General features: G+C 30.0%; 209 protein-coding genes, 6 rRNA genes, 1 pseudogene, 2 riboswitches and 1 other annotated feature (2 of these 219 only partly in view). Of the genes and pseudogenes, 197 read left to right on the top strand and 19 right to left on the bottom strand.

Going from position 1 to position 230686, the window contains the following annotated elements; translation table 11 throughout:
- The 7 genes from IC758_RS19055 to IC758_RS19025 all read left to right on the top strand — a co-directional run.
- Nucleotides 1-389, top strand: partial view of an ABC transporter ATP-binding protein gene (locus tag IC758_RS19055; protein WP_227825061.1) — the 3' portion only. It extends 340 nt beyond the left edge of the window; the window shows 389 of its 729 coding nt (coding positions 341-729); its start codon lies beyond the left edge, outside the window; the stop codon is at nucleotides 387-389.
- A gap of 21 nt (nucleotides 390-410) precedes the next feature.
- Nucleotides 411-1328: a SufB/SufD family protein gene (locus IC758_RS19050; RefSeq protein ID WP_227436436.1), complete on the top strand. Its 918-nt coding sequence runs from the start codon at nucleotides 411-413 to the stop codon at nucleotides 1326-1328.
- A gap of 141 nt (nucleotides 1329-1469) precedes the next feature.
- A complete protein-coding gene (locus IC758_RS19045) occupies nucleotides 1470-2654 on the top strand; it encodes an amidohydrolase family protein (protein WP_227825060.1) in 1185 nt (394 codons plus the stop codon).
- A gap of 98 nt (nucleotides 2655-2752) precedes the next feature.
- Nucleotides 2753-2941 carry a ferredoxin gene (locus IC758_RS19040; protein WP_227436432.1) on the top strand — a complete coding sequence of 63 codons (189 nt, stop codon included), beginning with the start codon at nucleotides 2753-2755 and terminating at the stop codon, nucleotides 2939-2941.
- Nucleotides 2942-3091: 150 nt separating this feature from the next.
- Nucleotides 3092-3742: an HAD family hydrolase gene (locus tag IC758_RS19035; RefSeq protein WP_227860671.1), complete on the top strand. Its 651-nt coding sequence runs from the start codon at nucleotides 3092-3094 to the stop codon at nucleotides 3740-3742.
- Between the two features lie 102 nt (nucleotides 3743-3844).
- Nucleotides 3845-4783, top strand: a complete 939-nt coding sequence (locus IC758_RS19030; RefSeq protein ID WP_227436429.1) for an SDR family oxidoreductase — start codon at nucleotides 3845-3847, stop codon at nucleotides 4781-4783.
- A gap of 25 nt (nucleotides 4784-4808) precedes the next feature.
- Nucleotides 4809-5660, top strand: coding sequence for a metallophosphoesterase (locus IC758_RS19025; RefSeq protein WP_227483291.1), 852 nt, complete (start codon nucleotides 4809-4811; stop codon nucleotides 5658-5660).
- Between the two features lie 292 nt (nucleotides 5661-5952).
- On the opposite strand, the gene IC758_RS19020 is transcribed toward IC758_RS19025, so the two are convergent.
- Nucleotides 5953-6693 (bottom strand): tRNA 2-thiocytidine biosynthesis TtcA family protein, encoded by a 741-nt coding sequence (locus IC758_RS19020; protein ID WP_227860670.1) that lies wholly within the window; start codon nucleotides 6691-6693, stop codon nucleotides 5953-5955.
- 124 nt (nucleotides 6694-6817) lie between these two features.
- Between IC758_RS19020 and IC758_RS19015 the strand changes: the two genes are divergently transcribed.
- The 6 genes from IC758_RS19015 (at nucleotide 6818) to IC758_RS18990 (ending at nucleotide 13336) form a co-directional block, all read left to right on the top strand.
- On the top strand, nucleotides 6818-7534 hold the full coding sequence (locus IC758_RS19015; protein WP_227825058.1) for a M15 family metallopeptidase: 717 nt from the start codon (nucleotides 6818-6820) through the stop codon (nucleotides 7532-7534).
- Nucleotides 7535-7665: 131 nt separating this feature from the next.
- A complete protein-coding gene (locus IC758_RS19010) occupies nucleotides 7666-8358 on the top strand; it encodes a response regulator transcription factor (protein WP_227860669.1) in 693 nt (230 codons plus the stop codon).
- Complete coding sequence (locus IC758_RS19005; RefSeq protein ID WP_227436421.1) at nucleotides 8348-9532, top strand: ATP-binding protein; 1185 nt, start codon at nucleotides 8348-8350, stop codon at nucleotides 9530-9532. The genes IC758_RS19010 and IC758_RS19005 overlap by 11 nt, the downstream gene beginning before the upstream one ends.
- A 280-nt stretch (nucleotides 9533-9812) precedes the next feature.
- A complete protein-coding gene (locus tag IC758_RS19000) occupies nucleotides 9813-10268 on the top strand; it encodes an S-ribosylhomocysteine lyase (protein ID WP_227436419.1) in 456 nt (151 codons plus the stop codon).
- The gene (locus IC758_RS18995) at nucleotides 10258-10983 is read left to right on the top strand and encodes a vitamin B12 dependent-methionine synthase activation domain-containing protein (RefSeq protein ID WP_227436417.1); all 726 of its coding nucleotides are present in this window, start codon (nucleotides 10258-10260) and stop codon (nucleotides 10981-10983) included. The genes IC758_RS19000 and IC758_RS18995 overlap by 11 nt, the downstream gene beginning before the upstream one ends.
- Nucleotides 10955-13336, top strand: a complete 2382-nt coding sequence (locus IC758_RS18990; RefSeq protein WP_227860668.1) for a homocysteine S-methyltransferase family protein — start codon at nucleotides 10955-10957, stop codon at nucleotides 13334-13336. Before IC758_RS18995 ends, IC758_RS18990 begins: the two co-directional genes overlap by 29 nt.
- 203 nt (nucleotides 13337-13539) lie before the next feature.
- Here IC758_RS18990 and IC758_RS18985 read toward each other — a convergent pair whose 3' ends face one another.
- Entirely contained in the window at nucleotides 13540-14769 is a 1230-nt protein-coding gene (locus IC758_RS18985; protein WP_227860667.1) for an aminopeptidase, read from the bottom strand.
- A 367-nt stretch (nucleotides 14770-15136) separates the two neighbouring features.
- Here IC758_RS18985 and IC758_RS18980 point away from each other — a divergent pair, with 367 nt between their 5' ends.
- The 7 genes from IC758_RS18980 (at nucleotide 15137) to carB (IC758_RS18950) (ending at nucleotide 26833) form a co-directional block, all read left to right on the top strand.
- Nucleotides 15137-16051 carry a nitroreductase family protein gene (locus tag IC758_RS18980; protein ID WP_227860666.1) on the top strand — a complete coding sequence of 305 codons (915 nt, stop codon included), beginning with the start codon at nucleotides 15137-15139 and terminating at the stop codon, nucleotides 16049-16051.
- Nucleotides 16052-16074: 23 nt separating this feature from the next.
- Nucleotides 16075-16710 carry a DUF1847 domain-containing protein gene (locus IC758_RS18975; RefSeq protein ID WP_227825054.1) on the top strand — a complete coding sequence of 212 codons (636 nt, stop codon included), beginning with the start codon at nucleotides 16075-16077 and terminating at the stop codon, nucleotides 16708-16710.
- Between the two features lie 380 nt (nucleotides 16711-17090).
- On the top strand, nucleotides 17091-17807 hold the full coding sequence (gene pyrF, locus IC758_RS18970; protein WP_227860665.1) for an orotidine-5'-phosphate decarboxylase: 717 nt from the start codon (nucleotides 17091-17093) through the stop codon (nucleotides 17805-17807).
- A 25-nt stretch (nucleotides 17808-17832) separates the two neighbouring features.
- Nucleotides 17833-18876 (top strand): glutamine-hydrolyzing carbamoyl-phosphate synthase small subunit, encoded by a 1044-nt coding sequence (carA, locus tag IC758_RS18965; RefSeq protein WP_227825053.1) that lies wholly within the window; start codon nucleotides 17833-17835, stop codon nucleotides 18874-18876.
- Nucleotides 18877-18928: 52 nt separating this feature from the next.
- Nucleotides 18929-22135, top strand: a complete 3207-nt coding sequence (carB, locus tag IC758_RS18960; protein WP_227825052.1) for a carbamoyl-phosphate synthase large subunit — start codon at nucleotides 18929-18931, stop codon at nucleotides 22133-22135.
- A gap of 257 nt (nucleotides 22136-22392) precedes the next feature.
- Nucleotides 22393-23442 (top strand): glutamine-hydrolyzing carbamoyl-phosphate synthase small subunit, encoded by a 1050-nt coding sequence (carA, locus tag IC758_RS18955; RefSeq protein ID WP_227825051.1) that lies wholly within the window; start codon nucleotides 22393-22395, stop codon nucleotides 23440-23442.
- Nucleotides 23443-23626: 184 nt separating this feature from the next.
- Entirely contained in the window at nucleotides 23627-26833 is a 3207-nt protein-coding gene (gene carB, locus IC758_RS18950) for a carbamoyl-phosphate synthase large subunit (RefSeq protein ID WP_227825050.1), read from the top strand.
- A gap of 130 nt (nucleotides 26834-26963) precedes the next feature.
- On the opposite strand, the gene IC758_RS18945 is transcribed toward carB (IC758_RS18950), so the two are convergent.
- The 6 genes from IC758_RS18945 to IC758_RS18920 form a co-directional block, all read right to left on the bottom strand.
- Entirely contained in the window at nucleotides 26964-27341 is a 378-nt protein-coding gene (locus IC758_RS18945; RefSeq protein ID WP_227437582.1) for a DNA polymerase III subunit delta, read from the bottom strand.
- Between the two features lie 83 nt (nucleotides 27342-27424).
- A complete protein-coding gene (locus tag IC758_RS18940) occupies nucleotides 27425-27874 on the bottom strand; it encodes a permease prefix domain 1-containing protein (protein WP_227825049.1) in 450 nt (149 codons plus the stop codon).
- A 4-nt stretch (nucleotides 27875-27878) separates the two neighbouring features.
- Nucleotides 27879-28208 carry a PadR family transcriptional regulator gene (locus IC758_RS18935; protein ID WP_227437578.1) on the bottom strand — a complete coding sequence of 110 codons (330 nt, stop codon included), beginning with the start codon at nucleotides 28206-28208 and terminating at the stop codon, nucleotides 27879-27881.
- A 175-nt stretch (nucleotides 28209-28383) separates the two neighbouring features.
- Nucleotides 28384-29241: a MerR family transcriptional regulator gene (locus IC758_RS18930; protein WP_227437576.1), complete on the bottom strand. Its 858-nt coding sequence runs from the start codon at nucleotides 29239-29241 to the stop codon at nucleotides 28384-28386.
- A 20-nt stretch (nucleotides 29242-29261) separates the two neighbouring features.
- Entirely contained in the window at nucleotides 29262-29927 is a 666-nt protein-coding gene (locus IC758_RS18925; RefSeq protein ID WP_227437575.1) for an RluA family pseudouridine synthase, read from the bottom strand.
- Nucleotides 29927-30799: a class I SAM-dependent methyltransferase gene (locus tag IC758_RS18920; protein ID WP_227437573.1), complete on the bottom strand. Its 873-nt coding sequence runs from the start codon at nucleotides 30797-30799 to the stop codon at nucleotides 29927-29929. Before IC758_RS18920 ends, IC758_RS18925 begins: the two co-directional genes overlap by 1 nt.
- A gap of 168 nt (nucleotides 30800-30967) precedes the next feature.
- Between IC758_RS18920 and IC758_RS18915 the strand changes: the two genes are divergently transcribed.
- Nucleotides 30968-31711, top strand: a complete 744-nt coding sequence (locus IC758_RS18915) for an RsiV family protein (protein ID WP_227825047.1) — start codon at nucleotides 30968-30970, stop codon at nucleotides 31709-31711.
- A 225-nt stretch (nucleotides 31712-31936) separates the two neighbouring features.
- Here the strand turns inward: IC758_RS18915 and IC758_RS18910 are convergent, their stop codons facing one another.
- Nucleotides 31937-32164, bottom strand: coding sequence for a single-stranded DNA-binding protein (locus IC758_RS18910; RefSeq protein ID WP_227437569.1), 228 nt, complete (start codon nucleotides 32162-32164; stop codon nucleotides 31937-31939).
- Between the two features lie 201 nt (nucleotides 32165-32365).
- Between IC758_RS18910 and IC758_RS18905 the strand changes: the two genes are divergently transcribed.
- The 40 genes from IC758_RS18905 (at nucleotide 32366) to IC758_RS18710 (ending at nucleotide 71669) form a co-directional block, all read left to right on the top strand.
- Complete coding sequence (locus IC758_RS18905; protein WP_227483333.1) at nucleotides 32366-32935, top strand: recombinase family protein; 570 nt, start codon at nucleotides 32366-32368, stop codon at nucleotides 32933-32935.
- 478 nt (nucleotides 32936-33413) lie between these two features.
- Complete coding sequence (locus tag IC758_RS18900) at nucleotides 33414-34568, top strand: trans-sulfuration enzyme family protein (protein ID WP_227437567.1); 1155 nt, start codon at nucleotides 33414-33416, stop codon at nucleotides 34566-34568.
- A 50-nt stretch (nucleotides 34569-34618) separates the two neighbouring features.
- Nucleotides 34619-35872 carry an MFS transporter gene (locus tag IC758_RS18895; protein ID WP_227437565.1) on the top strand — a complete coding sequence of 418 codons (1254 nt, stop codon included), beginning with the start codon at nucleotides 34619-34621 and terminating at the stop codon, nucleotides 35870-35872.
- A gap of 213 nt (nucleotides 35873-36085) precedes the next feature.
- Complete coding sequence (locus IC758_RS18890) at nucleotides 36086-37480, top strand: sodium:solute symporter family protein (protein ID WP_227437563.1); 1395 nt, start codon at nucleotides 36086-36088, stop codon at nucleotides 37478-37480.
- Nucleotides 37481-37496: 16 nt separating this feature from the next.
- A complete protein-coding gene (locus tag IC758_RS18885; protein WP_227437560.1) occupies nucleotides 37497-37739 on the top strand; it encodes a hypothetical protein in 243 nt (80 codons plus the stop codon).
- A gap of 4 nt (nucleotides 37740-37743) precedes the next feature.
- Complete coding sequence (locus IC758_RS18880) at nucleotides 37744-38274, top strand: hypothetical protein (protein ID WP_227437558.1); 531 nt, start codon at nucleotides 37744-37746, stop codon at nucleotides 38272-38274.
- Between the two features lie 159 nt (nucleotides 38275-38433).
- Nucleotides 38434-39144 carry a UPF0489 family protein gene (locus IC758_RS18875; protein ID WP_227437556.1) on the top strand — a complete coding sequence of 237 codons (711 nt, stop codon included), beginning with the start codon at nucleotides 38434-38436 and terminating at the stop codon, nucleotides 39142-39144.
- 117 nt (nucleotides 39145-39261) lie between these two features.
- Nucleotides 39262-39759: an SEC-C metal-binding domain-containing protein gene (locus IC758_RS18870; RefSeq protein ID WP_227437554.1), complete on the top strand. Its 498-nt coding sequence runs from the start codon at nucleotides 39262-39264 to the stop codon at nucleotides 39757-39759.
- A gap of 9 nt (nucleotides 39760-39768) precedes the next feature.
- A complete protein-coding gene (locus tag IC758_RS18865) occupies nucleotides 39769-39930 on the top strand; it encodes a hypothetical protein (protein ID WP_227437552.1) in 162 nt (53 codons plus the stop codon).
- A gap of 109 nt (nucleotides 39931-40039) precedes the next feature.
- The gene (locus IC758_RS18860) at nucleotides 40040-40978 is read left to right on the top strand and encodes a dipeptidase (RefSeq protein WP_227483273.1); all 939 of its coding nucleotides are present in this window, start codon (nucleotides 40040-40042) and stop codon (nucleotides 40976-40978) included.
- Nucleotides 40979-41061: 83 nt separating this feature from the next.
- Nucleotides 41062-41922 (top strand): sporulation peptidase YabG, encoded by an 861-nt coding sequence (gene yabG, locus IC758_RS18855; protein WP_227437548.1) that lies wholly within the window; start codon nucleotides 41062-41064, stop codon nucleotides 41920-41922.
- 147 nt (nucleotides 41923-42069) lie between these two features.
- Complete coding sequence (locus IC758_RS18850; protein WP_009892135.1) at nucleotides 42070-42336, top strand: Veg family protein; 267 nt, start codon at nucleotides 42070-42072, stop codon at nucleotides 42334-42336.
- 92 nt (nucleotides 42337-42428) lie between these two features.
- Nucleotides 42429-43979, top strand: a complete 1551-nt coding sequence (locus IC758_RS18845; RefSeq protein WP_227437546.1) for a DUF3794 and LysM peptidoglycan-binding domain-containing protein — start codon at nucleotides 42429-42431, stop codon at nucleotides 43977-43979.
- Between the two features lie 117 nt (nucleotides 43980-44096).
- Nucleotides 44097-44987 (top strand): 4-(cytidine 5'-diphospho)-2-C-methyl-D-erythritol kinase, encoded by an 891-nt coding sequence (gene ispE, locus IC758_RS18840; RefSeq protein WP_227860664.1) that lies wholly within the window; start codon nucleotides 44097-44099, stop codon nucleotides 44985-44987.
- Nucleotides 44971-45651: a GntR family transcriptional regulator gene (locus IC758_RS18835; protein WP_227437541.1), complete on the top strand. Its 681-nt coding sequence runs from the start codon at nucleotides 44971-44973 to the stop codon at nucleotides 45649-45651. Before ispE ends, IC758_RS18835 begins: the two co-directional genes overlap by 17 nt.
- A 135-nt stretch (nucleotides 45652-45786) precedes the next feature.
- A complete protein-coding gene (gene spoIIR, locus IC758_RS18830; RefSeq protein WP_227855755.1) occupies nucleotides 45787-46446 on the top strand; it encodes a stage II sporulation protein R in 660 nt (219 codons plus the stop codon).
- A gap of 31 nt (nucleotides 46447-46477) precedes the next feature.
- On the top strand, nucleotides 46478-46984 hold the full coding sequence (locus IC758_RS18825; protein WP_227483272.1) for a cell wall hydrolase: 507 nt from the start codon (nucleotides 46478-46480) through the stop codon (nucleotides 46982-46984).
- Nucleotides 46985-47185: 201 nt separating this feature from the next.
- The gene (gene murI / locus IC758_RS18820; RefSeq protein WP_227437535.1) at nucleotides 47186-47992 is read left to right on the top strand and encodes a glutamate racemase; all 807 of its coding nucleotides are present in this window, start codon (nucleotides 47186-47188) and stop codon (nucleotides 47990-47992) included.
- A gap of 17 nt (nucleotides 47993-48009) precedes the next feature.
- Nucleotides 48010-48438: a DUF1934 domain-containing protein gene (locus tag IC758_RS18815; protein WP_413926791.1), complete on the top strand. Its 429-nt coding sequence runs from the start codon at nucleotides 48010-48012 to the stop codon at nucleotides 48436-48438.
- Nucleotides 48439-48620: 182 nt separating this feature from the next.
- Complete coding sequence (gene tilS, locus IC758_RS18810; RefSeq protein WP_227437532.1) at nucleotides 48621-50009, top strand: tRNA lysidine(34) synthetase TilS; 1389 nt, start codon at nucleotides 48621-48623, stop codon at nucleotides 50007-50009.
- Nucleotides 50010-50042: 33 nt separating this feature from the next.
- Nucleotides 50043-52013, top strand: a complete 1971-nt coding sequence (gene ftsH / locus IC758_RS18805; RefSeq protein ID WP_227437529.1) for an ATP-dependent zinc metalloprotease FtsH — start codon at nucleotides 50043-50045, stop codon at nucleotides 52011-52013.
- Between the two features lie 318 nt (nucleotides 52014-52331).
- A complete protein-coding gene (locus IC758_RS18800; RefSeq protein WP_227836338.1) occupies nucleotides 52332-53309 on the top strand; it encodes a biotin--[acetyl-CoA-carboxylase] ligase in 978 nt (325 codons plus the stop codon).
- Entirely contained in the window at nucleotides 53302-54261 is a 960-nt protein-coding gene (locus IC758_RS18795; RefSeq protein ID WP_227483269.1) for a P1 family peptidase, read from the top strand. The genes IC758_RS18800 and IC758_RS18795 overlap by 8 nt, the downstream gene beginning before the upstream one ends.
- Nucleotides 54262-54457: 196 nt before the next feature.
- The gene (locus tag IC758_RS18790) at nucleotides 54458-55048 is read left to right on the top strand and encodes an ECF transporter S component (RefSeq protein ID WP_227483268.1); all 591 of its coding nucleotides are present in this window, start codon (nucleotides 54458-54460) and stop codon (nucleotides 55046-55048) included.
- Between the two features lie 18 nt (nucleotides 55049-55066).
- Entirely contained in the window at nucleotides 55067-55837 is a 771-nt protein-coding gene (locus IC758_RS18785; protein WP_227437521.1) for a type III pantothenate kinase, read from the top strand.
- A 136-nt stretch (nucleotides 55838-55973) separates the two neighbouring features.
- Nucleotides 55974-56942: a tRNA dihydrouridine synthase DusB gene (gene dusB / locus IC758_RS18780; RefSeq protein ID WP_227437519.1), complete on the top strand. Its 969-nt coding sequence runs from the start codon at nucleotides 55974-55976 to the stop codon at nucleotides 56940-56942.
- A gap of 108 nt (nucleotides 56943-57050) precedes the next feature.
- Nucleotides 57051-57530, top strand: a complete 480-nt coding sequence (gene greA / locus IC758_RS18775) for a transcription elongation factor GreA (protein WP_021386470.1) — start codon at nucleotides 57051-57053, stop codon at nucleotides 57528-57530.
- Nucleotides 57531-57544: 14 nt separating this feature from the next.
- A complete protein-coding gene (gene lysS / locus IC758_RS18770) occupies nucleotides 57545-59077 on the top strand; it encodes a lysine--tRNA ligase (protein ID WP_227825042.1) in 1533 nt (510 codons plus the stop codon).
- A 308-nt stretch (nucleotides 59078-59385) separates the two neighbouring features.
- Complete coding sequence (locus IC758_RS18765) at nucleotides 59386-59580, top strand: hypothetical protein (protein ID WP_227483267.1); 195 nt, start codon at nucleotides 59386-59388, stop codon at nucleotides 59578-59580.
- 286 nt (nucleotides 59581-59866) lie between these two features.
- Nucleotides 59867-61369, top strand: a 16S ribosomal RNA gene (locus tag IC758_RS18760).
- Nucleotides 61370-61652: 283 nt separating this feature from the next.
- A 23S ribosomal RNA gene (locus tag IC758_RS18755) occupies nucleotides 61653-64551 on the top strand.
- 114 nt (nucleotides 64552-64665) lie between these two features.
- Nucleotides 64666-64782 (top strand): 5S ribosomal RNA (rrf, locus tag IC758_RS18750).
- The 16S, 23S and 5S rRNA genes sit together here, the layout of an rRNA operon.
- Nucleotides 64783-64903: 121 nt before the next feature.
- Nucleotides 64904-65095: a DUF378 domain-containing protein gene (locus IC758_RS18745; protein ID WP_227436395.1), complete on the top strand. Its 192-nt coding sequence runs from the start codon at nucleotides 64904-64906 to the stop codon at nucleotides 65093-65095.
- 159 nt (nucleotides 65096-65254) lie between these two features.
- Nucleotides 65255-66664: an aminotransferase class I/II-fold pyridoxal phosphate-dependent enzyme gene (locus IC758_RS18740; RefSeq protein ID WP_227436393.1), complete on the top strand. Its 1410-nt coding sequence runs from the start codon at nucleotides 65255-65257 to the stop codon at nucleotides 66662-66664.
- Between the two features lie 97 nt (nucleotides 66665-66761).
- Nucleotides 66762-67451, top strand: coding sequence for a dTMP kinase (locus tag IC758_RS18735; RefSeq protein ID WP_227436391.1), 690 nt, complete (start codon nucleotides 66762-66764; stop codon nucleotides 67449-67451).
- A gap of 2 nt (nucleotides 67452-67453) precedes the next feature.
- On the top strand, nucleotides 67454-68389 hold the full coding sequence (locus IC758_RS18730) for an ATP-binding protein (RefSeq protein WP_227436388.1): 936 nt from the start codon (nucleotides 67454-67456) through the stop codon (nucleotides 68387-68389).
- Nucleotides 68386-69279, top strand: coding sequence for a stage 0 sporulation family protein (locus IC758_RS18725; protein WP_227436386.1), 894 nt, complete (start codon nucleotides 68386-68388; stop codon nucleotides 69277-69279). Before IC758_RS18730 ends, IC758_RS18725 begins: the two co-directional genes overlap by 4 nt.
- Nucleotides 69280-69355: 76 nt before the next feature.
- On the top strand, nucleotides 69356-70108 hold the full coding sequence (locus IC758_RS18720; RefSeq protein WP_227436384.1) for a tRNA1(Val) (adenine(37)-N6)-methyltransferase: 753 nt from the start codon (nucleotides 69356-69358) through the stop codon (nucleotides 70106-70108).
- Entirely contained in the window at nucleotides 70109-70942 is an 834-nt protein-coding gene (gene rsmI / locus IC758_RS18715; protein WP_227436381.1) for a 16S rRNA (cytidine(1402)-2'-O)-methyltransferase, read from the top strand. It abuts the gene before it with no gap.
- Nucleotides 70943-70964: 22 nt separating this feature from the next.
- Complete coding sequence (locus IC758_RS18710; RefSeq protein WP_227436379.1) at nucleotides 70965-71669, top strand: HDIG domain-containing metalloprotein; 705 nt, start codon at nucleotides 70965-70967, stop codon at nucleotides 71667-71669.
- A gap of 211 nt (nucleotides 71670-71880) precedes the next feature.
- Here IC758_RS18710 and IC758_RS18705 read toward each other — a convergent pair whose 3' ends face one another.
- Both IC758_RS18705 and IC758_RS18700 read right to left on the bottom strand, forming a co-directional pair.
- Nucleotides 71881-72309 carry an Lrp/AsnC family transcriptional regulator gene (locus tag IC758_RS18705; RefSeq protein ID WP_021386461.1) on the bottom strand — a complete coding sequence of 143 codons (429 nt, stop codon included), beginning with the start codon at nucleotides 72307-72309 and terminating at the stop codon, nucleotides 71881-71883.
- 37 nt (nucleotides 72310-72346) lie between these two features.
- Nucleotides 72347-73777, bottom strand: coding sequence for a nicotinate phosphoribosyltransferase (locus IC758_RS18700; RefSeq protein WP_227436377.1), 1431 nt, complete (start codon nucleotides 73775-73777; stop codon nucleotides 72347-72349).
- 131 nt (nucleotides 73778-73908) lie between these two features.
- Here IC758_RS18700 and IC758_RS18695 point away from each other — a divergent pair, with 131 nt between their 5' ends.
- From IC758_RS18695 to IC758_RS18595, 21 genes are all read left to right on the top strand, one after another.
- Complete coding sequence (locus IC758_RS18695) at nucleotides 73909-74493, top strand: nucleoside recognition domain-containing protein (protein WP_227436375.1); 585 nt, start codon at nucleotides 73909-73911, stop codon at nucleotides 74491-74493.
- Between the two features lie 15 nt (nucleotides 74494-74508).
- Complete coding sequence (locus IC758_RS18690; RefSeq protein ID WP_227436373.1) at nucleotides 74509-75030, top strand: spore maturation protein; 522 nt, start codon at nucleotides 74509-74511, stop codon at nucleotides 75028-75030.
- A gap of 65 nt (nucleotides 75031-75095) precedes the next feature.
- Nucleotides 75096-75344, top strand: a binding site (T-box leader).
- 82 nt (nucleotides 75345-75426) lie between these two features.
- The gene (gene metG, locus IC758_RS18685) at nucleotides 75427-77364 is read left to right on the top strand and encodes a methionine--tRNA ligase (protein ID WP_227436371.1); all 1938 of its coding nucleotides are present in this window, start codon (nucleotides 75427-75429) and stop codon (nucleotides 77362-77364) included.
- 29 nt (nucleotides 77365-77393) lie between these two features.
- Nucleotides 77394-78164: a TatD family hydrolase gene (locus IC758_RS18680; RefSeq protein WP_227436369.1), complete on the top strand. Its 771-nt coding sequence runs from the start codon at nucleotides 77394-77396 to the stop codon at nucleotides 78162-78164.
- A 265-nt stretch (nucleotides 78165-78429) separates the two neighbouring features.
- Nucleotides 78430-78861 carry a phosphonate C-P lyase system protein PhnG gene (gene phnG, locus IC758_RS18675; RefSeq protein ID WP_227436367.1) on the top strand — a complete coding sequence of 144 codons (432 nt, stop codon included), beginning with the start codon at nucleotides 78430-78432 and terminating at the stop codon, nucleotides 78859-78861.
- A 14-nt stretch (nucleotides 78862-78875) separates the two neighbouring features.
- A complete protein-coding gene (gene phnH, locus IC758_RS18670) occupies nucleotides 78876-79451 on the top strand; it encodes a phosphonate C-P lyase system protein PhnH (RefSeq protein WP_227436365.1) in 576 nt (191 codons plus the stop codon).
- A gap of 2 nt (nucleotides 79452-79453) precedes the next feature.
- The gene (locus IC758_RS18665; protein ID WP_227436363.1) at nucleotides 79454-80539 is read left to right on the top strand and encodes a carbon-phosphorus lyase complex subunit PhnI; all 1086 of its coding nucleotides are present in this window, start codon (nucleotides 79454-79456) and stop codon (nucleotides 80537-80539) included.
- An 18-nt stretch (nucleotides 80540-80557) separates the two neighbouring features.
- Nucleotides 80558-81427 (top strand): alpha-D-ribose 1-methylphosphonate 5-phosphate C-P-lyase PhnJ, encoded by an 870-nt coding sequence (locus tag IC758_RS18660; RefSeq protein ID WP_227436361.1) that lies wholly within the window; start codon nucleotides 80558-80560, stop codon nucleotides 81425-81427.
- The gene (locus tag IC758_RS18655) at nucleotides 81420-82292 is read left to right on the top strand and encodes an ATP-binding cassette domain-containing protein (protein ID WP_227436360.1); all 873 of its coding nucleotides are present in this window, start codon (nucleotides 81420-81422) and stop codon (nucleotides 82290-82292) included. The genes IC758_RS18660 and IC758_RS18655 overlap by 8 nt, the downstream gene beginning before the upstream one ends.
- Nucleotides 82293-82332: 40 nt before the next feature.
- Nucleotides 82333-83046, top strand: a complete 714-nt coding sequence (locus IC758_RS18650; RefSeq protein WP_227436358.1) for a phosphonate C-P lyase system protein PhnL — start codon at nucleotides 82333-82335, stop codon at nucleotides 83044-83046.
- Nucleotides 83047-84216: an alpha-D-ribose 1-methylphosphonate 5-triphosphate diphosphatase gene (locus IC758_RS18645; RefSeq protein ID WP_227436356.1), complete on the top strand. Its 1170-nt coding sequence runs from the start codon at nucleotides 83047-83049 to the stop codon at nucleotides 84214-84216.
- Nucleotides 84217-84219: 3 nt separating this feature from the next.
- Nucleotides 84220-85056 carry a PHP domain-containing protein gene (locus IC758_RS18640; RefSeq protein WP_227436354.1) on the top strand — a complete coding sequence of 279 codons (837 nt, stop codon included), beginning with the start codon at nucleotides 84220-84222 and terminating at the stop codon, nucleotides 85054-85056.
- The gene (locus tag IC758_RS18635) at nucleotides 85057-86052 is read left to right on the top strand and encodes an ABC transporter ATP-binding protein (RefSeq protein WP_227436351.1); all 996 of its coding nucleotides are present in this window, start codon (nucleotides 85057-85059) and stop codon (nucleotides 86050-86052) included.
- A 17-nt stretch (nucleotides 86053-86069) separates the two neighbouring features.
- A complete protein-coding gene (locus IC758_RS18630; RefSeq protein ID WP_227436349.1) occupies nucleotides 86070-87758 on the top strand; it encodes a putative 2-aminoethylphosphonate ABC transporter permease subunit in 1689 nt (562 codons plus the stop codon).
- 11 nt (nucleotides 87759-87769) lie between these two features.
- Entirely contained in the window at nucleotides 87770-88837 is a 1068-nt protein-coding gene (locus IC758_RS18625) for a putative 2-aminoethylphosphonate ABC transporter substrate-binding protein (RefSeq protein ID WP_227436348.1), read from the top strand.
- 357 nt (nucleotides 88838-89194) lie between these two features.
- Nucleotides 89195-89725 (top strand): ribonuclease M5, encoded by a 531-nt coding sequence (gene rnmV / locus IC758_RS18620; RefSeq protein ID WP_227436345.1) that lies wholly within the window; start codon nucleotides 89195-89197, stop codon nucleotides 89723-89725.
- 161 nt (nucleotides 89726-89886) lie between these two features.
- Nucleotides 89887-90756 (top strand): 16S rRNA (adenine(1518)-N(6)/adenine(1519)-N(6))-dimethyltransferase RsmA, encoded by an 870-nt coding sequence (gene rsmA, locus IC758_RS18615; protein ID WP_227436343.1) that lies wholly within the window; start codon nucleotides 89887-89889, stop codon nucleotides 90754-90756.
- Nucleotides 90757-90821: 65 nt separating this feature from the next.
- On the top strand, nucleotides 90822-92108 hold the full coding sequence (locus tag IC758_RS18610) for a hypothetical protein (protein ID WP_227436342.1): 1287 nt from the start codon (nucleotides 90822-90824) through the stop codon (nucleotides 92106-92108).
- A 149-nt stretch (nucleotides 92109-92257) separates the two neighbouring features.
- Nucleotides 92258-93373, top strand: coding sequence for a M20/M25/M40 family metallo-hydrolase (locus IC758_RS18605; RefSeq protein WP_227860663.1), 1116 nt, complete (start codon nucleotides 92258-92260; stop codon nucleotides 93371-93373).
- Nucleotides 93374-93558: 185 nt separating this feature from the next.
- Nucleotides 93559-94455, top strand: a complete 897-nt coding sequence (locus IC758_RS18600; RefSeq protein ID WP_227436337.1) for a cation diffusion facilitator family transporter — start codon at nucleotides 93559-93561, stop codon at nucleotides 94453-94455.
- Nucleotides 94456-94524: 69 nt separating this feature from the next.
- Nucleotides 94525-95319: a hypothetical protein gene (locus tag IC758_RS18595; RefSeq protein WP_227436335.1), complete on the top strand. Its 795-nt coding sequence runs from the start codon at nucleotides 94525-94527 to the stop codon at nucleotides 95317-95319.
- Between the two features lie 77 nt (nucleotides 95320-95396).
- Here the strand turns inward: IC758_RS18595 and murC are convergent, their stop codons facing one another.
- The gene (gene murC / locus IC758_RS18590; RefSeq protein ID WP_227436333.1) at nucleotides 95397-96749 is read right to left on the bottom strand and encodes a UDP-N-acetylmuramate--L-alanine ligase; all 1353 of its coding nucleotides are present in this window, start codon (nucleotides 96747-96749) and stop codon (nucleotides 95397-95399) included.
- 218 nt (nucleotides 96750-96967) lie between these two features.
- On the opposite strand from murC, the gene purR reads away from it, so the two are divergent.
- From purR to IC758_RS18280, 62 genes are all read left to right on the top strand, one after another.
- Nucleotides 96968-97846, top strand: coding sequence for a pur operon repressor (gene purR / locus IC758_RS18585; protein ID WP_227436331.1), 879 nt, complete (start codon nucleotides 96968-96970; stop codon nucleotides 97844-97846).
- 155 nt (nucleotides 97847-98001) lie between these two features.
- Nucleotides 98002-98280, top strand: a complete 279-nt coding sequence (gene spoVG, locus IC758_RS18580) for a septation regulator SpoVG (RefSeq protein WP_003421453.1) — start codon at nucleotides 98002-98004, stop codon at nucleotides 98278-98280.
- 210 nt (nucleotides 98281-98490) lie between these two features.
- Nucleotides 98491-99870 (top strand): bifunctional UDP-N-acetylglucosamine diphosphorylase/glucosamine-1-phosphate N-acetyltransferase GlmU, encoded by a 1380-nt coding sequence (gene glmU / locus IC758_RS18575; protein ID WP_227436330.1) that lies wholly within the window; start codon nucleotides 98491-98493, stop codon nucleotides 99868-99870.
- Between the two features lie 94 nt (nucleotides 99871-99964).
- The gene (locus IC758_RS18570) at nucleotides 99965-100915 is read left to right on the top strand and encodes a ribose-phosphate diphosphokinase (RefSeq protein ID WP_054271950.1); all 951 of its coding nucleotides are present in this window, start codon (nucleotides 99965-99967) and stop codon (nucleotides 100913-100915) included.
- 843 nt (nucleotides 100916-101758) lie between these two features.
- A riboswitch (cyclic di-GMP riboswitch) is annotated at nucleotides 101759-101844 on the top strand.
- Nucleotides 101845-102001: 157 nt separating this feature from the next.
- Nucleotides 102002-102493 (top strand): type II secretion system protein, encoded by a 492-nt coding sequence (locus IC758_RS18565; RefSeq protein WP_227831530.1) that lies wholly within the window; start codon nucleotides 102002-102004, stop codon nucleotides 102491-102493.
- A gap of 154 nt (nucleotides 102494-102647) precedes the next feature.
- Nucleotides 102648-104324 carry a GspE/PulE family protein gene (locus IC758_RS18560; RefSeq protein WP_227831529.1) on the top strand — a complete coding sequence of 559 codons (1677 nt, stop codon included), beginning with the start codon at nucleotides 102648-102650 and terminating at the stop codon, nucleotides 104322-104324.
- 11 nt (nucleotides 104325-104335) lie between these two features.
- Complete coding sequence (locus IC758_RS18555; RefSeq protein ID WP_227436325.1) at nucleotides 104336-105544, top strand: type II secretion system F family protein; 1209 nt, start codon at nucleotides 104336-104338, stop codon at nucleotides 105542-105544.
- Between the two features lie 15 nt (nucleotides 105545-105559).
- Nucleotides 105560-107272 carry a PilN domain-containing protein gene (locus IC758_RS18550; protein ID WP_227860662.1) on the top strand — a complete coding sequence of 571 codons (1713 nt, stop codon included), beginning with the start codon at nucleotides 105560-105562 and terminating at the stop codon, nucleotides 107270-107272.
- Complete coding sequence (gene pilO, locus IC758_RS18545) at nucleotides 107265-108173, top strand: type 4a pilus biogenesis protein PilO (RefSeq protein WP_227835011.1); 909 nt, start codon at nucleotides 107265-107267, stop codon at nucleotides 108171-108173. The genes IC758_RS18550 and pilO overlap by 8 nt, the downstream gene beginning before the upstream one ends.
- A 26-nt stretch (nucleotides 108174-108199) precedes the next feature.
- Nucleotides 108200-108766 (top strand): prepilin-type N-terminal cleavage/methylation domain-containing protein, encoded by a 567-nt coding sequence (locus IC758_RS18540; protein ID WP_227835012.1) that lies wholly within the window; start codon nucleotides 108200-108202, stop codon nucleotides 108764-108766.
- Between the two features lie 38 nt (nucleotides 108767-108804).
- Nucleotides 108805-109332 carry a prepilin-type N-terminal cleavage/methylation domain-containing protein gene (locus IC758_RS18535; RefSeq protein ID WP_227436318.1) on the top strand — a complete coding sequence of 176 codons (528 nt, stop codon included), beginning with the start codon at nucleotides 108805-108807 and terminating at the stop codon, nucleotides 109330-109332.
- A gap of 20 nt (nucleotides 109333-109352) precedes the next feature.
- Nucleotides 109353-110891: a hypothetical protein gene (locus IC758_RS18530; RefSeq protein WP_227483598.1), complete on the top strand. Its 1539-nt coding sequence runs from the start codon at nucleotides 109353-109355 to the stop codon at nucleotides 110889-110891.
- 105 nt (nucleotides 110892-110996) lie between these two features.
- The gene (locus IC758_RS18525; RefSeq protein WP_227835014.1) at nucleotides 110997-112079 is read left to right on the top strand and encodes a type IV pilus twitching motility protein PilT; all 1083 of its coding nucleotides are present in this window, start codon (nucleotides 110997-110999) and stop codon (nucleotides 112077-112079) included.
- Nucleotides 112060-112842 carry a prepilin peptidase gene (locus tag IC758_RS18520; RefSeq protein WP_227825278.1) on the top strand — a complete coding sequence of 261 codons (783 nt, stop codon included), beginning with the start codon at nucleotides 112060-112062 and terminating at the stop codon, nucleotides 112840-112842. Before IC758_RS18525 ends, IC758_RS18520 begins: the two co-directional genes overlap by 20 nt.
- A gap of 102 nt (nucleotides 112843-112944) precedes the next feature.
- Nucleotides 112945-113595, top strand: a complete 651-nt coding sequence (locus IC758_RS18515; protein WP_413927206.1) for a prepilin peptidase — start codon at nucleotides 112945-112947, stop codon at nucleotides 113593-113595.
- A 13-nt stretch (nucleotides 113596-113608) separates the two neighbouring features.
- The gene (gene pth / locus IC758_RS18510; protein ID WP_227436306.1) at nucleotides 113609-114169 is read left to right on the top strand and encodes an aminoacyl-tRNA hydrolase; all 561 of its coding nucleotides are present in this window, start codon (nucleotides 113609-113611) and stop codon (nucleotides 114167-114169) included.
- 16 nt (nucleotides 114170-114185) lie between these two features.
- Nucleotides 114186-117572: a transcription-repair coupling factor gene (mfd, locus tag IC758_RS18505; RefSeq protein WP_227436304.1), complete on the top strand. Its 3387-nt coding sequence runs from the start codon at nucleotides 114186-114188 to the stop codon at nucleotides 117570-117572.
- 30 nt (nucleotides 117573-117602) lie between these two features.
- Nucleotides 117603-118598: a peptidylprolyl isomerase gene (locus IC758_RS18500; protein WP_227860661.1), complete on the top strand. Its 996-nt coding sequence runs from the start codon at nucleotides 117603-117605 to the stop codon at nucleotides 118596-118598.
- A gap of 123 nt (nucleotides 118599-118721) precedes the next feature.
- Nucleotides 118722-119261, top strand: a complete 540-nt coding sequence (locus IC758_RS18495; protein WP_227436300.1) for a stage V sporulation T C-terminal domain-containing protein — start codon at nucleotides 118722-118724, stop codon at nucleotides 119259-119261.
- A 119-nt stretch (nucleotides 119262-119380) separates the two neighbouring features.
- Nucleotides 119381-120994 carry a polysaccharide biosynthesis protein gene (locus IC758_RS18490; RefSeq protein WP_227436298.1) on the top strand — a complete coding sequence of 538 codons (1614 nt, stop codon included), beginning with the start codon at nucleotides 119381-119383 and terminating at the stop codon, nucleotides 120992-120994.
- 106 nt (nucleotides 120995-121100) lie between these two features.
- Nucleotides 121101-122549, top strand: a complete 1449-nt coding sequence (mazG, locus tag IC758_RS18485) for a nucleoside triphosphate pyrophosphohydrolase (protein WP_227436296.1) — start codon at nucleotides 121101-121103, stop codon at nucleotides 122547-122549.
- 88 nt (nucleotides 122550-122637) lie between these two features.
- The gene (locus tag IC758_RS18480) at nucleotides 122638-122916 is read left to right on the top strand and encodes an HU family DNA-binding protein (RefSeq protein ID WP_227436295.1); all 279 of its coding nucleotides are present in this window, start codon (nucleotides 122638-122640) and stop codon (nucleotides 122914-122916) included.
- A 71-nt stretch (nucleotides 122917-122987) separates the two neighbouring features.
- Entirely contained in the window at nucleotides 122988-123230 is a 243-nt protein-coding gene (locus tag IC758_RS18475) for an RNA-binding S4 domain-containing protein (protein WP_227436285.1), read from the top strand.
- Nucleotides 123231-123291: 61 nt separating this feature from the next.
- Complete coding sequence (locus IC758_RS18470) at nucleotides 123292-123546, top strand: YabP/YqfC family sporulation protein (RefSeq protein ID WP_003421411.1); 255 nt, start codon at nucleotides 123292-123294, stop codon at nucleotides 123544-123546.
- Nucleotides 123547-124077, top strand: coding sequence for a spore cortex biosynthesis protein YabQ (gene yabQ, locus IC758_RS18465; protein ID WP_227436283.1), 531 nt, complete (start codon nucleotides 123547-123549; stop codon nucleotides 124075-124077).
- Between the two features lie 5 nt (nucleotides 124078-124082).
- Nucleotides 124083-124367: an FtsB family cell division protein gene (locus tag IC758_RS18460; protein ID WP_227436281.1), complete on the top strand. Its 285-nt coding sequence runs from the start codon at nucleotides 124083-124085 to the stop codon at nucleotides 124365-124367.
- A 112-nt stretch (nucleotides 124368-124479) separates the two neighbouring features.
- A complete protein-coding gene (locus IC758_RS18455; protein ID WP_227835016.1) occupies nucleotides 124480-125400 on the top strand; it encodes a Ppx/GppA phosphatase family protein in 921 nt (306 codons plus the stop codon).
- Between the two features lie 89 nt (nucleotides 125401-125489).
- Nucleotides 125490-127862, top strand: a complete 2373-nt coding sequence (gene spoIIE, locus IC758_RS18450) for a stage II sporulation protein E (protein ID WP_227835017.1) — start codon at nucleotides 125490-125492, stop codon at nucleotides 127860-127862.
- 350 nt (nucleotides 127863-128212) lie between these two features.
- Nucleotides 128213-130102 carry an oligoendopeptidase F gene (gene pepF / locus IC758_RS18445; RefSeq protein ID WP_227436275.1) on the top strand — a complete coding sequence of 630 codons (1890 nt, stop codon included), beginning with the start codon at nucleotides 128213-128215 and terminating at the stop codon, nucleotides 130100-130102.
- A gap of 117 nt (nucleotides 130103-130219) precedes the next feature.
- A complete protein-coding gene (galU, locus tag IC758_RS18440) occupies nucleotides 130220-131185 on the top strand; it encodes a UTP--glucose-1-phosphate uridylyltransferase GalU (protein WP_227436274.1) in 966 nt (321 codons plus the stop codon).
- Nucleotides 131186-131694: 509 nt separating this feature from the next.
- Nucleotides 131695-133314, top strand: a complete 1620-nt coding sequence (rho, locus tag IC758_RS18435) for a transcription termination factor Rho (protein ID WP_227436272.1) — start codon at nucleotides 131695-131697, stop codon at nucleotides 133312-133314.
- A gap of 151 nt (nucleotides 133315-133465) precedes the next feature.
- Nucleotides 133466-133666, top strand: coding sequence for a 50S ribosomal protein L31 (gene rpmE, locus IC758_RS18430; RefSeq protein ID WP_003421397.1), 201 nt, complete (start codon nucleotides 133466-133468; stop codon nucleotides 133664-133666).
- 144 nt (nucleotides 133667-133810) lie between these two features.
- Nucleotides 133811-134704 carry a DUF1385 domain-containing protein gene (locus IC758_RS18425; RefSeq protein ID WP_227436270.1) on the top strand — a complete coding sequence of 298 codons (894 nt, stop codon included), beginning with the start codon at nucleotides 133811-133813 and terminating at the stop codon, nucleotides 134702-134704.
- Nucleotides 134705-134721: 17 nt separating this feature from the next.
- Nucleotides 134722-135573 carry a peptide chain release factor N(5)-glutamine methyltransferase gene (gene prmC / locus IC758_RS18420; RefSeq protein ID WP_227436268.1) on the top strand — a complete coding sequence of 284 codons (852 nt, stop codon included), beginning with the start codon at nucleotides 134722-134724 and terminating at the stop codon, nucleotides 135571-135573.
- 43 nt (nucleotides 135574-135616) lie between these two features.
- Nucleotides 135617-136681: a peptide chain release factor 1 gene (gene prfA / locus IC758_RS18415; RefSeq protein ID WP_227436258.1), complete on the top strand. Its 1065-nt coding sequence runs from the start codon at nucleotides 135617-135619 to the stop codon at nucleotides 136679-136681.
- A gap of 128 nt (nucleotides 136682-136809) precedes the next feature.
- Nucleotides 136810-137490: a ZIP family metal transporter gene (locus IC758_RS18410; RefSeq protein ID WP_227436256.1), complete on the top strand. Its 681-nt coding sequence runs from the start codon at nucleotides 136810-136812 to the stop codon at nucleotides 137488-137490.
- A gap of 28 nt (nucleotides 137491-137518) precedes the next feature.
- The gene (locus IC758_RS18405; RefSeq protein ID WP_227860660.1) at nucleotides 137519-138559 is read left to right on the top strand and encodes an L-threonylcarbamoyladenylate synthase; all 1041 of its coding nucleotides are present in this window, start codon (nucleotides 137519-137521) and stop codon (nucleotides 138557-138559) included.
- Between the two features lie 16 nt (nucleotides 138560-138575).
- Entirely contained in the window at nucleotides 138576-139025 is a 450-nt protein-coding gene (locus tag IC758_RS18400; RefSeq protein ID WP_227436252.1) for a low molecular weight protein arginine phosphatase, read from the top strand.
- Nucleotides 139026-139041: 16 nt separating this feature from the next.
- Nucleotides 139042-139494, top strand: a complete 453-nt coding sequence (rpiB, locus tag IC758_RS18395; RefSeq protein ID WP_227436250.1) for a ribose 5-phosphate isomerase B — start codon at nucleotides 139042-139044, stop codon at nucleotides 139492-139494.
- A gap of 35 nt (nucleotides 139495-139529) precedes the next feature.
- Nucleotides 139530-140159: a uracil phosphoribosyltransferase gene (upp, locus tag IC758_RS18390; protein ID WP_227436248.1), complete on the top strand. Its 630-nt coding sequence runs from the start codon at nucleotides 139530-139532 to the stop codon at nucleotides 140157-140159.
- A 291-nt stretch (nucleotides 140160-140450) separates the two neighbouring features.
- The gene (gene yqeB, locus IC758_RS18385; RefSeq protein WP_227483593.1) at nucleotides 140451-141266 is read left to right on the top strand and encodes a selenium-dependent molybdenum cofactor biosynthesis protein YqeB; all 816 of its coding nucleotides are present in this window, start codon (nucleotides 140451-140453) and stop codon (nucleotides 141264-141266) included.
- 227 nt (nucleotides 141267-141493) lie between these two features.
- Entirely contained in the window at nucleotides 141494-141931 is a 438-nt protein-coding gene (locus tag IC758_RS18380) for a deoxycytidylate deaminase (RefSeq protein WP_227436245.1), read from the top strand.
- Between the two features lie 199 nt (nucleotides 141932-142130).
- Nucleotides 142131-142358: an AtpZ/AtpI family protein gene (locus tag IC758_RS18375; protein WP_227436243.1), complete on the top strand. Its 228-nt coding sequence runs from the start codon at nucleotides 142131-142133 to the stop codon at nucleotides 142356-142358.
- 4 nt (nucleotides 142359-142362) lie between these two features.
- Nucleotides 142363-142749, top strand: a complete 387-nt coding sequence (locus IC758_RS18370; protein ID WP_227436241.1) for an ATP synthase subunit I — start codon at nucleotides 142363-142365, stop codon at nucleotides 142747-142749.
- Nucleotides 142750-142751: 2 nt separating this feature from the next.
- A complete protein-coding gene (locus tag IC758_RS18365; protein WP_227436239.1) occupies nucleotides 142752-143456 on the top strand; it encodes a F0F1 ATP synthase subunit A in 705 nt (234 codons plus the stop codon).
- A gap of 70 nt (nucleotides 143457-143526) precedes the next feature.
- On the top strand, nucleotides 143527-143787 hold the full coding sequence (atpE, locus tag IC758_RS18360; protein ID WP_021386434.1) for an ATP synthase F0 subunit C: 261 nt from the start codon (nucleotides 143527-143529) through the stop codon (nucleotides 143785-143787).
- 123 nt (nucleotides 143788-143910) lie between these two features.
- Nucleotides 143911-144408: a F0F1 ATP synthase subunit B gene (gene atpF, locus IC758_RS18355; protein ID WP_227436237.1), complete on the top strand. Its 498-nt coding sequence runs from the start codon at nucleotides 143911-143913 to the stop codon at nucleotides 144406-144408.
- Complete coding sequence (locus tag IC758_RS18350) at nucleotides 144405-144950, top strand: F0F1 ATP synthase subunit delta (protein ID WP_227436235.1); 546 nt, start codon at nucleotides 144405-144407, stop codon at nucleotides 144948-144950. Before atpF ends, IC758_RS18350 begins: the two co-directional genes overlap by 4 nt.
- Nucleotides 144951-144966: 16 nt before the next feature.
- Complete coding sequence (gene atpA / locus IC758_RS18345; protein WP_227436234.1) at nucleotides 144967-146469, top strand: F0F1 ATP synthase subunit alpha; 1503 nt, start codon at nucleotides 144967-144969, stop codon at nucleotides 146467-146469.
- A 27-nt stretch (nucleotides 146470-146496) separates the two neighbouring features.
- Nucleotides 146497-147375, top strand: a complete 879-nt coding sequence (gene atpG, locus IC758_RS18340) for an ATP synthase F1 subunit gamma (RefSeq protein WP_227436233.1) — start codon at nucleotides 146497-146499, stop codon at nucleotides 147373-147375.
- Between the two features lie 12 nt (nucleotides 147376-147387).
- Complete coding sequence (gene atpD / locus IC758_RS18335) at nucleotides 147388-148782, top strand: F0F1 ATP synthase subunit beta (RefSeq protein ID WP_227436232.1); 1395 nt, start codon at nucleotides 147388-147390, stop codon at nucleotides 148780-148782.
- Between the two features lie 2 nt (nucleotides 148783-148784).
- Nucleotides 148785-149045: an ATP synthase F1 subunit epsilon gene (gene atpC, locus IC758_RS18330; RefSeq protein WP_227436229.1), complete on the top strand. Its 261-nt coding sequence runs from the start codon at nucleotides 148785-148787 to the stop codon at nucleotides 149043-149045.
- Between the two features lie 472 nt (nucleotides 149046-149517).
- Nucleotides 149518-149898 (top strand): holo-ACP synthase, encoded by a 381-nt coding sequence (gene acpS, locus IC758_RS18325; protein ID WP_227436228.1) that lies wholly within the window; start codon nucleotides 149518-149520, stop codon nucleotides 149896-149898.
- Nucleotides 149899-149912: 14 nt separating this feature from the next.
- Complete coding sequence (locus IC758_RS18320; protein WP_227436219.1) at nucleotides 149913-150374, top strand: CBS domain-containing protein; 462 nt, start codon at nucleotides 149913-149915, stop codon at nucleotides 150372-150374.
- A gap of 20 nt (nucleotides 150375-150394) precedes the next feature.
- Nucleotides 150395-150985 (top strand): germination lipoprotein GerS, encoded by a 591-nt coding sequence (gene gerS, locus IC758_RS18315; protein WP_227436217.1) that lies wholly within the window; start codon nucleotides 150395-150397, stop codon nucleotides 150983-150985.
- Between the two features lie 14 nt (nucleotides 150986-150999).
- The gene (gene alr / locus IC758_RS18310; protein ID WP_227436215.1) at nucleotides 151000-152157 is read left to right on the top strand and encodes an alanine racemase; all 1158 of its coding nucleotides are present in this window, start codon (nucleotides 151000-151002) and stop codon (nucleotides 152155-152157) included.
- A 32-nt stretch (nucleotides 152158-152189) separates the two neighbouring features.
- Nucleotides 152190-152477, top strand: a complete 288-nt coding sequence (locus IC758_RS18305; protein WP_227436214.1) for an antitoxin — start codon at nucleotides 152190-152192, stop codon at nucleotides 152475-152477.
- Complete coding sequence (locus IC758_RS18300) at nucleotides 152446-152829, top strand: type II toxin-antitoxin system PemK/MazF family toxin (RefSeq protein ID WP_003421356.1); 384 nt, start codon at nucleotides 152446-152448, stop codon at nucleotides 152827-152829. The genes IC758_RS18305 and IC758_RS18300 overlap by 32 nt, the downstream gene beginning before the upstream one ends.
- Before the next feature lie 171 nt (nucleotides 152830-153000).
- Nucleotides 153001-153828, top strand: a complete 828-nt coding sequence (locus IC758_RS18295) for a transketolase (RefSeq protein WP_227436212.1) — start codon at nucleotides 153001-153003, stop codon at nucleotides 153826-153828.
- A complete protein-coding gene (locus tag IC758_RS18290; protein WP_227483591.1) occupies nucleotides 153821-154762 on the top strand; it encodes a transketolase family protein in 942 nt (313 codons plus the stop codon). The genes IC758_RS18295 and IC758_RS18290 overlap by 8 nt, the downstream gene beginning before the upstream one ends.
- 433 nt (nucleotides 154763-155195) lie before the next feature.
- The gene (locus IC758_RS18285) at nucleotides 155196-156290 is read left to right on the top strand and encodes a hypothetical protein (RefSeq protein ID WP_227436206.1); all 1095 of its coding nucleotides are present in this window, start codon (nucleotides 155196-155198) and stop codon (nucleotides 156288-156290) included.
- 214 nt (nucleotides 156291-156504) lie between these two features.
- On the top strand, nucleotides 156505-156921 hold the full coding sequence (locus IC758_RS18280) for a hypothetical protein (RefSeq protein ID WP_255613098.1): 417 nt from the start codon (nucleotides 156505-156507) through the stop codon (nucleotides 156919-156921).
- Between the two features lie 179 nt (nucleotides 156922-157100).
- On the opposite strand, the gene IC758_RS18275 is transcribed toward IC758_RS18280, so the two are convergent.
- A complete protein-coding gene (locus tag IC758_RS18275) occupies nucleotides 157101-157670 on the bottom strand; it encodes a 5-formyltetrahydrofolate cyclo-ligase (RefSeq protein ID WP_227836406.1) in 570 nt (189 codons plus the stop codon).
- 154 nt (nucleotides 157671-157824) lie between these two features.
- Between IC758_RS18275 and IC758_RS18270 the strand changes: the two genes are divergently transcribed.
- Nucleotides 157825-158982 carry a S41 family peptidase gene (locus IC758_RS18270; RefSeq protein WP_227436200.1) on the top strand — a complete coding sequence of 386 codons (1158 nt, stop codon included), beginning with the start codon at nucleotides 157825-157827 and terminating at the stop codon, nucleotides 158980-158982.
- 253 nt (nucleotides 158983-159235) lie between these two features.
- On the opposite strand, the gene IC758_RS18265 is transcribed toward IC758_RS18270, so the two are convergent.
- A complete protein-coding gene (locus tag IC758_RS18265) occupies nucleotides 159236-160108 on the bottom strand; it encodes an aldose 1-epimerase family protein (protein WP_227860659.1) in 873 nt (290 codons plus the stop codon).
- Between the two features lie 393 nt (nucleotides 160109-160501).
- Complete coding sequence (locus tag IC758_RS18260) at nucleotides 160502-160693, bottom strand: hypothetical protein (RefSeq protein WP_227436177.1); 192 nt, start codon at nucleotides 160691-160693, stop codon at nucleotides 160502-160504.
- Between the two features lie 213 nt (nucleotides 160694-160906).
- On the opposite strand from IC758_RS18260, the gene cobT reads away from it, so the two are divergent.
- The 35 genes from cobT (at nucleotide 160907) to IC758_RS18085 (ending at nucleotide 203133) form a co-directional block, all read left to right on the top strand.
- A complete protein-coding gene (gene cobT / locus IC758_RS18255; RefSeq protein ID WP_227436176.1) occupies nucleotides 160907-161953 on the top strand; it encodes a nicotinate-nucleotide--dimethylbenzimidazole phosphoribosyltransferase in 1047 nt (348 codons plus the stop codon).
- Between the two features lie 28 nt (nucleotides 161954-161981).
- Nucleotides 161982-162542, top strand: a complete 561-nt coding sequence (gene cobU / locus IC758_RS18250; protein WP_227436174.1) for a bifunctional adenosylcobinamide kinase/adenosylcobinamide-phosphate guanylyltransferase — start codon at nucleotides 161982-161984, stop codon at nucleotides 162540-162542.
- 9 nt (nucleotides 162543-162551) lie between these two features.
- Complete coding sequence (gene cobS, locus IC758_RS18245) at nucleotides 162552-163325, top strand: adenosylcobinamide-GDP ribazoletransferase (protein ID WP_227436172.1); 774 nt, start codon at nucleotides 162552-162554, stop codon at nucleotides 163323-163325.
- Nucleotides 163326-163345: 20 nt separating this feature from the next.
- Nucleotides 163346-163960 (top strand): histidine phosphatase family protein, encoded by a 615-nt coding sequence (locus tag IC758_RS18240; RefSeq protein ID WP_227436170.1) that lies wholly within the window; start codon nucleotides 163346-163348, stop codon nucleotides 163958-163960.
- A 47-nt stretch (nucleotides 163961-164007) separates the two neighbouring features.
- Nucleotides 164008-164187: riboswitch (cobalamin riboswitch) on the top strand.
- A 119-nt stretch (nucleotides 164188-164306) separates the two neighbouring features.
- The gene (locus IC758_RS18235; RefSeq protein WP_227483586.1) at nucleotides 164307-165821 is read left to right on the top strand and encodes a cobyric acid synthase; all 1515 of its coding nucleotides are present in this window, start codon (nucleotides 164307-164309) and stop codon (nucleotides 165819-165821) included.
- Between the two features lie 39 nt (nucleotides 165822-165860).
- Complete coding sequence (locus IC758_RS18230) at nucleotides 165861-167237, top strand: cobyrinate a,c-diamide synthase (RefSeq protein ID WP_227436165.1); 1377 nt, start codon at nucleotides 165861-165863, stop codon at nucleotides 167235-167237.
- Nucleotides 167238-168200, top strand: coding sequence for an adenosylcobinamide-phosphate synthase CbiB (gene cbiB / locus IC758_RS18225; protein ID WP_227825291.1), 963 nt, complete (start codon nucleotides 167238-167240; stop codon nucleotides 168198-168200).
- 32 nt (nucleotides 168201-168232) lie between these two features.
- Nucleotides 168233-169303: a pyridoxal phosphate-dependent aminotransferase gene (locus IC758_RS18220; protein ID WP_227436162.1), complete on the top strand. Its 1071-nt coding sequence runs from the start codon at nucleotides 168233-168235 to the stop codon at nucleotides 169301-169303.
- Nucleotide 169304: 1 nt separating this feature from the next.
- Complete coding sequence (locus IC758_RS18215; RefSeq protein ID WP_227836407.1) at nucleotides 169305-170192, top strand: cobalamin biosynthesis protein; 888 nt, start codon at nucleotides 169305-169307, stop codon at nucleotides 170190-170192.
- Nucleotides 170180-170812 (top strand): cobalt-precorrin-8 methylmutase, encoded by a 633-nt coding sequence (locus IC758_RS18210; protein ID WP_227436158.1) that lies wholly within the window; start codon nucleotides 170180-170182, stop codon nucleotides 170810-170812. The genes IC758_RS18215 and IC758_RS18210 overlap by 13 nt, the downstream gene beginning before the upstream one ends.
- An 8-nt stretch (nucleotides 170813-170820) precedes the next feature.
- Nucleotides 170821-172047 (top strand): cobalt-precorrin-5B (C(1))-methyltransferase CbiD, encoded by a 1227-nt coding sequence (gene cbiD / locus IC758_RS18205; RefSeq protein WP_227860658.1) that lies wholly within the window; start codon nucleotides 170821-170823, stop codon nucleotides 172045-172047.
- Nucleotides 172044-172652: a cobalt-precorrin-7 (C(5))-methyltransferase gene (locus IC758_RS18200; RefSeq protein ID WP_227483580.1), complete on the top strand. Its 609-nt coding sequence runs from the start codon at nucleotides 172044-172046 to the stop codon at nucleotides 172650-172652. Before cbiD ends, IC758_RS18200 begins: the two co-directional genes overlap by 4 nt.
- Nucleotides 172642-173217: a decarboxylating cobalt-precorrin-6B (C(15))-methyltransferase gene (locus IC758_RS18195; RefSeq protein ID WP_227483579.1), complete on the top strand. Its 576-nt coding sequence runs from the start codon at nucleotides 172642-172644 to the stop codon at nucleotides 173215-173217. Before IC758_RS18200 ends, IC758_RS18195 begins: the two co-directional genes overlap by 11 nt.
- Entirely contained in the window at nucleotides 173210-173962 is a 753-nt protein-coding gene (locus IC758_RS18190) for a cobalt-precorrin-4 methyltransferase (RefSeq protein ID WP_227436149.1), read from the top strand. Before IC758_RS18195 ends, IC758_RS18190 begins: the two co-directional genes overlap by 8 nt.
- Nucleotides 173946-175070 carry a cobalt-precorrin 5A hydrolase gene (cbiG, locus tag IC758_RS18185; protein ID WP_227483578.1) on the top strand — a complete coding sequence of 375 codons (1125 nt, stop codon included), beginning with the start codon at nucleotides 173946-173948 and terminating at the stop codon, nucleotides 175068-175070. The genes IC758_RS18190 and cbiG overlap by 17 nt, the downstream gene beginning before the upstream one ends.
- On the top strand, nucleotides 175067-175792 hold the full coding sequence (gene cobJ, locus IC758_RS18180) for a precorrin-3B C(17)-methyltransferase (RefSeq protein WP_227835024.1): 726 nt from the start codon (nucleotides 175067-175069) through the stop codon (nucleotides 175790-175792). The genes cbiG and cobJ overlap by 4 nt, the downstream gene beginning before the upstream one ends.
- Nucleotides 175789-176541: a precorrin-6A reductase gene (cobK, locus tag IC758_RS18175; protein ID WP_227825295.1), complete on the top strand. Its 753-nt coding sequence runs from the start codon at nucleotides 175789-175791 to the stop codon at nucleotides 176539-176541. The genes cobJ and cobK overlap by 4 nt, the downstream gene beginning before the upstream one ends.
- Before the next feature lie 18 nt (nucleotides 176542-176559).
- Nucleotides 176560-178038, top strand: coding sequence for a cobalt-factor II C(20)-methyltransferase (locus IC758_RS18170; RefSeq protein ID WP_227436141.1), 1479 nt, complete (start codon nucleotides 176560-176562; stop codon nucleotides 178036-178038).
- Between the two features lie 29 nt (nucleotides 178039-178067).
- Nucleotides 178068-178973 carry a hydroxymethylbilane synthase gene (gene hemC / locus IC758_RS18165; protein ID WP_227483575.1) on the top strand — a complete coding sequence of 302 codons (906 nt, stop codon included), beginning with the start codon at nucleotides 178068-178070 and terminating at the stop codon, nucleotides 178971-178973.
- Complete coding sequence (gene cobA / locus IC758_RS18160; protein WP_227860657.1) at nucleotides 178963-180462, top strand: uroporphyrinogen-III C-methyltransferase; 1500 nt, start codon at nucleotides 178963-178965, stop codon at nucleotides 180460-180462. The genes hemC and cobA overlap by 11 nt, the downstream gene beginning before the upstream one ends.
- Nucleotides 180463-180477: 15 nt before the next feature.
- Entirely contained in the window at nucleotides 180478-181443 is a 966-nt protein-coding gene (gene hemB / locus IC758_RS18155) for a porphobilinogen synthase (RefSeq protein ID WP_227436135.1), read from the top strand.
- Between the two features lie 169 nt (nucleotides 181444-181612).
- The gene (locus IC758_RS18150) at nucleotides 181613-182191 is read left to right on the top strand and encodes a bifunctional precorrin-2 dehydrogenase/sirohydrochlorin ferrochelatase (RefSeq protein WP_227436126.1); all 579 of its coding nucleotides are present in this window, start codon (nucleotides 181613-181615) and stop codon (nucleotides 182189-182191) included.
- A 193-nt stretch (nucleotides 182192-182384) separates the two neighbouring features.
- A 16S ribosomal RNA gene (locus tag IC758_RS18145) occupies nucleotides 182385-183887 on the top strand.
- A gap of 239 nt (nucleotides 183888-184126) precedes the next feature.
- Nucleotides 184127-187025: ribosomal RNA gene (locus tag IC758_RS18140) — 23S ribosomal RNA — on the top strand.
- A gap of 115 nt (nucleotides 187026-187140) precedes the next feature.
- Nucleotides 187141-187257 (top strand): 5S ribosomal RNA (gene rrf / locus IC758_RS18135).
- 393 nt (nucleotides 187258-187650) lie between these two features.
- Nucleotides 187651-188721 carry an ABC transporter ATP-binding protein gene (locus IC758_RS18130; protein ID WP_227824605.1) on the top strand — a complete coding sequence of 357 codons (1071 nt, stop codon included), beginning with the start codon at nucleotides 187651-187653 and terminating at the stop codon, nucleotides 188719-188721.
- Nucleotides 188705-189574 (top strand): carbohydrate ABC transporter permease, encoded by an 870-nt coding sequence (locus IC758_RS18125; RefSeq protein ID WP_227435546.1) that lies wholly within the window; start codon nucleotides 188705-188707, stop codon nucleotides 189572-189574. The genes IC758_RS18130 and IC758_RS18125 overlap by 17 nt, the downstream gene beginning before the upstream one ends.
- A gap of 43 nt (nucleotides 189575-189617) precedes the next feature.
- Nucleotides 189618-190478 (top strand): carbohydrate ABC transporter permease, encoded by an 861-nt coding sequence (locus tag IC758_RS18120; protein WP_227831770.1) that lies wholly within the window; start codon nucleotides 189618-189620, stop codon nucleotides 190476-190478.
- Between the two features lie 30 nt (nucleotides 190479-190508).
- Entirely contained in the window at nucleotides 190509-191813 is a 1305-nt protein-coding gene (locus IC758_RS18115; protein ID WP_227481803.1) for an ABC transporter substrate-binding protein, read from the top strand.
- Nucleotides 191814-191916: 103 nt separating this feature from the next.
- Entirely contained in the window at nucleotides 191917-193179 is a 1263-nt protein-coding gene (locus IC758_RS18110; RefSeq protein ID WP_227435553.1) for an alkaline phosphatase family protein, read from the top strand.
- A 187-nt stretch (nucleotides 193180-193366) separates the two neighbouring features.
- On the top strand, nucleotides 193367-195337 hold the full coding sequence (gene uvrB, locus IC758_RS18105) for an excinuclease ABC subunit UvrB (protein ID WP_227481805.1): 1971 nt from the start codon (nucleotides 193367-193369) through the stop codon (nucleotides 195335-195337).
- Between the two features lie 18 nt (nucleotides 195338-195355).
- Entirely contained in the window at nucleotides 195356-198181 is a 2826-nt protein-coding gene (uvrA, locus tag IC758_RS18100; RefSeq protein WP_227435565.1) for an excinuclease ABC subunit UvrA, read from the top strand.
- A gap of 263 nt (nucleotides 198182-198444) precedes the next feature.
- Nucleotides 198445-200262 (top strand): excinuclease ABC subunit UvrC, encoded by a 1818-nt coding sequence (gene uvrC / locus IC758_RS18095; RefSeq protein WP_227435569.1) that lies wholly within the window; start codon nucleotides 198445-198447, stop codon nucleotides 200260-200262.
- Nucleotides 200262-201191, top strand: coding sequence for an HPr(Ser) kinase/phosphatase (gene hprK / locus IC758_RS18090; protein WP_227435572.1), 930 nt, complete (start codon nucleotides 200262-200264; stop codon nucleotides 201189-201191). The genes uvrC and hprK overlap by 1 nt, the downstream gene beginning before the upstream one ends.
- A gap of 145 nt (nucleotides 201192-201336) precedes the next feature.
- Entirely contained in the window at nucleotides 201337-203133 is a 1797-nt protein-coding gene (locus IC758_RS18085; protein WP_227836315.1) for a MutS-related protein, read from the top strand.
- A gap of 123 nt (nucleotides 203134-203256) precedes the next feature.
- Here IC758_RS18085 and IC758_RS18080 read toward each other — a convergent pair whose 3' ends face one another.
- The 4 genes from IC758_RS18080 to cls form a co-directional block, all read right to left on the bottom strand.
- Nucleotides 203257-205038: an NADH-dependent [FeFe] hydrogenase, group A6 gene (locus IC758_RS18080; RefSeq protein WP_227435576.1), complete on the bottom strand. Its 1782-nt coding sequence runs from the start codon at nucleotides 205036-205038 to the stop codon at nucleotides 203257-203259.
- A 22-nt stretch (nucleotides 205039-205060) separates the two neighbouring features.
- A complete protein-coding gene (locus IC758_RS18075; protein ID WP_227435578.1) occupies nucleotides 205061-206947 on the bottom strand; it encodes an NADH-quinone oxidoreductase subunit NuoF in 1887 nt (628 codons plus the stop codon).
- A gap of 16 nt (nucleotides 206948-206963) precedes the next feature.
- Entirely contained in the window at nucleotides 206964-207461 is a 498-nt protein-coding gene (locus tag IC758_RS18070; RefSeq protein ID WP_227435580.1) for a complex I 24 kDa subunit family protein, read from the bottom strand.
- A 315-nt stretch (nucleotides 207462-207776) separates the two neighbouring features.
- Entirely contained in the window at nucleotides 207777-209258 is a 1482-nt protein-coding gene (gene cls / locus IC758_RS18065; RefSeq protein WP_227435582.1) for a cardiolipin synthase, read from the bottom strand.
- 317 nt (nucleotides 209259-209575) lie between these two features.
- Here cls and IC758_RS18060 point away from each other — a divergent pair, with 317 nt between their 5' ends.
- The 17 genes and pseudogenes from IC758_RS18060 to IC758_RS17980 all read left to right on the top strand — a co-directional run.
- Complete coding sequence (locus IC758_RS18060; protein ID WP_227435585.1) at nucleotides 209576-210346, top strand: formate/nitrite transporter family protein; 771 nt, start codon at nucleotides 209576-209578, stop codon at nucleotides 210344-210346.
- Nucleotides 210347-210619: 273 nt separating this feature from the next.
- Nucleotides 210620-211534, top strand: coding sequence for a UDP-N-acetylmuramate dehydrogenase (gene murB, locus IC758_RS18055; RefSeq protein WP_227835027.1), 915 nt, complete (start codon nucleotides 210620-210622; stop codon nucleotides 211532-211534).
- 3 nt (nucleotides 211535-211537) lie between these two features.
- A complete protein-coding gene (locus IC758_RS18050) occupies nucleotides 211538-212251 on the top strand; it encodes a PHP domain-containing protein (RefSeq protein WP_227835028.1) in 714 nt (237 codons plus the stop codon).
- 52 nt (nucleotides 212252-212303) lie between these two features.
- Nucleotides 212304-213161, top strand: coding sequence for an RNase adapter RapZ (gene rapZ, locus IC758_RS18045; RefSeq protein ID WP_227435598.1), 858 nt, complete (start codon nucleotides 212304-212306; stop codon nucleotides 213159-213161).
- A gap of 11 nt (nucleotides 213162-213172) precedes the next feature.
- Nucleotides 213173-214279: a gluconeogenesis factor YvcK family protein gene (locus tag IC758_RS18040; RefSeq protein ID WP_227435600.1), complete on the top strand. Its 1107-nt coding sequence runs from the start codon at nucleotides 213173-213175 to the stop codon at nucleotides 214277-214279.
- Between the two features lie 68 nt (nucleotides 214280-214347).
- Nucleotides 214348-214773 carry an NUDIX hydrolase gene (locus IC758_RS18035; protein WP_003416968.1) on the top strand — a complete coding sequence of 142 codons (426 nt, stop codon included), beginning with the start codon at nucleotides 214348-214350 and terminating at the stop codon, nucleotides 214771-214773.
- A 16-nt stretch (nucleotides 214774-214789) separates the two neighbouring features.
- On the top strand, nucleotides 214790-215740 hold the full coding sequence (gene whiA / locus IC758_RS18030; RefSeq protein WP_227435601.1) for a DNA-binding protein WhiA: 951 nt from the start codon (nucleotides 214790-214792) through the stop codon (nucleotides 215738-215740).
- Nucleotides 215741-215893: 153 nt separating this feature from the next.
- Nucleotides 215894-219463, top strand: coding sequence for a DNA polymerase III subunit alpha (locus IC758_RS18025; RefSeq protein ID WP_227435603.1), 3570 nt, complete (start codon nucleotides 215894-215896; stop codon nucleotides 219461-219463).
- 208 nt (nucleotides 219464-219671) lie between these two features.
- Nucleotides 219672-220631: a 6-phosphofructokinase gene (gene pfkA / locus IC758_RS18020; protein ID WP_227435605.1), complete on the top strand. Its 960-nt coding sequence runs from the start codon at nucleotides 219672-219674 to the stop codon at nucleotides 220629-220631.
- A gap of 51 nt (nucleotides 220632-220682) precedes the next feature.
- Nucleotides 220683-222443, top strand: coding sequence for a pyruvate kinase (gene pyk, locus IC758_RS18015; RefSeq protein WP_227835029.1), 1761 nt, complete (start codon nucleotides 220683-220685; stop codon nucleotides 222441-222443).
- A gap of 174 nt (nucleotides 222444-222617) precedes the next feature.
- Nucleotides 222618-223976, top strand: a complete 1359-nt coding sequence (gene rlmD, locus IC758_RS18010) for a 23S rRNA (uracil(1939)-C(5))-methyltransferase RlmD (RefSeq protein ID WP_227835030.1) — start codon at nucleotides 222618-222620, stop codon at nucleotides 223974-223976.
- A gap of 386 nt (nucleotides 223977-224362) precedes the next feature.
- Nucleotides 224363-225511, top strand: a complete 1149-nt coding sequence (locus IC758_RS18005; protein WP_227835031.1) for a hypothetical protein — start codon at nucleotides 224363-224365, stop codon at nucleotides 225509-225511.
- Nucleotides 225508-226002: a three component ABC system middle component gene (locus tag IC758_RS18000; protein ID WP_227835032.1), complete on the top strand. Its 495-nt coding sequence runs from the start codon at nucleotides 225508-225510 to the stop codon at nucleotides 226000-226002. The genes IC758_RS18005 and IC758_RS18000 overlap by 4 nt, the downstream gene beginning before the upstream one ends.
- Nucleotides 225999-227927, top strand: coding sequence for a DUF3732 domain-containing protein (locus tag IC758_RS17995; protein WP_227835033.1), 1929 nt, complete (start codon nucleotides 225999-226001; stop codon nucleotides 227925-227927). Before IC758_RS18000 ends, IC758_RS17995 begins: the two co-directional genes overlap by 4 nt.
- 88 nt (nucleotides 227928-228015) lie before the next feature.
- Nucleotides 228016-228948, top strand: coding sequence for a thioester domain-containing protein (locus IC758_RS17990; protein WP_227835034.1), 933 nt, complete (start codon nucleotides 228016-228018; stop codon nucleotides 228946-228948).
- 11 nt (nucleotides 228949-228959) lie between these two features.
- The gene (locus IC758_RS17985) at nucleotides 228960-230384 is read left to right on the top strand and encodes a SpaA isopeptide-forming pilin-related protein (RefSeq protein ID WP_227835035.1); all 1425 of its coding nucleotides are present in this window, start codon (nucleotides 228960-228962) and stop codon (nucleotides 230382-230384) included.
- A gap of 155 nt (nucleotides 230385-230539) precedes the next feature.
- Nucleotides 230540-230686: pseudogene (locus IC758_RS17980) on the top strand (YdcP family protein); it runs 168 nt beyond the window's last position.

Genomic DNA, 230686 nt, shown 5'->3' with positions numbered 1-230686 from the left:
GTTGTCAATATCTTACAGATGTTGGATTGTGCTCAAAAGACTATTTAAATCGTGAAGTTGATAACTCTCTTTCTGGAGGGGAAATGAAAAGAATCGAGATAGCAACTCTTTTTGCTAGAGATTTAAAGGTTTCTATATTTGATGAACCTGAAGCAGGTATAGACCTTTGGAGTTTTGGAAAGCTTAATGAAAGTTTTAAGAAAATTCATGGGGAATCTGACCAAACTATAATCATAATTTCTCACCAAGAAAGAATACTAGAGTTAGCTGATGAAATAATTGTTTTACAAGATGGTTCAGTAAAAAGCCATGGAACAAAAGATGCTATATTACCTGAAATCATGTGCCAAGTTAATTCAAACTGTGAATTAATGAAAGATATGAATTAATTAGAAAGGAAGGCAAATTAAATGAACAAAATAGACTTAAATCTTTTAGAAAAAGTTGCTGAACTTCGTGGAACTCCATTAGGAGCATACAATATACGTAAAAATGGACAAGGTATAGAAAGACATTCAACTGAAAATGTAACTATAGCTCCAAAGACTGATAAACCTGGAATTGATATTATAGTAAAACCAAACACTAAAGGAGAAAATGTTCATATACCAGTAATAGTAACAGAAGCTGGTGTACAAGACATGGTTTATAATGATTTTGAAATTGGAGAAAATGCAGATGTTGTTATAATTGCTGGTTGTGGTATACATAATTGTGGTAATGATGACAGTGAACACAATGGAATACATAGATTCTTCTTACATAAAGGAGCTCGTCTAAAATATGTGGAAAAACATTATGGCGAAGGTGATGGAGAAGGAAAAAGAATTTTAAATCCAGTTACGATTGTTAATATGGGTGAAGATTCATATTGTGAAATGGAAACAATTCAGATTAAAGGTGTTGATTCAACTAAAAGAGAAATGGATGCTACTTTAGGTAAAGGAGCAAAGATAGTTGTATTTGAAAAGTTGTTAACTCATGGAAATCAAGTTGCAGAATCTAATATGAAGGTTATATTGGAAGGTGAAAATTCTTCTGCTCAAGTAATTTCTCGTACAGTTGGTCAAGACAACTCTAAACAAAAATTTAATCCTTGTGTTATTGGGGATTCTCTTTGTTCTGCACATGTTCAATGTGACTCAATAATTATGGGAAATTCTCAAATTAGTGCTATACCTGAAATTGCTGCAAACCATCCAGATGCTCTTTTAGTACATGAAGCAGCAATTGGAAAGATTGCAGGAGACCAAATTTTAAAGATGATGACATTAGGACTTACAGAAGAAGAAGCAGAACAACAAATACTAAATTGTTTTTTAAAGTAAGTCCAAGTTTTTATTTAATTTAATATAATTAATATAGTATAATATAATGAATAAGTCTAAAATTTTTTATTTTTAGACTTATTTTCTTTATGTAAGATAAAACTATTAGAGAAATTATACTGTAATTAGGATGTGGAATAAATGAAAAACTTACTTATAAGAAATGGCACAATAATATCTCCAAAAGATGGTATCAAATTTGAGAAAAGAGATATCTTGGTTTTACATGGAAAGATATGTGATATTGGATTAAATCTTAAAGAGATGATAAGAAAAGAAAAAATACTCATAAACAAAGAGTTTGAGATAATAAATGCTAACAACATGTATATTTCTCCTGGATTTATAGATGTTCATACCCATTGTTATAAGAGAAAATTACCTACAGGTATGGATTCTGATTCAATTGGAATTGAAAAAGGTTCAACAGTTATATTTGATGCAGGTACAGCAGGTCCTGTAAATTACTACGATTTTAAGAAAAAATATATGGATGAATGTAAGACTGAAGTGTATTCATTTTTAAATGTAACTAATGAGGGATTAAATATATTGAATGAATCAACATCTTTAGATGTTATAAATTTTGATAACATTGAGTCTATTGTAGAAAAAAACATGGAAAAGATAAAAGGTATAAAAGTAAAAGCAAGTAAATTTCAATCTAGTACAGATGGTATAGATATAATTAAGAAGTCAAAGCAAATTGCAGAAAAATTAAATTTACCATTAGTGGTATATATAGGGGAGTATCCATCATATATAGATGAAGTAATGAATATTTTGGGAAAGGGAGATGTAGTTACGCCTGTATATGGAAATAGCACAAATGGAATATTTAATGAATCTGGCAGTTTGAGAGAATCTGTATTAAATGCAAAAGATAGAGGTGTATTATTTGATGTATGCCATGGATTAGAGCAGTTTGATTTTGAAGTCTTTAAAAAAGCAGTAAATCAAGGATTAGAGCCAGATTTAATAAGTACAGATATGCATATAAAAAATATGAAAGATATACATTATTCTCTTTTAAATGTTGTAAATAAAATCATGGAACTTGGTATACCTCTAGAAAAATGTATAGAAAAAGTAACTGAATATCCAACAAAAGTTTTTAATTTGCAAGGAAGTCAAGGTAGGATAAAAATTGGTGGAGAAGGTGATTTTACAATATTTACAATAGATGATAGTGAAGAAATTATAACAGATTATAATAATAATGAACTAATGCTAAATAAAAAATTGAACTTACAATATACTATAAAATCATGGATGAAAAGTAGTGAAGTTTATAGACATTCGTATGATGGCACTGTAATAAATTAAGTTATATTGAAAAAAAAGGAAAAATATGTTTAAATTAGTATATATTGGATAAATATGTAATGGAACAATAATTATAATTTTAGGGGAGGTATTTTAGTATGAAAGCATTTGTTGATAAAGATGTATGTGTAGCTTGTGGAGCGTGTATAGGAACATGTCCAGACGTTTTTAGTATGAGTGATGAAGGACATTCAGTTGCAATTGAAGGAGAAATACCAGCAGAATTACAAGATTTATGTAAAGAAGCAGAAGAAGGATGTCCAGTTTCAGCTATAACAGTTAAATAAGACTGTTTAGATTTAGTTTCAAGACAACATATAAGATTTGATTATTATTTAAGCTATAGTATTAGATTAAGATTCTATTACTATAGCTTTTTAAAATATATAAACTCAAAAGATAATGTATTATTTTTATAAAAAGTGGAGGACTTAAGTATGAAGAAAAATTATGAAATAGTGCTGTTTGACCTAGATGGAACACTTACAGACCCTAAAGAAGGAATAACAAAGTCTATTCAATATTCTTTAAATAGTTTTGGTATAGAAGAAGAATTGGATAACTTAGAACAATTTATAGGGCCCCCCCTACATGCTACTTTCAAAGACTATTATAAATTTGAAGATGAAAAGGCAACAGAAGCTGTTGAAAAATATAGAGAATACTTTTCTGACAGAGGAATATTTGAAAATAAAATCTATAAAGACATAAAGGAGACTTTAAAAATACTTTATGAGAATGGGAAAACATTATTATTAGCTACTTCTAAACCAACAGTTTTTGCAGAAACCATACTTAAATATTTTGGTATAGATAGTTATTTTAAATATATCGCAGGTAGTAACCTTGATGGTACAAGAGTAAATAAAAATGAAGTTATAGAATATGTGTTAGATTTGTGTGGTGTAACAGATAAAGATAAGGTCATTATGATTGGCGATAGAAAATACGATATAATTGGAGCTAATAAAATAGGTGTAGATTCTATAGGGGTATTGTATGGATATGGTTCTTTTGATGAAATTAGTAAGAGCAATCCTACCTATATTGTCGAAAGTGTTAAATCTATAAAAGATATTTTGCTATAAATATCTTTTATAGACAAAAACAATACAAAATGGTGTAGCATATTTAAAAATATGATATTATAATTAAGGAAGCCATTTAAAAAAGAGGAGGATGCACTTGAAATGAAATCTATTTTAATCATGGGTGGAAGCGACTTCATAGGTTCTGCACTTGCTAAGCGTTTAATTAAATGTGGGTATCAAATAGATATACTTACGAATGGTAAAAAGGAAATAGATTATAAAGGATTTAGAGAGCACTTAATTTGCGATAGAAAAGTACGCAAAGATATGGAAAACATTATCAATGGAAGACAGTACGATTACATATATGATATGACAGCATATACAAAAGAGGATGTTGGTAATCTTATTGATTTTGTGAACTTAGATAGCTTAAAAAAATACATAGTATTGTCAGCAGGAGCCGTATACAAAGATAGTGGAAGAAATGTAAAAGAAGATAATGAAAAAGGTGAAAATGAAAACTGGGGTAAATATGGACTTAACAAAAAAGAAACAGAAGATTTTGTTATAAATAGTTCTATACCATATATAATTATTAGGCCAACTTATATATATGGTGAAAATAATAATTTGTATAGAGAATACTATTTCTTTGAAAAAATAGAAAAAAACGAAAAAATACCAGTACCTAAAGGAAAACAAGTAAGCAATCAATTTATATATATTGGGGATTTAGTAAAAGTGTTGGAAAGTGTAATGAAAAATTCTCATGTGAGAGAAGCGTATAATGTAACAAATCCACAGTTAATATCTTGGGATGAACTTATATATACATGTGGAGAAGTTATTGGGAAGGAACCTATTATAAAATATGTAGACATGGAAAAAGTTGAGTTTAGAGAGAGAACTTACTTCCCGTTTAGAAATATAGACTTTAATCTAGATATAAATAAGCTTATTGAACATGGTCTTTATATACCAAATGTTTTATTAAAAGAAGGCCTTACAACAACATATAAATGGTTCTTAGCCAATAAACCAAAATTACATGATAGAAAAATGGATAAAGTTGAGTCTGTAATGCAAATAGTTTAAGATAATAAATAAGTAGGTAGATACTTTGAAATTAAAGATAAAGCGTTTTTTAAAATTTTTTATATTGATATTTGTTTTAATTTTTATATACTCAGTTGCAATAGAACCGAGTCTATTAATTGTGAAAAAATATAATATAAATGAAGATGGAAACATGATTAAAGAAGATATAGTAAAAAATGAGAATGAGATTATAAAAGTAGTTCAGATTTCAGATACTCAAATAGGCAGTTTTTATTCGACTAATAAACTTAAAAAAGTAGCTAATAAGGTGAATGCCTTAAATCCAGATATATTAGTATTTACTGGAGATTTAATTGATTATTCTAATAAAAATCCAGATATAGATGAAATTACAAAGATTTTATCTAGTATGAATGCAAGGTTAGGAAAGTTTTCAGTATTTGGTAATCATGATTATATGTATAAACTTCCTAGGTATTATAGACAAATTATGAAAAACTCTAACTTTCATCTTTTAGTTAATGAAAATAAGAAAATAAGACTTGAAGACAATAAGTATATTAATATACTTGGAGCTGATGAGATATTAAATGGTAATCCAAATATACGAGATTTGGAAAGCAAAACTGATTATAATAGTTTTAATTTATTATTAGCACATGAACCAGATTTGGTAGATATGCTCAGTAAAGATACAATGAATTTAGTTTTATCTGGACATAGTCATGGTGGTCAAATAAGGTTGCCTTTCAAGGGTGCTTTAGTTACTCCTCCATATGGAAGGAAATACACTAAAGGATTTTATGATATAAAGGGAAATCATCTATATGTGAGTTCTGGTCTTGGAAGTACAAAGTTGCCATTTAGATTTTTTAATGTACCAGAGATAGTCGAATTTAATATTCTAATCTAGTATAAAATATTGTTTTTATGAAATATAGAGGGATAGAAATTTTAAGAATAAATTGAGTTAAGAATATAAAAAGTTTAAGTTATAGTTAATACATTTATTAGAATTGATAATAATATTAATAACTATTAAAATATAGATATAAAAAATAATAAAAATATAAAAGATTATAATATAGCAAGATTGTGTCAATTATAAATAGAGAGTATTTATAATTAATACAATCTTGTGTTTCTTTATATAAAGATATTAATTTTTATACAATGTATGAAAATGATTTAATGTTATATTTAAATTACTTTAAATAAATATTTTTTATATTTTCCTTATCCCATATAAAAAATTTTTCTGAATTATTTAAAGCTCCAAATACATTTCTTTTAAAATCTGGCATTTCTTTATTTAAATTCGCAATAAGGTTTTTTATGTATTCTCTCCCAGTATGGCCATTTGCAGGACATGGGTTTGCTATGATAGGATAGTTACACTCCTTTGAAATCTTCTTAGTCATATATTCTTCTATGTAAATCATTGGTCTTATAACAGTTAAATCTTGTCTATCTAAGTATGTTTTTGGCGAAAAACAATTAACTCTTCCTTCATAAAACATAGACATTAAAAATGTCTCAATAGCATCATCCTTATGGTGTCCAAGAGCTACTTTGTTGCACCCAAGTTTCTTTGCGTTGTCATTTAAAGCACCTCTTCTTAAATTAGCACATAGTGCACAAGGATTTTTTTCTTTTCTTATATCAAATACAATTTCTTTTATATTAGTTTGAAATTCATAAAAAGGTACATTTATTTCCTCACATAATTTGTTTAATGGTGAGTTATCAATTCCACCAGTATTTAGTGTTACAGCTATTAATTCAAACTTTTGTGGAGAAAATCTTTGATAATTTTTAAGTATATGAAGTAATGTCAAACTATCTTTTCCACCAGAAAGGCCAACTGCAATTTTATCATTTTCTTGTATCATATCAAAGTCTTGTATAGCCTTACGAGCTTTACTAAGAAGTTTTTGCATAGACATTTTTAGCACCATCCTTTATTTGAAAATATAAACTTAAGAATAACTTAAGGTTTACTTATAAAATACTTAAAACTTATACTCTAAAATTAACGTTAATAAACATAACGAAGGAGACGATTCAACCATGAAAAAATTAAAATTGATGTTAGGCATTATAGTAGTAGTATTTATAAGTATGTTTATAGTTAAAGATAAAATTCTGAAAGATGAAGAACCAACTGGAACTGCTCAATTTGATTCATCTCAAGATGTTGAAACAGATTCTCAGAAAAAAAATCACTCAAATAGTATAGCAGATAATATATTATTGGTAAACAAGACAAATGAACTTAGTAAAGATTATATGCCGAAAGACATTACTAAGGTAAATATAGAATTTGTTCCAGAAGCTACTGAAGAGGAAAAACAAATGGCAGGAGAACCTGCAAAAGCAGTAGAAGACTTAGTTAGACAAGCTAATGAAGAAGGAATACAGTTTTTAGGGTCTTCAGCATATAGGTCTTATGAGACTCAACAAGATACTTATACAAGAAGAGTAAATTCTCAAGGTCAGGAAAAAGCTGATGCATATGTAGCAAAACCTGGACATAGTGAACATCAATCTGGACTGTGTATTGACTTGACAAATCCAGAGAGATGGTTTGTTGGAAGTACAAAAGAAGCTATATGGTTGGCAGAAAATGCTCATAAATTTGGATTTATAATAAGATATCCTAAAGGTAAAGAAGATATAACAGGTACAGCATATGAGCCATGGCATATTAGATATGTGGGTAAGGATGTTGCTGAGGAAATTTATTCAAAAGGGTTAACTTTAGAAGAATATTTGCAAAACAAATAATAAAACAACATAACATAAATTGTATGATATTACTAAATGTAATATAAATAAATTTGATACTAGACTACTTTAAGTATAGTATAATTTTAGATGAGTAAAAACTATATTAAAGTAAGTTAGGATGTGAAAAAGTGAAAGATACAATTCTTGTTGTGGATGATGAAAAGGAAATAAGAGACCTTGTAGAGATATACCTTTTAAATGATGGATATAATGTAATTAAGGCTAAAGATGGACAAGAAGCTTTAGATATTTTAGAAAAAGAAAATATTCATCTGATGGTATTGGATATAATGATGCCAAAGATGGATGGGATAGAAGTTTGTAGAAGAGTTAGAGTAAGTTTAAATATACCAATACTTATGTTGAGTGCCAAATCAGAGGATATGGATAAGATACAAGGAATAATGACAGGTGCAGATGACTATCTAACAAAGCCATTTAATCCACTTGAACTTACTGTGAGAGTAAAAGCATTACTTAGAAGAGCGTATTATTTTAGTGGTACTAACAAAGAAAATAAAGATGTCATAGAAGTTGGAGTGGTATTAATAGATAAGGAAAAGCATAGTGTAACAGTAGCTGGAAAGGATATATTTTTGACATCGAGAGAATTTGATATCTTGTATTTACTAGCAAATGATAAAGGTAGAGTATATAGTACAGAAGAGATATTTGAAAAAGTATGGAAAGAACAATACTACCAATCTAACAATACTGTAATGGTTCATATGAGTAGGATAAGAGATAAAATTGAAAAGTATACAGATGGAGAAAAAATAATTCATACTGTATGGGGGGTAGGATATAAAATTGAAAAATAAGAGTGTATTAAATTATATGTTTCGTCCTATAGTAGACTTTATAATAAGCTGTATTATAACCCTAATTATTATGTTAACAAGTGCATATATAATAAAGATATTATATATAAGAACTACTTTATCTACAATTAATTACTTTATGCTTAGTTTAAGAAATATTAGATCTGTTATAGGAGACAGCACATTATATTCAGTTTTATTTCTGACAGCATCATTATCAATTTATTCATTAATGTCATACAAGAGAAATAAAAAACTTGTAAATTTTCTAAAAGATACTGATAACAAAAATAAAAAACTAGAAATTATCATGGATGCTGTAAACTCAATGGAGGAAGGCGATTTAGAAAAAAGTATAGATATTGAGTATGAGTCAAATGGATTAAGTGATAAAAAAATTGATGAGATTGATGAACTTGCAAATAAAATCAATAGTATAGTTTATCAACTTAGAAATATAACTGTTGAAGAAAGACAGGCTCAACAAACTAAGACAGATTTAATAACAAATGTTTCACATGACCTAAGAACTCCTTTAACCTCAATAATGGGTTATCTAGGATTGATAGAAGATGGTAAGTATAAAGATGAAGTTCAGTTGATGTATTATGTTAATATTGCATATGAGAAATCAAAAAGTTTAAATATACTTATAAATGATTTATTTGAACTTACAAAAATGCAAAATAATACAATAAGATTAAAAAAAATAGACATAAACTTGGTAGAGCTATTAAGCCAAATAGTATCTCAACTTGGATTTTATTTTAAAAAAGAATTTATGGTTAGTAGAGTTAATTTCAATGAAGAAAAATTAATTATAAATGCTGACCCAAATAAATTGGTGAGAGCTTTTGAAAATCTTATAACCAATGCTATGAAATATGGAAAAGAAGGAATTTATGTGGATATAGTAACAGCAAAAAAAGGAAATATGGCTATTGCAAAAGTTATAAATTATGGAGAACCCATTCCAGTATTAGATTTACCAAATATATTTGATAGATTCTATAGAGTTGAAAAATCAAGAAATAGCAATGATGGAGGTTCTGGATTAGGTCTTGCAATTACAAAAAATATTGTGAATTTACATGGTGGGGAAATTACTGTTTCAAGTAATATACATCAAACTGTATTTGAGGTACAACTACCAATAATACAAGAAACTGTGTAATAAGATAAAAGTATGATTTAGATACACAAATATTTATAGCATAAAGTGTTTACAAAAATAAAAAAGTAATATATAATTTAAGTCAGTTTAATAAGATACTTATCAAGAATTAGGGGAGAGAGTTAGCTCAGCGATCCTATACCAACCTTTTATTAGGTGGTCCTGCTAACAACGATGAGATGATTGGAAATAATATACTCTTCTTATCAATAGTGGATAGGGGGAGTTTTTTTATAGATTTAAAGTAATAAATTTTTAAGTGATGATGGAGGATTCAAAAATGGAAAAAGTAGAAAGTTTTAAATTAGATCATACAAAAGTTAAAGCTCCTTTTGTGAGAAAGTGTAGTGTACTTGATGGAGTTAAAGGAGATAAAATAACTAAATTTGACTTGAGATTTTTACAACCAAATGTAGAAAGCTTTGGAACTGCTGCTATGCATGGTTTAGAACATTTATTAGCAACTTATTTAAGAGAGACATTAGATGGAGTGATAGATTTATCTCCAATGGGGTGCAGAACAGGATTTTATTTAATATTATGGGGAGATATAGATGCTAAAACAGTTAAAGATGGCTTAGAAAAGGCATTAAAGAAAGTAATTGAATCTGATAAAATGCCAGCTGCTACAGCTTTAGAATGTGGAAATTATAGAGACTTATCTTTATTTGGAGCAAAAGAATATGCAAAAGATGTTTTAGATAAAGGATTTTCTCTTAATATATATGGAGAATAATGTAATTGAAAGAGAACGTATAAGCATAAATCAAAGTGAGGTTCTAAGGTATTTACAATATAAAGGACAAGAAATAGATAAAGAACTTAAAGAAACTATTGATGAATGTATAGAAATAGCCAAAAACAAGATAAATCCTAGATATATATCTAGGATTTATCCTATCAAAATAAATAAAGATAAGATTGTAGAACTAGAGGGAACAAATTTAACCTTAAAAAGTAAGGATATATATGAACTTCTAAAAGACTGTGATGAATGTGTAATTATGGCAGCTACTTTGGGAATAGAGGTAGAAAAGGAAATAAAAAGATACTCTTACTCAGACTTAACAAGAGGACTAATAATTGATTCATGTGGAACAACAGCAATAGAAGAAGTATGCGATATTGTTCAAAATGATATAGAAAAGGTTTTTTTAAAACAAAACAAATTTATAACTATGCGATATAGCCCAGGATATGGGGACTTACCAATAGAAAAAAATATAGATATATTAAATGTTTTAAATGCTCAAAAACAAATAGGACTCACAATTACATCAAATGGGATTATGATACCAAGAAAATCAGTAGTAGCTATTATAGGCATTTCTAATTTGAAAATAGATAAATCAAAGAAAGAAAAATCGTGTGAAAATTGTAAAAACTACAGAAATTGTACATATAGAAAAGGAGCGAATTCTTGTGGAAATAAGACAATATCTAAAGGATAATATATTAATATTTGATGGTGCAATGGGAACAATGCTTCAACAAAAGGGGTTAAAAATAGGTGAAAATCCAGAAGTATTTGGTCTTCAAAATCCAGAAAAACTTATAGAGATACATACATCATATTTAGAAGCAGGCTCAAATGTAATTCTTACAAATACTTTTGGGTGTAATGAATTAAAATTAGATAGTGAATATACAGTAGAAAAAGTTATTGACAATGCTATTTTAGTAGCTAGAAAAGCTATAGAAAATGTAGATAACACTAAACCTAGATATGTAGCACTAGATATTGGTCCTATAGGAGAAATGTTAGAGCCTATGGGAACTTTAAGCTTTGACAGAGCATATGAGATATTTAAAAGACAAGTATTACAGGGAGTTAAATCTGGAGCTGATGTAATAGTAATAGAGACTATGATGGATTTATATGAAGCTAAAGCAGCCGTTTTAGCGGCTAAAGAGAATTCTGACTTACCTGTTTTCTGTACTATGACATTTGATGAGAGTGGGAGAAGTTTTACTGGATGTATGCCAGAAAGTATGGTTGCCACAATAGAAGGTCTGGGAGTTGATGCAATAGGAGTAAACTGTTCATTAGGTCCTAAACAGCTTTTGCCAATAGTCAAAAAAATTGTGTCAAGAGCTTCAATACCTGTAATGGTTCAAGCAAATGCAGGTTTACCAAATATAGTTGATGGAGAAGCTATCTATGATGTTGATGCAAAGGAATTTTTTGAGGGAGTCAAAAAATTTGTTGAAGCTGGAGCAACTATAATAGGCGGGTGTTGTGGCACAAATCCAAGCTTTATAAAAGAAATATCTGAAAATATAAGTTCTGTTAAAAAGGGAAGTACCGAAAAGATTGATAAATGTGTAGTTTGTTCGCCCTCAAAATTTGTGGAAGTAGAATCACCTACAGTTGTCGGAGAAAGATTAAATCCAACTGGTAGAAAATCTTTACAAGAAGCTTTAAAAAATGAAAATTTAGATTATGCAATAAATTTGGGGTTGGAACAAGTAAGTGCTGGTGCACAAATATTAGGCGTGAATGTTGGTTTACCAGAAATAAATGAAAAGAAATTAATGCCAAAGTTGATAAAAGAGATTCAAACAGTAGTAGATACACCATTACAAGTCGATTCTTCCAATGTAGAGGCTTTAGAACAAGGTCTTAGATATTATAATGGTAGAACAATTGTAAACTCTGTAAACGGCAAAGAAGAGTCCTTAGAAAGCATATTACCAATAGTTAAAAAGTATGGTGCATGTGTGGTTGGTCTTGCATTAGATGAAAAAGGTATACCTAAAAGAGCTGAGGAAAGATTTGAAATAGCAAAAAAAATAGTTGATAGAGCAGTTTCTTATGGAATAAAACCAAAAGATATATTTATAGATTGTTTATCACTAACTGTTTCAGCACAACAAGAGGAAGCAATAGAAACTATAAGAGCCATAACAATGGTTAAGACATTAGGGGTAAAAACTATACTAGGTGTTTCAAATATTTCATTTGGACTTCCAAATAGAAAAGCACTTAATGCTTCTTTTTTAACGCTAGCTTTAGGAGCAGGGCTTGACTTAGCAATTATAAATCCAAACGAATATAGTATGATGGAGGCTATTAATTCTTTTAGAATCTTAAATAATACAGATAAAGGCTGCGTAGATTATATAAATCAATATAGTAATATGAATAATTCAAAACAGTCTGATTCCACTATTAAAGCTAATAAAGACTTATCACTAGATGTTTTAGTTGAAAGGGGATTAAAAGAAGAAGCCAAAAATGAAACGTTGAATCTTTTAAAAGAGAAGGATGAAAATTATATATTAGATAAAATTTTAATTCCAGCTCTTGATAGAGTAGGAAAGAAATATGATAGTGGAGATATCTTTTTACCACAACTTATTCAATCAGCAGAAACAGTGAAAACTGCACTAAATACAATAAAAGAAACCTTAATAAGTAGAAGTAGTGATAATGTATCTAAAGGAAAAATAATAGTTGCTACAGTAAAAGGAGATATTCATGATATTGGAAAAAATATAGTAAAAATAATGCTAGAGAATTATGGATATGAAGTTATAGACTTAGGAAAAGATGTTCCAATTGAGGAAGTAGTAGAGGTTGCTAAAAAAAGAGATATAAAGTTAGTAGGGTTAAGTGCACTTATGACTACAACTGTTCAAAGTATGAAAGATACGATTCAAGCATTAAGAGATAATGAAATAAATGCAAAAGTATTTGTAGGTGGTGCTGTTTTGACAGAAGAATATGCTGAGGAAATGGGAGCTGACTATTATTCAAAGGATGCAAAATCTGCTGTTGAGATAGCAAAGCTAAATTTTTAGCATGTAAATCGAAATAAAGGTTTTACTAAATAGGATATTTTATATATAATATAAATATAAGTTTTAGAAACTTATGTCCAAAATAATAGGAATTAATCTATAATAATGAGATTAATTAATATAAAAAAATATTTATCATCAACATTAAAAAGGGCTGGGAAGTCTGGTATAACTTCCGTCAGCCCTTTTTAGTATAACAACACTTAAAAAGCCCAATTGCCATCTTTAAAAATCTGTATATGTTTTCCATCATGAGTTTCTCCGACAATATCCATATCCGAAGAACCAACCATAAAGTCAACATGTGTTAGACTATCATTTACTCCATACTCACCTAATTCTTCATCTTTCAAATCATTTCCACCATCTAAGCAAGTCTTATATGCAGAACCAATTGCAAAGTGGCAAGAAGCATTTTCATCATATAAAGTATTATAAAAAATAATATTTGTATCAGATATTGGAGAGTTATATGGAACAAGAGCAACCTCTCCTAGATAATGAGAACCCTCATCTGTTTCAATAAGTTTCTTTAATGTTTCTAGTCCCTTTTCAGCAGAGAAATCTACTATTTTACCATCCTTGAAAGTTAAAGAGAAATTATCAATTATATTTCCTCCATAAACAAGGGGTTTAGTACTGTATACAGTTCCATTGACTTTAAACTTGTGTGGCATTCCAAAAATCTCTTCAGTTGGAATGTTAGGATTAAAACTTATTCCGTTAGGGTCTTTAGATGCTCCACTTAACCAAATATGACCTTTTGGTAAATCTAAAGTTAAATCAGTTTTTGAAGATTTATACTTTAAAGTTTTAAAATTACTTTCATTTAAAAAATCCATTTTAGACTTTAGATTTTCATTATGTTCTTTCCATGATTTTATAGGGTCTTGTCCATCAACTCTTGAACACTTAAATATGGCATCCCATAATTTATCTATTGCTTCATCTTCTGATAAACTTGGAAATACTTTTTTTGCCCAATCTTTTGTTGGTACAGAAACTATACTCCATTTACATTTATCTGTTAGCGTATAAGAACGCCACTCTTTTAAAGCCTTTCCAGAAGCTTTTTGAAAGTTAGCAACTTTCTCAGGGTCAACATCTTTTAATAAATCAGGGTTTTGAGCATATACTGATAAAAATGCTCCACCTTCTTTAGCTATATCTACATATTGATCTGCTGTCCATTTTGGAAACTCATGAAATGCTTCGTTTGGAGCATATAAATATTTAATGAGAGTACTTTCTTCATCAGACCATTCTATATATACATTTTTAGCTCCACATTTATATGCTTCCCTCAGTGCATTTCTTGCAAAATCAGCACATTCGATTGGTGATTTTATAAGTAAAGTTTGACCTGGCTGTATGTTAACTCCGACCTTAATTGCTAACTCAGCATATTTTTCTAAATTTTTATTGAAATCCATATCTATCCTCCTGTATTTTTAACATTAAATAACTTATAAATATTATATCATTACTTAGATTTTGGGTCATATTTAAAATATTTATACTTAATAGACTGAGAAATAAAAAATATGTATTTTAATTAAAATAGATTGTTTAGATATATAATTGTAACTAAGATGTTATTTTTTGTTGATAATAGTATTAAAGTAGAAATAAAAATACTTTTTTAGTGAAAGGCTATACAAGAATACCGAAAAAAACTTATAATATAATAATGAGATAGATATTTATAATGAAATAAAAAATTTTCTGGCAAAGCTTATATATGTTTAAATATAGTAGTTTATATATTATGAACAGAAGATTTCAGTTAGGAGGGCATAAATGGAGCTTTATGAAGCCATTTTTTATAGAAAATCTGTAAGAAATTTTTCCAGTACAAAACTAAAAAAGCCATTAATGGAAGAAATAAAAAGAAGTTGTAAAAATTTAGAATACTTAAATGAAGATTTAAATATTAAAGCACATGTTGTTGATAGGGGTCATATAATACACTTTTTAATGGGGAAAGAATGTAAAGTAAAAGCACCTCATTATATAGTAGTCACATCAGATAAAGGAAAAGACTATTTACAAAATATAGGTTTTGCTACTGAAGGTATAGTATTACGTCTTACAACATTAGGAGTAGCTACTTGTTGGCTGGAGTCCACATTAAAAAGAGAAGATATCTTGGAATTTGTAGATATTGGAAACAAAGACCCAAGAGAAGATGAAGAAGACGATTTAGATTATTTAGCTGGAATAAAAACAGAAGAAGAAGATGAAAACAAAATAGAAAATCCATATATAATAATAGCTTTTGGATATCCGGCAAAAAATGAAGATTTATTTAGGACAAGATATGCTAGACCTGATAGAAAACCAGTAAAAGATATTATAAATAAAATAAATAGAAATAGAAAATGGAAAGAAATATTAGAATTTACAAGAAGAGCTCCATCTGTGAAAAACTCTCAACCTTGGTATTTTCACAAAGATGAACGAGGTCTTCATCTATTTGAAAAGAAACCTAAGAAACATTGTGAATATATGAATAAGGTTAGCTTAGGTGTAGGTTTAAGACATTTTGATATAGCATGTATAAAAAATAAAATAGATGTTTCATATGAAAAACTTCCTATAAAGAATAAAATAGGAAAATCATATTTTATAACTGTAGTTGAACATGTAAAACCAGAAGAAGAAACTCAAGATGAAAATTTAAGTTTGGAAAAAGAAGAATCACAAAATGAATAAAATTTTGAGAGGGGATAGTAGACATGTATAAGTGTGGGAAATGTAATCTTAGAGGCTGTTCAGATGGAGATATGGATAAGCTAATGAAGATATGCCCAACTAGGGAAGTTGAGTTACAAGAAAAAGCAAAAAAACTTTATGAAGAGGAAGAAAATAGAAAAATAGCTTATAATGCTGGATTAATTGAAACAGAGGGATACTGTCAATATACTAGGTTAAAAGAGATTATAGAGTTTGCTAAAAAATGTGACTATAAAAAAATTGGTATAGCATTTTGTATTGGTTTAAAAAGAGAAATGCAAACAGTACAAAAGGTATTTGAACATCATGGATTTGAAGTGTTTTCTGTTATATGTAAAAATGGAGCGATTCCTAAGACTACAGTTGGATTGAAGCCATCACAAACAATATCAAAATGTAAAGATGAAATAATGTGTAATCCAATAGGGCAAGCTTTATTTTTAAATGAGGCTAAAGTTGACCTTAATATAATTCTTGGATTATGTGTTGGTCATGATACATTAGCCATGAAATATATGGAAGCTCCTATAACAACTCTAATTGTCAAAGATAGAGTAACTGGGCATAATCCAGCTGCTGCTATATATAATGCAGAGTCTTATTTTGAAAAAAAATTATTTGATAAAGAGGAAGAATAATTCAAAGACTTATTGACATAAAAAGCAATTAGTGGTTTAATTATAAAAAAGATGAAACTTTAAAATATCCTTAAGATACATAAAGTTATATAAATAAAGAAAAAATATTATGACTAAATTCCTTAAACTAGTCCAGAGAGACTAAAGGGTTATAGATAGTGTTAATATATAACCTCTAGTAAATCACCTAGAGGTTTTTGATGAGTATAAAATAAAAAATTTAAATATAATAAAGTCTTTTAAACTAGTCCAGAGAGACTGGGAAAGATATCTCATAGCTAATTAATATCAAAGTTATGTATAGATAAAATCCTTGTGCCTCTTTTGGTGTAAGGATTTTTTTATGAGGATTTAGGCTTTATTAAAAAGGAGATATAAAAATGATAAATGGTAAAGAGAAGCTAATAGTTGCAATTGATACTGACAAATTTGATAAAGCTAAAGAACTAATAGACAAATTGGAAGATAGTGTAGATATATTTAAAGTAGGACTAGAACAATATGTGGCTACAAAAGGAAAGACAATAGACTATTTAAAAGAAAAAGGTAAAAAAATATTTCTAGACCTTAAATTCCATGATATTCCAAATACTATGAAAAGTGCAGTAAGAGCTGCAGTAAGAGATAATGTTTGGTTAATGACAATTCATGTATCAGATATGGAAGGGATGAGACAATGTGCACTAGTTGCTAAAGAAGAAGCAGAGAGATTAAATATAGAAAAACCTTTGGTGGTTGGAGTAACAGTTTTAACTTCATTAAGCAACCAAGACTTACAAGATATAGGATGTAATATGACAACAGAAGAATTGGCTATAAAGAGAGCTAAATTAGCAAAAGAATCAGGAATAGATGGAGTTGTTTGCTCAGCTCAAGAAGTAGATAAGATAGTAGAGGCATGTGGAACTGATTTTATAACAGTTTGCCCAGGGATAAGACCTAAGTCAGCAGAAGTTGGAGACCAAAAAAGAGTTGTTACTCCATCAGATGCAATAAAAAGAGGAGCTCATTATTTAGTTGTTGGAAGACCTATAACAAAAGCAGAAAGTCCAAGAGAATCAGCTATTAATATTGTAAAAGAAATAGAAAATGCTTAGATAAAACATTTGGGAGGTAGCTTATATGAAGGGGAAATTAATTTTAGAAGATGGAACAGTATTTGAAGGAAAAGCATTTGGATATTTAAAGGAAGCTGTTGGTGAAGTTGTGTTTAATACTTCAATGGCAGGATATGGTGAACTACTGACAGATGCAACTTATTATGGACAAATAGTGACAATGACATATCCACTTATAGGGAACTATGGAATAAATTTAGAAGATGTTGAATCAAATAAAGTACAAGTAAAAGGACTTATAGTAAGAGAAAAAAGTGACAACCCAAATAATTTTAGATGTGAAATGGATATAGACACATATCTAAAGCAAAACAAAGTAATTGGACTTGAAGGAATAGATACAAGAGCATTGACTAAGATTATTAGAAATAATGGAACAAAAAAAGGTATTATAACTTTAGAAAATGTATCATTACAAGAAATTCAGTCTAAATTAACAGAGTGTTGCAATAAAGATTCTGTTAAAAGTGTTACAAGAAAAGAAATTGAAAATATTAAAGGGACTGGTGTTAAAGTCTTAGTTGTAGACTTTGGTGTTAAAAATAGTATATTAGACTCACTGAAAGCTTGTAACTGTGACATAATGGTAGTACCAGCAATGACTACTTCAGAAGAAATTTTAAATATAAACCCTGACTTGATATTATTATCTAATGGGCCAGGTAATCCAGAAGATATAAATGATATAGTTGAAAATATAAAGAAATTAGTAGGCAAAAAACCACTAGCAGGAATCGGTTTAGGACATCAAACTTTGGCATTAGCATTAGGTGGAAAAACTTCAAAACTTGCATTTGGACATAGAGGAGGAAATCATCCAGTTAAATGTTTAGAAACAGGAAAAGTATTTATAACTTCTCAAAATCACGGATACAATGTTTCAGAAATGCCAGAAGATACAGAGATAACTCATGTAAATTTAAATGACAATACTATAGAAGGAATGAGACATAAGGAATTACCAATATATAGTGTTCAGTACATTCCAGAATACACAACAAAAGAAGATTTAGATTGTATATTTAATAAATTCTTAGCATTAATATAGATTTAGTATTATTTACAGATAGTAAAAACCATTTAGATAAGGAGAAAAATTTATGCCTAAATTAGATAGTATAAAGAAAACTTTAGTATTAGGGTCAGGACCAATAATAATAGGTCAAGCGGCAGAATTTGACTATTCAGGAACTCAAGCATGTCAATCTTTAAAAGAAGAAGGAATTGAAGTTGTATTAATAAATAGTAATCCAGCTACAATAATGACTGATAAAGAAGTGGCAGATAAAATATATATAGAACCATTAACAATAGAATTTATAGAAAAAATAATAGAAAAAGAAAGACCAGATAGCTTACTTGCAGGTATGGGTGGACAAACAGGATTAAACTTAGCAGTTGAGCTTTATGAAAAAGGCATACTAGATAAATATGGAGTAAAAATAATAGGTACTTCAGTAGAATCTATTAAAAAAGGTGAAGACAGAGATATATTTAGAGATGTAATGAAAGAAATAAATCAACCTGTAATAGTTAGTGATATAGTTACAGATTTACAAGCAGGTCTTGATTATGCACTTACAATAGGGTATCCAGTAGTTGTAAGACCAGCATACACATTAGGTGGAACTGGTGGAGGTATCGCTGATACTGAGGAAGAATTAAGAGAGATACTTTCACATGGATTGCAATTAAGTCCAGTTGGACAAGTATTAATTGAAAAAAGTATAAAAGGTTGGAAAGAAATAGAATATGAAGTAATAAGAGATTCAAAAGGAAACTGTATAGTTGTATGTAACATGGAAAATATAGACCCAGTTGGAGTTCATACAGGAGATAGTATAGTTGTTGCTCCAACACAAACTCTAAGCAATAAAGAATGTGCGATGCTTAAAAAAGCATCTTTAGATATATTAAATGCAGTAGAAGTTCAAGGTGGATGCAATGTTCAGTTTGCATTAAACCCACATAGTTTTGAATATGCAGTTATAGAGATAAATCCAAGAGTTAGTAGATCATCAGCATTAGCATCAAAAGCTACAGGATATCCAATAGCAAAAGTTTCATCAAAAATAGCTTTAGGATATACTTTGGATGAAATAGAAAATGCAGTAACTAAAAAAACTTATGCTTGTTTTGAGCCAACTATAGACTATGTAGTTGCTAAGATACCAAAATGGCCATTTGATAAATTTAAAAAGGCAAATAGAAAATTAGGAACTAAGATGATGGCAACTGGTGAAATAATGAGTATAGGAAGTAACTTTGAAGCTGCTATTCTTAAGGGAATAAGATCACTAGAAACAGGAAAATATTCATTAGTTCATGCTCCATCAGAAGAGAGAAGTATTGAAGCGTTGAAGAAAAGAGTTGTAGTACCTGATGATGAAAGATTGTTTGATTTAGCTGAAATGATAAGAAGAGGCTATAAAGTAGAAATGATAGAACAAATCACAGGAATAGACAAATGGTTTATAAATAAATTTAAATGGATAGTTGAGCAAGAAGAAAAATTAAAAGTTATGAAGATTGAAGACTTAACTAAAGATTATCTTCTTGAGTTAAAGAAAAAAGGATTCTCTGATAAAGGTATATCTGACTTAATGAAGATAAGCCCAGAAAAATTATACGAATTAAGAAGTCTATATAACATAAAACCAGCATACAAAATGGTTGATACATGTGCAGGAGAAATAGATGCGATATCTCCATATTATTACTCAACTTATGAGCAATATGATGAAGTAGTTGTAAGTGATAAGAAAAAAGTAATAGTGTTAGGCTCTGGACCAATAAGAATAGGTCAAGGTATAGAATTTGACTATTGTTCAGTTCACTGTGTAAAATCTTTGAGAAAGATGGATATAGAAACTATAATCATAAACAATAACCCTGAGACAGTAAGTACAGATTTTGATACATCAGATAAACTATATTTTGAACCATTAACAGAAGAAGAAGTTTTAAGTATAATTGAAAAAGAAAAACCAGAAGGTGTAATATTACAATTTGGAGGACAAACAGCTATAAAACTAGCTAAGTTCTTACATGAGAAAAATATACCTATATTGGGAACTGATTTTGATGATATAGATGCAGCGGAAGATAGAGAAAAATTTGATGATTTATTAGAAAAACTAGACATAAACAGACCAAAAGGAAAAGGTGTATGGTCACTTAATGAAGGTATTGAAGTTGCTAATGAATTAGGTTATCCAGTATTAGTTAGACCATCTTATGTACTTGGTGGTCAAGGTATGGAAATAACTTACAATGAAGAAAAATTATCTCAATACCTACAGGATGCATTTGATAGAGACCATAAGAATCCAGTACTTATAGACAAGTATTTAACTGGTAGAGAAATAGAAGTAGATGCCATATGTGATAAAGAAGATATATTAATACCTGGAATAATGGAACACTTAGAAAGAGCTGGAGTTCACTCTGGAGATAGTACGACAATGTATCCAAGCCAAAATATATCTGATAAGATAAAAGAAAAGATAGTAGAATATACTAAAAAAATAGCTTTAGACCTTAATGTACTTGGTATGGTTAATATACAATTTATAGAATTCCAGAATGAATTATATATAATAGAGGTTAATCCTAGAGCCAGTAGAACAGTACCATATATAAGTAAAGTGAGTGGGGTACCAATAGTTGATTTAGCTACTAAATGTATGTTAGGAGCTAAATTAAAGGATTTAGGATATGGTACAGGAGTTTATAAAGAGCCTAAACTAGTATCAGTAAAAGTGCCAGTATTCTCAATGTCTAAATTAGCTAAAGTTGAAGTAAGTCTTGGACCTGAAATGAAATCTACAGGAGAAGTTTTAGGTGTAGGAGAAAATCTAGAAGAAGCTCTATATAAAGGATTCTTGGCTGCAGGTAGACATATGTCTGACGAAAGAGGAGTAGTACTTGCTACTGTTAATAATAACGATAAAGATGAGTTTATAGCAATAGCAAAAGATATGAAAGAGTTAGGATACACTTTTGTTGCTACAGAAGGGACAGCTAAGAGTCTAAGAGAAAATGGAATAGAAGCTGATATAGTAAACAGAGTGGAAGAATCTAGACCAAACATACTAGATGCTATAAGAAATAAACAAGTTGATATAGTAATAAATACACCTACTAAAGGTAATGACTCAACAAGAGATGGATTTAAAATGAGAAGAACAGCTATTGAATTTTCTACTGAAATAATGACATCTTTAGATACACTAAAAGCTCTAGTAGAGGTTAAGAAAAAACACCTAAACAAAGATAAGTTAAAAGTTTACAATATAGCTGAATAGAAATTAAGTTGATTGTATAGTTTAAGAATTTAATCATTAAATTAAAAAGAAGAAGTTATTTTTTCTATGAGTTTTTACTTTTGAGATAACTTCTTTTTTTTAAGAAATTTGTAGTATAATAGAAAAAGATAAAAAATAAATGTAAATAAGTATAAAACTAGAATGTAAAAGTGAAAAATAGATATAGATATTTAAAAGATTATATTTAGTTAATGTTCTTTAGTTTGCCTAAAGAGAATTATAGGAGGTACTGTAATATGAAAGCAAGGTTAATATTAGAAGATGGGACAGTTTTTATAGGAAAAGCATTTGGATATTTAGAAGAAAGTGTAGGAGAAGTAGTATTTAACACTTCGATGATAGGATATGGTGAAGTTTTAACAGACCCTTCTTACTATGGTCAAATAGTTACTATGACTTATCCTCTTATAGGAAATTATGGTATAAATTTATCATCAGCAGAATCTGAAAAAGTGCAAGTGAAAGGATTTATAGTAAGAGAAAAAAGTGATTCTCCAAGTAATTTTAGATGTGAGATTGATATAGACCAATATTTAAAGCAAAATAAAGTGATAGGACTAGAAGGAATAGATACAAGAGCTTTAACTAAGATACTTAGAAATAATGGGACAATGAAAGGTATAATTACATTAGAAGATAGCAAGTTAGAAGATGTTAAACATAAATTAGATAAGTTTTCAAATACAGAAGCAGTTAGAACGGTTACAAGAAAAGAAGTAGAGCATATAGAAGGAAATGGACCAAAAGTAGCTGTTATGGATTTTGGAGTTAAAAGAAATATCTTAAGATCATTTATAGCTCGTGGATGTGATATAACAATATTCCCAGCTACAACATCTCCAGAAGATGTATTAAGTATAAACCCTGATTTAATATTTTTATCAAATGGGCCTGGAGACCCAGAGGATTTAGAAGATGTTATAGAAAATATAAAAGCTCTAATTGGTAAAAAGCCTATAGTTGGAATATGCTTAGGGCATCAGCTTTTAGCCCTAGCTCTTGGAGGAAAAACTGCTAAACTTAAGTTTGGACATAGAGGTGGAAATCATCCAGTTAAAGATTTAGAAGAGGGAAAAGTATTTATAACTTCTCAAAATCATGGATATTATGTTTCAGAAGTTCCTAAACAAATGAAAGTGACACATATAAATTTAAATGATAATACTGTTGAGGGAATGAGACATGAGAAGCTAGATGTATACAGTGTTCAATACCACCCTGAAGCTTGTCCAGGGCCAAAAGATAATGACTATATTTTCGATAAGTTTTTAGAGTTCGTAAAATAAATAATATCAATATATATAATATATAACTAAAAATAAGACTAACTTAAATCAAAAAAATATTGGTTTAATTAATATAGATATAATAAATAATCTCAAATTTAATATGGAATAAAATAATTAAAATTGATTGTATAGATTATGAAGATAGAAACTGTGAAAATTGTTTAGATAAGGAGAAAGAGTTATGCCTAAATTAGATAGTATAAAGAAAACTTTAGTATTAGGGTCAGGGCCAATAATAATAGGTCAAGCAGCAGAGTTTGACTACTCAGGAACACAGGCCTGCCAAGCATTAAAAGAAGAGGGAATAGAAGTTGTATTAGTAAATAGTAATCCAGCGACGATAATGACTGATAAAGAAATTGCAGATAAAATATATATAGAACCATTAACAATAGAATTTATAGAAAAAATAATAGAAAAAGAAAGACCAGATAGCTTACTTGCAGGTATGGGTGGTCAAACAGGACTAAACTTGGCTGTAGAATTACATGATGCTGGTATACTAGATAAATATAATGTAAAAGTTATAGGTACATCTATAGAGTCTATAAAAAAGGGTGAGGATAGAGATTTATTTAGAGAAGTAATGAAAGAAATAAATCAACCTGTAATAGTTAGTGATATAGTTACAAACCTAGAAGCAGGTCTTGAATTTGCAAGCAAAATAGGATATCCAGTGGTTGTAAGACCAGCATATACACTAGGTGGAACTGGTGGAGGTATAGCTGATACTGAGGAAGAATTAAGAGAGATACTTTCACATGGATTGCAATTAAGTCCAGTAGGTCAAGTTCTTCTTGAAAAGAGTATAAAAGGTTGGAAAGAAATAGAATATGAAGTAATGAGAGATGGGAATGGAAACTGTATAACTGTATGTAACATGGAAAATGTAGACCCAGTTGGAGTTCATACAGGAGATAGTATAGTTGTTGCTCCAAGTCAAACTTTAAGTGATGAAGAATACCAACTACTTAGAAAAGCATCAATAGATATAATAAATGCAATAGAAGTTCAAGGTGGATGTAATGTTCAAATAGCTTTAAATCCACATAGCTTAGAATATGCAATAATAGAAATAAATCCAAGAGTTAGTAGATCATCAGCACTAGCATCAAAAGCTACAGGATATCCAATAGCAAAAGTGGCAGCTAAGATAGCCTTAGGATATACTTTGGATGAAATAGAAAATGCAGTAACTAAAAAAACTTATGCTTGTTTTGAGCCAACTTTAGATTATGTAGTAGTAAAAATACCAAAATGGCCATTTGATAAATTTAAAAAGGCAAATAGAAAATTAGGGACTAAGATGATGGCAACTGGTGAAATAATGAGTATAGGAAGCAACTTTGAAGCTGCTATTCTTAAGGGAATAAGATCACTAGAAACAGGAAAATATTCATTAGTTCATGCTCCATCAGAAGGTAGAACGTTAGAAGAGCTAAAGAAAAGAGTTGTAGTACCTGATGATGAAAGATTGTTTGATTTAGCTGAAATGATAAGAAGAGGCTATAAAGTAGAAATGATAGAAGAAATCACTGGTGTTGATAAGTGGTTTATAAATAAATTTAAATGGATAGTTGAGCAAGAAGAAAAATTAAAAGGTCTTAAAATAGAAGATTTAGATAAGGAATACTTACATGAATTAAAGAAAAAAGGATTCTCTGATAAAGGTATATCTGACTTAATGAAGATAAGCCCAGAAAAATTATACGAATTAAGAAGTCTATACAATATACAACCTGTTTATAAAATGGTTGATACATGTGGAGGAGAATTTGAAGCTCTATCTCCATATTACTACTCAACTTATGAGCAATATGATGAAGTAGTTGTAAGTGATAAGAGAAAAGTTGTAGTATTAGGTTCTGGACCAATAAGAATAGGTCAAGGTATAGAATTTGACTATTGTTCAGTTCACTGTGTAAAATCTTTAAGAAAAATGGGTATAGAAACTATAATTGTAAACAATAACCCTGAAACAGTAAGTACAGATTTTGATACATCAGATAAACTATATTTTGAACCATTAACAGAAGAAGAAGTTTTAAACATAATTGAAAAAGAAAAACCAGAAGGTGTAATACTACAATTTGGAGGACAAACAGCTATAAAACTAGCTAAGTTCTTACATGAGAAAAAAATACCTATATTGGGAACTGATTTTGATGATATAGATGCAGCAGAAGATAGAGAAAAATTTGACGACTTATTAGAGAGATTAGATATAAATAGACCAAAAGGAAAAGGTGTATGGACAACTAATGAGGGTATTGAAGTTGCTAATGAATTAGGTTATCCAGTATTAGTTAGACCATCTTATGTACTTGGTGGTCAAGGTATGGAAATAACTTATAACGAGGAAAAATTAACTCAGTATTTAGATGATGCCTTTGCCAGAGACCATAAGAATCCAGTACTTATAGATAAATATCTAACTGGTAGAGAAATAGAAGTAGATGCCATATGTGATAAAGAAGATATATTAATACCTGGAATAATGGAACATTTAGAAAGAGCTGGAGTTCACTCTGGAGATAGTACGACAATGTATCCAAGCCAAAATATATCTGATAAGATAAAAGACAAAATTCTAGAATATACTAAAAAAATAGCTTTAGACCTTAATGTAATTGGTATGGTTAATATACAATTTATAGAATTCCAGAATGAATTATATATAATAGAGGTTAATCCTAGAGCCAGTAGAACAGTACCATATATAAGTAAAGTGAGTGGGGTACCAATAGTTGACTTAGCTACTAAATGTATGTTAGGAGCTAAATTAAAGGATTTAGGATATGGTACAGGAGTTTATAAAGAGCCTAAACTAGTATCAGTAAAAGTGCCAGTATTCTCAATGTCTAAATTAGCTAAAGTTGAAGTAAGTCTTGGACCTGAAATGAAATCTACAGGAGAAGTTTTAGGTGTAGGAGAAAATCTAGAAGAAGCTCTATATAAAGGATTCTTAGCCGCAGGCAGACATATGTCTGACGAAAGAGGAGTAGTACTTGCTACTGTTAATAATAACGATAAAGAAGAGTTTATAGAAATAGCAAAAGATATGAAAGAGTTAGGATACACTTTTGTTGCTACAGAAGGTACAGCTAAGAGTCTAAGAGAGAATGGAATAGAAGCTGATATAGTAAATAGAGTTGAAGAGCCTAGACCAAATATACTAGATGCTATAAGAAATAAACAAGTTGATATAGTAATAAATACACCTACTAAAGGTAATGACTCAACAAGAGACGGATTTAAAATGAGAAGAACAGCTATTGAATTTTCTACTGAAATAATGACATCTTTAGATACATTAAAAGCCTTAGTAGAGGTTAAGAAAAAGCATATAAATAAAGATAAATTAAAAGTTTATAATATAGCAGAATAAAAAACAAAATAATATTTAGATTAATTAAAGGCGTTAGTTCCTAGGAGCTTTCGCCTTTAATTAATACTCGATAATTATTTTCTTATGTGAACTAAAATAAATATCAATCTTGATACTATCAGTCTTTTCTTTAATCATTAGATAGAGGATAAGAGTGGTAGTCATGAATTTCTTCATGTATAAGATTTTCATATTTATCATAATAGTATTTAATTGTAACAACTATTTTATCTCCTTTAGATACATTTCTATAGAGTTTTTTATTTTTAATAGAGTAGACCTCATCTTTATATATGGCATTAACTATAAAAATTTCTGACTCATAATCAAATGTACCCATTACTGGATTATAGTGTTTTGAATCTTCTTTATAGCAGAAGCTTTCAACAGTCATTATATAAGTTCCAAATGAAATCCATTTGGTACCTTTAAATAAATTTACTTTCTCATTAATATATGAAACGCCTGGCGTATCAAGAATTTTTTCTAATAATATTTTTTTCTCCATATACAAAAACTCCTTTCATAGTACCTATTAATATCGTAGTACTTACTCGTATAAATAAAACAAAACTATATTTATTAATGTGACTACATAACATAGTCATTTTCTATTTCTTTCTTTAATCTATTAATTATAATGCTTAAAATTATCAATATAACTACTACAATTATCAAAGCTATAATCAACCAAGGTGGAACTATGTGACCAAAACCTCTATTGGCTGTAAATGCAGCAGCTGCAACAAGCCATCCAAATAAATTTAAAAATAAGAGCCTTGAATTTGATAATCTTCGCAATAAAACTTTTTTAGGTTCTATTTTTTGTTTAAACATTGAGCGTAATTCTACTGACATCTCACCATCACCATCAAATCTTTCAATTGCCTTATTTTGTGCTTCATCTATTTTATATCCATTTTCAATAAATTCATTTGCAGATGTTGTTAGATGTTCTCTTAGCTCTTCTTTTAAATCTTGAATTTCTTTGTTATTTTCACTCTTATATAGTGTTTCTAAATACTCTTCTATTATTTTCATAAATCTAATCCCCCTTCTTTAGAAACTTGTTCATAATATCTTGTATAAAGTACCACTCTTGAATTTTTACTTCTAAGTTGTCCTTTCCATCATCTGTTATATTGTAATACTTTCTCCTGCTTCCTACGCCTTGGTCATTTCCCCAATAAGATTTTATCAAGCCCTTAGATTCTAATCTTTTAAGAGACACATAGAGTGTACTTTCTTTTAATTCAAATGTAGTTTCATCTCTAACTACTTTTGCTATTTCATATCCATATGAATCTCCTTTGCTTAGTATTGATAATATTAAAGTATCAATATGACCTTTAAGCACTTCTTTGTTTAAGTCCATAAATTCACCTACTTTATTTTATCATATACCTCGTAATATAAGGTATATAGATATATAATAAAACATTTCATATTATTTTCCAAGTCTAAACTATAAAATTTTAATTATTATTTAAAAAGGGCATTCCATTTATGATTTAAAAATCATTTGGAAACGCCCTTTTTATAATACCTGATTATACTAGACATCTTAAATCAATTTCTCTCTTTTTAACCTGTATCTGAATTTCGGTTAGAAGTTCATCTTCATTGTTTGTAGACAGAGGGTCTATTATAGGTATCTCATATATATAATTTTCAATAGGTATCCTTTTATAATCAACATAATCAACTAACTTTTTAAAAGCAGTATAATTTTCTCTGTAAGAGCCTTTATATGTCATACAAATAAAATCACCAGCTGAAATTTCAGATATATATTTTTGAGACTTAGCATCAAATAAATCTCTTTCAACATTTACAAAGCTATTTTCATAGATGACTTTATCTTCCTTTAAGAATTTATCTATAGATACAAGACCACTTACTCCACCATAAAACACAGAGATATTATCTTCTAGTATATTTGCTATTTGTCTTCTGGAAAGCTCCATAGTTTCTTCATTACTTAAACCTTCTTCATATTCTATGGATAAAATACTTCTTCTTGGAATATGTTTTCTTACTATTTTACCTACTTCATCTACTCTCATACCTTTTTCCATTGTTTCTTTTTTTGTACTTAATACTTTTTTTATAAGTTCTAATTCTTTAATTTTTTCATCTACGATATTAATCTTATTGGTTAATAATTTTAGAATTTCTTCATTGTTTTCATCTAATTTTTCTTTGATTTCTTTTAATGGCATACCTAGATACTTTAAGTATTTTATAATATCCAATTGTGAAAATTGGTCAATTGAGTAATATCTGTAATTGCTTTCTTGGTCAACATGAACAGGTTTAAATAAATCTATTTGGTCATAGTATCTTAGCGTTTGTATGCTTATTTTGTGAAGTTTTGACATTTCGCCTATTGAAAACTTTTTACTCATATAATCACCTCATTTGAGATTTAGAATATATTCCATGGATATTTATCAGGTGGAGTACATATAAATTCCATTTTTTCTTTTGTTGTTGGATGGCAAATTTCTATTTTATTAGACCAAAGAGAAATCTGTTGTCCAATTTTATTTACTTCTTGGCCATATCTTTGGTCACCATATAATGGGTGTTTTCTAGTTGCAAATTGAACTCTTATCTGATGAGAACGACCAGTTTTTAAGTTTACTTGAACTAAGCTTAGATTTTCTTTAAAACCCAAAACTTTGTAACTAAGTTCAGCTTCTTTAGCATCCTTATGGTTTTTTTTCACAACACTCACCATATTTGTTTTTTTATTTTTATATAAAAAATCTTTTAATATGTCTGAATCGGATTTCATTTTACCATGAACAACTGCCATATAGGTTTTTTTGAATGTCTTATTTCTTACTTGTTCAGACAATCTTGAGGCAGCTTTTGATGTTTTGGCAAAAACCATGACTCCACCCACTGGTCTATCCAGTCTATGTACCAAACCAATATATACATTTCCAGGTTTATTGTACTTTGTTTTGATATAGTCTTTTAAAAGATTTACCATGTCCTTATCATTGGTATCATCTCCTTGAGATAATACATTTACAGGTTTATCTACAACTAATAAATGGTTATCTTCATATATGACTTTTATCATTATTTTTTCTCCCATCTTCCAAATATACCACAAGGAAGTATTTTACCATCCCTAGAAGCTGGTATTCCTAATTCTCCACCATAGATTTCGCCATTGTTTGCCTTTTTACCTATTGTTGTAGACAGTACATTTTCTAGAACTATTGGAGAAAATCCTGTTGTATAAGAATTAATTAGAAAGAATAAAGGATTATCAGATAAAACACCCATACATAAATCCACAAAGCTATATAATTTTTCTTCTATTTGCCATACTTCTCCTTTAGGTCCTCTCCCATAAGAAGGAGGGTCCATTATTATTGCATCATATTTCTTACCTCTTCTTATTTCCCTTTCAACAAACTTTACAACATCATCTACTATAAATCTTACTGTTTGATTTTTAAGTCCTGATAACTCTATATTTTCTTTTGCCCAGTTGACCATACCTTTTGCAGCATCAACATGACATACTTCTGCACCAGCGGATGCACATGCTACTGTAGCTCCTCCTGTATATGCAAAAAGATTTAATACTTTTATAGGTCTGTCAGCTTTTTTGATTTTATCCATCATCCAGTCCCAATTGGCTGCTTGTTCTGGGAATAATCCAGTATGTTTAAATCCAGTTGGTTTAATGTGAAATTTTAAGTTTTTGTAATTTATAGTCCATTGTTCTGGATATCTTTTTTTGTGTTCCCACTGACCTCCACCTTTATTACTTCTATGATAATGTCCGTGAGGGTTTTTCCATAGAGCCCATTCAGACTCCATTGGCCATACAACCTGTGGGTCTGGTCTTCTAAGTACATACTTACCCCAACGCTCTAATTTTTCTCCATTTCCCATATCTATAAGTTCATAATCTTTCCATTTATCTGCTAATAATAACATATCTTTCCTCCTATAAAATAACTCTCAATCCTATGTATTATACCACAAAATCAGTCATTTTTTGCTGTTTTAGATACTTTCTATTCTTTACATTTATTGTTAACATTATTACTCTTTTAAACATATTATATAGTATCTGATTTTTTTAATAAGAGGAGGAGAGTTTTAATGGAAAATTATCAAGCTACAAATACTTGTACATATAACATATTATATGTGCAGTTTAACGAAGACTTTGGCAGAAGCAAATACTTTTCATATGATGTAAAATATCCTATTCTGTACAATATTAGAAATCAATCCACCTATGTAAATCCGCCTATTTTAAACAACATAAATTCTGCTGTAAAGATGACTGTAAATAATTTTAAGCTTGGGTTGCAAGAAGAAGAACAAGAATATAATAATGCAGCTTCTCAAAATTCACTTCCAAAACAAAGTTACTGGGTTTCTACTAATTATGCAGTTACTTTCAGTAAAAACTATGTACTAAGTATGATATTAAATCTTATGGGATTTGCTAGTAGTTCTGGACCTAAGTACAATACATTAAATAATTACAATATAGACTTAACAAATGGAAAAGAACTTTTACTAGGTGATATTTTTAGAGATGGAGTTGACTATATAAACATAATAACTGATTATATAAAAGCTGAAATTAATGAAAACAGAGAAATGTATTACTCTAATGTAGAGTTAGTTATACCTGAAGATCAGGCATTTTATATTACAGATGATGGGATTGTTATCTATTTTGGTGTAGATGAGATAGCACCTGAAAGCTTTGGAATCCCTAAATTCAAGATAAGATTTTCTGATTTTGGAAATTTTATAAATCAACGTTTCTATTGTATCTCTCCAGACATATATGTTCAATCAAGAGGAAGAACTAAGCATTTTATGGTATAAAAATATAGATAATTCTGAGCCCTATTTTAGTATATCAAGATTTATGCTGGAGTAGGGTTAAGATTTATCTATCTTAAAAACATAATTTAAACAGTACTATTTGTATATGTTAGTTATATAGACTCAGACCTACTGATAAACATTTATATAGTACAATTAATTTGTATTAAAAGTTTTAACTTTTGACTCAACAAGAAGATTATATTATTATATATATTTAAGTTGTTATTTTTTTTTATACATTTGCTGATAAGCAGAATTTTTATTGATTACTTCTACCTTTAAATTGGGATTACTTACTACTTCATACAAAAAAAGTTTTCCTAATTTTAACCTGATGTTCATCTCCAACCTGTTCCATTCATAGCCTTTGAACAATTCTTTTAATAAAAAAACTTCTCCGCAATGGATGTTTTTTAACTCATCTATTGCATCATTTAACAGACTATTCATATTATTTCCTCCAATTTGTATAATTTCATTAACTTCATTATATTGTTAATTTTTGACATAGTCAAACAAATTATAAAGGAATTATAATGGTGTCAAAAGTTAACAGTATTGACACTAAAAATTCGTTTTAGTAAAATGTATAAAGACAAGTAGATACAGATATCTACAAATTCCTGCATTAAATATTTACGTTAGGAAGTGATTATTATTATATATGGATATTGCCGTGTCAGTACAAAGAACCAGACAGATAACAATAGTTTGTATCAACAACAGCAAGAGATATTAAGCAAGTATAACAATGCTAAAATAATAAAAGAAACTTATACAGGGACTACCACAAATAGACCTAAATTTGAAAAAATTATATCTTCTTTAAAGAAGGGAGATTTACTTGTTGCGACTAAACTTGATAGGCTAGCTAGAAGTACATCAGATGGGATACAACTGATAGAGGGTTTATTTGCTAAAGAAGTTAGTGTCCATATTTTAAATATAGGTCTCCTAGAAAATACTTCAATGGGGAAATTCTTTTTAACTACATTACTTGCAGTTGCAGAACTTGAAAGAAATATGATAATAGAACGAACTCAGTTGGGAAAAGAATTTGCTAGAAAGAAAAAAGATTTTAAGGATGGTAGACCAAAGAAATATAGTAATCAGCAGATACAATACGCATTGGGATTATTAAATTCTAAGCCTTATAGAGAGGTTGTGAAGATGACTGGTATCTCTAAAAGCACACTTATTCGTGCGAAGAAATCAATTTAATGAGATTTTACTTATAAAAAATTAGAGGTATAAATAAATTGGATTATTTGAATATATTTATGCCTCTAATTAATTTTATTTACAGATGTTAAATTATAGTAATGTATAATTACTATAGACTTTTGATGAGAAAATGACAATAAAAGAATTTATACAGAGAACAAAAAATTGATGCTTTATGTATTGAATCAAATTTAATATAAAAAGAGATATGTCTTAAAACAAGCTTATTTTAAGACATATCTCTTTTTATGTTAAATTTTTTAAACATTGTAAAAAAAATATCAAAAACATATTGACTCTATAGTTACTATAGAGTTTATAATTAAAACTATAAAAAAGCAAAATAAGTGTCAGATTTTTAGAAATTATAACAAATATAAAAGTATACTTAAAAAGTTTGTATTAATTAAAGTTGAATTGGTGAAATTTGGTAGGGAAAACGTTGTATAAATAGGTCAAAATAGGAGGAATTAAAATGAGTAATAATATTAATCAAGATTTGGAGACAAAAATAATACATTGGGGACATAGTGCAGATCCAACAACAGGTGCATTAGCTACTCCAATATGTCAAACAGCAACATTTGCTGCAAAGACAGTAGAGCATTTTGAAGAGTTATGTATGACATGGGGGTATGTATATACAAGAGAGTGTAATCCGACACTTACAGAGCTAGAGGCTAAATTAGCTATGCTTGAAAATGCAGAAAGTGCTATTTCTAGTACATCAGGTATGGGAGCAATAACATCTACTATATTAGCATTAGTAAAAAGTGGAGACCATATAGTTAGTTCTGATGGAATATTCTCACATACTAAATTATTTATGTCTGAGTTGTTAGCCAAATTTGGAGTTGAAGTTACATTTGTAGATGCAGTAAACCCACAAAATGTAAAAGATGCAATGAAATCAAATACTAAGATAGTTTATATAGAAAGTCCATTAAATCCATCATTAGATTTAGTAGATATAAAAACAATAGCAGAAATTGCTCACGAAAATAAGAGTTTAGCTATTGTTGACAGCACTTTTGGTACTCCAATTATACAAAGGCCAATAGACTTAGGCGCAGACTTAGTAATACATAGTCTTACTAAGTTTATAAATGGACATGGAGATACTTTAGGGGGAGCAGTAGCAGGTTCAAAGGAATTAATAGATTTAGTTAGATGGCCAAGTTTATGTTGTTTTACAGGAGCATCTTTACCACCAATGAGTGCATGGATGATTTTAAGAGGTATGAAAACGTTAGACATGAGAATGAAAAAACACTGTGAAAATGGATTGGCAGTAGCAGAGTTTTTAGAGCAAGAAGAAAATGTAGAACTGGTAAAATATCCAGCACTAAAAACTCATCCTCAGTATGAACTTTGTAAAACTCAAATGAATGGTTTAGGTGGAGGAGTAGTTTCATTTAAACTTAAAGACGGAATAAATGGATTAACAAGAGACCAAGCTAGTAGAAAATTAATGAACTCTTTAGAACTTGCAACAATAGCAACAAGTTTAGGAGAAGAACATACATTAGTTCAAATGAATGGAGAAAATCTAATAAGAATAGCAGTAGGATTAGAGTCTGCAAATGATATAATAAATGACTTTAAACAAGCTATAGAAAAATTAAAATAAAGTTATATAAATAAAACTAGAAAATTATAAAATCTTAAGGAGACAAAATCATGGAAAACAAAAGTAATGTTAAGAGATTTTTGGTAATATTCATATTGGCATTTGGAACAACAGCTATGTATAGTTTACCATATATGAAGTCATCATTTTATGATCCAATGCAACAAGCATTAGCATTGAGTCATACGCAAATAGGGAACTTATTGAGTTTATATGGATTAGTAGGAATGGTATCTTATTTTATAGGTGGATGGTTTGCTGATAGATTTTCAGTTAGAAAACTGATAACTTTTTCTTTAATTGCTTCAGGAGCATTAGGGTTTTACTTCTCAACATTTCCATCATACAACATGATTCTTTTAATATTTGTATTATGGGGATTTACAACAATATTAACATTCTTCTCAGCTTCTGTTAAGGTTGTTAGAATGCAAGGTAGTGAATCAGAGCAAGGAAGAATATTTGGATTTTATGAAGGTTTATCAGGGGTATCAGGTACATTAATTTCTTTTATAGGTCTTTACTTCTTTGGAAAGTTTGCTGAAATAACTATTGGATTTAAGTATGTAGTATGGTTATATTCTGCAGCATCTATAATATGTGGTATACTTTTATTCTTCTTAGTAGAAGAAAAGAAAGATACTGGAGCATCAGATGAAGGATTAAGCATTAAATCATTACTAAAAGTAGTTACAATGCCAAAAGCTTGGCTGATTGGTCTTATAATATTTTCAACTTACTTAGTATTTTCAAGTTTAACTTATTTAAGCCCATACTTATCAGAAGTTTATGTAATGCCAATGACTTTAGTTTCAGCTTTATCAATAATTAGAACTTATGTTATAAAAATGGGAGCATCTCCTATTGCAGGTGTTATAACAGATAAAGTTGGTTCATCTATAAGAGTAATGTTTGTAGGATTTATATTAATGACAATAAGTACAGCAGCTTACTTAGTAATCCCTAAGAGTGCAGCACTTATATGGATAGCTGTAATAAATATGATAATACTAAGTGTAATCTTATTTGGATTTAGAGGTATATACTTTGCATCTGTTTCAGAGTCTAATATATCTTTAGAAACTACAGGAGCAGTAGTTGGATTCGCTTCATTTATAGGATTTTCTCCAGATGCATTTTACTATACAGTTGCAGGTAACTGGTTAGATAAATATGGACAAACAGGATATACGTATATATTTATTCTATCTGTAGTGTGTGCAGTTATAGGTATATTTGCCACTTATGCTTTAAATAAAATAAATAAAAAAGAAAATAAAAACTTGAATAATAAAATCGCTTAAATACTTATAATTATTTATATAACTCTACCTATTTTTTTAAAATGGGTAGAGTTGTTCATGTTTAAAATAATAATAGTTTTAGTTTAGAGATTTCATGATTGTAAAATAAATTTATAACATGTGGTATAAAGTAAGTTTAATTAAAAAATAACAGTAACTATTTAAATGTTAAAATAGAAAATTAAGACAATAATAAGAATATGGAGAGTAGATATGTTAGCATTATGGGAAAATGGAATTATAATTATATTTGCATTTCTATTGTTAGGGATAGGCTATTATTTTTCTAGAAATGTAAAAGATATGGAAAGTTATTACCTAGGAAATCGAAGTTTACCATGGTCTTTGATAGTAGGTACTTTGGTTGCCTCTTGGTATGGTGGAGTTGGTACAGTTGGCAGTGTAGAGTATGCAGCTATATATGGGATATCTGCATGGGCAGTATGGTCAATAGCTGCACATATTGGAAGAATGCCTTTAGCATTGTGGGTTGGACCAAGAATTCATATAAGAACTAATATAACAGTTCCTGATTTATTAGAAAGTTTTTATGGAAAGCAAGTTGCTATAATTGGAGCAGTTTTAATGTTTATATATTGTGCACAACTTGGAGAAATAACAGCTATGGGAACTATAGGTAATGTAGCTTGGGGAATTGATAAACAGCTAATAGGGTTTATAATGGTAGTGGTAGTAGTTATATTGACAGTTCTTGGTGGTCTTATGGGAGTTGCCATTACAGATATGGTATTGTTTTTCTGCATGGTATTTGGTCTAACTATGGTTATGCCAGGTCAATTTGACCAAATAGGTGGTTTTCAAGGTCTTACAGAAGCACTTAAAGATGCACCTCAGTTAATGCATCCTACAAAAGGTATGTCAGCAATGAAAGCATTGATGTTAATAGTATATTCATTTGGAGCTTATTCAGACCCAACGTTTTACCAAAGATTTTCAGCAGCAGATTCTCCAAAAGTTGGGAGAAGAGCTTTATTGACTTGTTTTTCTCTATGGATATGTTTTGACATGGTATTAACTATGACAGGTCTTATAGTTAGAGCCACTTATCCAGAAATGGCTCCAGCAGCTGGGTATATAACTTTAGTTTTAAATACATTGCCAGAAGGTATAAGAGTTATATTTATAATCGGAATTTTAGGTTCAATAATATCAACACTAGATAGTTATTATCTAGCAGCAGGAGCTACCTTAGCAAATGATATATATGGAAGAATTACTAAAAAAGAATTATCTCAAAAGCAATTAGTTAAATTTACTAGAATAGGTGTATGTTTAGCGGCAGTTATGGGACTTAGTGTGGCGTTTAGATTTGAAAATGTATATGATGCATGTATATTTGTAGGAAGTATTTGGATGGGTTCAGCATTTGTACCTATAGTAGGAGGTCTTCTTGGTAATGGAAGAAGAACATCTATGGGTGGTATTTTGGGAATGATTGTAGGTGGAGTAACTTTTGGTTATTTTAAAATGTTTCCAGTTCAAAGTTTTGAATTAGAACCTCTTGTTATAGCCATCCCTCTTTCATTTATTGCATGGACAATAGGAAATAGAATAGGTAAAAATTTAAATACACAAAATAATCTATAAAAAAGGAGTAGTTATTATGTCTAAATTGGTATCTAAAGTAAAAAAAGATTTGGAAATAAAATGGCTTGGTATAGATGGTTTTTTAGTACTATTATACTTTTTAATAACAGGATTTATATTTTATGGTATAGTAACTAGAAATGATATTATAGTTGGAAAGATAATCCCATATGGAGTCATGATAGCAGTAGTTATAATATTTTTTGATTATCTATATAGAGTATTTAAAATGACAGGAAAAAAAGAGGAAAGGGAATGATTTTATGGATATAAGAGCATTGCCTATAAAAATTACAAAAGATGAAGCTATAGATATAGCAAAAAGTGGAAATAATTCATTACTAAGTAGACTGATATTAAAAAATAAAGAAGTTCATGAAGTTAGACTTCATTATATAGAGTTTAAAGTCGTTACACTTAAAATTCATCAAAATAAATCTATTTTCATGAAAAAAAAACAAACTGGTAATACAAATGAATTAAATATTTTAGTAAATGGTTCTACGGGTGCTGGCAGTATAGTACAAGAACTACCAGTGTCTGAAATTGTAAAAAATGTAGATAATGACATCATACAATATAGTGATAAGGATGAAAGGAGAGTAAAATCAAAGGCAAATAAAATGGCTATAAGATTAAGTCACAGGTTTATGGGGGGTATACCAGAGATAGAGATAGTTAAAATTAAAAGTATCTTTAGACCATACTGGGTAGTATTCTTTGGAAAAGTGGAATTAAATACAAGAGTAAGTTACTTGCCAATTGAAGCAGATGGTTTTGTTATAGGAATGTAGGATATTTTATATAAATATATTTTACACTTATTGTATAATACATATTGAGAGAAGATATAATAGCTAGTTATATACAAGTATCTTTTATACTAGATAACCTAATTTATGATAAGTGAGTTTAAGGTGTATAGGTTATAATTATGGAGGAAATTAATTCTTATGATAAACTATAAATATACAGGATTTTATATAGAAAAGCCAGTAGGAAATAATGTATTTTCATATGAAGAGAGAAAAAATAAGAGTATATATGTTCCAAAACTAATAAGTGGAACATTGGATGATGTGAAATTAGGAAACAAAGTCGTATTTAATGAAATTGATGAAAATAAAGAGATAAAAGCAACAGGATTGGAAAATATGGTCGAATATGTCCTGGGAAATAAAAGAATATATGTTTTTGATAATCATAACCATGCATTTTATTTTTGGATAAAATCTATGATGGCAAATGAATTCACAAGAGGATGTAAACTAGTACATGTAGATCAACATAAGGATACTAGAGAGCCTAAAAACTACAATGTAGATATAAATAATCTGGAGGACGTATTTAGGTATACAAATGAGGTTTTAAATGTAGGAAGTTTTATAAAACCAGCATTAAAACATAATATATTTTCAGAATTAATAATAATAGATAGCTCATATGGCTTTGATTTAGATATAGAGCCAGAGTTTGTTCTTGACATAGATTTAGATATATTTTCAGAGGATATGGACTATATACCATTTGATTTTAAACTAGAAAAGATAAAAAATCTAATTAAAAAGGCTAAAGTTGTAACAATTGCTACAAGTCCTTACTTTATAAACCAAGAGTATGCTATAAAAGTATTAAAAGAATTGTTTAATTATGATATAATGTAAGAGTTAACTTTAAATAGAATATGGTATAATCAAAAAGAAGAAACTTCCAATCTAACTAAAAGATTTTATACTATAAAAAAACTAAAAAAATATAGATATACTTAGGAGGAAAAAAGTATGAGTTTATATACTGAATGGAGAAATTTAAGTGATAACCACGAAAGTCAAGAAACAGAGGTAAAATTCTGGGAAGAATATTTAAAAGTTGAAGCTGGAATATACAATGAAATATTAAATAGTAAAATGGATGTTGTTGAAGGTAAAGTAAGTGAATTAGCTGAGAAATTTGGAACTACTAATGAATTTTTCATGGGATTCATAGATGGAATAAGTGAAAGTTTAAAAGAAGATATAGTTTTAGAAGATGTAGAAGCTGATAAAGAAGTTTCTATAAAAATAGATTGGGAAAAATTATATAACAATATGGTAACTGTCGAGGCTCATTGGCTATATAATTTACAAGGTTGGGAAGAAATATTACCAGCAGACCAAAGAAAAGAAATAATAAAAGCATACAAAAAATCTAAAACAGTAGTTAAAGAAGCAAAAATAGGAAGAAATGATTCATGCCCATGTGGAAGTGGTAAAAAATATAAGAAATGTTGTGGAAAGTAAGGTAATCTTATGTTTATTTTAAGATTTGCAGATGATGATGACAATTTATCAGTTAAAGATTTTACATCTTTAACTGATTTAAAAAAATATATTAGTGAAAATAGTATAGATAAAACATGGCATCAAATTGAAGAAGTTAAGAAAGTAATACCTAACCTAAAAGAGGAATAAAATTAAGTAACATTAAAAAGAATATTAAAAAATAGTTGTCAATAGTTGTCTATAAGGACAACTATTTCTATTTTTAGATATAAATATAAAATATACAGGGGGTATAAATATGAAATTTATTGATTTGCATTGTGATACTATAGCAAAATTAATGGAGAATGTAGAAACAAGTGAACTTAAAACTAACAAATATTCTGTTGATATAGACAGGCTGAAAAAAGGGGATTCATTGGCTCAAACATTTGCTCTTTTCGTTGATACTGAAGAAGTAAAACATCCTTTTGATTACTGTATGAGTATGGCAGATAAATTTCATAAAGAAATGAAAAAAAATAGTGATGTAATAGCTCTAGCTACTAACTATGAAGAAATTATGAAAAATCAATCAGAGAATAAGCTTACAGCACTTTTATCTATAGAGGAAGGAGCAGTGCTTGAAGGTAGAATAGAAAACTTAAAGAAGTTTTATGATTTAGGCGTTAGAATGATGACAATAAGTTGGAATCATGTGAATGAGTTAAGCTTTCCTCATAATAATATAGAGTATAGAGAAAAAGGTCTTACAGATTTTGGTAGAGAAGTTGTACATAAGATGAATGAGCTAGGTATGCTAGTTGATGTTTCTCATATTTCAGATGGTGGATTTTATGAAATTGCAAAAATATCCTCTAAACCAATAATAGCTACACATTCAAATTCAAGAGCAATGATGAATCATACTAGAAACCTAACTGATGATATGATTAAAGTGTTGGCTAATAAAGGTGGGGTTACAGGAATTAACTTCTTCCACTTATTTTTAGGCGATAAAAGCGAAAGTAAGCTTGAAGATATGGTTAGACATATAAAACATATTGTCAATGTTGGAGGAATTGATGTTGTAGCTCTAGGCTCAGATTTCGATGGAATAGATTCAAAAGTTGAGATTGAGGATATATCTCAAATGGGTAAATTATACGAGCCTCTAAAAAAAGAAGGATTTAGTGAAGATGAAATAGAAAAAATATACTATAAAAACGCTTTAAGAGTAATAAAAGAAGTGTTATAAGAAATGTTTTTTTGACATTAGGAAACAAAGTTTTATATCGAACATAGTATAAACTAAGATAAAAATTTATTGGAGGTTTAACTATGAAGGTAGGAGACATTGTAGCTAGAAAGTCACATAACAAAGATATTGTATTTAAAATAGTCTCTTTTGGTGTAGATGAAAATAATGAAAAAATAGCTATACTAAAAGGAATTGCATTTAGAGTAATAGCAGATGCTTATATTGATGACCTTGAATTAGTAAAAGCACCTGATATAAAAGATATATTAATAGATAAAAATGTAGAAAATTTATTATATAAGTCAGTAAGAAAGGCTAAAGAGAGACAGAAAAAGATGACAAGGGCAGTTCCAAAACTTCAATTAAATTCTAACACATATGGAATGCCTGGAAAAGTATTACAAATAGATGGAGATAAAGAGTATTTAAAAATTTGTTTGGATGTATATGCTCAACTTGGAATACCTGCAGTAGGAGTAGCAGTTTCAGAGCAAAACCAGCATAAAGAAGTAAGAGCATTACTAGAAAAATATAATCCGGATATACTAGTAATTACAGGACATGATGCAATGACAGTAAAAAGAGGGGATATAGAAGATATGAATAACTATAGAAACTCTTTAAATTTTATGAAAACAGTTAGAGAAGCACGTAAATGGCAACCAAATTTGGATAATCTTGTAATATTTGCAGGAGCATGTCAGTCAAATTATGAAAAAATAATAAATGCAGGAGCGAATTATGCAAGTTCCCCTGGTAGAATAATGATACATGCTTTAGACCCTGTTTTTGTAGTAGAAAAAATTGCATGTTCAAGAATTGATGTAGTAGTACCTATTGATGAGGTTATAGAGCAGACTATCACAGGTGTTAAGGGTATTGGTGGCTCTGAAACAAGAGGGAAATTTAGATGGGCAATGCCAAAAACAATATTGCACTAACAAAAATTAACATAATTATACTGTATATATTCAAAAATAGTATTGACATTTTTGCAAAAAATATATAAAATAATTAGTTTAAACGTTTGACAAAAATGTTTATATGTGATATTATGTAAACATATAAACGTTAAAGAAGGTGATATTGTGGCTACTGTTCAAACTCTAGATAAGATAAGAGTAAGCTTAGAAAGACATATAGGAAAGAAAATATTGTTGAAAGCTAATAAAGGAAGAAAGCAGATTATTACAAAAGAGGGTATACTAGAAAAAGTTTATCCAAGCGTGTTTGTTATAAAATTAGATGATGAAAGTAATGGATATCCTAGGGTATCTTATAGTTACTCAGATTTATTAACATCTAATGTAAAGTTGCAAGTTTTTAGAGATCAAGATAAATTACAAATAAGTTAAAATTATACCTATTAAAAATAGGTGTAATTTTTTTTTTGTTCCTTAAATATAAATATAGTGTGATATTTTTATAATACTTAAGGAGGTAAACTATGGAATTAATTAAAGATGTAATTAAAATTGACAATAGAATAGACTTTGGGAAATTTCAAACATTTATTGAGGCGGAAGCAGTAGTGCCAGACAAGAAGCTAGATGTATATGAGATTGTAAAGACTGAGGGTTACATATCACTTAAAAAAATTGAGATAGCAGATGGAAAGATACTTTGTAGAGGAAGTTTTAATTATAACGTAATTTACATCGCGGACGATAAAAATACTGTTTCTAATGTAGATGGAAAAGTAGATATAAACGAAGTAATAGAAAAAGATAATGTTATGCAAGATATGGAATACATGTTATTTTCAGAGGTAGAGCATATGGACTGCACTATAATGAATGAGAGAAAGATTAAAGTAGGAGCTCTTATGAATATAAGAGGAAGTTTATTTGAAAAACAAAGATTAGATATTGTAAAGGATGTAGCGCAAGTAGAAGGCATACAAAAGCATAGAAAGGAAATTTGTTTTCAAGATATAGTGGGAATAGAAAAAGCAGAAAGTTCTATAAGAGACACTATAACTATAAATACAGAAGAAATTCAATCTATAATAAGCTTAAATCCTTGTGTTAAAGTAAAAGAAAGTAGAGTAACTGATAATAAGGTTATTATTGGTGGAGTATTAGAAATAAATCCATTGGCTTGTACATATGAGGGTGAACTTGTAGAGTTAGATAGAGTGGGTATAGAGTTCACTCAGTTTGTAGAAGTTCCTGGAGTGAGTGATGGTATGACAGAGGAAGTATTATTGTCCATGTCAGACTTTAATCATATTTTTAAACAAAATAGTGAAAGTAATACAGGTCTATTAGAAATAGATTGTATGGCTTGTTGCAAGGTAAAAGTTACAGATGAAGTAACAAGAGAGGTATTACAAGATGCATACTCTCCTCAAAAGATAATAAAATTTGACCATAAACCTATTCAATTAAATAAGACTTTAAGAAATAGTGAAGAAACATTTATGGTTAGAGAAGGAATAAGAAATGATAATGATGATATACAAATAAAAGATATTGTAAGCGTTTGTCCAACTATGTCTATAGAAAATAGCTACATTGAAGGAAATAAAAGTATTATACAAGGGATTATAAAAGTTGAAATTTTATTTATTCCAGTTGAAGGGCTAAAATTAGTTTATAAAATTAGTGAAGAAATTCCATTTGAACATGATATAGAGATGGATAACTTAACTGATACAGCATCAGTATTTAATACAGCATGCATTGATAAAATTGAGGTTGATTTGAATAGAGACCAAATAGATTTGGTTATAAAAATCAAAAGATTTACTGAAGCATTAGATAAAAAGGCAGAAAGCTTTATTGTTAAAGGTGAAGATCAAGGTGTGTATGATTTATCTAAAGCCCCAAGCATAATTGTATATATATGTAAAGAAGGAGATACTTTCTGGAATATTGCAAAAAAATACAATACAACAGAAAATGAAATTGCAGAACTCAATGATATAAAACTTGACGAAGCAATTAAGCCTGGCAAGTGTCTTATTTTAGAAAAAAAAGTCGTATTAGTAGATTAATATTAAAAAATTTAAAGTAATTAAGTATAATAGGGTATTATAATACCCTATTATTTTATTTTTTGTAGTATAATATTATTGTTAGTGATGCATTATTCTTTAAACAAGGAGGATAGAATGGATTTTATAAAACTAAAGAGCAGGGCAAAAATAAATTTATCCATTGATGTCTTAGGAAAAAGGCAAGACGGTTATCATTTTGTTGAAATGATAATGCAAACGATAGATTTATACGATATAGTAAAAATAAAGGGATTAGATAAAGATGAAATAGAGATAAAAAGCACTAGTTTAGATATCCCTTTAGATGAAGATAATATTGTTTATAAAGCTGCCAAAATACTTAAGAATAGATTTAATATAAAAAAAGGCGTAGAAGTATTCATAGAAAAAAATATTCCTGTAGCAGCAGGTATGGCTGGAGGAAGTTCCAATGCCGCCGCAGTATTAGTAGGATTAAATGAATTATGGAAACTTGAGTTATCTGAAGATGAATTAAAAGACATCGGATTTAACTTGGGAGCAGATGTTCCATTTTGTATATCAGGAAGGCCTGCTTTAGCTCAAGGTGTTGGAGAAAAACTAACAGATATTAAAGGTTTAGCATGTGATATAAGTATTTTAATATGTAAACCAGAATTATTTGTTTCTACAAAAGAAGTTTATCAAGGGTTAGATTTGAATAATATTAAAAAAAGACCTAATAATAAATATTTGATGGAGTGTTTAAATTCAGAAGACATAAAAGCTGTATCAGAAAATATGGTAAATGTTCTTGAAAATGTTACTATAAGTAAATATGAAGAGATAAATAATATAAAGCAAGTTATGATGAAAAATAATGCTTTAGGTTCTATGATGAGTGGAAGTGGTCCTACAGTTTTTGGATTATTTGAAAGTAGAGAAGATGCTCTAATTGGAAAAAAAGAATTATTAAAAAAATATAAACAGGTATATGTTGTTAACAGCAGTCAAAAAGGGGTTGAAATTTGTGGAGAATTTAACTAAACTGAACTTGGATAATTACAAGCCATTAAGAGATGTAGTCTTCGAAAATTTAAGAGAGGCAATCTTAGAAGGGAAATTAAAGCCTGGTCAAAGGCTGATGGAAGTACAACTAGCAGAACAATTAGGAGTAAGTAGAACTCCAGTAAGAGAGGCAATAAGAAAGCTTGAATTAGAAGGTTTAGTTGTTATGTTGCCTAGAAAAGGTGCATATGTAGCAAATATGTCATTAAAGGATCTTCTAGATGTATTAGAGGTAAGAGCAAGCTTAGAAGGTCTAGCAGCGTCTCTTGCTGCTGAAAGAATTGGTGATGATGATATAAAAAAACTTAAGGATATATCAGAAGCGTTAAAAAAAAGCATTTTGGAATCAGATTTAGATGCACTATTGAAACAAGATGTAGAATTTCATGAATGTATATTTAAAGCAACAAACAATAAAAAGTTAATCCAATTGATAAACTCCTTATGGGAACAAGTGTATAGGTTTAGAGTTACTTATATGTCTGATTACGACTCATCGCTTAATATTGTTGAAGAACATAGATTTTTACTTGATGCCATAATAAAAGGTGATAGTGAGTTGTCTAAGAAATATGCTACAGAGCATATAGAAAAAGCAGAGCAATTTATGATAGATAAGGCTATGATGAATAAAGACTTATAAAATTAAAAAAACTACTTTGAAATGTTTATAAACATTTCAAAGTAGTTTTTTTATTGATATTGAAAATATTATGAATAAATTAAATTTAAATGGACATAATTGATGATATAAATTTATCTTGAGGGGGATTTTTCAATGAGAAAAATTAAAGTTAGGTTGGGAATATTAATATTAAGTCTTATATCAGTCATATCAATAATGACGATAGTAATAAATGGTGAAGTAAAAAAAATTGATAATATATCAAAAGACTATAAAGATAAATTAATAAGATTTCATGTTATAGCAAATAGTAATACAGATGAAGATCAAGAACTTAAATTAAAAGTTAGGGATGAAGTAGTAAAATATTTACAACCAAAACTACAAAACTCAAAAAGTATAGAGGAAAGTGAAGCTATTATAAAAAAAGAATATAGTACTCTGGAAGAAATAAGTAAAAATATTATTCTTAAAAATGGATATAATTACAGTGTAAAGGTAGGTATACAATATAGTAACTTTCCTACAAAACAATATTCTAATATAGTTCTTCCAGCAGGTGAATATAAAGCATTAAAAATTATAATTGGAAAAGGTGAAGGAAAAAACTGGTGGTGTGTTATGTTTCCTCCATTATGTTTTGTTGATGAGTCTAATGGAGTTATAGACAAATCTACAGATGATAAGTTAAAAGAAGTTTTAACTGACAAGGAATATAAGCTAATAAAACAAGACACACCAAAGAAAACAAGCAGAGTAAAAATCAAGTTTAAAGTAATTGAAGTAGTAAAGGATTTAGAAGAAAAATTTTAAAAAAATAAAATTATAAGGAGTGGTTTTAATCATGGACAGGTGGAGTAAACTGATAGCTATATTACTAGCTTTAACCTATATATTTATGCCTATTAAAGAGGTATATGCAGATGAGCCAACAGAGACAGCTAAGAAAGTAAACAAACAAGAAAAAAATGTAGCAAAAAAGGAAGTAATAAATTTATCTGATAATGATTTAATGTTACTGTCTAAATTGGTTGCAGGTGAAGCTAGAGGAGAAAGCTATGAGGGACAGGTTGCTGTAGCAGCTGTAGTAATAAACAGAGTATTGGACCCTAGATTTCCAGATTCAATAGAGGAAGTTATATATCAGAAGAATGCTTTCTCAGTTGTGCTTGATGGTTCAATAAACAAGACACCAACAGATTCAGCATGTAAAGCAGCTAAAGAAGCTCTTTATGGAACTGACCCAACAAATAAAGCAGTATATTTCTGGAATCCAGAAATAGCCACTTGCAAATGGATAAATAGACTAAATCCATATCTGAGAATAGGGAATCATGTGTTTGCAAAATAAATTTAAATTTTTGAGTACTGAGAGGAGTTGTCTTTTTCTAGAAATTATTTTCTAATTTGAGATAGCTCCTTTATTTTTTGTTTAAAATAAACTATAATAATCATTTAGGTAATAATATATTAACTGTGAATATAAAAATAAATTTTAGCGATAAATAAGATGTTGTTAAACACAAAAATGTAAAGTAGGTGTTGTATAAAAATGAGCAATAGACCAATAGGAGTTTTTGATTCGGGATTAGGCGGATTGACGGTTTTGAAAGAAATAATGAAGATATTACCAAATGAGGATATAATATATTTTGGAGATACTGCTAGAATACCATATGGTTCGAGATCTAAGGAGACTATAATTAAATATACTTTTCAAGCTATAAATTTTCTAAAAACTAAGGATGTAAAAGCTATAGTTATAGCTTGTAATACTGCTACTGCGAGAAGTTTAAAAGAGGCTCAAGAAAAATATGATATACCAATAATAGGAGTTATAGAAGCCGGTGCTAGGACAGCTGTAAGTTCCACTAAAAACAAGACTGTAGGTATAATTGGAACAGAAGGAACTATAAGTTCAAAGGCATATAATTTAGAAATATCTAAAATAGATAAAAATATAGAAATTGTTAATAAAGCATGTCCTTTATTTGTACCAATTGTTGAAGAAGGATGGGCTAACACAGAAGTAGCTAAGTTAACAGCAAAGATATATCTACAAGAATTAAAAGATAAGAATATAGACTCTTTGGTATTAGGATGTACTCATTATCCTATTTTAAAGAGAACAATAGGTGAAGAGGTTGGAGAACACATAAAATTGGTTAATCCAGCTAAAGAGACAGCTAAAGATTTAAAAAAGATTTTAGAAGAACGAAACATTATAAATAGCAAAGAAGCTCATGGAATTTATCAATATTATGTATCAGACATACATGAAAAATTTTCAGATATAGCGAAAGAATTTTTAAAGAAAAAAATTGATAAAATTCAAAAAGTGGAGATACAAAAATATTAGTTTATATGAAGAAGTCTATGGAGGAAAAATCGTTGAGTGTAAAAATAAGCATAAATACTAGACAATATGATGAAAAAGGTAATATGGACACCATAGAGATGACTACTTTTGGTAAAATTTTTTATAAAAATGATGGAATATATGTTATTTACAAGGAAAAAGAAGAAAATATAGAAATAACTAATACTATAAAAATACTTAAAAATGAAGTTAGTATTAAAAAGTTTGGTTCTATTAATTCAACTATGATGTTTAAATGTGGAGAAAGCAGTACTACAAAATATGTAACCCCACAAGGTACCTTATTAATTGATATTGACACAAGAGAATTGGATATAAATATACAAGAAGGGGAACACATAAAATTGAAAATAGACTATAATATAAAGATACAAGATTTATTTTTAGGTAGAAACAAAATAGATATATACATAGATATTAAATAATAACTATAGCTATTTTCCAGAAATTTTATAAAGGTAGTGAAAAAACTACCTTTTATTTAATTTATTTGGTATTATTATATTTATATTAAACTTTAATTTCTTAAAATTGATACAAGGGTTTAGCGTTTTTTTATAGAAAGTATACTTAAAAGTGAATAAAACTAAGTGTAAGAGGGATAAATATGATATTTGATAAGGTACTAAGTACTATAAATAAACATAATTTAATACAAAAAGGCGATAAAATAGTTTTGGGTCTTTCTGGAGGACCTGATTCAGTTTGTTTATTGCATGTACTAAATAGATTAAAAAAAGATTTTAATATAGAAATATATGCAGCACATTTAAATCATCAAATAAGAGGAATAGAAGCTCAAAAAGATGCATTATATGTATCTAAGCTTTGTGAGGATATGGGAATTGTATTCTTTGTAAAGTCTATTAATGTACCAAAATATTGTGAAAATGAGGGGTTATCATTAGAAGAAGGAGCAAGGAAGCTAAGATATGAAATGTTTTATGAAATTAAGGATAAGATTAAAGCTAACAAAATAGCTATAGGCCATAATCTCAATGACCAAGCTGAGACTGTCATGATGCGTATTATGAGAGGAACAGGTCTTAAAGGGTTAAAAGGAATTGATTATATTAGAGATAACTGTATAATTAGACCAATCTTGGATGTAGAGAGAATAGATATAGAGGAATATTGTAAGGCTTATAATTTAAATCCTAGAATAGATAAAACAAATTTAGAAAACATATACACTAGAAATAAAATAAGGTTAGACCTTTTACCATATATGAAGGATAATTTTAATTCAAATGTAATAGAATCTATAGTGAGGATGAGCAATAGCTTAAAAAGTGACAACGATTATATTGAGAAAGAGGCAGAAGCTAAATTTAGAGAAGTTTCAAATATAAAAGAAAAGAGCTTTGTAGAGATAAATTTAGAAGATTTTATTTGCTTACATGATGCTATCAAAGTTAGGGTTCTTAGAAATTCTATAAAACATATACTAGGAGATACTAATTTTGTTGATCAAAAACATATAGAGGACATAATGTCTTTAGAAAGTGATTCAAAAGTAAATAAAATGATAACTCTTCCGAGAAATATATTTGTTTATAGAAAAAAAGACAGTATAATATTAACCAATGAGGAAATTGTTAGTGAGGAAATTGAATTTTATTACAATATACCTAGTAATGGGTTTATAAAAATAAAAGAATTAAAACAAATTATTGAGACCCAAGTAATGAGTATAGATAGGTATAAGAGTATGAAATTAGACAATTCATCTAAAGGGTTTGATTTTAATAAGGTAAAAGGGGGTATAGTAATAAGGAGCAGAAGGCAAGGTGATAAGATAAAACTTGCTATGGGAAGTAAAAAAGTGAAGGATTTATTCATAGATTTAAAAATCCCAAGAGAAGAAAGATGTAAAATTCCTATAATCACAGATAGTGAAGGAATAATATGTGTTGGAGATTATAAAATCAGTGAGAATTATAAAATTGATGAAAGCACAAAAGAAGTATTAAAAATTAATTTTAACAAATTATAGGGCAAAGCAATGTATGAAAGGAGGGCTTCTATATTGAATAAGTTGCTAAAAGGGGCAGGTTTTTATCTACTTGTTTTTATAATTATAGTAGGTATAGTTCAATTCTCAGGTAAGCCTACAGAAAAAATAAAAGATTTAAAATTTTCCCAAGTATATAGGGAATTAACAGATGAGAATATATCAAGATTGTACTTTGTAAATCAAACTTCTGTAGAAGGTACTATAAAAGATACAAATACAAAGTTTAAATCATATGTTCCAACAGAAATAATGGGAGATAAACTTGCAGATGAAGTGTTAGATCAAGCTAAGGCTGGAAAATTAACATTTGGTGGTGAAGCTAAACCATCTACACCTTGGTTTGTTGAGATGCTACCTACATTACTGTTAATATTCTTTATGGTAATTCTTTGGTTTGTATTTATGAATCAGTCTCAAGGTGGAGGCGGAAAGGTTATGAGCTTTGGTAAGTCAAAGGCTAAGGTTCATAAGGATGATGAAAAAACTAGAGTTACGTTTAAAGATGTAGCTGGATTGGATGAAGAAAAAGAAGATTTACAAGAAGTAGTAGACTTCTTGAAGAATCCTAAGAAATATATTGAATTAGGGGCAAGGATACCAAAAGGAATGCTTATGGTAGGACCTCCTGGAACTGGTAAAACATATCTATCAAGAGCAGTTGCTGGAGAAGCAGGAGTGCCATTTTTCAGTATAAGTGGTTCTGATTTCGTTGAGATGTTTGTTGGGGTTGGGGCTTCAAGAGTAAGAGATTTATTTGAGCAAGCTAAAAAAAGCGCTCCAGCTATAATATTTATAGATGAAATCGATGCAGTTGGTAGAAAGAGAGGAGCAGGTCTTGGTGGAGGTCATGATGAAAGAGAACAAACTCTTAATCAACTTCTAGTTGAGATGGATGGATTTGGAGTAAACCAAGGTATAATAATCATGGCAGCAACAAATAGACCAGATATACTTGACCCAGCTTTACTTAGACCAGGAAGATTTGACAGACAAGTAGTTGTTGGTACACCAGATGTAAAAGGTAGAGAAGCTATATTTAAAGTTCACTCAAGAAATAAACCGCTAAATGATGATGTTAAAATGGATGTATTAGCTAGAAGAACACCAGGATTTACTCCTGCTGATATAGAAAACTTAATGAATGAAGCTGCAATACTAACAGCTAGAAAAAGAGAAAAGAAAATTAAGATGGAAACTATAGAAGAAGCTATAACAAAGGTTATAGCAGGTGTAGCTAAGAAATCGAGAGTAATAAGTGAAAAAGAAAGAAGACTTACAGCATATCATGAAGGCGGGCATGCAGTTTGTGCTCATATACTTGAGGAAGTAAGTCCTGTTCATCAAGTTACAATAGTACCAAGAGGAAGAGCAGGAGGATTTACAATGCAGCTTCCTGTTGAAGATAAGTTCTATGCTACTAAAAATGAGATGAAAGAGAACATAGTAGTTTTACTTGGAGGTAGAGTAGCAGAAGAGTTAGTGCTAAAAGATGTGTCTACAGGAGCATCAAATGACTTAGAAAGAGTTACAGCTACTGCAAGAAGTATGGTAACAAAATATGGAATGAGTTCTAAACTTGGTCCAATGTCATTTGACAGTGATGATGAAGTATTTTTAGGTAATAGTTTTTCAAGTAAGAGAAACTATTCTGAAGAGGTTGCTTTTGAGATAGACCAAGAAACAAAACGTATAGTTGATGGTGCATATGATAAGACAAGAAGTATATTACAAGAAAACATGGATAGACTGGAGTATGTAGCACAAGCCTTACTTATCTATGAAACTTTAGATGCAGATCAATTTATAAAAGCATTTAATAAAGAATTACCATTAAATGATATTGAAAATGCAATTACAGAGGAAAATTCTCCTAAAGAAAATGAAGAGCAATTAACTATAAATCTAGAAAAAGATAGAGAAGAAAGAAACAATGTTGTTGATATAAATAAAAATCAAGAAAATAAATCTGATGAAGATAAATAATTTTAAAATATTGATTATTTTAAGAGTATTATCTATTAAGGATTAAATATTAAGACTGAAAGTATAATGTTAAATTGATAAACAAAGTATATTTGCATATATCAATCTAATTAATACTTTCAGTTTTTTTTGTGATTTTAGCAAAGATTAGGCAAAATATTAAGCTATGGGAATTAATGGTATGGGTATATAAGTTTACTTATGATAATATATTAAAAAGGAATTTTAAAATTAGTAGTATTAAAAATATATTAATAATGTATAATTACTTATTAGAAGAAAAGAAGTCATGAAATCATATCATATTAGAGGTGAAGTATGCGAGAGAAGATAATAGAAATTATATTAAATAATAAATCTGAGTTTATTTCGGGTGAAGAGTTGTCAAAGCAATTAGGTGTGTCACGTGCAGCTATATGGAAACATATGAAAGCTCTAAAAGAAGAGGGATATAATATAGAATCTGTAAATAAGAAAGGTTATAGATTAACAGAAAATCCAACTGATTTATTAAGTCCACAGAATATCTACTATAAATTAAATACAGAGTTTATTGGTAAGAATATTGAGCATCTTGATACTATAGATTCAACTAATGAATACGCAAAAAGAGTGGCTGTGAATAGTATAGATGGAACTGTGATTTTAAGTGAACATCAAAATATGGGAAAAGGACGATTAGGAAGAACTTGGGATTCCAAACCCCATGAAGGGATTTGGATGAGTATTATTCTAAAACCAGATATGGAACCGTTTAAAGCACCATTTATAACTTTAATAGCAGGAGCAAGTGTAACACAAGCTTTAAATAATCTAGGGGCAAAGACTTTGATAAAATGGCCAAATGATGTTATTTTAAATGGGAAAAAAATATGTGGTATACTAACAGAATTGTCTGCTGAGATTGAAAGAACAAATTATGTTGTTCTTGGTATTGGAATAAATGTTAAAATAATGGACTTTGATTCAGAAATAGCTGAGAAAGCTACCTCATTGTATAAAGAAGGATACAAATTGTCTAGAGTAGATATTGTCAGAAATGTATTGGCTGAATTTGAAAAGTTATATTTAGATTATATTGCAAATAACTCAAAAGAAGAAACTTTAAAAATATGTAGAGATTATTCTGCTATTATAGATAAGAATATATATGTACTAAAAGGAAATGATAAAGAATTAGTTAAATGCTTAGATATAAATGAAGATGGTAACTTAGTAGTTCAGGGTAGTGATGGAAGTGTAAAAGAAATTGTTTCAGGTGAAGTTTCTATAAGAGGAGAAAATGGATATGTATGATAATATTTTAGATATAGAAGGTTTAAAGGTTGGGCAAGTTGAGGATAGAATAGGGCTGACTGGATGTACAGTAGTGATTTGTGAAGAAGGTGCAGTTTGTGGTGTTGATGTAAGAGGGTCGGCTCCAGGAACCAGAGAAACCGATTTATTAGACCCTGTAAATATGGTTCAAAAAGTTCATGCTATAGTTTTAGCAGGAGGTTCTGCATATGGTCTTGAATCTACTTGTGGAGTAAGTAGATACTTAGAAGAAAGAGGAATTGGTTTTGATGTTGGAGTTGGAAAAGTTCCTATAGTTGTTGGAGCAGTTTTATTTGATTTAGGAGTAGGAGATTTTAAGTGTAGACCAGATATACAAATGGGTTATAAAGCTTGTGAGGCGGCAAATACAACTGTTTTAAATCAAGGTAATTATGGAGCAGGATGTGGAGCTACTGTTGGAAAGATAAGAGGGCAAGAATATGCTATGAAAGGTGGAATAGGAAGTTATTCTATAAAACTAGATAATGGCTTGATTGTATCTGCATTAATTGCTGTAAATGCTCTTGGAGATGTTTATGAGGATGGTAAGGTTATAGCAGGCGCCTTAAATGATAAAAAAACAGAAACAATTGATACATATAAATTGATGAAACAAGGTGCAAGTAAAGGTGGATTTAGTATAGATAATACTACAATTGGAGTTATAGCTACGAATGCTAAACTCACTAAAGCTGAATGTAAAAAAATATCTCAAATGGGTCATGATGGGTATGCAAAAGCTATTTTTCCTATCCATACACCTCATGATGGAGATACAATATTCACAATGTCAAAAGGTGAAATAGAAGCAGATATAACGTTATTAGGTTCATTGGCTGTAGAGGCTGTGGAAAAAAGTATAATAAATGCAGTAAAAAAAGCTGATAGTGTAGAAAATATAATAGCATATAAAGACATAGTAAAAAAATGAGAAATATGATGAAATTAGCATATTTTTCTTGTCAAATTGTTGACAATGACAACTCATCTTGATAAAATTATTCTTGTTAGAGCAGGCATCCTGAAAGTAGTAGCCTGACTCATAATGATAAGAAACAAGAGTAAGAAAAATCAAAAAATTAAGTAGTCCGGCATCGTTAGTGAGCTGGAACGGAGGTGTATTTTTTATGATGAACACAAGTGCATCAGTAAGAAAAGTAAATGTAAGAAAGATGACTATAATAGGGGTACTATCAGCTATTTCTATTATGCTATCTATGACTCCATTGGGATTTATTCCAGTTGGACCTACAAAAGCAACTATAATGCATATACCAGTTATTATTGGAGCTATTATGGAAGGACCAATAGTTGGGGCAGCAATAGGCTTTATATTTGGAGTATCAAGTCTTTTAAACGCTATAGTAAACCCAACAGTAACATCTTTTGTTTTTATAAATCCATTAGTTTCAATATTGCCAAGAGTTATGATAGGTATATTGGCTTATTATGTATATCAACTAATAATCAATGCTACAAGTAAGGTATACATATCTGGATTAATTACAGGAGCTGTAGGTTCTTTGTTAAATACAGCTGGTGTTTTAGGAATGATATATGTTTTATATGCTGACAAGTATCTTCAAGCAATGGGTCAAAATGGTTCAGCAGGAAAGGTTATAATGGCTCTTGCCGCAGCAAATGGAGTACCAGAAGCAATAGTAGGAGCTTTAGTAGTAGCTGCCGTTGCTGCTGTACTTAAGAAAAGCAAAAAATAGAAAGAAGGTTAATGACATATGCTTCTAGTATTTGATGTTGGAAATACTAATATGGTTTTAGGTATATATAAGGGTGACAAGTTAGTTAATTATTGGAGAATTAAAACAGATAAGGAAAAAACATCTGATGAATATGGAATTCTAATAAGTAGCTTATTTAAGTATGATGATGTGGATATAAATGCTATTGATGATGTAATAATATCATCTGTAGTTCCAAACGTTATGCATTCTCTTGAAAATTTTTGTATAAAATACTGTAAAAAGCATCCATTGATAGTAGGTCCAGGCATAAAAACAGGTCTAAATATAAAATATGATAATCCAAAACAAGTTGGAGCAGACAGGATAGTTAATGCTGTAGCAGGCATAGAAAAATATGGGGCACCAAGTATACTTGTAGATTTTGGAACAGCAACTACATTTTGTGCTATTTCTGAAAAAGGTGAATATCTAGGGGGTACAATAGCACCAGGAATAAAGATATCTAGTGAGGCATTATTCCAAAGTGCATCTAAATTGCCTAGAGTAGAATTAGCAAAACCAGGTATGACTATTTGTAAAAGTACTGTATCGGCTATGCAATCTGGCATAATTTATGGATATGTAGGTTTAGTTGATAAAATAATAAATATGATGAAAAAAGAATTAAATTGTGATGATGTTAAAGTTATAGCTACAGGTGGGCTAGCTAAACTAATTGCTTCAGAAACAAAAAGTATAGATTATGTAGATGGTTTTTTAACGCTAGAAGGATTAAGAATAATATATGAAAAAAACCAAGAATAATTAATACAGGGAATTGGATTATATATCCAGTTCCCTTTTTATGATAGTTTTTTAGTGTTATGTGGTATATTATAATGAGGAAATGCAGATTTAGAAATAAAATCACAAAAACAAAGGAAAAAATAGGAGAAAAACGATGAAAATAGGAAATTTAGAATTAAAAAATAAAGTTTTTCTGTCACCTATGGCAGGGGTAACAGACCTTCCATTTAGATTAATTTGTAAAGAACAAGAATGTGGACTTTTATATACAGAAATGATAAATGGTAAGGCACTTTGCTATGATGATGAAAATACTAAAAAAATGCTTAAGATAGAAAAAGAAGAACATCCTGTAGCTGTTCAGATATTTGGTTCTGAGCCAGATTTTATGGGAAGAGCAGCAGAAATAATGAACGAATATCCAAATGAAATCCTTGATATAAATATGGGATGTCCAGCTCCAAAAGTAGTTAAAAATGGGGATGGTTCAGCACTTATGAAAAATCCTAAACTTGCAGAGCAGGTATTAAAGGCAGTAGTGAAGAATTCAAAGAAACCAGTTACTTTAAAAATAAGAAAAGGATGGGATGATAATAGTATAAATGCTGTTGAGATAGCAAAGATAGCAGAAGCTTGTGGAATAAGTGCTTTAGCAATACATGGAAGAACGAGAGAGCAATATTATACAGGTAAAGCAGACTGGAATATAATTGCAGATATTAAGAAAAATTTAAATATACCTGTTATAGGAAATGGTGATGTATTTACAATAGAAGATTCAATAAATATGTTAGACAAAACGGGTTGTGATGCTATAATGATAGGTAGGGGTGCTCAGGGTAACCCATGGATATTTAAAAGAATAAACCATTATATGAATACAGGCGAGATTTTACCAGAGCCAACTCTTAACGAAAAGATAAGTACTGCCATTAAACATTTAAAGCTTGCAGTAGAAGAACATGGAGAGTATGTAGCTGTAAGGGAAATGAGAAAACACATCGCTTGGTATTTAAAAGGTCTTAGAAACTCTGCAAGATTAAGAGATGAAATTAATAAAATAGAAGACTATCAAGAAGTTGTGTCGAAATTGGAGTACTATATGGAAGACTCCTTGACATAAAAATAATAGTGACTTATAATATAGCGCATAAATTAAAAAAAGATTATAAAAATTTTAAAATATAATTAGGAAAATTCCTAAGAAATTTGTGAAGGAGTTGTATTTATAATGGAAGAGAATAAAGAGTTTTTATTGACACAAGAGGGATACGATAAATTAGAAGAAGAATTAGAGAATTTAAAGGTTGTAAAGAGAAAAGAAGTTGCAGAGAGAATAAAGGTTGCTATATCTTTTGGTGATTTATCTGAAAATGCTGAGTATGATGAAGCTAAAAAGGAACAGGCACAGGTTGAAGAAAGAATCTTAAAATTAGAAAATATGGTTAGAAAAGCTGTTATCATAGATGAAAGCAAAATAGACCTTAATGTTGTTACAATAGGTTCAATAGTTAAAGTTAAAGATTTAGAATTTGATGAAGATGTTGAATATACTATAGTTGGTTCAACAGAAGCAGACCCATATGATGGCAAAATATCAAACGAATCTCCTGTAGGAAAAGCGCTTTTAGGAAGAGCTGTTAAAGAGGTTGTAGAGGTGCAAGTTCCTGATGGAGTTGCTAAGTTTGAAATATTAGAAATAAGAAGATAATCTGGAGGAAAAAAATGAAAAATAATCAACAAAGCAATGAAGAAGCACAAATTCAAGAAGACCTTAGTGAAGTACTTCAAGTAAGAAGAGATAAACTAAAAAAATTACAAGAATCAGGTAGAGACCCTTTCAAAGAAAGTAGATATGATAGAACTCATTATTCTATGGAAATAAAAGATAACTTTGAAACTCTTGAAGGTCAAACTACAAAAATAGCAGGACGTATCATGAGCAAGAGAATACAAGGTAAAGCTGGTTTTATAGATATTCAAGACCAAGAAGGAAGAATTCAATCTTATGTAAGATTAGATGCTATAGGGGAAGAAGAATATAGTGTATTTTCAACATATGATATTGGAGACATAGTTGGTATTGAAGGGGAAATATTTAGAACTAAAAGGGGCGAAATATCTGTAAAGGCTAAATCTGTAGTATTATTATGCAAATCTTTACAAGTTTTACCAGAAAAATATCATGGATTAAAAGATCAAGAATTAAGATATAGACAAAGATATGTTGATTTAATAGTGAACCCAGAAGTAAAAAATGCTTTTTTAATTAGAACGAAAGCATTAAAGGCATTGAGAGCGTATTTAGATGACAGAGGATTTTTAGAAGTTGAGACTCCAATATTAAATACTATAGCTGGTGGAGCGAATGCTAGACCTTTTATAACTAACCATAACACTTTACATATACCAATGTATTTAAGAATAGCAAACGAATTATACTTAAAGAGACTTATTGTTGGTGGATTTGATAAAGTTTATGAAATGGGAAGAATGTTTAGAAATGAAGGTATGGATTTAAAACATAATCCTGAATATACTGCTATAGAATTATATCAAGCATATGCAGACTACACTGATATGATGGAGATAACAGAAAATGTTGTTGCACATATGGCTGAAGTTGCTACAGGAAGCATGATAATCAACTATCAAGGAACAGAAATAAACTTTACACCTCCTTGGAAGAGAATGACTATGGAAGATTGTGTGAAGGAATATTCTGGCGTAGATTTTTCTGCAATAAATACAGATGAAGAAGCATTAGAAGTTGCTAGAGAAAAAGGAATAGAAATAAAGCCTGGAATGAGAAGAGGGGAAGTAATAAATGCTTTCTTTGAAGAGTTTGGAGAAGATAAATTAATCCAACCAACATTTATAACACATCATCCAGTTGAAGTATCTCCATTATCTAAGAGAAATACTGAAGACCCAAGAAGAACTGATAGATTTGAAGCTTTTGCTAATAAATGGGAGTTAGCTAATGCATTTTCTGAGCTTAATGACCCAATTGACCAAAAAGGAAGATTTATGGACCAATTGAGAAAAAGAGAATTAGGTGATGATGAAGCTTTTGAGATGGATGATGATTTCTTAAAAGCATTAGAAGTAGGTTTACCTCCTACAGGTGGACTAGGAATAGGTATAGATAGAGTTATTATGCTATTAACTAATTCTCCATCTATAAGAGATGTATTATTATTCCCTACTATGAAACCTATTGATAATAATCAAAATAAAGAAGAAGAAGAAAAATAAAAAATACAAGCATTCTACTAAGTTTTAAATAAAATAGAGCTATTAAATTATCAATAAATAGCTTTATTTTATTTAAAATGTCAATGTAGAATGCTTTTTATATGTTCTAAAGAAGTTTTCATGTATTTAATTTATAAATTACCAACAAACGTTACAAATTGATATTAGTTTTTGTTGATTGGAACTTTATATTTAGAAAATATGATTGAAAGTAATTTATTATGAAAATATTTAAAGTAATTTTTGGGAAGGAAAAAGGAATAATTTTTGAGAATACTATATATAAAAAATTATTGGGGGAATGTGTGATGTTTCAAGTAATTGATTTTTTATGTTTAGTTTGTATTGGATTTTTAGTTCTTGATGTTATGGTATATTTTTGTAAGGATGCAATGGATATATTTGAAAGTACAACTAAGGTTAATAAAGTTAAGAGTATAAATGTTTGGGCAGATAGAGTCAGAGCCAACTCATATTCTTACGAAAATAAAATTGCAAAATAGGAAAAACTGTATATGCATGTGTTACTTGTAATATCAAGGGTTATATCTGTTAGTTTTAGTTAAAAGTATTAAAAAAAACAAAGAGTTATAACCTTTTTTAAAATAAAAAACAAAAAAAGTATTGACGAATTATTTTTAAGGTGATATAGTATTACTTGTCCCCAAGAAAAGGGCAAACATGAAAAATGAACTTTGAAAATTAAACAGTAGGTTAATTTATAAAAACAAGAAACAAACCATAAAGCCAGATATTTAGATAACAATAGTATCTGAGCCTGATAAACTTTTATTTGAGAGTTTGATCCTGGCTCAGGATGAACGCTGGCGGCGTGCCTAACACATGCAAGTTGAGCGATTTACTTCGGTAAAGAGCGGCGGACGGGTGAGTAACGCGTGGGTAACCTACCCTGTACACACGGATAACATACCGAAAGGTATGCTAATACGGGATAACATATTTGAGAGGCATCTCTTGAATATCAAAGGTGAGCCAGTACAGGATGGACCCGCGTCTGATTAGCTAGTTGGTAAGGTAACGGCTTACCAAGGCGACGATCAGTAGCCGACCTGAGAGGGTGATCGGCCACATTGGAACTGAGACACGGTCCAAACTCCTACGGGAGGCAGCAGTGGGGAATATTGCACAATGGGCGAAAGCCTGATGCAGCAACGCCGCGTGAGTGATGAAGGCCTTCGGGTCGTAAAACTCTGTCCTCAAGGAAGATAATGACGGTACTTGAGGAGGAAGCCCCGGCTAACTACGTGCCAGCAGCCGCGGTAATACGTAGGGGGCTAGCGTTATCCGGATTTACTGGGCGTAAAGGGTGCGTAGGCGGTCTTTCAAGTCAGGAGTGAAAGGCTACGGCTCAACCGTAGTAAGCTCTTGAAACTGGGAGACTTGAGTGCAGGAGAGGAGAGTGGAATTCCTAGTGTAGCGGTGAAATGCGTAGATATTAGGAGGAACACCAGTTGCGAAGGCGGCTCTCTGGACTGTAACTGACGCTGAGGCACGAAAGCGTGGGGAGCAAACAGGATTAGATACCCTGGTAGTCCACGCTGTAAACGATGAGTACTAGGTGTCGGGGGTTACCCCCCTCGGTGCCGCAGCTAACGCATTAAGTACTCCGCCTGGGAAGTACGCTCGCAAGAGTGAAACTCAAAGGAATTGACGGGGACCCGCACAAGTAGCGGAGCATGTGGTTTAATTCGAAGCAACGCGAAGAACCTTACCTAAGCTTGACATCCCAATGACATCTCCTTAATCGGAGAGTTCCCTTCGGGGACATTGGTGACAGGTGGTGCATGGTTGTCGTCAGCTCGTGTCGTGAGATGTTGGGTTAAGTCCCGCAACGAGCGCAACCCTTGTCTTTAGTTGCCATCATTAAGTTGGGCACTCTAGAGAGACTGCCAGGGATAACCTGGAGGAAGGTGGGGATGACGTCAAATCATCATGCCCCTTATGCTTAGGGCTACACACGTGCTACAATGGGTAGTACAGAGGGTTGCCAAGCCGTAAGGTGGAGCTAATCCCTTAAAGCTACTCTCAGTTCGGATTGTAGGCTGAAACTCGCCTACATGAAGCTGGAGTTACTAGTAATCGCAGATCAGAATGCTGCGGTGAATGCGTTCCCGGGTCTTGTACACACCGCCCGTCACACCACGGGAGTTGGAGACGCCCGAAGCCGATTATCTAACCTTTTGGAAGAAGTCGTCGAAGGTGGAATCAATAACTGGGGTGAAGTCGTAACAAGGTAGCCGTATCGGAAGGTGCGGCTGGATCACCTCCTTTCTAAGGAGAATTGCCTACTGTTTAATTTTGAGGGTTCGTTTTTACGAATACTCAATTAGCACTTTGAGCAACAGTATAAACTGAACGCATGTGAAGTTTGTTTGTTGGCCTTGTGTGTTAGCACTTTAAGCAACAGGATTTATCTGTTGGCGCTGTGCGTTAGCACTTTGAAAACTGCATATATATATTTAGTGATATGACATCTAATTTGTAATATATAAAGTTGATAACTTTTAAAAATTATCGAAGATGATAGCTTCTAATCTATCAAACCTTTTTAACTGGTCAAGTTATTAAGGGTGCAGGGCGGATGCCTTGGCACTAGGAGCCGATGAAGGACGCGATAAGCTGCGATAAGCTTCGGGGAGTTGCACGTAAACTTTGATCCGAAGATTTCCGAATGAGGAAACTCACTTAGAGTAATGTCTAAGTATCATTAAGTGAATACATAGCTTAATGAGGGGAACTCAGGGAACTGAAACATCTAAGTACCTGAAGGAAGAGAAAGAAATTCGATTCCGTAAGTAGCGGCGAGCGAACGCGGAATAGCCCAAACCAATAAAGTTTTCTTTATTGGGGTTGCGGACATATCTTAAACGAAGAGGTATCGTAATTGAAGAGGTTTGGAAAGACCCACCACAGAAGGTAATAGTCCTGTATGTCAAACGAGAAAACTTCAGATATGATCCAGAGTACCACGGGACACGTGAAACCCTGTGGGAAGCAGGAGGGACCACCCTCCAAGGCTAAATACTACCTAGTGACCGATAGCGTATAGTACCGTGAGGGAAAGGTGAAAAGAACCCCGGGAGGGGAGTGAAATAGAACCTGAAACCCTGCACTTACAAGCTGTGGAAGCACATTTCTTGTGTGACCGCGTACTTTTTGTAGAACGGGCCAACGAGTTACGTTAAGTAGCAAGGTTAAGCACTTAAGGTGTGGAGCCGTAGCGAAAGCGAGTTTTAACTGAGCGTTCAGTTACTTGACGTAGACCCGAAACCGGGCGACCTACCCATGAGCAGGATGAAGCGAAAGTAAAATTTCGTGGAGGTCCGAACCCACGAGCGTTGAAAAGCTCGGGGATGACTTGTGGGTAGCGGTGAAATTCCAATCGAGCCCGGAGATAGCTGGTTCTCCCCGAAATAGCTTTAGGGCTAGCCTCAAGGTGAGAGATACGGAGGTAGAGCACTGAATGTCCTAGGGGGTATTGCACCTACCGAAGACTATCAAACTCCGAATGCCGTCATCTTATACTTGGGAGTCAGACTGTGGGTGATAAGATTCATAGTCGAAAGGGCAACAGCCCAGATCGTCAGCTAAGGTCCCTAAATGTAAGTTAAGTGGTAAAGGATGTGGGATTGCACAGACAACCAGGATGTTGGCTTAGAAGCAGCCACTCATTCAAAGAGTGCGTAATAGCTCACTGGTCGAGTGATCCTGCGCCGAAGATTTCCGGGGCTAAAACTTACTACCGAAGCTACGGCATCAGTAATGATGGGTAGGGGAGCTTCCCATACGGGTTGAAGCATGACCGTAAGGACATGTGGACAGTATGGGAGTGAGAATGTTGGCATGAGTAGCGAGATGTGGGTGAGAATCCCACAGGCCGTAAACCCAAGGTTTCCAGGGGAAGGTTCGTCCGCCCTGGGTTAGTCGGGACCTAAGCTGAGGCCGAAAGGCGTAGGTGATGGACAACAGGTTGATATTCCTGTACTACCGATAACCGTTTGAGAGATGGGATGACACAGTAGGATAAGCTAAGCACACTGTTGGTTATGTGTGCCCAAGCATTGAGGCAGTCAGAGTAGGTAAATCCGCTTTGATAATGCTGGGATGTGATGGGGAGCGAAATTTAGTAGCGAAGTAGCTGATTTCACACTGTCAAGAAAAGTCTCTATCGAGGTTAAAGGTACCCGTACCGCAAACCGACACAGGTGGGTGAGGAGAGTATCCTAAGGCCCGCGAGAGAACTGTTGTTAAGGAACTCGGCAAAATGACCCCGTAACTTAGGGATAAGGGGTGCCACCATACGGTGGCCGCAGAGAATAGGCCCAAGCGACTGTTTACCAAAAACATAGGTTTCTGCTAAGTCGCAAGACGATGTATAGGAGCTGACGCCTGCCCGGTGCTGGAAGGTTAAGGGGATCTGTTAGAGTAATCGAAGCAGTGAACTTAAGCCCCAGTAAACGGCGGCCGTAACTATAACGGTCCTAAGGTAGCGAAATTCCTTGTCGGGTAAGTTCCGACCCGCACGAAAGGCGTAACGATTTGGGCACTGTCTCAACAACAGACTCGGTGAAATTGTAATTCCGGTGAAGATGCCGGATACCTGCGACAGGACGGAAAGACCCCATGGAGCTTTACTGTAGCTTGACATTGGGTCTTGGTACTACATGTACAGGATAGGTGGGAGGCTTTGAAACCAGGACGCCAGTTTTGGCGGAGCCATCCTTGGGATACCACCCTTGTAGTACTGGGACTCTAACCATAGGCCATGAATCTGGTCTTGGGACACTGTCAGGTGGGCAGTTTGACTGGGGCGGTCGCCTCCCAAAAGGTAACGGAGGCGCTCAAAGGTTCTCTCAGTACGGTCGGAAATCGTACGTAGAGTGTAAAGGCAAAAGAGAGCTTGATTGCAAGACATACAGGTCGAGCAAGGATGAAAATCGGACTTAGTGATCCGGTGGTTCTGCGTGGAAGGGCCATCGCTCAACGGATAAAAGCTACCCTGGGGATAACAGGCTTATCTCCCCCAAGAGTCCACATCGACGGGGAGGTTTGGCACCTCGATGTCGGCTCATCACATCCTGGGGCTGTAGTAGGTCCCAAGGGTTGGGCTGTTCGCCCATTAAAGTGGTACGCGAGCTGGGTTCAGAACGTCGTGAGACAGTTCGGTCCCTATCCGTCGCAGGCGTAGGAAATTTGAGGAGACCTGTCCTTAGTACGAGAGGACCGGGATGGACGTACCTCTGGTGTACCAGTTGTTCTGCCAAGGGCATGGCTGGGTAGCTATGTACGGAATGGATAAGCGCTGAAAGCATCTAAGCGCGAAGCCAACTTCAAGATAAGATTTCCCACCGCAAGGGTAAGACCCCAGAAAGACTATCTGGTTGATAGGTCGAAGGTGTAAGTGCAGCAATGTATTTAGCTTATCGATACTAATAGGTCGAGGACTTGACCAATATTTATTTGATGTTCATTGATTAAAATATATATGTAGTTTTTAGAGTGCTAACTCTAAAGAATCTAGTTTACTAGCTTCAAAAACTTAATAGTAATATTAAGCATAAAGATTATGTGGTTACAATAGCAGAGAGGATACACCTGTTCCCATTCCGAACACAGAAGTTAAGCTCTCTAGCGCTGATGGTACTTGGTGGGAAACTGCCTGGGAGAGTAGGACGTAGCCACGTAATTTTTTTTATTTTTGTCAAAAAAAACAAAAAAATTATGTATTTCTTTTTTCATTTTGGGAAAACTAAACACAGGAATTATGGATTATCATAAAAATTTAATTCTTAAGGAGTGATATGAATGAAGAAAGTTGCTTTAGTTTTAGCTATAATTGGTGCACTTAACTGGGGAGCAATTGGTATTCTAGGAACAGATTTAATAGGTAGCATTTTCGGTGGAACATATGAAATGATAAGTAGAATAATATACTTTGTTGTGGGTCTAGCTGGATTGTATTTAATACCAAGTTTAATGTCTGATGACAGAGAATAATTCAATTTTTACTTTTTTATATTAAATACCTCATTCTAAATATTTAGAATGAGGTATTTTATTTTATAAAAATATTAATTTGTATCTTTTTTAATGGTAAAATAGATAGGAATCGAAGTTTTCAAACAAGTGGTAACAGTAGGGAAAAAGGAGTAATATATGTTTATAATTAATGAATTGAGTGAAATTGTAAATAAAGAAGTAATATCTTTTCATATGCCTGGACATAAAAAGGGAAAAATATATGAAAAATTAGGATATATAAATGTATTAGAAAATTTGTATAAAATGGATACAACTGAGATAATAGGGACAGATAATTTACATTCCCCAGAAGGAATTATAAAAGTCTCTCAAGAAAATACTGCAATGGTATTTAAAAGTGATTATACATATTATTTAATAAATGGAAGCAGTTGTGGCATCCAATCTGCAATAATGTCAGTGTGTAATCCTAAAAGTAAAATAATTGTGAATAGAGACTGTCACCAATCTGTTATAAACGGATGTATTTTGGGTGATGTAGATATAGAATATATTCCTTGCGAAATATGCAAAAATACTAATATTTTAAAAGGTGTGAATGTAATAAATGTAATTGATATAATAGATAAAAACTTAGATGCAAAAGCAATATTGCTTACATATCCTACATACTATGGAATGACATATGATTTGGAATATATCTGTAATTACGCACATAGCAAAAATATGGTAGTAATAGTAGATGAAGCACATGGTGCACATTTAGGACTTAGTGAGAAACTTCCTAAAACAGCTCTTGAGCAAGGTGCAGACGTGGTTATACAAAGTACTCATAAAACACTTCCATCTTTTACTCAATCATCAATGATACATGTACAGGAAGATAGAGTTGACTTAGATAAAATTTCAAACATGTTAAGAATTACTGAATCTTCAAGTCCTTCTTACTTATTATTATCTTCACTAGAATTAGCTGTAGATATATATGAAAATAAAGGCAAGGAATTAATGGAAGAACTTTTAGATAATATCCAAAATTTCAAAAATAATGTTAATAAAAATCTTGAAATATATAGTACAAATGATAAAACAAAAGTATTCATATCTGCTAAAAATATAGGATTAACAGGATATGAATTAGAAAATATCTTAAGAAAAAAATATAATATACAGGTAGAGTTGTCTAATTATTATGGCGTTCTATTAATCTGTACAATAGGAAATAGTACTCAAGATTTCATTAGTTTAGAAACGGCATTAGATGATATTGTAATAAAAGAATTTAAATCTACAAAACTAGATAACATAAAATATCCTGTTGATATTCCACAGAAAATATTAACACCTAGAGAAGCATTTTATAAAACTAAAAAAAGTGTTAAAATATATGACAGCATAGGTAAAGTATGTGGAGAATCTATAGTACCATATCCACCAGGGATAAATATAATATCCCCTGGCGAAATAATAAGTAAAGAAATAATAGATTATTTAAAGTTTTGTAGTTCTAAAGGTATGGTTATAAGTGGACTTAAAGATATGACTTTAAATTTTATAGAAATAATAGATTTAGAACATATATAAAGTAGGATTACTATGAAGAATCTATAGAATATTTATATATAAATTTATTTGAATAATATACTAAAATAGGCAAAATGTTTAGATGGAGGATATTAAAATGAGAGGTAAGTTAATAATTATAGAGAGTGGTTCAGATGCGAGTGGAAAGGCAACTCAAACAAAAAAATTATATGAAAGACTAAAAAAAGAAGGCTATATGATTAAGAAGGTAGAATATCCAAACTATGAGTCTCAATCATCTGCTTTGGTAAAAATGTATTTGAGAGGGGATTTTGGTAAAAATGCCTCAGATGTAGACCCATATATAGCATCAACTTTTTTTACAGCGGATAGATATGCATCATTTAAAACCGATTGGGAGGAATTTTATAATAAAGGTGGAATAATTATCGCTGATAGATATACAACCTCTAATATGGTGCACCAAGCTTCTAAAATGGACATTGCTGATAGAGAGGAATATCTTAACTGGCTGGCTGATTATGAATTTAATTTATTTAAAATACCTCAACCTGATTGTGTTGTATTTTTAGATGTTCCTATTGAGTTTAGTGAAAAACTTATGGAGAATAGAAAAAACAAAATTACAGGAGAAAAAGAGAAAGATATTCATGAAAGTGATATAGAGTATTTAAAGAAATCTTATAATAATGCTCTATATATAGCAGATAAATATGATTGGAAAAAAATAAATTGTGTTTCAAATAATAAATTAAGAAGTATTGAAAGTATACATAATGAAGTTTATGAAATAGTTCTTGATTCAATAAAATCTATGGAGAGATAAATATGTATTTTGAAAATATTATAGGACAAGATTTTGCAAAAAAATATTTAATAAATTCTATAAATAAAAATAAACTTAATAATGCGTATATGTTTGAAGGAATAGATGGAATAGGAAAAAAGAAATTTGCTGATGAGCTATCAAAATTGTTACTTGACTATGTAAATCTAGAAAATAGTCCAGACTATGTACTTATAAATCCAGATGGAAATAGTATAAAAATAGCTCAGATTAGAAACTTACAATCAGATATAGTAGTACGACCTCATAAAGACTATAAAATATATATAATAAATAATGCTGAAAAGATGACGGTAGAAGCTCAAAATGCCCTTTTAAAGACATTAGAGGAGCCTCCAAGTTACGCTATAATAATTTTAGTCACAAATAATAAAGAATCATTATTAGAAACGATAAAATCTAGATGTGACATAATAAAGTTTTCGCCTATACCAATAGCAGATTTAAAAACTTATTTAATAAATAAGGGCATAGAAGAAGAAAGAGCCCAAATATTGGCCACTTTTTCAAGAGGTAGTATTGAAAATGCTTTAGACTTATCTCAGTCGGCTGAGTTTTCAGTAATGAGGGACGATATACAACAATATATCCAAATAATGCTAGATAAAAATATAGTAGAGATTCTAAATATACCAAATAACATGGAGAAATATAGAAATCAGATTATAAGTTTATTGGATATTATGATAAACTATTTTAGAGACATTATTTTATTAAAAGAAAATGTAAATAGAGATATGTTAATAAATATAGATAAGCTAGTTTTTATCCAAAACATGAGTGGAAAAATTAGTTATTCTCAATTATCTAAAATTATTGATATAATAGAAGGTACAAAGACTAAAATTAAAAGTAATTGTAATTTCAATATAAGCATACAAGTTATGTCTTTAAATATATACGAGGTGATTAAATGATAAAAATAGTAGGAATTAGGTTTAAAAGTGCGGGGAAAATATATTATTTTGACCCTGTTGATTTTAATATAGAGCAAGATATGGATGTAGTTGTAGAAACTGCAAGAGGTTTAGAGTATGGTAAAGTAGTGGTTGGGCCAAAAGAAATGGACGAGAGCGAATTAGTTTCTCCTTTAAAGCCAATTATAAGAATAGCTACAGAAGAAGATAAGAAAATATATTTAGAAAATAAGGAAAAAGCAAAAGAGACTTTTGAATTATGTCAACAAAAGATAAAAGAACATGAGTTAACAATGTTTTTAATAGATTGCGAATATACATTTGATAGAAATAAATTGATTTTTTACTTTACAGCAGAAGGTAGAATAGATTTTAGAGAATTAGTAAAAGATTTAGCTGCCATATTTAAGACTAGAATAGAACTTAGACAAATCGGTGTTAGAGATGAGGCAAAGTCTATAGGAGGTCTAGGACCTTGTGGTAGAAAGCTTTGCTGTTCTTCTTGGTTAGGTGATTTTCAACCAGTTTCAATAAAAATGGCAAAAGACCAAAGCTTATCTTTAAATCCAACAAAGATATCTGGTATATGTGGAAGATTATTCTGTTGCTTAAAATATGAACATGATGTATATAGTGAAGCAATAGAAAAAATGCCTGTTGTGGGTGCATTGGTGCAATCAGATGATGGAAAAGGAAAAGTTGTAGAGGTAAATCCTTTGCTAGAACAAATCAAAGTGGAATTCCAAGACAAAACAGTAAAAATATATACAAGAGAAGATATAAAAATACTTAAAGAGCCTAAAAAGTGTGAGGGCTGTGGTGGTAAATGCAAGGGCAATGATGGATTAGATGAAGCTACACTAAAGGAGTTAAAGAAATTAGAAGATTAAATTTAAGGTAGGGCTTCTCCTACCTTTTTTAAAGCAATTAATGCTTAGAGCTACTAATATTTGAGGAGAGTTATATATGGGCATACAATTAAAAGATTCAGAGAGAATCGACGATTTACAATTAAAAGGTCTTAAAATTATACAAGATACTAATGGGTTTTGTTTTGGTATAGACGCTGTTTTATTAGCTAATTTTGCAAAAGTAAAAAAAGATGCTAAAGTTGTTGATTTAGGCACTGGTACAGGAATTATACCAGTTCTAATTGCAGGTAAAAGTGAAGCTAAGAAAATTATTGGTGTAGAAATACAAGATGATGTATATGAAATGGCAACTCGTTCTATAAAACTAAATAATTTGGAAGAAAGAGTTGAGATTATAAATGGAGATATAAAATCAATAGACAAAGTTTTGGAAGTTAATGGATATCATGTAGTTACATCAAATCCTCCATATATGCATATTGATGGTATAAAAAATCCAAATGATAAAAAAGCAATATCAAGGCATGAAGTAAAATGTAATCTAGAGGATGTAATAAAGACCGCATCTAGATTAGTTATGCCTAGAGGTAAATTTTTCATGATACATAGACCAACAAGATTGGTTGATATAATAACTTTAGGGAGAAAATACAGATTAGAGCCAAAAGTTATTCAGTTTGTTCATCCAAGACCTAAAAAAGCACCTAATTTGGTTTTGGTTCAATTTGTAAAAGATGGCAGACCAGAGCTTAAGATATTAGACCCACTATATGTCTATGGAGAAGATGGTAATTATACAGAAGAATTAAAATCAATATATAATAATGAAGATATAGGAGAGTTATAGATGAGTGGAAAATTGTACATATGTCCAACACCAATTGGAAATTTAGAGGATATAACGTATAGGACTTTAAGAATCTTAAAAGAAGTAGATTTAATTGCGGCAGAAGATACAAGACACAGTATAAAGCTTTTAAATCATTTTGAAATCTCAAAACCTTTGACTAGCTATCATGAGCACAATAAAGATTCAAAAGGCGATTATTTAATCAATAAATTAATTGATGGAGAAAACATAGCTTTAATAAGTGACGCAGGTATGCCTGGTATATCTGACCCAGGAGAAGAGATAATAAGACAGTCCATACAAAATAATATAGAGATAGAAGTATTACCAGGAGCAACAGCATTTGTAACAGCGTTGGTTGGCTCTGGTATGGATACACATAAATTTGTTTTTGAAGGTTTTTTGGATAGAGATAAAAAAGTTAGAAGACAACAGCTAGAAGAAATAAAAGAGGAAAGCAGAACTATAATTTTTTATGAATCACCACATAGATTGAAGGATACACTAAAAGATATGCTTAAAATTCTTGGAAATAGAAAAATTTCTGTAAATAGAGAGCTCACAAAAAAATATCAAGAGATAATAAGAGAAGATATAGAAACTGTTATAAAAATATTTGAAGAAAACGAAGTAAGAGGAGAGTTTGTATTAATAGTAGAAGGTTTCTATGGTGAAAAATCAGAAAAAAGAGATTATGATGCTCTTACAGATAGAGAATATGTTTTAAAGTTAATTGAAAGTGGTATGAACAAAAAAGATGCAATAAAAGTAGTTTGTAAAGATAGAAAATTAAAAAAGGATATTGTTTATAAACAAGTTCTGGATTTATAAAACCTGAATCTGAGGTGATTTTATGGAAATAGGAAAAATTATAATAGAGAGTTTAAAAAGGAAAGATACACATAAAACGTTTATAGAGTTGGATAAAAAGAATGAACTAGAAAAAGCAATCCCTAAAGTAAAAGCAATGAAATCTGTAGGAGAATGTAAATATCATGTTGTTAACTGTTTTGAACATTCTATAAATGCATTAAAAGAATTAGAAGTAGTGCTAAATGACAAAGAATTTTTTCCAAATCATTTGAGAGAACATGTGTCAAATTATTTGAATTTATATATTGATGATGAAATAAATAAGTCACAAGCATTAAAGTTAGGAATCTTTTTACATGATATAGGAAAGCCAGATAGTGTAACTTTAGATGAAACAGGTAGAGTTCATTTTACAAATCATGAAAAAATAGGTGCACAAATAGTAAATAATATGGGTACAAATTTAGAGTTATCAATACAGACATATAAACTTATAAGTAAATATGTAAGATATCATATGACACTTTTATCTTTATATAAGAAAAATGATTTGAGTAAAAAAGAGTTAGCTAATGTATTTAATTTAGTAGATGAAGATACTATAGGTATAATATTACTTGGATATGCAGATATAGTATCTACTATAAAATTATTAGGCAAGGATGAAGAAGTAGGAGTATTAAAGACCTATATGGAATATATTCTAACAAATTACTTATATAAGAGTAATTATACAAATGTATAAAGTTAGTTAATATAATTTAAGACTTATTTAGTTAATATAATTTAAGACTTATACAATTGATTTAAATTTAAAATATACAAACTTTAAAAACCTAAAAGAAGTTGTCTTTAATAGAATTAAAAAAGACAACTTTTTTTACATCAAAACTTAAAATTTTATTAAAAATATTTAATGGTGTATTAGCGAATAAACCATTAATGTTCAATTTATCTTACAATATTGATTTTGCTTGTATCGGTGTTGATAATATAACAGATGTCTTGGTAGAACCTATTTTCTTTATAGTATCAATCACGTTTTCTAATTCATACATATCTTTTACAATAACTTTTAAAAGTAAGCAATCATCACCTGTTATGTGGTGACATTCTACAATTCTAGGGTCCTTTCCAGCAGACTCAATGAATTCTGTATATCCATTACTTGGAAGAGATATGTGAATAAACGCTTTTATAACTCTACCTAATGAATCTGGATTAACAATTGCTTTATATCCTTCTATAACACCAGATTCTTCTAATCTCTTGACTCTTTCTGAAACTGCAGGAGAAGTTAAACCAACTATTTTTCCTAAGTCCTTCATAGAAATTCTCCCATCATCCTGTAAAATTTCTATGATTCTGTAATCTGTAACATCCATAAATAAACAGTCCCCCTTAAATAAAAATAATTAATGCCTATAAAACTTTTTTAGAATCTATCATTTTTGTTTTTAAATACCAAAGATCTCTAGATAAATCAACCTTGTAAATGTGTGGATTCGAAAGTCTTTTGTATTGTTCCCAGATAGTACTTAATTCATATTGTACATGATTTCTTATTTCAAGAACAGGTTTTTTATTATATTTGCATATTCCTTTTATATACAATGGCTTAAGAAGCTCTTTAACTTTATAATTTGTAAACGTCTTCGTTTTCCATGTATATGTAGGATGGAAGATTTCTAAAGGTTTAGATTCATCTATAACTTCATCATGTAACATAATTAAATCTGCCTCTGCTTTATTGTCCTCGTTATATATTCTTATAACTTTCTTGTAACCAGGATTATTTATTTTTTCTGGATTTTCAGAAATCTTTATCTTAGGTTCAAGCGTTCCTTTTTCACAAGATGCAGCTAATTTGTAAACTCCTCCAAGAGAAGGTGAATCGAAAGATGTAATGAGTTTCGTACCTACTCCCCATGAATTTATAGTAGCTCCTTCTGCCTTAAGTGATGTTATAGTGTATTCATCAAGGTCATTAGATGCAGTTATACTAATATCTGAAAAACCAGCACTATCGAGTTGTTTCTTTGCTTCTTTAGATAGATAAGCTAAATCTCCAGAGTCTAGTCTTATACCCATAGGTTTGTATCCTTTTTCAGAAATATTTTTGAAGACTTTTATTGCGTTAGGTACACCACTATTTAATACATCATAAGTATCCACAAGTAGTAGGCATTTATCTGGATAAACATCAGCATATGCTTGGAATGCTTCAAGCTCAGTATCAAATTTTTGTACCCAACTATGAGCATGTGTACCAATTATAGGAACATCAAACATCTTTCCAGCTAATACGTTTGCAGTTCCAGAACAGCCACCAATTACAGCAGCTCTAGCTCCATATATACCTGCATCTGGACCTTGTGCACGACGTAATCCAAATTCAAGTACAGTATCTCCTTGAGCTGCAAAGCAAACTCTAGATGCTTTCGTAGCAATAAGAGATTGAAAATTGACTATTGTCAACAATGCTGTTTCAATAAGTTGAGCTTGATACAAGGGTGCTTTAACAGTAATCAATGGCTCATTAGGGAACATTATAGTCCCTTCTTCAACAGCATAAATATCTCCTGTAAACTTAAACTCTTTCAAAAATTTTAAAAACTTGTCAGAAAATAAATTTAAGCTTTTTAAGTACTCCAAATCTTCATCTGAAAAATGAAGGTTATCTATGTATTCAACAACCTGATCAATACCACAAACTATAGTATACCCTCCATCACAAGCGTTTTTTCTAAAAAACATATCGAATACAACAATGTCTTCGTGAATATTTTTTTCAAAATAGCCATTTAACATAGTAAGCTGATATAAATCAGTAAGAAGTGTTAGATTTCTCATTATTTCTCTCCTTAATTATTATTAAATATTAAAAATTATAAAAACTCCCACACTTATACTAAAACATAATATAGTACAACTTTCAAGTATAAAGTATTACCTAACTATCATAAAATTATTTAAAGAGGAGGTTGATTATAATAGGAAAAATATGGTTTTACATGGTATCAATAGGAATAATAGGAAGTTTGATTTCTAAAAATATGGGAGAATTAAATAAAGTTATATTGAGTGAAACATCAAAAGGTATAGAATTTGCAATAAGTCTAGCTGGTATTATGGCACTCTGGATGGGTATAATGAATATTGCAAAAGAGTCAGGCTTGATTGAAAAAATAGGTCAGAAATTAAATCCTATAATGAGAAGATTGTTTCCTTCTATTCCAAAAGGTCACAAAGCAATGTCTTATATAGTTATGAATATTGCCTTGAACATGTTGGGTGCTGGTAATGGTGCAACAGCATTTGGCTTAAAAGCAATGAGTGAGCTTCAGACTTTAAATAACAAAAAAGATACAGCTACCAATGATATGATTATGTTTATGGTAATAAACATATCATCTATACAGATAATTCCATTTACTATAATTAAATTAAGAATGGATATGGGAGCTCAAAACCCAAGTGAAATAATTTTTACAACTTTATTTGCAACCATAATATCTACAGCAATAGCAATAATAACATGTAAATTTTTTCAAAGAAGATATAGATAAAGGGGATGTAGATATATGGAAGTATTTTCAAACTTACTTATACCAGTAATAATTTTGTACATAGTAGTTTATGGTAAATATAAAAAAATAGATGTATATGATAGTTTTGTAAAAGGGGCAATTGATGGTTTAAAGGCTGCATGGGATATTTTACCTTATATAATAGGTATATTTTTAGCAATAGGAATATTTAAAACTGGTAAAGGCCTTGATATGTTAGAATGGTTATTTACACCAATAGCAAATATGATGAGTATACCAAAAGAATTAATAGGTTTAATAAGTGTAAAACCTTTATCTGGAAGTGGTGCCTTGGGAATGTATAGCGAACTTGCACATAGAGTTGGAATAGGCAGTTTAGTAGAAAAAATGGGTGCTACAATTGTAGGCTCTTCTGAGACTATTTTTTATACAATGGCAATCTATTATGGGAGTTTAAAGATAAAAAATACTAGACATACATTGTCATGCGCTATGATTAGTCATGTTGCAGGAGTTATAGCAGCAGTTTTTATTTGCTATGTAATATTTGTATAATTTGTTGACAATGTGGGAAAAATTTTATAATATAGTGATTATATAGAAATAAATTGTAATATGAATTATAAGCTATGAAAAGAAGAGTAGATAAGGATTTTTTCTATCAGAGAGCTAGGTTAGGTGAAAGCTAGTGTAAAAAGATTTATTGAAGATGGTCTTGGAGCTTTTTATCTGAGCATATATGCTAAGGTAAAACGGTTAGGCACGTTATAGTCTACTAAGGTATCTATAAAGTTAATTTCTACATTTCATGTGAAACATAATCGTTATAGATGAATTAGGGTGGTACCGTGAATAATCTCGCCCCTATGTTAAATCATAGGAGGCGATTTTTTATTATTTTAAATGAAATATATATAATTATGAACGATAAAAAATTAGGAGGTAAGTAATATGAGCAAACCGAGTTTTTATGTAACAACACCAATATACTATCCAAGTGGAGGATTACACATAGGTCATACTTACTCAACAGTAGCTGCAGATACAATAGCTAGATTTAAACGTTTCTGTGGATATGATGTAAAGTTTTTGACAGGAACAGATGAACATGGTGAAAAAATACAAAAGAAAGCAATAGAACAAGGAATGTCAGAAATAGAATACCTTGATGGAATGATAAAAGATATAAAAGCATTATGGAATACTATGGATATATCTTATGACGATTTTATAAGAACAACAGAAAAAAGACATACAGATATAATACAAAAAATATTTACTAAGTTATATGAACAAGGTGATATATACAAAGGAGAGTATGAAGGTAGATATTGTACTCCTTGTGAGAGTTTCTGGACAGAATCACAGTTATTAGAAGGAAACAAATGTCCTGATTGTGGAAGAGAAACATACTTAGTAAAAGAAGAATCTTATTTCTTTAGATTATCTAAATATGAAGATAGATTAAAAGAGTTATTTAAAGACGATAGTTTCTGTTTCCCAGCTGCTAGAAAAAATGAAATGGTGGCAAATTTCTTAGATAAAGGGCTGGAAGATTTAAGTGTAACAAGAACAACTTTTGACTGGGGAATAAAAGTTCCTTTTGATGAAAAGCATGTAATTTATGTATGGGTAGATGCTTTATGTAACTATATAACAGCATTAGGATATATGACAGATAATGATGAAGAATTTAAAAAATATTGGCCTGCAAATGTTCAAATAGTAGGTAAAGAGATAGTGAGATTCCATACAATAATATGGCCAGCACTTTTAATGGCTTTAGGTTTAGAAGTTCCAAAACAAGTATTTGGTCATGGATGGATATTGTTTGCTGATGATAAAATGAGTAAATCAAAGGGTAATGTTGTTTATCCAGAGCCAATAATAGAAAGATATGGAATAGATACTCTTAAATATTTCTTATTAAGAGAGTTTGCATTTGGTCAAGATGGAAGTTATACTCATAGAAATTTTGTAACAAGAATAAATTATGACCTAGCAAATGATTTAGGAAACTTAGTAAGTAGAACTGTAGCAATGGTTGAAAAATACAACGGTGGTATAATACCAACAGTAAAAACTTCAACTGATTTTGATGCTGATTTAAAAGAGCAAGCTGTATCAACTAGAGAAAATTTTGAGGCTGAAATGGATAAAATGCAATTCCATGAAGCATTAGAGAGTGTATGGAAACTAGTTAGAAGAACTAATAAATATATAGATGAGACTATGCCTTGGGTGCTTGCTAAAGATGAAAGTAAAAAAGATGAATTAGATACAGTTTTATATAATTTATGTGAATCTATAAGAATAATTGCAACACTAATAAATCCTATAATGAATGAAACTGCTAATAAGATATATGCACATATAGGAATACAAGGTCAAGATGATATAACTACATGGGAAAGCACAAAGACATTTGGTCTTATTGGAGAAAACGTAAAAGTGTTTAAAGGCGAACCTTTATTCCCAAGACTAGATGTAGAAAAAGAAATAGAAGAATTAACTAAAATGTTTTCTGGGAAACCTCCAGTAGAAGAAAAACCTTTAGAGCATAAAGAAGAAATTACTATTGATGATTTGGATAAAATAGAGCTTAGAGTAGGAAAAATAATAAGTTGTGAAAAGCATCCAAAAGCAAATAAATTATTAGTATCACAAGTTAAGATTGGACCAGAAACAAGACAAATAGTGTCTGGAATAGCTGAATACTATAAACCAGAAGATTTAGTTGGTAAAGAGGTTACAGTGGTATGTAACTTAAAACCAGTTAAGTTAAGAGGTGTAGAATCTCAAGGGATGATATTAGCAGCAGGAGATGATGGTGACCCTTATGTTCTACCATTTACACAAGGTGCCAAGGATGGATGCGAGGTTCGCTAATAGGCAATTAAACAGTAAGGAGATAAAAAATGTTATTTGACTCACATGCACATTTAAATGATGAAAGTTTTGATGAAGATAGAGATGAACTTATTGGTTCATTAAAAGAAAAAGGTGTAGATTTGGTTGTAAATCCAGGAGCAGATATAGAAACTTCTATAACAGCAATTGAACTATCAAAAAAATATGACTTTATATATTCGGCAGTTGGGGTACATCCACATGATGTATCAAAACTAGATGATACAGCAATAGACACTCTAAGAAGACTTGCAACTGAAAATGAAAAGGTTGTGGCTATAGGAGAGATTGGGTTAGATTATTATTATGATTATTCTCCAAGAGAAGAGCAAAAAGAGTGGTTTAAGAAACAAATTGAACTAGCTAATGAGTTAAAGCTTCCAATAATAATACATGATAGAGATGCACATGCGGATACTTTTGAGATAATAAAAAACACTAAGAGTCCTGAAATAGGTTGTGTGCTTCATTGTTATAGTGGTAATGTGGAATTAGCTAGAGAATATGTTAAAATGGGATGCTATATATCAATTCCAGGAACAGTTACTTTTAAAAATAATAAAAAAACTAGAGAAGTTGTAAGAGAGATACCTCTAGAAAGACTGTTTATAGAAACTGATTCACCATATATGTCACCAGAACCACATAGAGGAAAGAGAAATAATCCTTCTCAAGTAGCTTTTGTTGCAGATAAAATAGCTCAAGAAAAAGGAATATCTTATGAGGAAGTGTGTAAAATTACTAAAGAAAATGCGAAGAAGTTCTTTAATATAAAATAAGTAAATTAAAAATAAAATTTACAATTATACAAAAATAATAGTTATAAATATAGAAAAAGCATACCATTCAGTTTGAATGGTATGCTTTTTTTATTTGTAATATTATAATTTTTTATTAGTTTTACAACATACTTCTTAACATTGTTAAAAAAGAATTTACAAGATATTCACTAGAATTAACTCAAACATAATATCCATTTAACTTAGATTGTATATTATATTCTTAGAAATAAGTAAATAAAGGAAAGATTAAGGAGGCAAAATTTTGCATACAGTTGATAGTACTAAGATATTGATAAATATGAACTATGAGAAATTAGAGCAAATATATTTAATGATAAAAAATACATCAAGCATTTCTATAATTAAAGCCCCTAGCTTAGCTACAGTGATGGTGAGAGCCAACGAAAGTGTAAAAAATACTACATTTAATTTAGGAGAAATACTAGTTACAGAGTGTAGTGTTAAGGTAGATGAAAGCTTAGGTTATGGTATAGTTGCAGAAAATAATGAAAAAAAAGTTATTTGCTTGGCAACTATAGATGCAGTTTTACATAGCAATAATAATAAATTTGATGAATTAAAGAACTACATAAATAAAAGTATCTGTGAAGAAAGTTTAAGATATGAGCAAGAACTTATTAATGAATTTAGTTTAATTAATAAAACAAAAGTCCAATTCAATACTATGGATTAAGTAGGAGGAGAATCATGGTAAGTTACACGCAAGAAATATATAGAAAGTTGCTAGATAGTGCTTCATTTCCTGGGAAATTAAATAACATCAATAATATAAATATAGAAAATAATACAAAATTATCAAATGGAGCAATTGGTATAGCAATTACTTTATTAGACCAAGAAGTTACCTTCTATATAGAAAACTGTACTAAAGAAGATATAAAAAATATAAGAGCGCTGACAATGTCAAACCAAGTAAATTACAATAAATCAGATTATCTGTTTTTAGATATTAATTCAGAATTAGATATACTACAAATTAAAATAGGTTCTTTTGAATATCCTGATGAAAGTACAACTATAATACACCAAGTAAATGAACTATCAACAGATTATAAAGATAAATTCATAAGACTTTATTTAAGTGGTCCTGGTATAAAATCTAAAAAGAATTTATATATAGATGGAGTTAAACAAGAATTCTTAGAAAGATTACTTATGATAAATAAAGACTATCCGACAGGGTCAGATTTGATTTTAATAGATAACAAAGGAGAACTTGCATTTATACCAAGGTCATCAAAATTAAGTTGGGAGGTATTATAATAATGGCTTATGTGGCAGTTAAAGGTGGAGAAGAAGCTATATTACAGGCTAAAAATATACTTGAATTTTATAGAATAAAAGGAGAAAGCCTACCAATAGATGTAAAACAAATTAAAGAGCAAATGTCTTATGCTGTGGACAAAGTGATTTCTGAAGGAAGTCTATACAATAAGGAATTATCTGCATTAGCTATAAAACAGGCTCAAGGTGATATATTAGAAGCATCTTTCTATATAAGAGCATTAAGGTCAACAATGCCTAGAGTAACCTATTCAGAACCTATAAATACAGAAGAAATGAGAATAGGTAGAAGAATATCAGCTACATTTAAAGATATACCAGGAGGGCAGTATCTTGGAGCAACTAGAGATTATGAAAATAGAATACTAAATGTAGAGTTGCTTAAAGAAGATGAAGAAAAAAATAGAGATTTTAAAGCTAACTATATAAATGACTTAGAAAAAGTGAATGAAATACCTAAATTCACAAAAGTATCTAATATATTTAGAAAAGAGAATTTGTTGGAAGAGGATACTTATGAAGATAAATTAGAAGAAGTAATAGATGATATTACAAGAAACAGCCTAAGATTTCCAGTTTCTAGGTCAGCTAAATTGCAGGCACTTACTAGAGGTGAAAGTGGAGCCGTATCAGGGTTTGCTTATTCTATTGTAAGAGGTTTTGGTGATGAACATCCATATATAAGTGAACTTAGGACAGGAGATGTATATATAAAAATAAAACATCCTATTTATGAAGATGAGCAAATAACAATCGGAGAAATGTTAGTTACTGAGTGTGAAATAGTATCAAAAGCATCACAAAGTAAGTCTGAAAATTCTAAAAATAAATCGGGAGATATAAATAAAATGTCTTTAGGATATGGTCTTTGTATGGGAAATAATGAAAATAAGGCTATATCTATGGCTATACTAGATAAATCTTTGGAACCAAATAGTGAAAAATTAGCCCAAGATGAAGAATTTGTATTACTTCATATAGATGGTATAGATTCATTAGGGTTTATATCTCACTTTAAGCTTCCTCACTATGTAGATTTTAAAGCAGATGTAGAAAGAATAAAATAGGATATGGAGGGAAATTAAGTGATATATAACTATGGTTTTTTAGATGAAAATACAAAAAAAGAAATCCGAAGAAAAATACTAAAAGCAGTTTCAATACCTGGTTATCAAGTACCTTTTGGTTCAAGAGAATTACCTATTGCTAAGGGATGGGGGACTGGAGGACTACAACTAACCCTATCATTGCTTGGTGAAAGTGATGTAGTAAAAGTGATTGACCAAGGAAGTGATGATTCTACAAATGCTTGTAATATAAGAAATTTTATTTCAAGTGTAAGTAATGTAGAAACTACAAAAGATACATTAAAATCTACATTGATTCAAACAAGACATAGAATACCAGAAGAAAAATTAATGTCTAATCAAATACTGATATTTCAAGTGCCAATACCAGAGACACTTAGAATAGTAGAGCCTAGTGAAGTAGAGACAAGAAGAATGCATTCAGAAGAAGATTATAGTAGGATGTGGGTATATCTGTATGAAGATATAGTTAAATTTGATGATATATCAATAGCAGCAGAGTATCCATGTAAAGTAAATGATAGATATTTAATGAATCCATCGCCAATACCAAGATTTGATATAAAGAAATTAAACATGTCAGATAACTTATTTTTATTTGGTGCAGGTAGAGAAAAGAGAATATACGCTATACCTCCATACACAAAGGTAGAACCTTTAGAATTTGATGACTATAAATTTGAAGAGGAAAAATTTGAAGGAAAACATTGTAGTTTATGTAAAAGTTCAAATACATTTCTAGATGAAGTATATGATGGTGATACTAATGAAAAGTACTATAGCTGTTCTGATACAAGTTATTGTGAAAAAGTTAGGTTAAGAAATGATGGCGTAGATGTGGCAATTGGAGGTGCTTGGAATGAGTAGTGCAAAACTAGGCGAAGACAAAAAAATAGAAAATATAGATAAACAAGTGTTAATAGGAAAAAATATTAATCTTATTTATGGAGATGGATGTGAAAATTGTTTTGAGAGTACAGGATATGAAAGTAATAATATATGTAAATATTGTGGTTCTATAGTTGCATGTAATAATGTAAATCTTGAACTTTATGAAGGAGAAGTTCTTGGTATTGTTGGAGAATCTGGTTCAGGAAAAAGTACATTGTTAAAGATTTTGTTTTTTCAAGAGAATGCAAATAGTGGAGAAGTGTACATGTCAAATTATGACAAGTGTACAAATATATTAGAACTCTCAGACCAAAAAAAGAGGTACATAAAGAATCATTTTATGGGTATTGTATATCAAAATCCCCACCTTGGTTTAAATTTGAATTTTAGTAGTGGTGGGAATATAGCAGAGAAATTATTAATGGCTAATATATATAATGTTGAGAAAATAAGAGATAGGGCTAAAGAGCTTCTAGTAAAGACTAATATACCTGTAGAAAGAATAGACCACAAACCGAAATATTTTAGTGGGGGAATGCAACAAAGAGTTCAAATAGCAAAAGCACTTTCTAATAATCCTCCAATACTTTTATTAGACGAAGTTACAACAGGACTGGATGTTTCTGTACAAGCTGAGGTATTAGATTTAATAAGGGAAATACAAAGAGAGCTTAAAATCTCTATGATAGTAGTATCTCATGACTTTGATGTTATAAAAATGCTTGCTGATAGGACAATTGTTATGAAAAATGGAAGTGTAATCGAATCTGGTTTAACAGACCAAATAATGGAAGACCCACAGCATCCATATACTCAGCAACTTATAAATTCACTACTATAAATAATATTTGTAAATAAGTAAAATGGGGGTTTTAAATAAAATGGAAGAAATTATACTTGAAGTAAATAATTTTAGCAAAGATTTTGAATTACATGCATTAAATAAAACTATAAAAGCGTGTAGTGAAATAAATTTTACAATTTCCAAAGGTGAATTTTTAGGAATAATAGGAAAATCTGGAGCGGGAAAGTCTACTATATTAAAAAGTATTTATAAAACATATATCCCAACGACTGGAGAAATAATATTTAACTCAGAAATATATGGAAAGATAGATTTATCTACAATTGGTGACAGAGAAATGATAAATCTTAGAAAAAAGGAAATAGGATATGTATCACAGTTTTTAAAAACACTTCCACGAATAACGGCTATTGAGCTAGTAGTACATTCTTTAATTGAGAGTGGATTTGAAAAAGATTGTGCATATGATATGGCAAAAGATATACTAACTCAGTTTGAAATAAAGGAAAACTTGTGGGATGCTTATCCGAATAATTTTTCTGGCGGAGAAAAATTAAGATTAAATCTAGCACAAGCTATGGTCAAAAAACCTAGGCTTTTGTTACTTGATGAACCAACTGCATCACTTGATAATCAATCTAAAATATACGTAAAAGAAAAAATGTTGGAACTTAAAAATCAAGGAACTACAATGATAGGGATATTTCATGATATAGAATTTATGGAGACTGTTATAGATAAAACATTTACTATGACAAAAGGCACTATAAGTGAAAGTGGGGTAGCTTAGATGGTAAAATTAATTCATAATGCAAATATTGTATTGGAAGATAAAATATTAGAAAATGGCCATTTAATTATAGAAGGAGATACAATAAAGAAAGTCTCAAATGATAAGATTGATTATTTACTAGATTTCAACGAGATAGATGAAATAATAGATGCAAAAAACTTATATGTTATACCTGGTATCATAGATATTCATAGTGATGCTATTGAAAAGGAAATAGAGCCAAGACCAAGTACATTATTACCATTTAATATGGCATTTTATGAACTAGATAAAAAACTACCTGCAAATGGAATAACAACAGTTTATCATTCTATATCTTTGGGTGATGGAGTAGGAGTTAGAAGTATTGATAATTCTTTGGAAATGATTGAAAATATCGATTCGTACAAAAATATAAATAGTAAGAATATAAATCATAAAGTTCACTTAAGGTATGAAGTGTTATACCATGAAGGTTTAGAGAAGGTGTCAGAGTTGTTAGAAGAAGATAAAATAGACTATTTATCTATAATGGACCATTCTCCAGGACAAGGTCAGTATACAAATCCAAAGTTCTATAGAGAGTATGCTACTAAGGTATGGGGAGTAACAGAAAATTATGTAGATACATGGTTAGATGACTTAGTAGATTTACATGATAATTTAGATTGGAATAAAATAGCCAGTGTCATCGGAGTGGCAAAAACTAAAAATATAAATGTTGCATCACATGATGATGATACGTTAGAAAAAATGGATTTTATAAAAAATATAGGAGTTAATGTATCTGAATTTCCTATAACTCTTGAAGTTGCAAAATATTCAAAGAAATTGGGTGTTTTAACTTGTCTAGGTGCCCCAAATATTGTAAGAGGGAAATCTCATAATAACAACTTAAAGGCAATGGATGCTATATTGGAAGACTGTTGTGATATTGTTTGTTCAGACTATCTTCCATCAGCAATGATAAAGTCCATGTGCATAGTTGCACAAGAAACTAACAATCTAAATAAAGCAGTTAACCTATTTACTTCAAATCCAGCTAAAGCAGTTGGTATATATGGTGAAAGAGGTAGCATAAAAGAAAATAAAAAAGCGGATTTAGTTTTATTGGATATTGATAGTGAGTATCCAAGAGTTGTAAATACTATTGTAAATGGAAAAACAGTTTATAAAAGGGAGGTATAAAGATTGTTAACAGATTTACATTGTCATACAAGCATATCAGATAATAACTTCACTACAGAAGAAATAATTAAGAGAGCATCAGAAAATAATATAAGTGTTTTAGCAATAACAAATCATGATACATTGTCTGGATTAGATGAAGCTATCATATTGGGAGAAAATTATGGAATAACTATAATACCAGGTATAGAAATATCAGCATACGATTATAAAAACAGAAAAAGAGTTCATATCTTGGGCTATAACATAGATTTAAATAGTCAAGAAATAAAAAATTTATGTAATCCAATGGTTTGTGATAGACATAAAGCATCTGTTAAGATGGTAAATAAAATTATAGATTTAGGATATAAAATATCTCTAGAAGATGTAAAGAAATATTCATCAAAGACTGGAATATTTAAACAACATATAATGAAAGCGCTTATAGATAAAGGATACACAGATAAAATATATTCAAGTTTATATAAAGAGTTGTTTCATAGAGGAAATGGTAAGGCGTATGTATCTTTAAAATATGTAGATTATAAAGATGCAATAAGAGCTATAAAAAGTTCTGGTGGAATTTGCGTACTAGCTCATCCTGGGCAAATGGACAATTTTAATGCTATTGAAGATATGGTGAATGTTGGATTAGATGGGATAGAAGTGTATCATCCATCTCACAATAAAGACTTAGAAAAAGAGTCACTTTCTTATGCTAAGAAATACAACTTAGTTGTTACAGGAGGCTCAGATTATCATGGGCTTTACTCTCAGCATGAGTGTGACCTAGGAAGTAAAAGCTTAAATAGAGAAGATTTATTTAAGTTTAGGTTAGCCTTAGGAGGGGTTTTATAAATGTCTTTTTTACAAGTTAAAGATGTAAGTAAAAGTTATGGACAAGCTAAAGTGCTAAAAGACATATCTATTGATATTGAAAAAGGAGAGTTTATTTGTTTATTGGGACCAAGTGGATGTGGGAAAAGTACATTGCTTAGGATAATTGCAGGGCTTGAAGACAAACATGATGGAAAAATAATAATAAATGATAAAGATATGACAAACTCACCACCTGAAAGTAGAAATTTTGGTATAGTTTTTCAGTCATATGCACTATTTCCAAATATGACTGTTTACAAAAACATAGCTTTTGGCTTAGAAAATAAAAATATAAATAAATCTAATATTGATAAGAAAGTTAATGAAGTTTTAGAGGTAGTAGAATTAAGTGGATATGAGAAAAAGTATCCCTCTCAATTATCAGGAGGGCAACAACAGAGAGTCGCACTAGCTCGTGCAATTGCTCTAGAGCCAGATTTTTTACTTCTTGATGAACCATTATCTGCATTGGATGCAAAAGTAAGATTGAAACTTAGGGAACAGATTAGAAGCTTACATAGAAAACTGGGTATTACTACTATAATGGTAACTCACGACCAAGAAGAGGCACTTTGCTTGGCGGATAAAATGGTTGTTATGAATAGTGGAGAAATAATACAGGTTGGGACTCCAAAAGAAGTATATAAAAATCCAGAGACCCCTTTTGTAGCTGATTTTATAGGAACAATAAACTTTATAGATGATGGTATTAATAAGATAGCTATCAGACCAGAAGATATAAAAGTAGAATTTAATAGAGATTCTAAAGACAATGATATCAAAGTTGGAGAGATTTTAGATATTGAATTTAGAGGATTTAACTATAGAATTACAGTTGAGTATTGTTCTAAGAAAATAAAATTAGATATAGTTTCAAAAGTTGCAGAACAAATGAAACTATGTATAGGGTCTAAAATAAATTTTAAAATTCCCAAAGAAGGAATTGTAGAATATAAATCAGAGGGATGTGCTTAATAGCTAGGGGTGAATAAATGATAACAACAAAAAACAAAAGAAGGATAAGTGATAGTACAATACAAAAATGTTTTTTAATTTTTTCGCTAATTATACTAATAGTATTTATATTGTTTCCTTTAGTATCATTATTAAAAAATGCATTTTTAGATACAAGTGGAAACTTCATAGGTATTTCAAATTTTAGTAAATATGCTGAAAATCCAAGTCTTATAGCATCATTTAAAAATTCAATTTTTGTATCTACAGTTTCATCTTTAATATCACTATGTTTAGCATTTATCTATTCATATGCAATAACAAGAACAAATATAAAATTTAAGAATTTTTTTAAAACTATGGGAATGTTTCCCCTTTTTGCACCAACTATGTTATATGGTATTTCACTTATATACCTGTTTGGAAATAAAGGAATATTTACAACAATGGGATTTGAGATACCATTATATGGACCATTAGGAATAATTGTCTCTCAAATACTGTTTACATTTCCACAAGCTTTTTTAATACTATCCGTTGCTCTTTCAATGGCAGATTATAGACTTTATGAAGCAGCAGATAGCTTAGGGGCTAGTGATTTTAAAAAGTTTTTTAAAATTACAATTCCAGGCATAAAGTACTCACTAGTAAGCTCCTTCTTTGTATCCTTTATACTTGCATTTACAGACTTTGGAGCAGCAAAAGTAGTCGGAGGAAACTATAATGTGTTAGCTACAGATATATATAAGCAAGTAGTAGGGCAGTTTAACATACCAATGGGAGCAACTGTTTCTATGGTAATGTTGATTCCTGTACTAATAGCTTTTACATTAGACAAGGTGGCAAGTAAAAAACAAGGAATGACTATAACAGCAAAATCTATGCCTTATAAAATTAAAGAAAACAAATTTAGAGATAGAGTATTTTTAATAGCATGTAGTTTTATAACTTTATTAATCTTCATTTTGATATTTGTTTCAGTTATAGGTTCAGTCATAAAATTATGGCCATATAACCTAAGTTTTACAATGGAACATTATACATTTAAAGGTATTTTAGGAAGCGGATTAAAAACCTATTTAAGCAGTTTAAAAATATCAACATTAACAGCTATATTTGGAACTATATTTGTGTTTTTTAGTGCATACATGATAGAAAAAGTAGATAAGTTTCCACGATTAAGACAAACAGCTTACTTTTTATCTATGATACCAATGGCATTACCAGGTCTAGTGCTAGGAATATCATATATAACTTTTTTTAACTCAGCAAGTAATCCACTAAATTTCCTATATGGTGGTACAGCTATACTTGTCATAGTAAATATAGTACATTTTTACTCTGTTTGCTTTATAACTTCAAATTCGTCACTAAAAATGTTGGATAGAGAGTATGAGTTAGTTGCAAAATCTATAAACATTCCCTTTTATAAAGTGTTTTTCAACATCACAGTACCAATGTCTATAACATCAATACTTGAGATAGTAGTATATTATTTTGTAAATTCAATGGTTACTGTTTCAGCATTAATATTTTTATATACTCCTCAGACTCAGACTGCATCAATATCCATATTGAAGTTAGATGAGATAGGATATATAGGACCATCAGCAGCTATGGCAGTATTAGTGCTTTTAACAAATATAATAGTAAGACTTTGCTATGAATTCGTAACAAAAAAATTAAAAAATAATACACAAAAATGGCAACAAAAAGATGTTGCATAGGGGAGGTAAAGATGAAATTTAAGAAGCTAGTTTCTTTAGGAGTATTATCAACACTTTTATTGAGTGTAATAACAGGATGTAGCACTGCCTCATCAGGTGGAGACTCAAAGTCTGATAGTAAAACAAAAGGTGATTTAACAGTTTACACAGCAATCGAAGAAGACAGTATAGACCCATATTTAGCTACATTTAAAGAAAAATACCCAGATATTAAATTAAATGTTGTTAGAGCATCAACAGGAGATATAACAGCAAGACTATTAGCAGAAAAAGATAACCCTCAAGCAGATATTGTATGGGGGATTGCTGCCACAAGCTTGCTAGTTGCAGATGACCAAGGAATGTTAGAACCATACGCTCCAGAAGGGTCTGATAAGATAGACCCTGCATTTAAAGATGATAAAGAAGTACCTTCATGGGTTGGAATAGATGCTTGGATGACAGGTATAACAGTAAATACTAAAGAATTAAAAGATAAAAATATACCAGTTCCTAGTTCTTATGAAGATTTGATAAAGCCAGAATATAAAGGTCTTATATCTATGCCTAATCCATCTTCTTCTGGTACAGGATATTTAACGGTATCAGCGCTTATACAAATTATGGGAGAAGAAAAAGCATGGCAATATATGGATAAGTTACATGAAAATATTGGTGTATATACTCAATCAGGTTCAGCTCCAGCTACATCAGCAGCTTCAGGAGAGTATCCTATAGGGATATCTTTTGGATACAGAGGCATAAAATTAAAAGAAGAAGGTTATCCAGTAGAAGTAGTGTTTCCAAAAGAAGGTTCTGGATGGGATATAGAAGCAAATGCTCTTGTAAAAAAAGATAATATAAAAGAAGCTTCTAAGGTATTTTTAGATTGGGCAATAAGTAAAGATGCAATGAATGAGTATTCTAAGAACTATGCAGTTACTACAGTTGATACAGGAAATCCAATACCAGAAGGATTCCCTAAAAAGCCATTAGAACAAATGATAGATAATGATTTAAAATCAGCAGCAAAAAATAGAGAAACTATATTAAATAAATGGATATCAAAATATGATGGAAAGACAGAAAAGGAAAGTTAAATTCATTAATAAAATACAATAAAAAAGAGCCTAGAATATAAAATTTATATCTAGGCTCTTTTAATGTATATTTGTCCTGAGTTCTACATCTTTTTCTATAAATCATTAATATTAAAAAAGAAAATTGTATGGATGATATAATATTAATACAGGTAATGCTACATGGGACTTATTGTTGCTTATAGGTGATTCAATAGAATATAATAGTGAATATATTTATCTAGTAGGAATAAATTTTTCTTAAACTATAGATTTCTAAATAAAAATAAATAGGTTAGTGCCTTGATTAAATTAAATAAAAACCTTAAAATAAAGAGATGTAAACAAAAACTAAAAACAAATAAAAGGTGAATTTATATGATAAAAGAGATAATAGTAGTAGAGGGAAGAGATGATGTTACAGCTGTTAAGAGAGCAATAGATGCAGAACTTATAACCACAGGTGGATTTGGATTTCCAAAAGGAGTAATGGAGCGTATAAAATCAGCTAATGAAAGACGAGGAGTTATAATATTTACCGACCCAGATTTTGCAGGTGAAAAAATAAGAAAAAAAATAGCATCAGAAGTTCCAGGATGTAAACATGCGTTTTTACCAAGAGAAGAAGCTAAAAAGGATGGAGATATAGGTATAGAAAATGCTACTCCTAAAAGTATAATAGCAGCTTTAAATAAAGTTAGAACTGAAAGTACAGAGAAAAGAGATGAATTTAAACAAGTTGATTTGATTAGAAATGGTCTTATAGGAAATGAAGATGCATCATCTAGGAGAGATGCACTTGGTAAAATACTTGGGATTGGTTATGGAAATGCAAAGCAATTTTTAAATAGATTAAATAATTATGGTGTTGAAAGAGAAGAATTTATAAGTGCATTAAAACAAATTTAAATGTAAGCATGTATGATATGAAAAAAATATATAAAAAATAAATATAAAATTATGGAGTAATTTAAAATAAATTATCTTTAATAAATATTTTGCTTTAAACACATGTAAATAAGTATAATTAATAGGATAAAATCTTAAAATAAGTTAAAAAGGAGTAAACGATGGATAGACTATCTTCACACAGTGCAACGAAAGAAGTAGTACAAAAACATAATTTTAAATTTTCAAAGTCTTTAGGTCAGAATTTTTTAATAGATAGTAATATAATAGATAAAATATTGGATGGAGCTAGAGTTACAGAAGGAGATAACATAATAGAAGTAGGTCCTGGGATAGGTACACTTACTTGTGAAATGGGTAAGGTAGCAGAGAAAGTGGTAGCTATAGAAATTGATAGAAACTTAATTCCTATATTGAAAGATACCTTATCAGATTTAGAGAATATAGAAGTTATAAACCAAGATATATTAAAAGTAGATATACAAGAACTAGTAAAAGATAAATTAAATGGTGGACCAGTTAAGCTTGTAGCAAATCTTCCATATTATATAACTACACCAATAGTTATGAAATTTTTAGAAGAGGATATACCTGTAACGGATATAGTAGTTATGGTTCAAAAAGAAGTTGCAGATAGAATGAATGCTGTTCCAAGTACAAAGGATTATGGAGCATTGTCCATAGCTGTTCAGTACTATTGTGAAACAGAAATTGTAGCAAAGGCTCCAAGACATATGTTTATACCACAACCCAATGTAGATTCAACGGTTATAGGTTTACATGTCAGAGCTGAAAAGAAATATGATGTTCATAATGAAGAACTATTTTTCAAGACAGTAAAAGCATCTTTTGGACAAAGAAGGAAGACTTTACTTAATTCATTGGGAGGCCTTGGTTTTCTTAATAAGGACGAAATAAGAGAAATATTAAAAGAAGCTAATATAGATGAAAAAAGACGTGGTGAAACTCTTAGTATAGAAGAGTTTGCAGTTCTTTCAAATATAGTAAATACAAAAGTATCTTCTAAATAGGAGGTACTTTTTTTTATTTTATTAACATATATTGTTTAGAGAAACTGTGTTAAGGGGGGATTGCAGTGGGTTCTAAAAGAAAGTTTAAAAGAGACTATATAATACTAGAAGCTAAAGACATAAACTTTAGATACAAAGAACGAGTACTGCCAAAAGCTTTTGCAAAAGTCGAAGTAAATGATGAAAAATCAATCATTGCATTATATGTAGAAAATCTAAAATATGTTAAAGATGGGTATAAAGCAGTAGCAATAAAAGGTGACCATGGATTAATAGACTTAGGAAATATAATTTTAAATGAACAAGGAAGAGGTGAATTTGTTTTAGATTTAGAGGATTATGATGAAGAAATAAAAGGAATTGCCTTATTGTATGAAAGAAATATTCCTCTAGTTGGGTTTAAGGGAAATAAGATTGAAAATTATGAGGACATATTATTCCAAGATGTAGAAGATGAAGAGTTAGCTGAAAGTGAAGAAGAGTATTTAGAAGAAGATATAGAGGTTGAAAGAGAAGAAGAGTACTTAGAAGAAGATGCTGATAATGAAGAAAACAGTGATAGTGACGAAGAATATATTATAGAAGAATATGATGAAGATGAATATGAAGATTATTGGGAAGATGATGAAACCGAAGAGGGAGAATTAAAGATAAGAGCAGATGTAGAAGATTCTAGTGATGATGAAATTGAAGAATTTAATAACTATAAGGAAATAGAAAATTATAACAAGGCTAAAGAAAATGAATTCTATGACGATATAGAATATGAAGATGAATATGATGAGGATGAAGAAGATTTTGAAATAAGACATGAAGAAAAGGTAGTTGCTTCTCAAAAAACTACTAAGTCAAAGAAAACTCAAAAAGAACAAAATAATGTTGAAAAAGTAAAAAGAGCCAATGGAATAAATCAAATAGATAGTGGGAATAAGCAAGCTGGAACATTACTTATGCCTAGGCAAATAAAGAAAGGGTTAAAGCTATTTAGAGAAGTTAAGCCTTTTACAGCAGATTATATAGACAATACAAGATGGTGGAAAATAGAGGTAAACCCTACAACATTGTGTGGATATTCAATGCCTTATTTAGGATATTTAAATGTATTGAATTATACAATGTATAGTGATGCAGTTTTACATTCATATAAATATAGACATTACTTATTCGGAGTACAATATGATGAATATAATAAGAGAAAGCATTATATTTATGCTATTCCAGGTAATAGAAATGAACAACCAGATAATGGAAGTACAGGATTTTTGAGATATCAAGCTTGTGACCACAGAACCAATAGTTTAGGCTACTGGTTATGCTTTATAGATTCTAGACAGAGAAGTATAGTTAGATAAAACAATAAGAATGAAAGAATTTAACTTTAACTTTCATTTTAGTAAAGAAACTTAACTAAAATGATATAAAAGTTTAAAAACTATTGATAATATTTAAATATTACACTACAATATATGTTGAAATACCTATTATATTATGGAGGAAGATTATGATAAACGAGCAAAGAATTTTAAATGAGTTCCTTGAATTAATACAGATAGACAGTTTATCTTTAAAAGAGGGGAACGTAGCCAAAGTATTAGTTGAAAAGTTAGAAGAAATAGGTTGTTCAGTTGTAGTAGATAATGCTGGTGAAAAAGCAAATGGAGAAACAGGCAATATAATAGCTACTTTAAAAGGAAATAAAGAAGGAAAGAAAATATTATTTAGTTCACATATGGATACAGTAACTCCAGGAATAGGGGTAAAATCTATAGTGGATGAAGTAAATGGAATAATAAAAAGTGATGGGACTACAATATTAGGATCTGATGATAAAGCAGGTATAGCAGCTATATTAGAGGGATTAAGACAAGTAAAAGAAAATAATATAGAACATACTGATATTCAAGTTGTATTCTCTATATGTGAAGAATGTGGATTAGTTGGAGCTAAAAATTTAGACTATGCAAAAATAGATTCTAAATATGCCTTTGTATTAGATAGTGGTGGTTCTCCAGGAGAGATAATAGTAAAAGCTCCTGCACAAGATGTAATAAATGTTAAGATATTAGGAAAGACAGCTCATGCAGGTCTTGAGCCTGAAGCGGGTATAAGTGCTATAATGGTAGCTGCTAGAGCAATAGATAATATGAATTTACTTAGAATAGATGAAGAAACAACTGCTAACATAGGAATTATAAATGGTGGAACAGCTACAAATATAGTAACAGGAGAAGTTAACATAGTTGCAGAAGCTAGAAGTCTAAAAGAAGATAAATTAGATGTTCAAACTAAACATATGGTAGAAACTTTTGAAAAAGCTGCTAAGGATTTTGGAGCTAAAATTGAAATAGATGTAAATAGAGCATATACTCCAATAGATGTTAATGAAGATTCAGAAATAATACAACTTGCAAAAAAAGCATTTTCAAATTTAGGAATAGAAGGTCATACTGAATCTACAGGAGGAGGTAGCGATACTAATATATTAAGTAAAAATGGTATTGAAGCTATAACTCTAGGAATAGGTATGAAAAATGCGCATACATTAGATGAACATATAGCTATAAAGGATTTATATGATTCTGCCAAAATGGTAATAGAGATAATAAAAGAAGCATAAATTTAAATAATAGTGTATAATATATATATCGCCTAGCTCAAGCTAGGTGATTTTTCATTTTATAGAAGATTGATAATCTCTATTGAAAGTAAAAGATATACATTTGAATATAATAATAAATTTAATTTATGTTTAAGTATATGTTTTTAATAATATTTAGATTTGGTTTGTTAGGAGGAATAACAATGGAAACAAGGTATGAGGAAGCAAATAAAATAACAATACAATCAATAATTTGGAATATAGTCTTAACAATAATTAAGGTGATAGCTGGTATTATTGGTAATTCGAGTGCTATGATTGCAGATGGATTACATTCAGCCTCAGATATTATAAGTTCTATAGGTGTACTGATAGGTAATTATGTATCTTCTAGACCAGGAGATAAGGAACATAATTATGGTCACGAAAAGGCAGAGACATTGGTATCATTCGTATTATCAATATTACTTATATTTGTTTCTATAACAATAGGTATAGGGGCTATTAAATCATTATTTAACTTAGATGCATTGAGTGTTCCATCAATACTTCCGTTAATAGTGTCAGTCATCTCAATTTTGATAAAAGAGTATCAATATAGAATAACAATCAAAGTTGCTAAAAAGATAAATTCACCAGCTTTAAAAGCAGATGCTTGGCATCATAGGTCAGATGCTCTATCTTCAGTGGCTGCATTTATAGGTATAGGAGGTTCTATTTTAGGATTTAAACCATTAGACCCAATTGCGTCAGTTGTAGTGGCAGTATTTGTGGCTAAGGTAGGAATCGATATACTTAGAAGTTCTGTAAATGAATTGATGGATGTTTCAGTTGATGAAGAAGAAAGAAGAGAATTAAAGTTTATTGTAGCAGATACAGAAGGTGTTAAAAATCTAGGAGATATAAAGACTAGAAAGCATGGAGCTATGGCATATGTGGACTTGACTATATGTGTTGATGAAAATCTCACAGTAAAACAGGGGCACGATATTGCTACTAAGTTGGAAAAACATATAATAAAACATATGGAATTTGTAAAAGGGATAACAGTTCATGTTGAACCATGCACTAATTGCCAAGGAAATAAGTGTATAAAATAATTATAGCTTAAAAAAAAGTGTAAAAAGTTATATAATTGTTTTATGACTATAAACTCTAGGGGTGGTTAAATGAGTAAGAAAAGAAAACTAAAGAAAAAAGCTGCAATATTAATAGGAGTAGTTGTTTTCTTTATAATATACTTTATATCCTTTAAAATAGGTCTAAACATGGAGAAGGATAAGAGTGAAGTTCCAAAGAAAGTAGAAACAGAGACAGAAGATAATAGGTCTTTAATGACTCAAATAAAAGAGAAAAAGAAAATTTATGTATCAGATAAAAATGTAGAAAACATAAAAATCGAAGAAGATATGTGGAACGAGATAAAGTTCTTTTTCTCAGAATTTAAGAAGGTAAGAAATACTACTTCTTATGAAGCAATTTATGAAGGGTATTCTGATGATGGAATTAAATTTTCTACAGACCTTAATTTTTTTAGAGTCTATACTGTAAATAAAGAGGAATATTATAAAGTTCCAATTGATTCCAAAAATTCTTTTAAGAAACTTTTAGATGAGAGTATATATACTTCATTTGACCTTTTGAGTCACTATAAAGACTGGAAAGAGGTCACTATAACTTATGGAAAAGAAACTAAGAAGGTTCATAAATGGAAGTTTGATGATTTAGCACATAAGATGATTTCAAAAAGAGTTGTAGGAAAGGTTCAGCCAGAAAAAAGCAAGGAAAGAAGTGATTATAATTTCAGTATAAATATAAAAGGTGAAAATTTTGCTGTGAAAGTAGATACAATGGGCAAGGATTATGTAAAAGTTACTTCTAAAAAAACTGTCTCTTACTACGAGGTTCATACAAGTTTATTTGATTATCTTAAAAATGAAATATTTGAGATTGGAAAGAAATAAAATATTAAGAAGGCTATCAAGCGATTATATCATTTGATAGCCTACATTAATTTTTATATGTTATTTTTAGTTACATACTATTTTTCAACTAGTAAGTCTGCAACCTTATATATTGGACCAGCACCAGCAGTTATTACTAAATCATTATCATTAACATTTTCACGTAAATATTTTACTATATCTTCAAATTCTTTTATGTAGATAGCATCTACGTTGTTTTGATATAATTTTTCAACTAAATCTTTAGAGTGTATATCTCCTGGATCATCTTCTCTTGCAGCATATATGTCTGTTATGATAACTTTATCAGCAGCATAGAAAGCTTCTGAAAATTCTCCTAAAAGAGATTTTGTTCTAGTGTAAGTATGTGGCTGGAAGATGCACCATAAAGTTGATTTTTTTAACTTTTTAGCAGCAGCTAAAGTAGCCTTTAATTCAGTTGGATGATGTGCATAATCATCTATTACTAAGGCATTTTTGTAGTATCCTTTAGATTCAAATCGTCTTCCTACACCTTTATATATTTTTAAATTTTTTCTTATAGTCTCTAAATCAATACCAGAAACAAGAGCTGCCATTATAGCAGAAGAAGCATTGTATATATTATGAAGACCATATACAGAAAGCTCGAATTCTCCCAAATCTTTTCCTTGATACTCTATTTTAAATATCCCATGACCACTATTATCAAAATGTATGTCTTTTATTACAGCATCATTGTCAGAATCTCTACCATATTTTATAATAGTAGCTTTGACATCATATAATATGTCATCTACATTTTCATCATCACCATTTATTATGAAATATCCATCTGGAGGTAAAAGTTTACCAAATTTATTAAAAGAAGCTTTGATTTCGTCTATACCTGAGAAATAATCAAGATGGTCTTCCTCAACATTTAAAACTATAGATATCTTAGGATTAAAATTAAGGAAACTATCTACATATTCACATGCCTCAGTTATAAAATGGTTAGAATTACCTATCTTAACATTACCACCTATCATGCTTAAGTTACCACCAACTAGTATAGTTGGGTCTAAGTCTGCATATTCAAAAATTGTAGACAACATAGATGTTGTAGAAGTCTTTCCATGTGTACCAGAAACTGCTATAGAGTTTTTATATTCTCTCATAATCTGGCCTAAAAAAGTAGCTCTGTTCATTATTAATTTATTCTTTTCTCGAGCAGCTATAAGTTCTTCATTATCTGGGTGAACTGCTGCAGTATAAACAACCATATTTACATCATCTGATATATTTTCTTTTTTTTGACCGATATAGATGTTTGCCCCTTGATCCCTAAGTTTGTCTAATAGATATGATTCGTTTGAATCCGAACCTGAAACCTGATAACCCTTATTGATACATATTTCGGCTAATGCACTCATGCTGATACCGCCAATTCCTATAAAGTGTATATTCATAATAAAACCACCTTTCTTTTTAATTAAGTCCTACAATATGAACTATTTTTGTGGTATAATAATATAATGTTCAATATTTTATAATTAATATGCATATAATATTATATGTATTTTATTTTTGAATATAATAAAACATAAGTAATATTATACCACAATACGAATTGTTATGCATTATTTAGTTTAACGTTATATAAAGGTATTTGTAGGAGGAAATAGTAATGAAATTTAAAAGAACAGAGAGAATTGGAGCAATAGTTAAAATACTATCTGATAATCCAAATAAAATATATACATTAAGTTATTTTACAAATCAATTTAATGCAGCAAAATCCACAATAAGTGAAGATTTATTAGTTGTAAAAAATGTATTTGAAAAACTACATTTAGGGAAAGTTATAACTATCTCAGGTGCAGCAGGAGGAGTAAAATATATACCTAAAACTTCTATAGCAGAAAATGCAGAGTTTTTAATGGAATTATGTGAGAAAATATGTGACACATCTAGAATACTATCTGGTGGTTTTTTATACTTAATTGATTTAATTTATGACCCTACAATAGCTGCTAAGATAGGAAAAATATTTGCTTCAAACATTGAATATGTAGATGCAGATTATGTTGTAACAATGGAAACAAAAGGTATACCTATGGCACTTATGACTGCAAAGGCTATGAATTTGCCTTTAGTTATAATAAGGAAAGACATAAAAGTATCAGAAGGTCCTACCCTTAGTATGACATATGTAAGTGGAAATAATTCGAAGGTTGAGAGTATGAGTTTACCAAGAAGGGCTCTTAAACCAGATAGTAAAGTTATAATTATAGATGATTTCATGAGGGGTGGAGGTACTATAAAAGGAATGGTAGACCTTATGAATGAATTTGGAGCAGAGGTTATAGGTACTGGAGTATTTATATCTACAACAAATCCTTCAGAAAAAATGGTAAAAGATTATATATCACTAATTCAGTTAGATGTTACTGGAGATAAAATAGTAGTTGAACCAAATTTAAAAACTTTTAAAGATGAATATAGAAATGAAGAATTAGATGAAGAAAATGATTCAGAATTTGAATTTGAAATAGATGAAGATTAATAAAAAAAATATTTAGAAAAATATGTAAAAATAAAAAGAGGATATCCCTAGTTGTCCATAGAATTACTTAAAAAACAGTTTATATTAATTTATTCCAACAATAATAATTTTAATATAAATTAATTTCTGTCAAAATCAAAGGGGGATATATTGGTATGAAGATAACTGACGTAAGAGTAAGAAAATTAACAGAAGAAGGCAAGATGAAATGTATAGTTTCAATAACTTTTGATAATTTGTTTGTAGTGCATGATATAAAAGTTATAGAAGGCCACAATGGGTTATTTATAGCAATGCCTAGCAGAAAAGTAGGCGAAGGAAATTTCAGAGACATAGCTCATCCAATAAATGCAGAAATGAGACAAGTTTTAGAAGATGCAGTTTTACAAGCGTATCATGAAGCATTAGTTCAATGGGAAGTAGCTGCTGAATAACAATAAATATAAAATGGAGAGAGCCCGAACATTTAGGCTCTTTTTAAATGTAGAATTTGCATTAAAATATGTACTTTTTAGTAAAAAAGTGCTATATTATTAGTGATAATGTATATGTTGTATACAAATTGTTAAATAAATGTATTATAATGTATATTGATTGAGATAATAATACGAATAAAATTAAATTAGATTGAATGGAGTGTATCAATGAACTTTAAAGCTATAATCCTTGCCGCTGGCAAAGGAACAAGAATGAAGTCTAAATACCCAAAAGTTATACATAAAGTATGCGGAAAAGAAATGGTCAACCATATTATAGATGTTTCAAAAAAATCAGGTGTAAAGGATACTGTTGTAATTTTGGGGCATGAAGCGGATGTAGTAAAAGAAAAACTTGCAGAAGAAACTATGATAGCTATGCAAACAGAACAGCTTGGAACAGGACATGCTGTAAAAATGGCTAAAGAATATATAAATGATGACGATATAATAGTTGTACTTTGTGGAGATACTCCACTTATAAAGGAAGAAACATTAAAGAAATTATTTGATTTCCATATAGAAAATAAATATCATGCCACAGTTCTTACAACAAAAGTTGGAAATCCAACAGGTTATGGTAGAATAATAAGAGATAAGAAGGGTGACCTTCTTAAAATAGTGGAACAAAAAGATGCAAATTCAGAAGAAAAAATGATAAGTGAGATAAATTCTGGGATATACTGTTTTAATGGAAAGAGTCTTAGAGAAGCATTAGATTTGTTAAATAATAACAATGCACAAGGTGAATATTATTTAACTGATACTGCTAAAATAATGAGAGACAAGGGCTTAAAAGTTGGTGCATTTGCAGGTTCAACTATTGAAGAACTTATGGGTGTTAACTCAAGAGTGGAATTATCAAAGGCAGAAGAAATTATGAGAAGAAGAATAAATGAATCTCATATGGTAAATGGAGTGACTATAATAAACACTAACTCTACCTACATAGAATCTGATGTTGAGATAGGTAATGATACTATAATATATCCAGGGGTTATGTTACAAGGAAAAACAAAGATAGGTTCAGATTGTATAATTGGAATGAACTCATCTATAACAAACTCAGAAATAGGAAATGGGACAGAAATAAAAAATTCAACGATACTTGATAGTAAAGTTGGAGATAATACTACTGTTGGACCATATGCATATTTAAGACCGAAAACTAACTTAGGAAACAATGTAAAAATAGGTGATTTTGTAGAGGTAAAAAATGCTGTTATAGAAGATGGTTCAAAAGCATCTCATCTTTCTTATATAGGAGATGCACATGTTGGAAAAAATGTAAATATTGGATGTGGAGTAGTATTTGTAAACTATGATGGTAAAAATAAATTTAAGTCAATAGTTAAAGATGATGCGTTTATAGGTTCAAATTCTAATTTAGTTGCACCAGTAGTTGTAGAAGAAAAAGGATATATAGCAACAGGTTCAACAATAACACATGATGTCCCAGATGGAGCTTTAGCAATAGCAAGACAAAGACAAGTTGTTAAAGAAGGATGGGTAGAAAAGAAGAATCAAAAAGATAATCAAGGTAAGTAGTTACTTAGTTTATTATTTTGGCTAATAAAATTAGCTCGAAATTATTATAAATTATATTCATTAGGATTTTAAAATTTTCAGGAGGGTTACATAAATGAATACTAGCGGAAGCGAGATTAAAATTATTGCAGGTAATTCATCGAAAGAGTTAGCACAAAAAATAGCTGACTATATAGGTGTATCAGTGCTAGACTGTGAAGTAGGTACATTTAGTGATGGTGAAATATGTGTAAACATGAATGAGACAGTAAGAGGTTGTGATGTGTTTGTAGTACAATCTACTAATAGTCCAGTAAATGATAACTTAATGGAGTTATTAATCTTAATTGATGCATTAAAGAGAGCATCAGCAGGAAGAATAACAGCAGTTATTCCTTACTATGGATATGCAAGACAAGATAGAAAAGCTAAGGCAAGAGATCCAATCACTGCTAAATTAGTTGCAAACTTAATAACTGCTGCTGGAGCAGACAGAGTATTAACAATGGATTTACATGCAGCTCAAATACAAGGATACTTTGATATACCACTAGACCACTTATTAGGTGGAACAATATTAGCAGATTACTTCAATGAAAAGAAAATAGAAGATTTAGTAGTAGTATCTCCAGATTTAGGAAGTGTTACTAGATCAAGAAAGTTTGCTAATACTTTAAATGGAGAAGTTCCAATAGCGATAATAGATAAGAGAAGACCAAAAGCTAATGTATGTGAAGTTATGAACTTAATAGGTGATGTTAAAGGTAAAAATGTTATACTATTAGATGATATGATAGATACAGCTGGAACAATCGTTAATGCTGCAAATGCGCTTAAAGAGTTTGGAGCAAAAGATGTTTATGCTTGTTGTACTCATGGTGTATTATCAGGACCAGCTATTGAAAGAATTTCTAATTCAGAAATAAGTGAGTTAATAGTTCTTGATACTATACAACTTCCTGAAGAAAAAAGAATAGATAAGATAAAAATAAAAACAGTAGCTCCTTTATTTGGAGATGCTATAAGAATGATATTCTCTAATGAATCAGTAAGTAAATTATTTTAATTAATTAGATTTATAAGAGTTGCTTAAAGTAAGTTTTTAAGCAACTCTTTTTTAATATCTAATTTATGTATTAGTATAATTTATTGGAGTTGTATGTGTGTATATAAAAGTAAATGTTTCTTGTAAAACATGTGGATAAGTAATTAAAAACTAAATTTAATAAAAAATATAAAATTATGAATATTACGAATATAAAAAATATTTGGAAAAATCATTGAAAAAGTTTGAATTATGTAGTATTATGTAAATATAAATTAAAGAAAGAGGTGTTTCCAATGGGAAGGATTGAAGATGAACCCCTAATAATTAATTGATTCAGCCACAATCTAAAGTAAATATAAAAATCTATTGAAAGTTTATTTATAAGAATTGAAAATAGTATCTATTCTATATCTTTAGTGTTTGTGAGAGGGTTCTGGATTATATAAAGTTACTGTAAAGAAAGTAATTTTGTACGATAAGCATATATATAGATGAAGAGTTTCATTTATATAGTGATTGTGGCTGAATCATAACTGCAAGAATATAGAATGTTTATATATAGATGTTTTTAATAAAATACTATATTGTAATAGCTTTTAGCTTTCAAATAAATATTAGCAAAGGATGGAAATGACAATGATAAAACTAAATGATAATTTATAAATATCTCCTTACGATATATGATAATTGTAGGGAGATGTTTCTTTTTTTGTATAGTATAATTACTTTCGGAAATTATGTTTGAATATGTTAAAGTTTGGTATATATAAATAATATAAACTGTATTGCTAAAATGTGGTAACTATTATATAATATAAGTGGATATGTATCTCTATTATGAGTTATATATCATTCTAAATTTAATAAAATAGAAACGTTGATGTATGTTCTGTAATGTGGGCACCTTGGAACATATTGAGTTAGTGGTGCAACCGGCTATGAAATTGTATTTATGATACTTTTATTTTCATAGTTTTTTTTGTTCAAAAAAATGGTTATATGCTAGAAATAAATCTGGTTAGTACGTGTAAATAATTTTACTTAGATTTTTAACCAGATATATTATAATTAAGTATTAATTAAAAAAATTGAGGGGGAATAAAAATGAAGTTAAGAAAGAATAAAAAAGGTTTCACTTTAGTGGAATTATTGGTAGTAATTGCAATTATAGGTATATTAGCAGTAGTGGCAGTTCCAGCTTTATTTAGTAATATAAACAAAGCTAAGGTAGCAAGTGTTGAGTCTGATTATAGTTCAGTTAAAAGTGCAGCATTGTCTTATTATGCAGATACTAACACATTACCTACAGATATAAAAACGCACTTAAAATCATACTTGGAATCTGATATAGAAAATTCTGATATTGGTGGAACTTATGATTTAGTTAAAGTTAGTAATAATAAAAAATTAGCATTATTGATAGATGGCGCAACAATAACAAAAGAACAAGCGAACAAACTAGTATCTGATATAGGGGAAGATAAGGTTTATACAGATGAAAATCTTTCTAGTAAGTTAACTAGTGCTTTAGATAAAGGTGATATATACATCATTCTTATAGATAATTTAGAGGATAATGGTAGTAGTGGTAATTAATAGTAAATAATATATTTATTATTTGATTATATTTAAGTTTAATTATAAATTTAATGAAAAAGGCAGGAAGAAAATCTTCCTGTCTTTTATACTATTTTCTTTAATGTCCAATCACAAATGATGATATAATTGAGATAGTAAAGGAGTGAAATCTGTGGCTAAAAAAGTTAGAATAGGAGACAAACTGGTTGAAAAAGGATACATAACAGAAGACCAGCTTAAATGGGCATTATCAGAACAAAAAAACAGTGGAAAAAGACTAGGAGAATTTCTAGTACAAGAAGGTCTTATAGATAGTAACTTATTAATAAGTGTATTAAAAGAACTTTTGGATATAGAAAGTGTATTTTTAGAAGGAACAGAAATAGACACATTAGCTACAAAAATGGTTCCAGAAAATATATGTAAAAGATATGCGATATTTCCATTCAAAATCGATGGAGACAAGATATGTCTAGCCATGTCAGACCCACAAGACAGAGAAGCAGTTCAAGATGTAAGACGTATGTCAGGTAAAGATGTCGAAATATTTATATCAAGTGCAGAAGATATAAACAAAGCAATAGGTCATGCTTATGCACATTCAGAAATAAATAAAGCAATGACTGAATACAACAAAAACAAGACTGGTGGAATTAGAGAAACAGTAATCCTTGAAGAGGATGTAAATGCTGCTCCAATAGTAAGACTAGTAAATAATATACTAGAAAATGCTGTTAGAATGGAGGCCAGTGATATACATATAGAACAAAGCGAAAATTACATGCGTGTTAGATTTAGAATAGATGGAATGTTAAGAGAATATATGAGAATGAACTCTGCTCCATACAAAGCGGTAATAAGTCGTATAAAAATAATGTCAGATATAAATATATCTGAAAAGCGGATTCCACAAGATGGTAGAATATATTTAAAAGTAGATAATAAACCTATAGATTTTAGGGTTTCTACAATGCCTACTAATAGGGATGAAAAAATAGCAATGAGAGTACTTGATAAGAGTAATTTTATGGTAAGTAAAGAAGTACTAGGAATAGATGAACATGGCTCTAAGATATATGATGAGTTAATAAATACTCCTTATGGGCTTATATTGGTAGTTGGACCTACTGGAAGTGGAAAAACTACTACATTATATTCAATGCTAAATCAATTGAATACGGAAAATAGAAATTTATTAACGATAGAAGACCCTATAGAGTATGAACTACCTGGTGTAAATCAATCTCAAATAAATGAGAAGGCAGGACTTACTTTTGCCAGTGGGCTTAGAGCCTTTATGCGTCAAGACCCAGATATAATAATGGTTGGAGAGATAAGAGATACAGAAACTGCTGAAATAGCAATTAGAGCTTCTCTTACAGGACATTTAGTTTTAAGTACATTACATGCAAATACAGCAGTCGGAGCGATTTCACGTCTTTTAGATATGGATGTGGAAAGTTTTTTGATAACTTCATCTCTTTTAGGGGTAATATCTCAAAGGCTGACACGAAAAATATGTGAACATTGTAGAATTTCATATGAGGCAGACACTGGAGAAAAAAAGGCTCTTGGCATTGATGTAAACGAATCAGTGACTATCTATAAAGGACAGGGATGTGAAAGATGTAATAATACTGGATATAAGGGTCGTCTAGGTATATTTGAAATGCTTGAAATTACACCAGAAATAAAAGAGCTAATAGATTCATCTGCAAATCAAAGAGAAATTTTAAAGTTAGCTAAAAAACAAGGTATGATTAGTCTAAAAGAGGATATAGTTAAAAAGGTTTTAGGTGGAAAGACAACAGTAGAAGAAATGATTAGAATAATTTTGATGACTGATTAAGGGATGATATTATGAAAAGTTTTAAGTACACAATAATAAAAGAGGATGGGAAAAAGCAAACTGATGTGATTGAAGCTAATGATTTTAATGAAGCTAAAAGTCTTCTTAGAAAAAGAAATCTTAGAGTTCTTGAAATCAAAGAAAGTAAAAGTAAAAATATAAATATATCTTCTAGAAAGAGAAAAAAAGACTTAGGGGCTGACCAAATAAGCCATTTTTGCAGACAGTTTGCTATTATAGTATCTTCTGGTATAAATAGTATTTCTGGATTAGAAACATTAGCAGGAAGGTCAACTAATGTTACATTAAGAGAAGAAATAAATCGTATAGTAGCAGAGATAAAAATAGGTTCTACTATTGCTGACTCAATGCTTGCACCAAAGTCTAAGTTTCCAAAGTTACTTGGTGCTATGGTGGCTACAGGTGAGGCTACAGGTAAACTAGATGAAGTATTAAAAAGTATGGCTTCATTTTATTCCAGTGAGCATAGAGTTAAGCAAAAGCTTAGAAATGCAGCTACATACCCATTAATAGTTTTGATTTCTTCATTTATAATGATTTTTATATTTACAGCATTTATGGTACCTAAGATGATTAATTCAATCACAACAGTAGGTGCCACTCTTCCACTTGTAACAAGGATTGTTATGGGATTTGGTACATTTATGAAGACATTTTGGCCAATAGTACTTTTAGTTATTATACTGTCTATTTACCAATTTAAGAAGTATCTAAAAACACCAGTGGGTAGAGCTCAAAAGGATAGAGTTATAAATAAGATTCCTGTATTGGGAAAAGGTATAAACTGTATGGTGGCTACACGATTTTCAAGAGCATTGTATCTATTTGTATCAACTGGGTATCCATTAGTTCAAGGGCTTGATTATATTATAGATAGTGTAAATAATACTATGGCAGAAAAGATTTTAACATCAGCAAAAGATGGAATAACAAGAGGTGAAAGTCTAGCAGAAAACTTAGAAAGATATACGTATTTTGATTCAGTTTTAGTGCAGATGATAGCTATAGGGGAACAGACAGGGGAATTAGAGAACATAAGTAGACAGATGGCTGAATTCTATGAATATGAATCCGAAATTTATCTAAATAGAATGGCATCAATGATAGAACCTGTTTTAATAATTGCAGTTGGTATTATAGTTGCGGTACTGGTTGTATCAATATTCATGCCAATGCTTAGTATATATGATGCTATGTAGGAGGGAAAACAACAAATGAATAAGGTTTATGTATCATATTATGGTGATTCTATATCCATAGTTGAAGGCAGATACAAACATGATAAAGATAAATTTTATATAAAAAACTTTAATGTATTTTCAATAGAGGATATTGCTCAAGATTTTTCTAAAGAAAAGTATGCTCTATTGAGATATGCATTAGAAAATGTAAAGTTAAAATCAAAACATATAGTGTTTTGTTTGAATACGAGAGATGTAATTCTAAAACCTCAAAAGTTGCCTAAGATGGATAAAAAAGATTTAGATGGATTTATGAAGCTAGAAATGGATGAAATGATGGCCCTGGAATCAGATGAGTATGTATTTTCATATGAAGTATCTAGTGAGATATCTGATAGGTCAGAAGGTGAAGAGGCTAGTTTAAATCTGATTATTGGGGCTATAAAGAAAGAAGAAATAAATGCAATTGTAGATATAATACATGAATTTGATTTGGTATTGGATAGAATAGATACATTATCAACAGCTTATTTAAGAATTCTCAAGAATTTAGATTACAATGATATAATGGTGACAAATATAAGCGATAATAGCACAATTATAAACATATATAAAAAAGATACTTTATTTATTAGTGATAATATACCAATAAGAATAACTGCTAAAGATATGGAAATGCAATTATTAAATGTGGTCGAAGAGTCAAAAGGACTTATGAATTACTATTCGTCAAGAAACTTTGGTAAGGTAACAGACACTATATTGATATTGGGGAAAAGGTACTCTAATAAATTAATTTATGAGGCTTTTAGTTCTGCATTTTCAAACTATGTTTCTCAAGGTCTTACAGAGATAATGGATATAGCTGATATGGTATCTGGTGATATAGATGAAGATGATATAAATTCAATTGTAGAACTTTTAGGTTGTATGATAGAGCCTAAAGACAAAAAAGATTTTGAAAATATAAATTTTCTACCAATAGATATACTTAGAAAACAAATGAAAGCTAAACAAATAAAAAGTGTAATGAAAATGGCACCTGTGGTTATTTTAGTGATTTCTATTCCATATTTATGTTTAATTTTTTCAAACAGTTTAGCTAATAAAGAACTTGAAAATGTAAATGATGAAATAAGAAATATTGAGTCTGCTTACTATCAAATTGGAAATATAGAAAAAATGATACAAAGTAAAACAGAAGAAATAAAGGTATATGATATGTTAATTGGGAAAAAGGTAAAATGGGAAAATCTATTGGATGATATAGATAAAAATACTCCAAGTAGAGTTGAACTAATGAGTTTATCAACGACTTATCAAAATCTTGGAACTACTAATAAAACTGAGAACTCAAATAACAATAAAACTACCACAAATAAATCAAGTAGTAATGAAACAAAATCAAATACAAAAAGTAGTAGTGATGGAGATAAAGCCAGCAGTGATTTAAATGAAGATAAGACTACAAATGTGTCAGAAGCATTAACTGGAGATAGTGGAACTGATAGTGATGATACAGATAAAGATGATAAAACACCATTATATGATAAGATACCAAATGTTATAAACATAGAAGGAAATGCTAAAGATTCTTCTTATGTAGGTCAGTTTTTATATAAATTAAAGGGCTTGTATTATTTTGAAGATGTTAAACTGCATAGCATAAAAAGCAATGAAGAGAATTCCAACTATACATTTAATATGACATTATACCTGAAAGAAGGTGTATTAACTAATGAATAAGGACATATTTAAAAAAGATATAAAAGATATATTTAAAATGGAAGTTAGTCTAAAGGGAATCATTATAAAAGTCGTAATTTTACTTGCTATTTTATCCTATGGATATTTTGGACTTTATCCACAATACGAGAAATATGTTTCTACAAAAAATTCTGTAAAACAAGCTACACAAAAATTAAATACATACAAAGAGAAAACAGCTCTTATGCCAAAATATGAAAAACAACTTAAAAATATTGAAACTGAATTAAATGAAAAAAGTAAAAACCTATTATATGATATGCAAGATGGTCTGTTTCTAATTGGTTTAGACAAGAAAATGAAAACATATAATATTGACTTAACTAGCTATGATGTTGGAAATATTAGAGAATATGAACATTTTTATGGAATATCAACAACAATAAGTGTTAGAGGGGATTATAGAAATGTTAAAAAATTGATGGCTTATTTAGAAGAGCAAAAAAATGTTACTCAGATATTAGACTATACTATGACTTCATATATAGAGCCAGAAAAAGAAGAACAAGAGACAACAAGTAATAAAGACTTAATTAAAAATGTGAACATAAATAAAGATACAAAAATATATTGGGTAGAAGGCGAAGATAAATGGCATTTATATAATGACTGTCCATTGATAAAAGAAGGAGAAATTCTTAAGAATGACAAACTTTTAGATAGGTCAACAAGTTATCTATGTAACACTTGTGTACTTAGAGCTGCAACAGAAAAAGAAACAAAAAAAGAAGTAGTAACTCCACAAGCAGAAGGTGTAGTAGAGGCTACATTTAAATTTATAATGTATACTAAAGAAAATACTACAATGGTACTTGATACAGATAATCCATCTTCATGGAGACCAGGAAAATATAATCCATTTAAATCTAGTGCAAAATAAAACCAAATAGGTTTTAAAGATAGGTGATGAGCTTGTACAAAAACAATGAAAGAGGTCTTACTTTATTAGAAATAATAGTAGCTGTATTTATATTGACTATAGTTTTAAGTATTTCTTATAAAGTATTTAATGGTATAACATCAGCAGTAAAAAAACAACAAATCATTACAGATGCTCAAGTAAATATTAATTTAATTAATAAATATTTAAATAGAGACTTAGAAAACTGTAAGGATGTAACAAAGAACAGTTCAGGTAGTGGTTATGAATACAATATAGAAACTCCAGAGAATACAGTAAAGTATGAAGTATCTATAGATACAAAAAACAATACAGGAGTATACTCTGTAACAAGAATTCAAGAAAATACCACTAATACTGAAGATGCACTTAGAGAAGAAATAATTTCTAATCAACCATTAGTTCAAAACAATAAAGAAATGAAGGAAATGCCATTTAAAATAGAAAAACAAGCTGATAAATCTATTTATACAGTAAGTGTATATTATAATGAATCAGCTCAAGAAGGCCAGAAAAGCAGTGATTTAAATAATAAGACTTATACATTTGATGTTATGTCAAGAATTGGGTAAATGGGAATTTATTTAAAAAATAAGTAGGTTGATAAAATATGAGTAAAAAGAGTAATGAAAAAGGATTTTCTTTAATTGAAGTATTAGTAGCTATGGCGATTATGGGAATTATATTATTTGCATTTTTTAATATTATCAATACTAATGAAAAGGCCAACACTAAAAATGAAGCAGATATAAGTTCCTTAAATTATGTTCAAAGTGAAATAGAGAACTTAAGAGAAAAAATAAAAAGTGGAACATTTGATTTTGACAGTCTGGATAAGCGAGAAGATGGAACAGTGGAATATGAAAAATTAATAGATAAATCAAACAAAGTCGTATATGATAAAGTACTTAACAAGGATGATGTGAGTTTATATGATACTCCATATAAAGAGATTACAACAGTAGAAGATAAAGACGGAAATATAATTGACAAGGAAAGTATTACAAACAAAGTAAAGGTTATTGTAGATGATAAAAGTGGTCAAATATACAAAATAACTGCAACGGGGAAAAGCATGAATGACTATTCAAGTAAAAAAGAAGTTAAAATTGTAACTGAAATATTTAAAGATAAATAATTTTACTTGGGGGTGAGATTTTGAGGAAGTATAATAAGATAAAAAACGAAAGAGGGGCGGCGTTAGTTTTAGTTTTGGTTGTAGTAGCATTGCTTTCTATTGTTGGATTGACATTTTCAAATCAGATAGCTAATAGAATAAAATCTACAAAGACTACTAATGAGGGTATACAGGCCAAGTATCTAGCAGATACATGTGTGGAAAATAGTGTTGATAAAGCATATGAAAAATTGTATGATGAGCTTGAAAAAATAGATAATGAACTTAAAAGTGAAAATCAAGAAAAATCAATATCAAGGTCAGCATTAAGAAATATATCAAGTTTGGAACTTAATAATCAAGATGAGGAAAATCTTCCAGTGGAGAGACTTGGGTATATGAATAATATAAAGTTCTATTTAAATAAAGCTGCTCCAGATTTAGAAAAAGCTAGTATAGAGTTAAAAAAATTACAGGGTTTAAATATATTTGAGGATAGGGATATTGAAGATATAGCTGAAACTATTCTTTCACATAGAGATTCTACATTAAGAATTTGTAAGACTTATACTTCTGGAGATATCAGTAAAATAAATGAAAGTATTTTGGTTGGAGATATAGATTCAACTACATTACTTCAGGCAAAGTTAGTAAATAATGATATTCTTTTAAAAATGTTTTTAGAAGGAAATAAAGTTGAAAATGAACATTTAAATGGGACATTTTCATACACTTATAAAGCTTTAGATAGTATTTCTTTGGCAATGCAAAATATGATTGAATACAGACATACATTTCATATTGATGAACCAAAAGTAGAAATATCTGATGGAATTCCAGATTCTCAACAATATTATGACTTAATACAAAATCCTATAATAAATGGGAAGAGATATGGTTGGAATAGTAACTGGGATACATTAGAAAACTTGTTAAAACTCTTACCAAATCAAACTGAAGGATTTAATGCTTTGAGGGTTCACTTGAGAAATAATGTAAGGAAATTTGAAAAATTAAGTGAGAATATATATAGTGGAAATAAAAATACAGCAGAAGATTTTTTGGAATATAAAGAGTTACTATATGAGATATCAGACCAATGTAATCAGTTAAAAAGTATGTCTTATGAGAAAATACCTGTTAAATATGATAATATGACTTTGATAACAACTTTTGATTATATACAAAATGAGCTTTTAGCGGAGATAAAATGTAGACTGAAGGAATTAAAACCTCAAGAAGTTGATAAAACAGAAGACGCTACTATAAAAATACCTTTTTATAAAGCTGACTACGACATGACAAAAGAAAGCTGGCCAGAATTAAAAGAAAATGGCTCAGGGGCAGAGTTAAGTTTAGTAGTAACTGGTGATAAAGATGGAATAAAAGAGGTAGAAGTTAAAGATGGACAAAAAAATATTCTTGGATTAGGTGTTGAAGAAAATTCAAATTCAAAATATGAAGTTGAAGCTAAAGTTAAATTTAATATAAATGTAGATTCAAATATATTAGATAATTATGACATAAAAGATAAAATTTCAATTAGTCATGACATAAGTTCGTACAAAAAAGTAAACTAAACACAAAACTATAACTTAGTATAAACTAATAAGTAATAAAATGACTTTGTATGTTTATTACTAAAAAAGTAAGTAAATTAATAAAAGATATGGAGAATAAATATTATGTATATTTATGATTTATTAGAGCAAGCAATAAGTTTAAAGGCATCAGATATACACATAACAGTTGGTACAAATCCTGTAGCTAGAGTAAAAGGTGGATTTGTAAAGCTAAGTGAACAAATCTTGACACCAGAGATAACGATGCAAATGGCAAAAGACATAGCAGGGGAATCTATGTTTAAAGTAATAGAAGAACATGGAGAAGCTGATTTTTCAGCTTCTCTAAAAACTGGAGAAAGATTTAGGGTAAACTCCTATAGACAAAAAGGAAATTATGCAATAGCAATAAGAACTATAACAGCAGAAATACCAACTTTTGAGAAACTAGGACTTCCAGAAAACATAAAATCTTTTACTGAAAGACATAAAGGATTGGTTTTAGTTACAGGACCTACAGGAAGTGGTAAAAGTACAACACTTGCAAGTATGATAAATATAATAAATGAAACGCAACAAAAACATATAATTACACTAGAAGACCCAATAGAGTATGTCCATCACCATAAACAAAGTTTAGTAAACCAAAGAGAAGTAGGAACTGATACAGAAAGTTTTCACTCAGCTCTTAGAGCTATTTTACGTCAAGACCCAGATGTAATACTAATAGGGGAAATGAGAGACCCTGAGACTGTGTCAATAGCGTTAACAGCCGCAGAAACAGGACATCTAGTATTTTCAACACTACATACAGTTGGTGCTGCTAAGACAATAGACAGAATAGTGGACATGTTCCAGCCAGCCCAACAACAACAAATAAAAACTCAATTGTCTACAGTGTGTGAAGGGGTAGTATCACAACAATTACTTCCTACATCAGATGGGAAGGGTAGGATAGCTGCAATTGAATTGATGTTTGCAACACCAGCAATAAAAAACCTAATAAGAGAAGGAAAAACATATCAAATTCCAAATATGATACAAACTGGAGTTAAAGCAGGTATGAAAACTATGGATCAAGATTTAATGGAACTTTATAAAAATGGAAAGATTACAAAAGATATGGCACTTAGTAGATGTACTGACCAAGAATTTATGACTAGAATGATAGGTGGAGTAAGTTATAATGGAAATTATAGTCGTTAATTTATATGTATTTGTAGTTGGGCTAGTATTTGGAAGTTTCTTTAATGTTTGTATTTTTAGGATTCCAGAAGGTATATCTATCTCTAGTCCCCCATCTCATTGTATGAGTTGCAATACTAGATTAAAGCCTATGGACTTAATACCCGTTTTTAGCTATTTAATGAGTGGGAGAAAATGCAGATATTGTGGTGAGAAAATTTCTAGTAGATATGCTATAGTAGAGTTAATTACAGGAATTTTATTTTTAACAGTATTTATGGTTTATGGAATATCCATATCGACTATTTATTATTTGGTTCTTGTATCTTTATTAATTGTAATAACATTTATAGATATTGACCACTTTATAATACCAGATAGGATACTAGTTTTTGGGGCTATATTTGCTATAATTTTTAATCTTCTACTAAAAGAAGTTTCAATTAAAGATTCTATTATAGGTGCTTTTGTATGTGGAGGAAGCGTTTGGCTTATAGTAGTTCTAATTGAATTCATAATAAAAAAAGAATGCATGGGTGGAGGAGATATTAAACTATTCGCAATGTTAGGCTTATATATGGGTGCTAAAAATGGTCTTTTAACAGCTTTACTGAGTGTTTATGTAGGAGCAGTATATGGAATTTGTGTGATAGTTTTGAGCAAGATAAAGGGAAAGAAATACAATTCTGTTATACCTTATGGGCCATTTATATCAATTGGAGCATTAATAACAATTTTATTTGGAAGACAATTACTTGAATTTTACTTTTCTATACTTATGTAGAGGATAGTTAAATTTAATGTAATTTTAATTTTTATAAAAGTGAATTAAAGTAATCAATAAGGACAATATTATTATTAACCCTACTACAGAGTACTGTAGACTATGGAGTATATAATAATAATTTCCTTATTTTTTGCATATTTGATAAATAAATCCTTATATATTTTTTGTGATGGATTAAAGAAAAGTTCGTATAATATGCTTTTTATTTACATAGTAACTGTAGTTTTATCTGTATTAATATATCTAAAATTTGGGATTAGTACAGAATGTGTACAATATATAGTATTGATTCCATTTTTAATAATTATATCTATTATAGACTACTACACAATATATGTATATGATATAACAATAGTTAGTGGTATAATAGTTCAAGGTGTAATTTTTTTAATCTTTTGCAATATAGTGCAAATTGACTATATAAGTCATATATTTGGACTGGCAATAGGTTTTATTATACCTTATATTATTGCTAAATTTACAAAAGGATTAGGCTATGGAGATGTAGGTCTCTATAGCTTATGTTGCTTTGCATTGGGAAATAACTATGGATTTTATGTGATAATTTTATCATTTATTTTAGCATTTTTATTTTTTGTTATTTTATATGTAATTAAAATTTTTAAAAATATAAATATCAAAAAACAAATTCCTTTTACACCATTTATTTCTCTAGCGACAATTATAATAATATTTACAGAGTATAATATATTTGATTTTTATTATAGTTTGTTATATAAATTTCTATAACAGGAGGTAAAAAATGTACGTAGTAGTAGGGTTAGGAAATCCAGGAAAAAAATACGAAAAGACTAGACATAACGTTGGATTTGATGTCATAGATATTCTTGCAAAAGAATACAACATTAGTGTTACTAAAATAAAACACAAAGCTTTAATTGGCGAAGGTAGAGTAGGTACTGAAAAAGTATTACTAGTAAAACCACAAACTTATATGAATTTAAGTGGAGAAACATTAATAGATATATATAAATATTATAAGGTAGATTTAAATAATATAGTAGTAGTGTATGATGATATAGATTTAGATGTTGGAAAGATACGCATAAGAAAAAAAGGAAGTGGTGGTACTCATAATGGAATGAAATCTATAACGAAGTGTTTAGGTTCAAATGATTTCCCAAGAGTAAGAGTAGGTGTATCTAAGCCAGAAGTTGGCCAAGACTTAGCAGATTTTGTACTTTCTAGATTTAGAAAAGAAGAATCTGATAATATAAATGAAGCACTAGAAAAAGCGGCGTGTGCTGTTGACTCAATAATAAGAGAAAATATAGACATGTCTATGAACAAATACAATGGATAGTGAGAGGGAGATTTAAATGAATGATGTTTTTTTATATCCTTTGCAGAACTCAAAAGAGTATAAAGATATAATAAACTGCATAAAAAATACAAAAGGCTCATTATTGGTTAATGGACTTTTACCAGTACAAAAACCTCATATATCATATTCTATGTTTAATGATTTGTCACGACAAATGATTTTTATCACAAGTAGTGATTTAGAAGCAAAAAAAGTATATGAAGATTTAAATTTTTATGTTGGGGATAAGGTCGAATATTTAGGGTTTCAAGATATTTACTTTTATCATTTAGATGCAAAGGACAGAAACGAAGAAGCAAAAAAATTAAAGGTGTTGTTAAAACTAGCAAAGAAAGAAAAAATAATTTTAGTGACTTCTATTGAAGCCGTTTTAAGAAAATATATACCAAAACAAGTTTTACTTGATAGTGTGTCTCATTACAAAGTGGGGGATAGTTTAGATTTAGAAAAATTAACTGAGAAGTTAGTTTCCTTAGGATATGAAAGAGTTTCAAAAATAGAAGGGTTTGGTCAATTTAGTATAAGAGGTGGAATTATTGATGTGTTCTCGCTTGAGTATACAAATCCGATTCGTATGGAATTATTTGATGATGAGATAGATTCCATACGAACTTTTGACGTATTTTCTCAAAAATCAATTGATAAATTACAACAATTCTCTATAACCCCTTCAAGAGAATTTATTTATCCAGAAAAAACTACAGATGCATTAGTTAGATTAAAAAAAGAAACAACTAAAAATACTGATGAAGGAACCTTTCAAAATATAGAATATATATCAAGTAAGACCTATTTTGAAGGTGTAGAAAACTATATAGATTATATCTATCCAGAAGAAAACAAAAGTATATTTACTTATCTAGCAGATGATGCAATAGTATTTATCAATGATATAACAAGACTTAAGGAAAGATGTGAAAATTACTTAAATGAGTTTAGAGAAAATTACAAATTAAACCTTGAAAGAGGTTTAGCTATTAAAAATCAAGGAAAACTATTATACCACTATACAGATTTAGAGTACCTAGTAAAAGACAAGTCTGTAGTCTTAAATTCACTATTACCAAAGTCTATAAATAACTTTTCTGTAAAATCCATAATAAATTTTGAAAGTAGAGAAGTACCTACATTTAATGGAAAAGTAGACTTACTTGTAGAAGAATTAAATCGGCTGAAATACAATGGCTATAAAATAATTTTGGCTACAAATACATTGGAAAGAGCAAATAAATTAGGAAAAGATTTATTGGATAAAGGCTTAGAAACAACTGTTTCTAAAGATAGAGATATTGAAATTAAATCTTCTCAAATTGTAATTGTACCTGCACATATAAATAGTGGTTTTCAGTATAAATCCATAAAATTTGTTGTTATAACAGATAATGAAATGATAGGGGTCTATAAGAGAGCCTCTAAGACTAGTAATAAAAAAGCCAAAAAAGGAAAGAAGATAGAGTCATTTTTAGATTTAAGCGTTGGAGATTATGTAGTACATGAAAATAGTGGTGTAGGTAGATACACAGGAATTGAACAGATTACAGTTAACGCCATCAAAAAAGATTACATGAAAATAGTTTACCAAGGTGGAGATAATTTATATGTACCAATAGATCAGATGGATAAAGTACAAAAATATATTGGTGCAGAGGTAGAAAAAGTTAAGTTAAATAAGCTTGGAACAAATGAGTGGACAAAGGCAAAGGCAAAAGTCAAAAAAGAAATTGAAGATATGACAAAAGACTTAATTGAACTCTATGCAAAACGTGAAAAGATACAAGGGTATAAGTTTTCAAAAGATACACCTTGGCAGGCAGAGTTTGAATCCTTGTTTCCATATCAAGAAACAGAAGACCAATTAAAAGCAATAGAGGAAACTAAACATGATATGGAATCAAGTAAAGTAATGGATAGACTTGTTTGTGGAGATGTTGGCTATGGAAAAACAGAAGTAGCAATTAGAAGTATTTTTAAGGCATGTATGGACCAAAAGCAGGTTGCAGTATTAGTACCAACAACGATACTGGCTCAACAGCATTACAATACATTTAAAGAAAGGTTTGAAAATTATCCTTTGAGAGTGGAAGTTTTGAGTAGATTCAAGACTCCAAAGCAACAAAAGCAGATTATTGAAGATGCTAAAAAAGGGTTAGTAGATATTTTAATTGGTACTCATAGAATAATATCTAAAGATATAAATTTACCAAACTTGGGTCTTGTAGTTATTGATGAGGAACAAAGATTTGGTGTAAAACACAAAGAAGCTTTAAAGAAAATTAAATCTACAGTAGATGTTCTTACACTTTCAGCAACTCCTATACCAAGAACTCTACATATGTCTTTAAGTGGGATAAGAGATATGAGTGTTATAGAAGAACCCCCGCAAGAAAGACATCCTGTAATAACGTATGTTACTGAGAGTAAGGAAAGCGTAATTCAAGATGAAATAGAAAGAGAATTAAGCAGAGGTGGACAGGTATTCTTCGTATACAATCGAGTTGAACATATTGAAGAAATGGCAAGTATGATTCAAAAGCTTGTGCCAGATGCTAGAGTAGCTGTTGCACATGGAAGAATGACTTCTAAATCACTAGAAAATATAATCTTAGGATTTTTAAATAAAGACTATGATGTGCTAGTGTGTACTACAATAATAGAAACAGGCATGGATATATCCAATGCAAATACCATGATTATATACGATGCAGATAAAATGGGATTAGCTCAGTTATATCAGTTAAGAGGTAGGGTTGGAAGAAGTTCCAGACAAGGATATGCATATCTCATGTATGAAAAAGATAAGACTTTAAGTGAAATAGCAGAAAAAAGATTAAAGGCTATTAGGGAATTTACAGAATTTGGATCAGGCTTTAAAATAGCTATGAGAGACCTTGAAATCAGAGGGGCTGGAAATATTTTAGGTTCTCAACAACATGGTCATATGGCAGTCATAGGTTATGATTTATATGTCAAAATGCTTAATGATGCAATTAAAAAGGTTAAAGGTGAGCCTATTGTTGAGGAAATTGATGTTGAAATAGATTTAAGTGTAAATGCATATATTCCAGACAATTATATTAAGGATGAATTGATTAAGATTGAAATGTATAAGAAGATTGCTTCTATTGAAAATAGGGAAGATATGTTGGATATACAAGAAGAACTTGAAGATAGATTCTCTGATATACCTAAACCAGTACAAACACTACTTACAATAGCTTATATAAAATCATTGTGTAAGATATTAAAAATAGAAAAAATTAGACAAGTGAAAGATGAAATATTATTAGTTCCAATAACAAAGTATAGAACTAAACAAAAAATAGGTTATAATATAGTTACAGAATTAGAAGAACTGTTAGAAAAAATGTGCAAGGTAAAATAACTTGTAAATTTAAGAAGGGATGTTTTAAATTTGAAAAAAGTAATAACGTTAGTAATAGCTATGATAGTTGTAATATCAATAACAGCTTGTAGCGCAAGCACAGATGGAACTGTAGCAACAGTAAATGGTACAAAAATATCATCAGATGAATTTAAAAAAACTATAGCTCTTTATAAAGATTCTATGGAACAAACTTATGGAAAAGACATTTGGGACAAAGAAGTTGAAAAAGGAGTAAAGTATAAGGACAAGTTTAAAGACTTAATTCTTGAACAACTTATAACTACAGAAGTCATATATTCACAAGCTAAAAAAGATAACTTACTTCCTAAAAAAGAAGATGTTGAAAAAAGTTTTAAAGATTTAAAAGACGCTATGAGTAAAGATGAAAATTATAAAAAACAACTTGAAAAATTAGGTATAGATGATACATTTTTAAAAGACCAACAAGAAAAAGATTTAGCTATGCAAAACTATCAAGCTAATTTTACTAAAGAAACTAAAATATCAGATGAAGAAATGAAAAAATACTATGATACACATAAAGATGAATTCAAAAAAGATGAAGTAGAAGCTTCTCATATTTTATTAAAAACAGTAGATGATAACAATAAGCCACTTTCAGAAGCGAAGAAGGCAGAAGCCAAGAAAAAAGCTGAAGAAGCCCTTAAAGAAGTTAAATCAGGTGAAGATTTTGCAAAGGTTGCAAAGAAATATTCACAAGATGCTTCAGCAAGTGATGGTGGTAAATTAGGATTCTTCTCAAGAGGTCAAATGGTAGCTGAATTTGAAGAAGCAGCGTTTTCTATGAAAAAGGGTGAAATATCTAACTTAGTTGAAACTCAATATGGATACCATATAATTAAAGTAACAGACAAAGTAAATGAACAAACACCATTTGAAGATTCTAAAGAAACTATAAAAGAACAATTATTAAAAAATAAATATCAAGAGAAAATAGAAAAATTAACTAAAGAAGCTAAAGTAGAAAAAGATGAAAAAGTAATAAATACAATCACAATATAAAAACTAAAAAAATAGTAATATGCTTAAAAAAGCTATATCTGGAGAAGATATAGCTTTTTTTGTATATTTTTCTTAACAATGGTAAAAATAAACTTAAAGTAATTTATGGAGGGATTAAAAAATATGAAAGCAACAGGTATAGTTAGAAGAATAGATGATCTTGGAAGGGTAGTTATCCCAAAGGAGATAAGAAAGACATTAAGAATTAGAGAAGGAGATCCTTTAGAGATATTCACAGCAAAAGATGGAGAAGTCATACTTAAAAAATACTCTCCAATAGGAGAATTAAATGAATTCTCTCAGGAATATGCTGAAACATTAGCAGAAGTACTAGGATATGGTGTATTAATAACAGATTTAGATTCTATAATAGCTGTATCTAAACTTCCTAAAAAAGATTATAAAGAAAAAAGTATAAGTGATGAGTTAGAAGCAATAATAAGTGAAAGAACAGTAAAATACTCAAAAGATAAAAATATTTTACCTTTATTTAAAGAAGACCAAAAGGAATATATTAGTCAAGTTATTATGCCTATAATTAGTGCATCTGGTGACTGTATAGGTTCGATTGTAGTTGTTTCAAAAGATAAAGATACAATTGCAGAAAGTGAAGAAAAATCTTTAAAAATAGCTGCTAACTTTTTAGGAAAACAAGTTCAATAATTTTATCATAAAGACCTTTTACGTGAAGGTCTTTTGAAGTTTTTGTTTAAAATATTGAATATAGCATTAAAAATATGGTATATTAAAGTTTGTTATATAAACAGTATGGAGGTTATGTTATGAACAATAACAAAAACAAAGACTCCTTTTTAAAAGGAGCCCTTATACTTGGGCTAGCAGGTGTAATTGTAAAAATAATGGGTGGATTTTTTAGAATTCCCCTTGGAAACATGATTGGTTCAGAAGGAATGGGATACTATCAGGCTGCTTATCCTGTGTACACTCTATTTTTAACATTAGCTACTGCTGGATTCCCAACAGCTGTGGCAAAGTTGGTTTCGGAAAAAGTTGCCATTGGAAATTATAAAGGTGCAAATAAGATATTTAAAGTATCACATACAGTTTTATTTATAACTGGTATAATATCATTTTGTATATTGTTTTTTGGAGCCGACTACATAGTAACAAACATAATGAAAAATCCTGGTGCATTGTACTCTATGAAAGCTATTGCTCCAGCTTTATTATTTGTTCCAGCAATGTCAGCATATAGAGGATATTTCCAAGGTAGACAAGACATGACTAAGATTGCTGTGTCTCAAGTTGCAGAGCAATTTTTTAGAGTTGTATTAGGTCTTACTTTGGCTTACCTACTTATGAAAAGCTTTGGGCAAACTTTAGGAGCAGCGGGTGCTATATCAGGAGCTACAATAGGTTCAGTAGCATCTATGGTTTATCTGATGTTTGCTTATATGTTAGGAAGAAGAGAACGTAGAGCTGAGATAGATGCGAGTCAAAGGTTTAAGGATGAACAAGTTTCTTATATCTTTAAAAAGCTTTTAACAGTTGCTATTCCGATAACAATAGGTGCATCAGTAATGCCACTTGTAAATATGATAGATAATGTTATTGTAATAAGAAGACTTATGGAAGCAGGCTTTACATATAAAGTAGCAAATTCAATGTTTGGTCAATTGACAGGTATGGCAATGGCAACAATAAATTTACCAGCCGTTATAACAACTGCAATGAGTATGAGCTTAGTTCCAGCTATTTCTAAAGCATATGCATTAGGTAATAAATCAAAGGCTAGAAAAGATACTAAAAGTGCTGTTAAGGTGACTTTACTTATAGTATTACCTTGTGCGTTTGGTATGGCATCATTAGCGATACCAATAATGGGTCTTTTATTTCCACATGAGCCATCATCTGTAGGAACTATCTTGTTTACTCTTACTCCATGTGTACTGTTCTTAGGATTAATACAAACATTGACTGGTATAATTCAAGGAATGGGAAAACCAATAGTTCCTGTAATTGCTTTATGTGTGGGTATGTTATGTAAGATTGTTATAAGTTATACATTGACAGGTATTCCAGATATTAATGTATTAGGTTCAGCTTTTGGAACAGTTACAGCATACTTTGTGGCAGCTATGATTAACTTATTATATGTTAAGAAATATATGAATGTAAAATTTCCTAAGAAGGAATTTATAATAAAACCATTTATAACAGTTATGACAATGTTTATAATGGTTAAATTGAGTTATGGTGCTTTAGTTGGATTATTGGGTAATAGTATATCTACAATAATCGCAATAGGTGTTGGTGGTATTGTATATGTAGTAGTTATACTTGGAATAGGCGGAATTAAAAAAGAAGAGATACTAACTATGCCAAAAGGTGATAAATTATATAAATTGTTAAAAAAAGTTAAACTTATAAGATAATATAGGAATATATATGCAAATAAAGGAAATACTATACAAATAGTAAAGCTCCTTATTTGTATAACAATACAAAAATAAAGTGAAATTTGCTAATGGGAGTGATGTTATGGGTAAGATAAGTATTGTAGGGCTTGGACCAGGAGACTATTCTCTTATAAGTCAAGGTGTACTGGAATCTTTAAAAAATAGCCCTAGAGTCTTTTTTAGAACAGAGAAACATCCGATAATTGATAAGCTTAAAGAAACTATACAATACACTTCTTTAGATTACTTTTATGAAAATGAGGAAAACTTTGAGAGTGTTTACTTAAAAATATCTGAATTTATTATAGAAGAATCTACAAAAGGTGACTTAGTATATGCGGTTCCTGGTCATCCAAGGGTCGCAGAAAAGACTGTAAGTATAATAGAGAGACTTGCCAATGAAAAGCACATAAAAGTGGAGATAGTACCTTCTATGAGCTTTGTAGACGCTATGTTTAACTATTTAGCTATAGACCCATCTGATGGATTTAAATTGATAGATGCTTTTGAGATAGAAAACTCATATATAGATTTAGATACAAGTATGATAATAACTCAAGTGTATGATAAATTTATAGCATCAAATGTAAAGTTAAAACTTATGGAATATTATGATTATAATCAAGAAATATGTATAGTAAATGGAGCAGGTGTCAAAGATTTAGAAAGTAAAAAGTTTATAAAATTATGTGAATTAGACAGAAATGAAAACTTTTTTGACTATTTAACTAGCTTATATATACCCAAAAGTTCTAAAAAGATGTATAATACAGTACATGACTTAGAAATAATAGTTAATACATTAAGAAGCCCATCTGGATGTGAATGGGATAAAAAACAAACACATCAATCATTAAAAAATTCTGTTATAGAGGAAGCATATGAACTTTGTAATGCAATTGATAATAATGATATAGATGAAATGGTAGAAGAGCTAGGAGACGTTCTTTTACAAGTTATATTCCATTGTCAGATAGGTAATGAGGAGGGCTACTTCGATTTAAAAGAAGTGGTAAATGGTATATGCAAAAAATTAATTCATAGACATCCTCATATATTTAATGGTGTAAAATTAGATATGTCTAAGTTTGAAAAAACTTGGGAAGAGTTAAAGAAAGAAGAAAAAGGCGAAAGCACTGTAACAGATGGCCTTAGAAGAATACCAAAACATTTACCAGCTCTTATGAAGGCTAGTAAAGTTCAACATAAAGCAGCTCTTGTTGGCTTTGATTGGGACAATGTAGAAGATGTATTTAAAAAAATTGAAGAAGAATATCAGGAATTACTTGACGAACACAGGGTCGGGAATATAAAATACATAAAGGAAGAACTAGGCGATTTATTATTTTCGATAGTAAATCTAGCTAGATTTTTAGACATAGACTCAGGAGAAGCCTTGAACTGTACTACAGATAAATTCATAAATAGATTTGAGTTTGTAGAAAAAAGTGCAATGAATTTAAATAGGAAATTAGAAGACATGACACTTGAAGAGATGGATGAATTTTGGAATCAGGCTAAAAAACAATAAAATTGTGGAAGGAAATTTGTCAAAAATCTAGAACTTTTATCAGAAAGATAGGAGTCTATATTATAAACATTTTTAGGAGGTAAATATCGTGAATAAAGCTGAATTAGTATCAAAGATGGCAGAAAAAAGTGGATTAACAAAGAAGGAAGCAGAGGCTGCGTTAAACGCATTTATGAGTTCTGTTCAAGATGCACTAGTAAATAATGAAAAAGTTCAATTAGTTGGATTTGGAACATTTGAGACAAGAGAAAGAGCTGCTAGACAAGGAAGAAATCCAAGAGATCCAGAGCAAATTATAGATATACCAGCTTCTAAAGCACCAGTTTTCAAAGCTGGAAAAGGATTAAAGGATACAATAAATGGATAATTAGAAATCTTGTGAAAAAGTGTGGATAAATTTACCACACTTTTTCTATAGAGCTAAGGAAGGTGATAATTATGAGATTAGATAAGTTTTTAAAAGTATCTAGGATTATAAAGAGAAGAACTGTTGCTAAAGATGCATGTGATAAAGGAATTGTCACTATAAATGGAAAAGTCGCTAAATCTTCTTCAGAAGTGAATATTGGAGATACATTAGAAATACAATTTGGAGAGAAGAAGATGAAGTTTAAGATAAATGAAGTAAGAGAGCATGTATTAAAAAATGATGCGAAAGAAATGTACGAAATTTTAGAATAAAATTAATAGTCCTCTAGTATATTAATAGTAGTATTAGTGAAATATTTACTGGGGGGATATTATGGAACAGAACATAACTTTGAAAGATAGATCAAAGCTGGTTATTTCAGGAGTTGAGCACATATATTCTTTTAATGATAAAAGAGTAGAGCTTAAAACTTCTGTTGGTGAGATGGTAATTGAAGGCGAAAACCTAGATATGAGCAAGCTAAGTATAGACGAAAATATAATTAGCATAGATGGAACTATAAATTCTATGGTATATGCAAAGCCTAAAAAGCCACAAGAAAGTTTTTTGAAAAAGGTATTTAGATAGATGATACCTTTTACTCAAGATGTAAGTATTTTCTACGCTACTATTTATGGTGGAATACTCATAGGAGTGTTGTTTGATTTTTATAGAAGCCTGAGAGGGAGTTTTAAATTCATCAATTATTTTGCAATAATTTTTGATGTATTATTTTGGTTTCTAGCAACCATTATAATATTTATAACAATAAACCTTACAGAGTTTTTTAATTTAAGATATTACCATTTTGTGGCTTTGTTTATTGGTTTTATTTTATACTATAACACCATAAGTAAAATTGTTTTATCAATTATCAATAAAATAATTCGTTTTGTGAGGAATTCTTTTAAAAAAGTTACATACTACATAGTCAGTTTTTTAAACAATTTGTATTACGTTATAATCTATTCACTACACCTACTATTTGATATTATATTTTATATACCAAATATATTTATAGCAACAAAAAAAAGTATAAAGAGAAAATCAAATAAAAAATCAAAAAACAAGAAAAAATCAAAATCTAAGAAAAAAACTAAAACTAAAAAAAGGGTGTAGGAAAAATGAACTTAAGAAAAAAATTTTCAGGACAAATTATTGTTATCAGTTTATTTTTAGGAATATCAATTTTTAGTATAATGACAGGATTTGTATTTGAGTACGAAAAAGCTAAAGAATATAAAACAGAAATAGCAAGTCTAAATAAACAATTAAAAAAGACTGAAATACAAATAAACAGCTTAAAGAAAGATGAAAAATCATATGAAGGAGACTTAGAAGAAATAGCTAGAAAAAGGTTAAACATGGTAAAGCCTAATGAAACCGTTTATGTAGATATAAATCGTTGATTAAAAGTTGCCAATAAGTCTACGAGTATTGATTTTAAAATTTAAGATTGAATAAAAAAGTCATTCAGTTTAAGGATGACTTTTTTATTTTGATTTAAGGAGGAATTTTATAATGAAAATAGGAGCTATTGATATTGGAACAAACTCAATGAGATTGTTGATAGTAGATTATGTGGATGGAAAACTTATAAATAGAAAAAAATTTGTTAACACAACTAGAATTGGGCAAGGTGTAGATAGCAAGGGATATATAAAGGAAGATGCGATTCAAAGAAATATAGAAGCATTAAAAGAATTCTCTGACAAGTGTAATGATGAAAAATGTGAAAATATTTATTGTATGGGGACATCTGCTCTTAGAGATAGTAAAAATGGAGATTATTTTGTTAAACTAGCAAAAGAAGAGGCTGGTATTGATGTTGACATAGTTACAGGTATAGAAGAATCAAATTTGGGCTTTAAAGGTGTTTTAGAAGGCATACAAGAAGAGAATGATATTATTGTTATAGATATTGGAGGAGGCTCAACAGAATTTATTATAGGTGATTCAGATGGAATTAAATTTAATAAAAGTAAAAATGTAGGAGCTCTTAGAATGACAGAAAAATTTTTAAAACACGATATCATTGAAAATGAAGAGTTTGAAGCTATGAGTTCATTTATATATAACGAAATCAGTGAGACTTTAAATTACATAAAAGAAAAGGGATTAAAAACTCTTATAGGTATAGGAGGTACAATCACATCATTGTCAGCAATTAATCAAGAATTAGAAATTTACTCTATGGAAAAAATACATAATAGTAAGATATGCAAAAAAGAAATAGAAGAAATTCTACAAAAATTAATAAAGATGACATTAAGTGATAAAAAGAACTTAAAAGGGCTACAAGAAAAACGTGCGGATATTATAACTGCTGGTGTAAAAATATTGAATATAATAATGGAAAAATTAGAAATAGAAGAAATAACCGTAAGTGAATACGATAATTTGGAAGGCTTAATATGTCAAAAGTCAAAAAAAATGTATTAATATTTTTTGATATTTGGAACCGATTATGACAAAAAAAATTACTCCTCTTTGTTACAATTCTTAATATAAACAAAAGAGGAGGTTTTTTTATGCAAAGAAGTGTAGCAGTTGTAAAGAACAAAACTGTAAAACCAAATGTCATAAAATTAATAAGCGGATATATTGATTTTACTACAGTGTCATTCGCTGTAATGGGATTTTTACTTAGTAGGTCTATCATAGTAGACTCTGTAGCTCCTTTAGGGATTGCCTTTTTTATATGTGCATCAAAGATTGATAAGTACAAGATACCTGTATTTATATCAGCATTAATAGGGATATTGTTATCATTCAATGATTTTGGAAATGTAGCAAAATATGCTGTGTGCCTTACAATATTTATGGCATTAAATAAGAAACTAAAACTATTAGATTCAATTGCCAAAGTGGCGTTTATAGGTGCAATGGTATTACTTCCAATTTCCATGGGACAAGCGTTCTTTTCTGATAGGTGTGTGTATAATCTGCTTGTTGCAGGTGTAGAAGCAATAATAATGTTTATATCTATATATGTATTTTCTTATGGTATAGGTTTAATGGCCAATGTAAACAATAGGATGTCTGTACGGACAGAAGAAGCCATATCAATAAGTTTACTGCTAACCTTTAGTATAATGGGGATAGGAGATATATCTTTATTTGGAATATCGATAAGGACCATTTTGTCAACAGTATTGATATTACTGACCTCAATAGTAGGTGGAGCTACCATGGGAGCATCTAGTGGTGTAATTATTGGAGTGGCATCTATTTTAAATAATATGACATCAGCTATTTATATGGGTATATATTCTTTTTCAGGATTAATAAGTGGTGCATTTAATAAAATAAATAAATATTTCTGTATATTAGGATATATTCTAAGTTGGACAATAATATACCTATATACTTCTGGTATTACTTCAAATATGATGCAACTAAGAGATATATTGTTAGGATGCTTGATAGTGATTGTGTTGCCTGAAAGGTTATTCAATAAGATTGAAAAATTAATAAAAAGTAATGTAGCTTCAAATGAAATTGTATACGATTATATTATGAGAAGCAAAAACTTAACGAATAGCCGATTAAACAGTATCTATAAAACCTATGATGACCTTGCAGATACATTTGACAAGATAAGGGAAAAGGATAAGGTGCTAGACCAAAGAGACATAGCTAATGTAATAGATATGATTCATAATGATGAATGTAAAAGTTGTAGTATGAGAAGAATGTGTTGGGAATCAAGATTTAATCATACATACACTATGATATATAATATTCTTGAAAAAATTGAAGAGAAAGGAGAATTAAGTGTAAACGATATACCTAAAAACTTTAGAAAGGAATGTATGAAGCCAGAGTCAATAGTGAAAATATCAAATCACTATTATAAAATGTTTGTATTAGATTATGATTGGAGTGTGAAGTTTTCAGAAAGTAGAAAATTAATAGCAAATCAGATAAGGAGTATTTCAAAATCAATTAAATCGCTGTCTCAGGATTTAGAGGGCGATATAATGTTAGATATAGAGAAAGAAAAAAATATATATGAACAATTAGAGAGATATGATATAACTGTTGATAAAGTAAGTTACTTAACAAAGAGTAACAGCGAGTTTGAAATATCAATAGAAAAGAAAACTTGCAATGATGGTTGCATGTGTGAAAATAAAATTGTAGATATAATTTCAGACCTAGTAGGAGAGAATATGTCTGTTAGAAAAATAGGATGTCACTGTTTAGGAGGTAAATGTAAAGCAACATTTGTTAAGTCTCAAAAATATAAGGCTGTTACAGAAGTTTCAGCAATGTCAAGGGATGGACATATCCTTTGTGGAGATAATTACACATATATGGAGATAAATGATGGCAAATATATGATGGCTATAAGCGATGGTATGGGAAAAGGTAAAAAAGCTTATGAAGAGTCTTCTGCTACTATTGATATACTAGAAAAAATGATAGATGCAAAGATTAAAGATGAAATAGTCATAGATACTATAAATAATATGTTGTTATTAAAGTCTTCAGAAGAAATGTTTTCAACTCTCGACTTAGGTATTTTAGATTTAAAACGAGGGTGTTTAGAAACTATAAAGATGGGAGCATGTTCTACCTATATAAAAAGAGAGGATGGAGAAGTTGATTTAATATCATCATCATCTTTACCTGTGGGTATATTGTCAGATGTAAAGATTGATAGAAAAAATGTAAAAGTTAAGGAAGGGGACTATGTTATAATGGTTTCTGATGGAATTGTAGATGCAGGAAGAAATAACAATTTAGGTGATAATTGGTTAATATATTTCTTAAAAAACATAGAAACTACTAATCCAAAAGAAATTTCAAATTTAATATTAGATAGAGCATTGGAGTTACAAGCGTTACAAATCGAAGATGACATGACTGTTCTAGTTACAAAAATATGTACAAAATAAACTTTATAAATTTCTGTGTATAATATGTGGATAACTTGTGTATAATGTGTTAATAGACTTTTGAAAAAAGTAAAGTTATTAACAAAAAAAACGTATAAATCAACAAAATTTGTTGATAAGTATGGCATAAATGTTAATAAAATGTAAAAAAAGAAAAAACAAAAGCTATTATCAAAAGAGATTCATGTTGAAATAACTAAATTTCTAAGCAAGTAAAGCCTGTGAATATGTTGATTATTATGTGGATAACTATTAATTCGATATTTATTTATATAGTATGAATAATTGAATAATATATCTAAAAAAAGCCATCCTATTATTAAGTAAACTTATTGAAAGGATGGCTTTTTATGAATAGGAAATTGTGCAAAGCAATAATACCTTTATTTATCTCTATTTTTTGCATGTTAATAATAAGTATAAAAGCTGACCAAGGATATCAAAAAAATAATGATAGAGCAATTACTGTCATGAATAATGATACTGAAGATGATGCTGAAAAAAAACAAGAAATAGATTATGAAAAAACATGTTGGAATTTACAGTCTCTATTTAAAAGTGATGACCAATGGAAAAAAGAACTTAAGAGTTTTAATAAAGATACAAAAGAACTTAAAAATTACATAGGTAAAGTTACAAAGTCACCAACGCATTTGTCTTTTGCGTTAGATATCAAAGAGAAACTTGATATAAGATTAAATAAACTTTCTGCTTATGTAAAATTAAAACAAGATACTAATAAAAATTCATATAAATATTTAGATATGAGTGATAGTATGGGTAAATCTTATGGAGACTATATGGGGATTTGCTCAGATTTAGAGTTAGAGATATTAAAATTATCAAATAGAGATTATAAGAAGATTATTTCAAATAAAAATATAAATAGAAAATATGGTGTGTATTTAAGAGATATAAGAAGAAATAAAGTACATTATTTGGACGATAAATCAGAAGATATTCTAAGTAAAGTGTCTTCAATAAGTAGTCTTCCAAGTCAAGTGTATGAGTTATTTAGAAATATGGATAGAAAAACTAATTTGACACCAGCTCAATATGCAAGTGAACTGGAATCGCCAGATAGAGAAAATAGAAAAAAAGCTTATCAAGATGAACTCATTACTTATAATGATAATATAAATACAATTGCGGGCTTGATTACTGGCCAAGTTAAAAAGAATATATTTTATTCTCAAGAAAGAGGTTATGAGTCGTCTTTAGAAATGTATTTAGAATCTGATAATGTAGATGAAAAAGTATACAATAATTTAATAAGAACTGTAAACAGTAATATGGATAGTTTACACAAATATATAGATTTAAGAAAAAAAGTCTTAAAGTTGGATAAGGTTCATTCATATGATATGTCTGTACCTATAGTTAAGGCTGTTGATAGTAATATTAACTATGAAAAAGCTCAGAGTATAGTATATTCAGCATTATCACCTTTGGGAAAAGAATACAATGATGTAGTATACAAAGCGTTTAATGAAAAATGGATAGATGTTTATTCACATGAAAATAAAGTGAGTGGTGGATATTGCCTATCTGTCTATGAAAATCATCCATATATACTTTTAAATTATAATAATTCGCTAGGCTCAGTTTCAACTTTATCACATGAGTTAGGTCATGCTGTATATGAATATCTAAGTTCTAAGAACCAAAATTATTTTAATTCAAGTCCATCTATATTTACTCATGAAGTTGCGTCTACTACTAATGAGGCATTACTTTATGAGATGCTTATAAGAGAATCTAAAAGTAATGGTGAGAAAGCTTATTATATAACACAATATCTAGATTTAATAAAGGATACTCTTTATACACAAACTATGTATGCTGAATTTGAAAAAACTATACATGAATTAGTAGAAAAAGGAAAAAGTGTAAATGCATTAGTGTTAAATGATGTTTGGGGACAACTTCTCAAGAAGTATTATGGGCAAAACTATGAATTAGACCAATTATCTAAGGTCGGATGGGCAAGAATCCCACATTTTTATAATAGTTTTTATGTCTATAAATATGCTACAGGCTGTAGTGCAGGAGTCAGTTTCGCCCAAGATATACTAAAAAATGGCTCAGATAATTATATAAATTTTCTTAAAAAAGGAAGCTCAGATTATCCAATAGACTTATTAAAAGGAAGTGGGATAAATTTAACTAATACAAAACCTATAGAAAATACAATCAAAAAATTTGACAGCTTAGTAGCAGAACTTGAAAAGCTATTATAAAAGATTTATTATAATCCACATGGAAAATATATCGAATTAATGTTAAAATATACTAAAAGTTTAAAGTCCTATTTATAAATAGGGCTTTTTATCTATTAATTAGTGGGAGATGATTCTATGCAAGTTAAAGTTAAGAAAGCTGTAATACCAGCAGCAGGTTTAGGCACTAGATTTTTGCCAGCTACAAAGGCACAGCCAAAAGAAATGTTACCAATAGTTGATAAGCCAACACTACAATACATAATAGAAGAGGCTGTAGCTTCAGGAATAGAGGAAATATTAATAATAACAGGTAGAAATAAAAAATCTATTGAAGACCATTTTGATAAATCTGTAGAATTAGAACTTGACTTAGAAAAAAAAGGTAAAAAAGAGTTATTAGAAATAGTACAAAACATATCTAATATGATTAATATACATTATATAAGACAGAAAGAACCAAAAGGACTGGGAGATGCGATTTATTGTGCTAGACATTTTATAGGTGATGAGCCTTTTGCTGTAATGTTAGGAGATGACATTGTAGACAATGATGTACCTTGTTTAAAACAATTAACAGACGCATATGAAGAGTATAGAACTACAATATTAGGTGTGCAAAAAGTGAATCCAGAAGATACTAATAAATATGGTATAATAGAAGCTAAAAATATAGAGGGTAGGGTTTATAAAGTAAAAGATATGGTGGAAAAACCAGAATCAGGGAAGGCACCTTCAAATATAGCTATTTTAGGTAGGTATATAATAACTCCTGAGATATTTGACATCCTCAAGGATTTACCACCAGGTAAAGGTGGAGAAGTACAACTTACAGATGCTTTAAAAGTATTATCTAAAAAGGAAGCCATGTATGCATATAACTTTGAGGGTAAGAGATATGATGTAGGTGATAAATTAGGATTTTTAGAAGCGACTGTCGATTTTGCTCTAAAGAAAGAAGACCTTAAGGAAGATTTTATTAAATATCTAAGACATGTCTGTAATGAATTTGATAAAGATGACAATGTGTTATACAATAGTACAAATGAAGGAATAGATTCAGATAAGATTTGCGAGATTAAAGAACTCGAAGTTCAAAAATAATTAGGAAAGGTGATGTAGTGTGGCAAAATCAAGTCAAAAAAAGATTAATAGAATAATAGCTGTTGGGATTGTAGGTGTTCTTGTATTAACAAGTATAACAGCTGTTTTAAGCATGATTGCAACTATGTTGTAGAAATAAATAACTACTGTAGTATACATAAATATAAAAACCATATATAACTTGATGTAGTTAAAAATTTACAGAATTCTAGTTATGTATGGTTTTTAGAATTTATAAAGATAAAAAATAATTTTTATAATAGTTGCATATTTTAAGGGAAAATATTATTATAAGATATAAATATAGTGATAAATTTATAAAAACGTGCTAAGATTGGACTTGAGATATAATAAATAAATGGATAATATGGATAATAATGTTTTAAATTTTATTTATTGACCATAATGTATAAATAGTGATATTATTAGACTTAACTGTTTGAATAAAACTTTTCTTTTTCATGCCTTCAATTTCCAAAAAAAAAGTATGTATATAAATGAATATATAGATGAGGAGGATTTTTTTGATTTTAGATGATAAAGTATTAGAAGGATTGGGTAGTAAAACATTAGTTGAACTACGAGAAATAGCAAAAGAATTAAAAATAAAATCAATTACTACATATAAGAAAAATGAGCTAATTGAGATTATAAATTCTAAGAGCAAGAACGAAGTAAAAACAAGTGATATTAAAGTGAGTGAAGAAATTAAAGATAAAAATGAAAATATAAAAGAAGACATAAAAAATAGAAAAGAAAATATAGAGAGCGAAAGCATAGAAAAAGAAGTTGAATATAAGAGCCCTGCCAAATCATATAACAAAAAAGATATGGATAATCAAAATATTTCCCAAAGCCAAGATAACAGAAACCAAAAAAATGATTATAATAAGACATCAAATACAAATGATTACAATAAGGCGTCAAATACATGTAATAGAATGGTCAGAAATAATAATAAAAACTATTATATGCCTAAACAAGTTGATGAATCTAAGATAGTAGATGAATTTAACACATCAAAGGAAGATGAAGTGGTCGGTGTACTTGAGATTTTACCAGATGGATTTGGTTTTTTAAGAGGCTCAAATTATTTATCTACTGAAGGCGATGTATATGTTTCGCCATCTCAAATAAGAAGATTTAATATGAAAACAGGAGATAAGATTAAGGGTATAACTAGACATCCAAAAAGTGGAGAAAAGTTTAGAGCACTTTTATATGTTCAAAAGATAAATGATGAAAATCCTGATACAGCTATACAAAGAAATGCATTTGAGACATTGACACCAATATTTCCAGAAGAACGACTTACACTGGAAACAAATAGAAATGAGATAGCCACAAGAATTATAGATTTAATTTCTCCTATAGGTAAAGGACAAAGAGGATTGATAGTCGCACCTCCAAAAGCTGGGAAAACAGTTCTTTTAAAAAGTGTCGCAAACAGTATAGCTAAAAACCATCCAAATGTTGAACTTATAGTACTTCTTATAGATGAAAGACCAGAGGAAGTTACTGATATGAAGGAATCTATTGAAGGAGATGTTATATATTCTACTTTTGACCAAGTATCAAGTCATCATGTTAAGGTTGCAGAAATGGTATTAAATAGAGCTCAAAGACTAGTTGAACACGGTAAAGATGTAGTAATATTACTAGACAGTATAACTAGACTTGCAAGAGCATATAACCTTACAATATCTCCTACAGGTAGAACTTTATCTGGAGGTATTGACCCTGGGGCACTTCATGGACCTAAAAAATTCTTTGGAGCTGCTAGAAATATAAGACAAGGTGGTTCCCTGACAATACTAGGAACAGCATTAGTTGAAACTGGTTCTAGAATGGATGATGTAATTTTCGAGGAATTTAAAGGTACAGGAAATATGGAATTACATTTAGATAGAAAATTAGCTGAAAAAAGGATATTCCCTGCAATTGATATTTATAAGTCTGGGACAAGAAGAGATGACCTATTGCTTGATGATGAAGAAAAAACAGCTCTTTGGAGATTAAGAAGAGAAATGAGTAATAATTCAGTGATGGAAATCACAGATAAAGTCATTGAACTTATAAAAAGAACCAAAGACAATAAAGAATTTGTAAAATCGATAAAGAGTTTGTAAAATCAAGGAATAATTGTAAAAATAGATTATATAAAGTAATAGAAAAATCACTTGAATGGCATAATAAGTTATGCTATAATAATGTAGTTGATAATGTAAAAAGAAAGTTAATATAATTAATTTTTTTAAATAAAGAGAAGAGGTGACTATAATGCAAAAGGAAATACAACCAAAATATAATCCAGTTGAAGTGCGTTGTGCTTGTGGGAACACATTTGTTGCTGGTTCAACTAAGGACGAAATAAAAGTTGAAATATGTTCAGAGTGCCATCCATTCTATACAGGAAAACAAAAGAACATAGAAAAAGGTGGAAGAATCGACAAATTCAAAAAAAGATTCAAAATGGACTAATTTTTATAAAAGTGGAGTTGGAGGAAGCCAACTCCTATTTTATTACAAAAAAAGGTTCATATTCTACTTTAAATTGTCTTTTTGTATTATAATAATAAATATGTTAAATTAAGTATTTAAAATGCAATTGAATGAGGTGAGTGGATGGGAAAGCAATCTGTAGGTGGTCAAGCTGTTATTGAAGGCGTAATGATGCAATCAAAAGATAAAAGAGCTGTAGCTGTTAGAAAAAGTGACGGAGAAATAGCCTTAAAAGAAGATAGAATAAAAAGTTGGGTAAGAGATAAGAATATAGACAAGATACCTTTTATTAGAGGTTCTTTTGTTATGATAGATACAATGATTCAAGGAATAAAGAGCTTGAACTTTTCTTCAGAGTTTTTTATGGAAGAAGCTGAAGAGGACAAATTTGACTTATTTATGAAGAAGATTTTTAAAGATAAGGCAAATGATATACTTATAGTATTTTCCTTGGTTATAGCCATGATACTTTCAGCTGGTTTATTTATTTTTATACCTACACTAGTAGGAGGGGCTTTTTCTAAGGTAATACCTAGTGATTTTATGCTCAATTTAATAGAAGGTATTATAAGGATAGTTATATTATTTGCATATATAGTATTGATTTCTAGAAGTAAGGATATAGAAAGAGTATTTCAATATCATGGCGCAGAGCATAAATCCATATATTGTTATGAAAATAATTTGGAACTTACAGTAGAAAACGCTAGAAAATTTAAAAGACTTCACCCTAGATGTGGTACAAATTTTTTGTTTATAGTTATGGCTGTATCAATAATACTATTTGCATTTTTTGGTTGGCCAAATCCAATACTTAGGATATTTATGAGAATCATATGCGTTCCTATAGTAGCAGGATTATCTTATGAAGTAATTAGAATTCTTGGAAAATACGACAATGGATTTACTAAGATTATTGCATATCCAGGTATGATGTTGCAATACTTTACGACTAAAGAGCCTGATGATGAGCAGTTAGAAGTAGCTTTAGAAGCATTAAAGGCAGTAGTAGATTAAAGAAAAGGGTATTTATTATGACGATAAAAGATATAATTATTAAATATTCAGAGGAATTTAAAGGTATAAGTGATACTCCAAGACTAGATACAGAATTATTGTTACAAAAAGCATTAGGTGACGTTGATAGATTGTATATTCACTTAAATCTAAGTAAAGAATTAACTGAAGAACAGAAAACAGAATTTATAGGTTTTGCAGAAGAAAGAATAAATGGAAGACCAATAGCATATATAGTTGAAAATAGGGAGTTTATGGGACTAGATTTCTTTGTTAAGGAAGGAGTATTAATCCCAAGACCAGATACAGAAACTTTGGTAGAAGAAATAATTGAAATATGTAAAGGTAGAAAGAATGTAAGCATACTAGATATAGGTACTGGTTCAGGTGCGATTACAGTTAGCTTAGCAAAATATATTGAAAATTCTAAATTGATGTCTTTTGATATATCAGAAACAGCCTTAGAAATAGGAAAGAAAAATGCTATTATAAATGAAGTTGATGAAAAAATAGAGTACATTAAATCAGATTTATTTACAGTATTGAATAATAGTGATATAAAATTTGATATTATAGTTTCAAATCCACCATATATAAAAAAACAAGACATAGAAACACTACACACACAAGTTAAAGATTATGAGCCATATAATGCACTTGAGGGTGGAGAAGATGGATTGGATTTTTATAGAAAAATAACAGAGCAAGGTAAGAAATATTTAAATCAATGTGGAATATTAGCATATGAAGTTGGTCACAATCAAGCTGAAGATGTAATTAATATTATGAAAAGTAATGGATATAAAAAAATATATACAAAGAAGGATATACAAGGCATTGATAGAGTTGTTATAGGATACAATATATGATATAATCAACAATTGATATGTTACATTTAATCGAGGTGAAAGTATGTTAAAAAAATTAGAGGTATTGGAAGATACATATAAAGACTTAAGTGAAAAAATAGGTGATCCTGATGTAATAAATGATCAAAAAGTTTGGCAAAAGTATATAAAAGAACATGCTGACTTAGAGCCTATTGTTATGAAATACAGAGAGTACAAAAGCGTTTTAGATAGCATAAAGGAATCAAAAGAAATTTTACAAGAAGAGTCAGACGAAGAGTTAAGAGAATTAGCTAAAATGGAACTATCTGAAATGGAAGAAAAAGTAGCTCCAATAGAAGAAGAAATAAAAATACTACTATTACCTAAAGACCCTAATGATGACAAGAACGTTATAGTTGAAATTAGAGGTGGAGCTGGAGGAGATGAAGCAGCTCTATTTGCAGGTGATTTATTTAGAATGTATTCGAGATATGCTGAGAGAAGAAGATGGAAAATAGAATTATTAAGTGCTAGTGATACTGGAGTGGGTGGATATAAAGAAGTATCTTTTATGATAAAAGGTAAAGGAGCTTACTCAAGATTAAAGTATGAATCTGGAGTTCATAGAGTTCAAAGGATACCATCAACTGAATCTGGTGGAAGAATACACACATCAACTTCTACTGTTGCAGTATTACCAGAGGTTGAAGATGTAGAAGTTGACATAAATCCAAATGATTTAAGAATAGACGTTTTCCGTTCTTCAGGTAATGGAGGGCAAAGTGTCAATACTACTGACTCTGCTGTTAGGGTAACACACATACCTACAGGTGAAGTAGTATCTTGTCAAGATGGAAAATCACAATTAAAAAATAAAGAGCAAGCTTTAAAAATATTAAAAGCGAGACTTTACGATAAAGCATTGGCAGAACAACACAAAGATATAGCAGCAGAAAGAAAAAGCCAAGTCGGAACTGGTGACAGATCAGAAAGAATAAGAACATATAATTTCCCTCAAGGTAGAATAAGTGACCATAGAATAAATTTAACTTTATATAAGCTAGATGCATTCTTAGATGGGGATATAGATGAAATGATAGACGCTTTAATTACTGTTGACCAAACAGAAAAAATGACTGCAATATAAGGAATGTTTTAAAAGAGCTGTTTCTTTCTAGAAATTATTTTCTATTTTGAAACAGCTATTTTGCATTTTAGGTCATGTTATCATATTCTACTGTATATAATTGTTATATACAAGTACAGGAGGGTTATATGATACTAAAAGTAACAATAATTGGACTTTTGGCAGGTGTTATAGGGACAGGATTAGGAGGAGTTATATCAGCTATCTTTAAAAGAGAAGTTGATAAATACCTAAATTTCTTTATGGGATTGTCTGGCGGAATAATGTTGGCTGTAGTAGTATTTGATTTGATGAAAGAATCCATGGATAAAATGGGAGTAATCAATACAGTTATATTTACATTTGTTGGAGCTCTCATAACTATGTACATAAAAACAAGATTGGATGTATCTGGAAGTATGGCATCTGGATATCTTATATTCATAAGTATATTACTACATAATTTACCAGAAGGATTGGCTATTGGTTCTTCTTTTATGTCAACAGAAAGCTTAGGTATCACTCTTGCTATAGTAATAGGTCTACATAACATACCAGAAGGATTAGCTATGGCATTGGGTCTGATATGTAATAAAATGAGGATGAGTAAAGTTATTTTATTTACAATAATAGCTGGATTGCCTATGGGTCTAGGAAGTTTTTTAGGTGTTTATTTTGGAGGAGTGTTTACTTCTCTTATAGGTGTATTTCTTGCTACAGCAGGAGGTACAATGATGTATGTTGTATTGGAAGAAATTTTTCCGCATTCAAAAAGTGTGTATTGTATAGTTGGTTTTTTGTTAGGTACAATAATTGTAAACTATATCTAAAATTAAAATGAAAGCAGGCATACGAAAGATGAAGACTATTATAAGTAATATTGATATAAATAATATTGATTATGAGGAAATAAAAATACAAGCAAAACTTCTTAGAGAAGGTAAGACGGTTATTTTTCCAACTGAGACAGTATATGGATTAGGTGCAAATGCATTAGATGAAAATGCAGTAAAGAAGATTTATGAAGCTAAAGGTAGACCTAGTGATAATCCACTTATAGCCCATATTTATGAAAAAGAAGAAGTTTATGATTTAGCTAAAGATATAAGTGATAAAGCTAAACTTGTTATGGAAAAACTTTGGCCAGGGCCTATAACCATAATACTAAATAAAAAAGATATAATTCCATATAGAACTAGTGGAGGACTTGATACAGTTGCAATAAGAATGCCTTCTCATATTATTGCCAGGGCAATAATAAAAGAAGCAGGCATACCTATTGCAGCTCCTTCTGCAAATATATCAGGGAGACCATCCCCAACAAAAGCGAAACATGTATATGAAGAAATGAATGGAAGAGTTGATGGAATAGTTTTAGGAGGAGATAGTAACTTTGGACTAGAATCAACTGTATTAGACCTTACAGAAGAGATTCCTATGATATTAAGACCTGGAAGTATAACTAAAGAAGTCTTAGAAGAAATTCTTGGTGAAGTAAGGCTTGACCCATCATTAAGTAAAAAAGAAGATAATCAAAAAGCCAAGGCTCCAGGAATGAAATATAAACATTATTCACCAAATGCAGACGTATATATTATATCTGGCAAAAGGGAGAATGTAGCAACAAAGATTAATGATATGATAAAATCTAATAAAGAAAAAGGTCTAAAAACAGGTGTAATGTGCATTAGTAGAAATAAAGAGTTTTATAATGGAGAAGTAATAGATTTGGGGAGTACTCTTGAGGAAGTAGCAAGTAATTTGTTTGATGCTCTCATAGAAATGGATAAAAAAGGTATGGATGTTATATATTCTGAGGAATTTCCTAAGAGCGGTGTCGGACAAGCAATTATGAATAGATTACTTAAGTCAGCAGGATATAAAGTAATAAAAGCTTAAAAAGGAGTTGTGAAATATGAATATACTTATTGTATGTACAGGAAATACTTGTAGAAGTCCTATGGCTGAAGTTATATTAAAGAAAGCTATTGAGGAGTCTGGAAAAAATATTGAAGAATATTGCATATCCTCAGCGGGTATATCTACAGCAAATGGTATGGATGCTTCTAATAATTCTATAGAAGCTTTAAAAGAGCTTGGAATAGATTTATCAAATCATAAAAGTAGAGTAATTACTAAGGATTTATTAGATAAATCAGATATCATACTAACAATGACTAAATCTCATAAAGAAATTTTAGTCCAAGCAGTTCCAAAATGCAAAGAAAAAGTGTATACTTTTAAAGGGTTCGCAAATCAGGATGAGTCAGATATATCTGACCCATTTGGTGGAAGCTTGGATACTTATAGAGATACTATGAAAGAAATAATATATTCTGTCAACCAAATAGTAAAAAATATATAAAACGGAGGATAAAGAAATGAAAATAGGATTAGGCTGTGACCATGGAGGATATAATTTAAAAAAAGAAATAATAAACTATTTAGAAGGAAAAGGGATTGAATGTGTAGATTATGGAACTAAGAATGCTACAGATTCTGTTGATTATCCTGCGTATGGAGAAATAGTTGCAAATGCAGTTATAGATAAAGATGTAGATTATGGAATATTATGCTGTGGTACAGGGATAGGAATATCTTTAGCTGCCAATAAAGTTCCTGGAATAAGATGTGCAGTTGTATCAGATGTATTTTCTGCAAAAATGTCAAAAGCACACAATGATGCAAATATGTTGTCATTAGGTGAAAGAGTTTTAGGTAAAGGTTTAGCACTTGAAATAGTTGAGGCTTGGATTAGTACAGATTTTGAAGGTGATAGACATGCTAGAAGAGTAAATATGATTAAATCAATAGAAGAAAAACACAATAAATAATAAAAATTACAGTTTTATCAGGAGGAATTATCAAAATGAGCAAAGTGGTAGAGACAAACCATCCATTAATACAACATAAACTAACTTTAATGAGAGATAAAAATACTGGTTCTAAAGATTTCAGAGAACTTTTAACTGAAATTGCAATGCTAATGGGATACGAAATAACAAAAGATATACCATTAAAAGATGTAGAAATAGAGACTCCTATTCAAAAAACATCATCTAAAGTTGTTGCAGGTAAAAAACTAGCTATAATTCCAATTTTAAGAGCAGGGCTTGGAATGGTAGATGGTTTAGTAAGTTTAATGCCTGCAGCAAAAGTTGGTCATGTAGGATTATATAGAGACCCAGAAACATTAAAACCAGTTGAATATTATTGTAAACTTCCTCAAGACATAGGAGAAAGAGATATAATAGTAGTTGACCCTATGCTTGCTACAGGAGGTTCTGCTGTTGCAGCAATAGATTTACTTAAATCTAAAGGAGCTAAAAGTATAAAATTAGCTAATTTAGTAGCTGCACCTGAAGGAATACAAGAAGTACAAAAATATCATGATGATGTTGATATATATGTTGCATCAATTGATGAGAAATTAAATGAACATGGATATATAATTCCTGGTCTTGGTGATGCAGGAGACAGATTATTTGGAACTAAATAAAAATTAATAACTATAAATATTTATTGGGAACTTTCTTATATAGTAAAAATTATTTAATATAAGGAGGTTCCTTTTTATATGTATTTTCTCATAATAAGAATTCTTGAATTGATAAATTTCTCGAATTGAGAATAAAAAGCTTTTACCAATTAATAAAGAATGGCTATTTTACTTGAGTTTACAAATTATGAGCAATTTTAAATATGGCATGTTAGTTGCTTACGATTAAATTGATATATATTAATTGAGTTTAAATTAAAATATTAATGATATTATTGGGAGTGATAATACATGAAAAAATGTATAGTAGTAAGAGGAGCTGGAGATTTAGCAACAGCAGTTATACATAAGTTACACAATAGTGGTTTTAAAGTGGTTGCATTAGAAATAGAAGAGCCTTTAGCAATAAGAAGACAGGTCTCTTTTTGTGAGGCTGTATATGAAAAGGAAGTTACTATTGAAGGTATAGATTGTAAACTTTGTAAAAATAAAGATGAAATCGAAAAAACGTTATCTCAAGATAAAGTAGCACTTATTGTAGACCCAAAAGGAGAAAAACTATCTGAGATAAATCCAGTTGTTTTGATTGATGGAATATTAGCCAAAAAAAATTTGGGTACAACTAAGGATATGGCTCCACTTACAATAGCTTTAGGACCTGGATTTTGTGCAGGAGAAGATGTTGATGTGGTCATAGAGACAATGAGAGGTCATAATCTAGGAAGAATAATAACCAGTGGTAGAGCTGAAAAAAATACAGGAATACCAGGTGCAATAAAAGGGATTTCTAAAGAAAGAGTAATACACTCAGAACATAGCGGAATAATGGAAAATGTATGTAAGATAGGCGATATAGTTGAAAAGGGTGATTTACTTTGTTATATTAATGATTATGGACAAAAATATGAAGTTAGAGCAACAATATCTGGAGTTCTTAGAGGATTACTAAAAGAGGGAGCAAAAGTAAATAAAAATTTAAAAATATTAGACATAGACCCTAGAAAAGAGGAAGTTAAGAATGCTTTTACCATATCAGATAAAGCTAGATGTATAGCTGGAGGGGTTTTAGAAGCCATATTAAAAAATGGAATCTATCCAATAAATTAATTTATGATAAATAAGACTATTAATATTTCATTAAGGTGATATAATAAATTTAATAGATTAAGGAGAGCATATAAAGGGTATTTAAAATTTAAATGGTAAAAATGCTCTTTTTTTATTGGACATTCAATTGACATGTGTATATAATATAAAAATAAGTATTTATTTAGGAAGAAATCTAATAAATATATATGAGACCAGTACATAAACAAAGAGGAGAAAAGTAAATTATGAGACCATCATGGGATGAATACTTTATGGAAATTGCAGAAGTGGTAAAAAAGCGTTCAACTTGTATTAGGAGACAGGTAGGAGCTGTTATTGTAAGAGATAAACAAATTCTAACAACTGGATATAATGGTTCCCCAAGAAATCTTGAACATTGTGAAAATATTGGGTGCAAAAGACAGGAACTAAATATTCCTTCAGGAGAAAGACATGAACTGTGTAGGGCATTGCATGCTGAGCAAAATGCTATAATACAGGCTGCCCATAATGGTATTAGTGTAGCTGGAGCAACTTTATATGTTACTACAAGACCTTGTGTTTTGTGTGCAAAAATGTGCATAAATGCAGGGATATTGAAAATTGTTTATGAAGGCGATTATCCAGATGATATGTCTACAGAATTGTTAGAAGAAGCAGGAATAGAACTTATAAAATTCTAGTAGATAAATTTTTAGTGAATAATTTTAGAATGACAATAAACGATAAAATTTGACACTGAAATACATGCTCATGAAATGATTAAAAGAAAGTGTTTGAAAAATAATCAGATTAGTAGTAAGATATATTTTATAATTAAATAAATTTATGATATAGATTAATTACATGTTATTTATTTTGTAATAATGAGGGATACTATTTATGAGTAAAAAAAATACACATATGGAAATTGCAAAGCTGTTTAGTTTAATAAGTCAGATAGGATTGATGATTGTAATATCAATATTAGGATGTACTTTCTTAGGAAAATTTTTAGATAGTAAATTAAATACAAGTCCAGTTCTAACAATAATATTTTTACTGTTAGGGGTTGGAGGTGCTTTTAGTGGTGTTTATAAAACTCTGATAGTATATACACGAAGGAAGTGATATATTGGATATAAAATTACTTAACCAAGTAAGGTCAGTAACAAAGGGTATAGTAATATTTGATGTAATTTTAATTGTGCTAATGTTGATAACATCAACATTAAGTAAGCCAGTATTTTTAGGACTTATATTTGGCTCTATAATAGCTATGTTAAATTTTAGATTATTAGCAATCTCACTAGAAAAAACAGTGTCATTGCCAGCTGGAAAAGCACAAGCTTATGCATCAGCACAATATACCATTAGGCTATTTATAATGGCAGTTGTTCTATTTGCTTCAGCTAAGGTTCCACATTTAAATATAATCGGAACAGCACTAGGATTATTGAGTACAAAGTTTGTCATATTATCAAAAAACTTTATAAATAAATTAAAGAGGAAGGAGGCGTAAGTATGAGTCAAGCGCATTATTATCTCATAGGAAACTTTAAAATTAGTGAAACAATACTAGTGAGTTGGGGAATAATGGCCTTTTTAGCGATAGCATCTTATTTTTTAACTAGAAATTTGAAAAAAGTTCCAACCAGTAAAGTTCAAATATTTTTGGAATTTGCAATAGGTGGTCTTGCTAAAATGGTTACAAATGTTATGGGTAAAAACACAGTAAAAAGAATGCCATATATGATACCATACATAGGAAGTTTGTTTTTATTTTTCGCGTGCTCAAATTTAAGCCCATTACTTGGATTAAGATCACCAACAACCGACCTAGATACAACTGCTGCATGGGCAATGATTACATTTTTTATGATTTATTTTGCAGGAGTTAAATTTAAAGGAGTATCATACTTTAAAGAATTGGCTCAACCACTTGCCATAATGTTACCAATTAACATTATAGGTGAGTTAGCTAGACCAATATCATTAAGTTTCCGTCCATTTGGAAATATCTTAGGTGGAACAATTATAATGGGTCTATTTTATCAACTTTTAGGTTTTATATCTAGTCTAATACCAGGATTATCAATACCAATTGGACAGATACTAATACCAGTACCATTACACTTGTACTTCGATTTATTTGCAGGATTGTTACAAGCATATATATTTATAATGTTAACAATGGTGTTTATATCAAGTGCAGGGGAATTAGATTAAGAAATCAACTTATATTAAGATAAAAAATAAAAAACAATTTAAATTTTTAAATTTTAAGGAGGAAATAATTATGGAAACAGCAATAGTAGCGGCAGCATCAGCAATAGGAGCAGGAATAGCAGTTGCAACAGGTATAGGTGCAGGAATTGGTCAAGGTGTAGCAGCAGGTAAGGCAGCAGAAGCAGTAGGAAATCAACCAGAAGCTAAAGGTGATATAACTTCAACTTTATTACTAGGTGTTGCTATAGCAGAGTCTTCAGCAATATATGGCTTGGTTGTATCAATAATACTTCTATTCGTAAATCCATTCTTCAAATACTTAGGAATGTAGATTTAGTCCTTAAATATTTTGAGATAGGTTTTATAGATAAATCATCTCAAACTTATAATCATGAGATGAATTTTATCATCTCGTGATTATAAGTAGTTATGATTTATGGAAAGGAGGATAATTATGGAGAAAGCACTAGTAGGTATAACATGGGAATTTGTATTCCAAATTGTTAATACTTTTATAATATTTTTACTTCTAAGAAAGCTTTTATTTAAGCCAGTTTTAAATATAATCCAATCAAGAGAAAATGATATTAAAAATGACTTAGCAGAAGGCGAAAAAGCAAAAAACGAAGGATTGGCACTAAAAAAAGAATATGAGTCAAAAATCAATTTTGCTAAAGACGAAGGTCAAGAAATCATAAAACAAGCAACTATAAGAGCAGAGAAAAAATCAGATGACATAATAAGTACTGCAAAACAAGATGCTCTTAATATAAAAGATAAAGCAAGCAAAGATATAGAACAAGAAAAACAAAAGGTTATGAATGAAATTAAGAGTGATATATCAAATATAGCACTACTTGCAGCATCTAAAGTTATTGAAAAAGATTTAGATAAATCTAAACATGAAGAATTGATAGAAAACTTTATAAAAGAGGTAGGGGAGGCTAAATGATAAACGTAGTAGCAAATAGATATGCCGAAGCCCTGTTTCAATTAGGAGAAGAAGAAAATTCAACTGATATATTATTTAAAGAATTAGAAAAAGTAGTAGATATGATGACTAAAGTTAGCAAAGATTTCTACAAAGTTTTAAAATCACCATTAGTTTCAAAATCAGAAAAGAAAAACTTGGTAGAAATCATTTTTGATAAGGAAGTAAGCTCTAACATAAAAAATTTCTTAAAAGTTTTGGTAGATAAAGATAGAATAGCGTTTTTGGAAGACATAGAGTTAGCTTATAAAGACTTATTAAATAAGAAAAATAATATAATTGATGGTGTCGCAATAAGTGCGATTCCAATGAGTGAAACAGATATTAAAGAACTTGAAGTTAAACTTTCAAACAAATACAACAAAAATGTTACTATAGAAAATGTAGTTGACAAGACTATACTAGGGGGAGTTCTAGTTAGACTTGGAAATGAGCAGATAGATGGCACTGTAAAAACTCGTCTAGATAAGATGAAAGAAAAGCTATCTGAAGTAATATCTTAAGAATGGCGGTGAACCCATGAACTTAAAACCTGAAGAAATAAGTTCTATAATTAAACAGCAAATAAAGAATTATGAGAATAAAGTTGAATTGACAGATACAGGTAGTGTTTTAACCGTTGGGGATGGTATAGCTAGTGTATATGGATTAGAAAAAGCTATGTCTGGTGAGTTACTAGAGTTCCCAGGTGAAGTATATGGTATGGCACTTAACTTAGAAGAAGAAGTAGTTGGAGCTGTTATACTTGGAGATGACAGTGGAATAAAAGAAGGCGATATAGTTAAGAGAACTGGAAGAATAGTTGAAGTTCCAGTTGGAGAAGCCTTAATAGGTAGAGTTGTAAATTCTCTAGGTCAGCCAATAGATGGAAAAGGACCTATAGCTTGTACAAAAACTAGACCAGTTGAATCTGAAGCACCTGGTATAATAGATAGAAGATCTGTTTATGAGCCATTACAAACAGGTATAAAATCAATAGATTCAATGATACCAATTGGTAGAGGTCAGAGAGAGTTAATAATAGGTGACAGACAAACTGGTAAAACATCTATAGTTGTCGACACTATATTAAATCAAAAAGGAAAAGATGTTATCTGTATATATGTAGCAATTGGGCAAAAACGTTCTACTATAGCTCAATTAGTTAGCTCATTAGAAAAAGGTGGAGCTTTAGACTATACAATAGTAGTTTCAGCAACAGCATCTGAATCAGCGCCACTTCAATATATAGCACCATACGCTGGAGCAGCTATGGGTGAAGAATTTATGTACAATGGAAAACATGTGCTTATAGTATATGATGATTTAAGTAAACAAGCCGTTGCATATAGAGAAATGTCATTATTACTTAGAAGACCACCAGGACGTGAGGCATATCCTGGAGATGTATTCTACTTACATTCAAGATTACTTGAAAGAGCAGCTAAGTTATCTGATGAATTAGGAGGAGGCTCAATGACTGCCTTACCTATAATAGAAACTCAAGCTGGAGACGTTTCTGCGTATATACCAACAAATGTTATATCTATAACAGACGGTCAAATATACTTACAACCAGAATTATTCTATTCAGGTGTAAGACCAGCAGTTGACCCTGGTATATCAGTATCGAGGGTTGGTGGTTCTGCGCAAATTAAGGCAATGAAAAAAGTTGCAGGTACATTGAAACTTGCATATTCACAATATAGAGAGCTTGCAGCATTCTCACAATTTGGTTCTGACTTAGATGAAGATACTAAAAAGAGACTTGCTCAAGGTGAAAGAATCGTTGAGATATTAAAACAAGGTGAGCATCAACCAATAAAAGTTGAAAATCAAGTTATGATAATATACGCTGTTATAAATAATCACTTGGAAGATATTCCAATAGATAATATAGCTAGATTTGAATCAGAATTGTATGCATTTGTAGATAATAATTATCCAGAAATATCAAGAAAAATATTAGATGGAGAAGACTTCACTCATGATTTAACAGATGCAATAAATGAATTTAAAGAAAAGTTTGTTGTTGAAGTATAATCCTTTTTAAAAAAGGAGGTAAATTAATTGGCAGGAGCTGGAATTAAAGCGATTAAAACACGTATGGGGAGTGTTGAAAGTACAAAACAAATAACTAAAGCAATGGAACTTGTTGCATCTTCTAAGCTTAGAAAAGCAAAAGAAAAAGCTGAAGATTCAAGAGAATACTTTAATACTTTGTACGATACAGTAAAAGATATTGCCCAAACAACACGTGGAGTTAGAAATGAATTTTTAAAAGTAAGAGAAGTAAAAAATAAATGCTATATAGTGGTAGCTGGAGATAGAGGTCTTGCAGGTGGATACAATTCCAATGTATTAAAGGAATCTGTATCTCACATGGAAGGAAAAAAAGAAACAGTTATCACAGTAGGAAAGAAGGCACACGAGTTTTTTTCTAAGAGAAATTACAATATAGCAAAAGATATAAATAGTGTTGAAGCTTGTGGATATGAAGAAGCGATAGAAATTTCACAAACTGTTATTGACCTGTATAAAAAAGGTGAAGTAGATGAAGTTTATATAGCTTATACAAAGTTTAAATCAGCGTTATTACAAGAAGTTGAAGTTTTAAAATTGCTTCCATTGGTGTTTGAAAAAGATACAGATGACCATGGAATTGTAATAAAAGAAGAAAAACAAAATAAATCGAAAGTACAATATATACCATCAGCAGAAGCAGTCTTAAGTTATATTGTGCCTCAGTTTGTATCAGGTACAATATATGGTGGGATTTTAGAATCTTTTGCATCAGAGCAAGGAGCTAGAAGAACTGCGATGGAATCAGCCACAGATAATGCGAATGAAATGCTATCTAATTTAGAGTTAAGTTATAACAGAGCAAGACAGTCAGCTGTAACTCAAGAAATAACAGAGATAGTTGGTGGAGTTGAAGCTCTAAAATAGGGAGGTTAGGAAATGGCAAATGTAGGTGAAATAGTACAGATTGTAGGAGCTGTACTAGATGTTAAGTTTGATAATGAACAAAGCCTACCTAACTTATTAAATGCGTTAGTAATAAAGTTAGGAGATAAAGAAATAGTTGCAGAAGTTGCTCAACATATAGGTGATGATACAGTAAGATGTATCTCTATGAGTGCAACAGATGGACTTGTAAGAGGTATGGAAGTTGTAGATACAGGAGGACCAATAAGTGTTCCTGTTGGAGATGAAACTTTAGGTAGAATATTCAATGTTCTTGGAAAACCAGTTGATGGAAAACCAGCTCCAAAGTCTGCGCCTAAGTTACCTATACATAGACCAGCACCAGCATATGACGAACTAGAAACTACAGCTGAAATACTAGAAACAGGTATTAAGGTAGTTGATTTGCTAGCACCATATCTGAAAGGTGGAAAAATAGGTCTATTTGGAGGAGCAGGAGTAGGAAAAACAGTTTTAATACAAGAACTTATAAACAATATTGCTAAGCAACATGGTGGTATTTCTGTATTCTCAGGAGTAGGAGAAAGAACAAGAGAAGGTAATGACCTTTATGGAGAAATGAGTGAGTCTGGAGTTATAAATAAGACAGCTCTAGTATTTGGTCAGATGAACGAGCCACCTGGAGCAAGAATGAGAGTTGCTTTAACTGGACTTACAATGGCAGAACATTTTAGAGATGAGCAAGGACAAGACGTCTTACTTTTCGTTGATAATATATTCCGTTTCACACAAGCTGGTTCAGAAGTTTCAGCACTTCTAGGACGTATGCCATCAGCTGTTGGTTACCAACCAACATTAGCTACTGAAATGGGTGCACTTCAAGAGAGGATAACGTCAACTAAGAAAGGTTCAATAACATCTGTTCAAGCAGTATATGTACCAGCAGATGACTTAACTGACCCAGCACCAGCTACAACATTCTCTCACTTAGATGCAAAAACAGTTTTATCTAGACAAATATCATCACTTGGTATATATCCAGCGGTTGACCCTCTTGAATCTACATCAAGAATTCTTGACCCTAGTATAGTAGGAAAAGAACATTATGAAGTAGCCAGAGGAGTTCAATCAATACTTCAAAGATATAAAGAACTACAAGATATAATTGCCATACTTGGTATGGATGAATTGTCTGATGAAGATAAGTTAATAGTTGCACGTGCTAGAAAAATACAAAGATTCTTATCTCAATCGTTTACAGTTGCAGAGCAATTTACAGGAAATCCAGGTCAATATGTTCCTGTTAAAGAAACTGTAAGAGGATTCAAAGAGATACTTGAAGGTAAACATGATGACTTACCAGAGTCAGCATTCCTGTTTGTAGGTACAATAGAAGATGCTGTTAAAAAAGCGAAGGGAAGTATGTAGTCATGGCTAGTGAATTTTCATTGAAAGTTGTAACTCCAAATGATACATTTTATGATGGAGAAGTTGAAATGATAGTAGTTAGAACTACAAAGGGAGACAAAGGGGTATTGAAAGGTCATATACCATTTGTTTCAGGCATACCTGTAGGGACTTTGAAGATAAAAAAAGATGGAAATTTTAAAGAAGCAAAAATATCAGAAGGATTTGTTAATGTAGATCAAAATAAAACCGTTATATTGACAGAATCTGCTGAATGGATTTAATAACTTAATATAAAACATGAAAAGTCATTTTTACTAAAAATATTTTTGGTCAAAGTGACTTTTTTATGTTTTGGTGTTAATAAAATAATAACAAATAGAGTGTAAAGTATGCAGAAAATGTACTGACAATAAATTCACAAAATGTTTGAATTTACTGCAAAATTATGTTGTAATTAATAAGATAAAGAAAGTTTAGATAGATTATATAGAAGTGAAAAAATATTCATATAAGGAATCTATATAAAATTTTTATAAAATTTAAAAAATTTGCTTAGTTGTGTAGTATAATAAATAATATAATAGATTTACATAGGTTATTTATTATAAATAATTTTAAAAGTTACAATTTTATTATAATGATTATTAAATTGGGATAAGTAACATAAACTAAACAATAATAGGTATTATCAATAGTAAATTTATAAATTCATTATTAAATGGAAAGAGCTATTATAAATTTTCTGGAGGAAAAATGGATATATTTGATATTGGAGTAGACATAGTTGAAATTGACAGAATAAAAAAAGCTGTAGAAAAAAATAATCGGTTTTTAGAGAAAATGTTTACAGATAAAGAAATTGAATATTTTAATTCTAAAAATTTTAAGGCAGAAAGTATAGCTGGTAATTTTGCGGCTAAGGAAGCTATAAGTAAATCTATGGGTACAGGAATCAGAATGTTTAACTTTAAAGATATAGAGGTTCTCAGAAATGAAATGGGAAAACCAATAGTAAAAACTTATAATAATCTGGCAAAAATGTGCATAGATTATAATGTTTTAGAAATAAAAGTTTCAATATCACATTCAAAAGATTATGCTATAGCAAATGCGATAACTATAATTAAGGACTAAGGAGTGATTACACTATGATGGATAAAACAGCAAAAGAAATAATGACAACAGATGTAATAGTAGCAAAACAAGATGATAGTATAGCAGATGTAGCTAATATGCTAATTGCAGAGAAAATAGGAGGATTGCCAGTTGTAGATTCAGAAAATAAAGTTGTTGGAATAATTTCTGAGACAGACATTCTTAAAAAAGAAAAATATATAGAAGCACCTCTCTATATAAATTTATTACAAGGGCTGATTTTTTTAGATGATTTAAAAAAGGTAGAAAAAGACATAAAGCAAGTAGCAGCGTATAAAGTCGGAGAACTGATGTCTAAAGACATAATAAAAGTTCATGAAGATGATAAGTTCGATGATGTGGCTAATATAATGATTAAAAAATCAATAAACAGAGTTCCTGTAGTAGATGATGACAATAAAATTAAAGGTATAATCTGTAGATATGATATAATAAAAGCTTTATATAATGAATAAACTGAAGTAGGAGGTGTGATGTGAGAAAAAAGTGGACTATAGTATGTATTATGTTCTTGGCACTGGTTATAATTGTAATAGGATGCCAAAAACGACAGTCCACAAAAGAAGAAGTATACAAAGACTTTCAAAAGCAGATTTCTGATATGAATTCTTACAGTTGTAAAGCTGAAGTAGAAGTAGTTGGAAATAAGAGCCCACACAATTATGTTTTAATTCATACTTATAAAAAAACTGATAACTATAAATTAGAAGTAATTTCCCCAAAACACTTAAAGGGAAAAAGTATAGAGTATCAAGGTGATAAAATATTAGTTAAAAATCCAAATATCAGTGATATAGTGGAATTGCCTAATACAGGAAAAAATAATCAATATCTTTTTATAGGAGACTTTATAAAAAATTATCTTCAAAACGAAGAGATGAAAATAAAGTTATCCAAAGGAAATTTGGTTTTAGAGACTTTTATTCCTGGGGATAATAAATATTTTAATAAGCAAGTATTATATGTAAATGCTGACACAAAGAACCCTGAAAAGATGGAAGTGTTAGATAATGAAGGAGTGCCAAGATTTACAGTAAAATACAGAGATTTTGAATACAGAAACTAAGGGGGACTAAAGAAATGCAAAAAATAACAGTGCCTACATGGGCAGAGATAAATCTAGATAACTTAAGATTTAACTTAAAAAATATTAAAAATTTATTAGAAGAAGATATTAAGGTTTGTGGAGTAATAAAAGCTGATGCATATGGACATGGTGCAGTAGAAGTTGCAAAATTATTACAAAAGGAAAAAGTAGATTATTTAGCAGTAGCAAGAACTGCTGAAGGAATTGAACTTAGACAAAATGGTATAACACTTCCTATTTTGAACTTAGGATATACTCCAGATGAAGCTTTTGAAGATTCTATAAAAAATAAAATAACTATGACCGTTTATTCTTTAGAAACAGCACAAAAGATAAACGAAATTGCAAAATCTTTAGGAGAAAAAGCCTGTGTTCACATTAAAATAGACTCAGGAATGACTAGAATAGGTTTCCAACCTAATGAAGAGTCAGTTCAGGATATAGTAAAATTAAATAAATTAGAATATATAAATTTAGAAGGTATGTTTACTCATTTTGCTACAGCTGATGAAGTAAGTAAAGAGTACACTTATAAACAAGCTAATAATTATAAATTTATGTCTGATAAGTTAGATGAAGCTGGTGTAGAAATAGCTATAAAGCATGTATCAAATAGTGCAGCTATTATGGATTGCCCTGATTTAAGATTAAATATGGTAAGAGCAGGAATAATATTATATGGTCATTATCCATCTGATGATGTATTTAAAGAAAGACTAGAACTAAAACCAGCCATGAAATTAAAATCAAAAATCGGACATATAAAACAAGTTGAACCAGGTATAGGAATAAGTTATGGACTAAAATATACAACTACTAGTATGGAAACAATAGCTACAATTCCAATAGGATATGCAGATGGATTTACTAGAATTCAAAAGAATCCAAAAGTTATTATTAAAGGAGAAGTATTTGATGTAGTTGGTAGAATTTGTATGGATCAAATAATGGTTAGAATTGACAAAGATGTAGACATAAAAGTTGGAGATGAGGTTATACTATTTGGAGAAGGTGAAGTTACAGCTGAACGTATAGCCAAAGACTTAGGAACTATAAACTATGAAGTGTTATGCATGATATCAAGAAGAGTTGACCGTGTTTATATGGAAAATAATGAGCTTGTACAAATAAACAGTTATTTGCTAAAATAAAACCATGATATTATAATCTGGGAGGCGATTTTGTGTACGATAAGAGTAAAGAAAAAATAGAAGTTACTTTACCAGACTCTCTGATTTCTGAAGTTGATAGTATTGTTCAGATGGAGAACAGTAACAGAGAAGATTTTGCAAAAGCTGCTTTTCAGTTCTATATAACTCAGAAAAAGAGAATTCATATTAAAGAATCTATGAAAACGGGTTATAGAGAAATGGGTCAAATTAATCTGTCATTAGCTGAACTAGGTATGACAGTTGACGAAGTATCTTCTGATGATAAAAATGAAGGGAAGATTGCCCAAGGTGAGTACTAATTGTGAAATAAAGCGTGGTGATTTATATTACGCTGATTTAAGTCCAGTTGTTGGTTCAGAACAGGGAGGAGTTAGGCCTGTTCTGATAATACAAAATGATGTAGGTAATAAATATAGTCCTACAGTTATAGTATCAGCTATAACATCTCAGATTAATAAAGCCAAATTACCTACTCATGTAGAGATAAGTTCCAATGAATATGGGCTTAATAAAGACTCAGTGATTCTTTTAGAACAAATCAGAACTATTGATAAAAAGAGGCTGAGGGAAAAAATTGGTTGTCTAGATGAAAATATGATGATAAAAGTAGATGATGGACTTCAAATAAGTTTAGGATTGTTTACTTTTTAAAGAGGGATTTGTCTTTTGTTAGACAATCCCTTTTTTCTTTAAAAATATTTCATAGAGTTTAATTTTAGTGCCTAAGCTAATAAAATCAAAAATAACGAAAAAAAATAGCATAAAAGTGATATAATAATATGGAATTGATATAAAAATTACAAACTCAAGGGAGGTAATTACATGAGAGACCATAAAGGATTAAATGAGATTGCGCGTATCATAAGAAGAGATATAGTTTCTATGATACATAGAGCCAAATCTGGACATCCAGGAGGGTCATTATCAGTAGTTGAAATACTTACTGCGTTATACTTTGATGAAATGAATGTGGATTCTTCAAATCCTAAAATGGAGGATAGAGATAGATTTGTATTATCAAAAGGACATGCTGCACCAGCATTATATGCAACATTGGCTGAAAAAGGTTATTTTGATAAGGAAGAATTAAATGGGCTGAGGAAAATAGGAAGAATGTTACAAGGGCATCCAGATATGAAAGGAACACCTGGTGTGGAGATATCTACAGGTTCCTTAGGTCAAGGTTTCTCGGCTGCATGTGGGATGGCTATGGCATCAAAATTAGATAATGCACCATGGAATGTGTACACTTTACTTGGTGATGGAGAAGTTCAAGAAGGTATTGTTTGGGAAGCTGCTATGAGTGCAGCACATTATAAACTTGATAATTTAATTGCTTTTTTAGACAATAATGGACTTCAGATAGATGGAAACATAGAAAGTGTAATGAACTTAGGTTCAATAGTTGATAAATTTAAGGCTTTTGGATGGAATGTAATTGAAATAGATGGTCATGATTTTGACCAAATATTTGCTGCTCTTGATATAGCTAAATCAACAGTTAAAAAGCCTACAATGATAGTTGCAAAGACTATAAAAGGTAAAGGAATATCTTTTATGGAAAATCAAGCAGGATGGCATGGGACAGCTCCAAATGATGCAGAACTAGAGCAAGCCTTACTTGAATTAGGAGGTGCTGACAATGAATAAAATGGCAACAAGAGAAGCATATGGTAAAGCCTTGGTAAAATTAGGACAAATAAATGACAATGTTGTAGTATTAGATGCAGATTTATCAAAGTCTACAAAGACACATGATTTTTATGAAGCATTTCCAGATAGATTTTTTAATATGGGTATAGCCGAACAAAATCTAATAGGTGCTGCTTGTGGGTTATCAACTGCTGGAAAAATACCTTTTGCTAGTACTTTTGCTATGTTTGCTACAGGAAGAGCATTTGAGATTATAAGAAATTCAGTTTGTTATCCAAAATTAAATGTAAAAATTTGTGCTACTCATGCAGGACTTACTGTTGGAGAAGATGGAGCATCTCATGAAAGTGTGGAGGATATTGCAATAATGAGAGCTATACCAAATATGACAGTTCTTGTTCCAGCTGATGGAGTAGAGACAGAGAAGATGATTTTTGAAATAGCTAAATACAATGGACCTGTTTATGTTAGACTAGGAAGAAGTTCAGTTCCAGTTTTATTTGATGAGGATTATCACTTTGAAATAGGAAAAGGTGTAGTACTAAGAGATGGCAATGATGTCACGATTATAGCTTGTGGGATTATGGTGAATGATGCTATATTAGCACAAGAAAAATTGCAAGAAGAAGGTATTAGTGCTAGAGTCATAAATATGTCCACAATAAAACCTATAGATAAGGATTTAATATTAAAATCAGCAAAAGAAACTAATGCTATTGTAACTGTAGAAGAACATAGTATAATTGGAGGATTAGGTTCTGCTGTAAGTGAGACAGTTGGAGAATCTTATCCAACTATTGTAAAAAAAGTTGGGATTAAGGATTCTTTTGGAGAATCTGGTGCTCCAAACGAATTGTTAAAAAAATATGAATTAACTTGTGATGACATAGTAAAAGCTGTAAAAGAAGCTATTCTTGCAAAAAGAATGTAAGAAATATAAATTATGCATGTTTGTTAACAATATAATATGTGTGAAAGAGAGATATAAAGCATTATATGAATTTGTATCTCTCTTTTTTATACACTATATCAATTTATCAAAAACCTAACCAAATATTCAAATTTTTACAAAAATAGAGAAAATATTCAAATATATATTGACTATTCAGAAAAATATGACTAATATATAGTTTATAGGGAAATTAGTTTTATACATATAATAACTACTTAGATAAAAAGAATTTAAAGAATTGTATGAAGGGAGGTATACTGTATAAAAAATATGCTATAAGTTTTAAGTTATTATACAAAATACAAAAAGTTTTAAAACAGTTATCATGGATTTTATGTTAAAGGAAATTGTAAGTAGTTTATCGAAGTAATTAAGCAGATGAAAAAATTTCACGTGGGGAGGTAACTGAGATATGTCAGAAAAAGTAAATGTTAAAACGGTCATCAGTTTCGCAGGAGCTTATGTAGCAACAGTAATCGGTTCTGGATTTGCAACAGGACAAGAAATAATGCAATTCTTCACTTTTTATGGGTTTGCAGGTATTATTGGTGGGATAATTTCAATGGTATTATTCTCATGGATGGGTGCTTCAGTAATGTCAAAAGGTAAAGAACTTCAACTTAAGGAACCTATCAAAATTTATCGTGTTTATTGTGGTAAGTATTTAGGAATATTCTTTGAGTGGTTTGGACCTTTATTCTTATTTGGTGTTTTCGTAGTAATGATTTCAGGAGCAGGAGCAACTTTAACTGAATACTATGGATTAAATCCATTTGTAGGTAGAATAGGTATGGCAGTAGTAGCATTATTAACTGTTTCATTAGGTCTTGATAAATTATCAAAGATACTAGGTGGAATAGGACCTATAATAATAATCTTTACACTTTTAGTTGGAGCTATAAGTTTGAGCAGTAATATAGGTAACTTATCTCAAGCAGGAGAGATTCTTAGTACTGTAGAGGTAACTAAGCCAGTTCCAAACGCATACCTATCTGGTGTAATATATACTACTTATAATACAATCGTTGTCATGGCGTTCTTAACAGGATTAGGAGCAAGTGCTGCTAATAAAAAAGAAGCTGTTTGTGGTGGTATACTAGGTGGTGTAGCACTTATGGCAGCAGCTATAATGATGAACTTAGCAATGCTTTCTGATATAGGGAACTTATATTCAAAAGCAATACCTTCATTATTCTTAGCTGATAAGATTTCACCAATAGTTGGAGTTTTATTCTCAGTAGTTCTTATATTAGGAATATATACAACAGCTGTACCTTTATTATGGTCAGTAACTAATAGATTTGTAGATGATAATCATCCTAAATTCAAATTAATAACATTAATAACAGCTATATTAGGTCTTATAGGTGGATTCTTACCATTTGATAAGCTGGTTGGTATCTTATATCCATATACCGGATATATGGGCGTCATAATACTGGTTTGTGTTCTTTATAGACAGATTACAAAAACATCTGGCTATCAAGAAGGAGTTAATGGTAAATAAGTAATTTGGAATTGTAAAATAAAGAGTTATATAAAAACAATTTAATTGTTTTTATATAACTCTTTTTTATTTTATAATTTATTTGTCATAAAATCCCTTTTTTAATTGTTTTATACTTGAAGACAATTGTTAATAAACATTTTATTATTGATGATTTAAAGTCTAAGACAAAATTATAAATCATATATTTAAATAGATGGGAGGAGTGATAAAATTGAATGTAAAGTTTAATATTAAAGGTATAATTTATGGAGTCATAGCTCTTATATTTGTGATAGGAGGATTTATATTCATACCAAGTATGTTTATAGAAAAAACTAAACCAATAGATTATACAGTATTGCAAAGGAATTCAATACCAGAAAAGATACTTGACGTTATGGACAAATACACGAATGAAGAAAGGGCATTAGCAGCTAAAATTGATAATAAAATATACATCATAGTAACTAGGGGAAATAATAAATATGGTATTGAGATGGATAACATAGAAAGTGTAAGTGAAGAAGGAAAAGAAGTTTTGAGAGTTAAGATAAAGTATAAGGATAAGGAGGATTCTCTTCCATACATAGTGGTTGAAACAAATATGAGTGAACTTCCAGATAGAATAGAATTAAATTCTACTAAATAAAAATATATTTGTAATTAGATAACTATTTATTTGTATAGTAAAATAAAGTCATGGTTTTTATTAATGTAAATAAATCATTTCGAGGCTTTATTGATGTAAAAGCCATGACTTAAAATATTCATTGAATGAGATAAAAATTAAATATTAAACAGAGTGTTATATTAATAGTATTGAGAGTGTTAATTATTTGGTGTAAGAATTCTAGTCTCAGTAACTATATAGTTTAATTGAGCATCATGAGTTTCTTTTGGAATAGAATCGAATACCTGAAAGTCAAATGCTATTCCTATAGTTATTGCGTCTTTTCTTAAGTTCTCTAAAAATCTATCATAAAATCCTCCGCCATATCCCAATCTATAGCAATGTATGTCATATGCAACAGCTGGAACAATTACAACATCTAAAGCTTTAATATCAATTTTAGGCGATTTTTCGTTAGGTTCTCTTATTCCATATGCACCAATTTTTAGTCCATTATCTAAATCTGTTATTTGAGTAGGAATTAATGTATGATTTTCTTTTATTGTAATAGGACTTGAGACTATTTTCTTTAGAGATAAAAGTTTTTTGATTAAATTACCTGTGTTAACTTCGTTATTAAAATCTAGATAAAGCATTATGTTAGTTGCGTTTCTTATATCCTCCATTTGAAGTAATTTTTCTGTTATCAAATTTGAATTATTTAGTATAAAATCAGCACCTTTATTTTTTCTATGCTCAATAACTTTTTTCCTAAATTCTTTTTTCATAAAATATTCCTCCCTTAATATGTTATAATGTGAACAGAATTTATATTCTAATATAAATTTTAGTATAGTTTATTGTAATAAGGCAATATATTTGGGTAAATGTAATAAAAATAACAGCTAGTCATATAATATATAATAGTTTATGTAAAAGGAGATGTATCTTGTGATTTCAAAAAAGAAAGCTATTTTTTTAGGGGTGATTTTAGTAATTATAACAGCTATGGCCACATCGGCATTTCAGCTTACATTAGGGAACAAAGTTGTAATATCAAAAGAACTCTATGAAGGCTATAAAAAATATGATAAGTTGTTAGGATTAGAATCTATTATAAAACAAGATTTTTATAAAAAAGTCTCTGATAAAGATTTAGTGGATGGAGCATCAAAGGGGTTATTCCTAGGAACAAATGATAAATATTCTGGTTATTACACTAAAGATGAAATGAAAAAGCTAATAGAAGATAGTGAGGGCTCTTATGTTGGTGTAGGGATGTATATAGGAGCATCAAAAGATGGAGGTCTTGTAGTAGTTCCTATGAAAGATTCTCCAGCAGAAAAAGCAGGAGTAAAAGCAGGAGATAAATTAATAAAAGTCAATGGAAAATCTGTATCATATAAAAATTCAGATGAAGCTGTAAGTATGATGAAAGGTAAAAAAGGCAAAAAAGTAAAGCTAGTAGTATTGAGAGAAGATAAACAACTAAGCTTTGAGCTAAAAACAGAACAGATAGTTGAGAAAAGTATAGAAAGTAAAGTAATTGATAATGATTTAGGATATATAGAAATTACCCAGTTTATATCAAGTACATATACTGATTTTGACAAAGCTTTAAAAGGGTTGAAAGAAAAGAATATTAAGGGATTAGTAATAGACCTTAGAAACAATCCTGGAGGAATGTTGGATATATGTAAAGAAGTTGCTGATGAATTAATTGGTGAAGGAACTATAGTGTATACTAAAGACAATAAAGGTAATACAGAATACTTAAAATCTGATAAAGAAAAATTGGGACTTCCAATAGTAGTTTTAACTAATGGAGAAAGCGCCTCTGCTGCTGAGATATTAACAGCTGCAATTGTTGATAATAAAGAAGGTATTTCTGTAGGTACTACGACTTATGGTAAAGGGCTGGTACAGTCAGTTGTAAGATTGAAAGATGGAACAGGATACAAGCTAACTACTGCTCAATACTTTACACCTAATGGAGATTATATCAATGAAAAAGGGATAAAACCTACCATTGAAGAAAAAGATGAGAAAAAGCAACTGGATGTAGCAACTGAATGGCTTAGAGAGCAGGTTAATAAATAGAATTTAAAGTTTGTAGATATAAAAATATTACTGGAAATTTAGCATTCCAGTAATATTTTTTTGATTTAAGAAATATTAATATTAATAACACTATTTTCTAATACTATACATACTCTTATTTAAAAGTACTCTCATTTCAGTAATATAGAAACTTATTTGTTTTATACTGATTATAAGAATATTTAAGGTATTTTCTATTTTGAATTACATTAATATTTTGTAAAAACACATACATGTAAATTAACTTTTTTATCTAATGTATGTCTATACTATAAGAAGTTGTAAAAATTTTTCCTTTACCTAATTTGTTTATAAATTTCTTATCTTTATAAATTTTATTAGAATGTATACTATCAGCGAGACCATACCATGGTTCTATACATAAAAATGGAGCAGTAGAATTAGTTTCGCTATAATAAGGAGTCCAAATACCAACTAGAGGGAAATCTAACATAGATAGAGTTATATATTTGCTACCATCATTATTACATATAGATACTTCATCTATATTGGTGTATATCAAGGCATCATTCTTGAACAATTCTGGATTTAACTGTAAGTTTTTTAAATCACCAATAAATGTTATATCATCAGTAAAAGAACCATTTAAATTGATTTTTTCTACATCATTTCTTCTTTTAAATTCAAGGTGATATTTAGAAAAACCATTTTGTTCAAAAAAAGGAATATTAAATGCAGGATGTCCACCTATAGAAAAGAATATATCTTTAGAGTCAGTATTTTTTACAATCCATTCTATATTTATGCTATTGTCATTTAATGTATAATTTATAAGCAGTTCAAAAGAGTAGGGATATTTTTTTAGAGTAGATTCGTTGGATTTTAAACTATAAGATATGAATGTATCACTTTTATTTATAATTTCAAAATCCATATCTCTAGCAAATCCATGTTGAGTCATATTGTATAAATTTTCTTCTATTATGGTTTCATTATCAAGCAGTTTACCAACTATAGGGAATAATATAGGTGATTGTCTACCCCAATGCTTTTTATTACCATCCCAAAGAATATTTCTGTTATGTTTTTTAGAAAATATCCTAGTAAGCTCAGCACCAGAGCTACTTGATTCAATAATTAAGTTTTCATTTTGTAATATATTCATTTAAAATCTCCTTTATTATACTTTGTTAGTATATTATACTATAAAGTATAATGAGTTTTAAATTGTATTTGATATTATATTTGAAAGGTAGATTTTAGTGTATTTTGAAAATTTTGTTTTGAAAATTTGGGATTATTTAAGAAATTTTGTATTATAAATAGAAGGAAATAGATAAATTGTATAGAATTAAATATATTAAGATAAGTTAATAATGTTAAATGGGAAGTGAGTTTATGGAAAAACCAAATACAAAAGTTGTTAACTTTCAAGAGTATAAAGACAGAAAAAAACAAAGAGAAGTAAACCGAGACGAACTTTTAAAGCTTATTAAAAAAATTGTGACTTCAAAATAGGGAGTTGTTAAACTCCCTATTTTAATGGGTTCCCAAAGAATTAAGACATTCTAAGTCCATCTATATAATCTTTAAATTGTGAAAAATCTGATTCACTACTTAACTCTACAGTTTCTGTACCTTCCGTATAAAAATTCTTAAGATAGATAGTATAATTATTATCAACACAATTATGATAAATACATCTATATCCATCTTCATATAAATTTTTTAATTTAGAAAAATCATCCACAATATCAACTCCTTAAAGTTCTTTTAATTATATTTTTACAAAAAGTATGTGATTGTATGCAAATTAGAAATGTAAAATAAAGGAAATTAAGATAAAATGTAGAATAATCTCTATATGTATGTAAAAATAAAAAGAAAAAGTTGAAATTTTTAGAAAATAAGAGTATCTTTTATCTAAAAAGATAATTAAAAAATAATATTGGGAGGATAGAAAATGAGTTTATTAGAAAGTATATCAAGGAATATATATTCTCTAGATAAGTCTTCTATTGAAAAAGCAAAACAGAGGTTGGACAGGCTTATACATCCAACTGGAAGTTTAGGAAAGATAGAAGATATTTGCATGCAATTAGCAGGGATATTTGGTAATGAAAATTTTGATACAACTAAAAAAGTTATAATTGCTTTTGCTGGAGACCATGGAGTATATGAAGAAGGAGTTGCACCTGACCCTCAAGACATAACAAAGTTACAATTTCCAAATTTCTCAAAAGGGCTATGTGGAGTTGGGGTAATAAGTAAATTTGTAGGAGCAGATGTTGTAGCTGTAGATGTAGGAATAAATTGTGATGAAAAATTAGATGGAGTATTAGATTATAAGATAAGAAAAGGTACTTCAAATATGGCAAAGGGACCAGCCATGAGTAAACAAGAGGCTATAAGATGCTTAGAAATAGGAATTGAAATAGCAGAGCAATGTATAGAAAGAGATTATAAAGTAATTGGTATTGGAGAGATGGGAATAGCAAATACTACTCCAAGTACTGCAATAATATCTGTAATCTCAGGATGTGACCCATCAGAAGTGACAGGAATAGGTGCAGGTCTTAAAAAAGAAAGATTAAAACATAAAGCTGATGTAATTAGAAAAGCTATTGAAATTAACAATCCAAATCCAACTGATGGTGTAGATATTTTATCTAAAGTAGGTGGATTTGAAATAGGTTCAATGGCAGGTGTTATATTAGGATGTAGTGCTAATAGAATCCCAGTTGTTATAGATGGGTTTATTTCTTATGCTGCTGCTTTAATTGCTTATAAAATAAATCCAAAAACTAGAGAATATATGATAGCATCACATTTATCAGCAGAATCAGGAACTAAAAGAGCATTAGATATATTGAAATTAGACCCTATACTAAATATGGATATGAGATTAGGTGAAGGAAGTGGAGCTGCTTTGGCATTCAATATAGTGGAAGCTTCAAATTATACTTACAAAAATATGGCGACTTTTGATGAGATAGATATGGGTCGATAAAAAATTTAATATATTTAGGAGTGTTTTGATGAGTCAAATTATTCTGGTAACAGGAGGAGCTAGGTCAGGAAAGAGTAATTTTGCAGAAAAATTGTGTTTAGATAGGAATAATAATACAGCCTACATAGCGACATCTATTCCATTTGATGATGAGATGAAAGATAGAGTAAGAAAGCATCAAGAGAGTAGACCTAAAAGTTGGAAGACATATGAAATATATGAAGATATATATTCTATAATTAAAAATATATGTGGAGAACATGAGACTGTTATACTAGACTGTGTCACACTATTAGTAAATAATTTAATGTTTTCACATAATTTAAACATAGAAGAATCTACTCAAGAAGAAATAAATAAATTGGAAGAGTACATAAAAGAGCAAATTAGTAAACTGATTAAAGAAATAGAAAAAACAAATCTATATTTTGTATTTGTGACAAATGAATTAGGTATGGGAATTGTTCCTGGAAATAAACTTAGTAGAATATATACTGATATTGTAGGTCGTATAAATCAATATATAGCATCAAAAAGCAATGAAGTTTATTTTGTAGTTAGTGGAATACCTATGAAAATAAAGGAGTAGTATGTGACTATGAAAAGATTTATTTTGATACTACAGTTTTTGACAAGGATACCTATAAAATTAGATGTAGGATTTGATGATGAATTTTACAAATCCATAGTATATTTCCCACTTGTAGGTCTTGTTATTGGTATATTAACTTATTTAATAGGATGGGTTTCTATACTTTTGTTTCAGCCATTTATATGTGCGATTATAATAACACTTGCTGGTGTTTTGATTACTGGGGGGCTTCATATAGATGGATTAGGGGATACATTTGATGCAATATACAGTTATAGAGACAAAGAGAAAATGCTTGAAATAATGAAAGACTCTCGATTAGGTACAAATTCGCTTTTAGCAATTATGTTTGTACTTTTATTAAAGATTGGATTTGTATATAGTATTATAAGCAATAATTCACTATGGGTTATAATATTCATGCCAATGATTGCAAGGTTAGGAGTAATGTTATTGACATATAAAACGGTAACACCAAGAGCAAAAGGAATGGGGAATTTATTTATAGGAAAATTGACTACAAGTATGTTAATAACAGCTATAATATATACATTATTGATAGTTAGTATTATTGCTAAATTAATATTTTTAGTGCCTAATATAGTATTGATTAAAGTATTATGCTCAGCTATAGCAGTTTTTATATTTATAACATTGTTTAAAAATCATATTTATAAAAAAATTGATGGAGTAACAGGAGATATATTAGGTTGTGGAATAGAACTTTCAGAACTTGTATATTTGATTTATATATATTTGTTAATTTTTATGTTTATTTAAAACTAAAAAGTGGTGATAATGTGATAAGATTAATATTAATAAGACATGCATTGACAATTGATAATGAAAAAGGAAGATTATCAGGTCATATAAATAGTTATATAAGTGAAGAAGGTAAATTGCAAATAAATAAAATTACAAAATATATGAGTAGTGAAAGTATAGATAAGATTTATACAACTCCATCTTCACGTACTAAAGATACAGTAGAGAAAATATCAAAGCTGAAATCAATAGAAATAGAAGAAAGAGAAAATCTAAGAGAAATTAGCTTTGGAGACTTTGAAGGAATAACTTTTGAAGAAATAAAAGTTAAGCATCCAAAAGAATTTGAAAAAATGATAGAAGAAGGTAGCAATTATAGATACCCAAATGGAGAAAGTTTGATAGATTCATATGAAAGAGTAGCAAAAGAGATTGACAATATAATTTTAGAAAATGATGACTATTTAAATAGAAAAGCAATACTTATATGTTCTCATGCAGGTACAATAAGAAACATAATAACACATTTGATTTCTGGTAGTTATAAATATCATTGGAACTTTAAAATTGATAATGCATCTATTACAATTTTGGAAGTTGATAATGGATTTACTGTAATAAATAAAATGAATTTTACTGATTTTATATAAATTAAACATTAAACGATATGTGCTTATAAACTTACTAACAAAAATAGAATATTAGATTAAAATTAGGTTCTCAATTAGATGTAAAAAGGGAAAAAGGTTAGATGCCTTTGCAGCCCCCGCTACTGTGAAACCAACGAAACTATAAATACCACTGTCAATTTGATGGGAAGGTTATAGGAGTAGGATGAAGTTAAGCCAGGATACCTGCCTAATTTAATTTAAAACATGAGGTCTTCGGGGTGAAAGATTTTTAATTGATATATATATAAAAGTCCTAGCTTTAGAAGCATTAGGACTTTTTTTATTTTATTTGTAGGTAAAATTTAACTTTAAGGAGGGGGAGAAAGTGGGTAAAAAAGTAATGTTACAGGGAACTGCATCAAATGTAGGTAAGAGCATTTTATCAGCAGGATTGTGTAGAATATTTAAACAAGATGGTCATACTGTTGCTCCTTTTAAGTCACAAAATATGGCTTTAAATTCTTTTATAACTAAAGAAGGATTGGAAATGGGGAGAGCACAAGTATTTCAAGCAGAAGCGTCAAAAATAGAGCCAATAGTAGATATGAATCCAGTCTTATTAAAACCTTCTGGAAATCATAAAAGTCAAGTGATTGTAAGGGGAAAAGTTGTAGGAGAAATGCATTCATCTGAATATCATGATTATAAGCTAGAATTGGTAGATGTATTAAAGGAAACCTTTAATAATTTAAGTTCAATGTATGACATTGTGGTTATGGAAGGTGCAGGGAGTACTGCAGAGATAAATTTAAAAGATAGAGATATATCTAATATGGGTATGGCAAAAATAGCAGATGCACCAGTAATAATAGTTGGGGATATTGATAGAGGAGGAGTATTTGCATCATTAGCAGGTACAATGCTTTTATTAGATGATGATGAGAGAAAAAGAGTCAAAGGAGTAATAATCAATAAATTTAGAGGGAAAAAGGAACTCCTACAAGATGGTTTAAAGATGCTTGAAGATATTATAAAAGTACCAGTTTTAGGTGTGGTTCCTTATATGGATATAAAAATAGAAGATGAAGATAGTGTAACAACTAGATTTAAGAAAAAAATGGATAAAAATGATATACATATAGAAATAATTAGAACTCCACATATGTCAAATTTTACAGATTTTAATATATTTGAAACACAAGAAGATGTAAGCCTTAGATATGTAGACTATGGAGAAGCTATAGGAAATCCAGATATATTGATAATACCTGGAACTAAAAGTACTATAGATGATTTAAAGTACATAAGAGAAAGTGGTCTTGAGTCACAAATTAAAAATTTACATAGTCAGGGTAAATTGATATTTGGAATATGTGGTGGGTATCAAATGCTAGGTAAAAAATTAAAAGACCCTTATCATGTTGAAAGTGAAATTGAAGAAGTAGATGGCATTGGTCTTTTAGATACAGAAACAATATTTGAAGAGGAAAAGACTACAACTCAAGTAGAAGCCACCATTATTGAATGTACTGGCGAATATATGAACAACCTTAAAGGTAAGAAAGTAAAAGGCTATGAAATACATATGGGAATTACAAATCGCAGTAATAAAGTAAGTAGCTTAGACTTAATAACAAAAAAACTAGATAAAGAAGTCAATTATACTGAAGGAAGTGTAAATAAAGAAGGTAATGTAATTGGTACTTATCTTCATGGAATATTTGATGAAATAGATTTTACAAGAGCAATTTTAAATAATATAAGAAAGAAAAAGGGATTAAAAGAATTAGAAAGTACTGTAAGTTCTTTTGATGAGTTTAAAGATAAAGAGTATGATAAATTGGCAGATTTCTTGAGAGAACATTTAGATATAGAGCAGATATATGAAATTATGAAATAAGAATGACTTTATATTTATACTTTAGGTAGGAGGTGTATTATGAAAAAGATTCTGATTGCAGGTACTAGCAGTGGAGTTGGGAAGACTACAATATCATTAGGCATAATGCAGGCTTTAGTTAAGAGAAATATGAAAGTACAGCCGTATAAAGTAGGGCCAGACTATATAGACCCTTCATATCACACATTTATAACTGGAAGACATTCTAGGAATTTGGATTCTTATATGTTAGATGATGAAAAGATAAAGCATATAGTAAATAAATCTTCAAAGGATGCAGATATTTCAGTAGTAGAAGGAGTTATGGGATTATATGATGGTTTTGGGATAGATTTAGATAATTGCACAAGTTCACATACTTCTAAGGTATTAAAAGCCCCAGTTATACTAGTTATAAATGGAAAATCTATGGCTGCATCTAGTGCTGCTATGGTACTAGGATATAAGGAACTAGATAAAGCTGTGGATATAAAAGGTGTTATAGTAAATAATGTAAAAACTAAGAGCCATTATCAAATAATTAAGAGTTCTATAGAGAAATATTGTAATATCGAAGTGTTGGGATACTTTCCTCCAAATAATAAATTTTCATTAGAATCCAGACATCTAGGTCTAGTTCCTAGTGTTGAGATGAAATCTTTAAGAGAAAAGTTTTATACTTTAGCTGATGAGATTGAAAACTACATAAATATTGATAGAATAATCGAAATCTCAGAAAGTGATGAATTTGAGAGTAGTTTTGATTTTCAAAATCTAATAGAAAATAATAAGATAAAAGAGCATGTTAAGGATAAATCAATAGCCATAGCATATGATAAAGCCTTCAATTTTTATTATAGGGAAAACATAGAACTTTTAGAAGAGCTTGGATTAGAAGTAAACTATTTTAGTCCTCTTGAAGATACATCAGTGCCAAATTCAGACTATATTTATATTGGAGGCGGTTTTCCAGAGATATTTGGGAAAGAACTAGAAGCAAATGAATCAATGAGAGCCTCTATACTAGAAGCACATAATAATAATATTCCTATTTATGCAGAATGTGGTGGATTAATGTACTTAGGTGAGAAGTTACTTAATCAAGAGGAACAAGAATTTAATATGGTTGGCATATTTAATGGAACTAGTAAGATGACACCTTCTCTAAAGAGGTTTGGATATTGCCTTGGTATAGCTAAAGAAAATACAATTTTATCTAAAACAGGTGAAATTATTAAAGGGCATGAGTTTCATCATTCAATATTTGAAAGTGATGAGAAATGTGCATATTCAATGAAAAAAGAAAGAGAAGGAAATTTAATAGAAGAATGGGATGGAGGTTATAGCAAAGGAAATACACTGGCAACATACCTTCATACACATTTTTATAATAACTTAAATTGCATAGAAAATTTTTTGGAAAAGGGAAATGAGTAAATGAATATTTTATCTATTTATATAGGGTATATAACAGATTTAATTGTAGGAGACCCATATTCTTTCCCTCATCCAGTAAGGTTTATTGGAAAACTTATAAATCTTATCCAAGGGATAATAAGGAAGGCCTCTAAAAATGAAAAACAGTTAAAAATTGGTGGCTTTATATTATGGTTTGTAACTGTTGGAATAACTTACTTAGCAACTTATGTTATAGTGAAACTATGTAGTTTTAATGTATTATTAAGCACTGTAGTAAATGGGTTTATAATTTATACGACATTAGCAACAAAGTGTTTAAAAGATGAAGCTGTAAAAATTTATGATGTATTAAAGACTGGAGACATAGAGAAATCTAGAATTCAATTATCTTATATAGTGGGTAGAGATACAACTAATTTAAGTGAACCTGAAATAATAAGAGCAACTGTGGAAACTGTGGCAGAAAATACTGTAGATGGTATAATTGCACCTATGCTTTATGCATTTATTGGGGGAGCACCACTTGCTATGGCATATAAAGCCATAAACACTCTTGATTCAACTGTCGGATATAAGAATGAAAAATACAAAGATATTGGTTTTGCTTCTGCTAAAATTGATGATATAGCTAATTATATACCAGCAAGAATATCTGTTATTCTTATGACAGTAGGGAGCTTTTTTCTTGGTTATAACTATAAGAATTGTTTTAAAATTTCTATTAGAGATAGAAAAAATCATAAAAGTCCAAATTGTGCTTTTTCAGAAGGTGCAGTATCAGGAGCCTTAGGAATTCAACTAGGAGGAACCAATGTTTATTTTGGGAAAAAAGTAGATAAGCCAACGATAGGAGATAAAATTAGAGAGATAGATATAGAAGATATAATTAAAACAAATAAAATTATGTATGCTTCTTCATTGACCTCTATATTAGTATTTACGCTGGTATCTGTGGTATGTAGGATGATTTTAATTATATAAATTAATTGTGTATTGATTTAAGGGGGATGTAGATGAAGGATTTGGGGCATGGTGCTAATGTAGACGAAATGGCAAAATTGTATGGGAAAGACCCAAAAGAAATAATAGACTTTAGTTCAAATATAAATCCAAAAGTTTTACCAAATTTAGAAAAATATATTTTAAGAGGGTTAGATGAATGTAGGAATTATCCAGATATAAATTATACAAACTTGAGAAAAAATATATCAAAATATATAAATATAAATTCAAACTTTATAATACCTGGAAATGGAGCAACAGAGATAATTTATTTGCTTATGAAGAGTATTAAAAAAAGATTGGCTATAATAAACCCCACTTTTTCAGAGTATAGAAGAAGTGCCAAACTAAATAATATAGATATTATAGATTTAGAATTAGATTCAAATAATAATTTTAAACTTGATATAGATATAGTAAAAAATAACATTGAAAAATTTGATTGTTTATTTATATGTAATCCAAATAATCCTAGTGGGAATGTTCAAGATTTAAAGGAACTTGTTTGTTTATTAAATGAAAACAATAAGATGCTAATAATTGATGAAACTTTTATGGAATTTATCGAAAATGAAAATGAATATAGTTTAGTTAAATATATAGAGTCAAATAAAAATATATTTATAATTAAAGCTGTGACTAAATTTTTTGGAATGCCTGGTTTAAGATTAGGGTATGGCCTTACAAGTAATAGCAACATTATGGATAAAATTTATGAGTATAAAGAACCATGGACTATAAATTCTTTTGCTGATATGCTATCCAATTTTGTTTTTGAAGATAAAGATTATATTAGAAATAGTAAAGAGTACTACATAAAAGAAAGAAAATACATGTTACAAGAGTTAAAAAACATAAGAAATATAAAAGTTTATGATACAGATGCTAATTTTATCCTAATAAAAGTTTATAAAAAGACAGCTGATGAGTTAAAAAAAGATTTGTTTAAGCACGGAAATATATTGGTTAGAGATGCGTCTAACTTTATAGGATTGGACGACAGTTTTATAAGGATAGCTATAAAATCTCATGAAGATAATAAAATTCTTATAGAAAATATAAAAAATTTATTAGGTGATTAAAATGAAATCTTATGGAATATGTCCAGCATCATGTGGAGAGTTTGTTCAAGGGATAATAGATGATGAAGAATATCTATGTTCATATGCTATAAATATGTACTCTAAGGTATGTATTGAAGAGAAATTAAAAGATATAAATTTAGGTAGACATAAATCAAGAATAGCTATAGAAAAGGTATTTGAAAAATTTAATTTGCCTAAAAAAGATACCAAAAACATTTCTTTAAATATAAACAGCAAAATACCTGTTGGAAAAGGGATGGCAAGTTCGACAGCTGATATAGGGGCTACTATAAAAGCAACATTATCGTTAATAGATAAAGATTTAAATAGTGAAGAAATATCGAAATTGGCAGCAGAAATAGAACCAACAGACTCTATATTTATAAATAAAAATAGTATATTTAATCCCTTAAATGGTACTGTTATAAAATACTTGGGAAATATAACTAATGCAAAAGTTATAATTCTTGAACCTAATAAAGTATTAGATACGATGAAAATTAGAATGAGGAAAGATTATAGTAAGCTAAAAATCGAAAATAAGGAAATTATAAAAAAGTCATTTGCTCTTTTAGAAGAAGGTCTGAAGAAAGATGATTTATCCTTAGTTGGAGAGGCTTGTACATTAAGTAGTTTAGCAAACGAAAATATAGAAAAAAAAGAATACTTAAATGAAATAATAAAAATATCTAAGCTATATGGAGCCTATGGAGTAAATATTGCCCATAGTGGTACAGTAATAGGGATTTTAATTGATAAGCTTATGAATGATAAGAAATTAATAGATGTATTATGTGAGTCTAATATAAATTCTGTTTATAATAAAATCTATACCTTGGATATAATAGATGGTGGAATTAAGGGGGAAGTAGAATGGAATACATAAAGAATCCTATGAAAATAGAAGAGAGAAGTTTTGAATTAATACAAGGAATAATAGATGAAATCAGACCAGATTATAAATTTAAAAATGAGATTGAAGAAAAAATAATAAAAAGAGCTATACATACTACTGCTGATTTTGATTACTTGGATATATTAAAAATATCAGAAAAGGCAGTTGATAGTATAATAGATGCGCTAAAAAATAATGCAAGTATTTATACAGATACAAATATGGCTCTGAGTGGAATAAATAAGAAGAAGTTGGAAGCATTGGGATGCAAATATAAATGTTTAGTAGCGAATGATGAAACTGCAAAAGTAGCTAAAGAAAAAGGTATTACCCGCTCTATGGCAGCTGTAGAAATTGCATCAAAAGAAGAAGGAAGAAAGATATTTGTACTTGGGAATGCACCAACAGCTTTATATAAAGTTATGGAAATGAAATCAGAAGGGAAATTGGATGTAGATGCAGTTATAGGAGTTCCTGTAGGTTTTGTAGGAGCACAGGAGTCAAAAGATGAAGTTGAAAAGACAGATATACCATATATAATTTCTAAAGGTAGAAAAGGTGGTAGTAATTTAGCAGCAGCAATAGTGAATGCTATCTTATATGCCATGTAGGTATCTATATGGAAGAATATGTATATATAGATGGGAAAAAGTATAGAAGAGGATATACTACAGGTTCTTGTGCTACAGGTGCATCTAAGGCTGCTGTGTATATGATGATTACAAAAAATAAAATTGATACAATAAACATAGATACTCCTAAGGGAATACCACTATCATTAAATATTGATAATGTAAACATTTCTGATGACTTTGTGGAATGTTCTGTAAAAAAAGATGGTGGAGATGATATAGATGCAACACATACTATGGATATCTATGCAAGAGCTGAAATTATATCTAAAACTGATGATAGCAATAGTTATCTTACCTTAGAAAATATTGATAACATAAATATTAGTGAAGAATGTCAAAGTGAACTCTATAAATTTATTAGGGTCTATGGTGGAACTGGTATTGGAGTAGTAACTAAAAAAGGATTAAGTGTAGGTGTTGGTAAACCTGCCATAAATCCAACTCCATTAAGAATGATAAATCAAGAAATAATAAAGCTTATAGAAAGTGATTTTGAATCTATGCTTGGGCATGATAAAGTTTTAAAAATAACAATCTTTGCTCCACAAGGAGAAAAAATAGCAAAAAAAACATTTAATCCAAGGTTAGGGATAGTAGGAGGAATATCTATAATAGGAACAACTGGGATAGTTGAGCCAATGAGCGATGAGGGCTGGAAAAAATCTTTATCTATAGAACTCCAAATGAAAAAAGAACAAGGTTTAGACAAGATAATATTAGTTCCAGGAAATCATGGAGAACAATTTATAAGAGAGAAACTGAACTTAGATATTAAGTATGTAGTAAGAACCAGTAATTTTATTGGTTATATGATTAAAGAGGCTCAAAGAATAGGATATAAAAAAATATTGATGGCTGGGCATATAGGTAAATTTATAAAAGTATCAGCTGGGATTTTTAATACTCATAGTAAAGTAGCAGATGCTAGAAGTGAGATATTAGTGGCAAATCTAGCTTTAATGGGAGCTACACATGAATTTTTACATAAAATAAATCAGTGTTTAACTGCTGAAGAAGCTGTAGAGTTAATAAATAATAGCGAATATAAACAGGTTTATAATATATTGAGTAATAAATGTAGAGATAGAGTAAAGCAATATTTAAATGAAGATGTAGATGATATTGATGTAGAAGTAGTAATTTTTTCAATGGATAAGTCTTTGCTAGGAAAATCAGATAATACAGATGATTTATTGGAGGTTTTTATATGATAAATATAATAGGTTTAGGGCCTGGTAACTTAGACTATATAACAAAAAAAGGTGAAAATTTAATTTCTACTTCAGATGTATTAATTGGTGGCAGAAGGAATTTAGAATCTGTAAAAAACTTTGAAGGAGAAAAAATAATATTAGATTCTAATTTAAGAGAAATTGTAGAGTATATAAATAACAATAGTGAAAAGCAAATATCAATAATAGCTTCAGGTGACCCACTGATATATGGTATAGGTAAGTATTTATCTAAAAATATTGATAATAAGATGTTAAATATGGTTTCTGGAATTAGTTCTTTACAATATATATTTTCAAGGATATATGTTGATATGAATGATTTATATATTACCAGTAGCCATGGTAAAATACCAGATTTCGATTATATACTATCACATAAAAAAGTATGTATGGTTACAGATTCTAAGATAGGACCAAAGCAAATAAGTAAAGAAATAATAGATAGGAATTTAAATAAAATTATTGTTGTAGGTGAGAATTTATCATATGACAATGAAAAAATAACAATAGCAAAGCCAGATGAAATAATAAGAATGGACAATTTCGGAATGAATGTTGTGGTGATTTTAGATGAGGAATAGTGAATTTATAACAGGTAAGGTTCCAATTACTAAAGAAGAAGTTAGAGCAATATCAATAAGCAAACTAGATTTAGTAAATGCTGAGAGTTTTATAGATATAGGTGCTGGTACAGGAAGTGTAAGCATTGAAGCTGCATATAACTATCCCAACCTAGAGGTTATATCTATAGAGAAAAATGATGCTGCTGTAGAACTTATAGAAAAAAATATTAAAAAGTTTAATTTGAAAAATGTAGAAGTAATAAAAGGTTATGCACCGATAAACATAAGCTTAAATACTAAAGTTGATTCTATTTTTCTTGGGGGTACTGGAAATAACTTAGAAGAAATAATAGCATGGTCTAAAAAAACTTTAATTACAGGAGGAAGACTTGTAGCTAATTTTATAATCATAGAAACATTTAACCAAACTCTAAAGTTACTTAGAAAATATGGGTTTAAAGAAATAGATGTATGTGTTTTAAATGTTTCTAAACTAGAGAAACTGGGAAAAGGTGAATATTTTAAACCACTAAATCCTATATATATAATATCTTGTGAAAAAGGGGAAGATGATGATGAATAAAGTACATTTTGTAGGAGCAGGACCTGGAGACAAAGAGCTAATAACTTTGAAAGGATATAAACTATTAAGTAATGCAGACGTAGTAATATATGCTGGGTCACTTGTCAATCCTGAACTTTTAGAATATTGTAAAGAAGATTGTCAAATACATAATAGTGCACATATGGATTTACAAGAAATAATAGATGTTATGAGAGACGGTATAGAAAATAACAAGTCTGTTGTGAGATTACAAACAGGAGATTTTTCTATATATGGTTCAATTAGAGAACAAGTGGAAGATTTAAATAAATTGAATATAGACTATGATTGTACACCAGGAGTGAGTTCTTTTTTAGGGGCAGCTTCATCTCTAGGAGTGGAATATACAGTTCCTGAAATTTCTCAAAGTGTTATTATAACGAGAATGGAAGGAAGGACTCCAGTTCCTGAAAAGGAATCAATACAATCTTATGCTAAGCATCAGACATCTATGGTAATATTTTTATCAGTTCAAGAGATTGAGAAGGTTGTATCTAAATTATTAGAAGGCGGTTATCCAAAGGACACTCCTATAGCGGTTATATATAAAGCTACATGGGCAGATGAAAAAATAGTTAAAGGAACTTTAAATGATATAGCTGTAAAAGTTAAAGAAAATAACATAAATAAAACTGCTTTAATAATGGTAGGTAGATTTTTAGGAGAAGAATATAATAACTCAAAGTTATATGATAAGGATTTTAAACATGAGTATAGAGGGTAATATCGCTATAATTTGTATTACTGAAAACGGAAAAAACTTAGCTAGAAAGATAGAATCTTTAGTGGACAATTGTGTTGTATATCAAATAAAAAATAAAAAAGGTACTTTAGATATTAGTCAGGAAGATTCTGTACAAATAATACAAAAAAAACTAAGTGATTTTGTAGGAGAGGTATTTAATAAATTTGAGTACATAATATTTATAATGGCGACAGGGATAGTTGTACGAAGTATAGCACCATATATAACAAGCAAGTTTAGTGACCCTGCAATTCTAGTGATAGATGAGAAAGGACAAAATGTAATAAGTTTATTGAGTGGACATATTGGAGGAGCAAATAGTTTAACGCATTATATAAGTAGTCTTATCAATGCGAATCCAGTAATAACAACAGCTACTGATGTAAACCAAAAAGCTTCTTTAGATATGATAGCAAAAAAATTAAATGCTTATATTGATAACTTTAGAGAAAATGTAAAAGAAGTAAATTCTATGTTAGTAAATGGTAAATGTGTTGGTTTGTATGTTGAGGAAGGTTATCAAGTTGACACTAGAGGATTTAAGCTTATAAAAAGTAGTAAAGGATTAAAAGATAGTTTTTTAAATAAAGATATAGAAAAGATAGTTATAGTAAGCAACAAGATAAATTTTACTAAAGATATAGAAAGTTTAGATGTGGATAATAACTTTACACATAATTATTACAGAGAAAAAATAATAAAAGTGATTCCAAAAGATATAGTTATAGGGATTGGGTGTAGAAGATACACAGATAGTAAGTTGATGTTTGATTCTTTACTAGAATTTTTTGAGGTACAAAATATAGATATTAAAGCTGTAAAAATCATTGGAAGTATAGACCTAAAAAAAGATGAAAAGGCAATCATTGATTTAGCAAAAAAGCTAAAAGCGCCATTTAAGACATTTTCAATAGATGAAATATCCAAAGTTGATGATATGTTTGATAAATCCGATTTTGTGAAAAAAAATGTAGGTGTATATTCAGTAGCAGAACCTGTAGCATATCTTTTAAGTAAAGGAAACTTAATAGTTGAAAAACACAAATATAAAGGAATAACTTTTTCGGTAGGGAGAATAAAAATATGATATATGTTGTAGGAATTGGACCAGGAAATAAAGATACTATGACTTTAGAGGCGATAAAAGCGATAGAGGACTCTGAGGCTATTGTTGGGTATAAGACTTATATAAATTTAATAGAAGAATTTATAAGTGATAAAGAAATAATTCAAAATGGTATGAGACAAGAAGTTGACAGATGTAAACAAGCAGTAGAAGAAGCGAAAAAAGGGAAAAAAGTAGCAGTTATAAGTAGTGGAGATGCTGGTATATACGGAATGGCAGGACTTATTTTAGAATTAATATCTAAGGAAAGTGAAGACATAAGAGTTAAAGTAATTCCAGGTGTTACTGCTAGTATTGGTGCAGCAGCTATACTTGGAGCACCTATTATGCATGATTTCTGTCATATAAGTTTAAGTGATTTAATGACTCCATGGGAAGTAATTGAAAAAAGATTAAAGTTAGCTGCAGAAGCTGATTTTGTAATATGCCTGTATAATCCAAGAAGTAAGGGAAGAAGTGAACATCTAAGTAAAGCATTTAAAATAATGGGAGAGTTTAAATATGGAAATACACCTGTTGGAGTGGTCAAAGATGTAGGTAGAGAAAAAGAAACTAAGTTTATATGTACTTTTGAGAATATGGATTTTGAAAAAGTTGATATGACTACTATGGTTATAATCGGAAATAAATCTACTTATATTGATGGTGAACTGATGATAACTCCAAGAGGTTATACAGTATGATTTTGATTCTAGGAGGAACTTCAGATAGTTTAGCTATATGTGATATGATAAATGAATTGGAAAATCAGTCCTATGTACTTTCAGTAACTACAGAATATGGAAAAGAACTTGCACAAAAACATACAAATAATATAGTTTTAGGTAAGCTTGGAAAAGAAGAAATGCTAAGGTTTATAAAGGATAATCATATAGCTAGAATAATAGATGCTACTCATCCTTATGCAGTTGAAGTATCTAAAAATGCTATTATTTGTGCAAAGTTATCAAACATAGAGTATATAAGATTTGAAAGAAAATCGTTAATAGAAGAAATAAATTATGACAATAAGTTTATAGTAGATACAATTGAAGAAGCTTGTAAAATTGCAAATAAAATAGGAAAAAATATATTTATAGGAACAGGAAGTAAAAACTTAAACAGATTTGTAGAAGGAATAAGTAATAAAAATTTAGTGGTTAGAGTTCTTCCGACAAGTGAAGTTATCTTAAGTTGTGAAAAATTAGGTTTAAATGCAGACAATATAGTAGCAATGAAAGGTCCGTTTAGCCAGTGTATAAACGAGGAAACATATAAACATTATGATGTAGATTTAGTTATAACAAAAGAAAGTGGGGTAGCAGGAGGTTTTTTAGAAAAAGTAAATGCATGTAAAAATCTCAATATACCAGTAGTAATTATTAAACGAGAATCGATTAACTACGAAAATGTAATTAATGACATAAATAAAATTAAAGACATAATTGTGTGATTTTTAGGAGGAGAAGATATGAAGAAAGCCTTATTAGTAGTAAGTTTTGGGACAAGCTACCATGAAACAAGAGAAAAGACAATAGATGTGTGTGAAAATAAAATAAAGAATTCGTTAAAAAACTATGATTTTTTTAGAGCGTATACATCAAATATGATAATAAATAAAATAAAAAAAAGAGATGGCATAGAAATAGACAACCCTATACAAGCTTTAGATAAAATATATGAGCAAGGGTATGACGAAGTAATAATTCAAACGCTTCATATTATATGTGGAGAAGAATTTAATAAGCTAAAAGAACAAGTAGAAAGCTATTCTTCTAAATTTAAAAAACTTATATTAGGTAGACCTTTACTTACTCACATAGAGGATTATCAAGAATCAGTAGAGGCAATTAAACATCAAATTCCTCATATGGAAAGTGATGAAGCAGTAGTATTTATGGGTCATGGAACAGTTCATGAGTCTCATTCAGCATATCCAGCCTTAGAATATATGCTTAGAGATAATGGAGTAAATGCTTATGTTGGTACGGTTGAAGGTTATCCAGAAATAGAACATGTAATGAGAAGATTAAAAGAAGGAAATATAAAAACTATAAATTTAATGCCATTTATGTTAGTTGCAGGTGACCATGCCATAAATGATATGGCAGGAGATGAAGAGGATTCTTGGAAGACAATACTTGAAGATAATGGATTTAATGTGAAAATTCATTTAAAAGGGCTAGGAGAAAATCCTTATATACAAGATAAATTTGTTCGTCATACTCTTAAATGTGCAGAAACTGCTAAGTTTTATGGTATAGGAACAGGACCAGGAGATAGTTCTTTACTTACAATAAAAGCAGTTAATACTCTAAAAAAACTAGATGTTTTATACACTCCAGAGTCAAAAAGGGGTGGAGAAAGCTTGGCATTATCAATAGTTAATGAATATTTACCAGAATCACTAGAGATAAAATCTAGACATTTCCCAATGAGTTTTGATGGAAACGAAAAAGAACTAGCTTGGGACAATGTAGCAGAGGAAATTATATCAGATGTTAATAATGGTAAAAATGTAGGATTTGTAACATTGGGTGACCCTATGCTTTATAGTACATATGTGTATATAATGAACAGAATAGTAGATGAGATAGAAGTAGAAACTATACCAGGAATTTCTTCGTTTTCTAATATAGCATCTAATCAAAATTTTCCATTAGTTATGGATAGAGAAGCATTAGTAGTAGTTCCTTGTACTATGGAAGATGATAAGATAGAGAATGCTCTACAAAATTATAATTCTATAGTGTTAATGAAAGTGTATAAGAATTTTAAAGAAATAATAAAAAAATTAGAAAAATATAATCTGATAGAACATGCTATTTTAGTTAGTAATTCGTCTCAAGATAGTGAAACTGTATTTAAGGATTTAAGAGAAGCACATCTTGAAGATAAGATATCTTATTTTTCTACGATACTAGTAAATAAAGAGAACAAAATAAAATAGACGAATGTAATATTTAAAGGAGATTTAATATGAATATCGTGGTTGGAACTAGGGGTAGTAATCTAGCACTTATACAAACTGAATGGGTAATAAATGAGCTAAAAAAGAAATATCCTTATATTAATTTTGAAATCAAAATTATAAAAACAAAAGGAGATATAATTCAAAATGTTTCATTAGATAAAATAGGTGATAAAGGATTATTTGTAAAAGAAATAGAGCAACAATTATTGGATGGACAGATAGATATAGCAGTACATAGTATGAAAGATATGCCTTCTTATTTGGCAGATGGACTAAAATTTGCTCATACACCTAAAAGAGAAGACCCAAGAGATGTGTTAATACTTAGAGATGAATATAAAAGCCTAGATGATTTACCTCATGGAGCAGTAATAGGAACAGGGAGTAAAAGGAGAAAATTTCAATTATTAAAGCAAAGACCTGATTTAAACATAGTTCAAGTTAGGGGAAATGTAGAGACTAGAATACGAAAAATCAAAGATGAAAATCTACATGGAATTGTATTAGCTGCATCAGGAATAATAAGGGCTAATTTACAAGATAAAATAAGTTCTTATTTACCTGTTGATGTTGTCATTCCAGCACCTGCTCAAGGGGCTTTAGCTATAGAGATAAGAAGTAATGATAGTGATGTTGAGGAGATAGTGAACTCACTAAAAGATAATGATACAGAAATCCAAATATTAGCTGAAAGAGGATTTTTAGATGGTGTGAATGGAAGTTGTCATATTCCAATGGCAGCTTATTGTGAAATAAATCAAGATAAAATACATCTTACTGGTTTATATGGAGATTCAGAAGGAAATAAAATAGTAATTAAGTCCATAGAAGGAGATATCTCTTCTCCTAGAGAGTTAGGTTTAAAGTTAGCTAAACTTGTATTGAAGGAGTATGAAAGTTATGAAGGGTAAGGTTTACTTAGTAGGTGCAGGACCAGGAGATTATAAACTCATGACTCTGAAAGGCTTAGAGTGTATAAGAAAATCGGATGTAATAGTATATGATAGATTAGCAAATAGTAGTTACTTAAGAGAAGCTAAAACAGATTGTGAATTTATATATGTAGGAAAGGCATCAAGCAATCATATTTTGCCACAAGAAGATATAAATAGAGTTATAGCAGAAAAAGCTAAAGAAGGAAAACTTGTGACTCGTTTAAAAGGTGGAGACCCTTATGTATTTGGTAGAGGTGGAGAGGAAGCAGAGACTCTAGTGGATGAAGGTATAGAGTTTGAAGTAGTTCCAGGGATAACTTCTGCAATAGGAGGTTTATGCTATGCGGGTATTCCTATAACACACAGAGACCACGCTTCATCATTTCATGTAATAACAGGTCATCTGAAAGGTGATGATAGTGGGGAATTAAATTGGAATGCTCTTGCAAACAATAAAGGCACTCTTGTGTTTTTGATGGGGATTTCTAACTTGAAGAAAATAAGTGAAAACTTGATGAAAGAGGGAAAGAGCAAAGATACACCAGTTGCTCTTATAAGTTGGGCAACTAGATATAATCAAAGGGTTGTTACATCTACACTTGAAAATGTCTATGAAGTTGCTATCAAAGAAGAAGTAAAACCACCAACTCTTATAGTAGTTGGAAGTGTTGTAGGACTTAGAGAAAAACTGAATTTCTTTGAGGGGAAACCTTTGTTTGGAAAAAGTATAGCTGTGACTAGGTCTAGAAATCAAAATAGTGTATTAGTAGAAAAGATAATGGATTTAGGTGGGAATCCAATAGAGATACCTACTATTAAGATAGAAAAAATACAGAATAATACTAAATTGGAAAATGAAATAAAAAATATAAATGAATATAACTATCTAATACTAACCAGTAAAAATGCAGTAGAAATATTTTTTGAGAAGATTTATGAAGTGAATTTTGATTCAAGAATATTATCTAACCTAAAGATATGTGCAATAGGCTCAGCGACATCAAGTGAATTGAAGAAAAGAGGAATTACAGCAGATATAGTACCAAAAAAATTTGTAGCAGAATCATTATATGAAGAGCTATCATCAATTTTAACTGAAAATGATAAGATACTTATACCTAGAGCAGAAAACGCTAGAGACTATTTAGTTGATAAGCTTAAGGAAATTTGTGAAGTAACAGAAATACATACATATAGAACCGTGATAGATGAAGATAAAAGAAATGAAATATTAGATATTTTAAATTCGAATGAGATAGATTATATAACATTTACAAGTTCATCAACAGTAAATAATCTTATTGAGATTATAGGAAAAGAAAATATTAAAATCTTAGATAAAATAAAAGTATTGTCTATAGGGCCTATAACTACAGAGGCAATAAATAATTTAGGAATAAACTTATATAAAGAGGCTACAACATCTACAATAAATGGATTAGTAGATTTAATTATAGAAAATTAATTTTGGAGGATTGAGATGTTAAGAAGACCAAGAAGACTAAGAGCAAGTAAAGCAATAAGAAATTTGGTAAGAGAAACTAAAGTAAATGTAGAAGATTTAATATATCCTTTATTTGTAGTAGAAGGGGAGAATGTAAAAGAAGAAATTAAATCTTTACCAGATGTTTATCACTTATCAATAGACATGTTAGAAGAAGAAATAAAAGAAATAAGAGATTTAGGAATTGAACATATAATGTTATTTGGTGTACCAGATGAAAAAGACGAATGTGCATCACAAGCATTTAATGAGAATGGAATAGTACAAAAAGCGATTAGAAAGATAAAGGAAATAGATTCAAATATAAATGTAATAACAGATGTCTGTATGTGTCAGTACACAAGTCATGGACATTGTGGAATTTTAACAGATACTGGTTATGTTGATAATGATAAATCATTAGAATATTTAGCTAAGATATCTGTAAGTCATGCTAAAGCAGGAGCAGATATGGTTGCTCCATCTGACATGATGGATGGAAGAATACAAGCAATAAGAGAAGCTTTAGATGAAAATGGTTTGGAAAATATCGGTATAATGGCTTACAGTGTCAAATACGCTTCAAATTTTTATGGACCTTTTAGAGAAGCAGCTCATTCAGCACCATCATTTGGAGATAGAAAGACATACCAGATGGACCCTGCAAATAGCAATGAAGCTATGATAGAAACAGAACTTGATGTATTAGAAGGTGCAGATATACTTATGGTTAAACCTGCATTATCATATTTAGATGTTATAAGAAGAGTTAAAGATAATTTTGATTTGCCTTTAGCTGCTTATAATGTAAGTGGAGAATATTCTATGCTTAAGTTAGCTGTTAAAGAAGGATTATTAAATGAAGATGTAATTCTTGAAGCAATCACATCTATAAAGAGAGCAGGAGCAGATATAATAATAACTTACTTTGCTAAAGATATTGCTAAATTATTAAGAAAATAAGCTATTAAAATATAAAGTATTATGAAAAGTATAGAAATTGTAATTTGTTATTTTAAAATATTTTCATCTACAAGTTTAGTAATCTATAATCTTAGTAAATGAAAATATAAGTGACTTTACAATTTCTATATTTGTTTATGTATTTAATAAAAATTTTGGAGGGTAAAAAATGCTATATCCTATTAACTTAAAATTAGATGACTTAGATGTAGTCATAATAGGAGGAGGAGAGGTTGCATATAGGAAATGTAAAAACTTTTTAGATTTTAATAAGAGTGTTACTGTAGTTTCTAAACATATTTTAAATAAGTTTCATGATTTAGAAGGTAACATAAATATAATAAAAGACGATTATAAAGAAGAATATATAGAAAGTAGCTCTGTGATAATTGCTGCTACAGATAATAGGGAGCTGAATTTAGAAATAGGATTATATTGTAGAAAAAATAAAAAACTAGTAAATGTTGTTGATAATGTAGAAATATCAAATTTTACTGTTCCATCATATGTAAAAAGAGGTGATTTGCTTATAAGTGTATCCACAGGGGGTAAAAGTCCATCTTTGTCTTCAAAAATAAAAAAGGAGCTAGAAGAAAAATATACTGAGGATTATGAGGAATATTTGAACGTGTTAGGCGAGATTAGAAAAGAAGTTATAAAAAAATATCAAGATAAAAATAAAAGAAAAAGTATACTTAATATGTTGATAGTACTTGATTTAGATGAATTAAAAAAGTTTAATGTATAAAGTTTTTTAAAAAAAATATAAAAAAGCTGTTGACGAATTATTTTTAAGGTGATATAGTATTACTTGTCCTTAAGAAAAGGGCAAACATGAAAAATGAACTTTGAAAATTAAACAGTAGGTTAATTTATAAAACAAGAAACAAACCATAAAGCCAGATATTTAGATAACAATAGTATCTGAGCCTGATAAACTTTTATTTGAGAGTTTGATCCTGGCTCAGGATGAACGCTGGCGGCGTGCCTAACACATGCAAGTTGAGCGATTTACTTCGGTAAAGAGCGGCGGACGGGTGAGTAACGCGTGGGTAACCTACCCTGTACACACGGATAACATACCGAAAGGTATGCTAATACGGGATAACATATTTGAGAGGCATCTCTTGAATATCAAAGGTGAGCCAGTACAGGATGGACCCGCGTCTGATTAGCTAGTTGGTAAGGTAACGGCTTACCAAGGCGACGATCAGTAGCCGACCTGAGAGGGTGATCGGCCACATTGGAACTGAGACACGGTCCAAACTCCTACGGGAGGCAGCAGTGGGGAATATTGCACAATGGGCGAAAGCCTGATGCAGCAACGCCGCGTGAGTGATGAAGGCCTTCGGGTCGTAAAACTCTGTCCTCAAGGAAGATAATGACGGTACTTGAGGAGGAAGCCCCGGCTAACTACGTGCCAGCAGCCGCGGTAATACGTAGGGGGCTAGCGTTATCCGGATTTACTGGGCGTAAAGGGTGCGTAGGCGGTCTTTCAAGTCAGGAGTGAAAGGCTACGGCTCAACCGTAGTAAGCTCTTGAAACTGGGAGACTTGAGTGCAGGAGAGGAGAGTGGAATTCCTAGTGTAGCGGTGAAATGCGTAGATATTAGGAGGAACACCAGTTGCGAAGGCGGCTCTCTGGACTGTAACTGACGCTGAGGCACGAAAGCGTGGGGAGCAAACAGGATTAGATACCCTGGTAGTCCACGCTGTAAACGATGAGTACTAGGTGTCGGGGGTTACCCCCCTCGGTGCCGCAGCTAACGCATTAAGTACTCCGCCTGGGAAGTACGCTCGCAAGAGTGAAACTCAAAGGAATTGACGGGGACCCGCACAAGTAGCGGAGCATGTGGTTTAATTCGAAGCAACGCGAAGAACCTTACCTAAGCTTGACATCCCAATGACATCTCCTTAATCGGAGAGTTCCCTTCGGGGACATTGGTGACAGGTGGTGCATGGTTGTCGTCAGCTCGTGTCGTGAGATGTTGGGTTAAGTCCCGCAACGAGCGCAACCCTTGTCTTTAGTTGCCATCATTAAGTTGGGCACTCTAGAGAGACTGCCAGGGATAACCTGGAGGAAGGTGGGGATGACGTCAAATCATCATGCCCCTTATGCTTAGGGCTACACACGTGCTACAATGGGTAGTACAGAGGGTTGCCAAGCCGTAAGGTGGAGCTAATCCCTTAAAGCTACTCTCAGTTCGGATTGTAGGCTGAAACTCGCCTACATGAAGCTGGAGTTACTAGTAATCGCAGATCAGAATGCTGCGGTGAATGCGTTCCCGGGTCTTGTACACACCGCCCGTCACACCACGGGAGTTGGAGACGCCCGAAGCCGATTATCTAACCTTTTGGAAGAAGTCGTCGAAGGTGGAATCAATAACTGGGGTGAAGTCGTAACAAGGTAGCCGTATCGGAAGGTGCGGCTGGATCACCTCCTTTCTAAGGAGAATTGCCTACTGTTTAATTTTGAGGGTTCGTTTTTACGAATACTCAATTAGCACTTTGAGCAACAGTATAAACTGAACGCATGTGAAGTTTGTTTGTTGGCGCTGTGCGTTAGCACTTTGAAAACTGCATATATATTTAGTGATATGACATCTAATTTGTAATATATGAAGTTGATAACTTTAAAAAATTATCGAAGTTGATAGCTTCTAATCTATCAAACCTTTTTAACTGGTCAAGTTATTAAGGGTGCAGGGCGGATGCCTTGGCACTAGGAGCCGATGAAGGACGCGATAAGCTGCGATAAGCTTCGGGGAGTTGCACGTAAACTTTGATCCGAAGATTTCCGAATGAGGAAACTCACTTAGAGTAATGTCTAAGTATCATTAAGTGAATACATAGCTTAATGAGGGGAACTCAGGGAACTGAAACATCTAAGTACCTGAAGGAAGAGAAAGAAATTCGATTCCGTAAGTAGCGGCGAGCGAACGCGGAATAGCCCAAACCAATAAAGTTTTCTTTATTGGGGTTGCGGACATATCTTAAACGAAGAGGTATCGTAATTGAAGAGGTTTGGAAAGACCCACCACAGAAGGTAATAGTCCTGTATGTCAAACGAGAAAACTTCAGATATGATCCAGAGTACCACGGGACACGTGAAACCCTGTGGGAAGCAGGAGGGACCACCCTCCAAGGCTAAATACTACCTAGTGACCGATAGCGTATAGTACCGTGAGGGAAAGGTGAAAAGAACCCCGGGAGGGGAGTGAAATAGAACCTGAAACCCTGCACTTACAAGCTGTGGAAGCACATTTCTTGTGTGACCGCGTACTTTTTGTAGAACGGGCCAACGAGTTACGTTAAGTAGCAAGGTTAAGCACTTAAGGTGTGGAGCCGTAGCGAAAGCGAGTTTTAACTGAGCGTTCAGTTACTTGACGTAGACCCGAAACCGGGCGACCTACCCATGAGCAGGATGAAGCGAAAGTAAAATTTCGTGGAGGTCCGAACCCACGAGCGTTGAAAAGCTCGGGGATGACTTGTGGGTAGCGGTGAAATTCCAATCGAGCCCGGAGATAGCTGGTTCTCCCCGAAATAGCTTTAGGGCTAGCCTCAAGGTGAGAGATACGGAGGTAGAGCACTGAATGTCCTAGGGGGTATTGCACCTACCGAAGACTATCAAACTCCGAATGCCGTCATCTTATACTTGGGAGTCAGACTGTGGGTGATAAGATTCATAGTCGAAAGGGCAACAGCCCAGATCGTCAGCTAAGGTCCCTAAATGTAAGTTAAGTGGTAAAGGATGTGGGATTGCACAGACAACCAGGATGTTGGCTTAGAAGCAGCCACTCATTCAAAGAGTGCGTAATAGCTCACTGGTCGAGTGATCCTGCGCCGAAGATTTCCGGGGCTAAAACTTACTACCGAAGCTACGGCATCAGTAATGATGGGTAGGGGAGCTTCCCATACGGGTTGAAGCATGACCGTAAGGACATGTGGACAGTATGGGAGTGAGAATGTTGGCATGAGTAGCGAGATGTGGGTGAGAATCCCACAGGCCGTAAACCCAAGGTTTCCAGGGGAAGGTTCGTCCGCCCTGGGTTAGTCGGGACCTAAGCTGAGGCCGAAAGGCGTAGGTGATGGACAACAGGTTGATATTCCTGTACTACCGATAACCGTTTGAGAGATGGGATGACACAGTAGGATAAGCTAAGCACACTGTTGGTTATGTGTGCCCAAGCATTGAGGCAGTCAGAGTAGGTAAATCCGCTTTGATAATGCTGGGATGTGATGGGGAGCGAAATTTAGTAGCGAAGTAGCTGATTTCACACTGTCAAGAAAAGTCTCTATCGAGGTTAAAGGTACCCGTACCGCAAACCGACACAGGTGGGTGAGGAGAGTATCCTAAGGCCCGCGAGAGAACTGTTGTTAAGGAACTCGGCAAAATGACCCCGTAACTTAGGGATAAGGGGTGCCACCATACGGTGGCCGCAGAGAATAGGCCCAAGCGACTGTTTACCAAAAACATAGGTTTCTGCTAAGTCGCAAGACGATGTATAGGAGCTGACGCCTGCCCGGTGCTGGAAGGTTAAGGGGATCTGTTAGAGTAATCGAAGCAGTGAACTTAAGCCCCAGTAAACGGCGGCCGTAACTATAACGGTCCTAAGGTAGCGAAATTCCTTGTCGGGTAAGTTCCGACCCGCACGAAAGGCGTAACGATTTGGGCACTGTCTCAACAACAGACTCGGTGAAATTGTAATTCCGGTGAAGATGCCGGATACCTGCGACAGGACGGAAAGACCCCATGGAGCTTTACTGTAGCTTGACATTGGGTCTTGGTACTACATGTACAGGATAGGTGGGAGGCTTTGAAACCAGGACGCCAGTTTTGGCGGAGCCATCCTTGGGATACCACCCTTGTAGTACTGGGACTCTAACCATAGGCCATGAATCTGGTCTTGGGACACTGTCAGGTGGGCAGTTTGACTGGGGCGGTCGCCTCCCAAAAGGTAACGGAGGCGCTCAAAGGTTCTCTCAGTACGGTCGGAAATCGTACGTAGAGTGTAAAGGCAAAAGAGAGCTTGATTGCAAGACATACAGGTCGAGCAAGGATGAAAATCGGACTTAGTGATCCGGTGGTTCTGCGTGGAAGGGCCATCGCTCAACGGATAAAAGCTACCCTGGGGATAACAGGCTTATCTCCCCCAAGAGTCCACATCGACGGGGAGGTTTGGCACCTCGATGTCGGCTCATCACATCCTGGGGCTGTAGTAGGTCCCAAGGGTTGGGCTGTTCGCCCATTAAAGTGGTACGCGAGCTGGGTTCAGAACGTCGTGAGACAGTTCGGTCCCTATCCGTCGCAGGCGTAGGAAATTTGAGGAGACCTGTCCTTAGTACGAGAGGACCGGGATGGACGTACCTCTGGTGTACCAGTTGTTCTGCCAAGGGCATGGCTGGGTAGCTATGTACGGAATGGATAAGCGCTGAAAGCATCTAAGCGCGAAGCCAACTTCAAGATAAGATTTCCCACCGCAAGGGTAAGACCCCAGAAAGACTATCTGGTTGATAGGTCGAAGGTGTAAGTGCAGCAATGTATTTAGCTTATCGATACTAATAGGTCGAGGACTTGACCAATATTTATTTGATGTTCATTGATTAAAATATATATGTAGTTTTTAGAGTGCTAACTCTAAAGAATCTAGTTTTACTAGTCTCAATAACTTAATAGTAATATTAAGCATAAAGATTATGTGGTTACAATAGCAGAGAGGATACACCTGTTCCCATTCCGAACACAGAAGTTAAGCTCTCTAGCGCTGATGGTACTTGGTGGGAAACTGCCTGGGAGAGTAGGACGTAGCCACGTAATTTTTTTTGAGTAAATTTATAAAAAATAAAAAATTTTTATTTTTTGTGTTTAGACATGGCAAATTTGGGACATAATATAATTGTAAAACTTAATAGCAAAAATAAATTACTCAATCTCCCCCACTTAAAGGCCTCTATCCCCCATAGAGGTCTTTTTTATTATGTCTAATTTGCTATATCAGTTATTTTATTTATTTTAATTCTATCTTATTAGTCAGTATATTTATTTAAGTTTAGTATAATTTAACAGAAAATATATGTGATTTAACATCTATTTTAATAAATTTACTATATGTTCACTTTGTCTTAATATGTCCTTTACAAATAAAGAGTATTATTAATTTATAAGTAAATCGTATGACTAAACAAAGTATTTTGAGGAGGATAAAAAATGGCAGATATAAAACTAGAAAATGTCACAAAATCTTATGATAAAAAGAACACTGTTATAGAGAACTTGAACCTTACTATAGAAGATGGTTCTTTTACGGTATTGGTAGGCCCAAGTGGTTGTGGAAAATCTACTACACTAAGAATGATTGCTGGGCTTGAAGATATAACTTCAGGTAATTTAAAAATTGAAGAAAATGATGTAACAAGAACTGATGCAAGTAAGAGGGATATAGCTATGGTATTTCAGAATTATGCATTATATCCACATATGACTGTAAAAGAAAATATAGAATTTGGTTTAAAGAATAAAAAAGTTCCAAAAGAAAAAAGAGAAGAACTTATAACAGAGGTTATTGATATAGTTGGATTACAAGAATATTTAAATGTAAAGCCAGGAAATTTGTCTGGAGGACAAAGACAGAGAGTAGCATTAGCTAGAGCAATGGTTAAAAATCCAAAGGTATTTTTAATGGATGAACCATTATCAAATTTAGATGCAAAACTGAGAAATCAAATGAGGACAGAATTAATACAGTTACATCAAAAATTAAAATCTACATTTGTTTATGTAACTCATGACCAAGTCGAAGCAATGTCAATGGCGGATAAAATAGTTATAATGAACAAAGGAGAGATAATGCAAATAGGTTCTCCAAAAAAAATATATCAAGACCCTAAAAATTTGTTTGTGGCACAATTTATCGGAAATCCTTGTATGAACATATTAAATATGAAGGATAATATCAAACTTGGATTTAGGCCTGAAAAAGCTGTATTAGAAAGTATAAATATAGATATAAAAAATGATGATACTTTTAATTTACTTGGAAAGGTTATAACTAAAGAGGTATTAGGAAACGAAACTATATACTGTTTATCTGTTCTTGACAGTGAAGTAAGGGTTAAAACAGAAAACGATATATTTGATATAGGGAAAACTTTGAAAGTAAATGTATTAGAAAAGGATTTATATTATTTTAATAAAGATGGGCAAAGAATAAATGATATAAAAGAATGTAAGAATATGTATTCTAAAATCAAAGGAGATATTTATGAAAAAGCAATTTAATAAAGCATATTTGTACATAACACCTGCAATTATAGGAACTTTACTGTTTATAGTATATCCAATAATTAAGACAATATCGCTGAGTTTCAAATCAGGAAGTCTTCTTAGTTCAACTTTCGAAAATGTAGGATTAAATAATTACACAGAGCTTTTAAAAAATCCAGAGTTTATACAAACTATAACGAATACTGCAATTTATACTTTTTTTATGGTAATTATATCTATATCACTAGCTATAGTACTTGCTGTTTGGTTAAATAAAAACTCTATAATACACAATTTGACACAAAGTATAATCTTTACACCACATGTAATTTCACTAGTATCTGTAGCTGTATTGTGGCTTTGGATTATGGAGCCACAATATGGCTTTTTAAACTGGATACTGTCAACATTGCATTTACCAACATCAAAATGGCTTTCAAGTGAAAGTTCAGCTTTAATGTCATTGATTCTAATAGGAATATGGAAAACTCTTGGATACAATATTTTAATCGTGTTATCAGGTCTTAAATCGATACCAAACTATATATATGAGGCTTCTAAACTAGACAATGCAAACAAGATAACGAATTTCTTTAAGGTAACATTGCCATTATTATCGCCAACAATATTTTTTCTCATGATAACAACAACAACAGCATCATTTCAAGTATTTGACGAAATAAGCATAATGACACAAGGTGGTCCATTAGGTTCAACTAACATGTTATCTTATTATATATATGAGTCTGGATTTATATATTACGATATAGGGCAAGCAAGTGCAGCAAGTATGTTTTTATTAGCCATAGTTATGATTGCTACATATGCTAATTTCAGACTATTATCAAAAAAAGTTCATTATCAATAAATAAAAAATATATATTATAAGGCGTGTTAAAAAGGAGGACAAAATGGACATTATAAGACCTATTAAAAAAGATAAAGCTGATATAAAGAAAATAGTATCAAAATCAATAGAAGTATTAATTCTACTACTTTTATCTGCAATATTTATATTCCCTTTTATATGGATGCTGTCAACATCTTTTAAAAACCCACAAGAAATGATGCAACTACCACCTACAATAATACCAAACGATATAGTACTAGGAAATTATACTACAGCATGGAATTCAGGACCATTTTTTAGATATTTATTAAATAGTATCTTTGTGACAGGTAGTATTTTAATCGTACAGTTTTTAGTGATGGTTCCTGCAGCTTATGCATTTTCTAAGATTAAATTTAGAGGTGAGAAGGTATTGTTTGGACTATTACTCATAGGACTTATGATTCCTCCACAAGTAACTTTTTTACCTGTATATATGATGATGAGTAAATTTGGATTTATAAATACATATGTGCCACTTATAATTCCATTTATGACATCTTCATTTGGTATATTTCTGCTTAGACAAAATTTTATGCAGATATCAGATGAGATTATTGAAGCAGCTAAATTAGACAATACTTCGGACTTAAAAATAATGTTTAAAATAATGGTTCCTATGGCAAAACCAGCAGTAATAACATTTATATTATTTAATTTTATATATCATTGGAATAACTATTTCTGGCCTTTAGTAATGACAAATACAGATGCAATAAGGACTTTACCAATCGGAGTAGCTCTTCTTAAATCTTCAGAAGGAATTACTGCATGGAATGTAATAATGGCAGGAAATATAATTTTAATTTTACCAATAATTCTTGTTTATATATTTGCAAATAAAAAAGTAAAAGAAGCTTTTATGTATTCAGGAATAAAATAAAAAGTCAAAAACTAAATTTGGAGGATGGAAATGAAGCTTAAAAGAAAATTAGCAACAGGATTAGCAATAACATTATTATTAGGTTCTTTAGTTGGGTGTTCAAATTCTAATGACTCAAATACATCTAAAGGAGAAAAGACAGATAGCAATATTACAAAGATAGATTTCTGGGCACCTTTGGGTGGAACTAATGGTGAAACTGCACAAAAAATGGTTGACCAGTTTAATAGTGAACATAAAGACATACAAGTAAATATGCTAAAACAAAAAGATTACTATGAAAATGCAACAAAATTACAAGCTGCATTAACTTCTAAAGACCAACCAGATGTAACATTATTAGAAATAACTCAAACAGGTACATTTGCATCAGCAGGAGCTTTAGTAGATATGAGTAAATACTTTGATAAGGCATACCAAGAAAGATTTTTTTCTGGTCTTCTAACAAATTCATATTATGAAAATAAGTTTGTTGGTATGCCATTTAATAGAAGTACACCAATACTATACATAAATAAGGATATGGCAGTTAAAGCAGGCCTTGACCCTTCAGGACCAAAGTCATGGGAAGAACTTAAAACATATGCTAGTAAAATGACAAACAAATCAGAAGATACGTATGGATTTGAAACTCCAATAGATATTTGGTTCTATGAAGCTATGGTAATGCAAAGTGGAGGAGAAATAACTGATGGAAAAAAAGTAGCATTCAATAATGAAGCAGGTCAAGCACCAGTTAAATTCTGGCAAGATATGATGAAATCTGGAATAATGAAAATGCCACCTGGTGAAGATTATAATGCTTGGGATGTAGCAAAGCAAGATTTTGTAAATGGTAAAGTTGGTATGATATTTACATCAACAGCAGATTTAGCAGGTCTTATGCAACAAACAGACGGTAAGTTTGAAATATCAACAGCATTTTTACCAAAAAATCAAAAATATGCAACGCCTACAGGGGGAGCAAACTTAGTTATGCTTGAAGGTGGAACAGACAAAGAAAAAGATGCAAGTGCAGAATTTATGGAATGGATGACTCAAACAGATAAAATAGTTCAATTTAGTTCATCAACAGGATATCTGCCAACAACTGAAGATGCAACTAAATCAGAAAAATTACAAACATTGTATAAAGAAAAGCCACAATATAAAGTTGCAACTGACCAATTACAATATGCTGTTGCCCTTCCAATGTTAAATGGATATAAAGAAGCAACTGATAAGTTAATGGATGAAATTAAAAAAGGTCTTACTGATTTAAATGTGGCGCCAAAAGATGCAGTAAGCAAAGGAACTTCTGCAATGCAAGCAGTAATAGACAAGACTAATAAATAATTATAGACAGGTATGAAATGTTGATGAAATATCACCTGTAACATATATAGATTATAGATTGATTGAATGTATCCAATAATATATGAATGAAGAGGTAATGTAAATGACAAAAGTTATAGTATTATCAGTAGATTCTTTATTTGAAAAAGATTTAGAATTTGTAAAGAATCTACCAAATTTTAAATCTATCTTAGAAAATTGTTCTATGGTGAAAAATATAAATTGTGTATATCCAACTTTAACATATCCTTGTCATACAAGTATGGTTACAGGAGTATATCCTAAAAAACATGGAATATATCATAATGAAAAATTTGACCCCAATAAAGAAAATAAAGATTGGTATTGGTATTCAAAAGATATAAAAGTAAAGACAATTATAGATGTAGCAAAGGACAATAATCTGACTACTTCTAGTATCTTATGGCCTGTAATGGGTGCAAATCCAAATATAGATTATAATATTGCAGAGATATGGGCTCCTAATAGAGAAGATGACCCAAGAGAAATTTTTGAAAAAAGTTCAAGTAAGGTTATAATGGATAGTATTTATGATAGACATTGTCACTATATTGATTGGAAATTAGAGCCTAATATGGATTTGTTTGGAGTAAATTGTGCTATAGATGTAATAAAAGAATATAATCCAGATTTAATGTTAATACATCTAGCAACTTTGGACCATACACGACATAACCATGGTTTGTTTAATGAAAAAGTAAATGAAGCCTTGAAAATGAATGATAAATGGTTAGGAGATATAATTCAAGCTACAAAGGATGCAGGTACATATGAAGATACAAATTTTATAATACTTGGAGACCATGGTCATCTTAGAGTTGATAAAGTTGTAAATCCAAATGTTTTACTTAAATCACATGGATTTATAACAGTAGAAAATGGAGTAGTTAAGAATTTTGATGCCTATGTAAATTCGTCAGGTATATCAGCACAGATAATAGTAAATAACCAAAATAGATTAGAAGAGTTGAGAGTATTGCTTGAAGAGTTTAAAGAAGAATTATTTATAGAGAATATATTTACCAGAGAAGAAGCATCCAATCTTGGACTTGAAGGCGACTTTGAAATGGTAATTGAAGGAATTGAAGGAATTTCATTTGGAAATGATTTAGAAGGAAATATTATAAAGGATTCTGATATAAAAGATTACAAGTTTGCTGTTGCTACACATGGTCATTTACCTACTAAGGGGAATAGACCTCCGTTTATAGCTTTTGGACCTAAAATAAAAACAGGCGTAGTAGAGGAAGAAGGCGACTTAAGAGCTCATGCAGCAACTATATTAAGACTATTCGATTTGAAGCTAGACGGAGTTGAAAAAGAAGCATTTGATTTCATTATATAAACTGGATAAAGTATTTATTTTCCATTACTTATAGACTTCTATTATAAAGATAGAAGTCTTTTTTTATATTTTAGATTTAAGTAAAATTTAAATGGGTAAAATATTTAAAATAACTGAAACAATTCTAGAAAGGTATGATATAATAATACATGTTAGGAACTAATGTTCGAAAAGAAGGAGTGATACTATGGATTTTAAAATAAAGTCAGACTTCAAACCAACAGGTGACCAACCAGAAGCTATTAAATCAATAGTGGATTCTATAAATAGAAATGAAAAATTTTCGACATTGTTAGGTGTAACAGGTTCAGGAAAAACATTCACAATGGCAAATATAATACAACAAGTTAAAAAACCTACCCTAATAATGGCTCATAATAAAACACTAGCAGCACAACTTTATAGTGAGTTTAAAGAATTTTTCCCAGACAATGCAGTTGAATATTTTGTAAGTTACTATGATTACTATCAACCAGAGGCATATGTAGCTCACAGTGACACTTATATAGAAAAAGATGCAAGTATAAATGACGAAATAGATAAACTTCGACATTCTGCTACAGCATCTATTTTAGAAAGAAGAGATACTATAATAATATCTTCAGTATCTTGTATATATGGTTTGGGGGACCCAAAAGATTATAAAGAACTTATGTTATCTATAAGACCTGGTATGCAGAAGGATAGAGATGATGTAATAAAAAGGTTAATAGAGATACAATATGAAAGAAATGATATAAATTTTACAAGAGGGACTTTTAGAGTTAGAGGAGATATATTAGAAATATTTCCAGCTAGCAATGATGAAAAAGCAATAAGAATAGAGTTCTTTGGTGATGAAATAGATAGAATAACAGAAATTGATTATGTAACAGGAAAGATTGTTGGGACAAGAAATCATGTTGTTATCTTCCCCGCATCTCACTATGTAACAACACCAGAAAGAATTGAAAATGCAATTGTTCAAATTGAAGATGAACTTCAACAACAAATTGAGACTTTTAAAGAAAATGATAGGCTTTTAGAAGCACAACGGATTGAGCAAAGAACGAAGTATGACATAGAAATGTTAAAGGAGATAGGGTTTTGTCAGGGGATAGAAAACTACTCAAGGCATATTACTGGAAGAGACGAAGGAGAAAGACCATATACATTAATGGATTTCTTTCCAGATGATTATTTGATAATTGTAGATGAGGCACATGTTACTATTCCGCAAGTAAGAGGAATGTACGCAGGAGATAGATCAAGAAAAACATCTCTTATAGAAAATGGATTTAGATTACCTTCTGCACTTGATAATAGACCGTTAAATTTTCAAGAATTTGAAGGAAACATAAATCAAATATTGTTTGTAAGTGCTACACCAGGTCCTTATGAAATTCAACATTCTGAGACTATAGCTGAACAGATAATAAGACCAACAGGTCTTTTAGACCCAATTGTAGAAGTAAGACCTATAAATAATCAGATAGATAATTTAGTAGGGGAAATAACTAAAACAATAGAAAAAAATGAAAGAGTGCTTATAACCACTTTAACTAAAAAAATGAGTGAAGATTTAACTAATTACCTTAAAGAAATAGGAATAAAAGTTAAATATCTACATTCAGATATAGTTACATTAGAAAGAACAGAGATAATAAGAGACTTAAGACTGGGAAAATTTGATGTACTTGTAGGAATAAATTTACTTAGAGAAGGTCTAGATATACCAGAAGTTTCACTTATAGCAATTTTAGATGCAGACAAAGAAGGTTTCTTACGTTCCGAAACAGCATTAATACAAACTATTGGACGTGCAGCTAGAAATGAAAATGGAAGAGTTATTATGTATGCTGATAGGATAACTGATTCAATGCAAAATGCTATTGATGAGACAAAAAGAAGAAGAGCTATACAGAATTTATATAATGAAGAACACAACATAACTCCTAAGACTATACAAAAAAGTGTAAGAGATAGTATAGAAGCAACTAAGGTTGCAGAGGAAGAAGTTGTCTATGGAATAACTGATACAGATGATAAAGAAGAGATAAAAGATAATATAGAAAAATTAAAATCAGAGATGATGGAAGCTGCTCAAAACTTACAATTTGAGAGAGCGGCAGAATTAAGAGATAAGGTAAAACAGTTGGAAGAAAAATTGGAAAAATAGAAAGGTAAAAACAAGGTTATGGAAGATAAAATTATAATAAGAGGAGCAAAAGAGCATAATTTAAAAAATGTAGATTTAGAGTTACCAAGAGATAAGTTTATAGTTTTTACAGGATTGTCTGGTTCTGGAAAGTCATCTTTGGCATTTGATACGATATATGCAGAAGGCCAAAGAAGATATGTAGAGAGTTTGTCTGCTTATGCTAGACAGTTTTTAGGGCAAATGGAAAAGCCAAATGTAGAATATATTGAAGGTCTATCACCAGCTATTTCAATAGATCAGAAGACTACTTCAAAGAATCCACGTTCTACAGTTGGAACAGTAACAGAAATATATGACTATTTGAGATTGTTATTTGCAAGAGTAGGCGATGTATATTGTCCTACATGTGGTGAAAAAATAAGTCAAATGACTATTCAAGAAATAGTTGATAAAATGCTAGATTTTCCAGATAGAACTAAGTTGCAAATACTTTCGCCAATTGTTAGAGGTCAAAAAGGTACACATAAAAAGGTCTTAGATAATATTAAAAAAGAAGGATTTGTAAGAGTTAGAGTTGATGGGGAAAACTATGAAGTAAGTGATGATATTGTTTTAACTAAAAACCAAAAACACAGTATAGAAGTAGTAGTGGATAGAATAGTAGTCAAAGATGGAATAGAATCTAGACTTGCAGATTCAATTGAAACTGCGGTTAAACTATCAGATGGTCTTGTAATAGCTCAAATAATAGATGGAGAAGAGATTCTTTTCTCAACTAAATTTGCATGTCCAGAACATGGAATTGGGATAGAAGAATTATCTCCAAGAATGTTTTCATTTAATGCTCCTTTTGGAGCTTGTGATGTTTGTAATGGTCTTGGGGAAAGTAAAGAAGTTGACCCAGAACTAGTTGTACCAAATAAAGATTTATCAATAAAACAAGGTGCAGTGGCTGCTTGGGGTTCAACAGGTGTCAACGACGATACTTATTATAGCAAAATGATAAAAAGTTTAGCTGAGCATTTTAAGGTATCTTTGACAACTCCATTTAAAGATTTACCAGAAGATTTTGTTCAAGAGTTACTTTATGGTAAGGATAATATAATGGTAGAGTTTGTTTATGAATCAAAATTTGGAGGAACTAGAAATTATAAATCATATTTTGAAGGAGTAGTAGTAAACTTAGAGAGAAGATACAAAGAAACTAACTCAGAGTATATGAGAGACAAAATTGAAGAATATATGGCAGAAAGACCTTGTCCAAAATGTAAGGGATTGAGACTTAAAAAAGAGGTTTTATCTGTTTTAGTTGATGGAAAAAATATAATGGAAGTAACAAACTTATCTGTTAACGAATTGATAGATTTTATGGAAAATGTAACTCTTACAGAAAAGCAAAGATTTATAGCTCATGAGATTATAAAAGAGATAAAGGGAAGAGCTAAGTTTTTAAGAGATGTTGGTCTTGATTATTTGAATTTATCAAGAAAAGCTGGAACACTTTCAGGAGGAGAAGCGCAACGTATAAGATTAGCAACTCAAATCGGTTCAGCATTAGTTGGAGTGTTATATGTGCTTGATGAGCCAAGTATAGGTCTTCATCAAAGAGATAATGACAGACTTATAGGAACTCTTAGACATCTAACAGATTTAGGAAATACTTTAATTGTCGTAGAACATGATGAAGATACAATGAGAGAAGCTGATTATGTTATAGACATTGGACCTGGTGCAGGTATACATGGTGGTGAGATAGTTGCACAAGGAACTTTAGATGAAATAATAGAAAATGAAAACTCAATAACAGGTCAGTACTTAAGTGGAAAAAAACAAATATTAGTTCCTGAGACTACTAGAGAAGGAAATGGAAGTTTTATAGAAGTAATCAAAGCATCAGAAAATAACCTAAAAAATATTGATGTAAAATTGCCATTAGGTAAGTTTACATGTATAACAGGTGTTTCAGGTTCTGGGAAAAGTACACTAATAAATGACATACTTTATAAAGGTGTTGCAAGTAAAGTGAATAGACTAAAACAAAGAGCTGGTAAGCACAAAGAAATAAAAGGAATTGAAAATATAGATAAGGTTATAAATATTGACCAAAGTCCAATTGGAAGAACACCTCGTTCAAATCCAGCTACTTATACAGGGGTATTTGATTTTATAAGGGATATTTTTGCTGCTACTAATGAAGCTAAAGCAAGAGGATATAAAAAGGGAAGATTTAGTTTTAATGTAAAAGGTGGTAGATGTGAAGCTTGTAAAGGTGATGGAATAATAAAAATAGAGATGCACTTTCTACCAGATGTATATGTTCCTTGTGAGGTTTGTAAGGGTGAAAGATACAATAGGGAAACATTACAAGTAAAATACAAAGATAAAACTATATCTGATATACTAGATATGAATGTAGAAGAAGCTGTTGAGTTTTTTGAAAATATACCAAACATAAAAAGAAAGCTGGATACATTGATGGATGTAGGTCTTTCATACATTAAATTAGGACAGCCTTCAACTCAATTGTCTGGAGGAGAAGCACAACGTATAAAATTAGCATCAGAACTTAGTAAAAGACCAACAGGAAAGACTTTATATATATTAGATGAACCTACTACAGGACTTCATATGGCAGATGTAGATAAGTTAATTCACGTATTACAAAGATTAGCAGATACAGGAAATACAATTATAGTTATAGAACATAATCTAGATGTTATAAAGACTTGTGATTATGTAATAGACCTAGGCCCAGAGGGTGGAGATAAAGGTGGAACTATAGTTGCAACTGGAACACCAGAAGAAGTATCTAAAGTTGAAGGGTCTTATACAGGTCAATTCTTAAGTAAATATTTCTCTTAGGTTATATAAACTGTGTAAAATTTTAACTGTAAATATATAAAAATAAGTTGAAAATATTAGAAGTAAGTAAATTAAAAATAAATTGTAGATAATTACCAAACATAAAGTCCATATTGTTCTTCGTATTTGAGATTGCTTTTAAATCAATTATAGAAGATGATATGGACTTTAACTTGTGTACAATGCTGGAAATTGAATAACTTTTTAATTTTCACATTTTAGGGTATAATTTTAATATAAAACTTAATGTTTTGGAGGGCGATATGTTTGATATACAAGACCACTTAAAAAAATTACCTTCTGAGCCTGGTGTATATTTAATGAAGGATAAATACGACCATATAATATATGTGGGAAAAGCCATATCTCTAAAAAATAGAGTAAGGCAGTATTTTCAATCTTCAAAAAACCATACATCTAAAGTAAAATCTATGGTTAAGAATATATATAAATTTGAATACATTATAACAGATTCAGAGTTGGAAGCATTAATACTTGAATGTAATTTAATAAAAAGATATAGACCAAAGTATAATGTGTTACTTAGAGATGATAAAACTTACCCATATATTAAGGTGACTACAAATGAAGATTATCCAAGGATTTTAAAGGTTAGAAGGGTTCTTAAAGATAAAGCAAAGTATTTTGGACCATATACTAATATAACTGCGGTAAATGATACTTTAGACCTTATAAACAGTACCTATCCAATAAGAAGTTGTAAAATTGACATAGAAAAAGCGATAAAAAATAAAACAAGACCTTGTTTAAACTTACACATAAATAAGTGCTTAGGACCTTGTACAGGAAATGTATCCAAAGAAGAATATGGAAAGATGATAGAAGAAATTATAATGTGTCTATCGGGGAAAGAAGAAAAGTTGATGGAGCTCTTAAAAGAAAAGATGAATGAGAGTTCTATGAATTTTAGATTTGAAGAAGCAGCTATATATAGAGATAAAATAAAGAGTCTTGAAGAAATGATACAAAAACAAAAAATAGATGCTACTGTAACCGATTTAAATCAGGATGTAGTTGCGATGGCAAGAGCTCATAATGAAGCTTGTGTACAAGTATTTTTTATTAGAAATGGTAAGATTGTTGGGAGAGAACACTTTATACTAGAAGGGGTAATGGATAGCCCAAGAGCTTCTATATTGAGTTCATTTGTAAAACAATTTTACAATGAGCAAGAATATATACCTAAAGAACTAATTATAGAAGATGAGATAGAAGACAGTTGTATATTAGAAGAATGGCTATCGTCTAAAAAAGGGCAAAAAGTAACAATAAGAGTACCACAAAAAGGAGAGAAAAAAAGCCTAGTTGAAATGGTGAGAAAAAATGCAGTAGAGTACCTTGAAAAATTTTCTGATATGAACAAAAGGAAATATGAAAAAAGTATTGGAGCATTAGAAGAATTAAAACGATTGTTAAACTTAGAAAAATTGCCAATAAGAATAGAGTCTTTTGATATATCAAATATACAAGGAGTAGATTCAATTGGCTCTATGGTAGTCTATACAAATGCTAAAAAAGATAAAAAAGAGTATAGAAGATATAAAATAAAAACAGTCATTGGACCTAATGATTATGATTCCATGGCTGAAATTGTAGATAGAAGATTGAAACATGGAAATTTACCTGACCTTATATTGTTGGATGGAGGAAAGGGACAGGTTAGCGCTGTAAAAAAAGTATTAGAACTTAATGATGTAGACATACCACTTTGGGGAATGTACAAAGACGATAAGCATAGGACTAAAGGGTTAATATGTAAAGAAAAAGAAATCGAGTTGGATAAGACAACTAGTTTATATAGATTTATTGCTAGTATACAAGAAGAAGTTCATAATTATGCAATAACATATCATAGAAGTCTAAGAAATAAAGCTTTGACAAAATCTATCTTAGATGATATACAAGGGATAGGTGAAAAAAGAAAAAAAGCACTGATGAGTCATTTTAAAGATGTAGAAGCCATAAAAGAAGCTACTTTTGAAGAACTTTTAGAAGTAGAAGGAATGAATAAAAGCATTGCAGAGAATGTTTATAATTTTTTTAGGAAGGAAGAAAATTGATGGAAACTAGCAATAAAGTATCAATAAGAGAAATAATAAAAGATTTAAAACTTAAAGTAGTATACATGCCTGATGATGTAGATTATTATGTATACTCTCAAGATATAAATAGACCAGGTTTACAATTTGCAGGATATTTTGATTACTTTGCATATGAGAGAATACAAATAGTTGGAAAAACAGAATATAATTTCTTTGGATTGATGGATAATGAAATTCGAGAAGAGGTACTAAATAGATTTTTCTCATATGAAATACCAGCTTTAATAATTTCTAGAGATTTAGAAATAAAACCAGATGTGATTGAAAAGGCTAAAAAGTATAAGAGAATACTTTTAAGTACAAACAGAAACACAACTAGACTTATAAATAGATTATCAAACTACTTAGATAATAAGTTAGCACCACATACAACGATTCATGGAGTTTTAGTTGATATTTATGGTATAGGTGTTTTGATAAAGGGAGAGAGTAGTATAGGAAAGTCAGAAACAGCATTAGAACTAATTCAGAGAGGTAATAGATTAGTTGCAGATGATGCTGTAGAAATAAGAAAATTAGATGAAAGTATGTTGATGGGTCAGTCTCCTGAATTAATAAGACATTTCCTAGAGATAAGAGGAATAGGTATAATAGACGTCAGAAGTCTATATGGTGTAGGAGCTATCAAAAATTCTAAAATGATAGATTTAGTAGTACATTTAGAAGCTTGGGATGAAAATAAGTATTATGATAGGCTTGGATTAGATAAAGAATATGAAGAAATACTTGGTGTTAATGTAGAGAAGTTAGTTGTTCCTGTAAAGCCTGGAAGAAATACTGCTATGATACTAGAAGTAGCAGCAATGAACTTTAGACAAAGAGGAATGGGGTATGATGCAGCTCAAGAATTTACTAAGAAACTATCAAAACTTATTGATACTAAGTAATAGAGAGTGCATATAAAATAAAATTGTATAGAATAGTTATAAAATATATATTATATAATTGGAGTTTAAATTAGCTTTTAAGGTTATTAGTTTAAATTTAATACTATATTTAAATTTATTATATGATAAGGAAGTTGGAGTCTTTATGGGAATGAACTATTTTAGTAAGCTTTTAGAAAGTACTACTGAAAAAGAACTGCTCTTAAATAAAAAATCAAATAATATAAGTACAGCTAGATTAATATCTTTTTTAATATTGATAGCGGGATTTGCTATTGGATTTTACAATAAAAATATAGTAGGTATTTTTGTTGGAATTGTAGCATTGATTCTATTTATTTCACTTTTAGTTATTCATAATAAAATAAAAGAGGAAGAATCGTATTTTAAGAGTAAGTGTGAAGTGCTGGATAAGTATGTTAAGAGATTTGGTGATGAGTGGAAAGAATTCAAAATAGATGGAAAAGAATATATACAAGAAGAAAATTCACAAGCAAAAGATTTAGACTTATTTGGAAGAGCATCACTATATCAGTATATTTGTATAGCTAATACATCCTATGGAAAGAAGTCTTTAGCTAAGTCCTTATGGAATGAAAATCCAAACGATAATATAATCCTAGAAAGACAAACAGCAGTAAAAGAGCTATTATCAAAACAGGATTTTTCTATCCATATTCAGACCTTGAGTAATATAATTGGTAAGGAACAAAAAACCAACTCTGATGGAAGTATAGAGTCATTTATAGAGTATGGAGAAGATAAAAAAGTATATATACCTAAGTGGATGCATGTTTTTACTTGGGGTTTGCCTACTGCAACAATACTATCTTTTATATTTTTTATATTAGGGTTTTTGCCTATGCTACCTGTTTTTTTACTTTTTGTACTTCAGCTAGGATTTGGTGGGTTTGGGAATACAAAGCTTATGCAGACTTTATCCCCATTATTCTCATTTAGTAGAAGTATACAAGTATATGAAAAGATGTTTGAAGTTTTAGAGAAAGAGACATTTGAAAGCCCATATTTAAAAGAATTACAAGCAAAACTTTCTAAAGGTAATGGTGTTTCAAAAGGTATTAAACAGCTGAACTCAATAGGTAATGCAGTAAACTTAAGATATAATCAAATAGTTTATATACTTGCTTGTGGTGTTCTTATGTGGAATTATCACTGTGCAGAATCTCTAGAAAGATGGAAAAGTGTATATGGAAATCAAATTAGAGGATGGCTTGAATCTATTGGAGAGTTTGAAGCTTTGATAAGTTTAACTATTATTGGTCAAGTAAAAGAAAATACATGTTTTCCAATAATAAAAAGCGAAAGTATTCCAAAGTTAGAAGTTGAAGAAGTATACCATCCATTAATAGCAGAGAAAAGTGTTGTAGCAAATTCAATAAAATTAAATTCTCAAACCTGTATCATTACAGGTTCAAATATGTCAGGTAAGACGACATTTTTAAGAAGTATTGGTGTAAATTTAGTATTGGCGTATGCAGGTGCTCCAGTATGTGCTAAAAATTTTGATGCCACATGTATGTATATATTTACATCTATGAGAATACAAGATGATGTAAGCCAAGGTATATCAACTTTTTATGCTGAAATTCTCAGAATAAAATCAATGATTCAATATAGTATAAAAGAATTACCGATGTTAGTTTTAGTTGATGAGATTTTTAAAGGAACTAACTCTGCTGATAGAATTATTGGAGCAAGTGAGGCAGTAAAGAAACTATCAAAGCCATGGATTATAAGTATGGTTACAACACATGATTTTGAGTTATGTGACCTTTCAAGTGGTGGAGATGTAGAGATTGTAAACTACCATTTTTCAGAGTACTATGTTGATGATAAAATCTATTTTGACTATGCCATAAAAGATGGAAGATGTAAGACTACAAATGCAAAACAGCTTATGAAAATGGCAGGGATACTTTAAGAAAGATAAGCGTAGAAATGTAGCTTATTATGATTAAAATAGAAAGGATTGTATAAAGTACTTAAAAGCACTTTATACAATCCTTTTATTTGAGAATATTTTAGTTTTTCAATTTGTTAAAATTTATTTAGCTTCTTCACAAGCACATTCTTTTGGACATTCTTCATAAATACAACTCTTATCAAAGTAATGAGTATGAAGGTATTTATGAGCTACATCGCTATTTGGATCTCCAAAGAAGTCTTTATAAATAGCTTGTAAGTCAGGATTTTCATGAGACTTACGAATAGCCTTATTTCTATCTATCTCATACAATGCATTAGCACGTCTATCAATTATATCAGTATTACCATGATGGTAAGGTTGACCAGCTCCTCCAACACATCCACCAGGGCATGCCATAACTTCTATGATATGGTATTTACATTCTCCACTTCTAACTTTATCCATCATTTTTCTAGCATTTTTAAGTGTATTTACAATACATACATTGACTGTAGTTCCATCAACATCTATACTTGCTTCTCTGATTCCCTTAAGCCCTCTAACATTAGTAAAGTTTACATTATCTAAAGTTTTGTTAGTTATCTTTTCATATGAAGTACGTAGAGCAGCTTCTAAAACTCCACCACTCGCTCCAAATATAGACGCAGCACCAGTAGATTTTCCTAATGGATTATCAAAATCCTGGTCTTGAAGATTAGGTAAATCAATAGCAGCTTCTTTTATCATCTTAGCTAACTCTCTAGTAGTTATAGAAAGGTCAACATCTAATATTCCAGATTCACTTAATTCTTCTCTTGAAGCTTCATACTTCTTAGCTACACAAGGCATTACAGATACAACATAAAGGTCATCTGGATTAATTCCTAGTATTTTAGGTGCATAGTAATTCTTAGCTATAGAACCAAACATACCTTGAGGAGATTTACAGCTAGATGCTAGATTTAATTGGTCTGGATAATTGTGTTCTAAGAAGTTTACCCATGCAGGGCAACAGCTTGTTAATATAGGTAGATTTTCACCTTTTTGAATTCTTTCTATAAATTCAGTAGCTTCTTCCATTATAGTGAAGTCTGCACCAAAGTTTGTATCGAATACATGCTCAAACCCAAGTGCTTTTAAAGCAGCAACCATTTTTCCTGTAGATATTGAACCTGGTTCTAATCCAAACTCTTCACCAATAGCAACTCTTACAGCAGGGGCAACTTGCACTACTATAGTTTTTTCTTTTTTATTTAAAACATCCCATAGTTTAGGAACATTATCTACTTCTGTTAACGCTCCAGTTGGACAGACAGAAATACATTGGCCACAGAATGTACACTCTGTTTCAACCATATCAGCATTAAAAAATGTACTAACTAAAGTATTAAATCCACGATTAACTCCAGATAATGCTCCAACTGTTTGGATATCATTACATACAGTTTCACATCTTCTGCATAATATACATTTAGAATGGTCTTTAACTAAAGATTTAGTAGAGGTATCTTTACCTGCAAAAGACTTAGAACCTTGATATCTTATCTTTCTTACTCCTAAATCAGCAGCTATAGTTTGTAATTCACAGTCTCCATTTTTTTCACATATAAAACAATCTTGTGGATGGTCTGATAATAGTAACTCAACAATAGTTCTACGAGCATTTAATGCTTTAGCACTATTAGTTTGAACTCTCATACCTTCCTTTATAACTGTTCCACAAGCTGGAACTAAACCTCTCTCTGTCTCAACCATACAAACACGACAAGAAGCACAAGTATCAAGCTTATCTATCTCATTCATATGTAAATGACAAAGGTTATGTATTTTTATATTTATTAGTTTTGCAGCATCTAAGATAGAAGTTCCACTAGGTGCTGAAACATGTTTGCCATTGATAGTTAAATTAACTAAACTCATTGTTATTCCTCCTCCAAATAAGTTATTTCTTGATTATAGCATTAAATGTACAATTATCTATACAAGCACCACATTTTAGACACTTAGAAGTATCTATTGTATGTTGTTCTTTAACAGAACCTGTTATACAACCAGCAGGACACACTCTAGAACATTTTGTACAACCCTTACAAGCATCTGTTATGAAGTAAGAAAGTAAGTTTTGACATTTGCCAGCAGGACATTTCTTATCTACAACATGTGCTATATACTCATCTTTGAAATATTGAAGAGTACTTAAAACAGGGTTTGGAGCAGCTTTACCAAGACCACATAATGAAGCAGTTTGTATAGTTTCAGCAAGGTTTTCTAGGTCGTCTAAATCTTGTAGAGTACCATTACCTTCTGTAATTTTAGTTAATATTTCTAATAATCTCGTAGTACCTATACGACAAGGTGTACATTTACCACAAGATTCTTCAACAGTAAACTCAAGGAAGAATTTGGCTATATCTACCATACAGTCAGATTCATCAAGAACAAGCATACCACCAGAACCCATCATTGAGCCTATAGAGCTTAATGAACCAAAATCTATAGGTATATCTAAATGTTCAGTTGGTATACATCCACCAGACGGTCCACCTGTTTGAACTGCCTTGAAGTTTTTGCCTTCAGGAATTCCTCCACCAATTTCAAATACAATATCTCTTAAAGTAGTACCCATTGCAACTTCAACAAGACCTACATTTTCTACTTTTCCACCAAGAGCAAAAACTTTAGTACCACTAGAATCATCAGTACCTAAGTTAGCAAACCAGTCTCCACCCTTAAGTATGATTGCTGGAATATTAGCAAAAGTTTCAACATTGTTTAAGCAAGTAGGAGATTTCCATAATCCACTTTTAGAAGAACTATAAGTCTTCATTCTAGGTTCACCACGTCTACCTTCAATTGAATGCATTAAAGCTGTACCTTCACCACAAACGAAAGCTCCTGCACCGTATTTTAATTCTAATTTGAAGTTAAATCCAGTACCTAAGATATTTTCACCAAGTAAGCCATGTGCTTCAGCTTGAGCTATAGCTACTTTTAGTCTTTCTATAGATTTTGGATATTCAGCTCTTATATATATGTACCCTGTATCAGAACCTATAGCATATCCACATATTGCCATAGCTTCTAGTACACTATGAGGGTCTCCTTCAAGTACAGATCTATCCATGAATGCACCAGGGTCTCCTTCATCAGCATTACAGACAACGAATTTTTTATCAGTTGGGCCAGCAGGATTCTTTGAAGCAGCTTCCCATTTAGAACCTGTAGGGAATCCAGCTCCTCCTCTACCACGAAGACCAGAAGTCTTTACTTCTGCAATAACTTCTTGAGGAGTAAGAGTCGTTAAACATTTACCTAGAGCTAAATAACCATCATTAGCAATATAATCCTCTAAACTATCTGGGTCTATAAGCCCACAATTCTTTAGAGCTATACGTAATTGTTTTTTGTAGAAAGACATTTCTTCTTGTGCTTCTACTTTTTTATTTAAAGATTCTTCTTCATATAATAATTCCTCAACAACTGTATTTCTAATTAAGTGATTTTGAACTATCTTTTCAGCATCAGATGGTTCAACTTTCACATAGAAAACGTTATCAGGATAAACTTTTACGATAGGACCTTGAGCACAGAAACCAAAACAACCTGTTAAACGAACATCAACCTTGTCTTGTATTCCTGATTTTTTTATTTCATTTTCTAACTCACTAACTATTTCCATACTGTTTGAAGATGTACATCCAGTATCACAACAAACAAGTAATTCTCTTCTTAATACATTTTCCTTAGAATAATTTTTTCTTAGGCTAAGACTAGGTTTTAGCTCATCAGCTAAAACTTTTAATTCATCAAATGAATTTACTTTACGCATTATTTATTCACCCCTCTTAACAATTCAATTCTAATTCTCTATAAGTATCCAATATTTCGCTTACTTGATCTGGTTTTACTTTACCATAAACTTTACCATTTACAGTAACAACTGGAGCTAAACCACATGCCCCCAAACATCTTAAACCTTCTAAAGAAAATTTAAAATCACTAGTAGTTTCTCCAACTTTTATACCAAGCTGTTTTTCAAAAGCACTTAATATCTTATCAGCACCTTTTACAAAACATACAGTACCTAGACAGACACTTATTTTATACTTACCTACAGGTTCTGTAGTGAAATAAGAATAGAATGTAACAACCCCATATACCTTTGCAGGAGCTACTCCAAGTCTTTTAGCAACATGAAGTTGTACTTCTTTTGGAAGATATCCAAATATACCTTGAGCTTCATGTAGAACTTGTATCAAAGCACCTTCCTTTGTTGCAAGAGAGTCAATAAATATATCTAATTCGTCAAATAACTGCTTGTTGTGTGAAATAAAATCGCACATAACAAATCCCCCTTTTCTTTTTAAAGTTATTATTTTTCATAAAATAATTAACCATGAGTTGACACCAATATTATGTTGGTGAACAAAACCAAAACAATAAAGAAAGAATAATATACAACAATTTCTTTATTCATAAAAACAATGCAAAAAAGTTACCTATTAAAAAAAAACTATACTAGTCTATTATAATATAAAATAATTCAGAATAGTTAAAAAAAATAAAAAAAATGGACTGAATCCAATAAAAAAAAAATAATATATATAAAAAACTTTAAAAAATAAACCAAAAGGTAAAATTTTTATAAAATAAAAGATTTATAAAACTGATGATAATAGTCTAGAAATTGATTCCTTGATTTTTATATAAGTAGACCTAGAATTATATACATCTAATGTTATTTCTTTTGAATCTAAAATATCATTTTCAAATATAACTCTTTGCTCTAGTGCTTTTTTTGAAGAGTACATAAATGCATTTACTTCAAAATTAAGCTCAAAGCTTCTTATATCCATATTAGCTGTTCCTATAGAACATATAGAGTCATCTATAACTATTGTCTTAGCATGTAAAAATGCATTTTCACCATAAGTGTAGATTTTAGCTCCAAATTTTAAAAGTTCTCCAGCATATGAATATGATGCCCAGTATACAAAAGGATGGTCAGGTTTAGAAGGAATCATAATTCTTACATCAACACCAGATAAACAAGCTATTTTTAAAGTATCTATAAATGTTGAGTCAAGTATTAAATAAGGACTCTGTATGTATATATACTTTCTAGCTTTCTGAATCATTTTAAGGTAACCATATTTAATTTCATCAAGTTCTAATATATCTGGACCACTTGATACTATCTGAATCCCAATATTTTCAGAAGGACAATCAGAAGGTGTTTCACTTTCTACGAAGTACTTTTCTAAATCTAAATCTTCTTTAGTTGTATATCTCCAATCAAGGATAAACCTCATATTTAGGTCAATTACACAATCACCAGTAAGTTTAGTATGTGTATCTCTCCATAGACCAAATTTTGGATTTCTACCTAGATATTCGTCTCCAACATTGTATCCACCTACAAATCCTACTTTTCCATCAATGACAACTATTTTTCGGTGGTTTCTGTAGTTTAAGTTAAAGTTTACAATTTTTAAGAATGATGGAAAGAAACTTCCAACTTTAACACCACTTTCTTTTAATCTAGAAAGTGTACTATTTTTTAGTGTTCTACCACCAACGGCGTCAAATAAAAGTCTTACTTCTACACCTTCTTTGGCTTTATCTACTAGAATGTCAATTATTTCAGTTCCGATTTTGTCATCTTTGAAAATGTAAAACTGTATGTTTATATATTTCTTTGCTTTCTTAAGTTCTTCAAGAAGAGTGTTAAAAAATTGACTAGACTCAGCGTAAATCCACACATCGTTATTATTGGTATAATGAGCATTATTTGAATTAGCTAATGCATAAATCATATCCTTATGTTGATGTATCTCTGAATTAATTTCAGATGTAGATTGTAATTTAACTTGAGTATCTAGTATATTGCTTTTGATTATCTTATCATCCTTTTCTTTTAATCTAAACATATTGTTTTTTGAAATATTTCTGCCAAAAGCTATATAAAGTATAAATCCAAGAGCTGGTATTAATACTAATATAAGAAGCCATGTTAGAGTTGTATTTATATTTCTCTTTTCTCTAAAAATGAGATTTAGTATAACCATGAAATTAATTATATATATTGTAGTAACTGCTATTTCATATATTGACATTTCGAAAAATGATATATCAAACATAAAATTTCCTCCTTTAAATATTTATTAAAATAAGTAATTATATATAATAACACAAACATATATCTATTATATATAATACCTCAACAATAAAAAAGTAAAATAAATATTCGAAAGGTAAATTTTTCAAATTCAATATAAATTATTTCGAAATTAACAAAGTTGGTATATAATAAATAATATAATTATATGAGACAAGTATATATAAACATATAGTATATTTTTTATATTAATAAAATTTATTATATATCATATTGTTATTATATAATTATTGCCATAAAAAGACAAGGAAAAGTATAATTTTTAAGGGGGAAGGATTTATGAGTAAAGGATTCTTGACACCTGGGGAAACTGCACAAGCAACTATAAGTGCAGGCATTAAAAAAGCGAATATTTCAACACAAAATGCAATTTTATTAGGTTTACTTGGAGGAGCATTTATAGGTTTTGGGGCATTGGGTAGTATAATAATTAGTCAGACTTTTGGTAAGATAGACCCAGGAATAGCTAGTTTTTTAAGTGCTATGGTCTTTCCAGTAGGTCTTATGCTTGTAGTGGTAGCAGGGGCAGAATTATTCACTGGAAATACCTTAATGTTTATTCCACTTATGGATAAAAAAATAACATTAGGGAAAATGCTAAGAAACTGGGGATTAGTTTATTTTGCAAATCTAGTAGGTTCACTACTTTTAGTGGCACTTTTATATTATTCTTCTACATTAACAGGGGATGTAGCTACAAAAGCCATAGCTGTAGCAGAAGCTAAAGTTAATTCAACGATAGTTTCAATGTTTTTAAAAGCAATACTTTGTAACATTTTAGTAGTTTTAGCTGTATGGATGGCTACAGCATCTCAAGACATAGTATCTAAGTTAGCCTCATGTTGGACAGTAATAATGTTATTTGTGTTATGTGGATTCCAACATAGTGTTGCAAATATGTTTTTTATACCAATGGGAATGGCATTAGGAGCAGATATTACTATGGTTCAATTAATAACTAATTTGGTATTTGTAACGCTTGGAAATGTAGTTGGAGGTTCTATAATAGTTGGGGGAATTTATTATCTTTGCTATGTGAAAAATAGTTAGATAAATAATACGAATTAAATAGCCTTTTAAAGCATTGATATCAGCGATATTGATGCTTTTTTTAAATTATTTATGTTCTTTTATATGTTGTTATTTTTTTTTTTTTACTTTATTATATATTTATTGAATATAGTTTGGAATTAAAAAACTTAAAAATATGAAATCTGTATGATAAGCAAAATCATATATTATTGAATATAGTTAATACTATATATTAATATAATTTAGATAATAATGACAACTGAAGTTTAGTATAATTTGGGAGGAAATACAATGAATAATCAAGATATACATGAAAATTTATTAAATATATTAAGCAAAGATGATATAAAAATAGATGAACCTATGAAAAAACATATCTCATTTAGAGTTGGAGGGCCAGCCGATATATTGGTTAGACCTAGAACTGAAGAGCAGTTAAAAAATGTACTTCAATTAGTGAAAAAAGAGTCTATTCCATATTTAATAATTGGAAATGGCTCAAATATTCTAATTAAAGATGGTGGAATAAGAGGCATAGTAATAGAACTTGCAGACAACTTTAATTCTTATGAGATAAAGGGCACTAAAATAATTGCTCAGTCAGGAGCTTTATTATCTGTTTTAGGTAAAGCTCTTCAAAAACAAGAATTAAAAGGATTTGAGTTTGCCTCAGGTATACCTGGAACATTGGGTGGAGCATTAGCCATGAATGCAGGAGCATATGGTGGTGAAATGAAAGATATAGTAAAATCGGTAAGATTAATAGATATGGAAGGAAATATCTTTGAACTGTCAAATGAACAGATGGAATTTGGGTATAGAAAAAGTATAATAACGAAAAATGGGTATATAGCTTTATCAGCAGAAATAGATTTACAAAAAGGAAATTATGATGAAATAAAAAGTTTAATGGATGATTTAACAACAAGAAGAACAACTAAGCAACCATTAAATTTTGCTAGTGCAGGAAGTACATTTAAAAGACCAACAGGATATTTTGCAGGGAAGTTAATAGAAGAAACTGGACTAAGAGGACTTACTTTAAGAGGTGCTCAAGTATCTGAGAAGCATTGTGGATTTGTGATTAATTTAGGAGAAGCAAGTGCTAAAGATATTTTAGATTTAATATATGTTATAAAAAGTGCTGTATATGCCAAGTTTGGGGTTATGTTGGAAGAAGAAGTCAAAATACTTGGAGAGGATTAACAAATGAAAATATTGGCTGATTATCATACACATACATTATATAGTCATGGTAAGGGAACTATTGAAGATAATGTAAAGGTGGCCATTGCTAAAGGGATAAAGACAATCGGAATATCAGACCATAGTTATAAACATATTGCATATGGTGTAAAGAGGAAAGATATTCATAAAATGAGAGAAGAAATAAATTCTTTGAATGATAAATATAGTGATATAAATATACTTTTGGGTATGGAGTGTAACATATTAGATGATAAAGGTAATATAGACATGGATGAAAAATTTATAAAAGAACTTGACTATATCATGGCTGGATACCATTTTGGTTCTACTCCTACATCATTTGGAAGTTTATTAAATCATTGTAATAACTATATTTTTAAAACTGAAAAAGCAAAAGAGTATAATACAAAAGCCGTAATAAATGCTATGAATAATAATGATATTTTTGTAATTACACATCCTGGTGATAAAGGTGATGTATATATAGAAGAAATAGCGAAGGTAGCAAAAAAGACAGATACAAGGCTTGAAATAAATAGTAGTCATTCTTTTTTAAATGTAAAACAAATAAACGAAATAAAAGAAATAGGAAATAAATTTATAATAGGGTCAGATGCACATTGCCCAGAAAGAGTGGGTGATTTTAAACGAGCTATGAAAGCTGTATATGATTCAAATATGGATATATCATTAGTAGAAAATATTATAGTGTGATAATCGAAAGATAAAAGTGTAATAAACAGAAGATAAAAAGGAGGAGTTAGCAATGAAATTTGTTATAGTTACAGGTCTTTCAGGGTCTGGAAAAAGTGAAACAATGAGAGCTTTAGAGGATATGGGATTTTATTGTGTAGATAATCTACCTCCTGCTTTAATAACTAAATTTGCAGAATTATGTTATCAACCAAATTCAAGTATTGATAAAGTTGCTCTAGGTATAGATATAAGAGGAAGAAAGTTTTTTGAAGCTCTTCATGAAAGTTTAAACTATCTAGAAAAAGAAAATTATGAATATGAAATGGTGTATCTAGATTGTAATGATGATGTATTGTTAAAGAGATATAAAATGACAAGAAGAAATCACCCATTGGCGAAAGACATGCAAATTCCAGAAGGTATAAAAATGGAAAGAAAAATAATGGAGCCTTTAAAGGGATTTTCTACATGCATAATTGACACAACTAATATGAAACCAAAAGACCTTAAAGAAGAAATAAAGAAAATATATTCTTCTGGTGAAGATAATCCTAATTTAACTATATCTGTAGTATCTTTTGGATTTAAACATGGTATACTTGCGGATGCAGATTTAGTATTTGATGTAAGATTTCTTCCTAATCCATATTATGTTGAAGAATTGAGATCTAAAACTGGTGACGATAAAGAAGTTAGAGATTATGTTATGAATTCTAAAATTAGTGAGGAATTTTATGTAAAACTTTTGGATATGATTCATTTCTTAGTACCTCAATATATAGAAGAAGGAAAACAACATCTAGTAATTGGTGTTGGATGTACAGGTGGAAGACATAGGTCAGTTACTATAACAAATCTTATAGCGGAGGATTTATCTAATAAAGGATATAGAGTTGTAAAAAAACACAGAGACTCTATGTTACGATAATGGAGGCAAACATGGCTAAATTACTTATTATTGTAGGAATTTTAGGTTGGATTGCATTAATTGTATCGTTATTTATATATAAGAAAGCAAAGAATGAAAAAGTAAGGTTATTTCAGAGGTCTGTTATTGAAAATAGAGACCCTAATGTAGTAGTAATAGGTGGAGGAACTGGTCAATCAGTGTTTCTGAGGGGGCTTAAACACTCTACGCAGAATATAACTGCGATTGTTACTGTTGCTGATGATGGTGGAGGTTCAGGAGTATTAAGAGAAGACTTAGGAATGCTTCCACCAGGAGATATAAGAAATTGCCTGTTAGCACTTGCAAATATAGAACCAACTATGAATGAAGTTATGCAATATAGGTTTACAGAGGGACTTTTAAAAGGTCAAAGTTTTGGGAATCTATTTTTAGCTGCTATGAATGGATTATATGGAAACTTTGAAAAAGCTGTGTATAAATTAAGTGAGATTTTTGCTATAACAGGTAGGGTTTTGCCAGTAACACTAGAAGATGTAAACTTAGTTGCCAAATTAAAAAATGGTGAAATAGTAAATGGCGAATCTAGTATACCTGAAGAATCAAAAAATCAAAAAAGTTCTATTGATGAGATTTTTTTAAATCCTAAAGATGTTAAACCATTAGGAGATGTTATTGCATCTATTTATGATGCTGATATTATAATTATGGGTCCTGGAAGTTTATATACTAGTATAATACCAAACTTACTTGTAGATGGTGTTGTAGACGCCATTAAAGCCTCTCTAGCGCCAAAAGTGTATATATCAAATATAATGACTCAACCAGGGGAAACAGAAGGATATAATGTATTAGAACATATTAATGCGATAATAAAGCATACTGACAATAATTTGATAGATTATGTGATAGCAAATAACGAAATATTGCCAGAAGGAATGCTTGATTTATATAAACAAGATGGAGCAGAACAGGTTTTACTAGATAAAAAACAAAAAGATAAGTTAAAAGAGATGGGTATAAAAACCGTAGAAAAAAATTTGATTGAAATAAAAAATAATTATATAAGACATGATGCAAAATATATATCTAACATAGTTATTGAGTTAGCCCTAAATCATAATTACAACAAAAGTTAGTAAAAAAGGATTTTAAAAAAAAGTGTAGAAATCCTTATCATTATGTTAGTTTTAAGGAGTGAACATCGATGAGAGAAGAGGTTAGTGCTGGTGGTGTAGTCCTGTTTGGCAATACGATTCTTTTACTAAGGAAGTTCAATGGAGATTGGGTGCTACCCAAAGGAAAAGTAGAAGAAGGGGAAAATAACCAAGAGGCAGCATTACGTGAAGTAAGCGAAGAAACTGGAGTAAAAGCAGATATATTGAAATATTTAGGTGAAATACACTATACATTCAAAGAAAACTGGGATGAAAATAGAGCAGTTCATAAAACAGTTTTTTGGTACTTAATGCAAGCAAAAAATATGGATACTATTCCACAAAAAGAGGAAGGCTTTATTGATGCTAAATTTATCCATCTAGATAGAGTGGTAGACCTAGCTAGGTATGATGATGAAAAGGAAATAATAAAGGTTGCCTTACAGGAAATAAAAAAAAGGTTAAAGAAAAATTAGTTAATGGGTGATATATATGTCTTTTTCAACTGAAACCAAAAATGAACTAGCGAGAATTGTATCTGAGAATGAATGTTGTAATATAGCTGAACTGTCAGCTCTAGTTAAATCAGGGGGAAGTATACAAATTGTTGGATATAAAAAACTAAATTTAAAAATAACAACAGAATTAAACTCAATAGCCCGTAAAGTCTTTAAGTTATTAAAAAAGAATTTCAGCATAAATACTACAATTTCTGTAAATAAAAATCAAATGTTAAAGAGAAATAATAGTTATGTATTAATGGTAACAAGTGAAATGGGTTCAGAAATGTTATTAAAAAAATTAGGTGTATTGGAAGAAAAAGAGGGATTTTTTACTATAAATAGAGTTCCAGAAAGTTTGGTTAAACATGAGGGATGTAAAAGAGCTTTTATAAGAGGAGCTTTTCTTGGTGGAGGTTCTATAAGTGATCCAGAAAAAAACTATCATATGGAATTTGTAACTAACAATGAGGATTTTGCAGATTCATTAAAAGAACTTATAAATTCTTTAGGCTTTAATAGTAAAATTGTGGCTAGAAAAAATAATTATGTTGTTTATCTTAAAGAGAGTGAACAAATATCCGATTTATTAAGTATTATAGGAGGACACCACGCTCTTTTAAGTCTCCAAAATACTAAAATAGTAAAAGAAATGAGAAATAATGTAAACAGAATAGTAAATTGCGAGACAGCTAACCTTTCTAAAACAGTAAATGCAGCCGTAAGACAAGTAGAAAATATTAGACTAATACAAGAAACTATAGGGATTAGTAGCTTACCAGAAAATTTACAAGAAATAGCCAAGATTAGAATTGAGTATGAAGATATGACTCTCAAGGAGCTTGGAGAGATGTTAGACCCGCCAATAGGAAAATCTGGTGTCAATCATAGACTTAGAAAAATAGAAGAAATCGCGACAGACTTGAAAAAAAAATCATTATAATAAATTTGAGGGGACAATCTCAAAATAAGAATTAATTTCAACATATAGGGTTATAGGTGGAAGTTAATTCCTATTTTGAGATAAAAGTCTCTGTTTTTGTTTTAAGACATGTATTTGTGGTAAAATTAAATTTATAAAACAGGAGGTGATTTAATGGAAAAAGATTTTGCTCATCTTCATGTACATACCGAGTATAGTTTACTTGATGGATTTTCGAGGGTGAAAAAACTTATAAAAAGAGCTAAAGAATTAAATATGAGTTCAATTGCTATTACTGACCATGGTTGTATGTTTGGTGTTATAGATTTTTATAAAACAGCTATAAAAGAAGGAATAAAACCAATTATAGGGTGTGAAGTTTATACAGCTGCACGTGGATTAAGAGATAAAGACCCTAATTATGATAAATATCAAGGACATTTAGTTTTGTTAGCTAAGAATATGGAAGGCTATAAAAATTTGATAAAAATAGTCTCAACTTCATATGTAGAAGGCTTCTACTATAAGCCTAGAGTCGATATGGAAGAACTTAGAAAGCATTGTGAAGGGATTGTAGCACTTTCTGCATGTCTTGCAGGAGATGTTGCACGTGCTTTGATGAATAGAAATTATGAAAAAGCAAAAAAGTTTGCCATTGATTACAAAGATATATTTGGTGAAGAAAATTTCTTTTTAGAAATTCAAGACCATAATTTACCAGAACAGAGAGAAGTGAATTCTGGATTAGTGAAATTATCAAAAGAGACTGGTATTCCACTAGTTGCTACTAATGATGTTCACTATGTAAATAAAGAAGATTCAAAAATACATGATGTTCTTATGTGTATTCAAATGGGTAAAACAGTAAATGACCCAAATAGAATGAGATTTGGAAGTGATGAGTTTTATCTGAAATCAAGAGAAGAAATGGAAGAGTTATTCCCATATGCACTAGAGGCTATTGATAATACTGTAAAAATAGCTGATATGTGTAATGTAGAGTTTGATTTTAACACTATACATCTTCCTAAATATGATGTTCCAGATGGATATACGCCAGAAACTTATTTAAGAGAATTGTGTTTTAATGGATTAAAAGAAAGATATGATAATCCTGATAGTGAGATACTAGATAGATTAAACTATGAATTAGATGTAATTGAAAAAATGGGTTATGTGGAATACTTTTTAATAGTTTGGGACTTTATAAATTTCTCTAAAGAAAATAATATTATAGTAGGACCAGGTAGAGGTAGTGCGGCAGGTTCAATAGTAGCATATACACTTAAGATAACTGATATAGACCCAATAAAATATTCTCTCCTATTTGAACGTTTTCTAAATCCAGAACGTATATCTATGCCAGATATAGATATAGATTTTTGCTATGAAAGAAGAGAAGAAGTTATAGACTATGTAAAGCGAAAATATGGTGATGACCATGTTGCACAAATAATAACTTTTGGAACAATGGGTGCAAAAGCCGCAATAAGAGATGTTGGAAGAGTATTAGATATAGGCTACAATAAGGTTGATAAGATAGCTAAAGAAATACCATTTGCTTTAGGAATGACTATAGATAAGGCATTAGATACAAATCCAAACCTTAAGGATTTATATGACCAAGACCCTGAAACAAAAGAGATAATCAATATATCAAAGCAAATAGAGGGAATGTTAAGACATGCTTCCACTCATGCAGCAGGAGTTGTTATATCCAAAAATCCTGTAGATGAGTATGTACCTCTGTACAAGCATCAAGATGCAATCACAACTCAATTTACTATGACAACACTTGAAGAACTTGGTCTTTTAAAGATGGACTTTCTTGGATTAAGAACACTTACAGTTATAAGAGATGCACTTGATTTAATAGAAAAGAATAGAACAATAAAAAATTACACTGAAAATATAGATTTTTCAAAGATGGACTATGATGATCCAAAGGTATATGAAATGCTTTCATCTGGAAATACTTTAGGAGTGTTTCAGTTGGAAAGTGCTGGTATGAGGAGTTTTATGAAACAACTGAAACCAGATAATTTTGAAGATATTGTAGCGGGAATATCCCTATTTAGACCAGGTCCAATGGACTCTATACCTGCGTATATAAAAAATAAAAGTAATCCAAAAGATGTAACATACTTACATGAGAAATTAAAACCAATAATGGAAGTTACATATGGATGTTTGGTATATCAAGAACAAGTTATGCAAGTTGTTAGAGATTTAGGTGGATATAGTTATGGTCGTAGTGACTTGGTTAGAAGAGCCATGAGTAAGAAAAAAATGGATGTAATGGAAGAAGAAAGACAATATTTTATTCATGGGAAATTTGATGAAGATGGCAACATAGAAATTGCAGGGTGTGTTAGAAATGGTGTAGAAGAGGAAATAGCCAATAAAATATTTGATGACATGATAGATTTTGCTCGTTATGCATTTAATAAATCACATGCAGCTGCATATGGAGTTTTAGCATATGAGACAGCTTATTTAAAAACATATTATCCTGTTGAGTTTATGGCAGCTTTAATAACTAGTGTTATGGGAAATACTGATAAGGTAGTTGAATATATAAGAGAATGTAAAGCATTAGATATAGATGTGTTGCCACCAGACATAAATAAAAGTTTTTCAAAATTCTCGGTTGAAGGTGACAACATAAGATTTGGTCTGGCTGCTGTAAAAAATGTTGGTGTAAATATAATAAATAATATAATTGATGAGAGAGAGTCTAAGGGATTATTTATAGACTTAGTTGATTTAGTTAAGAGATTAGACCAAAAAGATACAAATAAAAGAGTAATAGAAAGCTTAATAAAATGTGGAGCTTTTGATAATATAAGTGAAAATAGAGCTAGTCTGATGGCTGGTTATGAAACTTTATTAGAAAGTGTTTCTATGGACAGAAAGAAAAATGTTCAAGGTCAAATTTCATTATTTGATGCTTTTGGAGATAGTGAAGAAGATAGTGACTTTCAACAAATATATAATTTACCTAAAAGACCAGAATATGAAGAAAGAGAGAAACTTAATCTTGAAAAAGAAGTTCTGGGAATGTATGTAAGTGGGCATCCTTTATCGCAATTTGAAAAAGAATTACAAGAAAAAACATCTATAGATAATGGAAAGTTAAATTCATTAAAAGAGGATGAAGAGTCATATATACAAATGAATGAAACTGATGCAATAATGGGTGGAATGATTGTAAATAAAACGATAAAAACCACAAAAAGAAATGAAATTATGGCATTTATTGAGTTAGAAGATTTATATGGTGCTATAGAAATAATAGTTTTTCCTCAGTTATTACAAAAATATAATGTTATTTTAAACGAAGATAATATAATTTATGTAAAAGGAACATTAAGTATAAAAGAAGGCGAAAATGCAAAACTTATAGCTAGAGAAATAAAAGATATAAAAGACAATACTGACTTTGAAGCTAAAAAATATAATTCAGTAAGAACTAAAAATGTACAAAATGTGAAGTTAGAAAGTGGAAAAAAACTGTATTTAAAAATAGATAGTATGTCTGACACAGATACAACTTACAATATTATAGAAATAGCAAAGCAATATCCAGGCAATGACAGTATATACTTATATCCTATGGATGAAAATATAAATGGTAAGCGCAAAGCATATAAAATGACAGGAGTATCCACCTTTATATGTGATGAATTTATAAACAATTTAGAAAGATTACTTCCTAAGGATAACATAAAGATAAAAGCTTAATTTTTTGGATAAAAATCTAAATATATTATAATAATATGAAAAATATTGTCCGTTTTGTGATATAATATCACAAAATGGACATTTAAGGACATTTAATTTTTTTAGTCTTGATGGGATTGAAAAATGATATAGGGACGAAAAAAGTCCATTAAGATGTGATAAGAATGATTATAATAAAAATTTGACATAAAATCCAAGGAGGTAAAAAATGAAAACTATAGGATTACTAACAAGTGGAGGAGATGCTCCAGGAATGAATGCTGCAATTAGAGCGGTTGTAAGGTCAGCAATATATTATGGATGCAAAGTATATGGAATCAATAGAGGATATAAGGGATTGTTGGAAGAAGATTTAACTGAAATGAACTTATCTTCTGTTGGGGATATTATACACAGAGGAGGAACTATATTAAAATCTTCTAGATGTGAAGAATTCAAAACAGAAGAAGGTAGATTAAAGGCAGTAAAAATTCTTAAAAAGTATAAAATTGACTGCTTAGTAGTAATTGGAGGAGACGGTTCATTTACAGGAGCTCAAAAACTTAGTGACTTAGGATTTCCAGCTATAGGTATACCAGGAACTATAGATAATGACTTAGCATATACAGATTATACTATAGGATTTGACACTGCAATGAATACTATTATAGATGCTATAGGTAAAATAAGAGATACATCATCATCTCATGAAAGAGTTAATATAGTAGAAGTTATGGGAAGACACTGTGGAGATTTAGCCTTATATGCAGGTCTTGCAGGAGGAGCTGAAACTATAATAGTACCAGAAGTAGAGGTTAAAGTAGATGAAGTTGCTTTAAGATTAAAGACAACTCAAAAAAGAGGCAAGAGACATAGTATAATCGTGTTGGCAGAAGGAGTTGGAAGTGCTAGCGATTTAGAGAAGGAACTTAAAAAAGAATCAGGAGCAGATTTAAGAGTAACTGTATTAGGTCATGTTCAAAGAGGAGGAAGTCCAACTGTATTTGATAGAATACTAGCAAGCAGACTTGGTGTAAGAGCTGTAGAATTACTACTAGATGGAAAGTCAGCTAGAGTTGTCGGAATAAAAGAAAACAAAATAATTGACTTAGAAATAAGTGAAGCTTTATCTCAAAAGAAGGTTTTTGATAAAGAAGCTTATGAAATGGCAAAAATATTATCTATATAAATCTTAGTATTTAAAATAAATCTGTGAAATAATATTTCAGGAGGAGCAAATATGTTAAATAATGTAAAGAAAACAAAAATTGTTTGTACGCTAGGGCCAGCATCACAAAGTGAAGAAGTTTTAACTCAACTTATGCAAAATGGTCTAAATGTGTGCAGATTTAACTTTTCCCATGGTTCACATGAAGAACACAAGGAAAGAATAGATATGGCAAAAAAAGTTAGAGAAAAACTAAATAAACCAGTTGCTATATTATTAGACACTAAAGGTCCAGAAATTAGAACAGGTAATTTTGCAGACCCAGAGGTATCTTTAGAAGAAGGACAAAAATTTACTATAACTATGAAAGATGTTGTAGGAACTAAAGAAATATGTACAGTAAGTTATAAGGGTCTTGCTGAAGATGTTAAAGTAGGAGATTCTATACTAATAGATGATGGATTAGTTGGTTTAAGAGTAAAAGAAATAAATGGCGAAGATATAGTATGTATCGTTGAAAATTCTGGAATAGTAAAAAATCATAAAGGTGTAAATGTGCCTGGTGTAAAAATAAATTTACCAGCAATAACTCCTAAAGATATAAGCGACATAGAATTTGGAATAAGCCAAGGTATAGACTATATAGCTGCCTCATTTGTAAGGAAAGCATCTGATGTACTAGCAATAAGAGAAATTTTAGAAAATAACAATGCAACTGATATACAAATTATATCTAAGATAGAAAATCAAGAAGGTGTAGAAAACTTAGATGAAATATTAAAAGTTTCTGATGGTATAATGGTAGCTAGAGGTGATTTAGGTGTTGAAATACCTACTGAAGAAATGCCAATAGTTCAGAAAATGATGATAAAAAAATGCAATGAATTAGCAAAACCAGTTGTAACTGCTACACAAATGCTTGATTCTATGATAAGAAATCCAAGACCAACAAGAGCAGAAGTTACAGACGTAGCTAATGCTATATATGATGGAACAGATGCAATAATGTTATCTGGAGAAACTGCTGCTGGGAAATACCCTGTAGAAGCTGTAAAGATGATGGCTACAATAGCAAAAAGAACAGAAGAAACTTTGGATTATGATAGATTGTTAAAGGAAAATGGTACTAATAATGTTACAGTAACAGATGCAATAAGTCATGCTACTTGTACAACAGCTGTAGATTTAGATGCATCAGCTATAATAACATCTACTTCCTCAGGTTATACTGCTAGAATGGTGTCTAAATTTAGACCAAAATCTCCAATAATAGCTACTACAAATAATGAAAAAACTATGAATAAACTAGCTCTTACATGGGGAGTTTATCCAGTTAAATCTTCTGTTGCAGGAAATACAGATGAAGTTATAGAAAAAGCAATAGAAGCAGCTAGACAAGCAGATTATATAGATAATGGAGAACTAGTGGTTATAACTGCTGGAGTACCAGTAGGAGTAAGCGGAACTACTAACTTAATAAAGGTTCATGTAATAAGTGAAGAAATTGTTCAAGGTATAGGTGTAGGTAATCAAACAGTAGAAGGTAAAGTTCGTATAATAAAAAATGGAGATACTTGTGTAGACTTCAATAAAGGAGATATATTAGTTTCTACAACTACTGATGCTGAAATGAACAATTATATAGAGAAAGCAGGAGCTGTAGTAACTGAAAATGGTGGAATGACATCACATACAGCTATCGTAGGAATAAATTTAGATATACCAGTTATTGTGTCTGCAAATGATATAACTAATCTAGTAAAAGATGGAGAAGTTGTAACAGTGGATGCATCAAGAGGTGTAATATATAGAGGTTCAACTAGAGTTTTATAAGAAAATAATAAATTTATTTTGTCAAGGGGCTTTATAAGCTCCTTTTTTTTTGGTAAAATAAAATATTGTAGCTTAGTAAAAAATATAGTTTAGTTAATATCAAGATTTTAATATATATTTAAAGAAAAGAATTTGTAAGAATTTAAATTTAATATAGTGATTGGAGGGTGATTTATGCTTTCAAAAAACGAGATGTATATTGTAGATATAGTAGACATTGGACAGGCTGGAGTAGGCGTTGGAAAGTACAATGGTATTACAGTTTTTGTAGAGGGCGGATTAATACAAGATAAAGTTAAAGTTAAAATTAATAAGGTCAAGAAAAATTATGCTGTAGGAGACATTGTTGAAATAATAGAGAAGTCTCCATTTAGAGTAAAAAGAGTGTGTAGTGACAATCTTAAGGATTGTGGAGGGTGCCAAATACAAGATTTAGACTATAATAAACAACTTGAAATGAAAACAAATGAAGTTAAACAAGTGCTTACAAGAATAGGGAAGTTGGATGATGTGGTAGTTCATGATACTATAGGCATGGAGAAGCCATATAGATATAGAAATAAAGCTCAATTTCCAATACAAAAGAACAATGGAGTTCCTATTATTGGTTTTTACAAAAAGAAGACTCACGATGTAATATCGACAGAAAAATGTGTAATACAACATGAACTAAATGATAAAATTGTTAAGATAATAAAAACGTATATAAGAGCTTATAAGGTAAGCATATATGATGAAAAGGCTCAGACTGGAGTAATTAGACATTTGGTGACAAAAATTGGATTTACAACTAAAGAAGTAATGGTTGTATTAGTTGCTAATGGAAACAGACTTCCATATCTTAAAGAATTAGCTTCAGTATTAGAGGAAAATATACCTGGATTTAAGACTTTAGTTGTAAATATAAATGAAAAAAATACAAATGCCATTCTTGGAAAAGAGAATATAGTTGTGTATGGAGATGGTAAAATAAATGATTATATAGGAGATTTAGTATTTGAGATTTCTCCATTGTCATTTTTCCAAGTAAATCCTATACAAACTAAGGTATTATATAATAAAGCTCTTGAATATGCAGATTTAAAGGATACTGATACTGTTTTTGATATTTATTGTGGTATAGGTACAATATCTTTATTTTTAGCGCAAAAGGCTAAAAAAGTTTATGGAATAGAAATTATAGAAGATGCTATAAAAGATGCTAAGGTAAATGCTAGATTAAACAATATACATAATGCTGAATTCTATGTGGGTAAGGCAGAAGAGGTTGTTCCTAAGATGTATAGTGAGGGTAAGACTGCTAATGTTGTAGTTGTAGACCCACCTAGAAAGGGTTGTGACGAAAAGGTTTTAGAGACAATTGTTTCAATGAATCCTGAGAGAATTGTTTATGTTTCTTGTAATCCTTCTACTTTAGCAAGGGATTTAAATTATCTAAATATGCATGGATTTAAATGTATTGAGGCACAACCTGTAGATATGTTCCCTCATTCTACACATGTGGAGACTGTAGCGTTGCTACGTCGCAAGTAATGCTGGAAATTCTGAATTTTAGCCACTTTCACAAGCATGTAGTATTTGCATCAGATGGAAGTAAAATAAGGAATAAAGAATTAAAAAGGTATTTTGACGTGTCTGTAGTTATATATATGGAGTGTGGAAATACGAAAATATAATAAAAATAAAGGCAATAATGGATTATAATTTATATATCTATTATTGCTTTTTTATTTGAATAATAACTTAGCTACTACAAATTTATTTTATTAATTATTTTTATTAAATCTTAAAATAATATCATTAAAGTAATACTTGTTTAATAAGATCTAGTAAAAGTGTTATATATGCCAATAATATGTAATATTTAGTAAATGTATAGTATAATATCTGTATTATTATAAAGTGGGTGATGTTATATTATGGGTACTGCGGTAAATGATGCAACTTTAAAAAAAGCAGGGGACATTTTTCAATATTATATTGCATTAAGAAATTGTTTTAATATGAAAAGTGGAGATAAAGTGCAAATAGAAGTTAATGGAGATGTCAGTTTAATTTCAAGTGAATCTGACTCATCTTTTCAAATAGAGGTAAAACACCATTTTGGTGAGCATTCTCTTTCTGATAGAAATATAGATTTTTGGAAAACTTTAACTAATTGGTATGTTGAATATGATAGAATATCAGTATTTTCTAGTTTGGTATTGTATACTACTTCAGTAATTGGAGTAGATTCCCCATTTCATGATTGGAACAATAAAAATAAAAGTGAAAAATTATGTGTGTTATTAAATATTGGAGCTATTGAAAAAAAAGATGAAAACACTTTTAGAAAGTATTACAAAAAAATATTCGATGAAAATATTTATGATAAAGAAAAGCTAGAAGATATATTATCTAGATTTACTATAGAATATAATCAAAATAAAATTTCTGATATATCAAAAGAGTTTGATTGTTATGTTGGACATATCCCTCAAGAGAATAGAGATCATTATATCGGAGCATTACTGGGAAGACTACTTTCAATTGTAAAAGAGCCACCACATAGATGGGAAGTAAGTAGAGAAGATTTTGATAATATTTTACAGAAAGAGTCGGTAGCTTATTCTAATAAGAATGGAAAACCATTACCAGATATATTTAATGATGAAGATATATCAGAATATGAAAAGGGAACATTGATTAATAAAAATTTTGTTGAAGAAATAAAAAAAATAGAGTATGATGATGAGATTCAACTAGCTATATTAGATTATTGGAAAACAAATATGACTATTATTAACTTTTTCAATGAAGATTTTTTATATAATCAAAGTTTAGATAAATATAGAGATGATTTGTCATATAAATTAAAACATCAGAAAAAAATTAGTGTAATTAAGAGTAGAGGAAAAAGTAGAAAAGAGCAAATTGAAAGTTCACAAATATTGTATAGTGAAGTTATGTCATGGGATGTGAGGGATTTTGAATCAATAATTAAAAATCAATATTATTTTCAAAGGGGAATTATTCATACTATTGTGGATGACAGAAAATTTAGTTGGGATGTAGGTGAAAATAATTGAGTATAAAAAATATAAAAATATTATCTATGAATTCACATTTTTATGCATTATTATTTAGAGGATTTTTATCAGGATATAATAAACCATGTGAAATAAGAACACTATTTATGGCACTTCCTATTTTGTTATATTCAGATTCAAGGAAAAAACTTATTTCTGCAAATAAAACAAGCAGAATGGAAAGTCTATTTAATAAGCCTAAGGATCTGGAAAATAATAAAAAAATTTCAGGGAAATCTGATTTGGCAGGATATATAAAGCGTTTTGAGGATGTTAAGGGGTTATCTAAAAAAGCTATAATAATTCTATATTCACAAGAGAATATACGTTTAGAAGGAAATAGAATATTTTTAATTTCAGATCCTATAAGTCACTTAAATTATAAAGGAGAAATTAAAAGTTGGATTAGATCTGCGTATTATTTAGGTATTATTTTTGCAAAGACAAATGAGGATCATTTAAATTATTTTTTAGGGGTTGATAGAATATGAGAAGTTATATGAGGGCGATTATGATTTTTAATAAATCAGGAGAAGTTAGAAGTGTTAATATGAAACCAGGAGTGAATATTATTACTGGGGAATCAAAAACAGGTAAGAGTGCTCTTGTTGAAATAATGGACTACTGTTTATGTAGTTCAAGATGTACTATCCCAAAGGGGAAGATTACAGAATTTGCATATATTTATGTTATACCAATGGTAATAAATAAAAATACCTATATAATTGCTAGATATAATTGGGAGAATGGAGGGAAAATGCATATATCAAAAGAAGGTATTGATTTTCCAGTAGATAAAGTTGATTTAAATTATTTTAAAAATATGCCGATATTATCGATTAAGGATGCTCAGTATGAAATTGAGTCTGCATTAGGGTTACATGTAAGTAATCTTGTTTTCGAAAAAGATGAAAAAGGAAAGAAAGCATCTTTAAGAAATATGACATCCTATCTTTTTCAACATCAAAACTTAATTGCAAGTAAATTTGCATTGTTCTATAGATTTTCAGAATCATACAAGAGAAAGGATATAATTGAGCAATTTCCTATTTTTGCAGGAATGATAGGACAGGAATACTATAGTAGCTTAATAGAGTTAAATGATTTAAAGAATCAATTGAATCGTAAGTTAAAGAGTCAAAAATCAAATCAGAAAAGTAGTGAATATTTAAAAAGTATATTAAAACCATTATTAGAAGATTATTTTTCATTATTAAATACTCCTATTGACTTAAATATAACTTTAAATAAGATGAAAAAACTTGCGTCTAATTTGCCAGAATTTGATGAAGCTCAACTTTTAGAAGAAGAGGGAATAATTGAAAGATATAATTTGTTAAAAAAAGAATTAGAAGAGCTAGTAAGCGAAGAAAGAAGTATTCTAATGAAAATAAATAATTTAGATGATGCAAGTAACAGAGGTCGAGGTTTTACTGAATCACTAAAAGAATTAAAAGAAAAAACAAAGGTTTTTGAAATTGGTGAAAATAAATATTCTTGTCCACTTTGCGGAAATAATTGTGAAGTTATTTCAGAAGAAGATAGATTACTATTAGAAGCAGGCGAATGGTTAGATAAGGAGCTAGAGATTACTAGTAAATATACACATGATTTTTCAGAAGATATAAGGAAATTGAAAGGAATTGCTTTAGATATATCAGAAAAGATGAAAATAATATCAAATCAGATTAAAGAAATTGAGAAAAAATATATAAAATCAGATGCCTTAAATTCTAAGAAAGAAAAAGTAAATTATGCTAAAGTTAAAATTGAATTATATTCTAATATGATTGATGGAGGATTATTTGAAAATATTGATGAAGATATAGAAAATTTAAAGGAATTAATAACAAATTTAGAAGATAAGATTAAAGGATATGATTTAGAGGTAAAGAAGGCAAAGGCTCAGACGTTTTTATCTGATAATATGAATCGATTAGCTCTTACATTAGATTTTGAGGAAGAATATAGACCTATAAATCTTAATTTTAGTTTAGTAGATGGAACATTTGATTTATATCAATATCAAAATAAAAATGAAAAAATATTTTTAAATGAGATGGGGAGTGGAGCGAACTGGGTATCATGCCATATATCACTTTTCCTTAGCTTTCTTAGGTACTTTGCTAAACAGGAAAATTCACCTATGTCACTAATTATGTTTTTTGATCAACCAAGTCAAGTTTATTTTCCTGAAGGTGACATAGATAAAAATGAATTTTCACAGTCTGATTTAAAAGCAGTAAATCAGATGTATAAGACTATATTTGATGAAATTAAATCAATTGGAGAAGATACTGGTATACTTCCTCAAATTTTAATAGTTGATCACGTTGATGGAAAAAATTTGGAGGTTAAGGATGAATTTATATCTTATATAAGATGTAATTGGAGAAATGGAAAAGCATTAATATAATTAAATAAATATATATAAATAGACATTGAAATTTATAAATTCAGTGTCTATTTTTTATTGAAATAATATGATGGAAAGGATGATATTTATGGATAAATATAAATTATCTAAAAAATTTGTAAGTTTTATTATGGCTTTTATAATTATAATTACTACTATGTTTACATCACAAGTTTCAGTTTATGCAAGTGAGTTGGATATGAGTGAAAGTACAGGATTTAATTATGTAGGTATTAGTCCAATTACTAATAAAAAGGTTAATCATAAGATTTACCGTATGAAGGTAGATGGTAAAACCGTATTTTGTATAGAACCTGGAATTATAACGTCTAGTGGAGGTGGATATGTATCAGAAGAATATATAGATTCTAAGAAAGATATATTATCTAAAATTGCTTATTATGGATATACAGATACAAATCAATCAAAATATGACTATGCATTAACTCAAATAATTATATGGGAGGAATTAGGAGATAAATTTATATCTACAACACTTCCAAATTATCATAAAAGAAAAACTGAAATACTTGAAAAGGTAAATAGACATAATATATTACCTTCATGGAATAATGAAAAAGTTGCAGTTAAAAGTGGAGAAACAATTGAGTTAGAAGATAAGAATAGTATTATTAGACAAATGAATTTAAAATCAAATAATACTGGAACAGATATATTACTTGAAGAAAATACTTTGAAAATTACAGCAAATAAAAATTCTAATTCAAGAGTTATTAGTTATATAAAGATTCCTAAGAATGAGGTTGGAACATCAATAGTTTATCGTAAGCCTAACTATCAAAGTTTAGCAGAATTTCATATGGAAAGTTCGATGAGTTCAAATTTAAATATAAATGTAATCAAGTTAGGAAGTGTTAAAGTAAAAAAGATTGATGAAGACACAAGAAAGGAATTAGCAAATGCAAAACTTAGATTTGAGTATGATGGTGATAGTAAAGAAATTATAACCGATTCTAATGGAATTGCTAGTATAGAAGATTACCAGAAGGAAAAACTGTAACAATATCAGAAGTGATAGCACCAAACGGATATTTTAATAAAGGTGAAATTAAAAAAGTTATTATTGAAGCAAATAAAACAATAGAAGTTTCATTAGGAAATAAAGAACAGTTAGGTAATGTAGTACTTAGTAAGATGGGAAAAGACTTTGGAACAGAAATGCCTAATGATAGTTATAAATTAGAAGGAGCAATTTATGGAATTTATAATGAAAATGATGAAAAGATAACTACTATAACCACAGATAAATTTGGAAAGGCAACATCAGAAAAGATAAAGCTCGGAAAGTATTATGCCCTTGAAGAAAAGGCTCCAGAGGGATATTTAATAAATAAAGAAAAAATACCATTTGAATTAAAATATGTTGGACAAACTGTAGAAGTAACATCAACATCTATTACTCATAAAGATACAGAACAAAAAGGAAAAGCAATATTAACTAAAGAAGATGAAAAAATTGGGTCAATACCTCAAGGAAGTGCAAAACTTGATGGTGCGGTTTATGAATTAAGAAAATCAAATAATGATGAGTTAGTTGAAATAGTAACGATTAAAGGTGGAAAGGCAAAAGTAGAAAATTTATATCTTGGTGAGTATTATTGGATTGAAAAGAAAGTTCCAGAAGGATATTTATTAGATATTACTAAACATTATTTTGAAATAAGTTATGCAGGTGAAAATATAGAAACATCTGTAAAAGAAACAATAGTAAAAGAGAAAGTAATTACAGGTGGATTTGATTTAATAAAGTTTGGAGAATATGATTGGAAAGAAAAAATTAAAAATATTTTAAAAACAAAAAATAAAGAAATAAAACCTTTAAAGGATGTAGAGTTTTCTGTATTTAGTGACACAATAGTGAAGTTAGTTAAAACAGGATATACAGATGAAAAAGGATATTTAAAATTTGAAGGATTACCTTACGATACTTATACAGTCAAAGAAACTAAAACACCAGAAGGATATATTGCAGCAAAAGATTTTAAGGTAATAATTAAGGAACAAAATGAGGTGCATAACCTAAAAATTAAAAATGAATTAATTAAAGGAGGGGCTAAGTTAATAAAAACAGATGTAGTAACAGGTGAGCCCTTACCAAACGCAGGAATTAGGATACTTGATGAAGATAAAAATATTTTAATAGAAGGTAAAACAGATGATAAAGGTGTATTTTATTTTAATAAATTATCTAAGGGTATTTATTACTTCCAAGAATACGAAGCACCTAAAGGATATCAAATTGATGAAACACCAATGAAATTTGAAATAAAGGAAAATGGTGAGATTATAATTTTTAAGATGACAAACAAAAAAATAGAGAAAACAGAATTACCAAAAACAGGAGAGACAAATGAGTTAATATTCTATGGAATAGGAACTACATTATTAGGATTATTATTAATATCAATAAAAAGTAAAAAGAAAATAGAGAAATAGAAGGTTCAGATACAAAGTAGTATCTGTTTTTTTATACAAATTTTTAGGAGGTAATGAAATTATGGATTATAAATTTGTGTTTATTAGATCACCAACATTTAAAGCTATTTACTTTATTTTAAAAATATAAATTTAGAAAAGAGAGGTAATGATTGATGAAATTGAAACATATTATCCCCAATATGGATGATACATTTGGAAGTTTAGAATATGCAGGAGAAGGATATATTAAACAAAGAAAAATTAATGGGAAAATGACAGTAATGTCTAGAGAATATAATCTCTATTCAGATATATAAAGA

The sequence above is a fragment of the Clostridioides sp. ES-W-0016-02 genome (assembly GCF_020641035.1).
Lineage (GTDB): Bacteria > Bacillota > Clostridia > Peptostreptococcales > Peptostreptococcaceae > Clostridioides.
The sequence above is the reverse complement of the archived record's forward strand: the minus strand, read 5'-3'. Positions and strand labels throughout refer to the sequence as shown.

Excerpts from the sequence above, each read along its gene's own strand:
- IC758_RS18625 (WP_227436348.1), top strand. The coding sequence starts at position 87,770 with ATGAAATTTAAGAAGCTAGTTTCTTTAGGAGTATTATCAACACTTTTA.
- cls (WP_227435582.1), bottom strand. The coding sequence starts at position 209,258 with ATGTTTGATATATCATTTTTCGAAATGTCAATATATGAAATAGCAGTT.
- IC758_RS18870 (WP_227437554.1), top strand. The coding sequence starts at position 39,262 with ATGAGTTTATATACTGAATGGAGAAATTTAAGTGATAACCACGAAAGT.
- IC758_RS19045 (WP_227825060.1), top strand. The coding sequence starts at position 1,470 with ATGAAAAACTTACTTATAAGAAATGGCACAATAATATCTCCAAAAGAT.
- IC758_RS18210 (WP_227436158.1), top strand. The coding sequence starts at position 170,180 with ATGGAATACATAAAGAATCCTATGAAAATAGAAGAGAGAAGTTTTGAA.
- rsmA (WP_227436343.1), top strand. The coding sequence starts at position 89,887 with ATGGATAGACTATCTTCACACAGTGCAACGAAAGAAGTAGTACAAAAA.
- IC758_RS18980 (WP_227860666.1), top strand. The coding sequence starts at position 15,137 with ATGGAGCTTTATGAAGCCATTTTTTATAGAAAATCTGTAAGAAATTTT.
- IC758_RS19030 (WP_227436429.1), top strand. The coding sequence starts at position 3,845 with ATGAAATCTATTTTAATCATGGGTGGAAGCGACTTCATAGGTTCTGCA.
- spoVG (WP_003421453.1), top strand. The coding sequence starts at position 98,002 with ATGAAGATAACTGACGTAAGAGTAAGAAAATTAACAGAAGAAGGCAAG.
- IC758_RS18665 (WP_227436363.1), top strand. The coding sequence starts at position 79,454 with ATGGCTTATGTGGCAGTTAAAGGTGGAGAAGAAGCTATATTACAGGCT.
- IC758_RS18080 (WP_227435576.1), bottom strand. The coding sequence starts at position 205,038 with ATGAGTTTAGTTAATTTAACTATCAATGGCAAACATGTTTCAGCACCT.
- spoIIR (WP_227855755.1), top strand. The coding sequence starts at position 45,787 with ATGAGAAAAATTAAAGTTAGGTTGGGAATATTAATATTAAGTCTTATA.
- upp (WP_227436248.1), top strand. The coding sequence starts at position 139,530 with ATGAGCAAAGTGGTAGAGACAAACCATCCATTAATACAACATAAACTA.
- IC758_RS18650 (WP_227436358.1), top strand. The coding sequence starts at position 82,333 with ATGGAAGAAATTATACTTGAAGTAAATAATTTTAGCAAAGATTTTGAA.
- IC758_RS18515 (WP_413927206.1), top strand. The coding sequence starts at position 112,945 with ATGGAGTATATAATAATAATTTCCTTATTTTTTGCATATTTGATAAAT.
- pth (WP_227436306.1), top strand. The coding sequence starts at position 113,609 with ATGTACGTAGTAGTAGGGTTAGGAAATCCAGGAAAAAAATACGAAAAG.
- IC758_RS18525 (WP_227835014.1), top strand. The coding sequence starts at position 110,997 with ATGTATATTTATGATTTATTAGAGCAAGCAATAAGTTTAAAGGCATCA.
- cobJ (WP_227835024.1), top strand. The coding sequence starts at position 175,067 with ATGATATATGTTGTAGGAATTGGACCAGGAAATAAAGATACTATGACT.
- uvrC (WP_227435569.1), top strand. The coding sequence starts at position 198,445 with ATGTTTGATATACAAGACCACTTAAAAAAATTACCTTCTGAGCCTGGT.
- yabQ (WP_227436283.1), top strand. The coding sequence starts at position 123,547 with ATGATACCTTTTACTCAAGATGTAAGTATTTTCTACGCTACTATTTAT.
- IC758_RS18270 (WP_227436200.1), top strand. The coding sequence starts at position 157,825 with ATGTATCTTGTGATTTCAAAAAAGAAAGCTATTTTTTTAGGGGTGATT.
- IC758_RS18645 (WP_227436356.1), top strand. The coding sequence starts at position 83,047 with ATGGTAAAATTAATTCATAATGCAAATATTGTATTGGAAGATAAAATA.
- IC758_RS18865 (WP_227437552.1), top strand. The coding sequence starts at position 39,769 with ATGTTTATTTTAAGATTTGCAGATGATGATGACAATTTATCAGTTAAA.
- IC758_RS18595 (WP_227436335.1), top strand. The coding sequence starts at position 94,525 with ATGAGTAAGAAAAGAAAACTAAAGAAAAAAGCTGCAATATTAATAGGA.
- IC758_RS18040 (WP_227435600.1), top strand. The coding sequence starts at position 213,173 with ATGGCTAAATTACTTATTATTGTAGGAATTTTAGGTTGGATTGCATTA.
- IC758_RS18875 (WP_227437556.1), top strand. The coding sequence starts at position 38,434 with ATGATAAACTATAAATATACAGGATTTTATATAGAAAAGCCAGTAGGA.
- IC758_RS18845 (WP_227437546.1), top strand. The coding sequence starts at position 42,429 with ATGGAATTAATTAAAGATGTAATTAAAATTGACAATAGAATAGACTTT.
- IC758_RS18460 (WP_227436281.1), top strand. The coding sequence starts at position 124,083 with ATGAACTTAAGAAAAAAATTTTCAGGACAAATTATTGTTATCAGTTTA.
- IC758_RS18630 (WP_227436349.1), top strand. The coding sequence starts at position 86,070 with ATGATAACAACAAAAAACAAAAGAAGGATAAGTGATAGTACAATACAA.
- pyk (WP_227835029.1), top strand. The coding sequence starts at position 220,683 with ATGTTAAATAATGTAAAGAAAACAAAAATTGTTTGTACGCTAGGGCCA.
- IC758_RS18635 (WP_227436351.1), top strand. The coding sequence starts at position 85,057 with ATGTCTTTTTTACAAGTTAAAGATGTAAGTAAAAGTTATGGACAAGCT.
- cobS (WP_227436172.1), top strand. The coding sequence starts at position 162,552 with ATGAAAAGATTTATTTTGATACTACAGTTTTTGACAAGGATACCTATA.
- acpS (WP_227436228.1), top strand. The coding sequence starts at position 149,518 with ATGGATATATTTGATATTGGAGTAGACATAGTTGAAATTGACAGAATA.
- rnmV (WP_227436345.1), top strand. The coding sequence starts at position 89,195 with ATGATAAAAGAGATAATAGTAGTAGAGGGAAGAGATGATGTTACAGCT.
- cbiD (WP_227860658.1), top strand. The coding sequence starts at position 170,821 with ATGGAAGAATATGTATATATAGATGGGAAAAAGTATAGAAGAGGATAT.
- IC758_RS18740 (WP_227436393.1), top strand. The coding sequence starts at position 65,255 with ATGTTTATAATTAATGAATTGAGTGAAATTGTAAATAAAGAAGTAATA.
- IC758_RS18230 (WP_227436165.1), top strand. The coding sequence starts at position 165,861 with ATGAAAAAGATTCTGATTGCAGGTACTAGCAGTGGAGTTGGGAAGACT.
- IC758_RS18860 (WP_227483273.1), top strand. The coding sequence starts at position 40,040 with ATGAAATTTATTGATTTGCATTGTGATACTATAGCAAAATTAATGGAG.
- metG (WP_227436371.1), top strand. The coding sequence starts at position 75,427 with ATGAGCAAACCGAGTTTTTATGTAACAACACCAATATACTATCCAAGT.
- IC758_RS18900 (WP_227437567.1), top strand. The coding sequence starts at position 33,414 with ATGAGTAATAATATTAATCAAGATTTGGAGACAAAAATAATACATTGG.
- spoIIE (WP_227835017.1), top strand. The coding sequence starts at position 125,490 with ATGCAAAGAAGTGTAGCAGTTGTAAAGAACAAAACTGTAAAACCAAAT.
- IC758_RS18350 (WP_227436235.1), top strand. The coding sequence starts at position 144,405 with ATGATAAACGTAGTAGCAAATAGATATGCCGAAGCCCTGTTTCAATTA.
- IC758_RS18655 (WP_227436360.1), top strand. The coding sequence starts at position 81,420 with ATGAGTAGTGCAAAACTAGGCGAAGACAAAAAAATAGAAAATATAGAT.
- cobU (WP_227436174.1), top strand. The coding sequence starts at position 161,982 with ATGAGTCAAATTATTCTGGTAACAGGAGGAGCTAGGTCAGGAAAGAGT.
- IC758_RS18895 (WP_227437565.1), top strand. The coding sequence starts at position 34,619 with ATGGAAAACAAAAGTAATGTTAAGAGATTTTTGGTAATATTCATATTG.
- greA (WP_021386470.1), top strand. The coding sequence starts at position 57,051 with ATGGAAGAGAATAAAGAGTTTTTATTGACACAAGAGGGATACGATAAA.
- IC758_RS18985 (WP_227860667.1), bottom strand. The coding sequence starts at position 14,769 with ATGGATTTCAATAAAAATTTAGAAAAATATGCTGAGTTAGCAATTAAG.
- IC758_RS18190 (WP_227436149.1), top strand. The coding sequence starts at position 173,210 with ATGAATAAAGTACATTTTGTAGGAGCAGGACCTGGAGACAAAGAGCTA.
- atpD (WP_227436232.1), top strand. The coding sequence starts at position 147,388 with ATGGCAAATGTAGGTGAAATAGTACAGATTGTAGGAGCTGTACTAGAT.
- IC758_RS18215 (WP_227836407.1), top strand. The coding sequence starts at position 169,305 with ATGAAATCTTATGGAATATGTCCAGCATCATGTGGAGAGTTTGTTCAA.
- IC758_RS18475 (WP_227436285.1), top strand. The coding sequence starts at position 122,988 with ATGAGATTAGATAAGTTTTTAAAAGTATCTAGGATTATAAAGAGAAGA.
- IC758_RS18050 (WP_227835028.1), top strand. The coding sequence starts at position 211,538 with ATGAAAATATTGGCTGATTATCATACACATACATTATATAGTCATGGT.
- rsmI (WP_227436381.1), top strand. The coding sequence starts at position 70,109 with ATGAGTGGAAAATTGTACATATGTCCAACACCAATTGGAAATTTAGAG.
- IC758_RS18930 (WP_227437576.1), bottom strand. The coding sequence starts at position 29,241 with ATGAGTAAAAAGTTTTCAATAGGCGAAATGTCAAAACTTCACAAAATA.
- IC758_RS18605 (WP_227860663.1), top strand. The coding sequence starts at position 92,258 with ATGATAAACGAGCAAAGAATTTTAAATGAGTTCCTTGAATTAATACAG.
- IC758_RS18125 (WP_227435546.1), top strand. The coding sequence starts at position 188,705 with ATGAAAAAGCAATTTAATAAAGCATATTTGTACATAACACCTGCAATT.
- atpC (WP_227436229.1), top strand. The coding sequence starts at position 148,785 with ATGGCTAGTGAATTTTCATTGAAAGTTGTAACTCCAAATGATACATTT.
- IC758_RS18320 (WP_227436219.1), top strand. The coding sequence starts at position 149,913 with ATGATGGATAAAACAGCAAAAGAAATAATGACAACAGATGTAATAGTA.
- pfkA (WP_227435605.1), top strand. The coding sequence starts at position 219,672 with ATGAAAACTATAGGATTACTAACAAGTGGAGGAGATGCTCCAGGAATG.
- IC758_RS19040 (WP_227436432.1), top strand. The coding sequence starts at position 2,753 with ATGAAAGCATTTGTTGATAAAGATGTATGTGTAGCTTGTGGAGCGTGT.
- IC758_RS18935 (WP_227437578.1), bottom strand. The coding sequence starts at position 28,208 with ATGGACTTAAACAAAGAAGTGCTTAAAGGTCATATTGATACTTTAATA.
- IC758_RS18275 (WP_227836406.1), bottom strand. The coding sequence starts at position 157,670 with ATGAAAAAAGAATTTAGGAAAAAAGTTATTGAGCATAGAAAAAATAAA.
- ispE (WP_227860664.1), top strand. The coding sequence starts at position 44,097 with ATGGATTTTATAAAACTAAAGAGCAGGGCAAAAATAAATTTATCCATT.
- carB (WP_227825052.1), top strand. The coding sequence starts at position 18,929 with ATGCCTAAATTAGATAGTATAAAGAAAACTTTAGTATTAGGGTCAGGA.
- IC758_RS18690 (WP_227436373.1), top strand. The coding sequence starts at position 74,509 with ATGGAAGTATTTTCAAACTTACTTATACCAGTAATAATTTTGTACATA.
- cbiG (WP_227483578.1), top strand. The coding sequence starts at position 173,946 with ATGAGTATAGAGGGTAATATCGCTATAATTTGTATTACTGAAAACGGA.
- IC758_RS18570 (WP_054271950.1), top strand. The coding sequence starts at position 99,965 with ATGAATACTAGCGGAAGCGAGATTAAAATTATTGCAGGTAATTCATCG.
- IC758_RS19050 (WP_227436436.1), top strand. The coding sequence starts at position 411 with ATGAACAAAATAGACTTAAATCTTTTAGAAAAAGTTGCTGAACTTCGT.
- rapZ (WP_227435598.1), top strand. The coding sequence starts at position 212,304 with ATGAAATTTGTTATAGTTACAGGTCTTTCAGGGTCTGGAAAAAGTGAA.
- IC758_RS18765 (WP_227483267.1), top strand. The coding sequence starts at position 59,386 with ATGTTTCAAGTAATTGATTTTTTATGTTTAGTTTGTATTGGATTTTTA.
- uvrB (WP_227481805.1), top strand. The coding sequence starts at position 193,367 with ATGGATTTTAAAATAAAGTCAGACTTCAAACCAACAGGTGACCAACCA.
- IC758_RS18940 (WP_227825049.1), bottom strand. The coding sequence starts at position 27,874 with ATGAAAATAATAGAAGAGTATTTAGAAACACTATATAAGAGTGAAAAT.
- IC758_RS18710 (WP_227436379.1), top strand. The coding sequence starts at position 70,965 with ATGGAAATAGGAAAAATTATAATAGAGAGTTTAAAAAGGAAAGATACA.
- IC758_RS18115 (WP_227481803.1), top strand. The coding sequence starts at position 190,509 with ATGAAGCTTAAAAGAAAATTAGCAACAGGATTAGCAATAACATTATTA.
- IC758_RS18290 (WP_227483591.1), top strand. The coding sequence starts at position 153,821 with ATGAATAAAATGGCAACAAGAGAAGCATATGGTAAAGCCTTGGTAAAA.
- IC758_RS18730 (WP_227436388.1), top strand. The coding sequence starts at position 67,454 with ATGTATTTTGAAAATATTATAGGACAAGATTTTGCAAAAAAATATTTA.
- carA (WP_227825053.1), top strand. The coding sequence starts at position 17,833 with ATGAAGGGGAAATTAATTTTAGAAGATGGAACAGTATTTGAAGGAAAA.
- IC758_RS18220 (WP_227436162.1), top strand. The coding sequence starts at position 168,233 with ATGAAGGATTTGGGGCATGGTGCTAATGTAGACGAAATGGCAAAATTG.
- IC758_RS18790 (WP_227483268.1), top strand. The coding sequence starts at position 54,458 with ATGATGAACACAAGTGCATCAGTAAGAAAAGTAAATGTAAGAAAGATG.
- IC758_RS18725 (WP_227436386.1), top strand. The coding sequence starts at position 68,386 with ATGATAAAAATAGTAGGAATTAGGTTTAAAAGTGCGGGGAAAATATAT.
- atpE (WP_021386434.1), top strand. The coding sequence starts at position 143,527 with ATGGAAACAGCAATAGTAGCGGCAGCATCAGCAATAGGAGCAGGAATA.
- IC758_RS18490 (WP_227436298.1), top strand. The coding sequence starts at position 119,381 with ATGAACAATAACAAAAACAAAGACTCCTTTTTAAAAGGAGCCCTTATA.
- cbiB (WP_227825291.1), top strand. The coding sequence starts at position 167,238 with ATGAATATTTTATCTATTTATATAGGGTATATAACAGATTTAATTGTA.
- prmC (WP_227436268.1), top strand. The coding sequence starts at position 134,722 with ATGACGATAAAAGATATAATTATTAAATATTCAGAGGAATTTAAAGGT.
- IC758_RS18195 (WP_227483579.1), top strand. The coding sequence starts at position 172,642 with ATGAGGAATAGTGAATTTATAACAGGTAAGGTTCCAATTACTAAAGAA.
- IC758_RS18915 (WP_227825047.1), top strand. The coding sequence starts at position 30,968 with ATGGAAAATTATCAAGCTACAAATACTTGTACATATAACATATTATAT.
- IC758_RS18085 (WP_227836315.1), top strand. The coding sequence starts at position 201,337 with ATGGGAATGAACTATTTTAGTAAGCTTTTAGAAAGTACTACTGAAAAA.
- IC758_RS18470 (WP_003421411.1), top strand. The coding sequence starts at position 123,292 with ATGGAACAGAACATAACTTTGAAAGATAGATCAAAGCTGGTTATTTCA.
- IC758_RS18600 (WP_227436337.1), top strand. The coding sequence starts at position 93,559 with ATGGAAACAAGGTATGAGGAAGCAAATAAAATAACAATACAATCAATA.
- IC758_RS18520 (WP_227825278.1), top strand. The coding sequence starts at position 112,060 with ATGGAAATTATAGTCGTTAATTTATATGTATTTGTAGTTGGGCTAGTA.
- IC758_RS19015 (WP_227825058.1), top strand. The coding sequence starts at position 6,818 with ATGAAAAAATTAAAATTGATGTTAGGCATTATAGTAGTAGTATTTATA.
- IC758_RS18425 (WP_227436270.1), top strand. The coding sequence starts at position 133,811 with ATGGGAAAGCAATCTGTAGGTGGTCAAGCTGTTATTGAAGGCGTAATG.
- IC758_RS18365 (WP_227436239.1), top strand. The coding sequence starts at position 142,752 with ATGAGTCAAGCGCATTATTATCTCATAGGAAACTTTAAAATTAGTGAA.
- IC758_RS18825 (WP_227483272.1), top strand. The coding sequence starts at position 46,478 with ATGGACAGGTGGAGTAAACTGATAGCTATATTACTAGCTTTAACCTAT.
- IC758_RS19020 (WP_227860670.1), bottom strand. The coding sequence starts at position 6,693 with ATGTCTATGCAAAAACTTCTTAGTAAAGCTCGTAAGGCTATACAAGAC.
- IC758_RS19000 (WP_227436419.1), top strand. The coding sequence starts at position 9,813 with ATGGAAAAAGTAGAAAGTTTTAAATTAGATCATACAAAAGTTAAAGCT.
- IC758_RS18075 (WP_227435578.1), bottom strand. The coding sequence starts at position 206,947 with ATGCGTAAAGTAAATTCATTTGATGAATTAAAAGTTTTAGCTGATGAG.
- IC758_RS18405 (WP_227860660.1), top strand. The coding sequence starts at position 137,519 with ATGAAGACTATTATAAGTAATATTGATATAAATAATATTGATTATGAG.
- phnH (WP_227436365.1), top strand. The coding sequence starts at position 78,876 with ATGGTAAGTTACACGCAAGAAATATATAGAAAGTTGCTAGATAGTGCT.
- IC758_RS18150 (WP_227436126.1), top strand. The coding sequence starts at position 181,613 with ATGCTATATCCTATTAACTTAAAATTAGATGACTTAGATGTAGTCATA.
- purR (WP_227436331.1), top strand. The coding sequence starts at position 96,968 with ATGAAATTTAAAAGAACAGAGAGAATTGGAGCAATAGTTAAAATACTA.
- IC758_RS18785 (WP_227437521.1), top strand. The coding sequence starts at position 55,067 with ATGCTTCTAGTATTTGATGTTGGAAATACTAATATGGTTTTAGGTATA.
- rho (WP_227436272.1), top strand. The coding sequence starts at position 131,695 with ATGAGGAGGATTTTTTTGATTTTAGATGATAAAGTATTAGAAGGATTG.
- carB (WP_227825050.1), top strand. The coding sequence starts at position 23,627 with ATGCCTAAATTAGATAGTATAAAGAAAACTTTAGTATTAGGGTCAGGG.
- IC758_RS18120 (WP_227831770.1), top strand. The coding sequence starts at position 189,618 with ATGGACATTATAAGACCTATTAAAAAAGATAAAGCTGATATAAAGAAA.
- hemB (WP_227436135.1), top strand. The coding sequence starts at position 180,478 with ATGTTAAGAAGACCAAGAAGACTAAGAGCAAGTAAAGCAATAAGAAAT.
- IC758_RS18380 (WP_227436245.1), top strand. The coding sequence starts at position 141,494 with ATGAGACCATCATGGGATGAATACTTTATGGAAATTGCAGAAGTGGTA.
- uvrA (WP_227435565.1), top strand. The coding sequence starts at position 195,356 with ATGGAAGATAAAATTATAATAAGAGGAGCAAAAGAGCATAATTTAAAA.
- IC758_RS18565 (WP_227831530.1), top strand. The coding sequence starts at position 102,002 with ATGAAGTTAAGAAAGAATAAAAAAGGTTTCACTTTAGTGGAATTATTG.
- IC758_RS18375 (WP_227436243.1), top strand. The coding sequence starts at position 142,131 with ATGAGTAAAAAAAATACACATATGGAAATTGCAAAGCTGTTTAGTTTA.
- IC758_RS18555 (WP_227436325.1), top strand. The coding sequence starts at position 104,336 with ATGAAAAGTTTTAAGTACACAATAATAAAAGAGGATGGGAAAAAGCAA.
- IC758_RS18700 (WP_227436377.1), bottom strand. The coding sequence starts at position 73,777 with ATGAGAAATCTAACACTTCTTACTGATTTATATCAGCTTACTATGTTA.
- IC758_RS18295 (WP_227436212.1), top strand. The coding sequence starts at position 153,001 with ATGAGAGACCATAAAGGATTAAATGAGATTGCGCGTATCATAAGAAGA.
- IC758_RS18200 (WP_227483580.1), top strand. The coding sequence starts at position 172,044 with ATGATAAATATAATAGGTTTAGGGCCTGGTAACTTAGACTATATAACA.
- pilO (WP_227835011.1), top strand. The coding sequence starts at position 107,265 with ATGAATAAGGACATATTTAAAAAAGATATAAAAGATATATTTAAAATG.
- IC758_RS19035 (WP_227860671.1), top strand. The coding sequence starts at position 3,092 with ATGAAGAAAAATTATGAAATAGTGCTGTTTGACCTAGATGGAACACTT.
- IC758_RS18005 (WP_227835031.1), top strand. The coding sequence starts at position 224,363 with ATGGGTACTGCGGTAAATGATGCAACTTTAAAAAAAGCAGGGGACATT.
- IC758_RS18745 (WP_227436395.1), top strand. The coding sequence starts at position 64,904 with ATGAAGAAAGTTGCTTTAGTTTTAGCTATAATTGGTGCACTTAACTGG.
- mazG (WP_227436296.1), top strand. The coding sequence starts at position 121,101 with ATGGGTAAGATAAGTATTGTAGGGCTTGGACCAGGAGACTATTCTCTT.
- murB (WP_227835027.1), top strand. The coding sequence starts at position 210,620 with ATGAATAATCAAGATATACATGAAAATTTATTAAATATATTAAGCAAA.
- dusB (WP_227437519.1), top strand. The coding sequence starts at position 55,974 with ATGAAAATAGGAAATTTAGAATTAAAAAATAAAGTTTTTCTGTCACCT.
- IC758_RS18035 (WP_003416968.1), top strand. The coding sequence starts at position 214,348 with ATGAGAGAAGAGGTTAGTGCTGGTGGTGTAGTCCTGTTTGGCAATACG.
- IC758_RS18550 (WP_227860662.1), top strand. The coding sequence starts at position 105,560 with ATGAATAAGGTTTATGTATCATATTATGGTGATTCTATATCCATAGTT.
- IC758_RS18975 (WP_227825054.1), top strand. The coding sequence starts at position 16,075 with ATGTATAAGTGTGGGAAATGTAATCTTAGAGGCTGTTCAGATGGAGAT.
- IC758_RS18060 (WP_227435585.1), top strand. The coding sequence starts at position 209,576 with ATGAGTAAAGGATTCTTGACACCTGGGGAAACTGCACAAGCAACTATA.
- pepF (WP_227436275.1), top strand. The coding sequence starts at position 128,213 with ATGAATAGGAAATTGTGCAAAGCAATAATACCTTTATTTATCTCTATT.
- rpmE (WP_003421397.1), top strand. The coding sequence starts at position 133,466 with ATGCAAAAGGAAATACAACCAAAATATAATCCAGTTGAAGTGCGTTGT.
- lysS (WP_227825042.1), top strand. The coding sequence starts at position 57,545 with ATGAAAAATAATCAACAAAGCAATGAAGAAGCACAAATTCAAGAAGAC.
- IC758_RS18170 (WP_227436141.1), top strand. The coding sequence starts at position 176,560 with ATGAAGAAAGCCTTATTAGTAGTAAGTTTTGGGACAAGCTACCATGAA.
- IC758_RS18300 (WP_003421356.1), top strand. The coding sequence starts at position 152,446 with ATGAAGGGAAGATTGCCCAAGGTGAGTACTAATTGTGAAATAAAGCGT.
- IC758_RS18925 (WP_227437575.1), bottom strand. The coding sequence starts at position 29,927 with ATGATAAAAGTCATATATGAAGATAACCATTTATTAGTTGTAGATAAA.
- IC758_RS18890 (WP_227437563.1), top strand. The coding sequence starts at position 36,086 with ATGTTAGCATTATGGGAAAATGGAATTATAATTATATTTGCATTTCTA.
- whiA (WP_227435601.1), top strand. The coding sequence starts at position 214,790 with ATGTCTTTTTCAACTGAAACCAAAAATGAACTAGCGAGAATTGTATCT.
- IC758_RS18455 (WP_227835016.1), top strand. The coding sequence starts at position 124,480 with ATGAAAATAGGAGCTATTGATATTGGAACAAACTCAATGAGATTGTTG.
- IC758_RS18735 (WP_227436391.1), top strand. The coding sequence starts at position 66,762 with ATGAGAGGTAAGTTAATAATTATAGAGAGTGGTTCAGATGCGAGTGGA.
- IC758_RS18535 (WP_227436318.1), top strand. The coding sequence starts at position 108,805 with ATGAGTAAAAAGAGTAATGAAAAAGGATTTTCTTTAATTGAAGTATTA.
- IC758_RS18400 (WP_227436252.1), top strand. The coding sequence starts at position 138,576 with ATGAATATACTTATTGTATGTACAGGAAATACTTGTAGAAGTCCTATG.
- rlmD (WP_227835030.1), top strand. The coding sequence starts at position 222,618 with ATGCTTTCAAAAAACGAGATGTATATTGTAGATATAGTAGACATTGGA.
- cobA (WP_227860657.1), top strand. The coding sequence starts at position 178,963 with ATGAAGGGTAAGGTTTACTTAGTAGGTGCAGGACCAGGAGATTATAAA.
- prfA (WP_227436258.1), top strand. The coding sequence starts at position 135,617 with ATGTTAAAAAAATTAGAGGTATTGGAAGATACATATAAAGACTTAAGT.
- hemC (WP_227483575.1), top strand. The coding sequence starts at position 178,068 with ATGAATATCGTGGTTGGAACTAGGGGTAGTAATCTAGCACTTATACAA.
- IC758_RS18110 (WP_227435553.1), top strand. The coding sequence starts at position 191,917 with ATGACAAAAGTTATAGTATTATCAGTAGATTCTTTATTTGAAAAAGAT.
- IC758_RS18495 (WP_227436300.1), top strand. The coding sequence starts at position 118,722 with ATGAAAGCAACAGGTATAGTTAGAAGAATAGATGATCTTGGAAGGGTA.
- IC758_RS18285 (WP_227436206.1), top strand. The coding sequence starts at position 155,196 with ATGTCAGAAAAAGTAAATGTTAAAACGGTCATCAGTTTCGCAGGAGCT.
- IC758_RS18815 (WP_413926791.1), top strand. The coding sequence starts at position 48,010 with ATGGAGGAAAAATCGTTGAGTGTAAAAATAAGCATAAATACTAGACAA.
- murC (WP_227436333.1), bottom strand. The coding sequence starts at position 96,749 with ATGAATATACACTTTATAGGAATTGGCGGTATCAGCATGAGTGCATTA.
- tilS (WP_227437532.1), top strand. The coding sequence starts at position 48,621 with ATGATATTTGATAAGGTACTAAGTACTATAAATAAACATAATTTAATA.
- IC758_RS18705 (WP_021386461.1), bottom strand. The coding sequence starts at position 72,309 with ATGGATGTTACAGATTACAGAATCATAGAAATTTTACAGGATGATGGG.
- IC758_RS18265 (WP_227860659.1), bottom strand. The coding sequence starts at position 160,108 with ATGAATATATTACAAAATGAAAACTTAATTATTGAATCAAGTAGCTCT.
- IC758_RS18795 (WP_227483269.1), top strand. The coding sequence starts at position 53,302 with ATGTATGATAATATTTTAGATATAGAAGGTTTAAAGGTTGGGCAAGTT.
- IC758_RS18680 (WP_227436369.1), top strand. The coding sequence starts at position 77,394 with ATGTTATTTGACTCACATGCACATTTAAATGATGAAAGTTTTGATGAA.
- IC758_RS18800 (WP_227836338.1), top strand. The coding sequence starts at position 52,332 with ATGCGAGAGAAGATAATAGAAATTATATTAAATAATAAATCTGAGTTT.
- rpiB (WP_227436250.1), top strand. The coding sequence starts at position 139,042 with ATGAAAATAGGATTAGGCTGTGACCATGGAGGATATAATTTAAAAAAA.
- cobK (WP_227825295.1), top strand. The coding sequence starts at position 175,789 with ATGATTTTGATTCTAGGAGGAACTTCAGATAGTTTAGCTATATGTGAT.
- yabG (WP_227437548.1), top strand. The coding sequence starts at position 41,062 with ATGAAGGTAGGAGACATTGTAGCTAGAAAGTCACATAACAAAGATATT.
- carA (WP_227825051.1), top strand. The coding sequence starts at position 22,393 with ATGAAAGCAAGGTTAATATTAGAAGATGGGACAGTTTTTATAGGAAAA.
- IC758_RS18995 (WP_227436417.1), top strand. The coding sequence starts at position 10,258 with ATGGAGAATAATGTAATTGAAAGAGAACGTATAAGCATAAATCAAAGT.
- pyrF (WP_227860665.1), top strand. The coding sequence starts at position 17,091 with ATGATAAATGGTAAAGAGAAGCTAATAGTTGCAATTGATACTGACAAA.
- murI (WP_227437535.1), top strand. The coding sequence starts at position 47,186 with ATGAGCAATAGACCAATAGGAGTTTTTGATTCGGGATTAGGCGGATTG.
- IC758_RS18130 (WP_227824605.1), top strand. The coding sequence starts at position 187,651 with ATGGCAGATATAAAACTAGAAAATGTCACAAAATCTTATGATAAAAAG.
- IC758_RS18070 (WP_227435580.1), bottom strand. The coding sequence starts at position 207,461 with ATGTGCGATTTTATTTCACACAACAAGCAGTTATTTGACGAATTAGAT.
- IC758_RS18920 (WP_227437573.1), bottom strand. The coding sequence starts at position 30,799 with ATGTTATTATTAGCAGATAAATGGAAAGATTATGAACTTATAGATATG.
- atpF (WP_227436237.1), top strand. The coding sequence starts at position 143,911 with ATGGAGAAAGCACTAGTAGGTATAACATGGGAATTTGTATTCCAAATT.
- IC758_RS17990 (WP_227835034.1), top strand. The coding sequence starts at position 228,016 with ATGGATAAATATAAATTATCTAAAAAATTTGTAAGTTTTATTATGGCT.
- glmU (WP_227436330.1), top strand. The coding sequence starts at position 98,491 with ATGAACTTTAAAGCTATAATCCTTGCCGCTGGCAAAGGAACAAGAATG.
- IC758_RS18540 (WP_227835012.1), top strand. The coding sequence starts at position 108,200 with ATGAGCTTGTACAAAAACAATGAAAGAGGTCTTACTTTATTAGAAATA.
- IC758_RS18910 (WP_227437569.1), bottom strand. The coding sequence starts at position 32,164 with ATGAATAGTCTGTTAAATGATGCAATAGATGAGTTAAAAAACATCCAT.
- hprK (WP_227435572.1), top strand. The coding sequence starts at position 200,262 with ATGGAAACTAGCAATAAAGTATCAATAAGAGAAATAATAAAAGATTTA.
- atpA (WP_227436234.1), top strand. The coding sequence starts at position 144,967 with ATGAACTTAAAACCTGAAGAAATAAGTTCTATAATTAAACAGCAAATA.
- IC758_RS18880 (WP_227437558.1), top strand. The coding sequence starts at position 37,744 with ATGGATATAAGAGCATTGCCTATAAAAATTACAAAAGATGAAGCTATA.
- IC758_RS18945 (WP_227437582.1), bottom strand. The coding sequence starts at position 27,341 with ATGGAGAAAAAAATATTATTAGAAAAAATTCTTGATACGCCAGGCGTT.
- IC758_RS18720 (WP_227436384.1), top strand. The coding sequence starts at position 69,356 with ATGGGCATACAATTAAAAGATTCAGAGAGAATCGACGATTTACAATTA.
- cobT (WP_227436176.1), top strand. The coding sequence starts at position 160,907 with ATGAGTTTATTAGAAAGTATATCAAGGAATATATATTCTCTAGATAAG.
- IC758_RS18025 (WP_227435603.1), top strand. The coding sequence starts at position 215,894 with ATGGAAAAAGATTTTGCTCATCTTCATGTACATACCGAGTATAGTTTA.
- IC758_RS18410 (WP_227436256.1), top strand. The coding sequence starts at position 136,810 with ATGATACTAAAAGTAACAATAATTGGACTTTTGGCAGGTGTTATAGGG.
- IC758_RS17995 (WP_227835033.1), top strand. The coding sequence starts at position 225,999 with ATGAGAAGTTATATGAGGGCGATTATGATTTTTAATAAATCAGGAGAA.
- yqeB (WP_227483593.1), top strand. The coding sequence starts at position 140,451 with ATGAAAAAATGTATAGTAGTAAGAGGAGCTGGAGATTTAGCAACAGCA.
- mfd (WP_227436304.1), top strand. The coding sequence starts at position 114,186 with ATGAATGATGTTTTTTTATATCCTTTGCAGAACTCAAAAGAGTATAAA.
- alr (WP_227436215.1), top strand. The coding sequence starts at position 151,000 with ATGCAAAAAATAACAGTGCCTACATGGGCAGAGATAAATCTAGATAAC.
- galU (WP_227436274.1), top strand. The coding sequence starts at position 130,220 with ATGCAAGTTAAAGTTAAGAAAGCTGTAATACCAGCAGCAGGTTTAGGC.
- IC758_RS18885 (WP_227437560.1), top strand. The coding sequence starts at position 37,497 with ATGTCTAAATTGGTATCTAAAGTAAAAAAAGATTTGGAAATAAAATGG.